Raw genomic sequence first — 175,764 nt, forward strand, 5'->3', positions numbered from 1 at the left:
TGTAATCGCGCTGGCTACGTCGTACACCTTCTGCCATGGAGCTCTCCTGAAAATAAGGGCAAAGGTGTAAACCTTATTCAGGACGGGACACGGGAAAGTCAGAGCGCCGGGCTGAGCATTAGCAACAGGCAGCAGACCAGGCCGACAGCCCAGACCAGGCTGCGCAGGCTCGCCTTGTCGTTCCAATAGAGGAACAGGTACAGAACCCGCGAGACGATGAAGATGATCGCCAGCAGGTCGACGAACCAGCCCTGGGTCTGCGTGGTATGCGCCATGAGCACGCCCGCGGCGAACAGCGGGAACATCTCGATGCTGTTCTGATGCGCCGCCACCGCTCGCGCGCCCAAACCGGTCAGCCGTGCCTGTTGCGCGCGCGGGTGATGATTGTCGTAGCCGCGCCCCTCCGCCCGCATTGCCTTGACCACCGGGATCTTGGCCAGATAGATGAGCAGAGCGGCAAAGAACAGGCACCAGAACGGAATACTCATTCGACTTTCTCCTTGGGCACTTCCAGCGCCTGGGTCGGGGTGTAGACCATTACATCCAGCACATCGGAATGGAATTCGCGGCGATAGAGCACCAGCACCACGCCGCTGGTGACGATCATGAAGAACCAGGGGTTGATGAACCAGGCCAGCATCGCCATGCCGAAGTAGTAGCTGCGCAGGCCGAAGTTGAACTGGTTGGCCGCCAGGGAGATCACCCGCGCCGTACGTTCGGCGAAGGCCTTGCGCTCCAGCTCACTGACGTGCCGCTCGCCGATCATCGGTGCCGAGCCCACCAGGATGGCGGCGAAGTTGTATTGGCGCATGCACCAGCTGAAGGTGAAGAAGGCATAGACGAAGACCACCGCCAGGGCCAGCAGCTTCAGCTCGGAGACGCCCGTACTGGCGGGCTGCACGAATGGCAGGTCCTCCAGCACCGATACCGCGCGGTCGGTGGAGCCGAGCACGGTGAGGATGCCGGCCAGGATGATCAGGGTGCTGGAGGCGAAGAACGAGGCGTTGCGCTCCAGGTTGCCGATCACGCTGGCGTCGGCGATGCGGTTGTCGCGCAGCAGCAGGCGGCGCATCCAGTCTTCGCGGTAGAGGTGCAGGACCGAGGCCAGGCAGGCGGTGTCCCTGCCCTTCCAGATGGCGTAGCGGGTGTAGCCCAACCAGCAGGTGACGAACCAGAGGATGGCCACCAGGTGGGGCCAGTTGCGCAGGATGGTGGACATGCGAATTCCTTTTAAGAACACGACCGATTATAGCGACCTGCAACCACGGCCCTGCAGGTTCCAATAGCTGCTTTTGGCAATAAAAAGGCCGCCCGGAGGCGGCCTTTCTTTGCGGAACACGCTGTCAGGCAGCCACTTCCAGCGGCTTGCCCAGGAGACGGTCGTAGAGACTGGCCAGCGCCAGGGCAGCGACCGCAGGCAGCAGCCAGGCAAGGCCCTGCTCCGACAGTGGCAAGTGGGACAGCCACTGCGGCATCCAGCCGGCCAGTTCGGCGCCCTTGAGCGCGTCAATCAGGCCGAACAGCAGCGACACCAGCATTACCGGCGCCACCACGCGACCCGGTGAATGCCAAAGGCCCCAGCAGAAGCTCAGCGCTACGAGCACGATGCACGGCGGATAGATCGCGGTGAGCACCGGCACCGAAACCTGGATCAATTTGGTCAGGCCGAGGTTCGACACCAGCAGGCTGAAGACGGCCAGGATGATCACCAGGCTGCGGTAGGAAAGCGGCAGGAGGCGGCTGAAGTACTCCGCACAAGCGCAGGTCAGGCCAACAGCCGTTACCAGGCACGCCAGGGAAATCAACAGCGCAAGGAAGGTGCTGCCGAGGTTGCCGAAGGTGTGCTGCACATACGCATGCAACACCGCAGCACCATTGGCGGCCTCTCCGGCAATGCCGTGGCTGTTGGCGCCCAGACGGAACAGGCTGATGTAGACCAACGCCAGGCCGACACCGGCGATCAGGCCGGCGATGACGGCGTAACGGGTGATCAGGCGCGGCGATTCGACGCCACGGGAGCGAATGGCGTTGACGATGACGATGCCGAAAACCAGTGCGCCGAGGGTATCCATGGTCAGGTAGCCATTGATGAAGCCCTGGGAGAACGGTGCGGCCTGGTAGGCCGGCGTGGCATCGCCGATTTCGCCCATTGGCAGCATGAAGGCGGCAATACCGAGGATCGCCAGGGCGACGATCTTCATCGGCGCAAGCACGCGACCTACGGTGTCCAGCAGGCGGCCCGGATAGAGGGAAACCGCAAGGACCACCAGGAAATACACCAGGCTGTAGGCGAACAGGGCCACCGGTGTATCGCCGGTGAGGGGCGCCAGGCCCACTTCGAAGGAAACGGTCGCGGTACGGGGAGTCGCGAACAGCGGACCCACCGAGAGGTAGCAGACTGCCGCCAGCAGAACGCCGGCCGTCTTGCCGATGGGACTGCTGAGGGAATCCATGGCACCGCCGACCTTGGCCAGTGCGATCACGGTCACGACCGGAAGACCGACCGCGGTGATCAGGAAGCCCAGAGCCGCCATCCACACATGGGGTCCGGACTGCAAGCCGACGATGGGCGGGAAGATGATATTGCCGGCCCCGACGAACAGGGCAAATGTCATAAAGCCAAGCGCCAGGATGTCCTGGCCTTTCAAGGATTTCATTGGGGAATTACCACATCGCTGAAACAGGGTTTACCGAAGGGGTTTCCCGATTGGGTCGGGGGAAACGTCATCCATCCGTTTGGGATTGATCGCTAAGTGCCCGACCTTCGCCCTTGTGGGGCATGGTGAGCGCGTGGTTGCAACCCTACCGATTTTACCGGGGGAAGCGCCTGACGTGGATCAGGCTGTCGGAGTAGCAACCGTTTCTGTCGCTTGTCCGACAGGCGGTTGCACATTTCACAAAAAAGGTTGCACCCATAACGACAAAGGCCACCCGAAGGTGGCCTTTGTTGGGGAATCAAGTCGCCTTAGGCGTTCTTGACTTCCCAGCCGGTCAGCTCGGCCAGGGCCTTGCCGATGTCGGCCAGCGAACGCACGGTTTTCACACCAGCGTCCTGCAGGGCGGCGAACTTCTCGTCCGCGGTGCCCTTGCCACCGGAGATGATGGCGCCTGCGTGGCCCATGCGCTTGCCGGGCGGTGCAGTTACACCAGCGATGTAGGACACCACCGGTTTGGTCACGTTGGCCTTGATGAAGGCAGCAGCTTCTTCTTCAGCGGAACCGCCGATCTCGCCGATCATGACGATGGCTTCGGTCTGCGGGTCTTCCTGGAACAGCTTCAGGATGTCGATGAAGTTGGAGCCCGGGATCGGGTCACCACCGATGCCCACGCAGGTGGACTGGCCGAAGCCGGCGTCGGTGGTCTGCTTCACGGCTTCATAGGTCAGGGTGCCGGAACGCGACACGATGCCTACCTTGCCCGGCAGGTGGATGTGACCCGGCATGATGCCGATCTTGCACTCACCGGGAGTGATCACGCCCGGGCAGTTCGGCCCGATCAGGCGTACGCCCAGCTCGTCGCACTTGACCTTGGCTTCCAGCATGTCGATGGTCGGGATGCCTTCGGTGATGCAGACGATCAGCTTGATGCCGCCGAAGGCCGCTTCCAGGATCGAGTCCTTGCAGAACGGAGCCGGAACGTAGATCACCGAAGCTTCGGCGCCGGTGGCTTCAACGGCTTCCTTGACGGTGTTGAACACCGGCAGGCCCAGGTGGGTGGTGCCGCCCTTGCCGGGGGTCACGCCGCCAACCATCTTGGTGCCGTAGGCGATGGCTTGTTCGGAGTGGAAAGTACCCTGGCTACCGGTGAAGCCCTGGCAGATGACTTTGGTGTCTTTGTTGATCAGGACGCTCATTACTTGCCCTCCGCGGCCTTGACGACTTGCTGTGCAGCGTCGGTCAGGCTGGTCGCCGCGATGATGTTCAGACCGCTCTCGGCCAGTACCTTGGCGCCGAGGTCAGCGTTGTTGCCTTCCAGACGGACGACCACCGGGATCTTCACGCCAACTTCTTTCACCGCGCCGATGATGCCTTCGGCAATCATGTCGCAACGAACGATGCCGCCGAAGATGTTCACCAGTACGGCAGCGACGTTGCTGTCGGACAGGATGATCTTGAACGCTTCAGTCACGCGCTCCTTGGTTGCACCGCCGCCAACGTCGAGGAAGTTGGCCGGCTTGCCGCCGTGGAGGTTGACGATGTCCATGGTACCCATGGCCAGGCCGGCACCGTTGACCATGCAGCCAATGTTGCCTTCCAGGGCCACGTAGTTCAGTTCCCACTTCTGCGCATGGGCTTCACGAGCGTCGTCCTGGGACGGGTCGTGCATGGCGCGCAGCTTGGGCTGACGGTACATGGCGTTGCTGTCGATGTTGATCTTGGCGTCCAGGCAGTGCAGGTTGCCGTCTGCCTTGATGACCAGCGGGTTCACTTCCAGCAGGGCCAGGTCGTAGTCCTGGAACAGCTTGGCCAGGCCAACGAAGATGTGGGTGAACTGCTTGATCTGGTCACCTTCCAGGCCCAGCTGGAAAGCCAGCTCGCGGCCCTGGTACGGCTGAGCACCGACCAGCGGGTCGACGGTGGCCTTGAGGATCTTCTCGGGGGTCTCGTGAGCTACTTTCTCGATGTCCACGCCACCTTCGGTGGAAGCCATGAACACGATACGGCGGCTGGAACGATCTACCACGGCGCCCAGGTACAGTTCCTTGGCGATGTCGGTGCAGGATTCAACCAGGATTTTGCTGACCGGCTGACCATTGGCGTCAGTCTGATAGGTCACCAGGCGCTTGCCCAGCCAGTTGGCGGCGAAGGCCTTGGCATCTTCCTTGCTCTTGACCAGCTTCACGCCGCCCGCTTTACCGCGGCCGCCAGCGTGGACCTGAGCTTTGACAACCCATTCGCTGCCACCGATTTTTTCGCAGGCTGCTGCGGCTTCTTCCGGGGTGTCTACGGCAAAGCCCTTGGATACGGGCAGGCCGTATTCAGCGAACAGCTGCTTACCCTGATACTCGTGGAGATTCATGCTTGTCTACCGTCTTCGTTTAGGTATTGCGCATTCGGCGCTGCATTCGTGGTGCCGCGCCACCTGTGACTGCAGTTGAAGGCAGTCCGGCGGGCTTTCCGCGGTGAGCCCCAAGGGGGCTCACGGCACGGGCAGTCCGCCGTGGTTCTTCTTTGCTCTTAGCGCTTCTTGCGGTTGGCGATGTGGATGGCGTGGCCATTCACAGCGAGGGCCGCTTCATGCAGCGCTTCGGACAGGGTCGGGTGCGAGAAGACCATCATGCCCAGGTCTTCGGCACTGGTGCCGAATTCCATGCCGATGGCACCCTGCTGGACCAGTTCGGCAGCGCTTGGGCCAATCACGTGAACGCCCAGCACGCGGTCGGTCTTGGCATCGGCGATGACCTTGACGAAACCGGCGGTGTCGTTGGCAGCCATGGCACGGCCGCTGGCGGCGAACGGGAAGGTGCCGACGTTGACTTCAACGCCTTCGGCCTTCAGGGTCTGCTCGGTCTTGCCGACCCACGCGATTTCCGGGTGGGTATAGATGACCGACGGAATCAGGTCGTAGTTCATCTGGGCTTTGTGGCCGGCGATGCGCTCGGCGACCATGATGCCCTCTTCCGAAGCCTTGTGGGCCAGCATCGCGCCACGTACCACGTCGCCGATGGCGAACACACCGGGAACGCTGGTTGCGCAATGGTCGTCGACGAAGATGAAGCCGCGCTCGTCGAGGGTTACACCGCTATCGGCAGCCAGCAGATCGGTGGTCACCGGGCGACGGCCCACGGCCACGATCAGCTTGTCGAAGGTTTCCTTCTGCTCGCCGTTAGCGTCGGTGAAGCTGACGGTAACCTGCTTCTTCTTCACTTCGGAGCCGGTCACGCGGGCGCCCAGGCGAATCTTCAGGCCCTGCTTGGTCAGGACCTTCATGGCTTCCTTGGAAACCTGCTCGTCGGCGGCCGGGAGGAACTTGTCCAGGGCTTCCAGCACGGTCACTTCCGCACCCAGGCGGGCCCAGACGGAACCCAGCTCGAGGCCGATCACACCAGCACCGATAACGCCCAGCTTCTTCGGCACGGCCTGGAAGTCCAGGGCGCCGGTGGAGTCGACGATCACGTCCTGGTCAACCGGAGCTGGCGGGATGTCCACGGGCTTGGAGCCGGAAGCGAGGATCACGTTTACGGCTTCGACGACCTGTACCTTGCCGTCGGAACCGGTAACTTCAACCTGCTTGTTAGCCAGCAGCTTGCCGTGGCCTTCCAGCAGGGTGACACCGTTGGCCTTGAACAGGGTGGCAACACCGCCAGTCAGGTTTTTGACGATGGTGTTCTTGCGACCAACCATGGCAGGCACGTCAATGGTGACGCCCTTGGCTTCGATGCCATGGATTTTGAAGCCCTCGTGGGCCTCATGGTACTTGTAGGAGCTGTCCAGCAGCGCCTTCGACGGAATGCAGCCGACGTTCAGGCAGGTGCCGCCCAGAGCGGTCTTGCCTTCCTTGTCCTGGTACTTCTCGATGCAGGCGGTTTTCAGGCCGAGCTGAGCTGCCTTGATAGCGGCAACGTAGCCGCCGGGGCCCGCACCAATCACTACCACGTCGAATTTCTGGGTCATAACTCATTCCTTCTCATATGAAACCGGACGGCCCCTGTAACGGGGGCCGCCGTAAAGAGAGACTGCCGATCAGATGTCCAGCAGCAGACGAGCCGGGTCTTCCAGCAGGTTCTTGATGGTCACCAGGAAGCTCACAGCTTCCTTGCCATCGATCAGGCGGTGGTCGTAGGACAGGGCCAGGTACATCATCGGGCGGATAACGACCTGACCGTTGATGGCCATCGGGCGCTGGATGATGTTGTGCATGCCGAGAATGGCGGCCTGCGGCGGGTTGACGATCGGGGTCGACATCATCGAGCCGAAGGTGCCGCCGTTGGTGATGGTGAAGGTGCCACCAGTCATCTCGTCGATGGACAGCTTGCCTTCGCGGGCCTTCTTGCCGAAGGTCGCAATGCCGCTCTCGACTTCAGCCAGGCTCATCAGCTCGGCATTGCGCAGAACCGGAACCACCAGACCACGGTCGCTGGAAACGGCTACGCCGATGTCCTGGTATCCGTGGTAGACGATGTCGTTGCCGTCGATGGAAGCGTTGACCGCCGGGAAGCGCTTCAGCGCCTCGACGGAAGCCTTGACGAAGAAGGACATGAAGCCCAGGCGCACGCCGTTGTGAGTCTTCTCGAACAGGTCCTTGTACTTCGAACGCAGCGCCATGACTTCAGTCATGTCGACTTCGTTGAAGGTGGTCAGCATGGCCATGGTGGACTGGGCTTCGACCAGACGCTCGGCAACCTTGGCACGCAGGCGGGTCATCGGTACGCGCTTCTCGACGCGGTCGCCAGCGGCGAAGACCGGGGCCTCTGCCGCCGGGGCGGCGGGCTTGGCAGCCGGAGCAGCCGGAGCGTTTTTCTTCGCTTCGACGGCGGCAACCACGTCTTCCTTGGTCACGCGACCGCCTTTGCCAGTGCCGGCAATGCTGTTCGGATTGATGCCGTTCTCTTCGGCCAGCTTGCGGGCGGCCGGGGAGAGGATGGCGTCGTCAGCGGCGGCAGCCGGAGCGGCAGCTTGGGCAGCAGGAGCGGCGGCCGGAGCAGCAGCCGGAGCGGCGGCAGCGGCACCTGCATTCAGCTTGCCGAGCAGTTCGCCGCTGAGGACGGTGTCGCCCTCGTTCTTGACGATTTCAGCCAGGACGCCGTCGGTTTCCGCCAGGACTTCCATGACCACTTTGTCAGTTTCGATGTCGACGATCAGCTCATCACGCTTGACCGCATCGCCCGGCTTCTTGTGCCAGGTAGCCACGGTGCCGTCGGCAACCGATTCCGGGAAAGTGGGGGCTTTGATCTCGATAGCCATTGTTCAGGGTTCCTATCTAATTCGGTTTCTTCTGCGCGAAGGCGTTAAACAGTAAAGGCGTCTTGCAGCAGTTTTTCCTGCTGCTCGGCGTGCATGGAGGCGTAGCCGCAAGCCGGAGCTGCAGAGCCTTCACGACCGGCGTACTCGAGGAACAGCCCTTTCTTGTGGGCTGCCGCAACGCGACGCATGTGGTGCTGGCTGCAGTACCAGGCGCCCTGGTTCATCGGCTCTTCCTGGCACCAGACGATGTGTTTGAGGTTCTTGTACAGAGCCAGAACCTCGGCCAGATCGTCCTCGGGGAACGGATACAGCTGCTCGATACGCACGATGGCAATATCTTCGCGGCCTTCGGCACGACGCTTCTCCAGCAGGTCGTAGTAGACCTTGCCGCTGCACAGGATCATGCGCTCGACCTTCTTCGGCTCGATCGCATCGATCTCGCCAATGACGGTCTGGAAGGAGCCTTCGGCCAGGTCTTCCAGGGTCGAGATGGCCAGCTTGTGACGCAGCAGCGACTTCGGAGTCAGGGCTACCAGCGGCTTGCGCAGCGGGCGGATCACCTGACGGCGCAGCATGTGGTAGACCTGCGCCGGGGTGGTCGGCACGCAAACCTGGATGTTGTGCTCGGCGCACAGCTGCAGGTAGCGCTCCAGACGTGCGGAGGAGTGCTCCGGACCCTGGCCTTCGTAGCCGTGCGGCAGCAGCATGGTCAGGCCGCACAGGCGACCCCACTTGTGCTCGCCACTGGTGATGAACTGGTCAACCACGACCTGGGCACCGTTGGCGAAGTCACCGAACTGGGCTTCCCAGATCACCAGCGCGTTCGGCGTGGTGGTGGAGTAGCCGTATTCGAATGCCAGCACGGCCTCTTCCGACAGGTAGGAGTCGTACAGATCGAACTTCGGCTGGTCAGCGAACAGGTGCTGCAGCGGCAGGTGGGTGCTGGCGTCCTTCTGGCTGTGCAGCGCCGCGTGGCGGTGCGAGAAGGTGCCACGGCCCACGTCCTGGCCGGTGATACGTACCGGGTGGCCTTCGAACAGCAAGGTGGCGTAGGCCATGGTCTCGGCGTAGCCCCAGTTGATCGGCATCGCACCAGCGCCCATCTTCTGGCGGTCTTCCAGGATCTTGGCGACCTGACGCTGAACCACGAAGCCTTCCGGGAATTCCAGCAGCTTGCTGGAGAGTTCCTGAAGGGTCTTCAGATCGAAGCGAGTGTCGTGGCGCGCGGTCCAGGCATGGCCCAGGTACGGACGCCAGTCAACGAAGAGCTCCTTGTTGGGCTCCTTGACCAGGCTTTTCACCACGTGCTGGCCGTTGTCCAGGGCGGCACGGTACTCGTCGACCTTGGCCTGGATCGCGGCGGTGTCGAGCACGCGGGACGAGCTCAGGGCGTCGGCATACAGCTCACGGGTGGTGCGCTGCTTGCTGATCTGCTGGTACATCAGCGGCTGGGTGCCGTTCGGCTCGTCGGCCTCGTTGTGACCACGACGGCGGTAGCAGACCAGGTCGATGACCACGTCACGCTTGAACTGCATGCGGTAATCGACGGCCAGCTGAGTGACGAACAGCACAGCTTCCGGATCATCGCCGTTCACGTGCAGGATCGGCGCCTGGATCATCTTGGCGACGTCGGTGCAGTACTCGGTGGAGCGCGAGTCTTCCGGACGGCTGGTGGTGAAACCAACCTGGTTGTTGATCACGATGTGGATGGTGCCGCCCGTCTTGTAGCCACGGGTCTGCGACATCTGGAAGGTTTCCATCACCACGCCCTGGCCGGCAAATGCTGCGTCGCCGTGGAGGGAGATAGGCAGAACCTTGTCACCGGTCTTGTCCTGGCGACGATCCTGACGGGCACGTACGGAACCCTCGACCACCGGGGAAACGATTTCCAGGTGGGACGGGTTGAACGCCAGGGCCAGGTGGACTTCGCCGCCCGGAGTCATGACGTTGGAGGAGAAGCCCTGGTGGTACTTCACGTCACCGGAGGACAGGCCTTCGGTCTTCTTGCCTTCGAACTCGTCGAACAGGTCGCGCGGGTTCTTGCCGAAGGTGTTGACCAGCACGTTCAGACGGCCACGGTGGGCCATGCCGATGACGATTTCCTTCAGGCCGTAGGAGCCGGAACGCTGGATGATCTCGTCCAGCAGCGGGATGAGGCTTTCGCCACCCTCCAGGCCGAAACGCTTGGTGCCCGGGTACTTGGTGCCCAGGTACTTCTCCAGACCCTCGGCAGCGGTCAGGCGCTCGAGCAGGTGGCTCTGGACTTCAGGCGAGAACGCGGGACGGCCACGCACGCTTTCCAGGCGCTGCTGGAACCACTTGCGCTGCTCGGAATCGACGATGTGAGTGAACTCGGCACCGATGGTGCGGCAATACGTCTCGTTGAGGGTCTGCTGAATCTCACGCAGAGTAGCCTCTTCTTTGCCGATGTAGAGCTCACCAGTACGGAAGGTGGTATCGAGGTCGGCATCCGTCAGTCCGTAATGACGGATCGACAGGTCAGCCGGAGCCGGACGCTGCCACAGACCAAGCGGATCGAGCTTGGATGCCTGGTGGCCGCGCATGCGGAAAGCCTGGATCAAGCGCAGGACTTCTACCTGCTTCTTCTCGTGTTCACTGCTTACAGCGCCAGCGGAAACCGGCTGAGCACGGCGCTGGTTCTTGGCGAGCAGGACGAAATGATCGCGGACGGTGGAGTGCGAAACGTCGGTGGCAAGATTGCCGTCGGTCGGCAGCTTCTGGAAGTAGGTGCGCCACTCTTCGGGCACAGCGTTGGGATCGTGCAGGTAGAGCTCATAGAGCTCCTCCACATATGCAGCGTTACCACCGGATAGGTGGGCACTGTTCCACATGCGCTGCATTTCGCTTTCTTGCATGCTTTGTCACCCTCGATAAGGGGACACCATCGGCATGGACACCACGAGGGCTTAAAAGTCCTGGCACAGCGACTTCGGTAAAGCCACCAAGGATCCCGCAGATAGTCCGGGCACCAGCCCGGTTGCCCCTGCTGGTCATCTATATATTTTTCAAATAAGGAGCACGGCTTTGTGGGCTGCGCTCCTGGTTTTACTGCGGCACCAGCCAGGCCGGCGCCGCAGGTGTTACGGGTACAGCAAACGAATCAGGTACCGCTTTGCAGCAGCATGTTGCGTATGTGACCGATTGCCCTGGTGGGGTTCAGACCCTTCGGGCAGACGCTCACGCAGTTCATGATGCTGCGGCAACGGAATACGCTGAACGGATCGTCCAACGCAGCCAGTCGCTCTTCGGTCTTGTTGTCACGGCTGTCAGCCAGGAAGCGATAGGCTTGCAGCAGTGCGGCGGGACCGAGGAACTTGTCGGGGTTCCACCAGAAGGACGGGCAGGAGGTCGAGCAGCAAGCGCACAGGATGCACTCGTACAGACCGTCGAGCTTCTCGCGCTCTTCCGGGGATTGCAGACGCTCGATGGCCGGAGCCGGAGTATCGTTCTGCAGGAACGGCTTCACCTTCTCGTACTGCTTGTAGAAGATGCTCATATCGACGACCAGGTCACGAATGACCGGCAGGCCCGGCAGCGGGCGAATCACCAGCTTGCCGCCCTTCAGGCCAGCGGCGGACAGCGGCGTGATGCACGCCAGGCCGTTCTTGCCGTTGATGTTCATGCCGTCGGAACCGCAGACGCCTTCACGGCAGGAGCGACGGTAGGAGAAACCCTCGTCCTGCTCCTTGATCAGTGCCAGCACGTCGAGGACCATCACGTCCTTGCCGTCGGTGTCGATCTGGAAGTCCTGCATGGTCGGAGCGCTGTCGCTCTCCGGGTTGTAGCGATAGACGCTGACAGTAAGAGTCTTGGACATATCGGCCACCCTTAATAAGTACGTATTTTGGGTTCGAACGCCGGAACGGTCTTCGGCGCGAAGTTGACGGCGCGCTTGGTAACGCGCTTCTCACCCGGGAAGTACAGGGTGTGGCACAGCCAGTTCTCGTCGTCGCGGTCCTCGAAGTCTTCGCGGGCGTGGGCTCCACGGGACTCTTTACGGACTTCCGCGGCGATGGCGGTGGCTTCAGCGACTTCCAGCAGGTTCTGCAGCTCCAGCGCTTCGATACGCGCGGTGTTGAAGGCCTGGGACTTGTCGTTGATCTTGACGTTGGCGATGCGCTCACGCAGTTCCGCCAGTTGGGCAATACCCTTCTGCATGTATTCGCCGGTACGGAATACACCGAAGTAGTTCTGCATGCACTGTTGCAGCTCGCGACGCAGGGGGGCGACTTCTTCGCCGCTGCTGCGCTCGTTGACGCCGGACAGACGCTTGAGGGAGAGCTCCAGGTCGGTCTCGCTGGCGCCGCGCGCCTCGATACCTTCCTTGAGCGCCTTCTCCAGGTGCAGGCCAGCGGCACGACCGAATACAACCAGGTCGAGCAGGGAGTTGCCGCCCAGACGGTTGGCACCGTGCACCGACACGCAAGCCACTTCGCCCACGGCGAACAGGCCTTCGACGATGGTGTCGTTGCCGTTGGCATCCTGGGTGATGGCCTGGCCATGAATGTTGGTGGCAACGCCGCCCATCATGTAGTGGCAGGTCGGGATAACCGGGATCGGCGCGACGACCGGGTCGACGTGCGCGAAGGTCTTGGACAGTTCGCAGATGCCAGGCAGGCGGCTGTGCAGAACCTCCTCGCCCAGGTGGTCGAGCTTCAGCAGTACGTGGTCCTTGTTCGGGCCCACGCCGTTGCCGGCGATCACTTCCTTCACCATGGAACGGGCGACCACGTCGCGGCCGGCCAGGTCCTTGGCGTTCGGGGCGTAACGCTCCATGAAGCGCTCGCCATGGGCATTGATCAGGTAACCACCCTCGCCGCGGCAACCTTCGGTCACCAGCACGCCGGCACCGGCGATACCGGTCGGGTGGAACTGCCACATTTCGATGTCCTGAACCGGCACACCAGCACGCAGGGCCATGCCCACGCCGTCACCGGTGTTGATCAGGGCGTTGGTGGTGGAGGCGTAGATACGACCAGCACCGCCAGTGGCCAGAACGACGGCCTTGGAACGGATGTAAACGGTTTCGCCGGTCTCGATGCAGATGGCGATGATACCAACCACGGCGCCGTCCTGGTTCTTCACCAGATCAACCGCGTACCACTCGTTGAGGAACGAGGTGCCGCTCTTCAGGTTCGCCTGGTACAGGGTGTGCAGCAGGGCGTGACCGGTACGGTCGGCCGCGGCGCAGGTACGGGCAGCCTGGCCACCCTTGCCGAAGTCCTTGGACTGGCCACCGAACGGACGCTGATAGATGCGGCCTTGCTCGGTACGGGAGAACGGCAGGCCCATGTGTTCCAGCTCGAACACGGCTTCCGGACCAACGGAGCACATGTATTCGATAGCGTCCTGGTCACCGATGTAGTCGGAACCCTTGACGGTGTCGTACATGTGCCAACGCCAATCGTCGTTCGGGTCGGCCGAAGCGATGGCGCAGGTGATGCCGCCCTGGGCGGATACGGTATGGGAACGGGTCGGGAAGACCTTGGTCACCACGGCAGTCTTGTGACCACCCTGGGCCAGTTGCAGCGCAGCACGCATGCCGGCGCCGCCGCCACCTACGATGATGGCGTCGAAAGAAAGAGTACGAATGCTAGCCATGGATCACACACCCCAGAGAATCTGCACGCCCCAGACGAAGAACGCGAACATTGCCATGCCGCATACCGCCTGGAACAGGAAACGCACGACAGTCGCCGCCTTGCCCAGCGCCATCGGCGTCAGGTAGTCGGTGGAGATGGTCCACATGCCGACCCAGGCGTGGACGCTCAAGGCGACCAGGGCGAGCAAGCTGAAGATGCGCATCGCGGTGTGGGAGAACAGACCATGCCACTCGGCGTAGGTCAGACCCGGATTGAACAGCAGGTAGCCCAGCAGGAACAGGAAATAAGCCGCGAGAACGACCGCAGAAACGCGCTGGGCCATCCAGTCATAAAGGCCCGAACGCGAGAAGTTCGTAACGTTGGTTACCATATCCACACCCCCAGCAGCACGATCAGCACCGCAGAAATCACGATGACGATTTTCGAGCCCAGCGCGCCGCCCTCGAGCGTCTCGCCGACGCCCGCATCCATTACCAGATGGCGCACACCGGCGGCCAAGTGGTAAAGCAGTGCGGACAGGAGGCCCCAAACCACTAGCTTGGCCAGCGGACTGGTCAGGCACGCCTTGACCTGCTCGAAGCCTTCCTCGGTGCTCAGCGACTTGTCGAGTGCGAACAGCAGCACGGCAATGCCGAAGAAGAGGATGACGCCAGAGATACGATGCAGGATGGACGTGTAAGCAGTGATGGGGAGTTTGATGGTCCTGAGATCTAGGTTTACAGGTCGTTGGCTATTCACGGCTTTTTTTTCACACTGAGGCCCCTAACAAACAGGGCAAGTTGTCGGGAAGTGCACTGATCAGGTACCCCTCACCAAAGGGAGTGCCGACCTCCAGAATATGGGCGCAAGGCCCCTGGCGATCGGGCGCTGAGTATAGACAGTTAGCTGACTAATGACAATGCAAACGCCTGCCCCTAACGGCGGATTGCACTGCCTATATAAAAGGCGTAAATAGCCCCACTTTTTGCATCGAAAAACCCACGCAAACCCCAGTGCCACATGGGTTTCTTCAAATTGACATTCGAATTTATACCTCTATAGTGTCCCGGGCCCTGCGTGGGGGGCTGTCTGATGATTTCAAGCATAACTAGGAGGCCGCTATGGCTGACAAAAAAGCGCAGTTGATCATCGAGGGCGCAGCCCCCGTAGAGCTGCCCGTTCTGTCCGGAACCATGGGACCCGATGTAGTCGATGTGCGGGGCCTGACCTCCACGGGCTGCTTCACCTTTGATCCTGGCTTTATGTCGACCGCCTCTTGCGAGTCGAAGATCACCTACATCGACGGCGACAAGGGCGTATTGCTGCACCGCGGCTATCCGATCGAGCAGTTGGCAGAGAAATCCGACTATCTGGAGACCTGCTACCTGCTGCTGAACGGCGAGCTGCCGAACGCGGAAGAGAAAGCCAAATTCGTTGGCACCATCAAGAACCACACCATGGTTCATGAGCAGCTGAAGAGCTTCTTCAACGGCTTCCGCCGCGACGCTCACCCGATGGCAATCATGTGCGGCGTAGTCGGCGCCCTCTCCGCCTTCTACCACGACTCCCTGGACATCAATAACCCGCAGCACCGCGAAGTTTCGGCGATGCGCCTGGTCGCCAAGATGCCGACCATTGCGGCGATGGCCTACAAGTACTCCATGGGCCAGCCCATGATGTACCCGCGTAACGACCTGAATTACGCGGAAAACTTCCTGCACATGATGTTCAACACCCCGGCCGAGATCAAACCGATCAGCCCGGTGCTGGCCAGGGCCATGGACCGCATCTTCATCCTGCATGCGGACCACGAACAGAACGCTTCCACTTCGACCGTTCGCCTGGCTGGCTCCTCTGGCGCCAACCCCTTTGCCTGTATCGCAGCCGGCATCGCGGCTCTCTGGGGCCCGGCCCACGGCGGCGCGAACGAAGCCGTGCTGAGCATGCTGGACGAGATCGGCGATGTGTCGAACATCGACAAGTTCATCGCCAAGGCGAAGGACAAGAACGATCCGTTCAAGCTGATGGGCTTCGGCCACCGCGTCTACAAGAACTTCGACCCGCGCGCCAAGGTCATGAAGCAGACCTGCGACGAGGTTCTGGCCGAACTGGGGATCAACGATCCGCAGCTGGAGCTGGCGATGAAGCTCGACGAGATCGCGCGTAACGATCCTTACTTCAAGGAGCGCAACCTCTACCCGAACGTAGACTTCTACTCGGGCATCATCCTGAAGGCCATCGGCATTCCGACCAGCATGTTCACCGTGATCTTCGCCCTGGCTCGTACCGTCGGCTGGATCTCGCACTGGAAGGAAATGCTCTCCAGCCCGTACAAGATTGGCCGTCCGCGCCAGCTGTACACCGGCTACGAGCAGCGTGACTTCGTCTCGCTGGACGGCCGTAAGTAAGGCTGACTGCATAATGAAAAAGGCTGCCGATCGGCAGCCTTTTTTATTTCGACTTGGTCTAGCCTTTCAGCGCTTTTCCGCCCGCTGACGCATCGCCTTGAGGGTGTTGAACGGCGCATCGACCACAAAGCTGTTGGCCAGCCAGGAAGGTACGCTACCACCCGGCTCGGTATGCACCTGATAGGTCACTTCCACCTCCCCCGCGCCTTTCGGTACCAGCTTCCAGAAGCCTTCAACCTGGGTTACCCGGACATAGCCCCCCGTCTCAGGCAGGTACTTGGGCACCCCCTCCAGCAACCGCGTAACACTACCATCCGCCCCCAGCTCCGAAGTGACGTGGATTACCGAATCCCGCGGCGTGACCGGCCAGGGCGTATTGAAGCGGGTGTAGGTCCAGCTCTGCGCCCCGTCGCTCTTTAGCAGTTTCTGGTCCTTGCACTCGTGGATCCAGGCGCAGGACCCTGAGACGTCTTCCTGCAATGCACGCAAGGTGGCGATATCCGTCCTCATGGTCACGACACCGCGATAGGCCTTGTACTTGGAGCCAGGCACCTCGCTCAGGAAAACCCTGATGCCGTCCTCGTCCTTGGCCAGCTTCCAGTCCTCGGCATGAGCGCCGGACACCGTCAGAAGTCCCAGAGCGCAGAACGCCACAGCCTTGAATCTCATGATTTCTCCTTGCTCAGGCCGGCGATGGGCCGGCTGAATGATTAAGCGGCCGAGGTTGCCTGTTCCAGCCAACCGAGCAGGCGAATCGCCTCATCGCGACTATCACCGCAGACTTCCGGGTCCGCATCGAAAGCACCACAGACAGCAGGGCGGCGCGGATCGCCGAACAACTGACAGAGATTCTCTACAGATAAATGCAGGCAACGCTCACCCGCCGGCTTTCCTGAAGGCATGCCGGGCATCGGAGAGCTGATGGATGGTGCAATGCAGCAGGCACCGCAACCTGGGCGGCAGAGCATGGCGAACGACCTCGGATGACAGGAATGCTCGGACGAAAGCGCATTCTACTTGGGCGCAGTCGGCGTGGACATTACCCCAACCGCTGACGCCTGGTGCGCGCGCAGCTCTTGTGGACTTTCGCCCTTGTAGATACGCGCCGCCAGACGACCATCATGTACTTCAAGCCCGATGCGACGGGGATCTCGCAGGTCAAAAACCTGATAGGCCGTCGATTGGCTATGAAAAGCCCGCATGCTGGAAGTCAGATAAAAGGCCTGGGACGCCGTGATGCTCCGGCCACCCTGCCCCGCAGCCGAAGCAGCGCCCAGCGCAACCACCAGCCGCCGCCCCGACATGTCGTAGGCACCGGAAAGCTCGCCAAAGCCGTAGACGCGTTCTCCCGCGTCCCGTCGCCAATTGAGGTAAAGCCGGTCCAGCTTCGAATCACCCAGCGCCACAGTCAGCAGCACCCCCCGCTCGCCGTCGTCTTCGAAGGACAGGACATAGCCACTCAGGCGGCCGTCGGCGCAGCGCAGATGCCCCTTCAACAACAGCCTGGTGCCCAGGCGTTCGATCGATTCCAGGCTCTGGTCGCGACAAATCAGCTTGCGATCCGAAAGCAGCGGAAACGGCTTCGGCCGCCCCAGGCCCGCCGCAAGAAAGCCGCCCTCGGCGGACCAGAGGATTTTTTCCGGCCGGTTTTGCGCGTAGATGCCGAATGCTGTTCCCCGCCAGGAAAGCCGATAGCGCCCGAAATCGAAGTCACGCGCCGCGGTGAAGGCCGGCGGCAGATGCAGCTCCGCGATAACCGGCTGCGTACGCCAGGCGTCGGCACCACGCAGAAGTGCAATTGCCGCCGCAAGCAGCAGTGCGGCAAATCCCAATCCACGCCAGTACCCCATGGCCCGCCCCTTTCCTTGAAAATCAGCACCCATTAGGCTTGCAGGCCTCCAACGACACAGAGCCCAAGATCATGCCGGTATGGATGCAGACCGCAGCCCTGCTCACCCTTTCCAACGTCTTCATGACCTTCGCCTGGTATGGCCATTTGAAGACGCTCAACACCAAGCCCTGGATAATTGCAGCTCTGATCAGCTGGGGAATTGCGTTGTTCGAGTACCTGATCATGGTGCCAGCCAATCGCATCGGCTACACCGAGCTCTCGGTCGGCCAGCTGAAGATCATGCAGGAAGTGATCACCCTGGCGATCTTCGTGCCGTTCAGCGTGCTCTATATGCAGCAGCCGCTGAAGCTGGACTATCTGTGGGCGGGATTATGCCTACTAGGCGCCGTCTACTTCATTTTCCGCAGCTAGACGCCCTGATCGTCGACCAGGCGTTGTTGGAAATCGGCTCGAAATGCTCATTGACAGTCGTCAACTCCGCTTTCTCCCCGATTTCCGCCTAGCCTGGTCTTTGCTCAGGACGCCTGCATCACTCACTACGCCGGCTTTTTCAGCCTCGCGATCAGGCTGGATGTATCCCAACGCCCGCCGCCCATGGCCTGGACCTCAGCGTAGAACTGGTCGACCAATGCCGTAACCGGCAGCTGCGCGCCGTTATGCGCGGCTTCATCGAGGATGATGGAGAGGTCCTTGCGCATCCAGTCCACGGCGAACCCGAAATCGAAATGGCCGTCCAGCATGGTCTGGTGGCGGTGCTCCAGCTGCCAGGACTGGGCCGCCCCCTTGCTGATCACCTCCATGGCGCCCTGCGCGTCCAGCCCGGCGCACTGGGCGAAGTGCAGCGCCTCGGCCAGCCCTTGCAGCAGGCCGCCGACACAGATCTGATTAACCATCTTGGTCAGTTGACCGCTGCCCACGGGCCCCATGCGTCGAATCATCTTGGCGTAGCTGTCAATCACCGGTTCGGCTCGGTCATAGAACGCCTGTTCGCCGCCCACCATCACCGACAGCATGCCGGCTTCGGCACCGGCCTGACCGCCGGAAACAGGAGCATCGAGGAAGCCCAGCTCGCGCTCAGCGGCCAGGGTCGCCATTTCGCGCGCCACATCCGCCGACGCGGTGGTGTGGTCCACCAGGATCGAGCCAGGCGCCATGCCTGCGAACGCGCCATCCGCACCGAGGAGGACCGCGCGCAGGTCTTCGTCATTACCGACGCAGACCATCACGAACTCCGCACCTTCTGCCGCCTCGCGCGGCGTGGCGAAGGCATCGCCGCCGAATTCATCGCACCACAGCTCGGTCCTGCCCTGCGAGCGGTTGTAGACCCGCACCGAATGCCCTTCGCAGGCCAGGTGCCCGGCCATGTTGAAACCCATGACCCCCAAACCGATGAACGCTACTTCAGCCATTGTTCTTCTCCTTCGTCGACCTGCGGAAAAGCCTAACACGCAGTTTGCCGGCCCGCGAAAGCGCCACCATACTCGCTCCAGGCTGGCCCCGGCCGCCCCTTGCCAAGGAGAACCCCATGCCGCATTGGCTGGTAATCGATCTGGAAGCCACCACCGAAGAAGGTGGATGGCCCCTGGAAGAAATGGAAATCATCGAAATCGGTGCGACCGTCGTCCGCGTCGATGGGCATGAGGTCGATCATTTTCAGCGTTTCGTTCGACCTGCACGCCGCCCTTGCCTGACCGGCTTTTGCCGTCAGCTCACCCACATCAGTCAGGCCGACGTGGATGGCGCCGCGAGCCTGCCGCAGGTCTGGGAGACATTCGAGCGCTGGCTCGACCATCACAGCCCCCGCCTGGTGGGATGGGCGAGCTGGGGTGACTATGACCGTCGCCAGTTGGAGAAGGAGTGGCACCTGCATGGGCTGGACAGTCTGCTGACCGCAGTACCCCACCTGAACCTGAAGCAGCGCTTTGCCGAAGTGCGCCAGCTCAAGCGCGTAGTGGGCCTGCACACGGCCCTGCAACTGGCTGGGCTGCACTTCCAGGGTCAGCAGCATCGCGCCCTCGAAGACGCACGCAACACCGCGCGCCTGCTTCCGCTCGTGCTGCCCGCCTGAATGCGCCCGACCTAGTGACGCTGAAACCCTCGTTGGGCATACTGTCGGGCCCTTTCAGACCCCATCCAGGAGCCCAGCATGTTCAAGGTCAACGAATACTTCGACGGCACCGTCAAATCCATCGCCTTCGGCATGACCGAAGGCCCGGCCACCATCGGCGTGATGGCCGCCGGCGAGTACGAGTTCGGCACCAGCCAGCTGGAAGTGATGCATGTCATCGCCGGCGCACTGACCGTGAAACTGCCGGGCAGCGACACTTGGGAAACCTTCGCTGCTGGCAGCCAGTTCACCGTACCGGCCAACAGCAAATTCCAGCTGAAAGTGGCCCAGGACACCGCCTACCTCTGCGAGTACCGCTAAGGCGAAGCCTCGCTCCCGAGGCTCGAAAGAAAAAACCGGCCAACTGGCCGGTTTTTTCATTTGGGGCAAGAGAACCTCATATCAGGTTCGGCTCCATCTCCAGCGCTACACCAAACCTGGTCGCCACATCCGCCTGGATGCGCTGAGCCAGTCCATGAAGCTGATGACCGGTGGCGGCGCCGTAGTTCACCAGCACCAGCGCCTGAAGCCGGTGCACGCCGGCATCGCCTTCGCGGAACCCCTTCCAGCCAGCCCGTTCGATCAGCCAGCCAGCGGCCAGCTTCACCTGCCCATCCCCCTGCGGATAGGCCACAAGGTCGGGATACTCGCCACGCAGGCGCTGGGCCAGCTCGGAATCGACCAGCGGGTTCTTGAAGAAGCTACCGGCGTTCCCCAGCACGGCGGGATCAGGCAGTTTCTCGCTGCGAATGGCGCAGATGGCGCGACTGACATCACTGGGGGACGGTGCCGTGATGCCTTCATCTTGCAGGCGCTGACGCACCGGACCGTAATCCAGATGCAGCAATGGGGCGCGACTGAGCTTGAAACGGACACGCAGGATCAACCAACGTCCCGCCTCGCGCTTGAACAGGCTGTCGCGATAGGCGAACTGACATTCATCCAGATCGAACTCCCGCAACGCGCCGGTTTGCCGATCCAGGGCGGTCAGCCCCGCGAACACGTCTTTCAACTCGACGCCATAGGCACCGATGTTCTGCATGGGGGCAGCCCCCACCGTGCCGGGAATCAGACTGAGGTTCTCCAGCCCTCCCAGGCCTTGCTCCAGGGTCCAGAGCACCAGCGGGTGCCAAGGCTCGCCCGCCTCGGCCTCCAGCAGCACCGTCGAGCCGTCATCGGCCAGGAGGCGAATGCCTCGACTGGCCATGCGCAGCACCAGCGCTTCCACATCACGGGTCAACAACAGATTGCTGCCACCACCGATCACCAGCAGTGGCAGGCCGCGACGAGCGGCCAGATCGATAGCCTCACGCACTTCGGCATCGTCGCGCGCCTCGACGAAGAGCCGGGCTTTTACGTCGACGCCAAAGGTGTTGTAGGGCTTCAGGGACAGATTTTCGTGCAGGACCAGACTCACAGGCGCCCCTTGATTTCAACGATCAGCGCCTCGCAGGCCCGCTCCACCAGGTCAAGCACCTGCTCGAAGCCCTCCTCCCCTCCGTAGTAGGGGTCCGGCACCTCATCCAGCTCCAGCTGGTAGCGGCGCAGGAACAGGTCCAACTCGCTGGAGGAATCGCCGGGGCGCAAGCGGCGCAGATTGGCGAGATTGTTCTCGTCCATGGCCAGGATCAGGTCGAAGTCACCGAAGTCTCCCCGGGCAACCTGACGTGCGCGCTGCTTGGAAAGATCGTAGCCGCGGCGCTGGGCGGCAACGCGGGTACGGGCGTCGGGCGCCTTGCCCACATGCCAGTCGCCGGTGCCAGCGGAGTCCACCTGCACGCGCTCGGCGAGCCCGGCCTCACGCAGCTTGTGGCGCAGCACGCCTTCGGCGGTGGGCGACCGGCAGATATTGCCGAGGCAGACGAAGAGAACGCGCATCAGGCCCCCAGCAAGCGCCGAACGCGCTCGAGGTCTTCCGGCGTATCGACGCCGGCGGGCGGCGCTTCCAGCGCGTCAGCGACGTGGATGCGCACTCCATGCCAGAGCGCTCGCAGCTGCTCCAGGCACTCGGTGTTCTCGAGCCAGCACGGGCCCCAGGCGACGAAGTCATGGAGAAAGCCTGCGCGGTACGCATAGATGCCGATATGGCGGCGATACGGCACCCCGGCCGGCAGTTGGTCGCGGCTGGTCGCGAAGGAATCTCGGGCCCAGGGCAAAGGCGCGCGGCTGAAAGTCAGCGCCAGGCCGCTGAGGTCGGCGGACACCTTCACGACGTTGGGATTGAACAGCGCCTGCACATCCTGGATCGGCTCGGCCAGGGTTGCGATGCCGGCTTCCGCATGGGCGGCCAGGTTGGCAGCCACCTGGTCGATGATGGCCGGCGGGATCAGGGGCTCGTCACCTTGCACGTTCACCACGATGGCATCGCTGTCCAGGCCAAGCTGACTGGCCACTTCGGCCAGGCGATCCGTGCCGGAATTGTGGTCCGCACGGGTCAGCAGCACTTCAGCACCGAAGGCCTGGCAGGCTTCGACGATGCGCGCGTCGTCAGTAGCTACCACCACACGCTGGGCCGCACTGCGCCGGGCCTGCTCCCAGACATGCTGGATCATCGGCTTGCCGGCGATGTCCTGCAGTGGTTTCCCGGGCAGGCGTGTCGAGGCGAAACGGGCGGGAATGACGACGGTGAAGGCCTGGGTCATTTGTCCAGTCGCTCGTCGACATTGAGGGTGCGGGCCTCGCCTTCCAGCATCACCGGGATGCCGTCGCGTACCGGGAAGGCCAGGGCGTCGGCCTTGCAGATGAGCTCGCTCTTGTCATCGGCCAGCTTCAGCGGGCCCTTGCACAGGGGGCAGGCGAGGATATCGAGGAGTTTCGGGTCCATGAGTGAATCCTTGAGTCAGCAGCCGATGGGCTGCCTTGGGTTAGAAGTGGCTCGGCAGAAGGCGGGCCAATTGCCCATCGAACCAGGCGACGAAAGCCGGCGAAGGTGCGGCATCGACTGCCAGATACCACCAGTCGGCAGCGGCGAAGGCCCGGCATTTCACCGCATCCTTTTCGGTCATCAGCAGCGGCAGAGACGGCGTGAAAGCCAGGGCTTGCGCACTATAGACAGCATGATCAGCGAAGGGGTGCGGAATCGGGCGCCAGTTTAGCGCCTCCAGGGTCCTGAAGAAACGCTGCGGGTTGCCTATGCCGGCCACCGCATGCACTGCCTGCCCAGACGGGAAATGGTCCAGGCCGACACGCTCTCTGGTCTGCAGATTGACCAGCACGCTCGGCTGCAGTTTGAAGGAGAAGCCTTCGGCGGAATCGGCCTCGGCGCCATTGCGCAGTACCGCATCCACGGATTCCAGACGCTCCGGCGGCTCGCGCAGGGGGCCGGCGGGAAGGCAACGGCGATTGCCGAGCCCACGGGCTGCGTCGATCAGCACCAATTCCAGATCACGCGCCAGGCGGTAGTGCTGAAGGCCGTCGTCGCTGAGGATCAGGTCCAGGTCTTCCTGCTCCAGCAGGGCCTGCACGGCGCGGGAACGGTCCGGGTCGATCATCAGTGGCACGCCGCTGCGCTGGACGATCAGCAGCGGTTCGTCGCCGGCCAGCTCGGCCCCCTGCTCCGCCTGCACCCGCCAAGGCAGCTGTGGGGGCTTGGCCCCATAGCCGCGACTGACCACACCGACGCGCAATCCGCGCGCCCGGCAGTGTTCGATCAGCCAGAGGATCATCGGGGTCTTGCCGGTGCCGCCAACGGTGATGTTGCCGACGACGATCAGCGGCACAGGCGGTCGGTAACTGCCGCCCTGCCCCGCCAGGTAGGCGGCACGCTTGCCGTTCGCCACCCGGCGATAGAGCCACTCCAGCGGGCTCAGCAGGCCAAGCGCCGGATGGCCCCGGTACCAGGCGTCCAGCAGGCGGTCGGAGAAGGCCATCAGGGCTTCTTGGCCGCGTCGGCCTCGATGGTGGTCATGCGCAGCTGGCTGAAGCCCAGCTTGCCGGCGGCATCCATGGCGGTGACCACCGACTGGTGAGTGGTGCGCGCGTCAGCGGTGATCACCAGCGGCAAGCTGTTGTCGCCTTCCGATTCACGCCCCAGCGCTGCGATCAGGGTCGCCAGGTCGCTCTTAACGAGGTTCTGGCCATTGAGCGAGTACTGGCCGTCCGCAGCGATGCTCAGCTCCAGTGTCTTCAGCTCGGTTTCCTGGGGCGGAGTCCCGCTCACGGCTTCGGGCAACTCGATCTTCAACTGGTTGGGTTTGCTGAAGGTGGTGGTCACCACGAAGAACAGCAACAGCACGAAGATCACGTCGATCAACGAAGTGAGGTTGAGGAACACCTCTTCGCGGGCGACATTGCCCGCCCTGCGGCGGAACTTCACGCTTTGGCTTCCTCTGCGAAGTCGACTTCGCGATCGCCCTGGACCACTTCCACCAGCTTGATCGCTTCCTGTTCCATGGCCACAACCAGCTCGTCGACGCGACGCAGCAGGTAACGGTGGAAGAACACCGCCGGAATGGCGACGATCAGGCCCGCGGCGGTGGTTACCAGCGCCTTGGCAATACCGCCGGCCAGCACGGGCGCATTGGCCATGCCGTTTTCCATGAAGCCGCCGAAAATATCGATCATGCCGAACACGGTACCCAGCAGGCCGAGCAACGGCGCCATGGCAGCGATGGTGCCAAGGGCGTTGAGGTAGCGCTCCAGCTCATGGATGACCCGGCTTGCGGCCTCCTCGATGCACTCCTTCATGATCTCGCGGCCATGCTTGGAGTTGGCCAGGCCCGCGGCCAGCACTTCACCCAGTGGCGAAGAGGCGCGCAGCTCCTTGAGCTTCTGGCTGTTCAGCTGCTTGTCCTTGATCTGGCGCCAGACCTGCCCCAGCAGATGCGGCGGCGACACGCGGCTGACACGCAGGGTCCACAGGCGTTCGGCAACGATCGCGGTGGCGGCGATGGAACACAGAATGATCGGCAGCATCATCCAGCCGCCGGCTTTGACCAACTCCCACACGGTAGGAAATCCCCTTCGGAAAAGTGGCGCCACTCTAGCATAGGGTCGGGCCTCCGCCGACCGTCGCTGTTCTCATTTTTCCCTCCAGAACACGGACTTTTCGCGCTCGCTTTCCGGCTCGACTCCGGCCCCCAGGCGCAGCAGCAGATGCCCCTGCTCGGCCGTGTCATGGATCTCGGCGGGTAGCGCACGAATTCGCGAAACGACCAACGGATGGGGATGGCCATAAGGATTCAGGTGGCCTCGGGAAATCAGCACTTTCTCGGGCGCCACGGCACGCAAGAAGGGGCCACTGGAGGACGTCCGGCTGCCATGGTGGCCCGCCACCAGCCAGCGCGCTTCGAGTGGCTGGCCGCTGGCGACCCAAGCGGCCTCACCCCGCGTACCCAGATCGCCACTCAGCAGGAGGCGCTCGCCAGCTGCCTCGACCGCCAATACGCACGAGCCGTCATTGCTGTCGCCCGCCAGCGGTGACTGCCAGATGCGAAAGCCCACGCCATCCCAGGACCATGCCTGGGATGGCGGGCAGGCTTCGGCGCCCAGCTCAGGCGGTAGCCGTTCCAGCTCGCCAGTCAGCACGCGCTCCACCGCCAGCCCCCGGCTTACGGCCAGGGCACCACCGGCGTGATCGGAATCCGCGTGACTGATCAGCATGAGGTCCAGCCGCGACAGCCCCAGGCCACGCAGGGTCGGGACTACCACGCGCTCGCCGATATCGAAGTCACCGCGGCGGGGCCCGGCGTCGTAGAGCAGCGCATGACCACGGGTGCGTACCAGTACGGAGAGTCCCTGCCCGACATCCAGCACCCGCACCTCCGCCTGCCCCGGAGCCAGGGGCTCCTGCTGCGGGAACAACATGGGCAACAGCAGCGCCAGCCCTAGCGCACGCAGTGGCACGCCAGCCGGCGCAATCAGCAGCAGAATCCCCAGTACCCCCAGGAGCCAACCCCAGAGCGGGACCTGCATGGGAATCCAGGCGGGCACCTGCGTCGCGGTCCATGCCAGTATCTGGAACAGCAGCTCCAGCGCGCCGCCCGCCAACCAGAGCAGCGCCTCCCCCAATGCGGGAATGCCAAGTAGCAAGGTGCCCAGCAATGCCAGCGGCAACACCACCAGGCTGATCCAGGGCACTGCCAGCAGGTTCGCCAGCGGGCCACTGAGGCTGATGGGCAAGGCCAAGGCCAGCAACAACGGCGCCAACCCCAACCCCATGACCCACTGGGCGCGCCACCAGGTCGTCCACCAGCGCCATGCCCCCAGGCGCCCGGCAAAGGCCAGCACCAGCAGGACCACAGCCCCGAAAGACAGCCAGAAGCCAGGCTGCAACACCACCAGCGGCTCCGCCAGCAGAACGACACACAGAGCCGCCAGCAAAGGCGTGAGGAACCCCAGATGACGAAAGCGCAAACGCCAGAGCAGGACGACCGCAAGCATCACGCAGGCGCGCTGCACGGGCACATCGAACCCCGCCAACACGCCATATCCGAGTCCACCGGCAAGGGCCATGGCGCACGCCCAGGGTAGCCAGGGCAACCAACGAGGCCAGAATCCGTTTCGGGCGAGCAGCACGACCAGGCCATAGAGCACGCCCGCGAACAGCGTGATGTGCTGACCGGAAATCACCATCAGGTGTGTGGTTCCCGTGTCTTGCAGCAGGCGCCAGTCCCGGTCCTGCAAGCCGGAGCCATCGCCCAGCACCAGGGCTGCGAGCCCACCGGCACGTCCCCAGGCATCCACCTGCAGCAGACGCTGGCGCAGGGAATCGCGCCAGGCGACAGCACCGCTCGCCACCTCCAGAAGCTCCCCGGCCTTGACCGAACCGGTTCCGCCTATACGCCGCGCCAGCAGCCACGCTTCGTAGTCGAAGGTCGCGGGATTCACCAGCCCCCGGGGCCGCTTGAGGCGAACAGCCAGCCGCCAGCGTTCGCCAGCCAGCACACGCGGACCATCGTGCCAGGACAGGCGCAGCCGGCGGGGCAATTGCGCTCTCGAAGACCGAGGGTCCTCCAACTCGAAACGCACCACGCCATCTGCCGTACTGGGCAGGCCAACCACCGTCCCTTCCAGCCAGCGCACCTGACCGTCCAGCTGCGGCGCCAGTCGATCGTCCAGCGCCCATTGGGCACTCAGGCAGGCCCAGCCGAGACCAAGCAGGAACAGTCCGCAGCGCCAGGCACGCGACGTCAGCAGCGCGAAGCCGAGCACCAGTTGGACCTGGAGCCACCAGACAGGCGGCAAGACAGGCATCCAGCGCAATAGAAGGAGGCCGACGGCAAGCGTGGCCAACCCCGAAACCATGGGCATCCGACTCCCTTTCCCTGGGATGGAGATCGCGGCAACGTCCCGTACCGCTCTGCGTCCTTCGATCCAACCGGCGCAGTTCCGTTTAAACTTGCCGACACAAACTGACCCGGCGATGTCATTTCCGGGTGTGCATAATACCCGGCGCTTCCGTCGGCCAGAGACCGCCCATGCCGCGTCGTATCTTCAAACGCTACATGCCGAATCCGGACACCATCAGGGAACACAAGTCCCTGCGTTTTCTCGGCACCCTGATTCATGATCCGAACCTCTGGCACCTCAATCGCCATTCGGTCGCCCGCGCCATGGCCATGGGCCTGTTCGCCGCGTTCATTCCCATTCCCATGCAGATGCTGCTGGCCGCCGGCCTGGCCATCATGGTGCGTGCGAACCTGCCGATTTCGGTCGGTCTTGTATGGCTGACCAACCCCATCACCATGCCGCCGGTTTTCTACTGCACCTACAAGATGGGGGCGTGGATCATGCAGATTTCTCCGCGCGCCCTACCGGATGAACTGACCTGGGAATGGATCACGCAGGAGCTTTCCTCGGTCTGGCAGCCGTTTCTCCTAGGATCGGTGGTTTGCGGCATCCTCATTGGCGCTGCGGCGTACATGCTGACGATGCTCTATTGGCGCTGGTGGGTCGGGCACAGTTGGCGCAAGCGCCAGAAGGCCCGGCGGGAAAGCAGCCGCTGAATTGAATCTCCACGGTCGAATTACCGTAGGGTGCGCTATGCGCACCGACTTCAGGATCAGCTGAAGCACCTGGTCAAACCGTCGGTGCGCGCGGCGCACCCTACCTGCTAGCCCGGGGAATCGAATCGCGGTGACTCAAGACCACGTCCCCCCAAGTTCAAATGAAAACGCCGCATTGAATGCGGCGTTTTTTATTTGCAGGTGAATCACCTATTCGTAGCGCAGGGCCTCGGCGGGCTGGGTCTGGGCGGCACGCCAGGCCGGATAGAGAGTCGCCAGGAAACTCAGGACCAGCGCCGCCGTACAGATCAGCACTACATCCCCCAGCTGCAGCTCTGAGGGCAGATAACTGACGAAGTAGACGTCCGAGCTGAAGATCTGCCGGCCACTGGCGCGCTCCAGCGCGGCGATCCATTGGCTGACGTTGAGTGCCGTGATGATACCCAGCACGGTGCCGATCAGCGTGCCGACGACACCGATCACACTGCCCTGAACCATGAACACCGCCATGATCTGGCGCGGCGTCGCGCCCAGCGTGCGAAGGATGGCGATGTCCGCACGCTTGTCGGCGACCACCATGATCAGCGTGGCGATGATGTTGAATGCCGCCACGGCCACGATCAGCAGCAGGAGCAGACCGATCATGGTCTTTTCCATCTTCATGGCACTGAACAGGCTGCCCTGCGTATGGGTCCAGTCGTCAGCGCGATAGCCCTGCCCCAGTTCGGCGGCGATCTGCTTCGACACCTCGGGTGCGAGGAACAGATCCTTCAGGGCGAGGCGCACGCTTTGCACCTGGCCTTCCGGCAGCCGCTGGATGGTGGAGGCATCGGCGATATTGATCAGCGCCAGGGAGCTGTCCAGCTCGGCACCCACCTTGAACACACCCACCACATTGAAGCGCTGCATGCGCGGCGTGATGCCGCCTGGCGCGCTGCTGACCTCGGGGACGATCAGGGTCAGCTTGTCGCCGACATTGAGGCGGAATCGCCGCGCCGTGATTTCGCCGATGACGATGCCGGATTCGCCCGGTTTCAGCGCATCGAGATCACCCTGCACCATGTGCTTGCCGATGATGGAAACCTTGGTCTCTTCCTGCGGGTCGACACCGTTGATTTGCACCGGCTGCATCATTCCCTTGTAGGAAAGCATGCCCTCCAGCTCGGCGAAGGGCACCGCGCCCACGACTTCCGAGTGCTTCATTGCGGCGTCGGACACACGACGCCAGTCGGCCAGGGGCTGATCGGCACTCAGGGTGGCGTGGGAAACCATGCCAAGGATGCGCGAGCGCATTTCCTTCTGGAAACCGTTCATCACCGAGAGCACCACGATCATGGCCAGCACGCCCAGTGCCAGGCCGATCATCGACGTCAGCGAGATGAAGGAAATGAAGTGGTTACGTCGCTTGGCGCGCGTATAGCGCGTGCCGATGAAGATCGGGAGAGGTCTGAACATCTCAGGCAGCCACCAGTCGGCCGTCTTCGAGGCGCAGCACCCGATCCATCTGGCGGGCCAGCTGCAGGTCGTGGGTCACCACCAGGAAGGCGGTCTGCGAGGAGCGGCTCAGCTCCAGCATCAGCTCCTGGATGCCGTGCGCGGTGTGCTGATCGAGGTTGCCGGTAGGCTCGTCGAGCAGCACCAGGCCCGGGTTGTTGACCAGGGCACGAGCGATGGCCACGCGTTGACGCTCACCACCGGAAAGCTCAGCCGGCTTGTGCGACAGGCGATGCCCCAGTCCGACTCGCTCCAGCAGCGCCGTGGCACGCTTGCGCGCCTCGGCGATTGCGGTGCGGCCGATCAGGAGCGGCATGCAGACGTTCTCCAGCGCGGTGAATTCCGGCAGCAGGTGGTGGAACTGGTAGACGAAGCCGAGCGCGCGATTTCGCAGCAGGCCGCGCGCGGTTTCACTGAGGGCGGACAGTTCCTCGCCCGCCAGCCAGACACTGCCCTTGCTCGGCGTATCCAGCCCGCCCAGCATGTTCAGCAGCGTGCTCTTGCCGGAGCCGGAGCTGCCCACGATGGCCACTCGCTCGCCCGGATGCAGCTCCAGCTCGACGCCCGACAGCACCTCGACGGACTGCGGGCCCTCGTCGTAGCTCTTGCCCAGGTTGCGGCAACTCAGGACTGCCTTGTTACTCATAGCGCAAAGCCTCTGCTGGCTGGGTGCGCGCTGCACGCCAGGCGGGATAAAGGGTGGCAAGGAAGCTCAGGACCAGCGCGGCCGAGCAGACCAGCACCACGTCCTCGGTCATCAGTTGGGATGGCAGGTAATCGATGAAGTACACCTCGGCGCTGAGGAACTTGTGCCCCAGGAGGCGTTCCAGCAAGGCGATGGCGCCACTCACGTTGAGTGCGGCGAGAATCCCCAGCACGCCGCCGATCAGGGTGCCGACCACCCCGATCACAGTGCCCTGGACCATGAAGATGCCCATGATCTGCCTGGGCGTGGCGCCCAATGTGCGGAGAATGGCGATGTCGCCACGCTTGTCCGTCACCACCATCACCAGGGTTGAAATGATGTTGAAGGCAGCGACAGCGACGATCAGCAGTAACAGCAAGCCGATTATGGCTTTCTCCATCTTGATCGCCTGGTAGAGGTTGCCGTGCGTGCGGGTCCAGTCGCGTGCGTAGAAATCCTCGCCCTTCAGTTCGCCGGCGATCTGCCAGGCCACTTGCGGCGCCTGGAACAGGTCGTTGAGCTTCAGGCGCAGGCCCTGGACCTGGTCCGGCTGCCAACGTTTGAGGCGGGCGACGTCGGACAGGTTGGCGATGGCCAGGAAACCATCCAGCTCGCCCGCACCAACGTGGAAGATGCCCACCACGGTGAAGCGCTTCATCCGCGGGAAGACGCCCGCCGGAGTCACTGCAACCTCCGGGAGCACGAAGGTGACCTTGTCACCCATGCCGACACCCAGCTTGCTGGCGGCGCGATCACCGATGACGATGCCGAACTCGCCTGGCTTCAGGGCGCTGAGGCTGCCCTCCCGGAAGAAGTCCCCGATGATGGAGACCTTGGGCTCTTCCTGCGGGTCCACGGCGTTTACCAGCACCTTCTGCACCTTGCCGTCGGCGGTGAGCAGGCCCTGGACCTGGCTGTAAGGTGCAACAGCCTTCACTTCGGAATGCCGGGCCACGCCTTCGGCCAGCTTGCGCCAATCTTTGATCGGCACCGCGGATTCCACCGTGGCGTGGGGCACCATGCCCAGCACGCGGGTGCGCATCTCGTGGTCGAAGCCATTCATCACCGACAACACCAGGATCATCACCAGCACGCCGAGTGCCAATCCGATCATGGAAGTCAGGGAAATGAAGGAGACGAAGTAGTTGCGGCGCTTGGCGCGCGTGTAGCGTGCGCCTATGTACAGGGACAGCGGTCTGAACATGGAAGTGAAGTTCGCTGGCGAAAGAAGGGACGTCCTTGTGGCGGGGCTTGGCGAGCAGCGTTTACACTCAAATTCTGTTCGTGGTCTGTCGCGGCGCTCCGAGCGACGCAAACGGACTTGCATAACGGAACAGCTCTTCGACCACCACCGCTGCCATGGGTTCGCCATGTCGACACGAGACGCGGATGACCGCCGCGAATACTACCGCATCGAAGATACGATCGCACTGGAATTTCGCCCGCTGAAACAGGGCGAAACAGCTGATGAAAGCGGCGCGGACAGTGGTTCCCAACTGTTCGGACTGCTTAGCGAATTGCATCTGATGGACTTCGAATCGCAACACCTGCTGCGGCATATTCATGAGCGCGATCGAACCCTGGCGAACTACCTCAAGGTCATCAACAAACGAATCGACCTGCTTGGCCAGGCGCTTGCGCAGAGCCTGCTGCGCGACATCGGCCCGGCACGCCAGATCACCCTCTCCGAAGGTGGCCTTGGCTTCACCAGCGATCAATCCATCGAGATCGGCACCCACCTGGCGATCAAGATGGTGCTGATGCCCCAGGCCCTCGGTCTCTTGCTGAGTGCGGTCGTCATCCACAACCAGGGCCGCGATGACGGCCGGTTCGATATCGGTACCGAGTTCGACGCCCTGACCGACGCCCAGCGCCAGTTGCTGGCGCGCCACATACTGCAGAAGCAGGCCCAGCAGCGACGCCAGGCCCGCGAGCGTTCCTCTCCCTCCACCTGAGAACCCCGCATGAAGCGTCCCGGACTGCTGCTGACCTGCCTTCTCCTTGCACTGCCCGTAGGCGCGGAAACCATCGAGATTCCGGTCGGCGAGCAAGGCGACCTGGGTCTTCCGCTGCCCGTGCGCGGCGAAAGCCAACGCGCGGTACTGGAACGCTTCGGCCTTCCCGATAAAGAACATCCCGCAGTAGGCAAGCCACCGATCAGTCGCTGGGACTACCGGGAATTCTCGGTCTATTTCGAAAGCGGACAGGTCATCGACAGCGTTCGCCACCATCAACCCAGAGCACCAAGGGAATAAACGTGACCCTGATCTACGGCCATCGAGGCGCCAAGGGCGAATGCCCGGAAAATACCCTGGCCAGCTTCAAGCAATGCCTCTCACATGGCGTGAAGCGTTGCGAGCTGGACCTGCATCTCTCCCGTGACGGCGAGCTGATGGTGATCCACGACCCCAGCCTGAAGCGCACCACCGGCCGCCGGGGCAAGGTGGCGGAACACGACGCCGGGGAGCTGGAGGGATATGACGCCCGCCTGGGCGGACCCGGCTGGCATCAGCCCTGCCCCATCCCACGCCTGGCTAGCCTGTTCGAGCACTGCGACTTCGATCACTGGCAACTCGAAGTGAAGAGCGCTTCGCGGGTTCGCGCAGCGCGGACCGTGCTGGCAATCCAGGAGCTGGCTGAACGCCACGGCCTGCTGGACAAGGTGACCGTCACCTCCAGTTCCCGCGAGGTCCTGCGCGCCCTCAACCGGCTAACACCGAATCTGTCGCGCGGGTTGGTGGCGGAATACGCCTGGCTCGACCCGCTGAAGATAGCCAAGCACCATGGCTGCAATCTGCTGGCCCTGAACTGGACGCTCTGTACCCCGGAGCGCCTGCTGAAAGCACAGAAGGAAGGCCTGCACGTGTCGGTCTGGACAGTGAATGAGCCAGCCCTGATGCGGCGTCTTGCCGACTTTGGCGTGGACAGCATCATCACCGACTTCCCCGGCCTGGCCAGCACCTCCATCGGGTTTCGGTGATTCCCGCCACAGCCTATTCGCCCACATGAAAAAACCGGCCACAAGGGCCGGTTTCTTCTTTTAGGCGTCGCCTGATCAGAAGCTCTCCCGGTTCGGCCAGCGCCATAGGTGCGTGTCGCCGAGAGGGTCCTCCCCGGCCGGTTCAGGCGCCCGGCCGGTGCCGCTCAAAAAAGCCGGTTGAGACCGTCGAACGCCGCCACGCGATAGGCTTCCGCCATGGTCGGGTAGTTGAAGGTGGTGTTGATGAAGTACTTGATCGAGTTCGCTTCACCCTTCTGGTTCATGATCGCCTGGCCAATGTGGACGATCTCCGAGGCCTGGTAGCCGAAGCAGTGGACGCCGAGAATTTCCAGGGTCTCGCGGTGGAACAGAATCTTCAGCATGCCCACCGGCTCATGGGAAATCTGCGCGCGCGCCATACCCTTGAAGAAGGCCTTGCCCACTTCGTAGGGGATCTTCGCCTGGGTCAGCTCGCGCTCGTTTTTTCCGATGGAGCTGATCTCCGGAATGGTGTAGATGCCGGTCGGCACGTCATCGACGAAGCGCCAGCTGTCGTTCTCCACCGCGCTGCCGGCAGCCGAGCGGCCCTGGTCGGCGGCGGCACTGGCCAGGCTTGGCCAGCCGATCACATCACCGGCCGCGAAGATGTTGCTGACTTCGGTGCGGTAGTACTGGTCGACGTTGATCTGGCCACGGCTGTTGACCTTGATCCCGATGTTCTCCAGCCCCAGCTTGTCGGTATTGCCGGTACGGCCGTTGCACCACAGCAGGCAGTCGGCCTTGATCTTCTTGCCAGACTTGAGGTGCAGGATCACGCCGTTCTCCAGACCCTCGATGCGCTCGTACTCTTCGTTATGGCGAATCAGCACGTTGTTATTGCGCAGGTGGTAGCTGAGGGCGTCGGAGATTTCGTCGTCCAGGAAGCTGAGCAGTTGGTCGCGGTTGTCGATGAGGTCCACCAGCACGCCCAGGCCGCTGAAGATCGAGGCGTACTCGGAACCGATCACGCCGGCTCCGTAGATGATGATGCGGCGCGGCGTGTGGGTCAGGCTGAGGATGGTATCGCTGTCGTAGATTCGCGGATGGTTGAAGTCGACGTCCGCGGGACGGTAGGGGCGCGAGCCGGTGGCAACGATGACCTGCTTGGCCACCAGTTTCTCCACCACGCCGCTGGCGCACACCACTTCCACCGTTTGCTCATCGTGGAAGCTGGCGGTGCCGAAGAACACGTCGACGCGGTTACGGGCATAGAAGCCGGTGCGCGAGGCGACCTGCTTGGAAATCACCCGCTCGGCGCTCTTCAGCACGTCGGGGAAGGAGAACCAGCGCGGCTCGCCGATCTGGCGGAACAGCGGGTTGGTGTTGTACTGCATGATCTGCCGAACGGAGTGACGCAGCGCCTTGGACGGGATAGTGCCCAAGTGGGTGCAGTTGCCGCCGACCAGGGGACGGTTGTCTACCACCGCCACCTTGCGCCCGGCCTTGGCGGCGTTCATTGCCGCACCTTCCCCCGCCGGGCCCGAACCCAGCACCACTACGTCGTAGTTGTAGACAGCCATGCTTACTCCTCATAACGGGCCGGGGCGCCCTCTGGCGCCCCCGGCAAGGTCCGCGGCAGTCGACGCCGCGGAAATCGGAACCTGTTTCGGCGATCCTGGATGGGACCTTGAACTGGCGTGCAGCTTAGTCCAGCCGCCTGGCGCTGCACATTAGCGCTTGGTCGCGTCGTAGGCGAGAGTTGAATCCACTACATCACACGGACACTTCCGGGACTCAGTTGCCCACTTGGTCGAACAGCTCGCGGAAGCGGCTACTGTCATGACTGCGGAAACCCTGGTCTTCGCGGATCACGAAGAACGCCGCGATTCCATGGCGTTCAGCGTAGACCCGGCCCGCCTCCGGCCCCAGCACCAGCAGCAAGGTGGACAAACCGTCCGCCCTCAGCGCCGACTCATCCACCACGGTTACCGCTGCCAGGTTGTGGCTGATCGGCGCGCCCGTAGCCGGATCGAGGGTGTGGGAGTAGCGCCTGCCGCCCTTCTCAAAATAGTTGCGATAGTCGCCCGATGTAGAAACGCCGAGCCCATCGAGCTGGATGATCCTCTGCGCCACCTGACGATCATCGCGCGGCGCTTCAATAGCGATGCGCCAGGGCGAACCATCGGGCTTGCGCCCTACGGCCTTCAACTCACCAGTGATTTCCACCAGGGCACTGCCGACGCCCAGCTCACCGAGGCGCGTCACCACGCGATCAACCGCATAGCCGGCAGCGATGCTGTTGAAGTCCAATTGCACCGGCGCGTCCTTGCACAACTCCTGGCCACGAATCGACAGGTGCTGCTGGCCAACCTTGGATTTCGCAGCGGCGATGGCTTCGGCGCTGGGTACCTGGTCGCCGCGGGACTGCGGGCCGAAGCCCCAGAGATCGAGCAGCGGTTCTACCGTCATGTCGAAGGCACCACCGCTGTCCTTCGACAGGTCGCCAGCGAATGACACCAGCTCCAGCATCGGATCCGGCAGTGCCGTACAACTGCCCGCTGGCAAGGCATTGAAGCGCGCAACTTCGGAATCGGCGCGGTAGGTGGACATCTGCCGGTCGACTTCCGCCAGGATGCCTTCCACCTCACGGCGGGCCTGTTCGACCGCAGGGCCGGACGCGCTGCGCACGTACTTCACCGAATAGCTGCTGCCCATGGTGGGGCCGCCGAACTGCTCCAGGCGATCGCCGCACCCGGCCAGCAGAACGCTGGCCGAGAGCAACAGCACGATGAGCCTAGCCACCGAAATCAGGCGTCAGAGGGCAGTAACCCGCGAGGCAGAGCGCTTGAAGTAGTAGCAGACACCGATCAGCGCCAGCCAGAACGGAATGGCATACACCGAAACGTTGATGCCCGGAATCATCAGCATCACGCCAAGGATCAACGCCACGAAGGCCAGGCACATGTAGTTGCCTACCGGGTACCACAGCGCCTTGAAGAACGGCTGGATGCCCTGGGACTGCATGGACTTACGGAACTTCAGGTGCGACAGGCTGATCATCGCCCAGTTGATCACCAGCGCCGCCACCACCAGGGCCATCAGCAACTCCAGCGCTTTTTGCGGGGCCAGATAGTTGACCACCACGCAGAGGAGCGTGATCAGGGCCGAAACACCGATGGCCAGAACCGGCACGCCACGGTCGTCCACCTTCATCAGCGCCTTGGGCGCATCGCCTTGCTCAGCCAGGCCGTAGAGCATCCGACTGTTGCAGTACACGCCACTGTTGTAGACGGAGAGTGCCGCAGTCAGCACCACGAAATTGAGGATGTGGGCCGCAGTATCGCTGCCGATCAACGAGAAAATCTGCACGAAGGGGCTACCGCTGTAGGGATCGCCAGCGGCGCCCAAGGTTTCCAGCAGCTTGTCCCACGGATAGAGCATCAGCAGCACGCTGAGGGCGCCGATGTAAAAGATCAGGATGCGATAGATCACCTGATTGATGGCCTTGGGAATCACCTTCTTCGGCTCGCTGGCCTCGGCAGCGGTAATGCCTATCAGCTCCAGGCCGCCGAACGAGAACATAATGATGGCCAGCACCATCACCAGGCCTTCGATGCCATTGGGGAAGAAGCCGCCGTGGCTCCAGAGGTTGTCCACCGCCGCCTGGGGCCCGCCTTCACCGCTGACCAGCAGGTAGATACCCAGGATGATCATGCCGATGATGGCCACGACCTTGATCAGGGCGAACCAGAACTCCGCCTCGCCGAACACCTTCACGTTGGCCAGGTTGATCAGGTTGATCAACACGAAGAACACCGCGGCCGACACCCAGGTCGGCACTTCCGGCCACCAGAACTGGATGTACTTGCCCACTGCGGTCAGTTCGGCCATGCCCACCAGGACGTAGAGCACCCAGTAGTTCCAACCGGCGAGGAAGCCCGCGTAGCCGCCCCAGTACTTGTGGGCGAAGTGGCTGAAGGAACCGGCGACCGGCTCCTCGACGATCATCTCGCCCAGCTGGCGCATGATCAGGAAAGCGAAGAACCCGGCAATGGCATAGCCGAGAATCATCGATGGCCCCGCCGACTTGAGCACCCCGGCCGAGCCCAGGAACAGGCCGGTACCGATGGCGCCGCCCAGCGCGATAAGCTGGATGTGGCGGTTTTTCAGGCCCCTTTTGAGTGGCCCTTGGTGAAGGTGATGTCCTTCCATCTGGGTAATCCCCAAGCGATTCTTGTTATCCGATTACAGACCCAATAAATGAAAAACGGGAGCCCGAGAGCTCCCGTTTTTCAATTTCATACGCTTAGTGCGGGAAAGACGGCGGGTTGACCCCAGCCATGTCTTCCATCACGCGAACCACCTGGCAGCTGTAACCGAACTCGTTGTCGTACCAGACGTACAGGACAACGCGGTTGTCATTGCAGATGGTGGCCTCGGCGTCTACCACACCGGCGTGGCGGGAGCCGACGAAGTCGGTGGAGACCACTTCCTGGGAAGCGACGAAGTCGATCTGCTTCTGCAGGTCAGAGTGCATGGCCATCTGGCGCAGGTACTCGTTGATCTCTTCGCGGTTGGTGGCCTTTTCCAGGTTCAGGTTCAGGATGGCCATGGAGACGTTCGGCGTCGGAACGCGGATCGCGTTGCCGGTCAGCTTGCCTTTCAGAACCGGCAGAGCCTTGGCGGCGGCGGTAGCGGCGCCAGTCTCGGTGATCACCATGTTCAGCGGCGCGGCGCGGCCACGACGGCTGCCCTTGTGGAAGTTGTCGATCAGGTTCTGGTCGTTGGTGAACGAGTGAACGGTTTCGACGTGGCCGTTGACGATGCCGTACTGGTCGTTGACAGCCTTCAGCACCGGCACGATGGCGTTGGTGGTGCAGGAAGCGGCCGAAACGATCCTGTCGTCTGCGGTGATCTCGCCATGGTTGATGCCGTGAACGATGTTCTTCAGCGCACCCTTGCCCGGAGCGGTCAGGATCACGCGGTCGATGCCGGCGCACTTCAGGTGCTGGCCCAGGCCTTCGGCATCACGCCACTTGCCGGTGTTATCGACCAGCAGGGCGTTCTTGATGCCGTACTGGGTGTAGTCGATCGACGCCGGGTCGTTGGAGTAGATCACCTGGATCAGGTTGCCGTTGGCGGTGATGGTGTTGTTGGCTTCATCGATGGTGATGGTGCCGTCGAACGGGCCATGCACGGAGTCGCGGCGCAGCAGGCTGGCACGCTTGACCAGGTCGTTCTCGGCGCCCTTGCGGACAACGATGGCGCGCAGGCGCAGGCCGTCGCCGCCACCGGTCTTCTCGATCAGGATGCGAGCCAGCAGGCGACCGATACGACCGAAGCCGTACAGGACGACGTCGGTGCCTTCACGGGCGCCGCCGTTCTGCTTGCCAACTACGTCGACCAGTTCGTCCTTGGTGAACTGCTCGATGCTGCGGCCGTTACCTTCAGCCTTGAACTTGGCAACCATCTTGCCCAGGTCCACGGAAGCGCTGCCGAGCTTGAGCTCGCTCATCGCCTTGAGGATCGGGAAGGTGTCGTGAACCGACAGCTCGGCTTCATCCGCCAGGCGATGACGGGCAAAACGGTGGGCCTTGAGGATGGCGATCACGGAGCGGTTGATCAGGCCACGGCCATAGATCGAAGTCACAACATTGTTGTTGCGATACAGCTGGCCAATCATCGGAATCATGGCTTCCGCGAGGGCTTCACGATCGATCCATTCACCGAGACACTGGTCGGGCTTCTGAGTCACGGGCAGTACCTTCCACATGTAGGGGATGAAAAAAGGGGCTACATTATGACGGCGCACGCAGGCGCCGGCAATCAGCAGCGGGCTCAACACTGACATCCGCTAGTCGGGATAGTTACAATCCGCCGATCTTTTTCCGACCGGAGCCTCTTGCCCGTGTCCGTATTGCGCCTCCCGCCCCTCCCCTCCGTCGCCGGCAAGCAGCATTGGGGCAACCTGCCCGGTGCCGCACTGAGCCTGGCGATCGCCGAAGCTGCCAGCGCCGGCAAGCGTTTCACGCTGCTGCTGACTGCAGACAGCCAGACGGCCGAGCGACTTGAGCAGGAACTGGGTTTCTTCGCCCCGGACCTCGACGTCCTGCATTTCCCCGATTGGGAAACCCTGCCCTACGACCTCTTTTCGCCGCACCAGGACATCATTTCCCAGCGCGTCGACACCCTTTATCGGCTGCCGGGGGTCAAGCGCGGCGTGCTGGTGGTCCCCATCACCACGGCCCTGCACCGCCTGGCACCGACGCGTTTCCTGCTGGGCTCCAGCCTGGTGCTGGATGTCGGCCAGAAACTGGATGTGGAACAGATGCGCCTGCGTCTGGAATCGGCCGGCTATCGCTGCGTGGACACCGTCTACGAGCACGGCGAATTCGCCGTGCGTGGCGCGCTGATCGATCTGTTCCCCATGGGCAGCGACCTGCCATACCGCATCGATCTGTTCGATGACGAGATCGAAACCCTGCGAACCTTCGATCCGGAAACCCAGCGTTCGGTGGACAAGGTGGAGTCCATCCGCCTGCTGCCGGCTCGCGAGTTCCCCCTGGACAAGAAGGCCGTCACCGACTTCCGCGGCCGCTTCCGCGAGCGCTTCGACGTCGACTTCCGCCGCTGCCCGATTTACCAGGACCTGACCAGCGGCATCACGCCGGCGGGTATCGAGTACTACCTGCCGCTGTTCTTCGAGGAGACCGCAACCCTCTTCGACTACCTGCCGACCGATACCCAGGTGTTCTCCCTGCCGGGCATCGAGCAGGCGGCCGAGCAGTTCTGGACCGACGTACGCAACCGCTACGAGGAACGCCGCGTCGACCCGGAACGCCCGCTGGTGCCGCCCGCTGAAGTGTTCCTGCCGGTAGAAGACTGCTTCGCCCGCCTGAAAGGTTCGCCCCGCCTGATCCTGAGCCAGGAGGACGTCGAGCCCGGCGTCGGCCGCGAGCGCTTCTCTGCCCGCGCCCTGCCCGACCTGGCGATCCAGGCCAAGGCCAGCGAACCGCTGGCGGCCTTGCGCCGCTTCATCGAAGAATTCCCCGGGCGGGTGCTGTTCAGCGCCGAGTCCGCCGGTCGCCGAGAAGTGCTGCTGGAAATGCTCGCACGCCTGAAGCTGCGTCCGCAGGAAGTCGAGGGTTGGCCGGATTTCGTCGCCAGTTCCGAGCGTCTGGCCATCACCATCGCACCGCTGGATGAAGGCCTGCTGCTGGACGATCCCGGCCTTGCACTGATCGCCGAAAGCCCTCTGTTCGGCCAGCGCGTGATGCAACGCCGCCGTCGCGAACGCCGCAGCGACGCCGGCGACAACGTGATCAAGAACCTAGCGGAACTTCGCGAAGGGGCTCCCGTCGTGCATATCGATCACGGCGTGGGGCGTTATCTCGGACTGATCACCTTGGAAATCGAAGGTCAGGCCGCCGAGTTCCTCGCCCTGCAATACGCCGAGGAAGCCAAGCTGTACGTACCGGTGGCCAGCCTGCACCTGATCGCGCGCTACACCGGCAGCGACGATGCCCTGGCACCGCTGCATCGTCTCGGCTCCGAAGCCTGGCAGAAAGCCAAGCGCAAGGCCGCCGAGCAGGTCCGCGACGTTGCCGCCGAGCTGCTGGACATCTACGCCCGCCGCGCAGCACGCGAGGGTTATGCGTTCAAGGACCCGACGGTCGATTACGCCACCTTCTCAGCCGGCTTCCCCTTCGAGGAAACCCCGGACCAGCAGTCCGCCATCGAGGCCGTGCTGGCCGACATGCTGGCCCCGAAGCCGATGGACCGCCTGGTTTGCGGCGACGTTGGATTCGGCAAGACCGAAGTGGCCATGCGCGCCGCCTTCGTCGCCGTACACAGTGGCAAACAGGTCGCGGTGCTCGTGCCCACCACCCTGCTCGCCCAGCAGCACTACAACAGCTTCCGCGACCGCTTCGCCGACTGGCCGGTGACCGTGGAAGTGATGAGCCGCTTCAAGTCCGCCAAGGAAGTGGAAGGCGCGGCGCAGCAGCTCTCCGAAGGCAAGATCGACATCATCATCGGCACCCATAAGCTGCTGCAGGGTGATGTGCGCTTCAAGAACCTGGGCCTGGCGATCATCGACGAGGAGCACCGCTTCGGCGTCCGCCAGAAGGAACAGTTGAAGTCCTTGCGCAGTGAAGTCGACATCCTCACCCTCACCGCCACGCCCATCCCGCGCACCCTGAACATGGCGGTGGCGGGCATGCGCGACCTGTCGATCATCGCCACGCCGCCGGCGCGTCGCCTTTCGGTGCGCACCTTCGTCATGGAGCGGCAGAACACCGCCATCAAGGAAGCCCTGCTCCGTGAGCTGCTGCGCGGTGGCCAGGTCTACTACCTGCACAACGAGGTGGCGACCATCGAGAAATGCGCCGCCGAACTGGCTGAGCTGGTACCGGAGGCACGCATCGCCGTCGGTCACGGACAGATGCGCGAGCGCGACCTCGAACAGGTGATGAGCGACTTCTACCATAAGCGTTTCAATGTGCTGGTGGCCTCTACCATCATCGAAACCGGTATCGACGTGCCCAGCGCCAACACTATCGTCATCGAGCGCGCCGACAAGTTCGGCCTGGCCCAGCTGCACCAGTTGCGCGGCCGCGTCGGCCGTAGCCACCACCAGGCGTACGCCTACCTGCTGACGCCACCCCGCAAACAGATGACGCCGGACGCCGAGAAGCGCCTTGAGGCCATCTCCAACGCCCAGGACCTGGGTGCCGGCTTCGTCCTCGCGACCCACGACCTGGAAATCCGCGGCGCAGGCGAACTGCTTGGCGACGGCCAGAGCGGTCAGATCCAGGCCGTCGGCTTCACCCTCTACATGGAAATGCTCGAACGCGCCGTGAAGGCGATCCGCAAGGGTGAGCAGCCCAACCTGGAGCAGCCACTGGGTGGCGGACCAGAAATCAACCTGCGCGTACCGGCACTGATTCCCGAGGATTACCTGCCGGACGTGCATGCACGCCTGATTCTCTACAAGCGCATTGCCTCGGCAGCCGACGAAGACGGCCTGAAGGAACTGCAGGTGGAGATGATCGACCGCTTCGGCCTGCTGCCCGCCCCCACCAAGCACCTGGTGCGAATGACCCTGCTCAAGCTGCAGGCGGAAAAGCTCGGCATCAAGAAAGTCGATGCCGGTCCGCAAGGCGGTCGCATCGAGTTCGATGCCACCACCAGTGTCGATCCGCTCGTGCTGATCAAACTGATCCAGGGCCAGCCCAAGCGCTACAAGTTCGAAGGCGCCACCCTGTTCAAGTTCCAGGTGCCCATGGAGCGCCCGGAAGAACGTTTCAACACCCTTGAAGCCCTGTTCGAACGCCTGACCCCGCAGTAGTCTGCGGAATGATTGCCCCTATAAGGAACAACCCATGCGTGCCATCCGTAACTTCGCCCTGTTGCTCGCCCTGCTGGCTCCGGCTGCCTTTGCCGACGGCCTCTACTCGGTGGAGATGATCATTTTCCGCCAGGCCGGCGACCCTATCCCCGCCAGCCAGCCGGCTCCAGACGACTGGGCGGCAGGCAGCCAGTCCATCGCCGGCAGCGAGCGCGGCATCGCACTGGATGGCGAAGCAGCCAAGCTCAACCCGAATGCGGGCTACGAGGTGCTGCTGCACAAGGCCTGGTCGCAGAACCTGTCGGCCATGGAAAACAAGGTTTCGGTCACTTCCGGCGAGCAGCAGCTGGGGCATTTCCCAGTCGAAGGCACCCTGGCCCTCACCCTTGATCGCAGCGTCGACGCCCAGGCCGACTTCTGGATCAACCAGTTCGACGGCAGCGGCCTCATCAGCAGCAGCGAGCGCCTGCGCCAGGGCACCCGCCTGAAGAATGGCGAGCTCACCTACCTCGACCACGGCAACCTGGGCATCCTGATCCGCATCAGCCCCCTCTAAGGCGCCATGAGTGCCCTGCTCGACCAACTGAGGCAACTGGAATGGCGCCTGGATTTCGATCCAGGCGCGCTTTCCCGTGGCCTCAAGTACGCCACGGAAGACCGCATCCGACTGCTCAGCCTGAGCGACAAGGCCATCGAAACCAGTTGCGAAGGCTCCGAAGGCCACTTCTACACTCAGCGAATCCGCCTCGCCCCCAAGGGACTGGGCGTGGTCGGCAATTGCAGTTGCCCGGTGAACTACAACTGCAAGCACTGCGTCGCCGCCATCATCGTTCTGCTGGCGCAGCCCGCCGACGGTTGGCAGCAGCCGCCTCCGCCAGCCGAGCGCCTGGTGGACGACCTGCAACCCATTCCACACTTGATCCTCGGCAGTCACGCGCAGAGCCAGTACGACCTGCGCAGCGGGCGCATGGTCGGCAGCCAGCAGCATCGCGCCGGACTGGTGTTCGACTACGGCGGCGCCCATACCCACGGCAAGATGGTGAAACCGGAGCGACTGCATCACCGCAGCAATGGCGAACGGCTTGCCATTGCGCGCCACCCGAAGGCCGAACAGCCCCTGCGCGACACCCTGCGCCAGCACGGTTTCAAGGAAGCCTTGCGGCAGAGCCTGGCGTTGCCCGCCAACAGCGCGGAGATGTTCGAACTGCCCGGCGATGAGCAATGGCTGCACTTCATGCGGGAGCAATTGCCGGCGCTACGCGAGCAGGGCTGGCAAATCGATATTCGTCCGGGCTTCCAGTTCGATCTATCCCAGGTCGAGGGCTGGTATGCCGAAGTGGAAGAAGCGCCCGGCCGTGAATGGTTCGACCTGGAACTGGGCATCGTCGTCGAAGGCCGCCGCATCAGCCTGCTTCCGGTGCTGCTACGCCTGATCCAGCGCAATCCGGAACTGCTCGATCCGCAAAACCTGCAGCGCCGCAAAGACGACGAACAACTGCGCCTGCAACTGGATGCCACCCGCGCGGCGGATGGACGCCCCCTCCAGGTGATGCTGCCCTTCTCGCGCCTCAAGCCGGTGCTGACGACTCTGGGCGAGCTCTACCAGCGGGACCAGGACCCGGCGCAGAGCCTGCGCCTGGCACGCCCCGATGCAGCCCGCCTGAGTCAGCTCGAAGGGCTGGACCTGCATTGGCAAGGTGGTGAAGAACTGCGCGACCTGGCACGCAAGCTGCGCGACAGCAGCACGACTGCCTGCAGCCCACCGAAAGGCCTCAATGCCGAACTGCGCCATTACCAGCTGGAAGGCCTGGCCTGGTTGCAAACCCTGCGCGAAGTCGGAGCCGGCGGCATCCTCGGCGACGACATGGGCCTGGGCAAGACCCTGCAGACCCTCGCCCATCTGCTGCTGGAGAAGGAAGCCGGCCGACTCGACCGCCCAGCCCTGGTGGTCATGCCCACGAGCCTGATCCCCAACTGGCTGGACGAAGCGGCACGCTTCGCGCCGGACCTGCGCGTCCTCGCCTTGCATGGCCCGGGTCGGAAGAAGGCCTTCGCACGGATGGCCGAGCATGATCTGTTACTGACCACCTACGCCCTGCTCCCACGGGACCTGGAACAGTTCACCCAGCTGCCGCTGCACGCCCTGATCCTCGACGAAGCGCAGTACATCAAGAACCACGCCAGCAAGGCCGCCCAGGCCGCACGCCAACTGGAAGCACGCCAGCGCCTGTGCCTCACCGGCACGCCACTGGAGAATCACCTGGGCGAACTCTGGTCGCTGTTCCACTTCCTGATGCCTGGCTGGCTGGGCGACAGCCAGGGCTTCCTGCGCAATTACCGGACGCCCATCGAGAAGCACGGCGACGTCACCCGCCTGGCGCACCTCAATGCCCGCCTCAAGCCTTTCCTGTTGCGCCGCAGCAAGGAAGCGGTGGCCACCGAGCTACCCGCCAAGAGCGAGATCACCCAATGGGTCGAACTCAGCGATCGCCAACGCGACCTCTACGAAACCGTGCGCCTGGCCATGGACCACAAGGTCCGGGAAGAGATCGATCGCAAAGGCCTGGCCCGCAGCCAGATCGTCATACTCGAAGCCCTGCTGAAGCTGCGCCAGGTGTGCTGCGACGCGCGCCTGATCGAGGAAAGCGGTTCACGCTCGCGAGGCAGCAGCTCGGGCAAGCTCGACAGCCTAATGGAAATGCTCGAGGAGTTGATCGCCGAAGGCCGCAAGGTGCTGCTGTTCTCGCAGTTCACCAGCATGCTGTCGCTGATCGAGGACGAGTTGCGCAAGCGCTCGATCGAATACGTGCAGATCACCGGCGACACGCGCGACCGCAGGACACCGGTCCAACGCTTCCAGAATGGCGAAGTTCCACTGTTCCTGATCAGTCTGAAAGCCGGCGGTACCGGCCTGAACCTCACCGCCGCCGACACGGTGATCCACTACGATCCCTGGTGGAATCCAGCAGTGGAGCGCCAGGCGACCGACCGCGCCTATCGCATCGGCCAGGACAAGCCTGTGTTCGTCTATCGGATGATTTCGCGCGGAACGGTGGAAGAGAAGATCCAGCAGTTGCAAGCGCAGAAAGCGGCGCTCGCACGAGGGATTCTCGACGGACGTGAAAAGGAAGGATGGCGGTTGGCGGAAGAGGACATCGACGCCCTCTTCGCACCCTTACCTCGCATCACCTGAGCGAGGGTACCGCGGGCAGGTATCACCTGCCTGGCGGAAACGAACGCGTCAGGCTTTCAGCACATGGGCCAGGACACTGCGGACCTTGCCGATACCCTCAGCCAGTGCCGCCTCGATTTCGGCCATGGTGATAATGCCGTCGGACTTTCCGGCGGCGGGATTGACCACCAGCGAGAGGCACGCATAAGGCAGGTTCAGTTCGCGAGCTAGCGCCGCTTCAGGCATGCCGGTCATACCGACGATGTCGCAACCATCGCGTTCGAGACGGTTGATTTCGGCAATGGTTTCCAGGCGCGGTCCCTGGGTGCAGCCGTAGACACCGAAATCGCTGTGCGGGTAGTCACAGGCATTCAGTGCGGCAAGCAGCTGGCCACGTAGCGCTTCGTCGTACGGGTGGCTGAAATCGATGTGAGTGACGTGGCCCAGGTCGCCCTCGAAGAAAGTGCCGATGCGACCCTGGGTGTAGTCGATCACCTGATGCGGCACCACCAGATGGCCGCTACCCATGGCTGGGTGAATGCCACCCACCGCGTTCACCGCGATCACCGCCTCGGCGCCGGCATGCTTGAGGGCCCAGAGGTTGGCCCGGTAGTTCACCTGATGCGGAGGAATGCGGTGCGGATGGCCATGGCGCGCCAGGAACAACACATCGTGCCCAGCGTACTCACCATGAACGATACCGGCCGAGGGCGAGCCGTAAGGCGTGTCAGGGTGAAGCAGCGCTTTCATGCTCAGGCCTTCGAGCTGGGTCAGGCCTGTACCACCGATGATGGCGTAGACGGTCATGTCAGTTCCTCAATCGATCAACTGGGCTTCACGCAAGGCTGCAGTCGCCTGCAACCAGCGGGGGTCCTGGCGGTATTCGGTACCGGGGAACGCGCGGCGGCGCATGCGCGCGAGGCTGGAGGGCGGAGTAGCGCCCAGTCGCTGCAAGCGCTCCAGGGCCAGTTCGGCAGCTGCACGGTCATTGCACACCAACCCCATGTCGCAACCTGCGGTCAACGCGGCTTCGATACGCTCGGCGGCGTCGCCCACCACATGAGCACCGGCCATGGACAGGTCATCGCTGAAGATGACGCCGGAAAATTTCAGTTCGCCACGCAGTATGTCCTGCAACCAGCGCCGGGAAAAACCGGCCGGCTGGCTATCCACCTTCGGGTAGATGACATGGGCCGGCATCATGCCGTCCAGTTCGGATGCCAGGCTTGCGAAGGGAATCAGGTCGCTCGTGCGGATCTGCTCCAGACTGCGCTCGTCGGTGGGAATCGCCACATGGGAATCGGCTTCGGCCCAGCCGTGCCCCGGAAAATGCTTGCCGGTAGCAGCCATTCCGGCCTGGCGCAGTCCACGAATGAACGCACCAGCCAGTCGCGTGGCACGCTGGGGATCACCCTCGAACGCACGGCTGCCCACCACGGCACTGCGCTGGTGGTCGAGATCGAGGACCGGCGCAAAGCTGATATCCAACCCGACCGCCAGTACTTCGGTCGCCATCAACCAGCCGCACTGCTCGGCCAACTGCTCGGCGTTATCGTTGTCGGCCAATGCCCGCATCGCGGGAAGGCGCAGGAACCCCTGCCGCAGGCGTTGCACGCGGCCGCCTTCCTGATCGACCGCCAGGATCAGGTCCGGACGAACGGCACGAATGGACGCGCAAAGCTCACGCACCTGGCGCGGGCTTTCGATGTTGCGGGCAAAGATGATCAGACCGGCAACTTCCGGCTGACGAAGGATCTGCCGATCCTCAGCGGTCAGCCAGGTGCCGCCGATATCCAGCATCAGGGAACCTTGCATTAAAAATCCTTAAGAGAGTTGCGTCGCCGCCCAATCCGGGCAAGGCGCTTCGTCAATGCGTACCGCACAGTGGACGGGTACTCGGTCGAAGAGTTCCAGCACATCCGTATTGCGCAGACGAATGCACCCGTGAGAACGGGGGACACCCATGGGCTCGGTGTCGGGCGTGCCGTGCAGGTAGATATAACGGCGGAAGCTGTCCACGCTGCCGAGGCGATTGCGGCCGGGCTCGCGTCCGCTGAGCCAGAGGATGCGACTCAGGATCCAGTCCCTTCCCGGAAAGCGCTCGTGCAGCTCAGCGCCCCAAACCTCGCCCGTCCAGCGCCGACCACGCAGCACCGCCCCCAGGGGCAAGGCGTCGCCAATCTTCGCGCGAACCTGGTGCAAGCCACGGGGCGTGCAATTGGAGCCGTTGGTTTCACCCGCACCGTTGAGCGCGGTAGAGACAGACATGCGCAGCACCAACTGCCCCTCGGCAAAGCCGTAGAGCTGTTGGTCAGCGATGGAGATATGCAGAAGATCGAGGTTTTGCATGGGCCGCAAGCTTAGCTGATCAGCCCGCTCGCGCCCATAGGGGATTAAGCCTTGGCGGGAGTCGCCGGGACCTTGTTGCGCGGCTTCAGCATGGCGCTCGCCAGTACGTCATCGGTCACGCCAGTCTCGGCACGCATGCCGGCCGCCAGGAATGGCACCATCAGGCGCATGACCTGCTCGATCGAGGTATTCACGCCGAAGTCGTTCTCCGCCATCGCACGCAACGCCTTGATCCCAGACATGCTGAACGCTGCGGCGCCGAGCATGAAGTGCACCCGCCAGAACAGTTCCAGCGGTGGAACCCTTGGTGCGGATTCATTCACCAGCAGCATGTAGCGACGGAAGACCTTGCCGTAAACCTCTTCCAGATACTTGCGCAAGTGCCCCTGGCTCTGACTGAATGCAAGTCCGAGCAGGCGCATGAAGATAGAAAGGTCATTGCCGCTGCGAGGCTTTACCGCGAGGGCCTGCTCAACGAGCATTTCCAGCAGCTCCTCAAGACTGGCTTTGCTCTCGGCCTTGGCCTGGCGGCGATCCAGTTCACGCTCCAGACTCTGGCAGAATGGGCCAAGGAAGCGCGAGAAAACCGCCTGGATCAGCGCTTTCTTCGAGCCGAAGTGATAGTTCACCGCTGCCAGATTGACCCCAGCTTTGCTGGTGATAAGGCGCAACGAAGTCTCGGCGAAGCCCTTCTCCGCGAACAGCTGTTCCGCAGCATCCAGAATGCGTTCTACGGTTTCCGACTGGGCCATGGCTCCTCCGCCTGACAAACACTTGTTTGAAACATACGTTTCAGCCGGTCAGCTTGTCAAGCCGCCTTCACCACTATCTGACGCAACGGTCATTCTCGCCCGTGCAGTCACGCGATGAAGCTTTCTCGCCCTCCCTGCGCCCTCCTTCTGCTACCCCGGCCATAAAGAAGCGTTGCCAAGGACGAATCACTGTATATAATCCCAGCAACTGTATAAAAAAACAGAGCGCCTCCATGCTGAAACTGACGCCCCGCCAAGCCGAGATTCTCGCATTCATCAAGCGCTGCCTTGAAGACAATGGCTTCCCCCCTACCCGCGCGGAGATAGCCCAGGAACTTGGCTTCAAGTCACCCAACGCCGCTGAAGAGCATCTCAAGGCACTGGCACGCAAAGGTGCGATCGAGATGACGCCGGGCGCTTCCCGAGGCATTCGCATTCCCGGCTTCGAACCCGGTAACAGCGAAGAAGACGGCCTGCCGGTGATTGGCCGGGTCGCTGCAGGCGCTCCGATCCTCGCACAGCAGAACATCGAGGAATCTTGCCGCATCAACCCCGATTTCTTCCATCCCCGCGCCGACTACCTGCTGCGTGTTCGCGGCATGTCGATGAAAGACATCGGCATCTATGACGGAGACCTGCTCGCCGTCCATAGCACTCGCGAGGTCCGCAACGGTCAGGTGGTCGTGGCTCGGCTGGGCGAGGAAGTCACGGTCAAACGTTTCAAGCGTGAAGGCGACAGGGTCTGGCTGATTGCCGAGAATCCGGAGTTCGCCCCAATCGAAGTCAACCTGGATGAACAGGATCTGGTGATCGAAGGTTTGAGTGTCGGCGTGATCCGCCGCTAAAAGGAGGCGTTATGCAGTTCCCGCAGTCGCTTGGTCGGTCACAGCTCCCCCTGTTCCACGATGCCATCCTGGCAAATCCCGTGGCGCCGTTGCTGACCGATGTGGTCGAAGAACCCAGCAAGGAAGAACCCGAAGCGTTCAGCGAATTGTCGCTACGCGGTGCAGCCGGGCATTGCCGCAGCCTGCTCGCCTCGATATTGCGGGAACTGAGCGAAGAGAAAGACGCGCGCTGGCTGACATTGATCGGCGCACCCGCGGGCCTGTCCCGTGACTGGCTGCGCGAGTCCGGCCTCAACCGCGAACGCATTCTGATTCTTCAACCACGGGGAGAACAAAGCGCTCTCGAACTGGCTTGCGAAGCCCTGCGCCTGGGCCGCAGCCATACCGTTGTGAGCTGGCTTCAATTGGGGCAACGAGCCAAACGCCAACTGGCCCAGGCAGCACGCCAGGGCGACGCGCAAAGCCTGAACATTCTTCTTGGCTAAAAAACTACTGGGCGCCTGGTGATTGCTGCGCCCATCTGACACAAGACGGTAACCGGATCAGTGGAAGATCTGGCTCCAGAGATCAGTGCAGGACGCGCGGACCATCCTGATGGTCCATCTCACCTTCAGCCAGCCGACCCGCCATCTGAACACCCACATTCAGCATGGCCTTGGCGACTTCCAGGTGATGCCCCTGAAGGAAAGCCTTGGCGTCAGCGGAGAAGTCCAGCGTCACCAACGCCTCTTCGTCCTCAGCCCGGCGCAGAATGATGCGGCCATCAGGCAGTTCGACTATTTCCAGAAAGGACGTAGGCATAATTTCATATCTCCACGAAAGGCGGCCATTGTAGCAGCCAGCCGCCAGCACGCCCTAGCCCGTCGATCAAATCAGCACTCGCTTAGTGTTTCTCGGAAGCGCAATGCAAGCGATTTCAGATTTTGCCGCCATGATTCCAGTACTTCGCGCGACAGTGGCATCTCTTCCTCAACTACGCTGACTGCGGTGATCAACGGTAGAGTCGGGTCGATTTTGGCCTGCTTCGGCGCCTGCGGCGGCTGGAACAATACGCGATAGGCCGCAAGCAGTTCAGCCAGCCACGTTTCACGTTGCTGAGCCAACTCCACCAGCTCAGCCAATTCGGGGCTGGGTGCGGCAGCCAGTACTTCCGGCGTCAGCAACAACTCGACGCGCGGCGCGCCGGCCTCGGGAAGACGGTAATAGCCGGCGATTTCATGACACAGGCCAAGCAGCGCACCGTAGAGATGGAACAACACCGCCTCGCGCTGGGACTGAATCAACGCCTGGGCATTCATCGCCTTGCCCTCTTCCGCCTTGCCCCAGGACTCCAGCGACAATCCAGCGAAGAAGATTTTCTGGTTGGTGCGGGTGTAAAGCTCATGGGCCATGACGGCGCCCTCCACAGGTGACCCGGGCAGTATATGCGCGCCCGGAACCGGGCGCGCGACGGTCGGTCAGCGTTTGTCCTCGACCTTCCACTTGCCGCCATCGAAGAAAGCGCGCCAGCCGGTGGGCTTGCCTTCGACCTCGGTCTGCACATATTGCTCCTTGGTCTTGCGACTGAAGCGGATCACCGCTGGACGTCCTTCCGGGTCTTTCTTCGGCGCATCCAGCAGATAGTGGTACTTGGCATCCAGCTCGTCCTTGTGCGGAATCAGCTCCTGCACCAAGGGTGCGCGGGTTTCGCGATTCTTCGGGAACTGGCTGGCCGCCAGGAACAGCCCGGAAGCGCCATCACGCAGCACATAGATGTCGTCGACTTTCTCGCACTTCAGCTCGGGCATGCGGATCGGATCGATCTTCGGCGGAGCAGCTTCGCCGCTCTTCAGCAACTTGCGGGTGTTCTTGCAACTGGCGTTGGTGCAACCGAAGAACTTGCCGAACCGGCCCGTCTTGAGCTGCATCTCACTGCCGCATTTATCGCACTCCAGGCTCGGACCTTCATACCCCTTGATACGGTACTGGCCCTGCTCGATCTCGTAGCCCGAGCAGTCCGGGTTATTGCCACAGATATGCAGCTTGCGGGTTTCATCCAGCAGGTAGGCATCCATCGCCGTGGCACAGATCGGGCAACGGTGCTTGCCACGCAATACACGGGACTCCGACTCACCTTCGTCGTCCGCAGCGATCTCGTCGCCCGGGACCAGGTTGATGGTGGCCTTGCAACGCTCTTTCGGCGGCAGGCTGTAGCCCGAGCAACCGAGGAATACGCCGGTAGAAGCCGTGCGGATCATCATCGGGCGACTGCACTCGCGGCAGGGAATATCGGTCAGCGTGGGCTGGTTGGCGCGCATGCCCTTGTCAGCACCTTCCGCCAACTCGAGTTTCTTCCTGAAGTCGCCGTAGAACTCGTCCAGCAGGTGCTTCCAGTCACGCTCGCCCTGGGCTACGTCATCCAGGTGCTCTTCCATGCCGGCGGTAAAGCCGTAATCCATCAGGTTGGCGAAGCTTTCATTCAGGCGCTCGGTAACGATGTCGCCCATCTTCTCCGCGTAGAAACGACGGTTGTGCACCGTGACGTAGCCGCGCTCCTGAATGGTGGAAATGATCGCCGCGTAAGTGGACGGACGGCCAATGCCGCGCTTTTCCAGTTCCTTGACCAGGCTGGCCTCGGAGTAGCGCGCCGGCGGCTTGGTGAAGTGCTGGCTGGGCTCGAGATTGAGCAGCTTGAGCAGTTCGCCTTCGCTCATTTCCGGCAGGACGTCGTCCTCACCGGGCTTGCTCTGCTGCGGCAGGACGCGAGTGTAACCATCGAACTTGAGAATTCGGCCCTTGGCACGCAGCTCGAACTTGCTGGCAGTGACGCTGACGCTGGTGGACAGGTACTCGGCCGGCGGCATCTGGCAAGCCACGAACTGGCGCCAGATCAGGTCGTACAGGCGCTCGGCATCACGCTCCATGCCAGACAGCTGGGTGGGACGCAGATTGACGTCGGACGGGCGAATGGCCTCGTGCGCTTCCTGGGCGCCTTCCTTGCTGGAATAGACGTTCGGCTTGGCCGGCAGGTACTTCTGACCGAACTCGCCCTCGATGAAGCCACGCACCATGGTGATGGCGTCGGCCGAGAGGTTGGTCGAGTCGGTACGCATGTAAGTGATGTAGCCGGCCTCGTAGAGACGCTGGGCCATCATCATGGTCTTCTTCACCCCAAAGCCCAGGCGGTTGCTCGCGGCCTGCTGCAGGGTGGACGTAATGAAAGGCGCGGACGGGCGACTGGAGGTCGGCTTGTCCTCGCGCTTGGCCACGGTGTAGCTCGAAGCCTTGAGCTCCTCCAGCGCCGCCATGGCCTGGGCTTCGTTCAACGGCTTGAAGGCCTCGCCGTTCTCACGCGCCACCTCGAAACGCACCTTGGCGCTCTTTGCGGTGCCGAGGTCAGCATGAATTTCCCAGTATTCTTCCGGAACGAATGCGCGAATTTCGCGCTCGCGCTCCACCACCAGCTTCACCGCCACGGACTGCACACGACCGGCCGACAGGCCGCGGGCAATTTTCTGCCAGAGCAGCGGCGAAACCATGTAGCCCACGACACGGTCGAGGAAACGACGCGCCTGCTGCGCATTGACACGGTTGATGTCGAGGTCGCCGGGCTGGGAGAAGGCTTCCTGAATGGCCTTCTTGGTGATTTCGTTGAACACCACGCGCTTGTAGCGGCTGTCATCGCCGCCGATGGACTCCCGCAGGTGCCAGGCAATGGCCTCCCCTTCGCGGTCCAAGTCGGTTGCGAGATAGATGGTGTCGGCATCCTTGGCCAAGCGGCGCAGCTCGTCGATCACCTTTTCCTTGCCGGGCAGGATCTCGTACTTGGCCTTCCAGCCGTGCTCAGGGTCCACACCCATGCGTGCAACCAACTGACGCTTGGCCTTCTCCTTGGGGGACAGAACCGGCGCTTCGCCAGCGGTCTTGCCACGCTTGGCCGGCTCCTTGGCGGTACTGGCCGAACCGCTGGTGGGGAGGTCACGGATGTGGCCGATGCTCGACTTCACCACGTACTGGTTGCCCAGGTACTTGTTGATGGTCTTGGCCTTGGCCGGGGATTCCACGATGACCAGCGATTTGCCCATGGATCGGTGTGTTCCTGATTAAAGAATGTAAAAGGCGGGTGCCGCCCGTCGCGGCACCGCTATATATAGTGGCCAGCGCGACGCGGTCAAGCGCACCCCGGCTGCCTCGATGCCTCTCAGGGCTGAGGATAGGGATTCGGCTCTGCACTCACCAAGGCGAAGCGCGCAATCTGCTCGCCATCCACCTGGACCGTTTCGGTGAACATGCTGAGCGGTCGCACCCAAAGGCCGAATTCGCCGTAGAGGGCCTGGTACACCACCAGTTCCTCCTCCGTCTCGGAATGTCGCGCAATACCGACGACACGGTACTGCTGACCCTTGTAGTGACGATAGAGACCCGGTTGCAGGCGCATGATTGCCTCACAGTAATGAATGCAGGCTATCCCGCAAAGGTTGCGCATGGTGCCGCGTGATGCGACTCGAAACCAGCCCTTGCATGAAAATTCCTGCGAAGTATCTCCACATGAAAGCAAAAACCGGGGCACTAGGCCCCGGTTTTCTCATCTTGCGTGCGTTTAGACGCGCTCGAAGATGGTGGTGATGCCCTGGCCGAGACCCACGCACATGGTGGACACGCCCAGATTACCGCCGTTCTGTTTCATCACATTCAGCAGGGTGCCGGAGATACGGGCACCAGAGCAGCCGAACGGGTGGCCCAGGGCGATAGCGCCGCCGTGCAGGTTGACCTTCTGCTCCATCTTGTCGAGGAGCTTGAGGTCTTTCAGCACCGGCAGGGCCTGGGCGGCGAAGGCTTCGTTGAGCTCGACGAAGTCGATGTCATCCATGGTCAGGCCTGCGCGTTTCAGCGCCTTCTGGGTGGACGGCACCGGGCCGTAGCCCATGATCGCCGGGTCGACGCCGGCAACCGCCATGGCGCGCACCACGGCCAGGGGCTGGATACCCAGATCCTGGGCACGCTGGGCACTCATCACGATCATGCAGGAAGCGCCGTCAGTGATCTGCGAGGAAGTGCCCGCAGTCACGGTGCCGCCTTTCGGGTTGAACGCCGGCTTCAGGCTGGCCAGGCTTTCCAGAGTGGTCTCCGGACGAATGGTTTCGTCGTAGTCGAACACCTTCAGGAAGCCGTTTTCGTCGTAGCCTTGCATCGGGATGATTTCATCCTTGAACTTGCCTTCGACGGTCGCCTTGTGGGCCAGTTGGTGCGAACGCACACCGAACTGGTCCTGGGCTTCGCGGCTGATGCCGTGCATCTTGCCGAGCATTTCAGCGGTCAGCCCCATCATGCCCGATGCCTTCGCGGCGTACAGGGACATGTGCGGGTTCGGGTCGACGCCGTGCATCATGCCAACGTGGCCCATGTGCTCCACGCCACCGACCACGAAGAAGTCGCCGTTACCGGTCTGGATGGCCTGCACGGCGGTGTGCAGGGCGCTCATGGAGGAGCCGCACAGGCGGCTGACGGTCTGGCCAGCGCTGGTGTGAGGGATCTGGGTCATCAGCGACGCCATGCGTGCGATGTTCCAGCCCTGCTCCAGGGTCTGGTTCACGCAGCCCCAGATCACATCCTCGACTTCCGACGGATCGACCTTGGTGTTGCGCTCCAGCAGCTTGCTGATCAGGTGCGCCGACATGTCCTCGGCGCGGGTATTGCGGTGCATGCCACCCTTGGAGCGACCCATCGGGGTGCGGCCGAAGTCGACAATGACTGCATCTCTAGGATTCAGGCTCATATTCTTCACTCTCGCTCAATTAGCCGAAAAACTTCTGGCCGTTCTTGGCCATTTCGCGAAGCTTGGCGGTCGGGTGGTACAGCGCGCCCAGATCGGCGTACTTGTCGGCCAGGGCCACGAACTCGGCCACACCGATGCTGTCGATGTAGCGCAGCGCACCACCACGGAAGGGCGGGAAGCCGATGCCGTAGATCAGGCCCATATCGGCCTCGGCAGCGGTCGATACGATGCCGTCTTCCAGGCAGCGCACGGTTTCCAGGCACAGCGGGATCATCATGAAGTTGATGATGTCCTCGTCGGTCAGCTCACGCTGCTCCTTGACGATCGACTTCAGCACTTCGTAGGCAACCGGGTCGATGACCTTCTTCGGCTTGCCGCGCTTATCGGTTTCGTAGGCGTAGAAGCCCTTGCCGTTTTTCTGACCCAGACGGTTGGCGTCGTACATGACGTCAACGGCGGTCTTGCCTTCCACAGCCATGCGATCCGGGAAGCCTTCGGCCATTACATCGCGGCCGTGGTGGCCGGTGTCGATGCCAACCACGTCGGACAGGTACGCCGGGCCCATGGGCCAGCCGAACTTCTCCATGATCTTGTCGATGCGGACGAAGTCGACGCCGAACTCCAGCAGCTTGGCGAAACCGCCGAAGTACGGGAACAGCACGCGGTTGACCAGGAAGCCGGGGCAGTCGTTGACCACGATCGGGTTCTTGCCCATTTTCTTGGCGTAGGCAACGGTGGTGGCAACCGCCACTTCGCTGGACTTCTCGCCACGAATCACTTCAACCAGCGGCATCATGTGCACGGGGTTGAAGAAGTGCATGCCGACAAAGTTCTCCGGACGCTTCAGGGCTTGGGCCAGGTAGCTGATGGAGATGGTGGAGGTGTTGGAGGCGATGATGGCGTCTTCGCGAACATGGCCTTCCACCTCGGCCAGCACAGCGTGCTTGACCTTCGGGTTCTCGACCACGGCCTCAACCACGATGTCGACGTTGCCGAAATCGCCGTAGGACATGGTCGGACGGATCGCGTTCAGGGCTTCAGCCATCTTCTCGGGCTTCATGCGGCCTTTCTCGACGCGCTTGCCGAGCAGCTTGGAAGCTTCCTGCAGACCCATCTGGATACCCTCTTCGCGGATATCTTTCATCAGGATCGGAGTGCCCTTGGACGCGGACTGGTAGGCGATGCCGCCACCCATGATGCCGGCGCCGAGAACGGCAGCCAGTTTCACGTCTTTGGCAGCTTCGTCGTACTGCTTGCCCTTTTTCTTCAGTTCCTGATCGTTCAGGAACAGGCCGATCAGGCTGGTGGCGACCGAAGTCTTGGCCAGCTTCACGAAACCGGTGGCTTCAACTTCCAGAGCCTTGTCACGACCGAAGTTCGCGGCCTTCTGGATGGTCTTGATGGCCTCGACCGGAGCCGGGTAGTTCGGGCCGGCCTGGCCAGCAACGAAGCCCTTGGCGGTTTCGAAGGCCATCATCTGCTCGATGGCATTGAGCTTCAGCTTCTCCAGCTTGGGCTGACGCTTGGCCTTGAAGTCCAGCTCGCCGGAAATGGCACGCTTGACCAGGTCCAGGGCGCCGGCCTGCAGCAGGGCGGGAGCGACAACGGCATCGACGGCGCCGACTTTCAGGGCGTCCTCGGCACGGTTCTCTTTCCCGGACGCGATCCACTCGATGGCGTTGTCGGTACCGATAAGGCGCGGCAGGCGCACGGTGCCGCCGAAGCCCGGGTAGATACCCAGCTTGACTTCCGGCAGGCCGACCTTGGCGGTGGCGCTCATCACGCGATAGTCAGCCGCCAGGCACATTTCCAGGCCGCCGCCCAGGGCGATGCCGTTGATCGCGGCAACGGTGGGAACTTCGAGGTCTTCGAAGGCGCTGAAGATCTTGTTGGCTTCGAGGTTGCCGGCCACCAGTTCTTCATCGGGCAGCTGGAAGTTATCGACGAATTCAGTGATATCGGCACCGACGATGAACACGTCCTTGCCGCTGCTGACGATAACGCCCTTGACCGAAGCGTCTGCCTTGATGGCTGCAACTGCATCACGCAGTTCATTCAGGGTGAGGCGGTTGAACTTGTTGACGGACTCACCCTTGAGGTCGAACTTCAGTTCGACGATACCGCCCTCAAGAGCCTTAACCGTGATGGCTTTACCTTCGTAAATCATCAACTGATCTCCACGGTTTGGGAAACTGGACTGTACGCATCGGAGCCAACCGGCGGACTCGCCTCCCGGCGCTGCCGGAGCATAGTCCCGATCGATCCGGCACACCCACCGATGCGAAATTCGGGCTGTATGGCTAGAAACGTCATACAAGACAAACGCTTGATTCATACGCCCGTTTGATTTGGGTGAGTGCAGATTCAGGGAAAAGTCTGCGCTTGTCAATCGCGCAGCGTGACCGGTCGGCCACGATAAAACGGCTCTGCCACCAGCCTCACCGTAACTCGGGCCGCACGGCTGACACGGATTCACACTATTGATTACGTCTCATCACGCTCACCGCGGATTGGCAGAAAAGCCGCCGGAAGGCCGCTGGCAAATTGCCTGTTCCACGGGTACATTCGTGCCACTCGATCCGCCAGGATTCGAACGCCAAAACAACAACAATCAAGGCCAATGGCCCACGGAGTCGTACCAATGACGAGCCGCCTGCTTGCCATTCTTCTGGGTACCCTGCTCACCCTTCCCGCTTTCGCCTCTGCTCAGGCTTCCTCGGCTGACAACCTGCTTAAACTCCATCAGATGCGCCTCGCCGCCCAGCGCAGCCTTGGCGACTTCTATATGTACAACGGCATGGAAGGCGACCAGCGCTATGCGCGCCTGATCGACGAGTCGGTGCAGAAGGCGGATGCACGCCTGAAGGAACTGGGCGAAATGCCCGGGGAAGCGTCGAAAGCGCTGCACGGCCAGTTGACCCAGGAATGGCAGCACTACAACAGCGAGCTGACCGGTCTGGTCACCTCACTCAAGCAACAAGGCTATACCGACCTGCAACCGGTGGCTGACCTGACCGCGAGCAACAAGCGCCTGATGGACCTCTCCAACGAGCTCTACGCCAGGATCCAGCAGGAAGGTTCGACCCAGGTCCCGTCCCTGACCCAACGCAGCCGCGACCAGAGCCTGCTGATGCAAACCATCGCGGTGGACTACGCCTCCCGTAGCGCGTCCATTGGCGGCAGTTTCATCGGCAGCAACGGCGGCAAGGGCATTGATGAGCTGGCCGGCCAGTTCGCCAACCAGCTGACCAGCCTGGAACAGGCCCCGCAAAACACGCCGGAGATTCGCCAGGCGCTGGATGGCATCAGCACCAAATGGCGTTACATCGAGAAATCGCTGAAGAACTACAACGAAAACAGCGTGCCGTTCCTCATCAACAAGTACTCGGACCGCATCATCGACGGCCTCGAAGACGTCTCCGCCCGCTACTCCGCCGCCCAGAGCTGAGACAGCAATCGGCGCGATGGCAATCGCCGTCGCGCAGCCCCCTCAGGCCAGCGCCTTCAGCGTGTCGGCAATGCGCTGCAGGTCCTCCGCGGTTCCCCGCTCCCCCCAGTAGAGGGCAATCATCTGCGAGCTCGCTTCGACCTTGTAGACATCCTTCGGCAAGCCAGCCAGATGCGCCAGCACCACCGCATCCTCGCAGGGCTCGCGCCACTGGTTCAGCCAACTGCCCGGCTCGTTCTGCCAATAGCACCAGGCCTCGCGCCCGCGCACGCGCGGCCGATGGTACTGCGCGCAAGAATGGGGAGGCTCCTGGACCAGCCAGTGCGGCCAGTCCTGGCGCGACAGCTGCATGGCCAACCCCATTCGCCGCGCCTGCAGGCGCAGCTCCATACGCCCTCGCTGCCCTTTGGACGGCACCAGCCAAACCAGCGGACTGAGCATCGCCAGGAGCAGCAACAGGACGATCCAGAGGGTCATAACAGTTATCTCCGCGCAAAAGCCTGTGTTAAACGTTCCGGAAAGCCATACTTGTGATCATGCGCAACCTTAAGGAGGAGTCACCCATGACCTACCAGCACATTCTGGTCGCCGTAGACCTGACCGATGAATGCCATCCTGTGGTGCGTCGTGCCCAGGCGCTGGCCCAGGCCAGCAATGCCAAGCTGTCGCTGGTGCATATCGTCGAACCGATGGCCATGGCCTTCGGCGGTGACGTACCCATGGACCTGTCCATGCTCCAGCAGCAGCAGTTCGAACAGGCCCGGGAGCGCCTGCAGGGCTTCGCCGGTATTTACTCCGAATTGAGCGCCGACCAGCGCCATCTGGCCTACGGCCAACCTCGCCAGGAAATTCACCGCCTTGCAGAGGAACAGGGCTGCGACCTGATCGTTGTCGGCAGCCACGGCCGCCACGGCCTTGCCCTGCTGCTCGGCTCTACCGCGAACGATGTACTTCACGGCGCGCCCTGCGACGTTCTCGCGGTTCGCCTGAAAAAACCTGAATAAAACGACGCGACTTTGTGGGCGCGGGCTTCAGTCGAAGCCCTCGCCCGCACTCATCACCAGCGGCCGAATCTTCTGCAGTTGGGTTTCCAGCGAGTAGGTCATGCTGGATGCCATGGAGAAGAAGGTCAGGAAAGCCTTGAGGTTGGAATCCCCCTCACAGGTATCGTGAATACGCTGCCAGAACGCCTGGTTCACCAACTGCAATTGCTGGAACAGACGCACCAGCCCCTTCAGCTCCCAGTCCGCATGGCGCCCTTCCCGAAGGTTGAAATACTGCCGCGCGAGGTAGAGCGAAACCGCCCGCAGGATGAACTCCTGATTGCTGGCGAATGGCAGGTGCTGCTGCGCCATCGGCTTGAGCTTGCCCAGGACCGGGCAGGCGCTGGTAGCCATGATGACCCCCAGCAGGGCCCGCAGCCCCTCCTCCAACCCGACAACCTTGGCGTATTCACGATCCGGCGTACGCACCCAGACCTGCACCTTCTTGAAGGCCGGCAATCCCTGGAAGTCCTCGATCACCCGGTGCAGGTCCACCGCTGCCGGACAATGGCTGTGGGCTTCCCGGCGTAGCGGGCAGTTGCTGCACTGCTGATGTTCCAGACGCGTCCACTTTGGCGCGCCAACAGCGCGCTCCTGGTCGTACTCACGGTCCAGCTCGATGCGATAGCTGAACTCATGCACGTCATCCAGGCTGATGCGGTATTCGATGGCCATGGGCTCTCCGGCTCACTTCCTCAACTGTCTTCCAGTTCCGCCCAGCGCTCGATCAGGCGGTCCAGTTCCTTCTGCAAGCCATCCAGCCGTTCCAGCACCACGCGAGTCTGCTCCGGCGGACGCTGATAGAAGGCCGGGTCGGAAATTTCTTCCTGTAGCTTCGCCTGCTCGGCTTCCAGGGCTTCGATCTGCCCCGGAATCGCTTCCAGTTCGCGCTGAAGCTTATAGCTCAGCTTCTGTTTCGGAGCTTCGGCTACCGCCGCCTTGACCATCGACGCAGGCTCGGCAGCCTTAGGCGCCTCGGCCTTGGCCTCGCGACCTTCGCCAACGCCCAGCAGACGCGGCGAACCGCCCTGGCGCAGCCAGTCCTGATAACCGCCGACGTACTCGCGCACGCGGCCATTACCTTCGAACACCAGCGTGCTGGTGACCACGTTGTCGAGAAATGCCCGGTCGTGGCTGACCATCAGCACGGTGCCGGGGAAGTTCAGCAGCACCTCTTCGAGCAGTTCCAGGGTTTCCACGTCCAGGTCGTTGGTCGGTTCGTCCAGCACCAGCAGGTTGGCCGGCTTGCTGAACAACTTGGCGAGCAACAGTCGTGCCCGTTCACCACCGGACAACGCCTTCACCGGCGTGCGGGCGCGCTGCGGACTGAACAGGAAGTCACCCAGGTAGCTCAGCACGTGGCGGTTCTGGCCGTCGATGGAGATGAAATCGCGACCTTCGGAGATGTTATCGATTACGGTTTTTTCCAGATCCAACTGGTGACGCAGCTGGTCGAAATACGCCACTTCGAGGCGAGTACCGATCTCGATGCTGCCACTGGTGGGCTGGAGATCACCCAGCAGCAGCTTGAGCAGTGTGGTCTTGCCAGTTCCGTTGGCGCCCAGCAGGCCGATACGGTCGGAGCGCTGCAGCACCAGGTTGAAATCGCGGATCAGCGGCTCGCCGCCCGGATGGGCGAAGCCGACATTCTCCGCCACCATCACCTGCTTGCCGGATTTCTCCGCTGCGTCCAACTGGATCGTCGCCTTGCCCTGCCGCTCACGACGCTCTGAACGTTCGACACGCATCGCCTTGAGCGCACGCACCCGGCCTTCGTTACGGGTACGACGGGCCTTGATGCCCTGGCGAATCCAGACTTCTTCCTGGGCCAGGCGCTTGTCGAACAGGGCATTGGCCACTTCTTCCGCCGCCAGCTGCTGTTCCTTGTGCACCAGGAAGCTGGCGTAGTCGCCGTTCCAGTCGATCAGGTGGCCACGGTCCAGTTCGAGGATGCGGGTGGCCAGGTTCTGCAGGAAGGAACGGTCGTGGGTGATGAACAGCACCGCGCCGTTGAAACCCAGCAGGGCCTCTTCCAGCCAGGCGATGGCGCCAATGTCCAGATGGTTGGTGGGCTCGTCGAGTAGCAGCAGGTCCGGCTCGGCCACCAGCGCCTGGGCCAGCAATACCCTGCGGCGCCAGCCACCGGAAAGCTCGGCCAGGGTCTTGTCCGCCGGCAACTGCAAGCGGCTCAGGGTACTGTCCACCAGCTGCTGCAAACGCCAGCCGTCGCGGGCCTCGAGTTCTTGCTGGACGTGGGCCAGCTTGGTCAGGTCGGCCTCGGACTGGATGTGCAGGCTGAGGTGATGATATTCGGCCAGCAGCGCACCAACGCCAGCCAGCCCTTCGGCGACCACGTCGAACACGGTACGGTCGTCGGCAAGCGGCAGTTCCTGGGGCAATTCGCCGATCTTCAATGCCGGTGCGCGCCAGATTTCGCCGTCATCGGCGAACTGGTCGCCCTTGACCAGTCGCAGCAGGCTGGACTTGCCGGTGCCGTTGCGGCCGATGATGCACACGCGCTCGCCACGGGCGATCTGCCAGGACACCTTATCCAGCAGCGGCATGGCGCCGTAGGCAAGAGATACGTCGGTGAACTTGAGCAGCGTCATGTGGGGCCTCCAGGATAAGGGCGCGCATTCTACCCGACTTGCCACACCGTCTCTCGGGCATTTTTTACCGCTGGTTTCCCCTGCTGGCGCAATGCTTTAACCGGCTCGTCGCAGAAGCTAAGCTAGGCGCTATTCGATGCCCGAAATGGGCATTCATAACGATATATCTGCCTCGGAAGTGTCATGCGCGGTCGTCTGCTCAGCCTGTTTTCCTGTTTGCTCCTGTCTACGGTCGGCCTGCAAGGTGCGCAGGCCGCCTCGGTTTCCCTCACGCAACAACGACTGATGTACGACGAGGCCAAGCGCGCCCTGGCCAAGGGCGATTCCGGCCCCTACCAGCGTTATGCCAATGCGCTGCGCGATTACCCGCTGGAGCCGTACCTGGCCTATGACGAGCTGACCGCCCGTCTGAAATGGGCGAGCAACGACGAAATCGAGAAGTTCCTCGCCGAACACGGCGACCTTCCCCAGGCTGGCTGGATGAAGCTGCGCTGGTTGCGCTGGCTGGCCGAGCGCGGCGAATGGCAGACCTTCATCAACTACTACGATCCCAAGCTCAACTTCACCGAACTGGACTGCCTGTTCGGCCAGTACCAGCTCAAGCACGGCATGAAGAAGGAAGGCTACGCCACCGCCAAGAAGCTCTGGCTGGTGGGCAAGTCCCAGCCCGAGGCCTGCGACGTGCTGTTCGGCATGTGGAGCGCCGAAGGCCAATTGACCGAGGAACTGCGCTGGAAACGCGCCAAGCTGGCGGCTGAAGCGCGCAATTACGGCTTGGCGAACCACCTGGTGAAAACCATGCCGCGCCTGGGTACCCAGGGCAAGCTGATGGTGGAAGTGGCGCAGAAGCCGCAGATATTGAGCCAGACTGCCCGCTTCGTCCCCGCCGATCGTCACACCGCCGATGCGGCCGGCCTCGGCTTGCGCCGCCTGGCACGCCAGGACCCGGAGAAAGCGCTGAGCCTGCTGGAGGTCTATACGGCCCGCCTGCCTTTCTCCAAGGACGAGAAGGTGGCAATCGCCCGCGAGATCGGCCTGACCCTGGCCAAGCGTTTCGATTCACGCGCCCTCAAGGTCATGGCGCAGTACGACCCCGAGCTGCGCGACAACACTGTCAGCGAATGGCGCGCGCGCCTGCTACTGCGCCTGGGTCGCTGGGATGATGCCTACCAACTGACCCGGCAGATGCCCGAAGACCTGGCCAAGACCAACCGTTGGCGCTATTGGCAGGCCCGCACCCTGCAACTGGCGCAGCCCCAGAGCCAGCAACCGGTTCCGCTGTACCAGCCGGTGGCCCGCGAACGCGACTTCTACGGTTTCATGGCCGCCGACCGTATCCAGGCGCCCTATCAGTTGAACAACAAACCTCTGGCCATTGATCCGAAGGTCATGCAGAAGGTGCGCAACACCGCCGGCATCCGCCGTGCGCTGGAGTTCCATGATCGCGGCGAGATCGTCAACGGTCGCCGCGAGTGGTACCACGTCAGCCGTCTCTTCAACCGCGATGAGATGGTGGCCCAGGCCAAGATCGCCTACGACCTGCAATGGTACTTCCCGGCCATCCGCACCATCAGCCAGGCGCAGTACTGGGATGACCTCGATATCCGCTTCCCGATGGCCCACCGCTCGGCTCTGACTCAGCAGGCGAAGATTCGCGGCCTGCATTCCAGCTGGGTATTCGCCATCACTCGCCAGGAAAGCGCCTTCATGGCCGACGCGCGCTCCGGTGTCGGCGCCATGGGCCTGATGCAGCTGATGCCCGGTACGGCCAAGGAAACCGCACGCAAGTTCGGCATTCCGCTGGGCTCGCCGAAGCAGGCGTTCAACCCCGACGTCAACATCCAGCTCGGCGCCGCCTACCTGAGCCAGGTCCACGGCCAATTCAACGGCAACCGAGTGCTCGCCTCGGCCGCGTACAACGCGGGCCCGGGTCGCGTGCGCCAGTGGCTGAAGGGTGCTGACCATCTGTCCTACGATGTCTGGGTGGAATCCATCCCCTTCGACGAAACCCGCCAGTACGTGCAGAACGTGCTGTCCTACTCGGTGATCTACGGGCACAAGTTGAACGCCCCGCAGCCCCTGGTGGACTGGCATGAGCGATACTTCGACGACCAGTGAAAACAAAGAAAAAGGGCGCCACTCGGCGCCCTTTTTCATTGACTCGAATTCGGACTACTCGAGGACCTCGATCTCCATCCCCACCTCCAGCACTCCGCTGGCACGGTTGATCAGGTTCTGCCCAAAGTAGACCTCGCCCTCGTGCTCGCGGTAGGTCTTGAGAGTGGTCAGCGGTTCACGGTCGGCACTGCGCTCTCCGGTCGCCGGATCGATGGTGGTGAGAATGCAGCGGCTGCAGCCCTTGGCGACACTGAATTCGATTCCACCAATGCGGATACGCTTCCAGCCATCCTCGGCGTAAGCCTCGCTGCCTTCCACCACCAGGTTCGGACGAAAACGCAGCATTTCCAAAGGCCGTCCTACCCGTTCGCTCAGGTCCTCCAGCGAGGCCTGGCCAATCAGCAACAGCGGGAAACCATCGGCAAAGCCCACCTTCTCTTCCGGCAACAGACTGCCGGGAATGTCCCGCGCACGGTGCTCCGGCACATGAACCAGACGGCAAGCCTTGCCAAGGAATTCGCTGACCCATTGAGCGGCTTCATCGCCGGCATCGGGCACATACATCGGCGCCCCCCAGACGAAGGTGCCACGCAGATTGCTGTCCGGGTCCGGCAGCGGCACATCAAGGGCAGGCTGCCCCTGTGTGCTCAAGGTCAGGCCGCCGGCATCGTTCCACCGCGCCGACAGCTGGGACATGCGGGGAAAGGCGCGCTGGGTCAGGAAACGGCCGTTTTCAGCGTCCACCAGCATCCAGCGGCGGTCACCTGCCAGGCCCAGGGCATCCAGCCGGGCTTGTTGCAGGGGTTCGCCAATGGCGGACTTCATGGGGTAACGATAAAGGGAGGAGAGACGCAACATGGCTGGCTTCCTGATCAGCGTTCGAGCGAAACCCACCTTATACGCAGCCGACCCCGCTCACCTCAAGCTCATTGATCTCGCTTGAGCCGGTCCATCACTACGTCTACCAGCCTGTCGGGCTGGAACTTGGAGAGGAAGTTGTCGCAGCCGACCTTCTTCACCATGGCATCGTTGAAGCTGCCGGACAGCGAGGTGTGCATCACCACGTAGAGGTCACGCAGACGCGGGTCGTTGCGAATCTCGGTGGTCAGGCGATAGCCGTCCATTTCCGGCATTTCCGCGTCGGTGAAGATCATCAGCAGCTTCTCGGTCATGTCTTCACCACTGTCCGCCCAGGCCTTGAGCATCCTCAATGCCTTCAGGCCATCGCTGGCCATGTGCATGCGCATGCCGAGCTGCGAAAGGGTCTCCCGCAGTTGCGTCAGGGCCACGCTGGAATCGTCCACCAGCAGCACCTCACGACCCACGGCCATCTGCAGCAACGGGTTGCCCAGGCGATCAGCGGATACCCGGGTGCTCATCGGCACGATCTCGGCCAATACCTTTTCCACGTCTATGACTTCGACGATCTGCTCGTCCACCTTGGTGATCGCCGTCAGGTAATGCTGGCGGCCCGCGCCACCAGGTGGCGGCATGATGGACTCCCAGTTGAGATTGAGGATGCGGTCCACGCCGCCGACCAGGAATGCCTGCACCGAGCGGTTGTACTCGGTGACGATGATGGTGCTGCGCTCATCGGGCACCAGCGGGCGCATGCCGATCGCCTGGGACAGGTCGATCACCGGCAGCGTCTGACCCCGCAGGTTGACCACGCCGCACACGAAGGGATGGCGCTGCGGGATCAGCGTCATCTTGGGCAACTGCAGAACCTCCTGCACCTTGAACACGTTGATGGCGAACAGCTGACGACCACTGAGGCGAAACATCAGGATTTCCAGGCGGTTTTCACCCACCAGTTGGGTGCGTTGATCGACGGTGTCGAGAATGCCGGCCATGGAACTTCCTCTGCTGCGAATGCGGTGTAGGCAGGACTGCCATGGCAGCGTTTCGGCAAACCGCCGAAAAACTGAAGACATGGCACCGAGCCATCATGCCGCAGCCATTCCCACGACGCCAGCGCCACGGCGATCATCCCGGCAGCAGCAATGGAGAGTCTTCGGGCAGATGCAGCCGCAGCGCTCCCACCCGTGCGGAGACGCGCAGGCGCGAGCTTTCCAGCGGTTCGCCATCGAGGTTCAGGTCCAGCCCTTCCGCAGCTTCCACTTCCACCCACGGCAGGCGCGCGCTCACGGAAACCGTCTCCAGACCGAGGATGCCGCCGGACAGCAGTGTCGTCAGGGTGCCCACCACGTCCTGGGGAGCCGGGATGATGCAGAGGTCCAGCAGCCCATCGTTCAGCACCGCCTGCGGACACAGCGGATGGCCACCGCCGGCCTGGCGCCCATTGCCGATACCGAGCGCCAGGAACTCGCCCTCCCAGAAAAAATCCGGACCGCGAAAACGGCCCAGGGCCGAATGCACCTCGGCGAAGTGGGTAAGGCCGGTAAGGAAATAGGCAGCCCCTCCGAGTACCTTCTTCAGTTCTTCGGAGGTGTTGGCCGTGATTTTCGAGCCAAATCCACCTGTCACCATGTTGAGGAACAGATGTCCATCGGCATCGCCCAGGTCGATCGCACGCGGCGTCACATCCAGCAGGGCCAGCGCTTCGCCCGGTTCGAGGGGTACTCCAGCGGCCCGCGCGAAATCGTTGGCCGTACCCAAGGGCAGCAGCGCCAGGCTGGCATCGCTATCCGCCTGGACCACGGCCTCGGCCACCTCGCGCAAGGTGCCGTCACCGCCCCCGGCGATCAGGGTCCGATAGCCCGCTGCCAGCGCTTCCCCAACCAGTCGGCGAGCATCACCCGCTTCCCAGGTAACGCGCACCGCCAAGTCCCACCCGTCCTCGCGGCGTGATTCGACCGCCGTTCTCACGTCGTCGTTGGTTGCCTGTTTGCCGTGCAGGATCAGCAAGCCTTTGCGCTCGCGCATATCTCCTCCATCAACCAGGAATGGCCGGAGTATAGGACCGCAAGACTTCGACATTGACGCCCGGGCCGATTGCTCCAACGCCAGACCAATCGACTATTTAGATATCAATTGCGGAAAAATTGCGCTTTTGCACAGTTATATGATGATTGATCATCCACCCATTCCTCCGGAGAACTCCCTCCGCGAGCAGACTGGAGAACTGAACATGATCGAAGTACGCCCCTTCGCTGAACTGGGTGGAGCTCACCACGGCTGGCTCAATGCCCGTCATCACTTTTCCTTCGCCAGCTACTACGACAGCCAGCGGATGAACTGGGGCCAACTGCGGGTATGGAACGACGACGAGATCGCGCCCCACAGTGGCTTCCCGCCGCACCCGCACCAGGACATGGAAATCATCACCTACGTCCGCGAGGGTGCCATCACCCACCAGGACAACCTGGGCAACAAGGGCCGCACCGAAGCCGGTGACGTGCAAGTGATGAGCGCCGGCACGGGTATCGCCCACAGCGAGTACAACCTGGAGGACGAAACCACCAAGATCTTCCAGATCTGGATCATGCCCACCGAGTACGGCGCTGCGCCGTCCTGGGGCGCCCGTCCCTTCCCCAAGGGGGAGCGTGCAGGCAGCTTCATCACCCTGGCGAGCGGCATTGATGAAGGCACGGACGCCCTGCACATCCGCGCCAACGCGCGACTCTCCGCCGCGACCCTGAAGGCGGGCCAAAGCGCCGAGTACCGACTGGAAAAAGGCCGCAAGGCCTATCTGGTGGCAGCCAAGGGCAAGTACGAGGTGAACGGTGTTGCCGCCGAAGCCCGAGACGGCGTGGCGGTGCACGATGTAGAAGTGCTCAGCTTCACCGCCAGCGAGGACAGCGAGATCGTTTTGGTGGATGTGGCCTGACCCGTAGGGTAGCCGTGCGCACAGGAGCTCCGTGTCGAGTCCCGGTGCGCACGGCGCACCCTACATTCACGCCGGGTAGCCGGTGATGTCGCGAATCTTGCGGTACAACGGCCGCAACTGCTTGTACATCCCCTGGTAAACCTCCCGGTACAGCCGGTCATAGGTACGCTGTGCCTGCGGGTCCGGCTGGAACACCTGGCCCACCCGCGTCATGGCGCGAATGGCCGCTGGAAAATCCGGATGCAAGCCTAAGCCCACCGCGCAATCGATCGCTGCACCGAGTCCCGAAGTTTCGTAAACATGCGGCCGCTCAGCCGGCAGGCCGAAGATGTCGGCAGTCAGTTGCATGGCAGCATCGCTCTGGGAACCGCCGCCGGACACCCGCAATCGCGTGATGTGAGTGCCGGAACGTTTCTCGATCTGCTCCTTGCCCTGGCGGAGGGCATACGCAAGACCTTCGAGAATGGCGCGATAGATATGCGCGCGGGTATGAACATCGCCGAAGCCGATGATCGATCCCTTCGCCTCCAGGCCCGGCTCGCGGATGCCCGGCGACCAATAGGGTTGCAGCATCAAGCCCATGGAACCGGGCGGCACGCTGTTGACCAGCTCGTCGAAAAGCACCTCCGGCTCAACCCCCAGTTCCTTCGCCCGTTGCATTTCACGCAGGCCGAACTCCTGCTTGAACCAACTGACCATCCAGAAGCCCCGGTAGATCATCACCTCGGTGTTGAAGTGATCGGGAATCGCTGCTGGATAGGGCGGAATCAGCGGAATGGTTTCCAGGTACTTGCGCCGCGTGGTGTTGATAGTCGCGGTCGTGCCATAGGACAGGCAGGCCACGCTTGGCTCCACCCCGCCGGCACCAATCACTTCGCAGGCCTTGTCGGCACCGGCGGCAATCAGCGGCAGACCTTCCGGGATTCCGGTATGGCGGCTAGCCTCGGCGGTGATGCTGCCCAAGCGCTCGCCGGGCTTGAAGAGTTCCGGCAACTGCTCACGGCGCACCGGCATGGACTGCCATTTCCAGTCACGCGGCGCGGCCCACTGCAAGCGCTTGTAATCGAATGGCAGGTAGGCGACCTGACAGGCCACCGAATCGACGAAACGCCCACACAATCGGTGACTGAGGAAGCCTGAGAGCAACAGCACCTTGTGCGTTCTGGACCAGAGCTCCGGCTGGTTCTGCGCAACCCAGTTGGCTTCCGCCTGCGCACGGAAATAGTCCACTGTGCCCTCCAGACCGATCGCCTTGAACAACCATCCCCAAGGCCCCTTGATCCGCCCCTCCACCTCGGCCTGGCGCTGGTCGAGCCAGAGAATGGCCGGGCGCAATGGCTTGCCCTGCTCATCGACATTGATGACGGTGCCGCGCTGGGTGGTCAGGGACACACCGCGAATCAGGCTGCGGTCGATGTCCACTGACTCCCACAACAGCCGGCAGGCTTCACCCAGGCTGCTCCAGTAGTAATCAGGGTCCTGTTCGGCCCAGCCGGGCTGGCTGGAGTAATAGGCCTCCAGCGGCACCTTGCCCTTGCCCACCAGGTTGCCTTGCAGGTCGAACAGCAGGGCGCGAACGCTCTGGGTGCCGTTGTCGATGGCCAGCAGATAACTCTTTTCGCTCACGATGCGTCCTTGTTCTTGTTATTCGGGCAGGCTGTAGCAGTGTCGCCAGAGCGCCAGGTAGGCCGCCTCTTCCTCTGCCCAGCGGGAATCGTCCCAACCCAGCAGCGGCTGACACAGCGAGCGAATGCGCGGCAGCTCCGCGCGGGCCCCCTCCGGCAGCAACAGACCGAGGCGCGTCCGACGCAGCAACAGATCGTCCAGATGCAGGACCAATTCGCCCTCCGCCGCCCAGGCCAGTTCGGCCCAGAGCGTATTGCTGCTTCCGACGCGCCCGTTGCCGAGCTTCACGGCCCAGCGCGCCACTTCGGCAGCACTTCGCCCATGCCGACCCATCAGACGCAAACGCTGGGCGGGCGACAGATTCGTCGCGTCCGGAGCCGCGCAGGGCCGAAACACCAGGTCATCGCCCTCCTCCACAATCCGGCCGACGAAGCCTGCGCAGGCATGCAGCACCTCCAGGGCCAGCAGGCGGAAAGTGGTCAGCTTGCCTCCGGCCAGGGTGACGCAGCCGGGCTCCGTCCAGAGGACGTGCTCGCGCTTCTCATCCGAGGGTTTCAACCGCGCCTCGCCATCGCTCACCACCGGCCGGACTCCAGCCCAGGTGGACAGCACATCGCAACGGCCAATCCGGGCTGCAGGGAACTGCAGGGCACAGGCTTCCAGCAGGTAGCTGACTTCCGCCTCAGTGATGCGCGCGTCCCGGTCCAGGTCGTCCCGGTGGTCAAGATCGGTGGTGCCTATCACGGTCGCCCCTTCCCAGGGGAAGACGAAGACAGGCCGACCGTCCGTGGGATGCATGAAGCTGATCGCGTGGGCCAGCGGCAGGCGCCAGGCCGGAAGCAGGAGATGACTGCCGCGCAGCGGGCGAATGTGCTCCGTGCCCTGTGCAGTGCGCAGGCGATCAGCCCAGGCACCCGTGGCCTGGGCCACCGCACGGCTGCGGAAAGTGAAGCGCTGGCCAGTCTCCAGGTCCTCGGCTTCCAGGCCGGTCACCCTGCCCTGGTCCCGCCGCAAGCTCACCACACGCAAGCCGTTCAGGGCCTCGCCACCTTCAGCGCGAGCCTCGCCCAGCACTCGCATCACCAGCCGGGCATCGTCGGTAACGGCGTCGAAGAAACGGGTGCCACCCTGAAGGCCGCCTTCGGCAAGGCCGGGCACCAGATAGCGCAGTTGCTGCAGGGGGTAGTAAAAGTGGTTGCGGTGCCCGGCGAGCGCGTCGTACACCGCCAGTAGGCCGCCGAAGATCCGCGGCCCCGGAAAACCGCCGCGGTGCGGCATGACGAAGCTCAACGGCTCCACCAGTCCAGGCGCTTCGGCCAGAAGACGCTGGCGTTCGCGCACCGAGGCGCGGGTGAGGCCGAACTGGCCCTTGGCGATGTAGCGCAAACCGCCGTGGACCATCTTCGAGGACCGGCTCGACGTTCCCCAGGCGAAGTCCCGCTGCTCCAGCAGCAGGCATTTCCAGCCGCGTCTGGCCGCTTCCCGCAGGATGCCCGCACCACAAATTCCGCCACCGACCACGATCAGGTCCCACTCGCGGCTGGCCAGTTCGGGCAAGACAGCGGCGCGCCAACCGGCGTTCCAGGCGCCCATGTTCAATCCTCGAGCAGAACGCCGGGAGCGAGACGCCCCGCGGGGTCGAAGTGCTGCGCCAGGCTACGCAGCGCGGACATACCCAGAGCCCCTTTCTCCACGGACAGCCAGGGTGCGTGGTCGCGACCGACTCCGTGCTGATGGCTGATGGTGCCGCGATTCTGAACGATCACCTCGCTGGCGGCGCGTTTGAGTTTGCTCCAGCGCGCGAGGGCCTCGCCGTAACTCGCACCGGGACGGTAGACATAGGTCGTGTAGATGCTTGATCCCTCGCCATAGACATGGGAGAGGTGCGTGAACACGTGGACGCGCTCGCCTTCATCCGCCAGGCCATTGCGCAGGCTGCTCTCGATCTTGCCGAGCAGGCTGTCGACATTGACCCAGTCGGTAGCGGTTTCCAACGTGTCCACTACATAGCCCGCACTCCACAGCGCATGGCGCAGATAGGGGAAACGGAAGCGGTTGTGCTCCCACTTCTTGCCCAGCAGGGTACCGGTGAAGACCCCGCCGAATCCCTTCAACAGGCGCCGGGCCTGCTTCAGCGACGCGGCGTTCTGTGCGCGGTTGCCGGTCACGCCGAAGGTCAGCATGCATTTGCCGGCACCAGCACCACGCAGGGCCAGGTACTTTTCCAGCAGCGCAATCTGCCCCGGATGGCCAGCCAGGGCCAGCTGCGTCTCCGTTTCAATGGCGTTCGACAGGCGCAGCATGGACAGCGGCACCCGCGCCTGGGCGAGGTGGCGGATACCCTCGAGTGCCTGCGTCCAGTTGGGCAGGAAAACGGCGTAGAAGGATTCCTGATCGGCCAGCGGAGTGACACGCACCCGCACTTCGGAAATCACCCCGAAGCGCCCTTCGGAGCCGAGCACCATTTCACGCAGGTCCGGCCCCGCCGCCGATGCCGGGAAGGTCGGCAGTTCCATGGGACCGGCAAAGGTCTCCAGCGTACCGCCGGCAAACAGCTGTTCGATGCGTCCATAACGCAGGGATTGCTGGCCACTGGAGCGACTGGCCACCCAGCCGCCCAGGGTGGAGAGTTCCCAGGACTGCGGGAAATGGCCAAGCGTATAGCCACGGGCACGAAGCTGGCTTTCCACCTGAGGGCCGTTGGCACCGGGGCCGAAGGTGGCGATCTGGCTTTCCTCGTCCAGCTCCAGCAAGCGATTCATGCGCGCCAGGGACAGCGTAAGCACCGGTCGCTCGCCGGCCTGGGGGTTGATATGACCCGCCACCGACGTGCCACCGCCATAGGGAATCAGCACCAGGTCACGTTCAGCCGCCATGGCCAGCAGCTCGCGGATCTGCTCCGGGGTTTCCGGGAAGGCCACGCCATCGGGGAACAGCCCGAAATCGCCCTCGCGCATGGCCAGCCAGTCCGGCAGGCTCTGGCCACGGGCGTGGCGCACGCGGGTCTCGGCATCCAGGCTGATCAGCGGATGCGCCGCCAGGCGCGAAGCCGGCACGCGCGCCAGTACACGCTCGAGCGTCGCATCAGCCAGCGGCTGGCCCGTGCTGATGCGTTCGGCCAGGAATGCCGCTCCATTGGCCGGCAGTTCCACCACCATCGCCTCATCGCCCCAGCCGTTCCAGCGTCGCATGCCGTTCTCCTTGTTCGGGTTGTTTCGAAGGTCTTCGATGGCTGCCTATACTAGCCAGCCGCCCAAAGGCGTCACTGTCGGATCGGGACAGTGGCCATCGCCAATCAGGACATAACAAGAAAACGCATGCACGCCCTCGGCTATACCTCCGTTCCCGCCCTTCTCAAGTACCTGCGCCACGCGGAACAGCTTGGTCTGGAACAGGCCTCCGTTCTCGCCGCGGCCGGGCTCAGCCCCGAAGACCTCGCGGACAACGGGCGACGCCTACCCAGTGAAGTCCACGAGCGCCTGCTGGGCCATCTGATCCGCGAGTCCGGCGATCCGCTCTTCGGCCTGAATTCAGCGCGTTATGTGCAGCCCGGCTCCTGGAGTGTGCTGGGTTACATCACCATGAACTGCGCCACCCTCGGCGAAGCCATGAGCCGCATCGCGCCTTACGAAAAGCTGGTGGGTGACATGGGCGTGAGCCGCATCGAGGCCGAGGGCGACCTGGTGCGGATGATCTGGAGCTGCCGCCACCAGGACCCGGCCATCCGCCGCCACATGGTGGAAAACGTGCTGGCCTCCTGGCTGCTTTATGCCCGCTGGATCGCCGACATGCAGCGCTCGCCGAAGGAAGTGTGGTTCGAGCACGCCCTGCCCGAGGGGACCCGCATCGAAGACTACGAAGCAGTGTTCGGCTGCCCGGTCCAATTCGAACAGCCCTGCAACGCCCTGCTGGTTCCCCTTGAGTACCTCGCGGTGCCACTGCGCCAGGCCGATGCCAACCTGCTGCGCACACTGGAAGAACATGCCCTGGCACTGATGGCGGGGCTGGATGGCGACGAGCCGCTGCCGCAGCGAGTGAAGAATGCGCTGCGACTGCTGCTCAAGGACGGCCTGCCGCGCAAGGAACGGGTGGCGGAGAAATTCCATATGACCGTCCGCACCCTGCAGCGCCACCTGCAACAGGCCGGGACGAGCTACCAGCAGATTCTCGACGAACTACGCCGCGAACTGGCGGAGCACTACCTGCTGCGCAGCGACCTGCCGATCCAGGACATCGCCTGTTACCTGGGCTTCACCGAATCGCGCTCCTTCCACCGCAGCTTCAAGGCCTGGACCGGGCAGACGCCGGGGGAGTATCGGGAGGCGAAGAGGCAAGGGTGAAGGCAATCGCCCAATAAGGGATGAACCTTGTAGGGGCGAATTCATTCGCCAAGGGACGCGAAGCAGCCCCGGACATGGCCAGGGCAGGCCTTCGGCCTGCTTGGCGAATGAATTCGCCCCTACATTGGACTTTCCTGATCTGGGCCGTCAGGCCTGCAACTCACTCAACGGAATGAAGCGCACGGTATCGCCCTCGGCCAGGGTGGTGCCTTCCAGCACTTCCACCAACCCCTCTGCCCAGGCAGCACTGCGCAGTACACCGGAGCTCTGGTTCGGGTAGATCACCGCGCGGCCATTCTCCAGTCGCGCACGCAGGTACTCGCGACGGTTGCCGGGCTTCTTCCAGGTGAACCCAGCAGGCACCACGAATCCCAGCGGTTCCACCTCTTCGACGCCGAGACGACGCAGCAGATACGGCCGCGCCAGAAGGCCGAAGGTCACCAGGGTCGACGCCGGATTGCCCGGCAGGCCGATCACCGGCACCCCACGGAAATGCCCGAAGGTCAGGGGCTTACCCGGCTTGATCGCCAGTTTCCACAGTGCCAGTTCGCCCGCTTCGCGCAGCGCCTCACCCAGGAAATCCGCCTCGCCTACGGAAACCCCGCCGGTAGAAAGAATCAGGTCCACCTGGCTCAGTTCGGCCAGTGCCTTGCGGGTCAGCTCCAGATCATCAGCGAGGATGCCGGCGTCCACCACCGAGCACCCCAGGCGCTTGAGCCAGGCGATCAGCAGGCTGCGGTTGCTGTTGTAAATCTGCCCCGGTCCCAGCGGCTGGCCTGGCGGTACCAATTCGTCGCCGGTGGAGATCACGGCCACGACGGGGCGACGGCGCACCAGTAGTTCGGCGGCGCCCAAGGAGGCACACAGCCCCATCTCGATGGGGCCCAATCGCGTGCCGGCCGGCAGCACGCTATCGCCAGCACGGGTTTCCTGGCCGCGCGGGCGGACGTTCTGACCCGCCTTGAGCGTTTCGAGGAAACGCACCCTGCCATCGGGCAGGACTTCGGCGTTCTCCTGCATCTCCACCAGGTCCGCGCCTTCGGGCAGCGGTGCACCGGTGAAAATACGCGCGCAGGTGCCAGGCTTCAGCGGCTCCGGTGCGCTGCCGGCAAGAATGCGCTGGCTCACCACCAGCGGCTCGCCCTGCCAGTCAGCCATCCGCAGCGCGTAACCATCCATTGCACTGTTGTCCCACGGAGGCAGGTCGAGGCCAGCCACCAGCGGTTCGGCCAGTACACGGCCGTCGGCGTCAGCCAGGCCCACGGTCTCGCATGCGTCGATCGGGGCAGCCGCCGCCAGCGCCAGCAGTCGGGCCAGGGCGTCTTCCACCGGCATCAGGCCTGGATGGTCACAACCACTCATCCGCGGCTCTCGCAGGCATTGGCCTGGGTAAGATGCGGCACGAAATTGCAGGGACGATGACGGTTGTCCAGTTGCTCGGCGAGGATGCCGTCCCAAGCGGTGCGGCAGGCATTGGTGGAGCCCGGCAGGCAGCACACGAGCGTGCCGTTGGCCAGCCCGGCCAGGGCGCGGGACTGCATGGTGGAGGTGCCGATATCTGCCACGGAAATCTGCCGGAAGTACTCACCGAAGCCATCCACCTGCTTGTCCAGCAGGCAGGCCACCGCTTCTGGAGTGCTGTCGCGGCCAGTGAAGCCGGTGCCGCCGGTGATGAGTACCACCTGCACCTGATCGTCGGCGATCCAGGTGGCGACCTGGGCGCGGATCTTGTACAGGTCGTCCTTCAGCAGCACGCGCGCGGCCAGGTTGTGTCCGGCGGCGGTCAGGCGATCAACGAACAGCTGGCCGGAGGTGTCGGTCTCCAGGCTGCGGGTATCACTGACGGTTAGAACGGCGATATTGAGCGGCACGAACACCGCCTCGGCCTTGTGACTCATGGCAGGCTTCCAGTTGTAGGTGTGAATGCCCGGTGTTATATCACAGCGCCGTCCCGGAGACCTTTCCATGACCGACCAGCCCTTGCCGCCCTGTTCCGTACTGCTGCTTTCCGGCGGTCGCGGTCAGCGTCTGGGCGGCCGCGACAAAGGCCTGGTCGAATGGCGCGGTCGCCCCCTGATCGCCTGGCTGCACGAACGGGTCCGCCCGCTCACCGACGACCTGATCATCTCCTGCAACCGCAACGGCGAGCGGTACGCCGCCTGGGCCGACCAACTCGTGCAGGACGACAGCCCGGACTACCCGGGACCGCTGGCCGGCATCCGCGCAGGCCTGGCGGTGGCCCGCCATGACCACGTGCTGATCCTGCCCTGCGACGCCCCGCAAGTGGACGACACGCTGATCGCCAACCTCCTCGCCGCCGCCTGCGAGCATCCGGTCATGGTCCGTCAGGGTGAATTCTGGGAGCCGCTGTTCTGTGTCCTGCCCCGTACCGTACTGCCGATACTGGAAGCCGGTTGGCAGGCCGGAGAGCGCAGCCCGCAGCGCATCCTTCGGCAACTGGACCCGGTCGCGGTGGCCTGCGCGGAAGGCGATCCGCGGCTCGCCAACCTGAATACGCCCGACCTGCTGGGCCGTTCGCATCCTGGGAACTGAGTCAGATTTCTGGAACTTTGCCCGGAAGTTCTTCGTCAGAAGCTCCGTAAATCAGCGTAATCATCAAGGAGATGACGATGAACCAGCGGATAGTCCCCGCTTTCCTGCTCGCAATGGGTCTTTTCACTTTGACCGGCTGTTCCTCGCCGACCGTGATCACCCTCAACGACGGGCGTGAAATCCAGGCCGTGGACAAACCCGAATTCGACGATGACTCGGGCTTCTACGAGTTCGAACAACTGGACGGCAAGCGTGCCAAAGTGAACAAGGATCAGGTCCGCACCATCAAAGAACTCTGATTCCCGCAGCCCGCTCGCGCGCTCCCAGCGAGGCGGGCCTGCACCCTCCCCCAGCAATCCCATGTCATTCTTCGCCTCCTCACCCCGCAATGCTGAGAAATTAAAAAATTTCTCGCTAACCCCTTGTAGGCCAAAAGTTTTTCTGTAGAATGCGCGCCACACAACGGAGCGTAGCGCAGCTTGGTAGCGCGTCTCGTTCGGGACGAGAAGGTCGCTGGTTCGAATCCAGTCGCTCCGACCAAATCCCGAAAACCCGCCTAAATGGCGGGTTTTTTATTGCCTGCGATTTTTGTCAGCGGCATACGCGACGAGGATTCCAGGTGTGGAAGCGGAACGATCTGCGTCGGTCCGCGTGGCGGGCATTACTGCATGACGCCAAGCGGCCGGAAGAGCTACGTCAGGAAATAGCGGTCAGGACAGGAAGGAAGCCACGGCGGCTGCATCGAAGGGCCAGCCCAGTTCACCGCCGGTATCGCAACGGCGCAGCACCGGAATGCGCAGGCCATAGACTTCGACCCACTCTTCGCGCTCGGCTATGTCCACCAACTCCACCAACAAGCCGCGTTCGACGAAGGGCATGAGCACGCCCTCGGCGACTTCGCAGAGGTGGCAGCCGAGGGTGCCGAAGAGTTGGCATTCAGGAAGCATGGGGACGCGCCTCGAAGATCAGCGAGGCGCGAAGTCTAGCACGCAGTCAGGCGTCGGTGGACCTGCCCTGCCCCTTGTCCAGCAAGGGCTGCAGGCCATCCAGCAGTCGATTGTTCAGCGCCTCTGCCTTGGCCAGTTGAGCCGGATCGAAGCGCTCGTCCAGGTCGAATCCACCCTTGAGCAGCTGCTTCAGCGTGTCGCGGCCGTTGTCGGCCAGATTCCCGGCACTGCGCAGGGCTTCCAGCAGGCTATTGGCATAGTCCTTGAGGTTGCCATTGACCGCACTGGCCGCCTGGCCGCCCTGCTGGGCGACTGCGCCATACGCATCGGTGGCCTGCGTGACCTTGGTCTGGGTGAGGTGCAGGGACATGGACGCCAGTTGCTCGCCATCCATGTCCAGCGCCATGGCACGGTCAAAGGCGCCGGACAGATCACCGGCGTAGAACTTGCTGGAGATGTCCTGGACCTGGCCAAGCAGGTCGCTCAGCGCGGCCTTTTCTTCGTCGTCCAGTTCGCCTTGCACCTCGATCTGCCAGGCGCCGATCTGCAGGCTGGAAGACTGGCTGCTGCCGACCAGCAGTGACGTCTTGCCATCGCTGGCCGCCGCCAGGCTGCTGCGGGAATAGTTGGACGATGCCTGGGCAATCGAGATGCGCAGCTTGTCGCCGTCACGGGTCTTCACTTCCAGGTCGAAGGTTTCCGCCTGCGCCTGAAGTCGCTCGCTGTAGCCGGCGACGGCCACGGTGCCGCCGGGCTCGGTCGTTGTCACAGGTTGCAGGTAGGTCTTCTGCAACTGGCCCAGGCCGTCCTGGATGCGGTCGAAGGTGTCGTCGATATCCTCGGCCACCTTGCCGCCGAGTACGCCCAGGCCATCGAGAATCTTGCGCGCGTCATCGAAGCCTTTCTGAATCCCGGCGCGGGCCTGATCGAGCAGCCCCTGCAACTTGGCTGGGTCGCCGCCATTGGCCGACTCGCTGCGCAGGCGCTGGTCGATGAAACCGAGCACTTTTTCCGCGACTTTCTCGGGGGTGTATTTGGAGGCCTTGTCGCTCAGGGCGCCCGGTTCCAGCCCCAACTGCTTGCCGAGTCGACCAGCCAGGGTTTCCTGCGCATCCACCTGCTTTCGCGCCAGGGCAGCGGGCAAACCGGAAACAGCGGAACGTTGGGTGGAGGAAGCGAAAGGGGCCAGGGCATTCATAGCGGGGAATCCGGAGTCGGCGGCGTCCCCTCTTTTGCGGCCGAAGGCCGAAGAACTTGAGCAGCTGTCGACGAGAGGATTGCGTCAGATACCGGCGGCGCGCATCAGTTGCTCAGCCGCCTCCTTGGCCTCCAGTGCCTGGTCGCTGGGCCCCTCGATGTGGGCCATGCTGATCGCCCCCTCCATCAGATACTGGAGCTGGCGGGCCAAGCGCTCGGGCTGGGCAACGTCCAGTCGTGCCAGCGCCTCACGGAAGTAGCGCTGGGTTGCCAGCTTGTAGGACGCCGCGAGGCGATGCACCGGATGGTCGCGATCATGGAATTCGCCCGCCGCATTAATGAATGCGCAGCCGCAGAACGGTTCCTGCCTCAGCCACTCGGCCAGGCCATCGAAAACCCGCAGGATGGCTTCCCGCGGCGGCAAATGCTCGAACGCCGCAGCCATGCGCTCGGCTGCCGGCGCGAAGCGTGATTCCAGGGCGGCGATAATCAGCTCGTCCTTGGATTTGAAATGCTTGTAGAGGGTCATCTTGGCCACGCCGGACTCGGCCAGGATGCGGTCGATACCCGTGGCGTGGAAACCTTCGCGATAGAAAAGCGCGATGGCGGTGTTGACCAGTTGATCGCGTTTGCTCGATGCCATTGCTGTCTCCTGAACCGCCGCATTATGCGCACCCGGCCTGATCGACTCAAACCGCGCGGGACGCGAGCCCGGGATGTCGCGAGCTTTGCGCTTGAAATATACAGACAGGTCTGTCTACTATCCAGCGCATTCCAACCAACGCGAGGGACTCGCCATGCAACTCCACGACTTCTATCTCTCCGGCAACTGCTACAAGGTCCGTCTGTTTCTCGGCCTGATCGGTCAACCGGCCGAACTGGTGAATGTCGACCTGCCTCGCGGCGCGCAGAAGCATCCGGAATTCCTGGCGCTGAATCCGCGAGGCCAGGTCCCCGTGTTGGTGGACGATGGCCAGTCGCTGGTCGACTCCCAGGCGATACTTGTCTACCTCGCGCGACAATATGCGGATACGCACTGGCATCCGCAGGACGCTTTTTCCCAGGGGCAGATCGCGGGTTGGCTGAGCTTCACCGCCAACGAAATCCATAACGGCGTGGCACGTGCGCGAATCGGCCTGAAATTCGGCCGGCCGGTGGACCTGAAGGACGCCCAGGCCCGTGGCCGGCAGGTTCTGGAACTGGTGAATGCCCACCTGGCCAATCGCTCCTGGCTGGTCGGCGAGCAGCCCACCATCGCTGACGTGGCGGTTTACCCCTATCTGGCGATGGCCGAAGAAGGTGGCCTGGAGCTTGCGCCCTATCCGCACCTGAACAGCTGGATCGCACGGATCCGCGCCCTGCCCGGCTACGTCGACCTACCTCGCCTCTAAGGGCCCGGACGCCCACATGACCTTTCCATTCCACCCCGGGAGCCAGCGGCGGGCAGAGATTTCAGAAGTTGCACGCCCCTCTCGCTTCCCGCCCCAAGGACACTGATCAAATGCGCCTGCGTTCGTACTGCCTGCTCTTCCTGCTCGGCATCTTCAGCGCCATCTCCCAGGCCGATGGCCTGCGCTTCGCCCTGGTGAAGACCTCGGAAACCGAAACCCTGGACGCTTTCACCGTGGCGGACGGCAAATGGACGGAAAAGGTGAAGGCGAACCACGTGGCGGTGCTGATCCAGCATCACGCCGCTACCCTGCTGTTCGATACCGGACTCGGCCGCCAGGTGGATAGCCAGTTCACCCGCGAGATGCCCTGGTGGGACAAGCCGCTGATGCAGTACGGCGCCGTGAGCCCGGCACGCGATCAACTGGACCGTGATGGCGTCCAGGTCGACCGCATCATCCTCAGCCATGCCCACTGGGACCACGCCTCGGGCCTGGCGGACTTCCCCGAAGTGCCGGTCTGGGCGCCTTACGACGAAATCGAATTCACTGAAATCGCCACCCCGCCTGCGGTCTTGCCCAGCCAGTTCGCCCACAAGGTGAAATGGCACCCCTTCACCTTCCTGCCCGTTCCCTTCATGGGTTTCGAGGAAAGCCTCGACCTCTTTGGTGATCGCAGCCTGGTACTGGTCCCACTGAGCGGCCATACACCGGGCTCGGTGGGCCTGTTCCTGACCCTGGACGACGGACGACGCTTCTTCTTCACCGGTGATACCAGCTGGCGCCTGGAAGGCTTTACGGGGCCAAGGGAGAAGTTCTGGGTCAGCCGCAGGATGGTCGACAATGACCGCGAAGCCACCCGCACCCAGCTGCAGAAAGTCCATGACCTGCTCCAGCAGGAACCCGGGCTCACTGTGGTTCCGGCCCACGACGCCACAGTCCAGGACAAGCTGGGCTACTACCCGCAGTGGGTGCAGTAGACGACCGACCATCGTCTAACTGCAAAAGTTGTAACGAAATGCTTTAGTCAAATTGTTGTAACAGGACGATCCGACCGACCTGCAATCCAACGAGGAGACAATAACAATGAGCAATACCTCGCTTGCGCGAGCCGTGGCCTTGGCCGCGCTCGGTGCCAGTTTCACTCTGCCGGGCATCGCCCAGGCCGAGTTCATCAAGGACAGCAAGGCCAGCCTGGAGCTACGCAACTTCTACTTCAACCGCGACTTCCGCCAGGACAACGCTCCCCAGTCCAAGGCCGAGGAATGGGCCCAGGGCTTTCTCCTGCGCTATGAATCCGGCTACACCGAAGGCACCGTGGGCGTGGGTGTGGACGCCCTCGGCCTGCTCGGCGTCAAGCTCGACTCCAGCCCCGATCGCAGCAATACCGGCCTGCTCAAGCGCGACCGCGAAACCGGTCGCGCCCAGGACGATTACGGCGAACTCGGTCTGACTGCCAAGTTGCGCGCCTCCAAGAGCGTGCTCAAGGTCGGCACCCTGCTGCCCAAGCTGCCGGTGGTCCAGTACAACGATTCGCGCCTGCTGCCACAGACCTTCAAGGGCGGCCATCTGAACTCGATGGAGCTCGACGGCCTCACCTTCGATGGCGGCCAACTCAAGCAGGTCAACCAGCGTGATTCTTCCGACTACGAGGACATGACCGTTGCCAGCGGCGCCGCCCGCGCCATCACCTTCCGCACCGGCACCACCAGCGACGAATTCAATTTTGGCGGCGCCACCTACAAATGGACCGACAGCCTCTCTACCGGCTACCACTACGGCGAACTCGACGAGTTCTACAAGCAGCACTACTTCACCGTCCTGCATGTACTGCCGCTGGGCGACAAGCAATCGCTGAAGAGCGACCTCCGCTTCGCCCGCTCCACCGATGAAGGCACCAGTAACGTCGACAACAAGGCCTTCGGCGCCATGTTCACCTACGCCCTCGGCGGCCACGCCTTCGGCCTCGGCTACCAGAGCATGAGTGGCGATACCGGCTTCGCCTACATCAACGGCACCGACCCCTTCCTGGTGAACTACGTGCAGATCGGCGACTTCGCCAACAAGGACGAGAAGTCCTGGCAGGCCCGCTACGACTACAACTTCGCCAGCATCGGTATCCCCGGCCTGACCTTCATGACCCGCTACCTCTCCGGCGACAATATCGACCTGGGCGTGGGTCGCGAAGACGGCAAGGAGTGGGAGCGCAACATGGACATCGCCTATGTGTTCCAGGAAGGCGCGCTGAAGAACTTCGGCGTGAAATGGCGCAATGCGACCGTGCGCTCCACCAACTTCGGCAGTGACATCGACGAAAACCGCCTGATCCTCAGCTACGTGCTACCGCTCTGGTAAGGCCGATCCCAACGAAAAAGCCCGCCAATCGGCGGGCTTTTTCATGTGCTCACTGTAGGTTGGGCAGAGCGCAGCGAAGCCCAACGCTTCAGGGATAGAACCGCGGACCTCAATCCTGCGAAGTCGCCCCGATCTTATGGATCGACAAGTCCGCACCGTAGTACTCCTCCTCCTGGCTCAGACGGATGCCCCAGGTCGCCTTGAGCAGGCCATAGACCACGAAGCCGCCTACCAGCGCCACCAGCACGCCGAGGCCGGTACCGATCAGTTGGCTCACGAGGCTGACGCCGCCCAGGCCGCCCAAGGCCTCCTGGCCGAAGATGCCGCAGGCGATACCGCCCCATACGCCACAAAGCCCATGCAACGGCCAGACGCCGAGGACGTCATCGATCTTCCACTTGACCTGGGTGGCGGTGAACGCCCAGACGAACAGGCCGCCGGCGGTGGCGCCGGTAACCAGCGCGCCCACCGGATGCATCAGGTCGGAGCCGGCACAAACCGCCACCAGGCCGGCCAGCGGTCCGTTGTGCAGGAAGCCGGGGTCATTGCGTCCTACCAGCAGTGCCGCGACGGTACCGCCGACCATGGCCATCAGGGAATTCACCGCAACCAGGCCGCTGACACCCTGCAGGGTTTGCGCGCTCATCACGTTGAAGCCGAACCAGCCCACGATGAGGATCCACGAGCCCAGCGCCAGGAAGGGGATATTCGAAGGTGCGAATGCCACCAGGCGGCCCTCGCGATAGCGCCCGTTGCGGTGCCCCAACAGCACCACGGCACCGAAGGCCAGCCAGCCGCCCACGGCATGCACCACCACCGAACCGGCGAAGTCATGGAAGCTGGCGCCAAAGCTGCTCTTCAGCCAGTCCTGCAGGCCGAAGTTGCCATTCCAGATCAAACCCTCGAAGAAGGGGTAAATGAAGGCGACGATCAGCAACGTGGCACAGAGCTGCGGGCAGAAGCGCGCACGCTCGGCGATGCCACCGGAGATGATGGCCGGAATCGCCGCGGCAAAGGTCAGCAGGAAGAAGAACTTCACCAGGGCATAGCCATGGTCGGCGGCGAGCACGCTGGCCGGCTCCAGGAACGTTACGCCATAGGCGATCCAGTAGCCGACGAAGAAGTAGGCCAGGGTCGAAACAGCGAAATCGGACAGGATTTTCGACAGGGCGTTGACCTGATTCTTCTGCCGCACAGTGCCGACCTCGAGGAAGGCGAAGCCCGCGTGCATGGCCAGCACCATGACGGCGCCCATGAGGATGAACAGGGTGTTGGAGCCGTGGATGAGGGTCTCCACGGCGCTGTTGAGGTTTTCCATTGGCGAAGGCAACTCCGGCAGCGAGGAAAAAGCACCAAAGCAGTTCAAGTCAGGTTCCGCGCGCACCATCCTGAAGCCACCCCGCACCGCAACGGATCGCAGCGATCCCCCGATTTGGTGCAGGCCAGCTGGCGCAAGAAGTCCCTCGAACGGCATTTCTTGTTGATTTTCATAGGGTTGGACTTCGGACTGACATGCCGGAGAGCCCTCCAGGGCGCCCCGTACCAGCGCATTCCGCCGCAACCGCGCACCAGCCCGATGCAAGCGCTATACCAGAGATGCAAGTGGAAATTCCCCGTGAACCTTGGCAGATGGCACCTACTCTTAGGCATTGAGTCCTACAAGGAGAATCGACATGCCCCGTAAGACCGCAGCAAGTGCCCAGGACGAACTGCTGGCCGACTTCCAGACCTTGGTCAGCGATACCGAGAAACTCCTCCAAGACACCGCGAGCCTGGCAGGCGACCAAGCCGATGAGCTTCGTCTACAGATCCACGAAAGCCTCAAGCGCGCCCGCGACACCCTTCGCGACACCGAGAAGAACCTGCGTGAACGCGGCGAGGCGGCTTTTCAGGCCACCGAGGACTACGTCCAGGAACATCCCTGGCAGAGCGTCGGCCTCGCCGCTGGCATCGGCTTCCTGCTAGGCCTGCTGGCCGCACGGCGTTGACCATGAGCGAGGAAAACCCTTCCGCCCAGGAGGCGGGACGCGGTCCGTCGCCCAAGCGTCTGAGCGCGTCGCTGCTCGGCTTGCTGCACGGTCATGTGGAGCTGTTCGGCATCGAATTGCAGGAGCAGAAGGCCAACAGTCTCTATCTGCTGCTATTCGGCGGACTCACGCTGGTCTTTGCCCTACTCCTGCTGATCTGTCTCTCCGCCCTGGTCCTCGTCATGTTCTGGGACACCTGGCGTTTCGAAGCGATCGGTGGTCTCTGTCTGTTCTACCTGCTCGCGACCGTCTATTGCGGCTTGCGCCTGCGCGCGGCGGTGGACGATGACGAGTCGCCGTTCAGCGCTACGCTCGAAGAACTGGCCCGAGACCGGGAGCGCCTCTTGCCATGAGCCTGCCGGAACTACCTCGCAAGGCGACACGCCGTGACATGCGCAAGGCGTTGATACGCCTACGCCTGGAAATGCAGCGCCAGGAACTGCGCCACGAAACCCTGCTGCTGACGCAACCCATACGCCAGGCGCGGGACTTCACCCGTCAGCTGGACATCCCGCACGCCCCGCTTTGGGGCATGGCGGCGGTGGCTGTCCTGGGATTCCTCGTTGCGCGCAAAGGCAGTCTGCGGCGCGGTCTGCGCCTGGGCAGCGCGCTTTACCCCTTGCTGCAAGCCCTGTTGAAGAACCCTCCACGAAGCGGGCCGGGGTAATTCACCCGGAAAAGGAAGGCAACTGGCCACATTCTTGCTACGGGTGAGCGGCCCGTCGCACTCGGGATGGGCAACGCCCTGCGCGATGCGCAGTCCCCTGGCCGTCCACTAAGGAGTCAACGTGATCGATGGGCAACCGCTCGCCTGCTTCCAGCCCTTCATCGATACCGCTACAGGGCTGATCGCCGGCGTCGAGGCCCTGGGGCGGCTACGCCAGCCAGACGGTAGCCTGCAATCGGTCGGCCCACTCTTCGTCGATAACAGAATCTCCCCGGCGGCCCTGCGCCGCCTCGACCGACAACTGCGGGAAGACGCCTTGCGGCGCCTGCATGACGCACCGCCGGACTGGTTCCTCAGCCTGAATATCTCCCCCCGCTGGATAAGCCGCCTGCGCCCCGGCCAACCCTTGCCCAGCCTCAAGCAACTGCGGCGGTACGGAATTCCGGCCGAACGCATCGTCTTCGAAATCACCGAGCTTGGCGGCGCCAGCCAGCGCCTGGCAGACGTCGTGGCACGCTACCGGGAGGCCGGTGCGCGAATCGCCATCGACGATTTCGGTGCCGGCTACTCCCAGCTCGACCGGGTGTTGGCCTTGCAACCGGACATCCTCAAGCTCGACATGCGCCTGTTCCAGGCCGCCGCCCGTGGCGGGCCCAGCGGTGAAGTGGTGAAAGCACTGGCGCAGATGGCCGAGAAGACCGGCTGCTGGATCATCGCCGAAGGGGTCGAAACCGAAGCCGAACTGGACTTCGCCCTGGAGTGCGGCTCGCGCTACGTGCAGGGCTACCTGTTTGCCGCACCGCGCCTGGAGTTCTTCGAGCCCCAGGCGTTCGTCCAGCGCTTCGCCCTGCTCCGCGATCGCTATGTGCAGAGTAAATTGGCCGAACGTGCACGACTGATGACGCTGCGCCGCAGCCTCAACCAGTTGATGGCGCGGTTACGCGAATGGGCCGAAAGCGGTGCGCCGGCATCGAGCCTGGCCAGCCCGGTGGATTACCCCTGGCTGCTACGCATCTACCAGTGCGACCGCAACGGTACGCAGATCACGCCCAACCTGCATTGGCAGCCAGGCGGCTGGCAGGAGGACGCAAGCTATCGAGGGCACAACTGGTCCTGGCGGCCCTACTTCTATCAACTGCTGGCCGAAGGCTGGGAAGAGCGCCGCCTGACCTTGTCCACGACTTACCGCGATGCCACCACCAACCAGTACTGCCTGACGGCCGGGCAATTCATCGACAATGGTCGCCGGCTTCTGCTGGTGGACGTGGACGCCGCCGGCCTGGCAATGGACTGAGTCGCCAGCAATCGCTTGGGTTAGAGTAGGATCTTCGGCCACTGAACGGCGAGGACAGGCCTTGGACTGGCAGACCCTGCTCACCCGCGAACGCCTTGGCAAACCGGTGCACAGCACCGATGAGCTGGGCCGCAGCCCTTTCCACAAAGACCACGATCGCATCGTCTTTTCCGGCGCATTTCGCCGCCTCGGACGCAAGACCCAGGTGCATCCAGTCTCCAGCAACGACCACATCCATACACGCCTGACCCACTCGCTGGAAGTGAGCTGCGTGGGGCGTTCCCTGGGCATGCGCGTTGGCGAAACCCTGCGTGACGCACTGCCGGATTGGTGCGAGCCGTCGGACCTCGGGGTCATCGTCCAGTCGGCCTGCCTGGCCCATGACATCGGCAATCCTCCTTTTGGTCATTCCGGGGAAGACGCCATCCGCCACTGGTTCGAGCAGGCTGCCGCGCGGGGCTGGCTGGACGCCATGAGTGAGGCCGAGCGAGCGGACTTCCTCAGTTTCGAAGGCAACGCCCAGGGCCTGCGAGTGCTGACCCAACTGGAGTATCACCAGTTCGACGGCGGCATGCGCCTGACCTACGCCACGCTCGGCACCTACCTGAAGTACCCCTGGACCTCGCGCCATGCCGAGGCACTGGGCTACAAGAAACACAAGTTCGGCTGCTACCAGAGCGAGCTGCCGTTGCTGGAACAGATCGCGGCCAAACTGGAGTTGCCGCGTCTCGATCAACATCGCTGGGCGCGCCATCCACTGGTCTACCTGATGGAGGCTGCGGACGACATCTGCTATGGCCTGATCGATCTGGAAGACGGCCTGGAGATGGACCTGCTGGACTACGCGGAAGTCGAGTCCCTGCTGCTGGGCCTGGTGGGTGACGATTTGCCGGAGACCTATCGCCAGCTGGGGCCCAAGGATTCCCGCCGGCGCAAACTCGCCATCCTGCGCGGCAAGGCCATCGAGCACCTGACCAATGCTGCCGCCCGCGCCTTCGTCGACCAGCAGGACGCCCTGCTCGCCGGTACCTTGCAAGGCGACCTCGTGGAACACATGCACGGCGCGGCCAAGCGATGCGTGCTCCGCGCCAAGGCCATCGCTCGCGAGAAAATCTTCCAGGACAAGCGCAAGACACTTCACGAAATCGGCGCTTATACCACCCTGGAAATCCTCCTGAACGCGTTCTGCGGCGCCGCATTGGAGCAACATGGCGGGCGCACGCCGTCGTTCAAGAATCAACGCATCCTCGACCTGCTCGGCAACAATGCGCCTGATCCTGCCTGGCCGCTGTATCAGGCCTTCATCCGAATGATCGATTTCATTGCCGGGATGACCGACAGCTACGCAACCGAAATGGCCCGCGAAATGACCGGCCGATCCAGCCCAACCTGATCCAGCGCCCTCAGGAGACGCTTGATGCGTACGTTGCTCAGACAAAGCCTGCACTGGCACGCGGGCGCACCCGCCTGGGGACCCGCCCTGGTTGCCGGCCTGGGCTGTGGGTTGCCGCTGGTGCTGGGCCTGTTCACCAGCCACACCGGCTTTCTCTGGGCCGCCACCGGCGCCTTCCAGGCATCACTGGCCAATCCCCTGCACCGCCTGGGCATGCTGCGCATGACACTGCTCACCGGATTGGGGGCGCTCGCTGCGGGGACGGGTTTCTGGGTGGCGAGTCATCCGCTGCTGAGCCTGTTCAGCTTCGCCCTGATGGGGCTCCTGCTCGCCGCTCTGCAACGATTCGGCAATGAGCTGGGCAAGCTTGGAGCGGGTCTCGCGGTGTGCCTCTGTCTCGGCCAGGGCCAGGCGGGACTCGGCAACCTGCACAATGGCATGGCAGTCGGGGCGCTGTTCGCAATCGGTGGGATGTGGGTAATGCTGCTGGCCTTCGCCCTGCGGGCCTATCACGGGCTGCGGTTCTGGCCCGCGCTTCCCGGCCCCGGAAACCTGGCCAAGGTGATGCGTCGTCTTGCGCAACGCATTTCCCATCGCCTCTGGCTCATACACGCCCTGGCCTGCAGCCTTGCCGGGGCGCTCGCCGGGCTTGCGGCCAACCTGACGGGCATGCCGCGTGGCTACTGGCTGACGTTGACGGTACTGACCACGATCCAGATGGACCTCAACAGCAGCCTGCAACGCGGCATCCAACGGTGTGTGGGGAGCCTCGTAGGCGCCTTGATCCTGATCGGGATGGGGAGCTGGTTGCAGAGCCCTGCCCTGCTGGTGGCCTGCCTACTGCCACTGATCGTTCTCAGCCGGGCTTTCATTGCCCAGCATTACGGCCTGTTCGTGGTGCAGACCACCGTATGCTTCGTGCTGCTGGCCGAGAGCCTGTCCCGTGACTGGCATCTTCCGGAGCTGCGCCTGTACAACTCGCTGCTGGGCGCCGGGCTCGCGATGCTTGTAGCCTTCCTCGCTTATCGTGCGCGACTGCGCTGGGGCACCGGCCCGACGCCCACAATGGAAATGGCACGTCAGGCCGAGTAGTCCCGGTCGTCAGTCCTGCAGGTGATGCGCCAATTCGGACTGCACGCCGCCCAGGCTTTTCCAGACTGCACGCGCCCGTCGCATCAGCTCAGGGCTCTCGGCACCGTTGTCATGGGCTCGACCAAAGGCCTTGCAACGGGCCAATAGTGGCTCCGCGCCGATCAACTCCATAGCGCCCTTGATCCTGTGCACCAGGCGCTCCAGGTCATCCCAGCGCTCAGCCTCCAGAAGGATTTCCATCTCCTCGGCATCGGACTCGTTGGCGCGGTACAGCTCTTGGAGCAGCATACGGATCACTTCCGGCGAGCCCCCCGCAGTGTGGTCCAGCAAGCTCAGGTCCAGGCGGATGGACTGATCATCGCTACAAGGCTCGACTCCGTCGGGCAGTAGACGCTGGAGATAGCGCTGCAGGCCTTCCAGGCCGATGGGCTTGAAAAGACAATCGTCCATGCCGGCTTCGCGGCAGCGCGCCAATTCTTCCGGTTGGGCATTGGCAGTGAGGCCGATGACCAGCGCTGGATGCATGCCTCGCGCGCACTCCAGTTCGCGAACACGCCGCGTCAATTCATAGCCATCCATTACCGGCATGTTGCAGTCGGTGATCACGAGGTCAAAATCTGATGCACTCCAGATAGCCAGCGCCTTTTCACCATTCTCCGCCTGCTCGGCCAACTGCCCCAGCAGCGCCAGTTGCTGGACCAGCATCATTCGGTTGACCGGGTGATCGTCCACCACCAGCACACGAAAAGCCCCCGGCGGCAGTTCCCGAGCCTCATGCAGCTCCGCAACCGGCGGCAATGGTGCCAGTGCTGGCAGACCGAGGCTCACGGAAACACGTGTACCTTCACCCAGCCGGCTATACAGCTCGATGCTTCCCCCCATGAGTTTCACCAGCCGGCGGCAGATGCTCAGGCCCAGGCCCGTACCGCCTTGCCCCGTCCCCACGCCGCCGGCCAGCTGGGTAAATGGCTGGAACAGGCGCTGCTGGCCCTCTTGGGAAATGCCGATTCCGCTGTCCTCCACTACCACCGTCAGTTGCAGTTGTTCATGTCCTTTGCAGGAAGCCTGCAGACGAACGCGAACCGTGCCCTCATCGGTGAACTTGATGGCGTTGCTGATGAGGTTCGACAAGATCTGCTTGAAGCAGGAGGCGTCCACCATCACATCGTCCCGGGACTGGAGGTCCAGCTCCAACACCAAGCGCAGGCCTTTCTGCCGAGCCAGCCCCTCGAACACGCGGACCACGGATTCGATCAGCGCGCGCGGTGACTCGCGCCGTGGCTCCAGAGTCATGCGCCCGGACTCGATCTTGGCGATGTCGAGAATGTCGCCGATCAGCGCGAGCAGGGAATCCGCTGACTCCCGCGCGACAAGAATGGCTTCGCGATCCAGATGCTCACGCTTCAGGGCAAGCTCGAGCATGCCGATGATGGCGTTCAGCGGCGTGCGGATTTCGTGGCTCATGGTGGCGAGGAAGCGACTCTTCGCGACGCTTGCGGATTCAGCCTGCTCTTTGGCGTGACGCAGTTCATCCATCAATCGATTACGTTCAGTGATATCCACCCAGCCACAGATCAGGCCGCGAATCCTTTTTAGGGCATCGCGATAGGGAATGGCCCAGTAGGAAACCTCCAGGGTGCTGCCGCGCAGATGCAACTGATGGTCGCTGAACAGCGCCTCACCCTTCTCCAGCGCGAGCCGGCTCAATCCCTCCAACCCCTCCAGCTCTGCCACGGTGTTCGTCCTGAGACCAGGCACTTCGGTCAACCGCAGACCGATCAGCGCCGCGCGCGGTACACCAAGGGCCTCGATGAAGCTGCGGTTGCATGTGATGGTGCGACCGTCCAGCCCGCGCACGGACAACGGAAAGGGAATCCCATCGATCAGTGAACGCTTGAATGCCAGCTGGTCGTTCAGGCGGCGCTCCTCCCGTTCACGCCGCCGCACCTGCCGGCGCAAGTACAGCGCCCAGGACGCGAACACTATTGCCACCAGCAGGAAAGCGAAGCCGATTTGGTAAAGCCGCGACCGATACTCGATCCAGCTGCTCGGCTCTTCGGCCTTGGTGTACCAGCGGTTGATGATGCTACCCAGCTCGTCCGGCGAGATGGACAACAATGCTTTTTCGAGGATGCTTTGCAGTTCGGGCGCACTGCGAGTTACGGAGAAGGCGAAGCGGCCCGGATCGCGGCCGATCGTGTCGGCGATGCGGAGTCGCCCGGGAAAGTAGCGATTGATCAGGAAGGTGGATGACGCCATGGCATGCACCGCTGCGTCGGCCCTGCCCTCCGCGACGTTCGCAAGCCCCTGGACAGCGGTTTCGACCTCTCGCAGCTCCAGCCTGGGGTAACTCTCGCGAATGTATGGGATCAGCGAGTGACCGGCAGGAACCGCCAGGACACGGCCATCGAGTTCCCCAAGCGTTTGCGGTGCGCTATCCGAGGCCCGAACCACCAGAACACTGCTGGTGCTGTAGTAGGGTCGGGTGAACCCGAGGTACTGGCTACGTTCGGGAGTGGAGAACAGCGTGGCGGCCATGTCGACGCGCCCTTCCCGCAGATCCGCGAGCATGTCCCTGGCGGTGGATCTGGCGCTGACATCGAACTCGAGGCCAGTCCTCTGGTGGATCAGCTCCAGGAGGTCCGACACGATTCCACGGAAACGACCCTGCCTGTTGAAGAAAGTCAGCGGCTCGAACGTCTCGTCGACCACCAACCGGGCGGGACCATGCTGTTCCATCCATCGCTGCTCGCGCTCGGTGAGTTGGGGGCGGAGATTGTCCAGGAACATGCCCGCACCACCGCCCCAGCGCTTCGCGACACCCATCCGTGCGGCGTCCGGGATGGCCGCGATCGCACTGTCGATAATCCGCTGCAGTCGTTCGTTGCCCTCGGCAAGGGAAAAGCAGATGCCGACGCCATCAAAGCCGGCGAAGTTCGTCATGCGCAGGTTGATGAGGTAGCCCTGTTTGATCAGGTAGTCGGCAGCCACGGCGTCACCGATGAAGACATCGCTCTGATCGAACGCGACCGACTGCAAGGCCCTTCGCACCGAGCTGTACTTGACCGGCTGCGCATCGGGGTAGAGCCGGCGGAGTAACTCCAGGCTCGGGCCGCTCTCTGAATAGGCGAGGCGCAGTCCGCGAAGATTACCGCTCGCGGCACGCCGGTCGTCTATGCGCGTCACCATCACCGGCTGATGATGCATGTAGGGGATGCTCTGGATCAGGCCGGGACTGGCAGCGTCGCCTTCCATGCTGTTGCCCAGCAGGTCGATTGTCCCGTTGCGCAGCGCCTCTCGCGCAGATTCACGATCCGGAAAACGCAATACCTCGGCCTTGACCCCGAGGCCCTGGGCGATCAGCCGCAGGAAATCCGCAGTGACCCCTTCGTAGTCCTGGCCACTCGCCGTGATATCGAAGGGCGGAAAGTCCGGCTCGTTGGTGCCGACCCGCAGCACGCGTTTTTCCTTCAACCAGCGCCGGTCCTCCTCCTGCATGGGCACTACCAGGCTGGTGGATTCGGACCGACCCAACAGTTCCAGGGAAAGATTCTTGTCGTCGCCGAGGCTTTTCGAGGGCAGGAGCGAGCCCCCGAGCAAGAGGCCTGCCAGCAGGTAAAGAGTGCGCATGAAGGTTTCAGATCAGGGTGTTGCGGTTGGCGAACTCCACCAGTTCGATCAACGTCCGGGCGTTGAGCTTGAGCAACAGGCGAGTCTTGTAGGTGCTGACGGTCTTGTTGCTGATGAACATCTCCTCAGCGATTTCCTTGTTGCTCAAGCCATTGGCGAGGAACTTGAGCACCACGAGCTCCCGATCGGAAAGGCGGCCGATCATCTCGGCTTCATCGGGCAAGCCGATCTGCCGTTTGCCCGACTTGATCACGTCGCTGGGGAAATAGCTGTAGCCGGAGAGGACCGCCCGAACCGCGGCGGTGACTTCGGCAAGGTCGCCTTCCTTGCAGACGAAGCCCGCCGCACCTGCCTGCATGCAGCGCGTGGCGTAGTGGATGGGATTCTGTCCAGTTAGCACCAGCACCCGCAGAGGCAGATCCAGGGCATTGAGCCGGACGATGACGTCCAGGCCGCCAAGCTTGGGAATGCCGATATCGAGGATCACCATATCCGGCTGGTGCTCTCGTGCGAGCGCTATTGCATCGACGCCGTTGTCGGTTTCCGCCACCACCGCATAGCCTTCGCGGTCCAGCAACAGCCTGACGGCGAGGCGAATCACCGGGTGATCGTCGACGATAATGACCTTGTAGGCGGACTCGCTTCCCGGCTCGAGGAAATCATCCAGATTGACCAGTTTGCTCACAGCATCGCCCCCTTGGCACGGTTTAGTGGCTGCCAAGATAGAGAAGCGCGTTGCACTGTCGACCCCCGGACAGCACCAGTCGAGCGAATCAGGACGGGCCCTACCGTAGCTTGCGTCCTGTCCTACAGGTAGGGGCTGATTTCGATAGACAGGATGGCCCGCTTCCCGCACGGCGAGTACCAAATCCACGGTCCCGCGTGCACACGGGAGAGCCAGGCTTTCGCGTTTTCCCGGATTATTTCCTCCCGCCCCTGACATATCCATCCTTCATGGCAGATTGCACGACGCACGCAACAAGCCTCATCTATGCTGCTGTAGGCCATCAGGGACAGGGCTCAAGGAGCTTCCGCAATGCCGCAAAAGTTCGCTGAGCGTCGCTTTCCGCTGCACGTCCACATCAGTGCGCTCTTCACCCTGCTGCTGCTTATCACCGGCGTCGTCCTCGGCCTGTTCAATTACCGGCAGACCAGCCAGATCATCCTGTCCAGCAGCGATGAACTGTTTGGCCGAATCAGCGAGGAGGTGGAAACCGACCTGCAGCACACCTACCAGCCGATCTACCACCTGCTCAACCTGCTGGCCCTGAGCAACACCGACCAGACCCTGGACAGTGCCGCTCGCCTGGACGCCTTGCTCAAACCCCTGACCCAGGCACTGAAGGACAATCCCAAGCTGGCATCGCTGTATCTCGGTTATGACGACGGCGACTTCTTCATGGTCCGACACCTGCGCAGCGAGGCGCTGAAGAAGGCATTCAAGGCACCGGCGACCGCGGCCTACCAGGTGTGGAGCATCGAGCGAGACAACCAGTCCTCGGCGCGATCGATGACCTTCTTCGTCGACGACCAACTCAACCAGATCGCCACCCGCGAGGAGCCCAACGAGCGCTACGATCCGCGCGGCAGGCCCTGGTACTACCGCGCCCTGGAGCAGGATGGTGCGATTACCACGGCGCCCTATGTGTTCTTCTCCAGTGGCGCCGTCGGTACGACATTGGCCCGCCCCAGTGGCGGTGACGCGGTGATAGGTGCCGACCTGACCCTGGAAGACCTGTCCGCCACCCTGGTCAGCCATCGCGTAACCCCATCCACCGAGGTGGTGCTGTACCAACCCGACGGCCGCGCCGTGGCCTATCTCGATACCAGCAAACTGGTGAAGCGACTCAACGGCGCTCCCGAACTGGGTGAGGTGAAGGATTTCAGTCCCCCGCTCGCGGCACTGATCGGGCTCGCGGGACAGGATGACCTGCGCACCAGCCTGGAGATCGACGACCGCCGCTGGGTCCTCGCCCGCCAGCACCTCAAGGAAGGCGGCCCGCAGGGTTTGCAGCTGGCGATCCTCTCTCCTGAGGACGAGCTGCTGGATGATGCCTACCGCATCCGCTGGCAGGGCGCGATGCTGACCCTGGCCATCCTGTTGCTGTGCATCCCCCTCGGCGTCCTGCTCTCGCGGGTCGTGGTCAAACCCCTGCGGGCCCTGGTGACCCAAGCAGAAGCCATCCGCAGTTTCAATTTCAGCCTGCCTGCCATGGGCCGTTCGCCGATCCTGGAAGTCGACCAGTTGGCGGTGGCCACGGCTCGAATGAAGGAAACCATTTCCAGCTTCCTCGAAATCGCCTCCAGCCTCTCGGCGGAAACCCGCTTCGACAATCTGCTGCGCCGCGTCCTCGATGAAACCATCGACATCAGCGAAGCCTCCGGAGGACTGCTCTACCTGATCGACAACCAGAAGGGTCGCCTGGAACCCCACGGACTGTTCCTCAACGATCAGGAGCAGGACCTGGAGGCCCACGGCATTCGCGGCTTCGGCCTGGAGAGTCCCGCCCTGCCCCACTGGCTGGACCTCCCGTCCCACGGCGGCCCCAGCCAGGTATGCTCCTTCGGTTATGACCAGGCCGGGGCCTACCGCGACCTGCTGCAAACCCTGGAAAGCCCTCGCGTGCATCTGGTCAGCACCGGCCTGCACAATCGCCAGGGGGTCACCATTGGCGTGCTGGTCCTGCTGCACCGCGACACCGGCAAGGAGTCGCGCCCCGCCATCCTCAAGCCCGAGCGCATCGCCTTCGTCGAAGCCATCTCCGGCGTCGCCGCACTGTGCATTGAAAGCCAGCGCCTGTTGGAGAAGCAGAAGCAGCTGCTGGATGCATTCATCCAGTTGATGGCCGGCGCCATCGACGCCAAGAGTCCCTACACCGGCGGTCACTGCCAGCGGGTGCCGGAAATCACTCTGATGCTGGCCCGCGCTGCCGCCGCCAGCGACGAGACACCATTCCGCGGGTTCAACCCCACGGATGAGGAATGGGAAGCGCTGCATATTGCCGCCTGGCTGCATGACTGCGGAAAGGTCACGACCCCGGAATACGTCGTGGACAAGGCCACCAAGCTGGAAACCCTGAACGATCGCATCCATGAGATTCGCACCCGCTTCGAGGTGCTCAAGCGCGACGCCTGGGTGCGCTATTGGCAGGCAATCGCCGAGGGTGCCGAGGAGGCCGGTCAAGCGCGGCTGCGCGACGAGGAGCTGGCCAGGCTGGACGATGACTTCGCATTCATCGCCCACTGCAACCTGGGCGGCGAAGCCATGGCGGATGCCGACCAGGCGCGTTTGAAGGACATCGCCGCACGCACCTGGACTCGCACCCTGGACAACCGTCTGGGCGTGTCCTGGGAAGAGGCCCAGCGCCTGGCCCGCACTCCGCCACAGCCGCTCCCGGTGGAGGAGAATCTTTTGGCCGACCGCCCCGACCACGTGGTCGAGCGCCCCGCCAATGAGCTGCTTCCTCCGGACAATCCCTGGGGCTTCAAGCTGCAGGTGCCCGCACACAAATTCAATCGCGGAGAGCTGCACAACCTTTCCGTCGGCCGTGGAACATTGACCGATGAAGAGCGTTACATCATCAATCACCACATCGTGCAGACCATCCTGATGCTCAATCACCTGCCCTTCCCGGCCCATCTTGCAAACGTCGCGGAGATCGCTGGTGGGCACCACGAGAAAATGGATGGCACCGGCTATCCGAAGCGCCTGACCCGCGAAGAAATGAGCCTGCCGGCACGGATGATGGCCATCGCCGATATCTTCGAGGCACTGACAGCAGTGGACCGCCCCTACAAGAAGGGCAAGACCCTTTCCGAAGCGCTGGGGATCATGACCGGCATGTGCCGCAGTGCCCACATCGACCCTGACCTGTTCGGCCTGTTCATCCGCTCCGGGGTCTATATGGATTACGCCCGGCGCTTCCTGAAGCAGGAGCAGGTCGACCAGGTGGATGAGACGGCCGTGTTGGCGAAAGCGGGGTTGGCCTGATCCAGCAGGGTGAACCTTGTGGGGTCGAATTCATTCGCCAAGGGCAGCGAAGCTGCCCCGGACCGGCCAGGGCAGACCTTCGGCCTGCTTGGCGAATGAATTCGCCCCTACAGCAATTCGCAGGCAACAAAAAAGGGCGCCACCAGGCGCCCTTTTCCATCCTTCAACCCAATCAGGCGTTGACGGAATTTTCCGGGTACCACACGTCGATCAGCGGGCTGACAGTGGAACCGGCCAGTTCTGCGTGGCCCTTCTTCAGCCAGGCTTCGACCAGGTCACGCTGCTCAGCGGTAACCGAACCACGCTTGCCAAGGCAAACGAAGCCGTAGTCCTCGGAACCGATGAAGCCCAGGCCATTGCCCTCGACCGCTTCGTCGATGAAACGCTCGAAGAACGCCGAAACCGCTTCCAGATCCAGGCCCTCCTTGTAGTTGAAGGTGAGTTCGAAACCCAGTTCCTGGAATTCATCGACGCAAAGCTTTTTGCGCAGGCGGCGGGAGCGATTGGTGGCCATAAGGCAGTTCCTCGGCATAAATGACGGGCGGCACTCTAGCAGCTTCCGTCGCAACTTGCCCGCCCACAGCGCGCGCCAGGTTGCACTGCCGGACGAAATGAGCGGCGAACTCGCACAGTCGGGACAGGGTTACGGCATAATGCGCCGATTTCCCGAACCCTCATGGGAACAGTCACCATGTCATTCATTTTCCTTACCCGCCCTCGCCAGGGGGGCATTCTTTGATGTTGAAATCCATTCGTACCCTCGCGTTTGCCGCCCTGATCCTGCCCTGCGCCCTGCCCGCCGTCGCCGCACAGGTGAACACCAGCCTGCCTGCCAAGGTGCAGAAGGCGCTGACCGCCAACAAGATCTCCACCAACTCGCTGTCCCTGGTCACCCTGCCGCTCACCGGCCCGGGTGCGCAGACGCTGGTGAACGCCGATGTCTCGGTGAACCCGGCGTCCACCATGAAGCTGATCACCACCTATGCCGCCCTGGAGCTGCTCGGTCCCACCTACCAGTGGAAGACCGAATTCTTCACCGACGGAACGCTGAAGGACGGCGTGCTCAACGGCAACCTCTACCTCAAGGGTGGCGGCGATCCCAAGCTGAACATGGAGAAGCTCTGGCTGATGATGCGCGACCTGCGCGCCAACGGCGTGCGCCAGGTCACCGGCGACCTGGTGCTGGATCGCGGCTACTTCATCCACCCGCAACTGCCCTCCTTCAACGATGACGGCGGCGACGACAACAAGCCTTTCCTGGTCGGCCCCGACTCGCTGCTGGTGAACCTCAAGGCCGTACGCCTGATCGCCCGCGCCGAGGGCGGCAAGGCCAACCTGGCCATGGAGCCGCCGCTCGAGAACATCCGTATCGAGAACAAGCTGCAGGTGACCAAGGCCGCCAAGTGCCCCTCCTGGCCCGATGTGCGCTACAACCCGGTGACCCAGTTCGACGGCACCACGCTGATTGCCAGCGGCAAGCTGCCGGAAGGTTGCAGCGCCCAGACCTACATGTCCCTGCTCGACCACCCGGGCTATGCCGCCGGCGCTGTGCGCGCGTTCTGGAAGGAACTGGGCGGCAGCATCAACGGCAAGGACCGCCAAGGCGACGTGCCCAAGAATGCCAAGCTGCTGGCACGCTCCTTCTCGCCGGACCTCGTTGAGGTCATTCGCGACATCAACAAGTACAGCAACAACACCATGGCCCAGCAGGTGTTCCTCAGCATCGGCGCGCGCTATCGCACCGACGCCGATGGCGACGATGCCAAGGCGGCGCAGCGGGTGATCCGCAACTGGCTGGCGAAGAAAGGCATCACGGCGCCGCACCTGGTGATGGAGAACGGTTCAGGCCTGTCGCGCCATGAGCGGGTCAGCGCCCGTGAGATGGCCACCATCCTCCAGGCCGCCTGGCAGAGCCCTTATGCCGCGGAGTTCATCTCTTCGCTGCCACTGGTTGCGATGGACGGCACCATGCGCAAGCGCCTGCGCCGCACCGCTCTGGAAGGTGAAGCCCATATCAAGACGGGTACGCTGAACACCGTGCGCGCCATCGCCGGTTTCAGCCGCGACAGCAACGGCAACACCTGGGCAGTGGTGGCCATTCTCAACGACTCGCGTCCCTGGGGTGCCTCGGCGATCCTCGATCAGGTACTGGTGGACCTTTATCGCCAGCCCAAGAGCATCGCTGGCGCCAACTGAACCCCGCATGGCCGCCCAGCGCGGGCGGCCATCGCATCAGTCGGCTATCTGGATCCGATTGCGCCCCGCCTGCTTGGCCGCATACACCGCAGCGTCGACCCGCCGTAGCAGGTCATCCGCACTCTCCCCTTCACGCCAGCCTGCGCAGCCGAAACTGGCCGTAACCGGCCCCACGCCTGCCACATTCTCACGCGAAAGCGCCTGCCACAGCGCCTGGGCCACCTGGAATGCCTGATCGACGTTGGTATCCGGGCAGAGCACGACGAACTCCTCGCCACCTAGTCGACAGAGCACGTCGATGCGCCGCAGGCGCTCTCCCACCCGCAGGCACAGCGTCTTGAGCACCCGGTCGCCGGCCTCGTGCCCATGGCAATCGTTGATCTGCTTGAAGTGGTCGACGTCGAGCATCACCAGGGCCAACGGACCTTCGCGGCGTTCGGCGCGGGCGATTTCCAGGTCCAGCCGCTCCTGGAAGTAGCGCCGGTTGTAGACACCGGTCAGGGCATCGGTGACCGAGAGCGCGCGCAACTCCTGCTCCACCAGCTTGAGGCCGGTGATATCGGTGATGTAGCCGTGCCAGAGGAACGCACCATCCTCGCCACGCTCCGGGACCGACTCCCCCCGCAGCCAGCGCAAACCCTGGCGCGGCAACAGCACACGGAAGTCCTCGCGCCAGGGCGCCAACGCTTCCGCAGACCGCCGGATGGAGGTCTGGACCCGATCGACGTCGTCAGGATGGATGCGCTCCAGCAGCCACGTGGCATCGTCACGCACCTTCTCCGATTCGACTTCGAAGACTTCGAGGATTCCCGCGCTGGTGTAGGGAAAGCTGAAGTGCTCGTCCGGCTCCATGCGGAACTGATAGAGCACACCGGGCACCCGTGCGCTGAGTTTCTCCAGCAGGCGGTCGCGCGCCTCCAGCGCCTGTTGGACATGCTTGCGTTCGGTGACGTCTATTGCCACACCCAGATAACCCACCAGCACATCGCGTTCGTCGCGCACGCCGGTGAGTATCAGGCTGCAGGTCAACTGGCTGCCATCGCGGCGCTGGAATGTCCATTCGCGCTCGTCGTAACGATCGCCGGCAGTCACCTCTTCGACGTAGGCCTGATAGTCGGGAATCAGCTTGCCGAGTTGTCGCCCCAGTTCACCGCAGCGCGCTTCCACTTCGCTCTCGACGTGCAGTGCCACCGGGTGGCGGCCGATCATTTCCAGCGCGCGATAGCCGAACATGCGCTCGGCGCCGACGTTGAACTGCAGGATGGCGCCACGCAGGTCGGTACTGATGATGGCGACCTGGGTCGCGGCATTCAGCAGGCTGCGCAACTGCCCGTGAGCCATCGCCAGCTGCAGTTCCACCGCCTTGCTGGAACTGATGTCGGTCTGGGTGCCGATCATGCGCAAAGGCATTCCCGTGGCGTCCCGATCGACCACCCTGCCGCGGTCCAGTACCCAGAGCCAGCGACCATCCTTGTGCAGCATCCGATGCTGGCTCTGGTAAACCGTGCTGGCGCCTCGCAAGTGACGCTCCAATTCCGCGCGCGCCTGGGGCTGGTCCTGCGGATGGATCAGGCGAGCCCGCGCCTCCAGGCTGTCGCCCACGTCCTCCTCGGTGTAACCGAGCATGCTCTTCCAGCCGCGGGAGAGAAATACTCGCCCACTCTGCGGCTCCCAATCCCATACGCCGTGCCCGGCGCCATCGAGGGCAAAGCTCCAGCGCTCTTCGCTGAGCTGCAGCTCGATTTCCCGTTCGCGCAATTCCATCGTGCGCTGCGCCACCAGCGCCAAGGCGTTTTGCCGCTGGTTGACCATCAGCAGCAGGTAGCCCGCCAGCAGAAAAGTGAAAGCCAGACCGCTGATTGCGACCAGCTTGGCGGTGGACAGCGGTGGCTCTGCCAGGAAGGCCGAGCTCGGCACCACTTCCAACAGGTACTGGCGGTCGCCGAACGGCACCACGCGGCGAAGGCGCAGGTCGCTGTCCGGTACCTCGGCGCTCTGGTAGATCAACTGTTCATGGCCATCCTCACTGACGTCACTCACCCGCATCGCCAAGTTCGCCAGGTTGTCCGGTGCGATGGCAGCTTCCATTTCCAGATTGAGGCTGAGCACCGACACCACGAAACCGCGCAGGCCTGAATCCTTCGGCAGATTGTCGTCATACACCGGCGCCAGCATGACCACCCCGCTGGCTTCACGCTCCACGACACCGATCACCCGTACCCGCTCGGTGACGGTCACGTCGTGAGTCTTCCGAGCCTTGGCAATGGCGGCTCGCCGCTCGGGGCTGGAGTTCAGGTCCATCCCCAGCGGCACCTGGTCGATGCGCGACGTGACGCTGTAGTAAACGGGGAAGTACTCGTTGCGTGGGGGGCTGGGTACCAGGCCGTCCCCCTTCAGATCACGTATGGCAAAACCGGCCATACCTTCAGCGCGCACACGGGATTCGAAGCGCTCGCGCTCGCTCCCCGTCACGCGCGGCACCCAGGAGTACACGAGCGTGTCGCCCAGCAGTGGGCCGACGAAACCCTGGAATTCGCTGAGGGTGACTTCATGGGAATTGCCGAAGAATCGCTGGACGGCATCCAGCTCCTTGAGTTGACCGTCCAGGCGCTCCTGGATGCGACTGATGCGTTCGGTGGCGGCGAGGCTGAAGCGCTCACGCAATTGCGCCTCTTCGGCACTGCGCACGGCCTTGCTGAGCAGGAGGGTGAGCGCCGCACCGCCGAAGACGGCCAACAGGCAAACCAGCCACACCAGGGGGCGGCCGGACAGCAAAGCCGACAGGTTCAGTTTTTCCGTCGCAAGCGACTGCATGCTTACTTCTCGAATCTGGGTGTGGAAATACCGTCCCTGTGAGGATGAACATAGCTAGGTAGTGGCACTTTGCCTAGGCGCGAACACGGACAGCCGACCGTCCACGGTAAACGCCGGACGGCCGGAACTGGCTGGAGACAATGAGAGGGGTTTTGCAGGGGATTCTAGTGGGGTGTTGCAGGTGGGAGCGACGCGGTGGCGAGGGCCGCTCAAGGTGGAGGTCCGTGTCCGGAACTCCACCTGGCGGCCCAGCCTGAATCAGCGAGTGGTCAGGCGCCAGGCGCGGTGGATTTTCCCATTGCGGGCGAAGTCCGGGTCCAGGGTTTCGGCGCTGATCTCGCTGACCGCATAACGCGACACCAGGCCCTCATCCAGCTGGAACTTGCGGAAGTTGTTGGAGAAGTACAGCGCGCCGCCCGGCGCCAGGCGCGCCATAGCCAGGTCCAGCAACTGGACATGGTCACGTTGAACGTCGAACACCCCTTCCATGCGCTTGGAGTTGGAGAAGGTCGGCGGGTCGATGAAGATCATGTCGTACTCGCCGCGATCCTCCGCCAGCCAAGCCATCACGTCGCCCTGCTGCAACTTGTGCTTGTCGGAGTAACCGTTCAACGACAGGTTGCGCCGCGCCCAGTCCAGGTAGGTTTTCGACAGGTCCACACTGGTGGTACTGCGCGCGCCGCCCTTGGCTGCATGGACGCTCGCCGTGGCGGTGTAGCAGAAGAGGTTGAGGAAACGCTTGCCGGCGGCCTCGCGCTGGATGCGCAGGCGCATTGGGCGATGGTCGAGGAACAGGCCGGTATCCAGGTAGTCGGTGAGGTTCACCAGCAGCTTCACGCCGCCTTCGCTCACTTCCATGAAGCGCCCTTCGCTGCCCTGGCGCTCGTACTGGCGAGTACCGCTCTGGCGCTCACGCCGCTTGACCACCACGCGGGACGGGTCCACATCCAGCGCCTGGGGAATCGCCGCCAGTGCATCGAGCAGACGCGCCTGGGCCTTTTCCGGATCGATGGAACGCGGCGGCGCGTACTCCTGCACGTGCACCCAATCGCCATAGAGGTCGATCGCCAGGGCGTACTCAGGCATGTCCGCGTCATACAGGCGATAACACTGGATGCCTTCCTTGCGCGCCCACTTGCCCAGTTGCTTGAGGTTTTTCTGCAGGCGATTGGCGAACATCTGGCCGCCTTCGGAGAGGCGCGCCGGCTCCGCGCGCGGGGCGCTATCGTCGCCCTCCCCGGCTGAGCGACGCTCGCCGGTCACGAATTGCTCCGGCAACACCTTGAGCAGCAGAAGCTTGCACGCCAGGGCACCGTTCCAGAAAGCGTACTGCTTGTGGCTGCGGATACCCATGCGTTTGCCCAGCTCGGGCGCACCGGTGAACACCGCCGCTTCCCAGCCCAGGCAGGCCTGACGCAGGCGTTCACCGAGGTTCTGGTAGAGATAGAGCAGGCTGGCTTCGTCGCCGAGGCGCTCGCCATAAGGCGGGTTGCTGACAACCAGGCCCTTCTGGTTCTGGTCCGGGCGCGGCTCGAAGGTGGCCAGCTCGCCCTGGTAGATCTTCACCCAGTTGCCGAGGCCGGCCCGCTCGATGTTGTTGCGGCCAGGCTGGATCAGTCGCGGGTCCGCCTCGTAACCACGAATCCACAGCGGAGGCTTGGCCAGGCCTGCGTCGGCGCGTTCACGAGCTTCTTCATGAAGCTTCTTCCACAGCGCCGGGACATGGCCCAGCCAGTTGGAGAAGCCCCAGCGCTCGCGCTTGAGGTTGGGCGCAATATCGGCCGCCATCATCGCCGCTTCGACCAGGAAGGTACCGACACCGCACATGGGGTCGGCCAGCGCCCCGCCCTCGGCAGCGATACGCGGCCAGCCGGAGCGGATCAGAATGGCCGCCGCCAGGTTTTCCTTGAGCGGCGCGGCACCCTGCTGCAGGCGATAACCGCGCTGGTGAAGACTGTGGCCAGCCAGGTCGATCGACAGGATGGCTTCGCCCTTCTCCAGGCGCAGGTGGATGCGCAGGTCGGGGTTCACCTTGTCCACGGAGGGGCGCACACCTTCGGCGCTGCGCAACTTGTCCACCACCGCGTCCTTGACCTTGAGCGCGCCGAAGTGGGTGTTGTCGATACCCGAACCGTGACCGCTGAACTCCACCGCGAGGCTGCCGCTGGGCATCAGGTGATCATGCCAGTCCACCGCCAGTACGCCCTGATAGAGGTCTTCGGCGTTCTGCACTGGGAAGCGCTTGAGCACCAGCAGCACCCGGTTGGCCAGGCGCGACCAGAGGCACAGGCGATAGGCGGTTTCCAGGTCAGCCTGGCCGCGCACCGCAGCAACCTGCTCGCGTACTTCCTGCAGGCCGAGTTGAGTAGCCTCTTCGACCAGCAGACCTTCCAGGCTCTTCGGGCAGGTGAGGAAAAGTTCGTAGCGATCCGACATTGTGGAGTCCAGGGCCTTTGCAGGCGATCAGCGGCACAGAACCTGATCTGTGCGGTAAGAAAATGTGTGACCAAAGGTCGCGGAACGGCCCTTCGTCGGAATGAAAAATCGTCTGATTCGGGCGCCAAACCAAATAGCACTACGACATCAATGCTCTGGCCAGCCCTGAAGCCACGGGGCTTAGACCGAAAAGTGGCAAAAAACGTTTCCGTCAGCTTATGGCGGTTGCCACCTTCAAGTTACGTCCTTATGACAAAACGATCATTCACAGGCCAGAGGGCATTGGTTAGAAATCAGCTTAACCCGCCGCCGCAATGGCAGTGGGATGAAGGCGCGTCACGCCGGCAACGCGTCTTCGAAGGCAGAACATTTTTCTGCTGCGGTTCCGCCTTTGGAACCAATGGACATAACAGTCAACAAATGAGGGCTACACCCTATGAGAAGACTTAAGCGTGATCCGATGGAACGAGCATTTTTGCGCGGCTATCAGCACGGCATCAACGGTAAATCCCGCGATCTTTGTCCTTTCACCCATCCCACCACACGGCAAGCCTGGATCAATGGTTGGCGCGAAGGCCGTGGCGATAATTGGGATGGCCTCACCGGCACTGCCGGCATTCATCGACTGAACGAACTCCACGCCGTCGGCTGACACAGGATCACACCGACTTCACCAAGCACGCCCCATCCGGGCGGCGGGCGCAAGCCCAGGGGCTCCCAAGCGGGAGCCCTTTTTATTTGTGCTCAGTTTCGTGGCAGGCCGGCGATGGCATCCACCGCCTCGCGAATCAGTGCCGGCCCCTTGTAGATGAAGCCCGAGTAAATCTGCACCAGGCTCGCACCCGCGGCGATCTTCTCCGCGGCATGGCGCCCCTCGGTAATGCCCCCCACAGCAATGATCGGCAGGCGACCGCCCAGTTCACCCGCCAGCACTTTCACCGTCTGGGTGCTCTTGTCGCGCACCGGAGCGCCAGAGAGGCCACCCGCCTCATCGCCGTAGGGCAGTCCTTCGACGCCTTCGCGGCCAAGCGTGGTGTTGGTGGCGATCACCGCATCCATGCCGGACTCCAGCAGCGCCTTGGCAACCATCGCGGTTTCCTCGTCGCTCATGTCCGGGGCGATCTTGATAGCCAGCGGCACATGCTTGCCGTACTGGGCGGCCAGGGCCTCCTGGCGGGTGCGCAGGGCCTCCAGCAACTGCTTCAGCGAGTCACCGAACTGCAGGCTCCGCAGTCCAGGGGTGTTCGGCGAGCTGACGTTGACCGTCACGTAGCTGGCGTGGTCATAGACCTTGTCCAGGCAAATCAGGTAGTCGTCCACCGCGCGCTCTACCGGCGTGTCGAAGTTCTTGCCGATGTTGATGCCCAACACGCCGTCATAGCGGGAAGCACGTACGCGTGCCAGAAGATGGTCGACGCCCAGGTTGTTGAAGCCCATGCGGTTGATGATGGCTTCGGCCTGGGGCAGGCGGAACAGGCGCGGCTTGGGATTGCCCGGCTGCGGACGCGGCGTCACGGTGCCGATCTCGACAAAGCCGAAGCCGAGCTGGCCAAAGCCGTCGATGGCGTCGCCGTTCTTGTCCAAACCAGCGGCGAGGCCTACCGGGTTGGGGAACTCCAGCCCCATCACCTTCACCGGCAGGCTTGCAGGTGCCTTGGTCAGCAGGCGGTTGAGGCCGAGACGGCCACCGGCTCCGATCAGGTCGATGGAGAGTTCGTGGGAGGTTTCCGGGGACAGGGAAAAGAGCAGCTCGCGGGCCAGTTTGTACATGGTCGGTCGGGCATCGATCGGCGATATGGGCCGGCGATTATAGCTGCGCAGGCCCCTTCAGGCGAGGCGACGCAGGCTCAGGAGCTTGCCATCCGGCGAGAATTCAAGCTCGAAGCTGCCACAAACCCCGGAGTGGCCCAGGTGCGGACACAAATGATGGGCCGGCAGGCTGACCTTCCGGCCATCGCGACTGCGCAGCAGCACACGGTTGGCCCGACCTTGATAGACTGCGAGGAATTCGTCCGCAGTCAGGGAAATATCCAGCATCACGCTGGGCATGGAGGCGTCCTCGACAATGAAGACCAGGATTCTGCCACACCGTCCGTTCGTCCTGATTCCCCGCCAAGCGGAATTGTCCGACACCCGGTTCGCGCGGCCGGCAAGCCTCTGCCACACTGCCTGCCGTGACCGAGGAGTTTTCAGGCCATGAGTCAGATGCAGCCACCACCCCCATTGAGCGCCCGCCTGGCTGCAATCGCCCAGCGTTTTGGCTTCGGCAATTCACCTCGCAGAGTGTTCGAGCGAGCGAGCCAGCTACGCCTGCCCTTCCAGCAATTGCACCTCCCCAATGACACCATCTGGTGGCAGTCCGGGCCGCCGTTGCAGCGGCTGGTGGAATTGCCACGCGGAGCACTGTCCGGCCCCGTCCAGGACGACAAGGCTGAAGCCCACGCCGTTCTGGTAAAGGTCGTCAAACGCAATGAACAGCGCCTCTCCAGCTTCGACCTGCGCCAGATCGACGGGCTTTGCGGCAGCGACCACGAACCGACGCCCTCCCCCAGCTTCGAGGACTACCTGGCCGGTCTGGACAGCCGCAAGGTGCGCATCATCAGCTACAAGGACTTCATCAAGGCCATCAGCCTGCCGTTGCCGCGCTTCCTCGCCGGCGAGGCCATCAGCCTGCTCAGGGCCGACTGGTACGGCTATCGCGTGTTCTGGAGCGGCGAGCAGCACGTCGAAGCCTTCGCCGCCTCCATCGCCTATGCGCGACTGCGCGCACTGGAAGCCACCCTCCCCGCCGAGATTACCGATTACAGCCTCGATGCCGACGGCCTGGCCGTGCTGGACGAGCGCTACCACGTCCTGGCGATGCCAGCGCAGGCCTGGAGCGATCCGGCCTTCATGGGGTTGCTGCTGGACGGTGGTATCCCCTATTCGCGCCTGACCATCCTGCGCAACTCCGGCACCCCGGAGTTCATCCTGCTGCCCAAGAAGCACGCTGAAGCCACCGCGCTGGGCGAAGGCTTGCGACTGGCCGGGGCCGCGGATGTGGTGAAGTACCTGCGGGCGCTAGGTTAGGTCCGTCGCCTCCGCTTCAGAGCCGGTGCGCACAGCGCACCCTACCGCCTCCACGCAAATCACCAGGCCGACCGTAGGGTGCGCTGCGCGCACCGATTCAACCCAGGCTCCTCCGGACGAAAAAAAGCCCCGCCGAAGCGGGGCTGAGAGCACAAAACCTTTACGAAACCACGGGCATCACGGAATGCAGATGCCGTGCTGGCCGCTCTGGGCCAGGTCCATGAGTTCGCGGTTGGCCACCGCGTACATGGCGTAGTCGGTCGCCGTGGCGGCGCGCAGTTCGATCAGCATGGCCTTCCAGCGCTCCACCAGGGCGCGATGCTGGTCCAGCCACAGCGCCACGCGCTCCTCGATGTCCGCCGGACCTTCGTTCATCTGCAGGACGGAGATGGTGATCGCACGCTGCTGCCAATCCAGGTCGTCGCGGAAGGCTTCCCGCGCCAGCGCTTGCCAGTTGTTCTCCACCGGCAGGCTGGTGATCTGCTGCAGGTACCAGGACAGGTCCAGCGCGCCACCCACCGCGAAGTAGGCGGTAGCCACTTCAGCGGTGTCCTTGCCGGTGACATCCGACGCTTCGATTATCGGCAGCAGTGTGTAGAGGTGGCTGGTGCCGGCCACGACACGAGCCAGGTCCTCCGGCGCGCCGGCTTCCACGTAGGACTGGAAGCGTGCAAGCCACTGCTCGCGGGACGGGCCTTCGAGCAGTTCGTCCAGACGACCGGCCAGGGCCTCCACACGCGGGGCGAAGTGGTGGACGTCGCGCGCTGCGTTCTGGTCTTCGCGACGGCTGCGCAGGAACCAGCGGGTAGCACGGCGTCCCAGGCGCATCAGCTCATCCATCAGGGTCAGCTGCAGTTCGGCCGGCACCTTGTAGTCCAGCGCCTCGATCTGCTTCCACCAGTGCGGCAGGCGGAACACGTCACGCACCACCACGTAGGCGCCGGCCACGTTGGCCGCGCTCATGCCAGTGGACTCCTTCAGGCGTTGCACGAAGGTGATGCCCATGTGGTTGACCAGGTCGTTGGCGATCTGGGTGCTGATGATTTCGCGCTTCAGGCGGTGACGGCGCATGGACTCGCCGAAGGTTTCGGACAGGCGCGCCGGGAATGCCGTCTCCATCTCCTGGGCCAGGTAGTCGTCATCCGGCACCAGCGACTTGAGCAGCGACTCCTTGAGGTCGATCTTGCTGTAGGAGATCAGCACCGACAGCTCGGGGCGGGTCAGGCCCTGGCCATTGGCGATGCGCTCGTTCAGCTCCTCGTCTGCGGGCAGGAACTCCAGGCCACGGTCCAGCTTGCCGGCTGCTTCCAGGGCGTTCATCAGGCGCTTGTACTCGCCGATCTTCTCGCGAGCGCGGCGCTGCGCCAGGGAGAGCGCCTGGGTCTGCTTGTAGTTGTTGCCCAGCACCAGGTTGCCCACGTCGTCGGTCATCTCGGCCAGCAGCTTGTTGCGCTGTTTGCCGGTCATGTCGCCGTTGGCCACGATCTCGTTGAGCAGGATCTTGATGTTGACCTCATGGTCCGAGCAGTCCACACCGCCGGCGTTGTCGATGAAGTCAGTGTTGCTGGCGCCGCCGTTGAGGCCGTACTCGACACGACCCAGTTGGGTCATGCCGAGGTTGCCGCCCTCGCCCACCACCTTGGCACGCAGCTCACGACCATCCACACGCAGAGCGTCGTTGGCCTTATCGCCCACATCGGCGTGGCTTTCGCTGCTGGCCTTGACGTAGGTGCCGATGCCGCCGTTCCAGAGCAGGTCCACCGGCGCCTTCAGCAGAGCGTTGAGCAGCTCGGTCGGGGTCAGCTTGTCGGCCTCGATCTCGAAGCGCTGCTGCATCTGCGGGCTGATGGCGATGCTCTTGGCGCTACGCAGGAAGATGCCGCCACCTTCGGAGATCAGCTTGGTGTCGTAATCGGCCCAGGAGGAGCGCGGCAGGTCGAACATTCGCTTGCGCTCGGTGAAGCTGGAGGCCGCGTCCGGGTTCGGGTCGATGAAGATGTGCATGTGGTTGAAGGCCGCGACCATCTGCAGCTTGTCCGACAGCAGCAGGCCGTTGCCGAACACGTCGCCGGCCATGTCGCCGATGCCGATCACGGTGACGTGATCCTTCTGCACATCGATGCCGCGCTCGCGGAAGTGGCGCTGCACCGACACCCAGCCGCCCTTGGCGGTGATGCCCATGCCCTTGTGGTCGTAACCGGCCGAGCCACCGGAGGCGAAGGCGTCACCCAGCCAGAAGCCGTATTCACCGGCAATGCCGTTGGCGATGTCGGAGAAGGTCGCGGTGCCCTTGTCGGCCGCCACCACCAGGTAGGGGTCGTCGGCGTCGTGGCGCACCACGTTGGCCGGCGGAACTACCTTGCCTTCCTTCAGGTTGTCGGTGACGTCCAGCAGACCGGAGATGAAGATGCGGTAGCAGGCGATGGCCTCGTTCTGAATATCGTCGCGGGTACCGCCCACCGGCAGGCGGCGCGGAATGAAGCCACCCTTGGCGCCCATGGGCACGATGACCGCGTTCTTCACCTGCTGCGCCTTCACCAGGCCCAGCACTTCGGTACGGAAGTCTTCCTCGCGATCGGACCAGCGCAGGCCACCACGGGCCACGTCGCCGAAGCGCAAGTGCACGCCTTCCACGCGCGGGCAGTAGACGAAGATCTCGAACTTGGGCACCGGACGCGGGATTTCCGGAATCAGGCGCGGGCTCAGCTTGAAGCTGAAGTAGGACTTGTTCTGACCAGACGCGTCGGGCTGATAGAAGTTGGTGCGCAGGGTCGCTTTGATCAGGTCCAGGTAGCGACGCAAGATGCGGTCTTCGTTGAGCACCGCCACGTTGTCCAGCTCGCCGAGGATGGCTTGCTCGAGCTTCTGCTGCTTGTCTTCCAGATCATCCGTCGCCAGCTTGCGCGCCAGGTAGAAGCGTGTCTTGAACAGGCGCACCAACTCCTTGGCGATGTTGGCGTGGTTCAGCAGGGTGCTGGCGATGTAGGACAGGTCGAAGCCGAGGCGAATCTGCTTCAGGTAACGCGCGTAGGCACGCAGCAGGGCAACGTCGCGCCAGGGCATGGCCGCGGTCAGCACCAGGCGGTTGAAGGCATCGTTCTCGGCGTGGCCACCAACGATGTGGACGAAGGCGTCCTGCAGGGTGTCGTTGAGCTGCTGGAGATCGACATCGTCACCCAGCGCGCTGGTGAAGGCGAAGTCGTGGATCCAGTACTGGCGGCCGTCCGCCCGGTTCAGGCGGTACGGGAACTCGCCCAGTACGCGCAGACCGAGGTTTTCCAGGATCGGCAGTACGTCGGACAGCGCCAGCGGCGTGTCGGCGTGATACAGCTTGCAGTGCAGCTGCTGCTCACCCTGGGCCAGCGGCTGGTAGAAGCTCATCACCAGCGGGCGCTCATCGGACAGGCTGTGCAGGTGCTGCATGTCTACCACCGCCGAGTGCGGGGCGAAGCGCTCGCGGTAGCCGGCCGGGAAGCCTTTCGGGAAGTCCGACAGGACACGGGTGCCCTGCCCTTCGCCGAAGCTTTCGTTGACCAGGCTGGCGTAGTCGTCCTTCCAGGAGCGGCAGGCCTGGATGACTTCCTTCTCCAGCAGCGCGATATCGACGTTGAGCTTGATCTTCGGATCCAGGCGCAGGATGAACTGCACGCGCGCCAGCACGGACTCGGAGAAGAAGGTCCAGAACTCGCAGTCGGTGGCCTGCAGGCGATCCATCAGGATCTGCTGGATCTTCAGGCGGGTTTCGGTGGAGTACACATCGCGCGGCACATAGGCCAGGGCGTAGGCGAAGCGGCCGTAGGGATCGCGGCGCAGGAACAGGCGAATCTTGTTGCGCTCCTGCATCTGCACGATGGACATCGCGGTGCTGAAGAGATCGGCCACCGGCGTCTGGAACAGGTCGTCACGCGGCAGGACTTCCAGTACCTGGGCCAGTTCCTTGCCCAGGTGGGCCTTGGCATCGAAGCCGGAACGGCGCTGGATTTCCGCCACCTTGCGGCGGATGTAGGGGATGTGCTCGACGCTCTCGGCATACACGGCGGAGGTGTAGAGGCCCATGAAGCGGCACTCCTTGATCACCTTGCCCTTGGCGTCCAGCTCACGGATGGAGACGAAGTCCGGGTAGGCCGGACGGTGCACACGGCTTGGCTCGGCTGCCTTGGCGAAGGACAGCAGATTGGGCTCGCGCAGGTACTCCAGGGCCTCGGCCTCGATATGCACGTCGTCTTTCTTCAGGCCTGCACGGCGCAACTTGGAAACCCCCAGCAGGGATTTCTCGTCGTACACCAGGTGGCCGCCGTTCTTGTCGTCGGCCACGGTGAATTCTTCATAGCCGAGGAAGGTGAAGTGGTCGTCCAGGATCCAGTCCATGAACACCTTCACTTCCTTCAGCTCTTCGCCATCGACCTTCAGCTTGGCCTTGTCCAGCCAGGCCAGCAGCTCCTGGGCCTTGGCCTTCATCGGCTTGAAGTCGGCCACGGTCACACGGACTTCACCCAGCACTTCCAGCAGGGCTTTCTCCAGGGTCTTCATGGCACCGTTGTTGGCGCAGCGGTCGATCTCCAGGTACATCAGCGCTTCCTGGTGCACATCCTTGCCCTGGGTGCCCTTGGGCAGGACTTCCTGCAGCTCGCCCTTGGCATTGCGGCGCACGCTGATCACGTTGTTCTGCAGGGTGTGGATGCTGTAACCGCGACGGTTCAGCTCCATGCGCACCGAGTCCACCAGGAAGGGGATGTCGGGGTGCAGCACTTCCACGCAGGTGTGGGTGGACTGCCAGCCGTGCTTCTCGTAATCGGGGTTGAACACCCGCACTTCCGGGCTGGCGGGGTCGAAGCGCTCCAACAGGCGCCAGGACGACAGGGTGCAGCCGGCGAGGTCGGACATGCGGCGCTGGGTCAGCTCGTCGAGCGCGATGATGCCGAAGAATTGATCGGCGAACAGGGAAACTTGTGGCAATGCCTGTTCGCTGACGTGCTGCGCCAAGGCCGCTTGCAGTTGATGCTGGAAGTCGGCTTTGCTGGCCGCCGTGAAGAACGCCATGGTTGTGCTCCGCTAGGCTCGTTTTGTTGGGGTTAAGCGTAGAACGCTTAAAAGGCGGAGAAAGGGCCACAGGTCGATCCGGGCAGTGCGACCCTGCTCCGGGCAAGCGCCGGGAAACAACTGCGACCCGGCGGTCACCATTGCCGCGAAAGCTTAACGAGGGAGCAATGCAGCGCGCTTACGGTGCTGCGACATATTCGTTCAATCAGCGTCCGCTTGTACCAACGTACAAGTCCCCTCCCAGCGTCACTCGCGATGGACTGCCAGCGGTGGCAAATATCCATCCCCGTCACGGAACCAACGCCTGAATTCAGGCTCTTCTAGGCCGCCTCCCCTGGTCTGGATTAAAGTTATGCATCAACAACGGAGGGCCTACAGCTCTCTTTTCCCCAGCTCAACGAGTCCATCGATGGAACACCGTGAAGCGCTAGTCGCCCTGCGAAACTTCCTTTCCACCCAGATCCTCGGCCAGGAAAAGCTCATCGACCGCTTGCTGATCGCCCTGCTCGCCGACGGCCACCTGCTGGTGGAAGGCGCGCCCGGCCTCGCCAAGACCAAGGCGATCAAGGACCTGGCGGATGGCGTGGAAGCGGAGTTCCATCGCATCCAGTTCACCCCGGACCTGTTGCCGGCGGACATCACCGGCACCGAGATCTACCGTCCGGAGAATGGAAGTTTCGTGTTCCAGCAGGGGCCGATCTTCCACAACCTGGTGCTGGCCGACGAAATCAACCGCGCACCGGCCAAGGTGCAGTCGGCCCTGCTGGAAGCCATGGCTGAGCGCCAGGTGTCCATCGGCCGCTCCACCTACGCGCTGCCTCCGCTGTTCCTGGTGATGGCGACCCAGAACCCAATCGAACAGGAAGGCACCTATCCCCTTCCGGAAGCCCAGCTCGACCGCTTCCTGATGCACGTGCGCATTGGCTTCCCGGACGCCTCGGTGGAACGCAAGATCCTCCAGCAGGCCCGCGGCGAAGCGCTGCATGGCGAGACACGTGCCGAACACCAGGTCAGCCAGCAGGCGATCTTCGCCGCGCGCAAGGAAATCCTCGGGCTCTACATGGCCGACGCGGTGGAGGAATACCTGGTGCACCTGGTCATGGCCACCCGCACCCCGGCGAAGTTCGACAGCGAGCTGGCCGACTGGCTGGCCTGGGGTGCCAGCCCGCGAGGCTCCATCGCCCTTGACCGTTGCGCTCGCGCCCATGCCTGGATGGCAGGCCGCGACTTCGTCAGCCCGGAAGACATCCAGGCGGTGCTCTTCGACGTGCTGCGTCATCGCATTATTCTCTCGTTCGAAGCAGAAGCTGCCGGTATCGACCAGGACCGGGTGATCCAGCGCATCCTGGATGTGGTAGCGGTCGCCTGATGCGCCTGAAAGCGGTGGTCTGGAAGTTCCGGGCCAGGAAGCGTCGTCCGGCGACACCTGGCTCTGCACCGCCCGCTGCCAGTGCAGAGGGCGTGCACGTGGACCTGGCCGAGCTGATCGACATGCGCCACCGGGTCCGCGAAGTGCAGCTGTTCTCCAGCCCCGCCCGGCGCAGCCCGTTGATCGGCCTGCACCACTCCAAGCTGCGTGGCCGCGGCGTGGACTTCGACCAGGTGCGTATCTACCAGGCCGGCGACGACGTGCGCACCATCGACTGGCGCGTCACCGCACGCACCCAGGAGCCGCACACCAAGCTGTTCCACGAAGAGCGCGAGCGGCCGGTATTCATCATGGTCGAGCAGAGCCAACGGCTGTTCTTCGGCACTGGACTGGTGTTCAAGTCGGTGCTCGCCGCGCAGGCCGCCAGCCTCATTGGCTGGGCTGCCCTGGCGCACAATGACCGGGTCGGCGGGCTGGTGTTCAGCGACCACGACCACCACGAGATCAAGCCACGGCGCAGCAAGCAGAGCCTCCTGCAACTGCTGAACCGCCTGGCCCGCGCCAACCAGGCCCTCGGCAGCCCGGGCGGTACCCAGCGCGAAGGTTTCAGCCTGGCGTTGCGCCGCGCCCGTGAGGTACTGCGTCCGGGCAGTCTCGTCGTGATCCTCTGCGATGAGCGCACCCTGTCCGACACCGCCGAGCAACAGATCAGCCTCCTCTCGCGTCACACCGACCTGATCCTGATGCCGGTTTCCGATCCGCTGGACCATGCGCTGCCGGCCGCCGGCCTGCTGCGTTTCGCCGAGCACGGCGCCCAGCTGGAACTGGACACCCACGCCAGTGACCTGCGCCAGGCCTATCGCGAAATGGGCGAGGCCCGAGCCGCACGCTGGGAGCGCCTGGCCCAGCGGCTGGGCGTTCTGTTGCTGCCGCTGTCCACCCAGGAAGACATGATCGAACAACTGCGCGACTACCTGATGCATCGAGGTGGCGCGCGATGAACCCGCTGGACGGCCTCGAACCCCTGATTGCACCCGCCCCCATCCCCTGGTGGCCGCCCGCACCCGGCTGGTGGTGTCTGCCGCCCCTGCTCGCCCTGCTGGGATGGCTCTTGTGGCGGTGGTGGCAACGCAAGATGCACGCGTCCGTCGCGGAGGTCGAACAGCCGCTGGACCCGCTGCGCCAGGCTGCCCTGGAGGAGCTGGCGCGCCTGCCCAAACCCTACGACGGCGCACCCGCCGGGCCCTGGCTGCAGGAGCTCAACGGTCTTCTCAAACGTCTTTGCCGCATGCATTACCCCGGAGACCAGAGCCATACCCTGAGCGGCCGCGCCTGGCTGGCCTACCTCGACAACCGCTGCCCTGCCGCCGGCCTGACGCGCTGGATGTTGCTGGTCGAGGGGGCCTATCGCCCGCAGTGCAAACTGGACGACAAGGCCATCGCCGGCCTCTACCAGTCCGTCGAGACCTGGATTCGCAAGCATGTTTGAGTTCGCCTGGCCCTGGGTCTTTCTCTTCGCTCCGTTGCCCTGGGTGCTGCGCCTGCTGCTGCCGCCGGCGGACAGTGGCGAAGCAGCGCTCAAGGTGAGTTTCCTCGCTGACCTCGAAGGCCTGGTGGGCCGCCGCGCCCGCGCCAACCTGCCGGCCTGGCGGCAACAGGCACCCTTCGCCCTGCTCTGGCTGTTGCTGCTCTGCGCTGCCGCCCGCCCGGAATGGGTCGGCGAGCCGCAACCCCTGCCCACCAGCGGTCGCGACCTGTTACTGGCGGTGGATGTGTCCGGGTCCATGGACTACGCCGACATGCAATGGGAAGAGGAAGACGTCAGCCGCCTCACCCTGGTGAAACACCTGATGGGCGAGTTCATCGACGGCCGCCGCGGCGACCGCATCGGCCTCATCCTGTTCGGCAGCCAGGCGTACCTGCAGGCACCCCTGACGTTCGACCGGCAAACCGTACACACCTGGCTGGACGAGGCCCTGATCGGCATCGCCGGGAAGAACACTGCCATCGGCGACGCCATCGGCCTGGCGGTGAAACGCCTGCGCCAGCGCCCGGCCGACAGCCGCGTGCTGGTACTGATCACCGATGGCGCCAACACCGGCGGCGAGATCGATCCGCTGACCGCCGCGCGCCTGGCTGCCGAAGAGAAGGTGAAGATCTACACCATCGGCATTGGCGCCGATCCGGAGCAAAGCGACGTGCTCGGCATTCTCGGCCTCAACCCGAGCATGGACCTGGACGAGCCTACCCTGACCGCCATTGCCGAACAGACCGGAGGCCAGTACTTCCGCGCGCGCAACAGCAAGGAGCTGGAAGAAATCGAGGAAAGCCTGGATCGACTGGAGCCGGTGACCCAGCGTGCCAGCCAGGCCCGCCCAGCGTTTTCCCTGTACAGCTGGCCCCTGGCCGGCGCCCTGCTGCTAAGCATCGCACTGGTTTGCCGCGTGCTCTGGCCCTATGCCCTGCAGCAGCGGCCCCAATGGCTGCGGAGGCGCACATGATGGAGCTCTGGCCCCACTGGCTGCGTCCAGCCTGGCTGCTTCTGCTGCCTCTCCTGGGTTGGCTGCTCTGGCAACTCTGGCACCGCGAACGGCGCAGCGGCCGCTGGGAGCAACTGATACCGCGCGCCTTCCAGCCCTGGCTGCTCAATGGTGGTAGCCCGCGCAACAACCGCCTGCCTTGGCTCGCCCTCGGCCTGGCGTGGCTTCTGTGCCTGCTGGCCCTGCTCGGGCCCACCTGGCAGCAGATGGAGCAGAGCACGCAGAAGCGTGCCGACCCACTGGTGGTGATGCTGGAACTGACGCCATCGATGCTCGCCAGCGACATCGCGCCAAGCCGTCTGGAGCAGGCCAAGCGCAAGCTGCGCGACCTGCTGGACGCTCGCCGCGATGCCCAGACGGCAATCGTCGTCTACGCCGGCAGCGCCCACAGCCTGGTGCCGCTCTCCGACGACCTGATGACCAGCCTCAACCTGATCGACTCCTTGAAGCCCTCGATCATGCCGCAGCCGGGGCACCGCGCCGACCTTGCCGTCACCAAGGCGCTGAAGCTGCTGGAACAGGGCGCGCAAGGCCAGGGACGCCTGCTGCTGGTGACCAGCAGCCTGGACGACGAAGAACAGGCCGGTATCCGCAAGGCCCTTGGCTCGCGCGCCGAGCGCCTGGTCATCCTGGGAATAGGCACGGCAGCGGGCGCCCCCATCGCCCAGGAAGATGGCGGGTTCCTCAAGGACGATCAGGGCGCCATCCTCCTGCCGAAGCTCGACGGCGCCCAATTGCGACGTTTCGCTGCCAGCCTCGGCGGTCGTTACGCCGAAGTCCGGGTTGATGAAGGCGACCTGCGCAACCTGGAATTGCTCGACGGCCCCAGGAGCCTGCGCGAAAGCGGTGAAATTGCCCGCCTGGCGGCCTGGGCTGATCAGGGTCACTGGCTACTGCTACCCCTGCTGCTCATCGCCGCGTGCGCCGGCCGCCGCGGCTGGCTGTTCTGCCTCCCGTTGCTGCTGGTGCTCCCGCGCCCGAGCCTGGCCATGGATTTCGAGGACCTATGGCTGCGCCCCGACCAGCAGGGCCAGCGTCTGCTGGAGGTCCAGCAACCCGCCGAAGCAGCAAGGCGCTTCAGCAATCCGCGCTGGCAGGGCATCGCCCTCTATCAGGCTGGCGACTACACGGAGGCCGCGGCGCGTTTCGCCCAGGGCGATACGGCGGCCGATCACTACAACCGCGGTAATGCCCTGGCCTGGACCGGCGAACTGGAAGCGGCGATAGACGCCTACGATTCGGCCCTGCAACGCCAGCCGGACCTCGCTGCAGCAACGAAGAACAAGGCGCTGGTGGAAGACCTGCTGCGCCAGCGCGAGGCCGAGCGCGAAGCGGGCGACCAGGCATCGCAGAACGGTGAAAAGAAGCCTGGCCAGGGCGGTGAGGCAAAGGCTGCGCAACAGCAGGCAGGCCAACAGAACACCGAGCAGAACGCTGCGCAGCAGGCTGGCGGCGAAGCCCAGGCAGGTGGATCGACGCGACCGGGCCAGGGCGGCACCGCCGAGCAAGCCACCTCCCAGGACGCTGCGCAAAGCCAGTCCGCCAGTAACGAACCCCTGGGGGACGAGCGTCGCCAGGCCCTCGAACAATGGCTGCGGCAGATTCCGGACGATCCGGCCGAACTGCTGCGCCGCAAGTTCTGGTACGAACAGCAACAGCGCCAGGAAGAACAGTGATGACGCGCCTGCTATGCACCCTACTCCTCAGCCTGACGGCACTGGCGGCACTGGCCGCCGGTTTCACCGCCTCCGTCGACCGCACGCGGCTGAGCGAAGGTGAAACCGTCGAGCTGACCCTCGAGTCCTCTGACCCGACCCTGTTCGGCAAGCCCGATCTGACACCTCTGAGCGACACCTTCGATGTGCTCGCCACGCGCCAGATCAACCAGCTCGGCACCTTCAATGGCAAGAACGACCGCGCCACCCGCTGGATCATCACCCTGCAGCCGAAGCAGACCGGCTTCGTCACTATCCCGGCGCTGAAGCTGGGCGACGTCCACAGCGCGCCCATCACCCTTAACGTCCAGAAGGCCGAGAAAAGCGACACGTCCGGCGGCAGCAACCTGGCCCCGGTCTTCATCGACGCCAGCCTCGACCAGGAAAGCGTCTACGTACAGGCGCAGGCCATCCTCACCCTGCGCATCTACCATTCTGTGTCGCTCTACGACGACAGCAGCCTCAGCCCGCTGCAGATGGACGACGCCCGCGTCGAGCAACTGGGTGATCCGCGCACCTACGAGAAAGAGATCAATGGCGTTCGCCATGGCGTGATCGAAGTGCGCTATGCCGTCTTCCCGCAGAAGAGCGGCGTCATGAACATTCCCCCGCAGGTGTTCAGCGCGACCCTGGTCGATCCGGGTAGCGATACCGGCTATCAGCCCTTCGGCCCTCGCCCGGGCAAGCTGACCCGGGTGAACTCTCCACGCATTCCCCTGACCGTCATGCCAAAGCCCGCGGAGTATCCGGCCGATGCGCCCTGGCTGCCCGCGCGCAACCTGACCCTGGCCGAGTCCTGGAGCCCCGACCCTGCAGGCGTGCAGACCGGTGACTCGCTGACCCGCAGCCTCATGCTGAACGTGGAAGGTCTCTCCAGCGCGCAGATACCGCCGCTGCCGGCGACACAGGCCAAAGGCTTGCGCCGCTATCCCGACCAGCCGCAACTGGGCAACAAGACCGACGACCGGGGACTCCTTGGCAGCCGCGAAGAGCGCGAAGCCCTGGTGCCCACCACCAGTGGCCGCCTGGAACTGCCGGCGGTGACGGTGACCTGGTGGAACACCCGTGACAATCGCCTGGAGCGCAGTGAAATTCCGGCGCGCACCCTGGAAGTCGCCAGCAACCCCGAACTCGAAACAGCGCCAGCGTTGTCCGTGGGCACGCAGGTCGGCAACGCCATTGGCCAGGCGCGTCTCTGGCCCTGGCAGCTCGCCACCGCGCTGCTCGCCTGCACGACCCTGCTGGGCTTCGGCCTGTGGTGGCGCGCGCGTCGCCAACCCGCGATCCTGCCTACGATCCAGACCGGCCCGAGCCCTCGTACGCTGCTGGATGAACTGCGCCGCGCCTGCCAGTCCAACGATCCCCACGCGACCCGCCAGGCCCTGGACAACTGGGCTCGCCAGCACCCGGAAACCCTCGCTGACATGGCCGCCCGCTTCGTGCCGCTGTCCGATGCCATGGACGGACTCAACGGCGCGCTCTACAGCGAAGCCGGCCTGCACTGGCAGGGCGAAGACCTCTGGAAAGCCATCCGCGCCCTCCCCGCCCTCGTGGTGGAACAGCAAACCACGGGCGAGCCGAGCCAGCTGCCGCCGTTGTATCCGCGCTGACCCTCTCCCCCGGCCCCTCTCCCTGAAGGGAGAGGGGTGACTCCCCCCGCAACCTCGCACTCCCCTGTAGGAGCGAATTCATTCGCGACCTGCCAAGGGTGGATGACGCTCTTTTCATCCACCACTGGTGTCCCGCCGGGCCCCACTGCACTGTGCACGCTCCCCTGTAGGCGCGAATTCGGTCGAGAAGGAGGCCGCAACTCCCCTTTCAAACTCCCAGCCGGGCCCAGCTTCCCTCACCCCAACCCTCTCCCAGAGGGAGAGGGGGTTAGCCCGCGCAAGCGGTCAGCATTCTCTCCATCCTTGTAGGGGCGAATTCATTCGCCAAGCAGGCCGCACGCACCGTCGCAAATCCCGCCCATAAAAAAACCGCGGCCAGGGCCGCGGTTTTTTATCTACTGATCAGGCTCAGTGGGCCAGCAGCGAACCACCGACCTTGCCCGCGAGTTTCTCGGGCTTGATCAGGAAGCGCGCCAGGGCCGGCAGCAGCCACAGCGCACCAAACATGTTCCAGAGGAGCATGAAGGTGAGCATCAGACCCATGTCGGCCTGGAACTTGATGGCCGAGAAGATCCAGGTGGCAACACCGATGGCCAGGCAGAGGCCGGTGAAGAGCACGGCCTTGCCGGTGGACTTCAGGGTCTCGTAGTAGGCCTCCTGCAGCGGCAGGCCGGCACGCAAGAAGCTTTCCAGGCGGCTGTAGATGTAGATGCCGTAGTCGACACCGATACCTACGCCCAGCGCGATCACCGGCAGGGTCGCCACTTTCACGCCGATACCCAGCCAGGCCATCAGCGCGTTGCCCAGCACCGAGGTGAGGATCAGCGGCAGCACGATGCACAGGGTGGCGGCGATGGAGCGGAAGGTGATCAGGCACATCGCGGCAACGCAGATGTACACCAGGATCAGGATGGTCAGCTCGGCCTGGGCGATCACCTCGTTGGTGGCCGCTTCGATACCGGCGTTACCGGCCGCGAGGAGGAACTGCAGGCCATCCTTGTTGTGGTCCTTGGCGAACTCCTCTACGGCGGTCACGGCACGGGTAAGCGTCTCGGCCTTGTGGTCGTTGAGGAATACCAGCACCGGGGCCAGCGAGCAGTCGGAGTTGTACAGGCCTTCAGCACGGCTGATGGAGTTGTTCAGCACGTCCTGGTTGCGGGACAGGGTTTCCCACTTCAGGTTGCCTTCGTTCATCCCTTTGATCACCTGCTTGGAGACAGTGACCATGGAGATGGCAGATTGCACGCCCGGAGTGTTCTCCATCTTCCACATCAGCTCGTCCACCGGCGCCAGGGTCTCATGGGTGGAGCAGCCTTCGGGGCCGGTCTTGACCATGACTACCAGTACGTCGGAGCTGGTGGAGTAGTTGTTGATGATGAAGTTGTTGTCCTGGTTGTAGCGCGAGTCCGGACGCAGTTCCGGTGCACCCTGGTCGAGGTCGCCGATCTTCAGGTTCTGGCCGTACCACAGGCCGCCACCGAAGGCGATCAGGGCGATGACCACGGAGATCGGTGCCACGACCGGGTGGGCGAAGTTGGACAGCAGGCGCCAGAACGGATGGTCGCGCACCGCGTCCTTCTTGCTGCGCTCGATGGCCTTCTTGCTGATGCCGACGTAGGAAATCGCAACCGGCAGCAGGATCAGGTTGGTGAAGACGATCACCGCCACACCGATGGAGGCGCCGATGGCCAGCTCGCGGATCACGCCGATGTCGATGATCAGCAGGGTGATGAAGCCCACGGCGTCGGCGAGGATGGCGATCATGCCTGGCAGGAACAGTTGGCGGAACGTGCGCCGTGCGGCGGTCAGGGCGTTGTCGGCGTCACTGGATTGCAGGGCGATACCGTTGATCTTCTGTACGCCGTGGGAAATACCGATGGCGAAGATCAGGAAGGGCACCAGCATCGAGTACGGGTCGAGCCCGAAGCCCACGGAGTGCATCAGGCCCAGCTGCCAGATCACCGCCACCAGGGTGGTGGAGAGCACGGCGATGGTGCTGCGGATACACCAGGTGAACCAGTACAGCAGAACCAGGGTGATGAAGAAGGCGATGCCGAAGAACATCACCACCATGATCAGGCCATCGATCAGGTCACCCACCTTCTTGGCGAAGCCCACTACGTGGACCTTCACGTTGGGGTTCTGGGCCTGGTACTTGTCACGGATCTTCTCTTCCAGCTCATGGGAGAACTGGCGGTAGTCGAGCTTCATCAGCTTGCCCTGGTCGTTCGGGTCCGGATAGGACTCGAGCAGCGGCACGTCGACGATGCTGGACTTGAAGTTGTTGGCCACCAGGCGGCCGATCTGGCCGGACTTGAGCACGTTGTTGCGCAGCTCTTCCAGGCTGGCCTCGGAGCCGTCGTAGGTCTGCGGAATGACCTCGCCACCGGCGAAGCCCTCTTCGGTCACTTCGGTCCAGCGAACGCTCGGGCTCCACAGCGACTTCAGGCCGGAACGATCAACACCGGGAATGTAGAAGACCTCGTCATGGATCTGACGCAGGGTTTCCATGTACTCCTTGCTGAAGATGTCGCCGTTGACCGCTTCCACCGAGATACGCACGGTGTTGCCGAGGTTGGCCAGGTCATTGCGGTGTTCCAGCATCTTCTGGATGTACGGATGATGCAGCGGGATCATCTTCTCGAAGCTGGTGGAGGGCCGTACGTGCATGGCCTGCCAGAAGAGGAAGACGCTGACCAGCAGGCAGATGACGATCACCGCCGGCCGGTTGTTGAAGATCAGGCGCTCCAGAAAGGTCGCCTTGTCCTGGTGATGGGTACTCATCGAAACTCTCCGCCTTTCTTATAGTTGGCCCAGCTCGGCGCCGGTCGGCGACGCTACGCGTACACCGCCCTGTCCCACCAGGATCAGGTTGCCTTTCTCGTCGGCGATGACACTGGCCAGCGACATGCGATCGCTGCGGTTCACCACGGCGAAGCTGCGGCCATTGTCGGTGCTCTTCAGCACGCTGCCGCCATGACCGACGACCACCAGGCTGCCGTCAGGTAGCAGAGCACCACCGGACAGGCCGAACTCCAGTTCACCGTTGCCAGCTTTCAGCGGCACGGTTTCCCAGGTGTTGCCGAAGTCCGCGGAGCGGAACAGGTGGCCGCGCAGGCCATAGGCGATCACCACGCCCGGCTCGGCAGTGCCGAGTGCGCCGAACAGCGAGCCTTCGTACGGACCTTCGAGGCGCTCCCAGGTTTCACCCCAGTCGGCGGAACGGAACATGCTGCCCGCCTCGCCCACCACGAACAGGCCGGAATCTTTCACGGCGGCGATGGCGTTGAGGTGGTACTGGTCTTCGTTGTCGAGGCGGTCGCTGACGTCTTCCCAGTTCTTGCCACCATCGCGGGTGGTCAGCAGGGCGCCGTAGGAACCCACGGCAAAGCCGGTGCTGGCGTCCTTGAACCAGACGTCCAGCAGCGGCGCTTCGCGCTGCAGGTCTTCGAACTGGAGGGTCCAGGTCGCGCCGCCATCTTCGCTGGTGAGGATCTGTGCGTCGTGGCCGACGGCCCAGCCTTGCTTGTCGTCGACGAAATAGACAGCGGTGAGCATCTGGCGGGTAGGCACCTTGGCCTGGGTCCAGGACTTGCCATTGTCGTCGGAATAGAGAATGTGGCCACGGTCGCCAACGGCCACCAGGCGCTTGCCGGCATGGGCGACGTCGAGCAGGAGGCTGCTCACGGCCTTGGGCGATTCGATGGAGAGGACGGGTACATCAGCGGCCAGCGCGGATGCGGTGATGGGCGCAGCGGCTACAGCAAGGACAGAGAGCACACTGAACAGCGAGAGCGCTTTGGCCAGCGGCGAATAAAAGCGGAACGTCGGCTTGTGGAGATTTTCCACGGCAAGGCCTGACGGGGTGCGCCGCATGACGGGCTCACTCATACACCTTTCCCCTTTTTGTTATAGGTGGATGCTGCCCAGGGCAGGCAGCGCACTAATCCTAGCCAGCTTTGGAAAGCCTGCACAATCGGCGGGACGTTATGTTTTGTTAAGCGCTGGTGGCGCTCTGTAACACGCCAGCTGGCTGCCGGAAAAGAAAAAGGCCGCTACACGTAGCGGCCTTCTTCCTGGAACTTCAAGCGATCAACGAGTACCGCGGCGACGCAGGGCGGACGGCTTGAAGTAGCCATCGTCCGGAGTGGCCTGGGTGAAGTCGATGGTAGTCGGCTCTTCGTTGTCCAGGTTCTGCACGTGGTAACGGCGGGCCTGCAGGTCGTGGAACACGTCGAGTGCGGACCAGGTGGTCGGCAGGTCGTAGTAGTTCTTCAGGTAGGCAACCGATACGCGCCACAGCTCACCACGGCCGTCGTACTGGTCGACCACAGCGGCTTGCCAGCTGTCCTCGTCGAGGAACAGGGTGCGCTTGGAGTAGATGTGGCGGGCGCCCGACTTCAAGGTGCCTTCCACGACCCACACGCGGTGCAGTTCGTTGCGGGTAAGGGCCGGATTCAGGTGGCCGGGCTGCAGCAGGTCCTTGTACTTAACCTCAGGGCTGGAAACCTTGTAGTTGTTGTACGGGATGTAGATTTCCTTCTTGCCTACCAGCTTCCAGTCGTAACGGTCCGGAGCGCCGTTGAACATGTCGGTGTCGTCGGCGGTGCGCAGGCCGTCGGCAGCAGCGATCGGGGTGTCGTAGGCAAGGTTCGGTGCGCGGCGCACGCGACGCTGGCCGGCGTTGTAGCCCCAGGCCTGACGCGGTTCCTTCACCTGGTCGAGGGTTTCGTGGACCAGGGTGGCACCACCAGCCAGGCGAGCCGGGCTCTTGGTGAAGGACAGGTAGTAGAACAGGATGTTGTTCAGGTCGGCGTAAGTACCTTGCGGGTTGTAGTACTTGAACCGGGCTTCCTGCTGGGAGGTCACCAGGGAGTAGTCGCCATTGCGCTGCACGGCCACTTCCGAAGCGCGGCGCACGATGTAGGAGCCGCGATAACGGGTGATGTGGTTCCACAGGGCCTCGACGCCATTCTGCGGGATCGGGAACGGGATGCCGCCATAGGCATCGGAGAAGCCGTTGCCGCCGTCCAGCAGTTTGGCGGTGGTGGCGTTCTTGACGGTGTTGTCATACACCCACTGCGGCGCGGAGCCGGAGCGGCGAGTCTGGTACACCGGCATCTGGAAGCTGTTCGGGTAGGCGTTGAACAGGGCGATCTGACCGGGGGTCAGGTTGGCCTTGTACTGGTCCAGGTTCGCCTTGGTGATGGTGAACAGTGGTTTGTCTTCCGGGAACGGGTCCGGGTGGTGCTGGCCGGACTTGTAGCCAGCCGGAGCCTGGGTGATGCCACCGGTCCAGGCCGGGATGGTGCCGGCAGCGTTGCCGGCCTTCTCGGCACCGAAGGGGGTCAGGCTGGCGCCGAGTTTGGTGGCGTCCTGGGCCGAAACCGAGGCCAGGGCGCTGCTGGCGGAGAGCGCCAGGGCAACCGCGGCGCTAATCAGCGAAAGCTTTTTCAGCATGGGGGTTCTCCGTGATGAGTCTGTATCGGGCGCCCCGGGGCGCCCGTATTGTTCTTGTTGGGATTAGAACGAGTACTTGACGTTGACGCCGACGTTGTCGCGGTCACGTACCGAGTTGTTCTGGCCACCGCCGTAGAACTCGGTGTACTGGAGTTCGGCTTCCAGGCTGTTCAGGTAGGTTGCCTTGACGCCCAGGGTGTAAGCCTTGCGACCTTCGATGAAGCTGCCGGTCTGGTAGGAGTTGCCCTCGAAGTCGTCCTTGTAGACGACGTAGGGGGAGATGTTCACGCCGGCATAGACGTCGTTCCAGGTACCGGACACCAGCAGGGTGTAGCCGTAGGCGTTCTTGTTGACCTGATCGTCACGCTCGCCGCCGGAGACGTAGGAGTTGTTGCCACGGCCGGAGTAGTAGCGCTTCTGGCCGTTGAACGCGGTGTACTGCAGGTCGCTGCCGCGCAGGTGCTCGGAAGCCAGCTCCGCCACGCCGATCAGGGAGTCGAAGGACAGCGACGGGCCGAAGTTGTAGATGGTGCCCAGGGAGGTGTTGAAGGCTTCTACGCGTTCGGAGTTGTGGATCGAGTCACCCAGTCGCACGTCCTGGCCGCCGATGTTGACAGTGCGGCCGGACGCCAGTTGCGGCGCCTGGAGCAGCAGGTCGCCCAGCAGGTCGTTGGTGGTGGCGATACCGATCGGCAGATTCGGCCGGTAGGCCAGTTCACCGAAGACCGAAGCGTCGCCCACGGTGGTGTTGAAGCTGAAGCCGTACATGCGGATGTCTTCGGCGTATTCACGCTGTGCTTGCACGGCGTTCGCAACATCCATGGTTGCCAGGCCGCCGGCTGCGGTAGTAGCGGCGGTAGTCAGCGCGTTGGAGTAAGCACGCGCCAGGCCCGGGTTGAGCGCCGGGTTGGCCAGCACTGCGCGCAATTGAGCGACCGAGATACCCGCCTGGGCTGCAACTGCCTGCTGAACCTGCGGAGCGATCGCAGTGGAAGCCGCGCCAGCGATCTGGGCAAGGTTCAGACCCGCGTAATCACCCAGGTTGGCCGCGATGGTCGGCTCTTTGGCGTGGTAGTTGACGAAGTAGAAGCCGAACTCGGTGGAGTTCAGTTCTTCAGCGATATAGCGGAGAGCCACACCGAACTGACCGTCGTTCTTGGCGTTGATGTCCGGACCGATCGAGGCCACCTTGATCACGCCATTGGCGTCTACGTTGCGGCCGCCCTGAAGGCCACCGATACCTGCAGCGCTCAGGCCGCCATAGAGGGGGGCGAGCGGTTGCAGCGCAGGCTGGGTGGAGTACGCGGTATTACCGCCATCAGCGAACAGGTCAGTCTCGGAGTAGTAGGTGCCGACCGGGTCGATAGCGGATTCTTTCCAGTTCCACTGGTAGAAGGTTTCCATCGACAGGTTTTCGGTCAGGCCGACGTTGAAGCTCAGGGCCTCGACCGGTACCAGTACTTCCTTCAGCTCGGAGCCCGGCAGGCGGAACTTGGCGGCGTCGACCGGGTTGGTGGTGTTCACGCCACCGCGGTAGAAGATGCCCTCACCCCAGTTGAACACCTGCTTGCCAACACGACCGGTGACCGGCATATCGGCCACGTCCCAGTTGCCGTAGAGGTAGGCGTCGAGGATCTGCGCATCACGACCGGCCTTGTGGCGGGTTTCGTAAGTGAAGCTGTCGTCCTTCGGGAAGTTCTGGCTCGGCTGGACCGGGTTGTTGTTGTCCAGATAGTCGTTGCGCTTGTCCATGATCTGGGTGTCATAGAAAGCGGTGCCACGAACGAACATGCCGTAGTTCTTGTAGGTCGCTTCCAGGTCGGAAGTGATCTTGTAGACCTCGGAGACCAGGCCGGTATCGAAGTTGCGGTTACCGTCGTTGGTGTTGATGTCGTTGTTGGTCTTGTCCTGGCCCTGTACGCGCCACAGCTGGCCGTAGGAAACGGTGGTATCCAGGGAACCGGAAATTTCGTCGTTGGCGAAGCTGAATTCCACCGCCTGGGCCTGGGCGGCTACCAGGATCGGCAGGATACCGGCGAAGGCGAAACCTGCCTTGGCCGGTGCGAAACGCAACGTGGGCTTGCGGGACTTGAGCTCCATCGAGTCTTACTCCGTGGACTGATCACTTTGTTATTGGCAGCCCGTCAGGCGGGCTTGTTTGTCCAGCCGCTTGGCGGCCTTGTTTGGCTTCGGCAGGAAATCCCCAGCGCAGAGCGCACCCCACTTCGATTGCACCGAAACGGGGCCAAATCTCCAGCGGCGTTGCAACCATGGTGCCAATTCGCAAATGAGCGTCAGAAAAGTTCCGCGAGCTTCACGACAAATTTTTGTCAAACAAGTGACTGATCATCCACTGATCAATTCCGATTTTTCTGTCCGATCTTGTCGGACGATCTGGCTCGATTTGTCACTCAAGATCACACTTGAAGGGCATGTACGTTCATACCAAAAGCTGTCTGGTCAAGCCTTTTGTGGGCGTTTAAGACTGCTTGCGCATAACAACGTGCCGTTTCATTTCTTTGAGTAACAAAAAAGTGTTACCGGAACTAACCGGTAACACTTCTTGAAAGAGAGATTTCGGAGGGATGACAGCCCGTTTACACGGGCTGTCAGAGGTGCGTCAGGCGAGGCTCTTGCTGACCACTTCAAAGACGTCGCTGGAGAGTTCGCCGGAGGCGAGGATGCGCTCCAGTTCAGCTCTCATCAGTTGCTGGCGACCGGCGTCGTACTTGCGCCAGCGGGTGAGCGGCGCCAGTTGGCGGGAAGCGATCTGCGGGTTGAGGGCATTCAGCGTAATCACATGGTCGGCGAGGAAGCGGTAGCCGGCACCATCGGCCCGGTGGAAGTTCACCAGGTTCTGGTTGGCGAAGGCGCCGATCAGGGCACGCACCTTGTTCGGGTTCTTCAGGGTGAAGGCCGGGTGCTCCATCAATGCCTTGACCCGCTCCAGACCACCCGGCAGGCCGCAGCCGGCTTGCACGCTGAACCACTGGTCCATCACCAGCGGATCTTCCTTGAAGTACTCGGCGAAGCGCTCGAGGGCGTCTGCCTTTTCCTTCTCGAAGCCCGAATTGACCAGCACGGCCAGGGCCGACAGGCGCTCGGTCATGTTGTCGCAGTCGCTGAACTGCTCCTGGCAGGCCTCCAGCACTTCCGGCTTGCCGCTCTGCATCAGGTAGGAAAGCGCGATGTTCTGGAGGGTGCGTCGAGCGATATGCGCCGCCTCGGCCACGTAGCCTGTTTCGCGGGACAACCCACGATTTGCCTGGAAGCGGGCCAGCAGGGGTTGGAACAAGGCTCCGCCGATGGACTGGCGGGCGAACTCGCGTGCGGCGTGGATGGCATCCACGTCGGCCACTTCGCTGATCTCGGTGAGGTAGGCCTCGCTCGGCAGGGACAGCATTTCCGCGACCATCGCCTGATCGAGCGACTCGTCCTCCAGCAAGGTGCGGAAGGCGGTGATCAGGCGCGGGTCCAGCACCAGCTTCTCGCCGCGCTGATGCTGGTCGATCAGTTCCTGCAACACCTGCACCGACAGCTGCTGGCCGGCTTCCCAACGGTTGAAGCCGTCGGAGTCGTGCTGCATGAGGAACATCAGCTGGTCACGGTCGTAGGGGAAGGCGAGCTTCACCGGTGCGGAGAAGCCACGCAGCAGCGACGGCAGCGGACGCTGCGCGATATCGACGAAGGTAAAGGTCTGCTCGGCCTCGGTGACCGACAGCACGCGATTGCCGCCCAGCGTCTTGGCTTCGCCCGCGAGACGCAGCGGCAGGTCGTTGCCGGCGGCGTCCAGCAGTCCCAGCTCCACGGGAATGACGAAGGGTTGCTTGTCCTTCTGACCCGGCGTGGCCGGGCAGCTCTGGCGGAAGGTCAGGCTGTAGGTCTTCGCCGCCGCATCGTAGCTGTCTTCCACCTGCAGGCGCGGCGTGCCGGACTGGCTGTACCAGCGCTTGAACTGGGAAAGGTCGACGCCATTGGCGTCTTCCATCGCCTTGACGAAGTCGTCACAGGTCACGGCCTGGCCGTCGTGGCGTTCGAAGTAGAGGTCGGTGCCCTTGCGGAAACCTTCAGCGCCCAGGAGCGTGTGGATCATGCGCACCACTTCCGAGCCCTTCTCGTAGACGGTCAGGGTGTAGAAGTTGGAAATCTCGATGAAGGAATCCGGGCGCACCGGATGGGCCATGGGGCCGGCGTCCTCGGCGAACTGGTTGGTACGCAGGAACGCCACGTCCTCGATGCGCTTGACGGTGCGCGAGTTCATGTCGGCGGAGAACTCGGCGTCACGGAATACGGTGAAGCCTTCTTTCAGCGACAGCTGGAACCAGTCGCGGCAGGTCACGCGGTTGCCCGACCAATTGTGGAAGTACTCGTGCGCCACCACGGCCTCGACGCGCTGGTGCGCAGCGTCGGTGGCGGTTTCCGCCTTGGCCAGCACGCAGCTGGAGTTGAAGATGTTGAGCCCCTTGTTCTCCATGGCGCCCATGTTGAAGTCGTTGACCGCGACGATCATGAAGATGTCCAGGTCGTATTCGCGGCCATACACCTCTTCGTCCCAGCGCATGGACTTCTTCAGGCTGTCCATGGCGTGCTGCACCTTGTCGATGTTCTCCGGCTCGACGTAGATGCGCAGGGTCACGTCGCGCTTGCTCATGGTGTTGAAGACGTCTTCCACGCACCAGAGGTCGCCCGCCACCAGGGCGAACAGATAAGCCGGTTTCTTGAACGGGTCTTCCCAGGTCGACCAGTGGCGACCGCCCTCCTCCGCCCCGCTGGCCACCGGATTGCCGTTGGACAGCAGTACCGGATAGCGATGCTGCTCGGCGCTGACGGTGGTGGTGAACGTGCTCATCACGTCCGGGCGGTCGAGGTAATAGGTGATCTTGCGGAAGCCTTCGGCCTCGCACTGGGTGCAGAACATCTTGCCGGACTTGTACAGGCCTTCCAGTGCCGTGTTGGTTTCCGGATGGATGCGCACGGTGCTGTCGAGGGTGAAGCTCGCTGCCACCGGCTGCAGGGTCAGATGGCTGTCGTCCACCTGGAAGTCGGCGGCGCCCAGTTCGCGATCGTCCATGGACAGCGACAGCAACTCCAGTTGCTGCCCGTCCAGCACCAGCGGTGGCAGGCCCTCGGCCGCGCGCTCGGGGTTGCGGCGCATCACCAGCTGGGCGTGGACCAGGGTGTGGTCCTCGTACAGCTCGAAGGTCAGGTTGGTCTCGTCGATCAGGTAATCCGGGGCCTGATAGTCCTTGAGGTAGATGACTTTCGGTTGCTCGGTGCGCATGGTCGTCTCTTCGGTTACGGGGCGGCCCCGAAACCCTGGGCCGCGCATGATGAAAGGGGTCAAGGTCGGAGTATGGACTATTCCCCTGCCGACCTTATGCCGGAACCTACGCTGCGCTGATGGCCAACTGGTAGGCCGTGTACTTGCGCAGGTTGATCACGCCGGTATCGAGGATCAGGTACTGGCCCTTGATGCCCCGCAGCGTACCCTCCACCACTGGCGTCTTGTCCAGATCGAAGCTGACGACCTTGGTCGGATAGGCATCCACGGGATAGCTGATCTCGATGGGCTCGATATCCCTTACCGGCTGGATGGCTTGCAGGCCGAAGCGGTCCTGCAGGGCGCGAATGCCGTCGGCAAGCTGGTCGAACAGCTCGTCGCGAACCGCCAACAGGTCCAGCGGCGGTGCTTCGCCCTTGAGCATCGCGCGCCAGTTGGTGCGGTCGGCCACCTTGCTGCGCAGCAGGTCTTCGACGAAGCCCGATTGCTGGCGGGTGGCCACGCGCAGGATCGGCAGCGCCTGGCTGGCGCCCTGGTCGATCCAGCGGGTCGGCACCTGGCTGGCGCGGGTGATGCCCACCTTGATCCCCGAGGAGTTGGCCAGGTAGACCACGTGGTCGGTCATGCAGAAGCGCTCGCCCCACTCCGGCTCGCGGCAGGTGCCCGCGTCGTAGTGGCACTTTTCCGGGCTGACGATGCAGCTATCGCATTGCGCCAGCTTGGTGAAGCAGGGATAGCAGTAGCCCTGGCTGAAGCTCTTCTTCGTCTTGCGTCCGCAGTGGACGCAATGAATGGCACCGAGGAATTCCAGGCGCAGTTGCTTGCCGAGCAGGGGATTCACCGCGATATCCGCCTCGTCGAGACGGAAGCCGTATTGCACGGGTGTTTCAAGGCGCACCGACATCTTGCTGAGTGCGCCGCGTCCTAGTTCCAGCATCAGTGAACCGAATTCGACTTGAACAGAAGGTTGGGGATGGGATCGGACTTGGAGCTGCACTCCTGCGGGCCCATGTAGCCGGTACGCTCTTCTTCCGGCAGATTCTTCAGCTCCCAGGCAATTACCGCCTGCAGCGACAGCTCCTTCTGTTCCTGGGTCAGCTTGCGGCCGTCCGGCCACTTGCCGATCTCCACGGCCAGCTTGAGGCTTTCGTAGACATCCTGGGTGATGTTGCTGATCAGATGGGCAAAAGACGACATGGGCGATTCAGGTCCTGGGAGTGGGACGGAGCGCGCATTCTACCGGCGCAGGCGCGCCAATGCACCGCCAAGCAGCCCGGTGGCGCAGCCGGCAACCAGGCCACCGACGTGGGCGCCGTTGGCGATGGCACCGAACCCCAGGGCAGTGATCAGGCCGGACAAGCACACCAGCAGCCAGATCAGCATCATCACCATCACCCCCGGTGGCAGTCGGTAAGCTGGACACGGCGCCAGGCGCTGGAACACCCAGCAGTGGCCAAGCAGGCCGTAAAGCACGCCGGAAAGCCCACCGAACAGCGACGGGCCGCTGACGAAATACTGCGTGTAGTCCGACACCAGACTGAAGCCCAGGGTCAGCACCAGCAGCACCGGACCGCCCTGGCGCGACTCGATGCGGCGACCCAGCTCCCAGAACCACATGCCGTTCATCGCCAGGTGCAGGATGCCGAAGTGGATCAGCATCGGCGTCACCAGGCGCCACCACTGCCCTGCCGCCAGCCCCTCGTCGAGGGACGAGAAGTAGATGTAGTCACCCTGGATCTCGAAGTCCTGGAAGCTCAGCCAGCGGATAACCGAGAAGTTGTCGCCCAGGTTGGTGAGCGCGGCGACCACCAGGGTGACCAGCAGCACCAGGCTGGTAATGGGGCTGGCCAGGAGCTGAGCGAGGAAACCCGCGCGCGGCGCATCCTGCGGCCTTTCCTGCTGGAGCTGGAAGTGCGGGTCGCCATCGGGAAAGCGCGCATAGAGCCCGCGCACCTGTTCCGCCAATTGCTGGCCCGGTACCCAGAGGACCTGCTCGCCGGATTCCTCGCTGACGCGGTAAGGCACTTCCAGGCGCTGCAGCAAGGCGATGAAACCGGAAAGATCCACATTCAGCGGTAAACGCAGGACTTCAATCGCACTCATTGGGGTTCCTCGGGGCGCTCCACTTCGACCCAGACGAACTTGTCCGGATCGAGCCGGCTTTCCTGGTCGAGCCGATAGGCCACCAGCTTGCCGTACATCACCGCGCTGTAATCCAGGCAGGCCAGGTTGCCGCGAATCGGCGCCGGCCGGCCGCGCCGCCAGTAGTGGCCGACGAACAGCATGGGCTCCTGCGGGCCGTAGCTGAGCAAGCGCGACTTGTGCGCCTTGGACAACGGCTGGCTGGCCACCTGTTCGGGCAGCGCATCGGGTTGGAACACCACGTCGCCATAGGTTTGCGGGTCTTCTGCCCAGAATTTGGTGCGGAACACCGAGCGGGTGAAGCCGTCGCTGCCGGTCAGCGTCATGCCACCGGGTAGCGGCAGGTCGGTGCCGCGCAGCAGGCGGTCGAACACGCGGCTGGCGAAGCTCGCGGGATCGGCTGCGGCCTTGATGAAGGCTTCGTTGATCCGCCCGTCCGGATGCATCTCGCGCAGGGCCGCGATCAGCTCGCCGTCCCAGCACGCATGGACCATGCGGAAATGGCCACCGTCCAGGAACAGCGGCAGCTCGTAGAACCACCCGAGGAAGTCCCGCCAGTCCGCCGGATGGCCTTCGAACTGCTCCAGGGTTTCCTTGATCAGCCGGGTATGGCGCGGCGTGTGCTCACGGACGAAGTGACGACCGCTACCGGGCGACGCGGGCGTGCTCCAGCCGAGCGCGTTGTACTCATGGTTACCCATGATGCACAGGGCCTGCCCGGCTTCCACCATGGCGTGGACGGTGAGCAGCGCCTCGCGGATGCGCGGGCCGCGGTCGATGATGTCGCCGAGGAACAGCGCCATGCGCTGCGGATGCCGCCAGACACCACCCTGCTTGCGATAGCCGAGGCGGTCGAGCAGGCGCTCCAGGGTATGTGCGCAACCGTGGACGTCACCGATCAGATCGTAACCACGGCCGGGATCGAGGCTCATCAGTCGCCTCCACCCAGTCGGCTGCCCCAGCCCAGCTTGGTCCGGCAGACCTCGTAGTAGTTGTGATCCAGCGGGTGGATCAGGCGCAGTTTCTGCGGCTTCTTGGCAACGGTAATGGTGTCGCCGGGCGCGCAGGTGAAGTGGTTCTGGCCGTCGCAGGACACCAGCGGATAAATCTGCAGATTGGGCGATACGACGATTTTCAGTTCACTGGTGCTGTCCACCACTATGGGCCGGCTGGACAGGGTATGCGGGTACATTGGCACGACGACAATGGCGTCGAGCTTGGGATGCATGATCGGGCCACCGGCGGACAGCGCGTAGGCCGTGGAGCCGGTCGGCGTCGCGATGATCAGGCCGTCGGCCTTCTGGCTGCAGACGAACTGGCCGTCGATGTGCAGTTCGAACTCGATCATCCGCGTCGACTTGCCGGGGTGTAGCACCACATCGTTCAGCGCGTCGCCCTGGCCAATGGCCTCGCCATGACGGCGCACCTCGGCCTCCAGCAGGAAACGCGTCTCGACGCTGTAGCGGCCGTCGAGCACTTCGGCCACTTTCACTTCCAGTTCATCGGGACGTATGTCGGTCAGGAAGCCCAGGCTGCCCCGGTTGATCCCCAGCACCGGCACGTTGTGGCGCGCGAGGGCGCGTGCGGCACCGAGCATGCTGCCGTCGCCGCCGACGACGATCACCAGGTCGCAGACCTCACCGAGGATTTTCCGTGACGATGTCTGCAGGCCATGGCCCGGCAGCACTTCGGCGATGGTGTCTTCGAGGATGACGTGGAGATGGCGGTCCAGCAGGAATTTTTTCAGCCGGCGAATGGTGTCGAGCACATGGGAACTGCCCAGGCGACCGATGATGCCGATATTGCGGAATTGCTCCATGGGGCTCCAGGGCGGCATTGGCGGGTGAGAATGGCGAAATTATGGGGGATAGCAGCGGACAGCGGCAAACCGCCGTCGGCTATGCTCGCAGCATGCACGCTTTCGAATCACTGACCGACCTGCCCCGCCAACTGCGCCACCCCGGTGTACGCGATCTGGCGTGGGTCCTCGTGTCCCCGCCATTACTGGCGCAAACGCCCTGGCGCCAGCGCCACCCCCTCAGCGCCAGCGGTTGGGCCAGCCGCCCTGAAGGCCTCGCCGACTGGCTCCGCGCATTGGACCGCCAACCCGAATCCCTCGACCAGTGGCTGGCGCAGGCCGCCAGCCGGCGACTCGGTCTCTACTACGAACGCCTGTGGCAGTTCGCCCTGGCCCAGGCGCCGGATGTGGCCCTGCTGGCCGCCAACCTACCGATCCGCATTGCTGGCCAGACCCTTGGCGAACTCGACCTGCTGCTGCGTGACGACGAGGGCGTGCATCACCTCGAGTTGGCGATCAAGCTCTACCTCGGACCGCGCCACGGCGATGGCGGTAACCCGTCGGAATGGCTCGGGCCGGGCAGCCACGATCGCCTCGACCTCAAGCTGGAGCACCTTAGCCAGCACCAGTTGCCCCTGTCGTCGAGCCCGGAAAGCCGTCAGGTGCTCGACCAGTTGAACGCACAGCCGGCCAGTGCCGAACTCTGGCTGGGCGGCTACTTCTTCTATCCCTGGCCAGGCAGCTGCACCGCACCGCAAGGCGCCAATCCGGGCCACTTGCGCGGGCACTGGCTACGTCACAACGATCTCGAAGACTTCCTCGGCCAGGCCGAAGGCCCCTGGCAGCCCCTGCCCCGGCAATCCTGGCTGTCCCCGGCGATCAGCGAAGCCAGCGAGTGCTGGACGACCGAGAGCTTCGCGGAGTGGCGCGAACAGCTGCAGCCGGATAGCCCGGCGCGCCTGCTGGTGCGCCTGGCGGCGGACGGCGATGGTCGCTGGAAGGAAGCCGAGCGTGCCTTCCTGGTCAGTGATCGCTGGCCACTCGCACCGCTGTAATCCGCTTCGTAGCGCCCAGCAAGCAGAACGCCCCAGTTATGGGGCCGGAAATCTGCGCTCGCTATCGATCAACGGCTGCGTTCGACACGACCGCCCGAGCGGGCCAGGTAACCGGCGCCGGTCTCGCTGATCAGTGCATCACGCTGCAGGGCAGGCAGGGCATCCAGGCCGTCGCGCAGGGCGTAGGCGCGAATGCCCAGCTGGGAAAGCGTGAACACCGCGCTGGCGCTGCGTTTACCGCTGTCGCAATAGCACAGGTAAGTCGCTTCGCCATCCAGCAACCGCGCCTTCAGGCGCAGCAGGTGCAAAGGCATGTTCAACGCCTTGGGAGCATGGGCGCGCTCGTACTCTTCCTGCAGGCGCACATCCAGCCATTGGCCACCGCCGCCCAGCAGGCGCGCGGCCTCGCCCAGGCTGACCTCATCCACCACCGGCGCCTTCAGGAGTTCCAGGAAGTCCGCCCGGTCCAGCTGCTGCAGGACGCTGTCCTCCAGCAGGGTGACACTGGCGTTGCGCGGGCAATCCCCCAGCAGGGCTTCCTCACCGAAGCACGCGCCCACGTCCAGCTCGGCCAGCAGCTGCCGCTCACTGCCCTCGCCACGGATGACTTCAGCCCGGCCGGATTGCAGGAAGTAGCAACAATCGCCCTCCTCCCCCTCGCCCATCACCCGGCTGCCCGCTGGCAGCTCCACCCGCCGCAGACGCTCCAGCATGCTGCGCACATTGGCTGGCGGAACCCTGGCCAGCAATGGGCTGGCAAGCAGGGTTTCCAGCCATTCGCCTTCGCCTGCCGGACTGAGGTCCAGCAACAGATCCAGATGGGTCGAGCTCCACGTCAGCTGGCTCGCCAGGGTAGCGCTGTCGATGGCCAGCAGGGAGCAGTCACGCAAGGCCAGCGCTTCATGCAGGCGCGGCAAGGTGGGGGAAATGGGGTGGCAACTGGCTTCGCTGCCGGCTTCCAGGCGCGTCTCGGCACCCTCGGCATCCCGCAGGAGCAGCTCGCCGGACAACAGGTACCAGGTGACGCGGGCCTGATCGCCCCGCCGGAACAGCAGCTGGCCCGCGAGCAGGGGCTGGGGTATCAGTTGCGGTCGCAGCTCGCGCCATTGCTGATCGCTCAGCGCATTGAGCGGGACCAGGCTACGCAGCTGCAGGGGATTCAGGGGTTCGCTCATGGAGTCATCCTTGTGCTTCCACTGCCCGGTCAGTGTAGCCGGCCAGTCGCAACAGATCGGAATGCAGGGCCCGACGACCTTGCAGGCCGCCAGTGTGGAGCAGCACCAGGCGGCTGCCGCCGGGAATCCGGCCAGCCTGTGCTTCGTCGTGGATGGCCAGCAGGGCCTTGGCCGTATAGAGCGGTTCCAGCTCCAGGCCGCCATCCCTTTCGCTGTCAAGCAGGAAGCGCGCAAGCACTGCGTCCACCCGTGCAAAGCCGCCCCGGCTGGCGTCGATCAGGCGATAGCCACGGTCGGCTCGCCCGGCCTCGGCCAGGATGGCACTCACCTGATCGGCCACGCCGTGGTCAGGCGGTACCGCCAGTGCACCGATCACTGGATGGTCGCCCGCCTCGCCCAGCACCAGCCCGGCGAGGGTCGTGCCGGTGCCGGCGGCTGTCCAGAGGCTGTGGTAGTCGTCCCATCCCAGGCCGGACAGTTGCTGGCGGATCATCCCCACCAGCGCAACGCATCCCTGGGCACCCATCAGGCCACCACCGCCCTCGGGGATCGGTTGGTAGTGCGGGTAGTGCCGCAGCCAAGCGTCCCAGAAACCTGGCTTGTGACGTGCCCGGTAACCGCCATAGCCCAGCCAGTGCAGCTGCATGCCTAAGTGCTGAAGATCGCGCACGGTTGGCGTGTCCTGGGCTTCGCCGCGCAGCAGGCCAACCGTGGGGAACCCGAACCGGGCACCGGCCGCCGCCAGGGCATGGAGATGATTGGAGTGCGCGCCGCCCAGGCTGATCACACCTTCAGCGCCATCACGTGCGGCCTTTGCCAGGTAGGGGGCCAGCTTGAACCACTTGTTGCCGGATACCAGCGGGTCGAGTGCATCCAGGCGCAGCACGGCCAGTTGCAGCCCAGCCGCGGTCAACCAGGGCAGGCACAAAGGCTCGAGAGTGGCGTGGGGGTTCCAGTCAGGCAGGGTCAGGGGCAAAGGTCGGGTCCATCGGCGTCCGTTCGGGGGCGCAAGGATAAAGCAGGCGCGCGTGCGGTATCGCTCAACCCGCGGTCCGCAGTCGCCCTCCCGCGCGGTGCCGGGGGCAGCAGTTGGACTCGCCGGCAACGAAGCGGCTGGGTGCCTCGATGCGGTCGATGGGCATGCTGCAACGTTCGCCGTTGGGCAGGCTGGCGTCGCAGGTGGGCTGCTGGTAGTGGGCCAGCCATTGGCGGTACTGGTTTTCGGATACGAAGCACTTGGCTGCGGCGTAGGCCTGGGGATTGTCCTGGTAGCGGGCGATATCCGTCAGAGGAATGGTCAGGTGACCAGCGCCCGGATGGTAGACCACGAATACCACGCCCAGTTGGGCCAGGCGTTCCAGCATCAGTTGCCCGGACTGGCCTTCAAGCGCATCGCATTCCTGACGCAGGCGATTGACCTCGACCTGCAGCTGGGCGTCGAGCTGGTCGCGATAGGCCAGTTCGACATCGCGAATGGCCAGTTGCTCGCGGTACTCGGTCACGGCAGCGGCGACCCGCGCCTGCAACTCGCCTTCGAACTGCGCGCGGAGGATGTCTGCCTCGGTGCGGCCATGGCGCTCCAGTGCACGCAACTGCACGTTCATTTCCTCACGGCTGGCCTGGAAGCGCTCCAGCTCGCCGTCGAGCTTGGCCTGCAGGCCGGCGTTGACCTCTTCCTGCTGGCGCAGGGCGTGTTGCAAGGTGCGAATCTGATCCTGCAGGGCCGAGCTGCTCTGGTCGGCGGCATGGCGCATCCGCGCAATGGCTTCTTCGTTCTGCTGACTGAGGGAGCTGAGGCGCAGACGCTGCTGGCGCACCAGCTGAGCAGTCTTCAGGCGATGCTCCTTCTCCATCTTTTCCGCCAGTTGCTCGGCCATCTCCTTGGTGATTTCCGGCGGGGCGTACCAGCTGTCTTCGGGCGCCACCTGGAGCTTTTCCGCATCCAGTACCTTGGGCAGTTCCTCCTCTACCAACAGGCCGAGGCTGTTGCCCTTGATGGCGTCACGCAACAGGGCAAGGTCGTTGCGGTCGGAATTGAGGCTCGGGTCCCAGAGATGCATCTGCTGCCAGGACACCGGGCACTGGCTGCGGCACGCCAGGCGAATGGGACCGGCACCGAGGTCGGGGCCACGCCCGGCGCGTTCGGCCAGTTGCCGCAACGGCAGGTTCCAGCCGGTATCGGCGCGGCCGTCTTCGTCGAAGTCGAGGTAGAAGAACACCACGGCCCGCACCTGCAGGCGCGGGTTGATCATCAGATAGGCCAGATTCATCTGGCGGTCGGAGAACTCCGGCAGGCCGACGACGCCGTCGAGGATGGCTTCGAACTCCGAGTGAAGCATCTGCTTGCAGATGCCGCGGTCGTTGAAGAACACGACGGCTTCCACCAGTTGCGGCTTCTTCAGCATGCTCATCGCTCTACCTCTGGCTCTGCGCGGTGAATCACGGCGGGCGTTGATTGGGGTGTCCGGGTTTCGTCCGCACACACTGATCCGGACTTTAGAAAAGTCTAGGGGATATTAGGCGCTGAGCAATGTGACTGGGTTGGCAGAGCCCGGTCGCTGGCACCGGCCGGACCGGCGGCAAGGCAAAAGTGTGACGTGGTTGGAATTGGAAACGAAACCGCCCGGCAAAAAGCCGGGCGGTTGGGGCGGAGGCGGGACTCAGAGCTCTGCGGCGAGGCGCGACCCCTGATTGATGGCGCGCTTGGCGTCCAGTTCGGCAGCCACATCGGCGCCGCCGATCAGGTGCACGCTCTGGCCGGCGGCGACCAGGCCATCCTGCAGTTCACGCAGCGGGTCCTGGCCAGCGCAGACGATCACGGTGTCTACCGGCAGCACCTGCGGCTCGCCCTCGGCCACGCGGATGTGCAGGCCGGCGTCGTCAACCTTGAGGTATTCAACTGAGTTGAGCATTTGCACCTGCTTGTTCTTCAGGCCCGTGCGATGAATCCAGCCGGTGGTCTTGCCAAGGCCATCACCCACCTTGGACTTCTTGCGCTGCAACAGGAACACCTGGCGCGCCGGTGCATGAGGCTTGGCCTTGATCCCGGCGATACCGCCGCGAGCTTCCAGGGCACCGTCGATGCCCCACTCCTTCCAGAAGGCGGCGCGGTCGAGGCTGGTGGACTCACCCTCATGGGTGATGAACTCGGAAACGTCGAAACCGATACCGCCGGCGCCAATCACGGCAACCTTCTGGCCCACCGGCTTGCGCTCGAGGATGGCGTCCAGGTAGGTGATCACCTTCGAATGCTCGATGCCGGAGATTTCCGGGGTGCGCGGGCTGATACCGGTGGCGAGGATGACCTCGTCGAAACCGCCCTTGGCCAGATCCTCGACCGAGACACGGGTATTCAGGCGCAGGTCGACCCCGGTGGTTTCGAGCTTGCGCTTGAAGTAGCGCAGGGTTTCAAAGAACTCTTCCTTGCCCGGCACGCGCTTGGCCACGTTGAACTGCCCGCCAATCTCCGCGGCGGCGTCGAACAGGGTCACGCTGTGGCCACGCTCGGCGGCAACGGTGGCGGCGGAGAGACCGGCGGGGCCGGCGCCGACCACGGCGATCTTCTTGGCCTGGGCCACCGGGATGTAATTCAGCTCGGTCTCGTGGCAGGCACGCGGGTTCACCAGGCAGCTGGTCAGTTTGCCGCCGAACGTGTGGTCCAGGCAGGCCTGGTTGCAGCCGATGCAGGTGTTGATCTCGTCGGCGCGGCCTTCGGCGGCCTTGTTGACGAAGTCCGGGTCGGCAAGGAACGGACGGGCCATGGACACCATGTCGGCGTCGCCCTCAGCCAGGACCTGTTCGGCCACTTCCGGCGTGTTGATGCGGTTGGTGGTGATCAGCGGGATCTTCACCTCGCCCTTGAGCTTGGCGGTGACCTTGGTGAAGGCTGCGCGCGGCACCTTGGTGGCGATGGTCGGGATACGCGCCTCGTGCCAGCCGATACCGGTATTGATGATGGTCGCGCCGGCGGCCTCGATGGCCTTGGCCAGGGTGACGATCTCGTCCCAGGTGCTGCCGCCTTCCACCAGGTCGAGCATGGACAGGCGGAAGATGATGATGAAGTTCGGGCCCACGGCCTCGCGAACGCGGCGGACGATCTCGACCGCCAGGCGCATGCGGTTCTCGTAGCTGCCACCCCAGCGGTCGGTACGCTGGTTGGTGTGGGCGGCGAGGAACTGGTTGATGAAGTAACCCTCGGAACCCATGATCTCGACGCCGTCGTACTCGGCCTGCTGGGCCAGCACCGAGCAGGTGACGAAGTCCTGGATCTGCTTCTCGATTCCCTCTTCATCCAACTCGTTCGGCTTGAAGGGGTTGATCGGTGCCTGGATGGCCGACGGTGCTACCTGCTTGGGGTTATAGGCGTAACGGCCGGCGTGGAGGATCTGCATGCAGATCTTGCCGCCCGCTTCATGCACCGCGCGGGTGACGATCTTGTGCTTCTCGGCCTCTTCCACGGTGGTTAGCTTGGCCGCGCCGGCATAGACGCCACCTTCTGCGTTTGGGCCGATACCACCGGTGACCATGAGGCCGACGCCACCACGGGCGCGCTCGGCGAAATAGGCCGCCATGCGCTCAAAGCCATGGGGTTTCTCTTCCAGGCCGGTGTGCATCGAGCCCATCAGGGTGCGGTTGCGCAGGGTGGTGAAACCCAGGTCGAGGGGGGCGAGCAGGTGCGGGTAACGGGTGGCGGTCATGGTTCCTCCACAACAGGCGGTGCTATTCACGGAATGCCTCGGCTTCAGAGGGCCGGGGTCGGTTATGAGGCAGAAGATAAAGAGCCGGGATTGCCCGCTCAATGATCAGAACTGACAAGTTACTGATCCAAACTGACAGCCACCCTTGGCAAGTGGCGGTGCGTCCCCTACCCTGATCGGCATTCCCCGGCCCGGAAATTCCATGCGCAAACTGCTGATGCCCTTGATCGCCGCCTTCCTGGTGAGCTGCCTGACCGCCTATGCGGTATGGACCGGCGAACGGCCGCGCGCCCACTATCTGTCCGACCTGCGCGCCAGCCTCGCCAGCGACGTGGGAACTGCCGGTGCGAGCGCCAACCTGCTGGCGATCCGCCCGGCGCTGTACCCCAGCGACTACCGCGACCCGGACCTCCTGCGCATGAAACTCGCGGCGGCCCTCGATCGGGCTCGCGCCAAGGGCCTGCTGAACGAGAAAACCGTCGTCGCCCTGCCCGACCATATCGGCACCTGGCTGCTGCTGCGGGACGAAAAACACAACCTCTACCAGGCACGGAGCTTCGCCGAAGGTGGCCGGTTGCTCACCCTCAGCCATCCGACCTTGCTGGGGCGCCTGTTCCTTCAGGGCCAGGACCTCGAAGAAGCGCTGCTGCGCGCCAAGGCCCGGCGCATGGCGCGGGACTATCAGAAGCTGTTCAGCCGCCTGGCCAGCGAATACAAGGTCACCATCCTCGCTGGCTCCATCCTCCTGCCCTCCCCCTACCTCAAGGAAGGCAAGCTGCGTAGCGGTCACGGCGCGCTCTACAACCTGGCGCTGGCCTTCTCGCCGGACGGCCTGCTGCTCGGCGAGCCCTTCAGCCAGCCCTGGCCACAGAGTGCCAGGAGCGAATCCCGCCAGAAGCTGCAGACCGCCAGCGGCGAAGTGACCATCGCCCGCAGCTGGAGCCAGGGTTATCCGCAGAACCTGGTGACGCTGAGCGACGGCCAGACCAGCGCTAGCGAGGCACTTTTCCTGCGCGGGCGTCTCTGGCCCCTGCACAATGCACCGGCAGGCAGTGAACTGACGCCGGCCAGGGCGCCGCAAGCCAGTGAGACGCCTGGCAGCCACCTGCTGAATGCCTGGATGAGCGCCCGATGAAAACGCAACGGATCAAGCTGGGCGATCTCTCCGTGAGCTCCTTACTCAGCATGGCAGCGGCACTGGAACAGGCCGGCCACTGCGCGACCGAACTGCTGGAGCGCTTCGGCCTGGACGCCACGCGCTTCGCCGAACCCCACGGCCGCTTGTCCATCCCGCGCTTCATGCGCCTCGGCCACGCCGCCATCCAGCTCAGCGGCAACCCCGCATTGGGCCTTGCCATGGGCCGGCTCAGCCGCTTGAGCCAGCTCGGGCTCGCGGGCGTCTGCGCCGAACAGGCGCCCAACCTGCGAGAAGCCGCCCGCGCCCTGACCCGTTTCGAACTGCTCTACGCCAGCAACTATCGCGGGCAGTCGAGCTTCCACGAGGACGCCAAGGGCGCCTGGCTGCGCTTCTATTCCATCAGCCCCTACAACGCCTACAACCGCTTCGTCGTGGATTCGGTGCTGGCGGGCTGGCAGAGCCACCTGAGCCAACTGGCAGGCACGGGCATCCGCATCGAGAAGGTGGAGATCGAGTTTCCGGCACCGGATTACCACGAGCGCTACACCGAGCATTTCGGCTGCCCCGTGGAGTTCGAGGCCAGCGCCAACCAGCTGCGTTTGTCCCAGGACACCCTGGCGCTGCGCGGCAGCGAACACTGCCCCAGCACCTGGCGGCAATTGTTGGATATCTGTGAGCGGGAACTGCAGCAGCTGACCCGCACCCGCAGCCTGCGCGAGCGCATCACCCAGTTGCTGGGGCCGCTGCTGCACGGGCGCGAGCCGGATCTCGAAGAAGTGGCGGCACGCCTGCAAATGCCGAGCTGGACCCTACGCCGCAAGCTCGCCGAAGAAGGCACCCAGTTCCGCGCCATCCTCAACGAAACGCGCCGCGACCTGGCCATGGCCTATATCCGCGATACGGAACTGGCCTTCGGCGAAATCGCCTACCTGCTGGGGTTTGCCTCGGCCGAAGCCTTCCAGCGCGCCTTCAAGCGCTGGAGCGGCAGCACGCCGGGCGAATTCCGCCGCGCTCAGCGCCAGGCAGGCTGATCACATCTCGGTGGCGTCGTCGGCCGGCTCGACCGAGTCCTGCTCATTAGCGTGAAAGTCGAGAATCTCTTCCTGGTAATCGTCCATTGGCTGCTCCTCCTGTGGCGATGTAATTCAGGAAACAAAGTCCATGCCAATAAGGTAACGAGCGCAGGTGACCGGAAAATTACCCCGGGGAAGGAAGATGAAGGGGGCGGCCAGACAAAGAAAAAGCCCTCAGGTATCGCTACCTGAGGGCTTCTCTATATGGCGCAGCGGACGGGACTCGAACCCGCGACCCCCGGCGTGACAGGCCGGTATTCTAACCGACTGAACTACCGCTGCGTGTCGGTTGGACTTGCGTCCGGTGAAACCTTTGCATCGTCTGGCAGACTGGCCTAGTGGACCTTCCTGCCTCATGCCCGAGCAACTCGAACATGGGAAATATGGCGCAGCGGACGGGACTCGAACCCGCGACCCCCGGCGTGACAGGCCGGTATTCTAACCGACTGAACTACCGCTGCGCGTCGGCCGGACTTTCGTCCGAAATTCACAAGGATTGGTGGGTGATGACGGGATCGAACCGCCGACCCTCTGCTTGTAAGGCAGATGCTCTCCCGGCTGAGCTAATCACCCATCGCCTTGCGAGGCGCGCAATTTACGCAGAGGGCTTCGCTAAGTCAACACCCTGTATGGATTTTTTCTTCGGACAGCGTTTTCCGCCCCGTTTGCCGCCACTCCGATGCGCACCAGCTCAGGGCGGTCGCACCAGGGCGGCGCAGGATCAGCTCCCGGCCTTCAGCGATACCCGCGCCGTCACGCGGCCATCTTCGGTGCGATCCAGCCCAGCCTCTTCGATGCGAACGCCCTGCCCCTCCAGGACACCCATCCAGCGCAACAGACTGGGGAAGGCCGCCGGTTGAAGGTTTACCTGCACCGCTCCTGGCGCATCGCTATCGATTCGCTCGACGGCCAATCCCTGCTCGGCCGCAGTGGCAGTTACCAGCCCTTGCAGTCGCTCCGGGTCCACCTTGATTTGCGGCTGGCTCTGCACCGCTCGCGCTTCAGGCGCATGAAGCTGCAGATAAGCGTGCATTCCGCGCTGGGCTTCGAAGTACTCGCGATTGCTGGCCAGGCGCCGTTCGGCCGGCAACCAGAGCAGCAGGTAAAGCAGGACCAGACCGAGGAACAGGCCCAGCCAGAGTAATGCCGTGCGATCCCGTGCCGGCAAGGCGCGCCAGCGCAGGGCCAAGGAGGAAGCCTGCCACTGCGTGCGGAGCGGCGTCTTGATTGCATCGAGCATCTTCATCCTCCTATCACCAGGCGCGCGCTCACGCCGCTCTGGTCACGACTGGCCGAGCCCATCTGCACGGACAGCCCGCTTCCGATCAGGCGCTCGCGCAGACGCTCCAGGGCATCGAAGCCCGGCGCCTGTACCTGTAGCGCAAGATCACCCCGTATCTCACTGAAATCCAGTTGCTGCACCCGCACCTGGGCACCTTCGGCGATCAAGGCCTCGGCCGCCTTGCCAAGCAATGCGAGCAGGCGGCTCTGCCCTGCACCGGAGGCTTCGGCCAGATGCTGATCGAACTGCGCCCGCAGGTTCACCAGCTTGGTGTCCTGGGGAAACAGTTCACGATAGAGCGCCTCGTTGGCATCGGCATAGGTATCGCCCTGACGCTGCAGCTGCCAGGCCTGGATCAGATTGAAGCCCCATTGCAGCACCAGCCACAGGCCAACCAACCCCAGCAGCGGCTTCCAACGCGACCAGCGCTGCCGCTCTTCCTTCAGGGTGAACTCGCCCTGCGCCAGATCGCTGCCCTTCTGTTCCGCCAGCCAGCCATAGGCATCCCCTTCATCGCGCCAGTCATCCACGCCGTCGAGGGTCTGGCGCTCGGCGGGAGCGCACCCACTGCGCGGTGCCGGACAGACGTCCCGCAGATGTGGCCAGTCCTGCTCCTCGAAGCCGAGTCGGGTACTGCCCTCGCCCCCCAGCAACCAGCGCTGGTCGAGCCAGAGCAACTGGGTGCCCTGGTCCGGTAGCAGGTCGGCGTCTATCTGGATGGACCCGGGCATCGGCCCGAGCTTTCCGGCCAGATCGAGCCATCCCGCCAGCCAGCTGCGGCGCACCGCAAACACCCGATGCCGACCATCGGCCAAGGCACCACCGAGCCCCAGGTGGAAGCTCTCGACATCCTCGGCGAGCATTTCCTCCACCGCGAACGGCAATGCCTGGCGCAACCAGCGTCCCTTCTGCGTGGGCAGGCGGACCGCGCAGCAGGTCACGGCCTCCACCGGCAGGATCAGGCGCCAGGGTGGCGCCACCTCTTCCAACGCCCTGGCGAATGGCAGGCGACGCCCCGTGCCTCCTTGCCAGAGCAGCACCTCCAGTTCGGCATCCAGCTGCGTGCACGCGGCCACCGGGAGGAAGATGCAAGCCTGTGTCATGACTGCGGCTCCTTGACGGGCGCCGGCGGCAAACCGCCCTGCCCGAGATCACGAGAAAGAATCCGTACCTTGCCGTCACTGCCGCGCTGCAGGGTACTGACCAGAACCTGGCGGCGACCGGCGAGACGCACCTCGCTGATCACCTGGAAATATTGACTGCCCACCGCCAACCCCTGCGCCTCCAGCCCCATCCCGGCGAGCGCCGGCTGGCCGAGGAAGGCATCCAGGCTGCGGAAGCCGGTGGCGCCTCGCGCGGCCATCAGCAGCCCGCCACTGTCGGCGTCGAGGTTGTCGGCCAGGGTGGACAGCACGAGGGCACTGGCCGTGTTGACGTTGAGGGTGGAATCGGACGGCAGCACGGTCACGAAAGGCAGCAGCTTGCGGTAGTCCAGCTCCGTCATGCCTAACACTAGGCGCAACTCGGACACATCGCTCATGGCGTGGTTGGCCGCGCGGTAAGGCGGCTGCAACAGCAGGTACTGGTTATCTTCCGCGCCATTCGGCCCGAACGGCTCCTCGTCACGGTCGAGCCAGTCCACCAGCCGTTCGGTATAGGGCGCTTCGATGCCCAGGCGCAGCAGAAGGCGGCGGAACTGGCGAATGCCCTGTTCGTTGAGCTGGCCATCACGCACCAGGCCGTTGAGGTTGAAACGCCCGCTCGGGTCCTCGATACGCACGCTGAGCGAACCGCCATCGTCCAACTGGAACGTGCTCAGGGGGCGGGCCCAGGCCTCGCCGAGGTGATCCACCGGGGTACGCGGATCGCCTTGGCGCAGGTCGCGTAGCAGGATCGCTTCGGCCAATGCCTCGCCGCCAAGGGCGTACTGGGCCACCTGGCGGGTGTGCAGTTCATTGCCGCTGGAGCGAATGGAAAGCTGGGTGCGGGCGATCAGGCCGGCACAAACGACGGTGACCACAGCCACCACCAGCAGCACCGTCAGCAGCGCAACACCCGACTGGCGTTTCATTGCGCCTGCTCCTGGCCGTCTTGCTGCTGGTTGCCCTGCTCACCCTGTGGATTCTGCTGTTCGCCATCCTGCTGGCCACCGCCCGCCTGGGGCACCTGCCGCGGCGGGGTTTCCACCAGCCGCAGTACCCGGCGCAGTTCACCATAGCGACGATGTTGCAAGGTGAGTTCCAGGGCCAATGGCAGGCGATCCAGGCGCTCATCGTCGGGCAGCCCGGCGGGCGGCCAGCTTTCCTGCCAGTCACCACTGTCGTCCATGTAGCGCAGCTTCATGGAGGTCACGCCATCCAGAGCGTTCTGCACACGGGGCAGGCTGTCCTGGGCCTGGTCGAGGACCGTCCAGTAACGCCGCTCCAGACGCTCACCGGAAAGCTGCCAGCGCACCCGCTGCAGACGCGAGCGCTGCGTGCCGGTGGGATTGCGCCAGCCGCTGCGAGTGAATTCCAGGCTGTCGCTGTCGCCGGATTGCTCGCCCAGCAGCGCGGCCCGTGATTCGCCATAGGCATCGCGGATCGGCCGAGAAATCACCTGGCGGACGTCGCGCTCGAAAGCGGAAATGCCCCGCACCAGCTCGCGCAGTTGCTGTTCCTGGACACGGGTCGCCTCGTCGCTGTCGAGGACCGCACCAAGCATGCGCCAGGTGCCGATGGCCAGCAGCGCGAAAATGGCGATCGCGATCAGCAGCTCCAGCAGTGTGAAGCCTGCGGCGCGCTTCATGGCGTGCTCCCGAGGAAGCCCACCAGGCGCACGGCGGCGCGGTCTTCCAGCTTACCACCGATACCCCTCTGGGGCTTGGGTGCGACCCACAACGTGACCCGTCGCAGCGCCGGGTCGCTGGTGCCCTCGACCTGGCTCAACCATTCCCAGCGCCGCCCGCCGTAGTCCAGCTCACCCTGGTCGCGGCCATTGCCCGGAGGCGTCTGGCGCAACTGCAACTCCGTCAGGCGGTTATCGGCAATCCACATCGCCAGGGTCTTGTCTTCCAGGCGCGAAGCGATCTGCAGGCTGCGGGCGCTGGCGGTGAGCACACTGGCGGCGACCACCGCGAAGATGGCCAGGGCCACCAGCACCTCGATCAGGGTGAAAGCGCGGCTGTTCCTCATCCAGCGCGCCCTTTGCCGCTCAGGCTCTCCACACGGGGCAGGCGGAAGCCGTCGCTGGAGAGCTGCAGACGCCGCCCATCCTTGCGTCGCTCGGCCAACTCCAGGCGGAATGGACTGAGTTCGCCACTGGAGAGAATGATCAATTGCGGCACCGGCCGGACTTCCTTGGACTCCTTGTCGTCCTTCTTGACCGGTGCGGGCAACGCCAGTGGCTCGCCGTCCAGTTCGAAGGTCAGTTCGGCCCACTCGGGCAACTGGCGCGCGCCTTCGGACATGGGCTGCCAGCGCGAACTGGATTCGTCGTAGTAGTAGACCTGATAACTGCCGCGCTCGAGCCGTAGGCCGTACTCGCGATTGTCCAGGACCGCCTCGTCGGCGAGCACGCCGATCAGACCCGCCAGCCGCTCCGCCTCATTGTTGAGCTCACGGGTTGGGCCGGCGACGCCGGCGCTGATGACCGCCAGTCCCGCGAGACAGGCGATGACCACCATCACCACCAGTACTTCGATCAGGGTGAAACCTGCGGACGCCAAGGGGCCGGACATCCGGCCAACGCCACCCTGCCGCCCGCGTCTCATCAGTTGTCCCAGTTGGCAATGTCGGCGTCGTTTTCGCTACCGCCTTCCTTGCCATCGGCCCCCAGGGAATAGAGATCGTAGGTGCCCTTGCTGCCAGGCGAGAGGTATTGGTAGGGGTTGCCCCACGGGTCGATGGGCAGCTTCTTCAGGTAGCCGTCCTTGCTCCAGTTCTTCGGCGGCGGGTTGCCGGAGGGCCGGCTCACCAAGGCTTCGAGGCCCTGCTGGGTGCTGGGGTAGGCGAAGTTGTCCAGCTTGTACATGTCCAGGGCCGCGCCGATGGCCTTGATATCGCCCTTGGCCACAGTGACCTTGGCCTGGTCGGGACGGTTCATCACTTGCGGCACCACCAGCGCGGCAAGGATACCGAGGATGACCACCACCACCATGATTTCGATGAGCGTAAAGCCCGACTGACTACGGCGCAGATTCACGCGATTACCCCACGAGTTGGTTGAGAGAAAGGATAGGTAGCAGGATGGCGAGCACGATCATCAGCACCACGGCCCCCATCACCACCAGCATGAACGGTTCGAAAAGGCCGACCAGCAGGGCGATGCTCGCGGCCAGGTCGTTTTCCTGGTTTCGCGCGGTGCGGGCGAGCATCTGGTCGAGTTCGCCGGAACGTTCGCCACTGGCAATCATGTGCAGCATCATCGGCGGGAACTGGCCGCTGCCTTCCAGCGCGCGGGTCAGGCTGCCGCCTTCACGAACCTTCTGTGCTGCCACCACGACATGGGCGCGGATGACGCGATTGGCGATCACTTCGGCGCCGATGCCAAGGGCCTCGACCAGCGGCACACCGCTGCGGGTCAGGATCGCCAGCGTGGACGCGAAGCGCGCCGTATCGGTGGCGCGCACCAGTCGCCCCACCAGCGGGATACGCAGTATCAGCGCATGCCAGCGCTGGCGGACGTTGGGATCACGCAGGGCCCAGCGTGCGCCGATGAATGTGGCGATCAGCACCAGCAGCATCAGCCAGCCCCAGTGTTTGACCAGATCGCTCAGGGCGATGAGGCCACGCGTGAGCAACGGCAAGGTCTGCCCGGAATCGATGAACACCTTGACCACATCCGGCACCACGAAGCCCAGCAAGAAGGCGACGATGGCCAGCGACGCACACATGAGGATCACCGGATAGAGCAGCGCCAGCTGGATCTTCTGCCGCGACTGCTGGCGTTGCTCGGTGTAGTCGGCCAGTTGCTCCAGCACCGGCCCCAGGTGGCCGGCATGCTCACCCGCCGCCACCGTGGCGCGATAGAGGTCAGGGAAGGCCGACGGGAACTCCCGCAGGCTGCTGGCCAGGCTGTGGCCCTCCAGCACCCGCGCACGCACCGCCAGCAACATCGACTGGATGCGCGAGCTGCTGGACTGCGCGGCCGCCGCCCGCAAGGCTTCCTCGATGGGCAGCGCCGCCTGCACCAGGGTTGCAAGTTGGCGCGTCACGAGGGCGAGATCACGTGCGGAAAGCCCACGCGAAAGGCTGAAGCGGCCTCGCTCGGCCTGCTCGCGAACGCGGGTCGCGCGCACTTCCAGCGGTGCCAACTGGCGCTCACGCAGCAATTGGCGCACCTGGCGGGCACTGTCCGCTTCGAGCACGCCCTTCTGCTGGCGGCCCTTAGCGTCGAGCGCGAGGTATTCGAAAGCGGCCATTTATTCTTCCTGGGTGACCCGCAGTACTTCTTCCACCGTGGTGACCCCGAGCAGGACCTTGCGCCGACCGTCCTCACGGATGCTCGGACTGGACAGGCGGGCGTGGCGGATCATCTCCTGCTCCGAGGCGACGCTGTGGATCAGGCTGCGCATGTGGTCGTCGAACACCACCAGTTCGTAGATGCCGGTACGTCCGCGATATCCCTGTTGGTGGCACTCCGTGCAACCACGGGCGCGATGCAGGGTCGGTGCGCTGTCCGGGCCAACGCCCAGCAACTGGCATTCGGCGGCGTCGGCTTGATAGGACTCCTTGCAATGTGGGCACAGCACCCGAACCAGGCGCTGGGCCAGGACACCCAGTAGGGACGATGACAGCAGGAAGGGCTCGACGCCCATGTCCACCAGACGGGTGATGGCACCAATCGCACTGTTGGTGTGCAAGGTGGACAGCACCAGGTGGCCGGTGAGCGAGGCCTGCACGGCAATCTCGGCCGTCTCCTGGTCGCGGATCTCGCCCACCATCACCACGTCCGGGTCCTGGCGCAGGATGGCGCGCAGGCCACGGGCGAAGGTCATGTCCACCTTGGGATTGACCTGGGTCTGGCCGATGCCCTCGATGTGGTACTCGATCGGGTCTTCGACGGTGAGGATGTTGCGGGTGCGGTCGTTGAGCGTGACCAGGCTGGCGTAGAGGGTGGTGGTCTTGCCCGAACCGGTGGGGCCAGTGACCAGCAGGATGCCATGGGGGCGGCGCACAGTATCTTCCAGCTGATGGCGATCGCGATCGCTCATGCCCAGATGCTGCAGGGTGAGGCGACCAGCCTGCTTGTCCAGCAGACGCAACACCACGCGTTCGCCATTGGCCGACGGCAGTGTGGACACGCGGATGTCGACTTCGCGCCCAGCCACCCGCAGGGAAATACGGCCGTCCTGGGGAATGCGCTTCTCGGCGATGTCCAGGCGCGCCATGACCTTGATCCGCGATACCAGCAGTGCCGCCAGCTCGCGCTTGGGCTCCAGCACTTCACGAAGGATGCCGTCGACGCGGAAGCGCACCACCAGGCGTTTCTCGAAGGTTTCCAGGTGGATGTCCGAGGCGTTCTCCTTGATCGCTTCGCCGAGGATGGCGTTGATCAGACGAATGATCGGCGCATCGTCTTCCTGCTCCAGCAGGTCCTCGGTTTCCGGAATCTGTTCGGCCAGCGCGGCGAGATCAAGGCTTCCGCCGAGGTCTTCGGCCAGTTGCATGGCAGCAGAGGAGTCATGCTGATAGGTCTGCGCCAGGGCCTGTTCGAAAGCCTCGCCTGTAAGCGGTTTCAACGGCAGGCTGCGGCCGGCGAAGCGACGCGCCTCGGCCAGCGCGACCAACTCGACTCCCGGGCGGTGCGCCAGGCAGGGCTCCACACCATCGAGCAACAACACACCATGCCGCTTGGCGAATCCAAAGGGCAGCCGTCGCAGGGGGGCTTCAACGAGTGGAGGGTTCATCCGTGGGCGCCTATTTCAGGAGGGTCCAGAAGGAAGTATTGCAGGGCAATCTGACGATTGTGCAGAGCCACTGTCCGATTCTTATGATGCTTGTGAACAAAACCACCTAAAGCCGTAAAAATTCACATATATCTTTAGCACAGCGACCGCATCGCAACATCACCCGAATGGCCGAACATAGCCGGCAGAGTCGCTGCTATGATCAAAGCAGTTCTGCCAAAAACATAACCAGAAAAAGAACGCAGCATTAGGAGTTGGACCCACTTGCGAGCTTCGGATTCCGTGCATTGGCTGCAACGCCACGCGCCAGCACTTGTCGGTGCCCTGCTGGTGCTTGCCATGGGCGCCAGCTTTGCCTGGCAGACCCGGGAGTGGTTGCGCCTGGTGGATGCTCCAGCCGACGCACCCGAACAGCAGGGAACGCCCCTCGCCACCAGCCAGCCGCTGCAGAACCTGGAGCCCCTCTTCGGACCGGCACCGAAGGTCCAGCCCAGCGGCCCGCCCCCCTCTACCAATCTGCGCCTGACCTTGCTTGGCAGCTTCGTGCACGCGGGGCCGGACAAATCCATTGCCATCATCCAGTACGAAGGCAGCAAGCCTCGCCGCTTCACCGCCGGTGACGAGATTACCAGCGGGGTAAAAGTACACGCGGTGTATCGCAATCGCGTCGAAATCGAACGCAACGGCCGCCTGGAAAGTCTCAGCTTCCCGGAGCCGCGCTCACGCTTCACCCCTGTCGGCGGCGTTCCTGACGAACCGTCAGCCGCAGTGATCGACGAACTCAATGGCCTGCAGGAAGACAACGCCGCGGAATTGCGCGAGCGCATGGAAAAGCTGCGCCAACAGATGGAAGACCCGGAAAACACCGTCTCCGAACCTTCCGCCGAACAGCCCCAGGATAGCGAATGACACGATGCCCCTGACCTTCTCGCGCCTCACGCTCGCCCTGATTGCTGCCGGGATGCTGACCGCACCCCTGCCCCTGCTCGCCGCCCAGCCGGCCGCCGCGACCGGTAATGCGCAGCAACAGCAGCAGGACGGCTGGACGATCAACCTCAAGGATGCCGATATACGCGAGTTCATCGACCAGATCGCTGACATCACCGGCGAGACCTTCATCGTCGACCCACGCGTGAAAGGTCAGGTCAGCGTGGTGTCGAAGGCGCCGCTTGGGCTCAATGAGGTGTACCAGCTGTTCCTTTCGGTCATGGCAACCCACGGTTTCACCGTGGTCACCCAGGGCGACCAGGCACGCATCATCCCCAATGCCGAAGCCAAAGCAGAGGCCGCCAGCAGCCGTGCCGGCGCGGAAAGCCTGGAGACTCGCGTGATCCAGGTACAGCACACGCCGGTGACGGAACTCATTCCACTGATTCGACCGCTGGTCCCTCAGTACGGACATCTGGCAGCAGTGACCTCGGCCAATGCCCTGATCATCAGCGACCGCGCGGCCAACATCGCGCGTATCGAAGACCTGATGCGCCAACTCGACCAGAAAGGCGACCGCGACTACACGGTGCTCAACCTCCACTACGCCTGGGTAATGGACGCCGCCGAAGTGCTCAATGCGTCCCTCAACCGCGGTCAGTCCAAGGGTACGTCGGGCACCCAGGTGATCGCCGATGCCCGCACCAACCGCCTGATCATCCTCGGCCCACCGTCGGCCCGGGCGAAGCTGGCCGCACTGGCGCAGTCCCTCGACACCCCCACTTCGCGCTCGGCCAACACGCGGGTGATCCGTCTACGCCACAACGACGCCAAGGCGCTCGCGGAAACCCTTGGCGAAATTTCCGAAGGGCTGAAGAGCGAGGAAGGCGGCGGCGGTGAAGCAGGCGGCGCCGCGACAGGCGGCAAGCCGCAGAACATTCTGATCCGCGCCGACGAGAGCCTGAACGCCCTGGTGATGCTGGCCGAGCCTGATGTCGTCACGGCCATGGAAGATATCGTCCGCCAACTCGACGTGCCCCGCGCGCAGGTGATGGTCGAAGCGGCCATCGTCGAGATTTCCGGCGACATCACCGACGCGCTGGGCGTGCAGTGGGCGGTGGATGCACGCGGCAATACCGGCGGCCTGGGTGGCGTGAACTTCGGCAATACCGGGCTCTCGGTGGGCACGGTGCTCAACGCCATCCGCGACGATGAAATCCCCGACACGCTGCCGGATGGCGCCATCATCGGCATCGGTACGGAAAACTTCGCCGCCCTCATCACCGCCCTGTCTGCCAACAGCAGGAGCAACCTGCTGTCGACGCCCAGCCTGCTGACGCTCGACAACCAGAAGGCGGAAATTCTCGTGGGCCAGAACGTGCCCTTCCAGACCGGCACCTTCACGACCGATGCCTCGGGCGCCAATAACCCGTTCACCACCATCGAGCGCCAGGACATCGGCGTGACCCTCAAGGTGACCCCGCACATCAACGAAGGCGCCACCCTGCGCCTGGAGATCGAGCAGGAAATCTCCTCCATCGCCCCTTCGGCGACCCTGACCGCGCAGGCGGTGGACCTGATCACCAACAAGCGTTCGATCAAGAGCACCATTCTTGCGGAGGATGGCCAGGTGATCGTGCTGGGCGGCCTCATCCAGGACGACATCACCCAGACCGACTCCAAGGTGCCGCTGCTGGGCGACATCCCTATCCTCGGCCGGCTGTTCCGCTCCACACGCGACACCCACGTGAAGCGCAACCTGATGGTGTTCCTGCGCCCGACCGTCGTTCGCGACCGTGCCGGACTCGCCGCCCTGTCCGGGAAGAAGTACAACGACATCCGCATCATCGGCGAGCACGACAAGGAAGGTCGCCCGGCCATTCTGCCGAGCAAGCCCGTGGAGCTGTTCGACGGCCAGCAGTCCCCATCCATCGATCTGCGCAAGCCGTAAGGCCCGAAGGCTCGTGACTCATTGCCGGCGCAAGCCTTCTTCCCGGTAACCGGGCACAAAAAAGGGCGGCCCACCTTCCAGGTGGAGCCGCCCTCTTCTTTCCTGCCCGCCTACCTATCAGCCGTTATTCGGCACGGTCGGTTTCTGGGCCCAGTCGATCAAACAGCGGCGAGCCCGCGCTCCAGATCGGCCTTGAGGTCACCCACATCTTCCAGGCCGATAGCCAGGCGGACCAGGCTGTCGCTGATACCGGCGTTGGCCCGCTCCTGCGGCGAAAGACGCCCATGGGACGTAGTGGCCGGGTGGGCGATGGTGGTCTTGGTGTCACCTAGATTGGTGGTGATGGAGATCATCCGGGTGGCATCGATGAAACGCCAGGCCGCTTCCTTGCCGCCCTTGACCTCGAAGCTGACCACCGCGCCGAAGCCCTTCTGCTGGCGCTTGGCCAACTCGTGCTGCGGATGGCTTTCCAGCCCCGAGTAGTAGACGCGTTCGACACCGGGCTGCTGCTCCAGCCAGCGGGCGATTTCGAGGGCGCTGGCGCAATGGGCCTGCATGCGCACGCGCAGGGTTTCCAGGCCCTTCATCATCACCCATGCATTGAAGGGGCTCAGGGTCGGGCCCGCGGTGCGCAGGAAACCCACCACTTCCTTCATGTGCTCGGCGCGACCGGCTACCACGCCACCCATGGTGCGACCCTGGCCATCGATGTACTTGGTGGCCGAGTGCATGACGATGTCGGCACCCAGCTTGAGCGGCTGCTGCAGGGCCGGGGTGCAGAAGCAGTTGTCCACCACCAGCAGCGCGCCGCCGGCATGGGCGATCTCGGCCAGGGCGGGGATATCCACCAGCTCGGCCAGGGGGTTGGACGGCGACTCGACGAACAGCAGCTTGGTGTTCGGCTTGATTGCCGACTTCCAGCCGTCCAGGTCGGACAGCGCCGGATAATCGACCTCGATGCCGAAGCGTTTGAGGTACTTCTCGAACAGGCTGATGGTGGAGCCGAACACGCTACGGGAAACCAGCACATGGTCGCCACTGCTGCACAGGCTCATGGCGATGGCGAGGATCGCCGACATGCCGGAAGCGGTCGCGACGGCCTGTTCGGCGCCTTCGAGGGCGGCAATGCGTTCTTCGAAGGTCCGCACGGTCGGGTTGGTGTAACGCGAATAGACGTTGCCCGGCACTTCACCGGCGAACCGCGCGGCGGCGTCGGCGGCAGTGCGGAACACGTAGCTGGAGGTCAGGAACATGGCCTCGCCATGCTCACCTTCCGGCGAGCGGCGCTGGCCAGCGCGCACGGCCAGGGTTTCGAAGGCGGCGCCTTCCAGGTCACTGTCCAGCCTTCCGGCTTCCCATTCCTGCGTCATATCCCTACCTCTTCAGAAACGAAGCCCGGATAGGATCCGGGCTACAGACTTACAACTCGCCGCCAGACGCGCGACTCAGTTGTTGTACAGATCGATGATGGCGCTGACCGCGTGGGCCTTGACCTTGCTGGCGTCGTTACGTGCCTGCTCGATCTTGTTCAGGTACTGCTCGTCGACGTCGCCGGTGATGTACTGGCCATCGAACACTGCGCAATCGAAGTGATCGATCTTCACCTTGCCACCGCCCACCGCATCGATCAGGTCCGGCAGGTCCTGATAGACCAGCCAATCGGCACCGATGAGTTCGGCCACTTCCTCGGTGGAGCGGTTGTGGGCGATCAGTTCGTGGGCGCTGGGCATGTCGATGCCGTACACGTTCGGATAACGCACCGCCGGAGCCGCGGAGCAGAAATAGACGTTCTTGGCGCCAGCTTCGCGAGCCATCTGGATGATTTGCTTGCAGGTGGTGCCGCGAACGATGGAGTCGTCCACCAGCATCACATTCTTGCCGCGGAATTCCAGCTCGATGGCGTTCAGCTTCTGGCGCACGGATTTCTTGCGAGCAGCCTGGCCCGGCATGATGAAGGTACGACCGATGTAGCGGTTCTTCACGAAGCCTTCGCGGAACTTCACGCCCAGGTGGTTGGCCAGTTCCAGCGCAGCGGTACGGCTGGTATCCGGAATTGGGATCACCACGTCGATGTCATGCTCAGGACGCTCGCGCTGGATCTTCTCGGCCAGCTTCTCGCCCATGCGCAGGCGCGCCTTGTAGACGGAGATGCCATCCATGATGGAATCCGGGCGGGCCAGGTAGACGTGCTCGAAGATGCACGGGGAGTACTGCGGCTTGGACGCGCACTGGCGGGTGAACAGCTTGCCTTCTTCGGTGATGTACACCGCTTCGCCCGGAGCCAGGTCACGAATCAGGGTGAAGCCCAGCACGTCGAGGGCGACGCTTTCGGAAGCGATCATGTACTCGACGCCTTCGTCGGTGTGACGCTGGCCGAAGACGATCGGGCGAATCGCATGGGGATCACGGAAGCCGACGATGCCGTAGCCGGTGATCATCGCCACCACGGCGTAGCCACCCTTGCAGCGCGCATGCACGCCGGAAACCGCGGCGAATACGTCTTCCTCGGTGGGCTGCAGCTTGCCGCGATGGGCCAGCTCGTGGGCGAACACGTTGAGCAGCACTTCCGAGTCGGAGTTGGTGTTCACGTGGCGCAGGTCGGACTCGTAGATTTCCTTGGCCAGCTGCTCGACGTTGGTCAGGTTGCCGTTGTGCGCCAGGGTGATGCCGTAGGGCGAGTTGACGTAGAACGGCTGGGCCTCGGCGGAGCTGGAGGAGCCGGCAGTGGGATAGCGCACGTGGCCGATGCCGACGCTGCCGACCAGGCGCTGCATATGGCGCTGCTGGAAGACGTCACGGACGAGGCCGTTGTCCTTGCGCAGGAAGAGCCGGCCATCATGGCTGGTCACAATACCGGCAGCGTCCTGGCCGCGATGCTGAAGCACGGTAAGCGCGTCATACAGCGCCTGATTGACGTTCGACTTACCGACGATACCGACGATGCCACACATGTGACGCAACCCCTGCTAGTAGTTCAAGCTAATCAAGTACCCGCCCAGGCCGTTTGGGTATGGACAGGCATGCTTCCGGTGCGACGCATCAGCTGGGTGAGCTGATGCCGCTCGCGAGCCACTGACTGGTAAAGCCCAGAATGAGGTTCTTCGACCAGTCGGCGACCATAAGAAAATGCGGCAACAGCGTGGATTGCTGCCACCAGGGATCCTGTTGCACCGGCGCCAGGCTGAGCAGGCCGACCAGCAGCACGACCAGCAGCGCGCCACGGGCGGCGCCAAAGGCCATGCCCAGTACGCGGTCGGTGCCGTCCATACCGGTAACCCTGACCAGCTCGCCGATCAGGAAATTGATCAAGGCGCCCACCAGCAAGGTGGCGATGAAGAGAATGGCGCATGCGGCGATGATGCGCGCCGAAGGCATTTCGATGAATTCGGTGAGATGCAGTGACAGGGCGCCGCCGAAGGTCCAGGCAACTACGCCTGCGACTATCCAGGTCAGGAGCGAGAGAGCCTCCTTGACGAAGCCCCGACTCAGACTGACCAGGCTGGAAACGGCGATGATGGCGATTATCGTCCAATCGACCCAGGTGAATGCCACGATGCGGCCCACAAACAGAAAAGGCGCTGCATTTTAGCAGAGCCCTTCCACTCCGGTAACCCGCGAAACAGAAAGGGCTCGATTAACCTGGTCTATCAGGTCTTTTCCGGCTGGAAACGGACGATGAAGCCATTTAGCTTCTGCTGACGGGACAGCTGGTCACGCAGGCGATTGGCCTCGGCACGCTCGATCACCGGACCGACGAACACCCGGTTCATGCCTTCTACGCTGCGGATGTAGGCGTTATAGCCCTGGGTACGCAGGTTCTTTTGCAGATTCTCGGCACTGGCGCGACTGGACAGGCTGGCCAACTGGATCGACCAGCTGACCGGGAGGCCATTGACATCCAGACGCTTCTCTTCGGCCTTGGCGGCCGTAACCGGAGCAGCCGGTGCGGGCGCTGGCGCCTTGGCCTGTGCCGCAGATTGCGGTTGTGGCGGCTGCGGCTGTGGTTGCGCGGGAACCGGAACAGCGGGAGCAGCCGGTTGGGCGGGCGCTGCCGGAGCGGCGCTCTCGGCCGGTGGAATATTGGACGCCAGTGCATCTTCCGCAGGCTCCAACGGCGGCACGGGCTCCTGAGGCAGGGCCTGCGGTTCCGGCACCTGGACCTGCTCGAGTGCCACCGGAGGCATCTCCGGCGCCTTGGGCATGGGCGGAGCCTCGACGACCACTTGGCGCAACTCGTCCTCGCGACTGAACAACATGGGCAGGAAAATCACCGCCAGCGCCACCAGCACCAGAGCGCCGACGATACGTTGCTTGAGTCCCTTGTCCATTACAGCCATTTCCCCTACTCCCCCGCTGCTTGGTTTTCCAGCCAGCTCAGCGCCTCAGCCACACTGTAGAACGAACCGAACACCAGAATTTCGTCGTCCGGTGCCGCCCGCTCACACTGCACTTCGAGCGCTGCGGCGATATTTTCGTGGACACTGACGCTTGCGTGAAGGTTCGTCAATGCCGCCTGCAATTCCGCCGCAGGACGACTACGCGGGGTGGACAACGGCGCCACGGCCCAATGGGCCAGCTGCCCACTCAGGGGAGCGAGAACGCCGGGAAGATCCTTGTCGGAAAGCAGGCCGAAAACAGCCAGACGCTTGCCGGCAACCGGGCGGGCCGCGAGGCGCGCCGCCAGGTACTCGGCGGCATGGGGGTTGTGACCGACATCCAGCAGGAGCGAAACCTTCTTGCCACGCCAATCGAGGCTGCGGCGATCCAGACGCCCGGTGACCCGGGTACCGATCAGCGCAGCCTGGAGGACTTCCGGCTGCCAGGGCATGCCCAGCAGCGCATAGGCCTGGAGCGCCAGGGCGGCGTTTTCCATGGGGAGGTCGAGCAGAGGCAGGTCGTGCAGCTCAAGCACCTGGCCGGACGCGCAAGTACCGCGCCAGTGCCAGCTGACGTCGCCCTGCGCCAGATCGAACTCCCGGCCACGCAGGAACAGCGGTGCGGCAAGCGCGCCCGCCTGGTCCAACAGCGGTTGAGGTGGGTCCAGGTCGCCACAGAGGGCTGGCTTACCTGCGCGGAAGATACCTGCCTTCTCGAATGCCACGCTTTCCCGGGTGTCGCCGAGCCAGTCCGCGTGATCCAGGCCGATGCTGGTCACCAGGGCGAGGTCGGAATCCACCAGGTTGACGGCATCCAGGCGACCGCCCAGGCCAACTTCCAGCACCACGGCATCAAGGCCCGCATGCTGGAACAACCAGAAGGCCGCCAGGGTGCCCATTTCGAAGTAGGTCAGGGACGTTTCGCCACGCGCAGCCTCTACAGCGGCGAAGGCGTTGCAGAGCGCCTGGTCGGTAGCCTCCTGGCCATTCAACTGGACGCGCTCGTTGTAACGCAGCAGGTGCGGTGAGCTGTACACGCCGACCTTGAGCCCCTGGGCGCGCAACAGCGCAGCCAGGAAAGCACAGGTGGAACCCTTGCCGTTGGTGCCAGTGACCGTGATCACCTTCGGTGCCGGCCGGGTCAGGCCGAGTCGGCTGGCAACTTCGCGGCTGCGCTCCAACCCCATATCAATAGCGGTGGGGTGGAGCTGTTCAAGATAGGAAAGCCAGTCGGCAAGGGTTTTCTGGGTCATGCGATAGCCGGGGATGGAAGACGCGTCATCTGCGCCAGCAGCCGACCAAGGCGCTCTCGCAGTTCTGCGCGGGGGATGATCATGTCAATGGCGCCGTGCTCCAGCAGGAACTCGCTACGCTGGAAGCCTTCCGGCAGCTTCTCGCGAACGGTCTGCTCGATCACGCGCGGACCGGCAAAGCCGATCAGGGCGCGCGGCTCGCCGACGATCACGTCGCCGAGCATCGCCAGACTGGCCGAAACGCCACCGTAGACCGGGTCGGTCAGCACGGAAATGAACGGGATGCCCTCTTCACGCAAGCGAGCCAGGACTGCGGAAGTCTTGGCCATCTGCATCAGGGAAATCAGGGCTTCCTGCATACGCGCACCACCAGAGGCGGAGAAGCAGACCAGCGGGCAGCGTTTTTCCAGGGCAACGTTGGCAGCGCGGACGAAGCGCTCACCCACGATGGCGCCCATGGAGCCGCCCATGAAGGAGAATTCGAAGGCACAAGCCACGATCGGCATCTTGTGCAGGGTGCCGCTCATGGCGATCAGTGCATCCTTCTCGCCGGTATCTTTCTGCGCGGAGACCAGGCGGTCCTTGTACTTCTTGCTGTCGCGGAACTTCAGACGATCCACCGGCTCCAGGTCGGCACCGATCTCTTCGCGACCTTCCGCGTCCAGGAAGATGTCCAGGCGGGTGCGCGCGCCGATGCGCATGTGGTGGTTGCACTTAGGGCAGACGTCCAGCGTCTTTTCCAGCTCGGGCTTGTACAGCACCGCCTCGCAGGACGGGCACTTGTGCCAGAGGCCTTCCGGAACGGAGCTCTTCTTCACCTCGGAACGCATGATCGAAGGGATCAGCTTGTCTACCAGCCAGTTGCTCATGCTCTAGTTCTCCACAGCTTTCAGGCCCGAACACGCGCTAGCGGTTCATAGCCCCGCGCATGTCCTTGAGCGAATTCATGGTTGCGACCCCGGCACTCAGCACGCATCCGGGGATCACCCTGGTGATGGCCTCGCCACCACCTTCGTAAAAAACAGGCCCGATCGACGCAGCCTTGCCGCGCGACCCGACAGGCTTCGCCTGACTGGGCAACTCGGTTATGGACGGCAGCGACGCGCTGTCCGTCACATATGCAGGAGACGAGCCAGCACGCGAGTACACGAAATTTTCCGCAATCTGCATGTCAGGCGCGTGCCTGTTGGATGAAGGCTTGAATTTTCGCGGTGTCCTTGATGCCTTTGCTGGCCTCGACACCCCCACTCACGTCCACGGCATAAGGCCGAACCTGGCGCACCGCATCGCCAACGTTCTCGGGGGTCAGACCACCGGCGAGAATCAACGGCTTTGCCGCATTCCGGGGCACCAGGCTCCAGTCGAAGGCTTCGCCGGTGCCACCGGGAGTGCCCGCGACATAGGTGTCGAGCAGAACACCGGACGCCTCGGGATAGCGCGCGATTGCTGCCGCAACGTCGTCACCCGGCTTGACCCGTAGCGCCTTGATATAAGGACGGCCGTAGCCCCCGCAATCCGCCGGGCTTTCATCTCCGTGGAACTGCAGCAGGTCGAGGGGAACCTCTTCGAGCAGTTGCGTCAGTTCAGCTCGCGGCATGTCGACGAAGAGCCCGACAGTGGTCACGAATGGAGGCAGCGCAGCGATGATGGCGCCCGCCTGGGCCGGAGTCACCGCGCGCGGGCTCTTCGCGTAGAACACAAAACCTATGGCATCCGCCCCTGCAGCTACCGCGGCCAGGGCATCCTCGATTCGGGTAATACCACAGATTTTGATGCGAACGGCTGACAAGATGCAGGCACCTGAAGGCTAAAGACCACGGATGTTAGCAAAGGCCCGGCGCAGCGTCAGCCCGCGCAATCCGGCAAACCGGAAAGAAAGTGCGGCCCGAGGTAGCGCTGGGGAAGCTCGAACTCTTCGGGGTATTCGACACGCACCAGATAGAGCCCGTAGGGATGCGCCGTCACGCCACCCTCCCGACGGATCCGCCCTTCCAACACCTGCTTCGCCCAATCTATCGGCTGTTCACCAGCACCGATGGTCATCAGCACACCGGCGATGTTGCGCACCATGTGGTGAAGGAACGCATTGGCGCGGATATCGAGCACGATCATGCGACCGAGCTCGATCAACTCAAGGTGATGCACGGTCTTGATCGGCGACTTCGCCTGGCACTGTCTCGCGCGAAACGCACTGAAATCATGGGTTCCCACCAGACAACGCGCGGCCTCACGCATGCGCTGGGCATCCAGGGGACGGTGGTTCCAGGTCACTTCTTCTGCCATGTGTGCCGGACGAATCTCGTCGTTGTAGATCACATAGCGATAGCGCCGAGCCATGGCGCTGAAGCGGGCATCGAAGTGCTTCGGCATCTCCCTGGCCCAGGTAACGCTGATATCCGGCGGCAGGTTCGCGTTAGCGCCCATCACCCAAGAGAGCGCCGAGCGCGAAACGGGCGTATCGAAGTGCACGACCTGGCCACTGGCGTGCACCATGGCGTCGGTACGTCCAGCGCAGGACAGTGTCACGGGTGCACCCCCCGCCACACGGCAAAGGGCTTTCTCCAACGCGCCCTGGATAGACGGAACTCCATCGATCTGGCGCTGGAAGCCGCGATATCGCGAACCCTTGTATTCGACGCCAAGGGCAATTCTGTAAATGCCAGCGGCAGCCGAAGTGGCTGCCGCTGCGGGTACTACATCAGTCATCTATCAGCTGAGTCGTGCGATCAGTTCGCGCGCTTCCTGTTGCTGGGTGTCACTACCCTCGGACATCACCTCGTCGAGGATGTCGCGAGCACCTTCAGTGTCACCCATGTCGATATAGGCACGAGCCAAATCCAGTTTGGTCGCGGTTTCGTCGGTACCGGAGAGGAAGTCGAAGTCGTCTTCCTCGCCCAGTCCCAGGCCGAGGTCGGCCGCCTCATCTTCCAGCACGGCAACCGGCTCGGGCTCCGGCGCTTGCTGCAGGCTGTCGGAAAGCTGATCCAGCTCGGCAGTCACTTCGTCGAGCTGCGCGGCAAAGCTATCGTTGTCTGCCAGCGGCTCTGCAATCGGCTCGTCGGGAAGCGAGAGGTCGAAATCGGCCGGCAGATCGAGAAGGGCTTCGCTTGCCTTTTCCGCTACCGGAGCCGGGGCGTCGACGGTCAGCGGCGCATCGAGGTCGCTGTCCAGGCTCAGCAGGAAATCGTCCTCTTCCGCCGTCGCCGGCTGGGTGGTCGGCCCCAGGTCGAGGCTGAAATCAGCGAGATCATCGCTAAGCTCCAGGCTCTCGTCGCCTGTCAGCAGTTCGTCGCTGCCGCCGATGTCCAGGTCGAAGTCCAGGTCATTTTCGGCCTTGGCCGGAGCAGAAGCCGGGAGGTCGAGTTCCAGATCGTCCAGCCCCAGCTCATCGACTGGCGCTGCAGCAGGCTGGATGGCCGCCGGTTTTTCGTCTGCAAGTTCCAGGTCGAGATCGAGATCGGAACCCAGATCATCCAGGCTCAGGTCGAATGCATCGTCCAGGTCCGCCCCGCTGCTTGCCGGCGCGGTTGCCGGAACATCATCGAGGGTCAGGTCATCGAGACTGAAGCTGTCGAGATCGTCTGCCGCAGCCAGACCCGCGGCCGCACTGGCTGCCACGGCAGCAACGGCCATGGCTGGGTACTTGCCTTTCAGTTGGTCGATTTCGCCAGCTGCACCGCCAATCTCGCGGAGCTCGCTTTCCTGGCGGGCGAATCCTTCGCGATCACCCAGTTCGGCGTAGACCTCCATCAGCTTGAGGCGAAGATCGCTGCGATGCGGCTCATCGTTGATGGCGTTCTGCAACAGCTCGGCAGCCTGGTTGAAGCGACCGTAGGCGATATAGATGTCGGCCTCGCTGAGCACGTCGCCGGTTTGCGCGGTGACACGCTCGTCAGCCTTGGCAGGCGCGGTGTCCGGCACATCGGCAACGGCGGTATCCAGTTCCGGGCTATCGAGACCAGCGAAGCTGTCGTCCTTCAGGTCAAGGTCGCCGTCGAAGCTGTTCTCGTCGTCCTGCGCGGCAAGGCTGTTCTGCAGCTCGGCCTCTTTCAGGGCGTTGCGACGCGACAGCACCATCAGCAGGACCAGCAGAGCGACGAGTGCGCTACCGCCGGCCAGGAGGAGCAGCATGGGGTTGGCCAGCACATCGTCGATGATGCTGGACTGCGGCGGCTCGACCACAGGCGCGGCCGGGGCGGTCTGCACGGGTTTGACTGGAGCTGCCGGCTTGGCGGGCTCTGCCGGCTTCGGCGGCTGAGCAGCGGCGGTCGCCTCAGGCTGGGCAGGAGTTGCCGGCTGGTCAGGGGCTACAGGCTGCGCTGGAGCGACAGCAGTCGGCTCGACCGGGACTGCGGCTGCCGGGGCGGCAGGTTGGGCCGGTGCCGGGGTCGGCGCTTCAGCTACTGGCGCGGAAGGCGCCGCCGGTGTAACGGTAGCGGGCTCGGCAGGCGTAGCGGCAGGCTGGGCCGGCGCTGCGGGAGCTGCGGGAGCTGCGGCGGGCGCTGCAGCGGCGGCAGGAGCAGCTGGAGCCTGCTTGCCTTGATCAGCCATGTTGGACTGCAGCTTCGCCAGCTGGTCGTCCTTGAGCTGGATCAGACGCTGCAGCTTGTCCATCTGGCTCTGCAGGTCGGTCATCCGGCTCTTCAGTTCATCATTTTCGCGACGGGTCGAATCCAGGCTTTCCTGGGTTACGGCCAGCTTGTCGCTGAGCGCCTTGCTTTCGCCGTTGGCACCCTTGTCGCTGCCACTGGAAGACTTACCGCTCGCAGCGGAAACCAGGCGCAGATTGTCCTGGGTCTCAACTTTCTCCGGGGCGTCACCTGCACTGCTGCGTTTGGTGGCGTCGAGCTGGCGTTTGCCCTCCCCTGCCAGGCTGCGACCTTCGCGCCAGGCGGTGTTCTGAGCCTGCACCTGGGAAATGGCCTCGGCCTGGGTACGGCTGGCGATCTGCTTTTCATCGGGCAGACGCAACACCTGGCCGCTCTTCAGGCGATTGATGTTGCCATCAACGAAAGCGTCCGGGTTCAGGTCCTGGATGGCCAGCATGGCCTGGTGCACCGAGCCACTGGCGCGGCTGCGCTCAGCAATCTCCCAGAGGGTATCGCGGGAGGTGGTGCGGTATTGGTCGGTCGGAGCCTTGGGCGCCGCCGGGGCGGGAGCGGGAGCCGGTGCCGGCGCCGGAGCACTGGGGCGCGGCGCAGCGGCGGACGCTGCCGGGGCACTGCGAACGGGCGCGGTAGACGGCGCTACTGCGGGACGCGGTGCTGGAGCGGGGGCGGCGACCGGAATTTTCGGCGCAGCGGCGGCGGCGGCCTGCGGCGAGTACAGGGGCGGATCGAGAAGCAGCGTGTACTCACGCAGCAGGCGGCCATTGGGCCAGAGCACCTCGACCAGGAAGTTCAGATAGGGTTCGCGGACCGGCTTGGTGGAGGTCACCCGGATAACGCTGCGGCCGTTGGGCTTGACCACCGGGGTGAACTTGAGGTCCTGCAGGAAGTACTGGCGATCGACGCCGGCCTTGGAGAATTCCTCGGCCGCTGCCAGGTTCGGCTTGACCTCGGCAGACGCCAGGTCACGCACTTCGAGCAGCTCGATCTCCGCATCCAGAGGCTGGTTCAAGGAAGAACGCAGGGTGACTTCCCCGAGTCCCAAGGCGTTGGCCACGCCCGAAGTCAGCGCGGATGCAGCCGCGATTGCCAGCACAAGTTTGCGAACCCGAACCATAGAGTGATTCCCTTGTTTTATCTTTTTTCTCGCGGGGCGAGAGGAGGGTCTTAAGTCGCTGCCTGCGCACGCCGAAACGGCGGCTCCCCATCAACGATAAGGCCAAGCCAGTATTGTCAAGCTAGAATAGTTCTACAAATTTTCAGGTAAGTATCTTTGACAGATAGTGTTTTATCAACAACTCGGCCGACTGCACAGCATTGAGCGCAGCGCCTTTTCTTGCATTATCTGAAGCAATCCACAAATTGAGTTCGCACGGGTCATCCAACCCACCCCGAACCCGGCCTACATATACCGAATCCTGCCCTACGGCGTCGCCGACAGCGGTCGGATAATCGCCCTCTTCTTCCACAAACTCGACGCCCGGCGCGATCCCGAGCTGCTCGCGTACCTTGGCAACATCCACCGACTGCTCAGCCACGACCGAAACCGCCAGGCTGTCACCAAAGAAGACCGGAGCCAGGGCGCAGGTGGCGGACACACGCAGAGCCGGTTCACCGAGCAACTGCTTGATCTCGCCCGCCAGGCGGCGCTCCAGGACGGCATGCCCTTCGGCATCCGGCGCGCCGGCCTGCGCCAGGACGTTGAAGGCGATCTGCCGATCGAAGAAGCGCGGCTCCAGAGGCCGCGCGTTGAGCAGTTCGGCTGTCTGGCGCGCCAGCTCGACTACGCCTTCGCGACCACGGCAGGACACCGCCAGACTGGCCATCACGCTGAGGCGCTGCGGCTTGAGCAGACCCTTGAGCGGCGCCAGCACGCACGCCAGAGCCACCGACGAGGCACTGGGGCTGGTCAATTGATAGGGAGCCGGGAGCGTTTCGAGCAGCTGCGGGTTGGCTTCCGGAACCAGGGCTGGAGCGGTAATCGGATCAAGCGCACCGGACAGGTCGATCAGCGAGCATCCTGCCGCCGTCGCGCGAGGGGCAAAGCTGCGCGTCACCGCTTCGCCGGCCGCAAAGAAGGCCAGACGTACTTGGGAAAAATCGAACTCGGCTACATCCCGCACCCGCAGGTTGCGTCCTTTGAAAGGCAGCGATGAGCCGGCGGATTCGCCACTGGCAAGCAGATAAAGGTTGCCGACCGGAAATTCCCGCTCTTCGAGGAGCTGGACGAGGGTTTCGCCAACGGTGCCGGTGGCGCCGATCACGGCGATATCAAGGGACTGGCTCATAGGGGGGATACTTCTGGCGATGCGAGGAGCGGCACTTTAACCGCCACCCCGCATGCAGGCAATCGAGGGTCAGAGGGTGCCGACGAGCCTCATCGACACCCTGCGATCCATCAACGCTCCAGCAGGATGCGCAGCATACGGCGCAGCGGTTCGGCAGCGCCCCAGAGCAGCTGGTCGCCCACGGTGAAGGCGCCCAGGTACTGCGAACCCATGTTGAGCTTGCGCAGACGGCCGACCGGAACGGTCAGGGTACCGGTCACGGCAGTCGGGGTGAGTTCGCGCATGCTGATTTCGCGCTGGTTCGGCACCAGTTTCACCCAGGGATTGTGCTGGCTGATCATGCCTTCGATGTCGGCTATCGGCACATCCTTGTTCAGCTTGATGGTCAGCGCCTGGCTGTGGCAACGCATGGCGCCGATGCGCACGCAGATGCCATCCACCGGGATCGGGCTCTTGAAGCGACCGAGGATCTTGTTGGTCTCGGCTTGGCCTTTCCACTCTTCGCGGCTCTGGCCGTTGGGCAGTTCCTTGTCGATCCACGGGATCAGGCTGCCGGACAGGGGCACACCGAAGTTCTCGGTGGGAAAATCTTCGCCGCGCATGGCTTCAGCCACTTTGCGATCGATGTCGAGGATGGCACTAGCCGGGTTCGCCAGATCATCGGCCACCGCCGCGTGGGTCGCGCCCATCTGCTTGATCAGTTCGCGCATGTTCTGCGCGCCAGCGCCGGAGGCCGCCTGGTAGGTCATGGCGCTCATCCACTCGACCAGGCCGGCTTCGAACAGGCCGCCCAAGGCCATCAGCATCAGGCTGACGGTGCAGTTGCCGCCGATGTAGTTCTTGGTGCCGGCGTCCAGTTGCTGGTCGATGACCCGACGGTTGACCGGATCGAGCACGATCACCGCGTCATCCTGCATACGCAGGCTGGAGGCGGCGTCGATCCAGTAGCCCTGCCAACCGGCTTCGCGCAGCCTGGGGAAAACCTCGTTGGTGTAGTCGCCACCCTGGCAGGTCAGGATCACATCGAGGGTCTTCAGCTCGTCGATGCTGTAGGCGTCCTTCAGCGGGGCAACGTCCTTGCCGACCGCGGGGCCCTGGCCACCAACATTGGAAGTAGTGAAGAACACCGGCTCGATCAGGTCGAAATCCCGCTCTTCCAGCATTCGCTGCATGAGCACGGAACCCACCATGCCGCGCCAACCGATCAGACCTACACGCTTCATGACAACTACACCTTTCGTGAAAAAGTGGGCCGCTGGTTTTCCAGCGGGCCCGACAGATTACAGATTCCGCAGTGCTGCGACCACAGCATCGCCCATTTCGCGGGTACCGACCTTGGTCGCACCGGCGGAGTAGATATCGCCCGTCCGCAGCCCCTGATCCAGCACCAGGCTGACGGCCTTCTCGATGGCGTCGGCGGCAGCGGTCTGGTTGAAGCTGTAGCGGAGCATCATCGATACGGAAAGTATGGTCGCCAATGGGTTGGCGATGCCTTGGCCGGCGATGTCCGGTGCCGAGCCGTGGCAGGGTTCGTACATGCCCTTGTTGTTCGAATCCAGCGAGGCAGAAGGCAGCATGCCGATGGAACCAGTGAGCATGGAAGCCTCATCCGACAGGATGTCGCCGAACATGTTGTCGGTGACCATCACGTCGAACTGCTTGGGCGCACGCACCAGCTGCATGGCAGCGTTGTCGACGTACATGTGGCTGAGTTCGATGTCCGGATAGTCCTTGGCCACCTCTTCAACCACTTCGCGCCACAGCTGGCTGGAGGCCAGGACGTTGGCCTTGTCCACCGAGCACAGCTTCTTGTCGCGCACGCGGGCCATGTCGAAACCAACTCGGGCAATGCGGCGGATCTCGCTCTCGCTGTACGGCAGGGTGTCGTACGCCTGGCGCTCGCCGTTTTCCAGCACGCGCTGTTCGCGGGGCTGGCCGAAATAGATGCCGCCGGTCAGTTCGCGGACGATGAGGATGTCCAGGCCGGCGACCACTTCCGGCTTGAGGCTCGAAGCGTCGGCCAGTTGCGGATAGAGGATGGCCGGGCGCAGGTTGGCGAACAGGCCCAGTTGCGAACGGATCTTCAGCAGGCCGCGCTCCGGACGGATGTCGCGCTCGATCTTGTCCCATTTCGGACCGCCCACGGCGCCCAGCAGGACGGCATCGGCCTTGCGCGCACGTTCCAGGGTTTCGTCGGCCAGGGGCACGCCATGCTTGTCGATGGCGGCGCCACCGATGACATCCTCGGTCAGCTCGAAGCCGAGCTGGAACTTGTCATTGGCAACTTCCAGCACCTTGATCGCTTCGGCCATGATCTCCGGGCCGATACCGTCGCCGGGGAGAATCAGAATCTGCTTGCTCATGCTTTCCTCTCGTTAGGCGCACTCCGCGCCATGCAATTCGTTCTAGCGTTCGGCCCAGAGCACCAGGACATCGGTACTGAAGGAGCCGCCCGCGGCAATCTCGAAATACTCGCGAACCTCATCGCCCACCGCGTTCTGCAAGGCCAGGATCGCCTCGCGAAACACCATCGGCGTGCGCATGCGCTCGACCCAGGAAGTGAACTCCAGGCGCAGGCGCTGGCGGGTATGGCTTCGGGTAGCCAGGCCGGCCTCGGCTACCTGGCGCAGCCACTCGGCGGGCGAGTAGTTGCGCACATGGCTGGTGTCGCGCAGCACTTCGACGGCCTGCAGGTGAGTGTCCAGCAACGGACGACCCGGCGAAGCAACGTCGATGAAGGCCGCCACGCCGCCCGGCTTCAGCACCCGACGCACCTCGCGCAGGGCTACGCCCACGTCGCTCCAGTGGTGCGCCGAATATCGGCTGAAGACGAAATCGAAGCTGGCATCGGCAAACGGCAGCGCTTCCGCCGCCCCTTGCTGCGTGGCCACGTTGCCGAGCCCACGCTGGGCAGCGGCACTCGCCACCACGTCGAGCATCTGCTGAGAGAGATCGTACGCAACGACTTCACCGACCAACGGCGCCACATTAAAGGCCACATGACCCGCACCGCAGCCGAGGTCGAGCACACGCGCATCGCGACGTCCGTCCACTTCAGCCTGCAGCAGGGCGAACTCGGCGCCCTGGGCATGCACAGCACTGCTCAGGTAAGCAGCGGCCTGTTCGCCGAACTGACTCTGGACTACCTGTTCATGGGCCTTGTCGTTCACTTCGTGCTCCTGGATATCAGGCGTCGCGGAACAGCCAGGGGCTGCCCTGGCGGTATTTGCCTTCGAAGGCCTTGATCGCCTCGGCGTCCTGCAGGGTCAGGCCGATGTCGTCCAGACCGTTGAGCAGGCAATGCTTGCGGAACGCATCCACCTCGAAGCTGTACTGCTTGCCATCCGGGCGGGTCACGGTCTGCGCGGCGAGGTCGACGGTCAGTTGGTAACCCTCGGCGGCTTCGCACTGCTGGAAGAGTTCGTCGACTTCCTCGTCCTTCAGGATGATCGGCAGCAGGCCGTTCTTGAAGCTGTTGTTGAAGAAGATGTCGGCGTAGCTCGGCGCGATGATGGCGCGGAAGCCGTACTCCTCCAATGCCCAGGGCGCGTGCTCACGGGAGGAGCCGCAACCGAAGTTCTCGCGGGCGAGCAGCACGCTGGCGCCCTGGTAGCGCGGGAAGTTCAGCACGAAGTCCTTATTCACCGGACGCTTGGAGTTGTCCTGGTTGGGCTGCCCCACATCCAGGTAACGCCATTCGTCGAACAGGTTGGGACCGAAGCCGGTGCGCTTGATCGACTTGAGGAACTGCTTGGGAATGATCTGATCGGTGTCGACGTTGGCGCGATCCAGCGGAGCGACGAGACCGGTGTGTTGGGTAAAGGCTTTCATCTCGACTCTCCTTCCTTACTTGAGCAGCTCGCGAACATCGACAAAACGGCCGGTCACCGCAGCAGCGGCGGCCATGGCCGGGCTGACCAGGTGGGTACGACCACCGGCGCCCTGACGTCCCTCGAAGTTGCGGTTGGAGGTGGAAGCGCAATGCTCGCCACTCTCCAGGCGGTCCGGGTTCATCGCCAGGCACATGGAGCAGCCCGGCTCACGCCATTCGAAGCCCGCCTCGAGGAAGATCTTGTCCAGGCCTTCCTTCTCGGCCTGTTGCTTGACCAGACCGGAGCCCGGCACCACCAGCGCCTGCTTGACGGTGGCGGCGACTTTGCGGCCCTTGGCGACTTCTGCGGCAGCGCGCAGGTCTTCGATACGCGAGTTGGTGCAGGAACCGATGAATACGCGGTCCAGCTGGATATCGGTGATCGCCTGGTTGGCGGCGAGGCCCATGTATTTCAGCGCGCGCTCGATGGAACCGCGCTTGACCGGATCGGCTTCAGCGGCCGGGTCCGGCACGCGCTGGTCGACCGGCAGCACCATCTCCGGCGAAGTGCCCCAGCTCACCTGCGGCTTGATGTCTTCGGCACGCAGTTCGACCACGGTATCGAAGTGCGCGTCGGTATCGGAGACCAGGTCGCGCCAGGCGGCGACTGCCTTGTCCCAGTCAGCGCCCTTCGGCGCGAAGGGGCGGCCTTCAACGTAAGCGACGGTCTTTTCGTCCACCGCCACCAGGCCGACGCGGGCACCGGCTTCGATAGACATGTTGCAAATGGTCATGCGGCCTTCGACGGACAGGTCACGGATGGCGCTTCCGGCGAACTCCAGGGCATGGCCATTGCCGCCAGCGGTGCCGATCTTGCCGATCACAGCCAGAACGATGTCCTTCGCGGTAACGCCGGCGGGCAGCTTGCCCTCCACGCGCACCTGCATGTTCTTCATCTTCTTCGCCACCAGGCACTGGGTGGCCAGCACGTGCTCGACTTCGGAGGTACCGATGCCGTGGGCCAGCGCACCGAAGGCGCCATGGGTGGACGTGTGCGAGTCACCGCAGACCACGGTCATCCCCGGCAGGGTGGCGCCCTGCTCCGGGCCGACCACGTGGACGATGCCCTGGCGCACGTCGTTCATCTTGAACTCGAGGATGCCGAAGTCATCGCAGTTCTCGTCCAGGGTTTTGACCTGGATGCGCGACACCTCGTCAGCGATCGCTTCGAGGCCGCCCTGGCGCTCGGCGCGGGTGGTCGGCACGTTGTGGTCCGGAGTGGCGATGTTGGCGTCGATGCGCCAGGGCTTGCGACCCGCCAGACGCAGCCCTTCGAAGGCCTGCGGCGAGGTCACTTCGTGAAGGATGTGACGGTCGATGTAGATCAGCGACGAACCATCGTCGCGGCGCTTCACCTCGTGAGCATCCCAGAGCTTGTCGTAGAGCGTCTTGCCGGCCATCGTCAGGTCCTCATCAGCTTGTTTCTGTGCGCAGGGGTCGAAAGCCCCTTTTGCTTGTGGGGACGATCGTAGGGGCTTGCATCCAATAACTCAAATTCATATTTTTTATTTAAAGCATTCCACTAAGGAATGCATATCCTAGCGGCGCAACCCACGGAGCCCAGATATGGATTTGGCCAGCCTCAATGCTTTCATCGCTATCGCCGAGACCGGCAGCTTCTCCGAAGCCGGGGAACGCCTGCACCTGACCCAGCCTGCGGTGAGCAAGCGCATCGCCTCGCTGGAACAGCAGCTCAGTGTGCGCCTGTTCGACCGTCTGGGTCGCGAAGTGAGTTTGACCGAAGCCGGGCGCGCCCTGCTCCCGCGCGCCTATCAGATCCTCAACGTGCTGGACGACACCCGCCGCGCGCTGAGCAACCTTTCCGGTGATATCAGCGGCCGCCTGACCCTGGCCACCAGCCACCACATTGGGCTGCACCGCCTGCCGCCACTGCTCCGCGCCTTTACCCGCGCCTATCCTCAGGTTGCCCTGGACATCCAGTTCCTGGATTCGGAAGTGGCCTATGAGGAAATCCTCCACGGACGCGTGGAACTGGCGGTGATCACCCTCGCACCGGAAACCGCGCTGCCCGTGCAGGCGGTGCCGGTATGGAACGACCCGCTGGATTTCGTCGCTGCGCCGGAACATCCCCTGGCCCGCGACAAGACCATCTTCCTTCCCGACGTGGCACGGCATCCGGCGGTATTCCCGGGCGGCAACACGTTCACCCACCACATCGTCCGCCGCATGTTCGAGGCCGAGGGCCTGATGCCGAACATCGCCATGAGCACCAACTACATGGAGACCATCAAGATGATGGTTTCCATCGGCATCGCCTGGAGCGTGCTGCCACGCACCATGCTCGACGACTCGGTGGTACGCCTGCCCCTGCAGGACATCCAGCTTTCGCGCCAGCTCGGCTACATCCTGCACACCGAGCGCACACTCTCCAACGCGGCCAAGGCCTTCATGGCGCTGCTGGATGCGCAACGCGACGACCTTGCATACCTGTGAAGGCACAGATAAGTTGAGGCGCACTCCATAAGAACAGGGTCGGGAAGGCGTCAGGCACATCCCCGCGATTCACCGACCCGAACATCTGCCCTATCGCCGGAAAGGGGCCGCGCTGAACGGCGCCCGGTTGGGGGCCTGGTCCTGGGACATCGATTCCGGCCAGGTCAACTGGTCCCGCGGCGCCCAGGCCCTGTTCGGCCTGGCCCCTCACCGTCCGCTGCGCCACCCAGTGAATTACATCCAGCTGATCCCCGAGGACGATCGCGTCGAAGTACTGCGCCTGTTCCGCGAAGTGCTCGACGGCCGCCAATCCGAACGCGCCATGCGGCACCGCATCCGCTGGCCCGATGGCACGCTGCATTGGCTGGAGATCAGCGGCAGCCTGCAGCCCACTGACGGCCGACGCCGCATGATCGGCGTGCTCCGCGACGTCACCCAGCAACAGCAGCGCGCCCCGGACCTGGCCAACTCCCGGCAGCGTTACTCCAGCCTGTTCCACCTGAGCCCGGACGTCGTGCTGCTGGTCCGCCTCACCGACAGCCTGATAGTCGAGGCCAACCAGCACTTCGAGCACGTACTGGGCTGGCCGGTGTCCGAAACCATCGGCCGCACCACCCTGGAGTTGGGCATCTGGGTAGACCTCGAGCAGCGCGAGTGGCTGCTGCGTAATGCCCGCAACATTGGCGCGCCGATCTCCCAGGAAGTGAAACTGCGCACGCGCAACGGAGGCATTCTGGACGGCGTGCTCTCCAGCCAGTACATCGAACTGGAAGATCAGCCGTTCGCGATCAGTACCTTCCTCGAAATTGCAGCCGGTGGCCGATGCCATTCTGCCGTTCGTGCAGGATGATTTCAGCGCATTGATCGATCGGCAGCTAGGACTGTTTTAATGGCGTGAATGACATGATTGAGCCAGGCCAGGGCCGGTGGAAGATTCTATGGTTGTGGGCAAGCCAATTTCCCGCTTTTTGTACGACCGTCGGGGCCAGCGGGCCGAGGAATCACCCACCTTTAAAGTGAAGTACTGAAGGTGGCAGCGCGATGTTTTCGTAATCGTTAAGTTGCGGGCCGTTGATAGGCAAAGAAAGAGCGGCCCTTGGCCGACCGCCCTTTTTACTTGCGCGTTGTTGGTTGTAAGCGTTCCTCGATGATATCTAGAAAGCAGAGATGGGAACTATCATTTACCACTATCAACGGTGCCGGATAGGATTATTGCGACTTCCTGGGCTTGGCCGAGACGGCTTCAATTTCGAAGTGCATGGTTCCCATAGCCAGTCCGCTTACTCCAACAAGAGTATGGGTTGGTGGATTTTCACCCCAGGTTCTTTTTACCACAGCTGCCAACTCCGCGGTTTTTTCTTCGTTGATATCAACGATATAGGTTCTGATTTGAATGACCGAGGCGAAGTCATGTCCTGCAGACTCCAAGGCGGACTTCAGATTGTCGAAGGATCTTTGAACCTGTTGAGGGAATTCGATGCTGGGTACTGTTCCATCGGTATTCGATGCCCACTGCCCAGAAATAAGGACGAAATCATAATCATTGGGTGAAATGGCTATAACATGACTATAGCCAAAAGGCACTGGGTTATGGATTTTTTCGGGATTTAAAAACTTATGAGACATTTTATTTACCTATGGGTTAGATAGTTTTTAATTACCGCCGTAAGCATTTCAATTATCAGTAGAAATAAATTACCGGTAAATTCCCATTTACAGAACTTGACTTACTCCAAATCGAAACTTTTATTCAGCTGTAGTGCACTAAATAGTCGGCGCCGAGGCCCTGCTCCGCTGGCAGCATCCGACGCTGGGCCAGCAGTCTCCCGGCCAGTTCATCCAGGTCCTGGAGGAAAGCGGCCTGATCCTGGAAGTGGGCGCCTGGGTACTGGATGAAACGTGCAACGCCTGCGAGCAGCTAACGGCGGAGGGCCTGGTCGCAGCCGGAGAATTCAGCCTGTGCGTGAACATCAGCCCACGACAGTTCCGCCAGAGCGATTTCGTCGAGCGGGTCGAACGCACCCTGCAACGGAGCCAGCTACCGGCCCAACTGCTGAAAATGGAGGTCACCGAAGGCATCGTCATCCAGAACATCGAGGACACCATCGGCAAGATGCGGCGCCTGAAGAAGCTTGGCGCCAGCTTCGCGATGGATGACTTCGGCACCGGCTACTCGTCCCTGACCTACCTGAAGCGGTTACCGGTCGATGCGCTGAAGATCGATCAGTCCTTCGTTCGCGACGCCACCCAGGACCCCAACGACGCCGAGATCATCCGAGCGATCGTCGCCATGGCGCGCAGCCTGGGGCTGGAAATCATCGCCGAGGGCGTGGAACGCGACGAGCAGTTGGCATTCCTCGAGCAACAGGGCTGCCACCTGTACCAGGGTTACCTGTACAGCAAACCGGTACCGTTGGCGGAGTTCCGCGCGCTGTTGGCGCACAGTCAGCAACGACCCTCACCCGCCTGAAGCCGGCACAAAAAAGGTTCTTCACGGATTACCGGGGAAGGCGGCTTTGATTTTCATGAAAAAGAAGTCGCTGTCCCGATAGCCGTAGGCCATGCGCTTG

General features: G+C 63.4%; 149 protein-coding genes, 4 tRNA genes and 2 pseudogenes. 48 read left to right on the plus strand and 107 right to left on the minus strand.

Annotation, left to right across the window (positions count from 1 at the left end):
- Window positions 1–98 precede the first annotated feature (98 nt).
- The 12 genes from MnOB_RS16465 to sdhC form a co-directional block, all read right to left on the minus strand.
- Window positions 99–488, minus strand: coding sequence for an MAPEG family protein (locus MnOB_RS16465; protein ID WP_077525304.1), 390 nt, complete (start codon window positions 486–488; stop codon window positions 99–101).
- On the minus strand, window positions 485–1,219 hold the full coding sequence (locus MnOB_RS16470; protein WP_077525305.1) for a DUF599 domain-containing protein: 735 nt from the start codon (window positions 1,217–1,219) through the stop codon (window positions 485–487). Before MnOB_RS16470 ends, MnOB_RS16465 begins: the two co-directional genes overlap by 4 nt.
- Window positions 1,220–1,343: 124 nt before the next feature.
- Entirely contained in the window at window positions 1,344–2,657 is a 1,314-nt protein-coding gene (brnQ, locus tag MnOB_RS16475; RefSeq protein ID WP_077525306.1) for a branched-chain amino acid transport system II carrier protein, read from the minus strand.
- A gap of 308 nt (window positions 2,658–2,965) precedes the next feature.
- The gene (gene sucD / locus MnOB_RS16480) at window positions 2,966–3,853 is read right to left on the minus strand and encodes a succinate--CoA ligase subunit alpha (protein ID WP_077525307.1); all 888 of its coding nucleotides are present in this window, start codon (window positions 3,851–3,853) and stop codon (window positions 2,966–2,968) included.
- A complete protein-coding gene (gene sucC / locus MnOB_RS16485) occupies window positions 3,853–5,019 on the minus strand; it encodes an ADP-forming succinate--CoA ligase subunit beta (protein WP_077525308.1) in 1,167 nt (388 codons plus the stop codon). The genes sucD and sucC overlap by 1 nt, the downstream gene beginning before the upstream one ends.
- 158 nt (window positions 5,020–5,177) lie before the next feature.
- On the minus strand, window positions 5,178–6,614 hold the full coding sequence (lpdA, locus tag MnOB_RS16490) for a dihydrolipoyl dehydrogenase (RefSeq protein ID WP_077525309.1): 1,437 nt from the start codon (window positions 6,612–6,614) through the stop codon (window positions 5,178–5,180).
- Between the two features lie 69 nt (window positions 6,615–6,683).
- Entirely contained in the window at window positions 6,684–7,904 is a 1,221-nt protein-coding gene (gene odhB / locus MnOB_RS16495; protein WP_077525310.1) for a 2-oxoglutarate dehydrogenase complex dihydrolipoyllysine-residue succinyltransferase, read from the minus strand.
- 44 nt (window positions 7,905–7,948) lie between these two features.
- The gene (locus tag MnOB_RS16500) at window positions 7,949–10,780 is read right to left on the minus strand and encodes a 2-oxoglutarate dehydrogenase E1 component (protein WP_077525311.1); all 2,832 of its coding nucleotides are present in this window, start codon (window positions 10,778–10,780) and stop codon (window positions 7,949–7,951) included.
- A gap of 245 nt (window positions 10,781–11,025) precedes the next feature.
- Entirely contained in the window at window positions 11,026–11,742 is a 717-nt protein-coding gene (locus tag MnOB_RS16505; protein ID WP_077525312.1) for a succinate dehydrogenase iron-sulfur subunit, read from the minus strand.
- Window positions 11,743–11,753: 11 nt separating this feature from the next.
- On the minus strand, window positions 11,754–13,526 hold the full coding sequence (gene sdhA, locus MnOB_RS16510; protein WP_077525313.1) for a succinate dehydrogenase flavoprotein subunit: 1,773 nt from the start codon (window positions 13,524–13,526) through the stop codon (window positions 11,754–11,756).
- Between the two features lie 3 nt (window positions 13,527–13,529).
- Window positions 13,530–13,898, minus strand: coding sequence for a succinate dehydrogenase, hydrophobic membrane anchor protein (sdhD, locus tag MnOB_RS16515; RefSeq protein ID WP_077525314.1), 369 nt, complete (start codon window positions 13,896–13,898; stop codon window positions 13,530–13,532).
- Window positions 13,892–14,266, minus strand: coding sequence for a succinate dehydrogenase, cytochrome b556 subunit (sdhC, locus tag MnOB_RS16520; RefSeq protein WP_077525315.1), 375 nt, complete (start codon window positions 14,264–14,266; stop codon window positions 13,892–13,894). Before sdhC ends, sdhD begins: the two co-directional genes overlap by 7 nt.
- A gap of 362 nt (window positions 14,267–14,628) precedes the next feature.
- Here sdhC and gltA point away from each other — a divergent pair, with 362 nt between their 5' ends.
- Window positions 14,629–15,915 carry a citrate synthase gene (gltA, locus tag MnOB_RS16525; RefSeq protein ID WP_077525316.1) on the plus strand — a complete coding sequence of 429 codons (1,287 nt, stop codon included), beginning with the start codon at window positions 14,629–14,631 and terminating at the stop codon, window positions 15,913–15,915.
- 66 nt (window positions 15,916–15,981) lie between these two features.
- On the opposite strand, the gene MnOB_RS16530 is transcribed toward gltA, so the two are convergent.
- Genes MnOB_RS16530 through MnOB_RS16540 form a run of 3 tightly spaced genes read right to left on the minus strand, consistent with a single transcriptional unit; the run spans window position 15,982 to window position 17,765 of the window.
- On the minus strand, window positions 15,982–16,584 hold the full coding sequence (locus MnOB_RS16530; RefSeq protein ID WP_077525317.1) for an START domain-containing protein: 603 nt from the start codon (window positions 16,582–16,584) through the stop codon (window positions 15,982–15,984).
- A gap of 41 nt (window positions 16,585–16,625) precedes the next feature.
- A complete protein-coding gene (locus MnOB_RS29280) occupies window positions 16,626–16,883 on the minus strand; it encodes a YkgJ family cysteine cluster protein (RefSeq protein ID WP_077525318.1) in 258 nt (85 codons plus the stop codon).
- A 45-nt stretch (window positions 16,884–16,928) separates the two neighbouring features.
- Complete coding sequence (locus MnOB_RS16540) at window positions 16,929–17,765, minus strand: hypothetical protein (protein ID WP_077525319.1); 837 nt, start codon at window positions 17,763–17,765, stop codon at window positions 16,929–16,931.
- A 71-nt stretch (window positions 17,766–17,836) separates the two neighbouring features.
- Here MnOB_RS16540 and MnOB_RS16545 point away from each other — a divergent pair, with 71 nt between their 5' ends.
- Window positions 17,837–18,178 (plus strand): DMT family protein, encoded by a 342-nt coding sequence (locus MnOB_RS16545; RefSeq protein ID WP_077525320.1) that lies wholly within the window; start codon window positions 17,837–17,839, stop codon window positions 18,176–18,178.
- Window positions 18,179–18,303: 125 nt separating this feature from the next.
- Here MnOB_RS16545 and MnOB_RS16550 read toward each other — a convergent pair whose 3' ends face one another.
- On the minus strand, window positions 18,304–19,176 hold the full coding sequence (locus MnOB_RS16550) for an NAD(P)-dependent oxidoreductase (RefSeq protein ID WP_077525321.1): 873 nt from the start codon (window positions 19,174–19,176) through the stop codon (window positions 18,304–18,306).
- A 116-nt stretch (window positions 19,177–19,292) separates the two neighbouring features.
- Between MnOB_RS16550 and MnOB_RS16555 the strand changes: the two genes are divergently transcribed.
- Together MnOB_RS16555 and ppnP are read left to right on the plus strand one after the other, a co-directional pair.
- A complete protein-coding gene (locus tag MnOB_RS16555) occupies window positions 19,293–19,835 on the plus strand; it encodes a 3'-5' exonuclease (RefSeq protein ID WP_077525322.1) in 543 nt (180 codons plus the stop codon).
- 78 nt (window positions 19,836–19,913) lie between these two features.
- Window positions 19,914–20,195, plus strand: coding sequence for a pyrimidine/purine nucleoside phosphorylase (gene ppnP, locus MnOB_RS16560; protein ID WP_077525323.1), 282 nt, complete (start codon window positions 19,914–19,916; stop codon window positions 20,193–20,195).
- Between the two features lie 76 nt (window positions 20,196–20,271).
- On the opposite strand, the gene murB is transcribed toward ppnP, so the two are convergent.
- The 8 genes from murB to MnOB_RS16600 form a co-directional block, all read right to left on the minus strand.
- Complete coding sequence (murB, locus tag MnOB_RS16565) at window positions 20,272–21,291, minus strand: UDP-N-acetylmuramate dehydrogenase (protein WP_077525324.1); 1,020 nt, start codon at window positions 21,289–21,291, stop codon at window positions 20,272–20,274.
- Window positions 21,288–21,752 (minus strand): low molecular weight protein-tyrosine-phosphatase, encoded by a 465-nt coding sequence (locus tag MnOB_RS16570; RefSeq protein ID WP_077525325.1) that lies wholly within the window; start codon window positions 21,750–21,752, stop codon window positions 21,288–21,290. The genes murB and MnOB_RS16570 overlap by 4 nt, the downstream gene beginning before the upstream one ends.
- Window positions 21,752–22,516, minus strand: coding sequence for a 3-deoxy-manno-octulosonate cytidylyltransferase (gene kdsB, locus MnOB_RS16575; RefSeq protein WP_077525326.1), 765 nt, complete (start codon window positions 22,514–22,516; stop codon window positions 21,752–21,754). Before kdsB ends, MnOB_RS16570 begins: the two co-directional genes overlap by 1 nt.
- Window positions 22,513–22,698, minus strand: coding sequence for a Trm112 family protein (locus tag MnOB_RS16580; protein ID WP_077525327.1), 186 nt, complete (start codon window positions 22,696–22,698; stop codon window positions 22,513–22,515). The genes kdsB and MnOB_RS16580 overlap by 4 nt, the downstream gene beginning before the upstream one ends.
- A 40-nt stretch (window positions 22,699–22,738) precedes the next feature.
- The gene (gene lpxK, locus MnOB_RS16585; RefSeq protein ID WP_077525328.1) at window positions 22,739–23,743 is read right to left on the minus strand and encodes a tetraacyldisaccharide 4'-kinase; all 1,005 of its coding nucleotides are present in this window, start codon (window positions 23,741–23,743) and stop codon (window positions 22,739–22,741) included.
- Window positions 23,743–24,189: an ExbD/TolR family protein gene (locus MnOB_RS16590; RefSeq protein ID WP_077525329.1), complete on the minus strand. Its 447-nt coding sequence runs from the start codon at window positions 24,187–24,189 to the stop codon at window positions 23,743–23,745. The genes lpxK and MnOB_RS16590 overlap by 1 nt, the downstream gene beginning before the upstream one ends.
- Window positions 24,186–24,821 (minus strand): MotA/TolQ/ExbB proton channel family protein, encoded by a 636-nt coding sequence (locus MnOB_RS16595; protein WP_077525330.1) that lies wholly within the window; start codon window positions 24,819–24,821, stop codon window positions 24,186–24,188. The genes MnOB_RS16590 and MnOB_RS16595 overlap by 4 nt, the downstream gene beginning before the upstream one ends.
- Before the next feature lie 72 nt (window positions 24,822–24,893).
- On the minus strand, window positions 24,894–27,119 hold the full coding sequence (locus MnOB_RS16600) for a DNA internalization-related competence protein ComEC/Rec2 (RefSeq protein ID WP_077525443.1): 2,226 nt from the start codon (window positions 27,117–27,119) through the stop codon (window positions 24,894–24,896).
- Window positions 27,120–27,292: 173 nt separating this feature from the next.
- On the opposite strand from MnOB_RS16600, the gene MnOB_RS16605 reads away from it, so the two are divergent.
- Window positions 27,293–27,820: a DUF2062 domain-containing protein gene (locus MnOB_RS16605; protein WP_077525331.1), complete on the plus strand. Its 528-nt coding sequence runs from the start codon at window positions 27,293–27,295 to the stop codon at window positions 27,818–27,820.
- Between the two features lie 210 nt (window positions 27,821–28,030).
- On the opposite strand, the gene MnOB_RS16610 is transcribed toward MnOB_RS16605, so the two are convergent.
- Genes MnOB_RS16610 through MnOB_RS16620 form a run of 3 tightly spaced genes read right to left on the minus strand, consistent with a single transcriptional unit; the run spans window position 28,031 to window position 31,203 of the window.
- Complete coding sequence (locus MnOB_RS16610) at window positions 28,031–29,275, minus strand: lipoprotein-releasing ABC transporter permease subunit (RefSeq protein WP_077525332.1); 1,245 nt, start codon at window positions 29,273–29,275, stop codon at window positions 28,031–28,033.
- A 1-nt stretch (window position 29,276) separates the two neighbouring features.
- Window positions 29,277–29,960, minus strand: coding sequence for a lipoprotein-releasing ABC transporter ATP-binding protein LolD (gene lolD / locus MnOB_RS16615; RefSeq protein WP_077525333.1), 684 nt, complete (start codon window positions 29,958–29,960; stop codon window positions 29,277–29,279).
- A complete protein-coding gene (locus tag MnOB_RS16620) occupies window positions 29,953–31,203 on the minus strand; it encodes a lipoprotein-releasing ABC transporter permease subunit (protein WP_077525334.1) in 1,251 nt (416 codons plus the stop codon). Before MnOB_RS16620 ends, lolD begins: the two co-directional genes overlap by 8 nt.
- A gap of 166 nt (window positions 31,204–31,369) precedes the next feature.
- Here MnOB_RS16620 and MnOB_RS16625 point away from each other — a divergent pair, with 166 nt between their 5' ends.
- Genes MnOB_RS16625 through MnOB_RS16635 form a run of 3 tightly spaced genes read left to right on the plus strand, consistent with a single transcriptional unit; the run spans window position 31,370 to window position 32,979 of the window.
- Window positions 31,370–31,954, plus strand: coding sequence for a PilZ domain-containing protein (locus tag MnOB_RS16625; RefSeq protein WP_077525335.1), 585 nt, complete (start codon window positions 31,370–31,372; stop codon window positions 31,952–31,954).
- Window positions 31,955–31,963: 9 nt separating this feature from the next.
- Entirely contained in the window at window positions 31,964–32,254 is a 291-nt protein-coding gene (locus tag MnOB_RS16630) for a phosphodiesterase (RefSeq protein ID WP_077525336.1), read from the plus strand.
- A 2-nt stretch (window positions 32,255–32,256) separates the two neighbouring features.
- Entirely contained in the window at window positions 32,257–32,979 is a 723-nt protein-coding gene (locus MnOB_RS16635; RefSeq protein ID WP_077525337.1) for a glycerophosphodiester phosphodiesterase, read from the plus strand.
- 164 nt (window positions 32,980–33,143) lie between these two features.
- Here the strand turns inward: MnOB_RS16635 and sthA are convergent, their stop codons facing one another.
- The 4 genes from sthA to MnOB_RS16655 all read right to left on the minus strand — a co-directional run bounded on the left by sthA (window position 33,144) and on the right by MnOB_RS16655 (window position 38,731).
- Window positions 33,144–34,538: a Si-specific NAD(P)(+) transhydrogenase gene (gene sthA, locus MnOB_RS16640; protein WP_077525338.1), complete on the minus strand. Its 1,395-nt coding sequence runs from the start codon at window positions 34,536–34,538 to the stop codon at window positions 33,144–33,146.
- A gap of 214 nt (window positions 34,539–34,752) precedes the next feature.
- A complete protein-coding gene (locus MnOB_RS16645; RefSeq protein ID WP_107504093.1) occupies window positions 34,753–35,760 on the minus strand; it encodes an FAD:protein FMN transferase in 1,008 nt (335 codons plus the stop codon).
- A 12-nt stretch (window positions 35,761–35,772) separates the two neighbouring features.
- Complete coding sequence (locus MnOB_RS16650; RefSeq protein WP_077525339.1) at window positions 35,773–37,170, minus strand: amino acid permease; 1,398 nt, start codon at window positions 37,168–37,170, stop codon at window positions 35,773–35,775.
- A 94-nt stretch (window positions 37,171–37,264) separates the two neighbouring features.
- Window positions 37,265–38,731 (minus strand): glyceraldehyde-3-phosphate dehydrogenase, encoded by a 1,467-nt coding sequence (locus tag MnOB_RS16655; RefSeq protein WP_077525445.1) that lies wholly within the window; start codon window positions 38,729–38,731, stop codon window positions 37,265–37,267.
- Window positions 38,732–38,866: 135 nt separating this feature from the next.
- Between MnOB_RS16655 and mfd the strand changes: the two genes are divergently transcribed.
- Genes mfd through MnOB_RS16670 form a run of 3 tightly spaced genes read left to right on the plus strand, consistent with a single transcriptional unit; the run spans window position 38,867 to window position 45,500 of the window.
- Window positions 38,867–42,307 carry a transcription-repair coupling factor gene (mfd, locus tag MnOB_RS16660; protein ID WP_077525340.1) on the plus strand — a complete coding sequence of 1,147 codons (3,441 nt, stop codon included), beginning with the start codon at window positions 38,867–38,869 and terminating at the stop codon, window positions 42,305–42,307.
- Window positions 42,308–42,341: 34 nt separating this feature from the next.
- Window positions 42,342–42,863 carry a CsiV family protein gene (locus MnOB_RS16665; protein WP_077525341.1) on the plus strand — a complete coding sequence of 174 codons (522 nt, stop codon included), beginning with the start codon at window positions 42,342–42,344 and terminating at the stop codon, window positions 42,861–42,863.
- A 6-nt stretch (window positions 42,864–42,869) separates the two neighbouring features.
- Complete coding sequence (locus tag MnOB_RS16670) at window positions 42,870–45,500, plus strand: DEAD/DEAH box helicase (RefSeq protein WP_199824547.1); 2,631 nt, start codon at window positions 42,870–42,872, stop codon at window positions 45,498–45,500.
- 48 nt (window positions 45,501–45,548) lie between these two features.
- Here the strand turns inward: MnOB_RS16670 and MnOB_RS16675 are convergent, their stop codons facing one another.
- From MnOB_RS16675 to MnOB_RS16690, 4 genes are read right to left on the minus strand one after another with little or no spacing between them, the layout of a single operon-like run.
- Entirely contained in the window at window positions 45,549–46,286 is a 738-nt protein-coding gene (locus MnOB_RS16675) for an S-methyl-5'-thioinosine phosphorylase (RefSeq protein ID WP_077525342.1), read from the minus strand.
- 9 nt (window positions 46,287–46,295) lie between these two features.
- Complete coding sequence (gene nagZ, locus MnOB_RS16680) at window positions 46,296–47,294, minus strand: beta-N-acetylhexosaminidase (RefSeq protein ID WP_077525343.1); 999 nt, start codon at window positions 47,292–47,294, stop codon at window positions 46,296–46,298.
- Between the two features lie 9 nt (window positions 47,295–47,303).
- Window positions 47,304–47,828 (minus strand): L,D-transpeptidase, encoded by a 525-nt coding sequence (locus MnOB_RS16685; RefSeq protein WP_077525344.1) that lies wholly within the window; start codon window positions 47,826–47,828, stop codon window positions 47,304–47,306.
- A gap of 44 nt (window positions 47,829–47,872) precedes the next feature.
- The gene (locus MnOB_RS16690) at window positions 47,873–48,580 is read right to left on the minus strand and encodes a TetR/AcrR family transcriptional regulator (protein ID WP_077525345.1); all 708 of its coding nucleotides are present in this window, start codon (window positions 48,578–48,580) and stop codon (window positions 47,873–47,875) included.
- Window positions 48,581–48,813: 233 nt separating this feature from the next.
- On the opposite strand from MnOB_RS16690, the gene lexA reads away from it, so the two are divergent.
- Window positions 48,814–49,425 carry a transcriptional repressor LexA gene (lexA, locus tag MnOB_RS16695; protein WP_077525346.1) on the plus strand — a complete coding sequence of 204 codons (612 nt, stop codon included), beginning with the start codon at window positions 48,814–48,816 and terminating at the stop codon, window positions 49,423–49,425.
- Between the two features lie 11 nt (window positions 49,426–49,436).
- Entirely contained in the window at window positions 49,437–49,910 is a 474-nt protein-coding gene (gene sulA, locus MnOB_RS16700; protein WP_077525347.1) for an SOS-induced cell division inhibitor SulA, read from the plus strand.
- Between the two features lie 82 nt (window positions 49,911–49,992).
- Here the strand turns inward: sulA and MnOB_RS16705 are convergent, their stop codons facing one another.
- From MnOB_RS16705 to fadB, 6 genes are all read right to left on the minus strand, one after another.
- The gene (locus tag MnOB_RS16705) at window positions 49,993–50,226 is read right to left on the minus strand and encodes a hypothetical protein (RefSeq protein ID WP_077525348.1); all 234 of its coding nucleotides are present in this window, start codon (window positions 50,224–50,226) and stop codon (window positions 49,993–49,995) included.
- A 71-nt stretch (window positions 50,227–50,297) separates the two neighbouring features.
- A complete protein-coding gene (locus MnOB_RS16710) occupies window positions 50,298–50,816 on the minus strand; it encodes a DUF6586 family protein (protein ID WP_077525349.1) in 519 nt (172 codons plus the stop codon).
- Window positions 50,817–50,882: 66 nt separating this feature from the next.
- The gene (topA, locus tag MnOB_RS16715) at window positions 50,883–53,489 is read right to left on the minus strand and encodes a type I DNA topoisomerase (RefSeq protein WP_077525350.1); all 2,607 of its coding nucleotides are present in this window, start codon (window positions 53,487–53,489) and stop codon (window positions 50,883–50,885) included.
- A gap of 116 nt (window positions 53,490–53,605) precedes the next feature.
- Entirely contained in the window at window positions 53,606–53,842 is a 237-nt protein-coding gene (locus MnOB_RS16720) for a DUF1653 domain-containing protein (protein ID WP_199824548.1), read from the minus strand.
- 162 nt (window positions 53,843–54,004) lie between these two features.
- On the minus strand, window positions 54,005–55,180 hold the full coding sequence (gene fadA, locus MnOB_RS16725; RefSeq protein WP_077525351.1) for an acetyl-CoA C-acyltransferase FadA: 1,176 nt from the start codon (window positions 55,178–55,180) through the stop codon (window positions 54,005–54,007).
- Window positions 55,181–55,199: 19 nt separating this feature from the next.
- Window positions 55,200–57,347, minus strand: a complete 2,148-nt coding sequence (gene fadB, locus MnOB_RS16730) for a fatty acid oxidation complex subunit alpha FadB (RefSeq protein ID WP_077525352.1) — start codon at window positions 57,345–57,347, stop codon at window positions 55,200–55,202.
- Between the two features lie 474 nt (window positions 57,348–57,821).
- Here fadB and MnOB_RS16735 point away from each other — a divergent pair, with 474 nt between their 5' ends.
- Window positions 57,822–58,628: a hypothetical protein gene (locus tag MnOB_RS16735; protein ID WP_077525353.1), complete on the plus strand. Its 807-nt coding sequence runs from the start codon at window positions 57,822–57,824 to the stop codon at window positions 58,626–58,628.
- 42 nt (window positions 58,629–58,670) lie between these two features.
- On the opposite strand, the gene MnOB_RS16740 is transcribed toward MnOB_RS16735, so the two are convergent.
- Window positions 58,671–59,105, minus strand: a complete 435-nt coding sequence (locus MnOB_RS16740) for a hypothetical protein (RefSeq protein WP_077525354.1) — start codon at window positions 59,103–59,105, stop codon at window positions 58,671–58,673.
- A gap of 86 nt (window positions 59,106–59,191) precedes the next feature.
- On the opposite strand from MnOB_RS16740, the gene MnOB_RS16745 reads away from it, so the two are divergent.
- On the plus strand, window positions 59,192–59,632 hold the full coding sequence (locus tag MnOB_RS16745) for a universal stress protein (RefSeq protein ID WP_077525355.1): 441 nt from the start codon (window positions 59,192–59,194) through the stop codon (window positions 59,630–59,632).
- Between the two features lie 27 nt (window positions 59,633–59,659).
- On the opposite strand, the gene MnOB_RS16750 is transcribed toward MnOB_RS16745, so the two are convergent.
- On the minus strand, window positions 59,660–60,346 hold the full coding sequence (locus tag MnOB_RS16750; protein ID WP_077525356.1) for a DUF6901 family protein: 687 nt from the start codon (window positions 60,344–60,346) through the stop codon (window positions 59,660–59,662).
- Window positions 60,347–60,366: 20 nt separating this feature from the next.
- The gene (locus tag MnOB_RS16755) at window positions 60,367–62,280 is read right to left on the minus strand and encodes an ATP-binding cassette domain-containing protein (RefSeq protein WP_077525357.1); all 1,914 of its coding nucleotides are present in this window, start codon (window positions 62,278–62,280) and stop codon (window positions 60,367–60,369) included.
- Window positions 62,281–62,463: 183 nt separating this feature from the next.
- On the opposite strand from MnOB_RS16755, the gene MnOB_RS16760 reads away from it, so the two are divergent.
- Window positions 62,464–64,398 (plus strand): transglycosylase SLT domain-containing protein, encoded by a 1,935-nt coding sequence (locus MnOB_RS16760; protein WP_077525358.1) that lies wholly within the window; start codon window positions 62,464–62,466, stop codon window positions 64,396–64,398.
- Window positions 64,399–64,452: 54 nt separating this feature from the next.
- Here MnOB_RS16760 and MnOB_RS16765 read toward each other — a convergent pair whose 3' ends face one another.
- From MnOB_RS16765 to yegS, 3 genes are all read right to left on the minus strand, one after another.
- Window positions 64,453–65,256: an MOSC domain-containing protein gene (locus MnOB_RS16765; protein ID WP_077525359.1), complete on the minus strand. Its 804-nt coding sequence runs from the start codon at window positions 65,254–65,256 to the stop codon at window positions 64,453–64,455.
- Between the two features lie 68 nt (window positions 65,257–65,324).
- Window positions 65,325–66,251, minus strand: coding sequence for a chemotaxis protein CheV (locus tag MnOB_RS16770; RefSeq protein WP_077525360.1), 927 nt, complete (start codon window positions 66,249–66,251; stop codon window positions 65,325–65,327).
- 133 nt (window positions 66,252–66,384) lie between these two features.
- A complete protein-coding gene (yegS, locus tag MnOB_RS16775) occupies window positions 66,385–67,284 on the minus strand; it encodes a lipid kinase YegS (protein ID WP_077525361.1) in 900 nt (299 codons plus the stop codon).
- Window positions 67,285–67,489: 205 nt separating this feature from the next.
- Here yegS and MnOB_RS16780 point away from each other — a divergent pair, with 205 nt between their 5' ends.
- Entirely contained in the window at window positions 67,490–68,188 is a 699-nt protein-coding gene (locus tag MnOB_RS16780; protein ID WP_077525362.1) for a pirin family protein, read from the plus strand.
- 66 nt (window positions 68,189–68,254) lie between these two features.
- Here the strand turns inward: MnOB_RS16780 and MnOB_RS16785 are convergent, their stop codons facing one another.
- The 3 genes from MnOB_RS16785 to MnOB_RS16795 are packed head-to-tail and all read right to left on the minus strand — an operon-like array spanning window position 68,255 to window position 73,005.
- Complete coding sequence (locus MnOB_RS16785; protein WP_077525363.1) at window positions 68,255–69,814, minus strand: FGGY-family carbohydrate kinase; 1,560 nt, start codon at window positions 69,812–69,814, stop codon at window positions 68,255–68,257.
- A gap of 18 nt (window positions 69,815–69,832) precedes the next feature.
- Window positions 69,833–71,407 carry a glycerol-3-phosphate dehydrogenase/oxidase gene (locus MnOB_RS16790; protein WP_077525364.1) on the minus strand — a complete coding sequence of 525 codons (1,575 nt, stop codon included), beginning with the start codon at window positions 71,405–71,407 and terminating at the stop codon, window positions 69,833–69,835.
- A 2-nt stretch (window positions 71,408–71,409) separates the two neighbouring features.
- The gene (locus tag MnOB_RS16795; RefSeq protein ID WP_077525365.1) at window positions 71,410–73,005 is read right to left on the minus strand and encodes an FAD-binding oxidoreductase; all 1,596 of its coding nucleotides are present in this window, start codon (window positions 73,003–73,005) and stop codon (window positions 71,410–71,412) included.
- 126 nt (window positions 73,006–73,131) lie between these two features.
- On the opposite strand from MnOB_RS16795, the gene gliR reads away from it, so the two are divergent.
- Window positions 73,132–74,154 (plus strand): AraC family transcriptional regulator GliR, encoded by a 1,023-nt coding sequence (gene gliR, locus MnOB_RS16800; RefSeq protein ID WP_077525366.1) that lies wholly within the window; start codon window positions 73,132–73,134, stop codon window positions 74,152–74,154.
- Window positions 74,155–74,301: 147 nt separating this feature from the next.
- Here the strand turns inward: gliR and MnOB_RS16805 are convergent, their stop codons facing one another.
- On the minus strand, window positions 74,302–75,516 hold the full coding sequence (locus tag MnOB_RS16805) for a molybdopterin molybdotransferase MoeA (RefSeq protein ID WP_077525367.1): 1,215 nt from the start codon (window positions 75,514–75,516) through the stop codon (window positions 74,302–74,304).
- Window positions 75,513–76,052 carry a molybdenum cofactor biosynthesis protein B gene (gene moaB, locus MnOB_RS16810; protein WP_077525368.1) on the minus strand — a complete coding sequence of 180 codons (540 nt, stop codon included), beginning with the start codon at window positions 76,050–76,052 and terminating at the stop codon, window positions 75,513–75,515. Before moaB ends, MnOB_RS16805 begins: the two co-directional genes overlap by 4 nt.
- Window positions 76,053–76,119: 67 nt before the next feature.
- On the opposite strand from moaB, the gene mobA reads away from it, so the two are divergent.
- The 3 genes from mobA (at window position 76,120) to MnOB_RS16825 (ending at window position 77,247) form a co-directional block, all read left to right on the plus strand.
- Window positions 76,120–76,707 (plus strand): molybdenum cofactor guanylyltransferase MobA, encoded by a 588-nt coding sequence (gene mobA / locus MnOB_RS16815; RefSeq protein ID WP_077525369.1) that lies wholly within the window; start codon window positions 76,120–76,122, stop codon window positions 76,705–76,707.
- Between the two features lie 77 nt (window positions 76,708–76,784).
- On the plus strand, window positions 76,785–77,006 hold the full coding sequence (locus MnOB_RS16820; protein WP_077525370.1) for a YgdI/YgdR family lipoprotein: 222 nt from the start codon (window positions 76,785–76,787) through the stop codon (window positions 77,004–77,006).
- A 164-nt stretch (window positions 77,007–77,170) separates the two neighbouring features.
- A tRNA-Pro gene (locus MnOB_RS16825) sits at window positions 77,171–77,247 on the plus strand.
- Window positions 77,248–77,417: 170 nt separating this feature from the next.
- On the opposite strand, the gene MnOB_RS16830 is transcribed toward MnOB_RS16825, so the two are convergent.
- From MnOB_RS16830 to MnOB_RS16840, 3 genes are all read right to left on the minus strand, one after another.
- A complete protein-coding gene (locus tag MnOB_RS16830) occupies window positions 77,418–77,654 on the minus strand; it encodes a glutaredoxin family protein (RefSeq protein WP_077525371.1) in 237 nt (78 codons plus the stop codon).
- Window positions 77,655–77,700: 46 nt separating this feature from the next.
- Window positions 77,701–78,852: a DUF5610 domain-containing protein gene (locus tag MnOB_RS16835; RefSeq protein WP_077525372.1), complete on the minus strand. Its 1,152-nt coding sequence runs from the start codon at window positions 78,850–78,852 to the stop codon at window positions 77,701–77,703.
- An 84-nt stretch (window positions 78,853–78,936) separates the two neighbouring features.
- Window positions 78,937–79,494 carry a TetR/AcrR family transcriptional regulator gene (locus tag MnOB_RS16840; protein WP_077525373.1) on the minus strand — a complete coding sequence of 186 codons (558 nt, stop codon included), beginning with the start codon at window positions 79,492–79,494 and terminating at the stop codon, window positions 78,937–78,939.
- Between the two features lie 154 nt (window positions 79,495–79,648).
- Here MnOB_RS16840 and MnOB_RS16845 point away from each other — a divergent pair, with 154 nt between their 5' ends.
- The 3 genes from MnOB_RS16845 (at window position 79,649) to MnOB_RS16855 (ending at window position 82,594) form a co-directional block, all read left to right on the plus strand.
- Window positions 79,649–80,242 (plus strand): glutathione S-transferase family protein, encoded by a 594-nt coding sequence (locus MnOB_RS16845; RefSeq protein ID WP_077525374.1) that lies wholly within the window; start codon window positions 79,649–79,651, stop codon window positions 80,240–80,242.
- A gap of 110 nt (window positions 80,243–80,352) precedes the next feature.
- Window positions 80,353–81,219: an MBL fold metallo-hydrolase gene (locus MnOB_RS16850; RefSeq protein WP_077525375.1), complete on the plus strand. Its 867-nt coding sequence runs from the start codon at window positions 80,353–80,355 to the stop codon at window positions 81,217–81,219.
- A 106-nt stretch (window positions 81,220–81,325) separates the two neighbouring features.
- The gene (locus tag MnOB_RS16855) at window positions 81,326–82,594 is read left to right on the plus strand and encodes an OprD family porin (protein ID WP_077525376.1); all 1,269 of its coding nucleotides are present in this window, start codon (window positions 81,326–81,328) and stop codon (window positions 82,592–82,594) included.
- 109 nt (window positions 82,595–82,703) lie between these two features.
- On the opposite strand, the gene MnOB_RS16860 is transcribed toward MnOB_RS16855, so the two are convergent.
- Window positions 82,704–83,912, minus strand: coding sequence for an ammonium transporter (locus MnOB_RS16860; protein ID WP_077525377.1), 1,209 nt, complete (start codon window positions 83,910–83,912; stop codon window positions 82,704–82,706).
- A 355-nt stretch (window positions 83,913–84,267) separates the two neighbouring features.
- On the opposite strand from MnOB_RS16860, the gene MnOB_RS16865 reads away from it, so the two are divergent.
- From MnOB_RS16865 to MnOB_RS16890, 6 genes are all read left to right on the plus strand, one after another.
- A complete protein-coding gene (locus MnOB_RS16865) occupies window positions 84,268–84,582 on the plus strand; it encodes an ElaB/YgaM/YqjD family protein (RefSeq protein ID WP_077525378.1) in 315 nt (104 codons plus the stop codon).
- A gap of 2 nt (window positions 84,583–84,584) precedes the next feature.
- On the plus strand, window positions 84,585–84,974 hold the full coding sequence (locus MnOB_RS16870) for a phage holin family protein (protein WP_077525379.1): 390 nt from the start codon (window positions 84,585–84,587) through the stop codon (window positions 84,972–84,974).
- Window positions 84,971–85,288, plus strand: a complete 318-nt coding sequence (locus MnOB_RS16875) for a hypothetical protein (RefSeq protein ID WP_077525380.1) — start codon at window positions 84,971–84,973, stop codon at window positions 85,286–85,288. Before MnOB_RS16870 ends, MnOB_RS16875 begins: the two co-directional genes overlap by 4 nt.
- A gap of 121 nt (window positions 85,289–85,409) precedes the next feature.
- Complete coding sequence (locus tag MnOB_RS16880; protein WP_077525381.1) at window positions 85,410–86,582, plus strand: EAL domain-containing protein; 1,173 nt, start codon at window positions 85,410–85,412, stop codon at window positions 86,580–86,582.
- 61 nt (window positions 86,583–86,643) lie between these two features.
- A complete protein-coding gene (locus tag MnOB_RS16885; RefSeq protein WP_077525382.1) occupies window positions 86,644–87,975 on the plus strand; it encodes a deoxyguanosinetriphosphate triphosphohydrolase in 1,332 nt (443 codons plus the stop codon).
- Between the two features lie 24 nt (window positions 87,976–87,999).
- The gene (locus MnOB_RS16890; protein WP_077525383.1) at window positions 88,000–89,067 is read left to right on the plus strand and encodes an FUSC family protein; all 1,068 of its coding nucleotides are present in this window, start codon (window positions 88,000–88,002) and stop codon (window positions 89,065–89,067) included.
- Window positions 89,068–89,076: 9 nt separating this feature from the next.
- On the opposite strand, the gene MnOB_RS16895 is transcribed toward MnOB_RS16890, so the two are convergent.
- Window positions 89,077–92,697 (minus strand): transporter substrate-binding domain-containing protein, encoded by a 3,621-nt coding sequence (locus MnOB_RS16895; RefSeq protein ID WP_077525384.1) that lies wholly within the window; start codon window positions 92,695–92,697, stop codon window positions 89,077–89,079.
- A gap of 7 nt (window positions 92,698–92,704) precedes the next feature.
- The gene (locus MnOB_RS16900; RefSeq protein WP_435052411.1) at window positions 92,705–93,373 is read right to left on the minus strand and encodes a response regulator; all 669 of its coding nucleotides are present in this window, start codon (window positions 93,371–93,373) and stop codon (window positions 92,705–92,707) included.
- A 360-nt stretch (window positions 93,374–93,733) separates the two neighbouring features.
- Here MnOB_RS16900 and MnOB_RS16905 point away from each other — a divergent pair, with 360 nt between their 5' ends.
- The gene (locus MnOB_RS16905) at window positions 93,734–96,688 is read left to right on the plus strand and encodes an HD domain-containing phosphohydrolase (protein ID WP_077525386.1); all 2,955 of its coding nucleotides are present in this window, start codon (window positions 93,734–93,736) and stop codon (window positions 96,686–96,688) included.
- A 172-nt stretch (window positions 96,689–96,860) separates the two neighbouring features.
- Here MnOB_RS16905 and MnOB_RS16910 read toward each other — a convergent pair whose 3' ends face one another.
- Window positions 96,861–97,202 (minus strand): YggL 50S ribosome-binding family protein, encoded by a 342-nt coding sequence (locus tag MnOB_RS16910; protein ID WP_077525387.1) that lies wholly within the window; start codon window positions 97,200–97,202, stop codon window positions 96,861–96,863.
- A gap of 224 nt (window positions 97,203–97,426) precedes the next feature.
- Here MnOB_RS16910 and dacB point away from each other — a divergent pair, with 224 nt between their 5' ends.
- Window positions 97,427–98,884 carry a D-alanyl-D-alanine carboxypeptidase/D-alanyl-D-alanine endopeptidase gene (gene dacB / locus MnOB_RS16915; protein ID WP_077525388.1) on the plus strand — a complete coding sequence of 486 codons (1,458 nt, stop codon included), beginning with the start codon at window positions 97,427–97,429 and terminating at the stop codon, window positions 98,882–98,884.
- A gap of 36 nt (window positions 98,885–98,920) precedes the next feature.
- On the opposite strand, the gene MnOB_RS16920 is transcribed toward dacB, so the two are convergent.
- On the minus strand, window positions 98,921–101,698 hold the full coding sequence (locus MnOB_RS16920) for a sensor domain-containing diguanylate cyclase (protein ID WP_077525389.1): 2,778 nt from the start codon (window positions 101,696–101,698) through the stop codon (window positions 98,921–98,923).
- A gap of 258 nt (window positions 101,699–101,956) precedes the next feature.
- Window positions 101,957–104,134 carry a bifunctional 23S rRNA (guanine(2069)-N(7))-methyltransferase RlmK/23S rRNA (guanine(2445)-N(2))-methyltransferase RlmL gene (gene rlmKL, locus MnOB_RS16925; protein WP_077525390.1) on the minus strand — a complete coding sequence of 726 codons (2,178 nt, stop codon included), beginning with the start codon at window positions 104,132–104,134 and terminating at the stop codon, window positions 101,957–101,959.
- A gap of 436 nt (window positions 104,135–104,570) precedes the next feature.
- Between rlmKL and rmf the strand changes: the two genes are divergently transcribed.
- On the plus strand, window positions 104,571–104,786 hold the full coding sequence (gene rmf / locus MnOB_RS16930; protein ID WP_016491998.1) for a ribosome modulation factor: 216 nt from the start codon (window positions 104,571–104,573) through the stop codon (window positions 104,784–104,786).
- 92 nt (window positions 104,787–104,878) lie between these two features.
- Here rmf and MnOB_RS16935 read toward each other — a convergent pair whose 3' ends face one another.
- Both MnOB_RS16935 and MnOB_RS28625 read right to left on the minus strand, forming a co-directional pair.
- Window positions 104,879–105,904 carry a quinone-dependent dihydroorotate dehydrogenase gene (locus MnOB_RS16935; RefSeq protein WP_107504094.1) on the minus strand — a complete coding sequence of 342 codons (1,026 nt, stop codon included), beginning with the start codon at window positions 105,902–105,904 and terminating at the stop codon, window positions 104,879–104,881.
- Window positions 105,905–105,961: 57 nt separating this feature from the next.
- Window positions 105,962–106,183 (minus strand): DUF2835 domain-containing protein, encoded by a 222-nt coding sequence (locus MnOB_RS28625; RefSeq protein WP_107504095.1) that lies wholly within the window; start codon window positions 106,181–106,183, stop codon window positions 105,962–105,964.
- A gap of 147 nt (window positions 106,184–106,330) precedes the next feature.
- Between MnOB_RS28625 and MnOB_RS16940 the strand changes: the two genes are divergently transcribed.
- Window positions 106,331–107,203, plus strand: coding sequence for a DUF6685 family protein (locus MnOB_RS16940; protein WP_077525391.1), 873 nt, complete (start codon window positions 106,331–106,333; stop codon window positions 107,201–107,203).
- Between the two features lie 177 nt (window positions 107,204–107,380).
- Here the strand turns inward: MnOB_RS16940 and MnOB_RS16945 are convergent, their stop codons facing one another.
- On the minus strand, window positions 107,381–112,243 hold the full coding sequence (locus tag MnOB_RS16945; RefSeq protein WP_077525392.1) for an NAD-glutamate dehydrogenase: 4,863 nt from the start codon (window positions 112,241–112,243) through the stop codon (window positions 107,381–107,383).
- A 409-nt stretch (window positions 112,244–112,652) separates the two neighbouring features.
- On the opposite strand from MnOB_RS16945, the gene MnOB_RS16950 reads away from it, so the two are divergent.
- The 6 genes from MnOB_RS16950 (at window position 112,653) to MnOB_RS16975 (ending at window position 119,477) form a co-directional block, all read left to right on the plus strand.
- Window positions 112,653–113,612, plus strand: a complete 960-nt coding sequence (locus tag MnOB_RS16950) for an AAA family ATPase (protein WP_077525393.1) — start codon at window positions 112,653–112,655, stop codon at window positions 113,610–113,612.
- Between the two features lie 122 nt (window positions 113,613–113,734).
- Window positions 113,735–114,613, plus strand: a complete 879-nt coding sequence (locus MnOB_RS16955; RefSeq protein WP_077525448.1) for a DUF58 domain-containing protein — start codon at window positions 113,735–113,737, stop codon at window positions 114,611–114,613.
- Window positions 114,610–115,101, plus strand: a complete 492-nt coding sequence (locus tag MnOB_RS16960) for a DUF4381 domain-containing protein (protein WP_077525394.1) — start codon at window positions 114,610–114,612, stop codon at window positions 115,099–115,101. Before MnOB_RS16955 ends, MnOB_RS16960 begins: the two co-directional genes overlap by 4 nt.
- Entirely contained in the window at window positions 115,094–116,113 is a 1,020-nt protein-coding gene (locus MnOB_RS16965; protein WP_077525395.1) for a vWA domain-containing protein, read from the plus strand. Before MnOB_RS16960 ends, MnOB_RS16965 begins: the two co-directional genes overlap by 8 nt.
- Window positions 116,110–117,828: a VWA domain-containing protein gene (locus MnOB_RS16970; RefSeq protein ID WP_077525396.1), complete on the plus strand. Its 1,719-nt coding sequence runs from the start codon at window positions 116,110–116,112 to the stop codon at window positions 117,826–117,828. Before MnOB_RS16965 ends, MnOB_RS16970 begins: the two co-directional genes overlap by 4 nt.
- Window positions 117,828–119,477 (plus strand): BatD family protein, encoded by a 1,650-nt coding sequence (locus MnOB_RS16975; RefSeq protein ID WP_077525397.1) that lies wholly within the window; start codon window positions 117,828–117,830, stop codon window positions 119,475–119,477. The genes MnOB_RS16970 and MnOB_RS16975 overlap by 1 nt, the downstream gene beginning before the upstream one ends.
- Window positions 119,478–119,885: 408 nt before the next feature.
- Here the strand turns inward: MnOB_RS16975 and MnOB_RS16980 are convergent, their stop codons facing one another.
- The 10 genes from MnOB_RS16980 to MnOB_RS17025 form a co-directional block, all read right to left on the minus strand.
- Complete coding sequence (locus MnOB_RS16980; protein WP_077525398.1) at window positions 119,886–122,261, minus strand: efflux RND transporter permease subunit; 2,376 nt, start codon at window positions 122,259–122,261, stop codon at window positions 119,886–119,888.
- Window positions 122,262–122,279: 18 nt separating this feature from the next.
- Entirely contained in the window at window positions 122,280–123,368 is a 1,089-nt protein-coding gene (locus MnOB_RS16985; protein WP_077525399.1) for a WD40/YVTN/BNR-like repeat-containing protein, read from the minus strand.
- A gap of 201 nt (window positions 123,369–123,569) precedes the next feature.
- Window positions 123,570–124,937, minus strand: a complete 1,368-nt coding sequence (locus tag MnOB_RS16990; protein WP_077525400.1) for a DUF1329 domain-containing protein — start codon at window positions 124,935–124,937, stop codon at window positions 123,570–123,572.
- 63 nt (window positions 124,938–125,000) lie between these two features.
- On the minus strand, window positions 125,001–127,037 hold the full coding sequence (locus tag MnOB_RS16995; RefSeq protein WP_077525401.1) for a DUF1302 domain-containing protein: 2,037 nt from the start codon (window positions 127,035–127,037) through the stop codon (window positions 125,001–125,003).
- Window positions 127,038–127,557: 520 nt separating this feature from the next.
- Window positions 127,558–130,218 carry an aminopeptidase N gene (gene pepN / locus MnOB_RS17000; protein ID WP_077525402.1) on the minus strand — a complete coding sequence of 887 codons (2,661 nt, stop codon included), beginning with the start codon at window positions 130,216–130,218 and terminating at the stop codon, window positions 127,558–127,560.
- Window positions 130,219–130,324: 106 nt separating this feature from the next.
- A complete protein-coding gene (locus tag MnOB_RS17005; RefSeq protein WP_077525403.1) occupies window positions 130,325–131,155 on the minus strand; it encodes a DUF2797 domain-containing protein in 831 nt (276 codons plus the stop codon).
- Complete coding sequence (locus MnOB_RS17010; RefSeq protein ID WP_077525404.1) at window positions 131,155–131,415, minus strand: YeaC family protein; 261 nt, start codon at window positions 131,413–131,415, stop codon at window positions 131,155–131,157. The genes MnOB_RS17005 and MnOB_RS17010 overlap by 1 nt, the downstream gene beginning before the upstream one ends.
- 39 nt (window positions 131,416–131,454) lie before the next feature.
- Entirely contained in the window at window positions 131,455–132,321 is an 867-nt protein-coding gene (locus MnOB_RS17015) for a rhomboid family intramembrane serine protease (protein ID WP_077525405.1), read from the minus strand.
- On the minus strand, window positions 132,318–133,292 hold the full coding sequence (locus MnOB_RS17020; RefSeq protein WP_077525406.1) for a metallophosphoesterase: 975 nt from the start codon (window positions 133,290–133,292) through the stop codon (window positions 132,318–132,320). Before MnOB_RS17020 ends, MnOB_RS17015 begins: the two co-directional genes overlap by 4 nt.
- Window positions 133,292–134,179, minus strand: a complete 888-nt coding sequence (locus MnOB_RS17025) for an NAD(+) kinase (RefSeq protein ID WP_044875010.1) — start codon at window positions 134,177–134,179, stop codon at window positions 133,292–133,294. Before MnOB_RS17025 ends, MnOB_RS17020 begins: the two co-directional genes overlap by 1 nt.
- Window positions 134,180–134,271: 92 nt before the next feature.
- Here MnOB_RS17025 and MnOB_RS17030 point away from each other — a divergent pair, with 92 nt between their 5' ends.
- On the plus strand, window positions 134,272–135,213 hold the full coding sequence (locus tag MnOB_RS17030; RefSeq protein ID WP_077525449.1) for a DUF1853 family protein: 942 nt from the start codon (window positions 134,272–134,274) through the stop codon (window positions 135,211–135,213).
- Window positions 135,214–135,281: 68 nt separating this feature from the next.
- Here MnOB_RS17030 and MnOB_RS17035 read toward each other — a convergent pair whose 3' ends face one another.
- From MnOB_RS17035 to MnOB_RS17050, 4 genes are all read right to left on the minus strand, one after another.
- A complete protein-coding gene (locus MnOB_RS17035; protein WP_077525407.1) occupies window positions 135,282–136,388 on the minus strand; it encodes a cyclic nucleotide-binding domain-containing protein in 1,107 nt (368 codons plus the stop codon).
- Window positions 136,389–136,392: 4 nt separating this feature from the next.
- Window positions 136,393–137,358, minus strand: coding sequence for a 1-aminocyclopropane-1-carboxylate deaminase/D-cysteine desulfhydrase (locus MnOB_RS17040; protein ID WP_199824549.1), 966 nt, complete (start codon window positions 137,356–137,358; stop codon window positions 136,393–136,395).
- Window positions 137,359–137,428: 70 nt separating this feature from the next.
- Window positions 137,429–138,799 carry a chromosome partitioning protein ParA gene (locus MnOB_RS17045; protein ID WP_077525409.1) on the minus strand — a complete coding sequence of 457 codons (1,371 nt, stop codon included), beginning with the start codon at window positions 138,797–138,799 and terminating at the stop codon, window positions 137,429–137,431.
- Window positions 138,800–139,048: 249 nt separating this feature from the next.
- Window positions 139,049–141,085, minus strand: coding sequence for an NADPH-dependent 2,4-dienoyl-CoA reductase (locus MnOB_RS17050; protein ID WP_077525410.1), 2,037 nt, complete (start codon window positions 141,083–141,085; stop codon window positions 139,049–139,051).
- A 202-nt stretch (window positions 141,086–141,287) separates the two neighbouring features.
- On the opposite strand from MnOB_RS17050, the gene MnOB_RS17055 reads away from it, so the two are divergent.
- Window positions 141,288–142,220, plus strand: a complete 933-nt coding sequence (locus MnOB_RS17055; protein WP_077525411.1) for a carbon-nitrogen hydrolase family protein — start codon at window positions 141,288–141,290, stop codon at window positions 142,218–142,220.
- Complete coding sequence (locus MnOB_RS17060; RefSeq protein WP_077525412.1) at window positions 142,217–143,254, plus strand: AraC family transcriptional regulator; 1,038 nt, start codon at window positions 142,217–142,219, stop codon at window positions 143,252–143,254. The genes MnOB_RS17055 and MnOB_RS17060 overlap by 4 nt, the downstream gene beginning before the upstream one ends.
- Window positions 143,255–143,501: 247 nt before the next feature.
- Here MnOB_RS17060 and MnOB_RS17065 read toward each other — a convergent pair.
- The 12 genes from MnOB_RS17065 to gspE all read right to left on the minus strand — a co-directional run bounded on the left by MnOB_RS17065 (window position 143,502) and on the right by gspE (window position 151,467).
- A tRNA-Asp gene (locus tag MnOB_RS17065) sits at window positions 143,502–143,578 on the minus strand.
- Between the two features lie 102 nt (window positions 143,579–143,680).
- Window positions 143,681–143,757, minus strand: a tRNA-Asp gene (locus MnOB_RS17070).
- A 36-nt stretch (window positions 143,758–143,793) separates the two neighbouring features.
- A tRNA-Val gene (locus tag MnOB_RS17075) sits at window positions 143,794–143,869 on the minus strand.
- Between the two features lie 148 nt (window positions 143,870–144,017).
- A complete protein-coding gene (locus MnOB_RS17080) occupies window positions 144,018–144,536 on the minus strand; it encodes a type II secretion system protein M (RefSeq protein ID WP_077525413.1) in 519 nt (172 codons plus the stop codon).
- A gap of 2 nt (window positions 144,537–144,538) precedes the next feature.
- A complete protein-coding gene (gspL, locus tag MnOB_RS17085; protein WP_077525414.1) occupies window positions 144,539–145,681 on the minus strand; it encodes a type II secretion system protein GspL in 1,143 nt (380 codons plus the stop codon).
- Window positions 145,678–146,649, minus strand: a complete 972-nt coding sequence (gspK, locus tag MnOB_RS17090; protein WP_077525415.1) for a type II secretion system minor pseudopilin GspK — start codon at window positions 146,647–146,649, stop codon at window positions 145,678–145,680. The genes gspL and gspK overlap by 4 nt, the downstream gene beginning before the upstream one ends.
- Window positions 146,646–147,365: a type II secretion system minor pseudopilin GspJ gene (gene gspJ, locus MnOB_RS17095; RefSeq protein WP_077525416.1), complete on the minus strand. Its 720-nt coding sequence runs from the start codon at window positions 147,363–147,365 to the stop codon at window positions 146,646–146,648. Before gspJ ends, gspK begins: the two co-directional genes overlap by 4 nt.
- On the minus strand, window positions 147,362–147,751 hold the full coding sequence (gene gspI / locus MnOB_RS17100) for a type II secretion system minor pseudopilin GspI (RefSeq protein WP_077525417.1): 390 nt from the start codon (window positions 147,749–147,751) through the stop codon (window positions 147,362–147,364). The genes gspJ and gspI overlap by 4 nt, the downstream gene beginning before the upstream one ends.
- Window positions 147,748–148,296 (minus strand): type II secretion system minor pseudopilin GspH, encoded by a 549-nt coding sequence (gene gspH / locus MnOB_RS17105; protein WP_077525418.1) that lies wholly within the window; start codon window positions 148,294–148,296, stop codon window positions 147,748–147,750. Before gspH ends, gspI begins: the two co-directional genes overlap by 4 nt.
- A gap of 32 nt (window positions 148,297–148,328) precedes the next feature.
- Window positions 148,329–148,715 carry a type II secretion system major pseudopilin GspG gene (gspG, locus tag MnOB_RS17110; protein ID WP_234358282.1) on the minus strand — a complete coding sequence of 129 codons (387 nt, stop codon included), beginning with the start codon at window positions 148,713–148,715 and terminating at the stop codon, window positions 148,329–148,331.
- Window positions 148,716–148,764: 49 nt separating this feature from the next.
- Window positions 148,765–149,979: a GspF family T2SS innner membrane protein variant XcpS gene (gene xcpS, locus MnOB_RS17115; protein ID WP_077525420.1), complete on the minus strand. Its 1,215-nt coding sequence runs from the start codon at window positions 149,977–149,979 to the stop codon at window positions 148,765–148,767.
- The gene (gene gspE / locus MnOB_RS17120; protein WP_077525421.1) at window positions 149,980–151,467 is read right to left on the minus strand and encodes a type II secretion system ATPase GspE; all 1,488 of its coding nucleotides are present in this window, start codon (window positions 151,465–151,467) and stop codon (window positions 149,980–149,982) included.
- Between the two features lie 264 nt (window positions 151,468–151,731).
- On the opposite strand from gspE, the gene MnOB_RS17125 reads away from it, so the two are divergent.
- Together MnOB_RS17125 and gspD are read left to right on the plus strand one after the other, a co-directional pair.
- Window positions 151,732–152,376, plus strand: a complete 645-nt coding sequence (locus MnOB_RS17125; protein WP_077525422.1) for a type II secretion system protein N — start codon at window positions 151,732–151,734, stop codon at window positions 152,374–152,376.
- A 4-nt stretch (window positions 152,377–152,380) separates the two neighbouring features.
- Window positions 152,381–154,345 carry a type II secretion system secretin GspD gene (gene gspD / locus MnOB_RS17130; protein ID WP_077525423.1) on the plus strand — a complete coding sequence of 655 codons (1,965 nt, stop codon included), beginning with the start codon at window positions 152,381–152,383 and terminating at the stop codon, window positions 154,343–154,345.
- Window positions 154,346–154,503: 158 nt separating this feature from the next.
- On the opposite strand, the gene MnOB_RS17135 is transcribed toward gspD, so the two are convergent.
- From MnOB_RS17135 to leuC, 16 genes are all read right to left on the minus strand, one after another.
- Window positions 154,504–155,715 carry an O-succinylhomoserine sulfhydrylase gene (locus MnOB_RS17135; protein WP_077525424.1) on the minus strand — a complete coding sequence of 404 codons (1,212 nt, stop codon included), beginning with the start codon at window positions 155,713–155,715 and terminating at the stop codon, window positions 154,504–154,506.
- Window positions 155,716–155,790: 75 nt separating this feature from the next.
- Window positions 155,791–157,296, minus strand: a complete 1,506-nt coding sequence (purF, locus tag MnOB_RS17140; RefSeq protein ID WP_077525425.1) for an amidophosphoribosyltransferase — start codon at window positions 157,294–157,296, stop codon at window positions 155,791–155,793.
- A gap of 88 nt (window positions 157,297–157,384) precedes the next feature.
- Window positions 157,385–157,897: a CvpA family protein gene (locus MnOB_RS17145; protein WP_077525450.1), complete on the minus strand. Its 513-nt coding sequence runs from the start codon at window positions 157,895–157,897 to the stop codon at window positions 157,385–157,387.
- 95 nt (window positions 157,898–157,992) lie between these two features.
- Window positions 157,993–158,682 (minus strand): SPOR domain-containing protein, encoded by a 690-nt coding sequence (locus MnOB_RS17150; RefSeq protein WP_077525426.1) that lies wholly within the window; start codon window positions 158,680–158,682, stop codon window positions 157,993–157,995.
- Between the two features lie 5 nt (window positions 158,683–158,687).
- Window positions 158,688–159,974 carry a bifunctional tetrahydrofolate synthase/dihydrofolate synthase gene (folC, locus tag MnOB_RS17155; protein WP_077525427.1) on the minus strand — a complete coding sequence of 429 codons (1,287 nt, stop codon included), beginning with the start codon at window positions 159,972–159,974 and terminating at the stop codon, window positions 158,688–158,690.
- Window positions 159,971–160,843 carry an acetyl-CoA carboxylase, carboxyltransferase subunit beta gene (gene accD / locus MnOB_RS17160; protein WP_077525428.1) on the minus strand — a complete coding sequence of 291 codons (873 nt, stop codon included), beginning with the start codon at window positions 160,841–160,843 and terminating at the stop codon, window positions 159,971–159,973. Before accD ends, folC begins: the two co-directional genes overlap by 4 nt.
- 37 nt (window positions 160,844–160,880) lie before the next feature.
- The gene (locus MnOB_RS17165) at window positions 160,881–161,144 is read right to left on the minus strand and encodes a hypothetical protein (RefSeq protein ID WP_077525429.1); all 264 of its coding nucleotides are present in this window, start codon (window positions 161,142–161,144) and stop codon (window positions 160,881–160,883) included.
- 1 nt (window position 161,145) lies between these two features.
- Window positions 161,146–161,763, minus strand: a complete 618-nt coding sequence (locus MnOB_RS17170) for a phosphoribosylanthranilate isomerase (protein ID WP_077525430.1) — start codon at window positions 161,761–161,763, stop codon at window positions 161,146–161,148.
- A 56-nt stretch (window positions 161,764–161,819) separates the two neighbouring features.
- Window positions 161,820–162,680 carry a tRNA pseudouridine(38-40) synthase TruA gene (gene truA, locus MnOB_RS17175; RefSeq protein WP_077525431.1) on the minus strand — a complete coding sequence of 287 codons (861 nt, stop codon included), beginning with the start codon at window positions 162,678–162,680 and terminating at the stop codon, window positions 161,820–161,822.
- 3 nt (window positions 162,681–162,683) lie between these two features.
- On the minus strand, window positions 162,684–165,698 hold the full coding sequence (locus MnOB_RS17180) for a motility hub landmark protein FimV (protein WP_077525432.1): 3,015 nt from the start codon (window positions 165,696–165,698) through the stop codon (window positions 162,684–162,686).
- Window positions 165,699–165,840: 142 nt separating this feature from the next.
- A complete protein-coding gene (locus tag MnOB_RS17185) occupies window positions 165,841–166,869 on the minus strand; it encodes an aspartate-semialdehyde dehydrogenase (RefSeq protein ID WP_077525433.1) in 1,029 nt (342 codons plus the stop codon).
- A 110-nt stretch (window positions 166,870–166,979) separates the two neighbouring features.
- Window positions 166,980–168,092 (minus strand): aspartate-semialdehyde dehydrogenase, encoded by a 1,113-nt coding sequence (gene asd, locus MnOB_RS17190; protein WP_077525434.1) that lies wholly within the window; start codon window positions 168,090–168,092, stop codon window positions 166,980–166,982.
- A gap of 57 nt (window positions 168,093–168,149) precedes the next feature.
- Window positions 168,150–169,232, minus strand: a complete 1,083-nt coding sequence (gene leuB / locus MnOB_RS17195; RefSeq protein WP_077525435.1) for a 3-isopropylmalate dehydrogenase — start codon at window positions 169,230–169,232, stop codon at window positions 168,150–168,152.
- Window positions 169,233–169,274: 42 nt separating this feature from the next.
- Window positions 169,275–170,039 carry a class I SAM-dependent methyltransferase gene (locus MnOB_RS17200; protein WP_077525436.1) on the minus strand — a complete coding sequence of 255 codons (765 nt, stop codon included), beginning with the start codon at window positions 170,037–170,039 and terminating at the stop codon, window positions 169,275–169,277.
- Between the two features lie 16 nt (window positions 170,040–170,055).
- Window positions 170,056–170,700 (minus strand): 3-isopropylmalate dehydratase small subunit, encoded by a 645-nt coding sequence (leuD, locus tag MnOB_RS17205; protein WP_077525437.1) that lies wholly within the window; start codon window positions 170,698–170,700, stop codon window positions 170,056–170,058.
- A 15-nt stretch (window positions 170,701–170,715) separates the two neighbouring features.
- On the minus strand, window positions 170,716–172,140 hold the full coding sequence (gene leuC, locus MnOB_RS17210) for a 3-isopropylmalate dehydratase large subunit (protein ID WP_077525438.1): 1,425 nt from the start codon (window positions 172,138–172,140) through the stop codon (window positions 170,716–170,718).
- Window positions 172,141–172,306: 166 nt separating this feature from the next.
- Here leuC and MnOB_RS17215 point away from each other — a divergent pair, with 166 nt between their 5' ends.
- Both MnOB_RS17215 and MnOB_RS17220 read left to right on the plus strand, forming a co-directional pair.
- Entirely contained in the window at window positions 172,307–173,194 is an 888-nt protein-coding gene (locus tag MnOB_RS17215) for a LysR family transcriptional regulator (protein WP_077525439.1), read from the plus strand.
- A 112-nt stretch (window positions 173,195–173,306) separates the two neighbouring features.
- Window positions 173,307–173,933, plus strand: a pseudogene (locus MnOB_RS17220) (PAS domain-containing protein); the annotation flags it as partial.
- Between the two features lie 470 nt (window positions 173,934–174,403).
- On the opposite strand, the gene MnOB_RS17225 reads toward MnOB_RS17220, so the two are convergent.
- On the minus strand, window positions 174,404–174,820 hold the full coding sequence (locus tag MnOB_RS17225) for a RidA family protein (protein WP_077525441.1): 417 nt from the start codon (window positions 174,818–174,820) through the stop codon (window positions 174,404–174,406).
- A gap of 142 nt (window positions 174,821–174,962) precedes the next feature.
- Between MnOB_RS17225 and MnOB_RS17230 the strand changes: the two are divergent.
- A pseudogene (locus tag MnOB_RS17230) lies at window positions 174,963–175,664 on the plus strand (putative bifunctional diguanylate cyclase/phosphodiesterase); the annotation flags it as partial.
- Between the last annotated feature and the right edge of the window lie 100 nt (window positions 175,665–175,764).

It is taken from the genome of Metapseudomonas resinovorans, assembly GCF_002003485.1.
In the GTDB taxonomy this organism is placed as follows: domain Bacteria; phylum Pseudomonadota; class Gammaproteobacteria; order Pseudomonadales; family Pseudomonadaceae; genus Metapseudomonas; species Metapseudomonas resinovorans_D.

Excerpts from the sequence above, each read along its gene's own strand:
- MnOB_RS16465 (WP_077525304.1), bottom strand. The coding sequence starts at position 488 with ATGAGTATTCCGTTCTGGTGCCTGTTCTTTGCCGCTCTGCTCATCTAT.
- MnOB_RS16470 (WP_077525305.1), bottom strand. The coding sequence starts at position 1,219 with ATGTCCACCATCCTGCGCAACTGGCCCCACCTGGTGGCCATCCTCTGG.
- brnQ (WP_077525306.1), bottom strand. The coding sequence starts at position 2,657 with ATGAAATCCTTGAAAGGCCAGGACATCCTGGCGCTTGGCTTTATGACA.
- sucD (WP_077525307.1), bottom strand. The coding sequence starts at position 3,853 with ATGAGCGTCCTGATCAACAAAGACACCAAAGTCATCTGCCAGGGCTTC.
- sucC (WP_077525308.1), bottom strand. The coding sequence starts at position 5,019 with ATGAATCTCCACGAGTATCAGGGTAAGCAGCTGTTCGCTGAATACGGC.
- lpdA (WP_077525309.1), bottom strand. The coding sequence starts at position 6,614 with ATGACCCAGAAATTCGACGTGGTAGTGATTGGTGCGGGCCCCGGCGGC.
- odhB (WP_077525310.1), bottom strand. The coding sequence starts at position 7,904 with ATGGCTATCGAGATCAAAGCCCCCACTTTCCCGGAATCGGTTGCCGAC.
- MnOB_RS16500 (WP_077525311.1), bottom strand. The coding sequence starts at position 10,780 with ATGCAAGAAAGCGAAATGCAGCGCATGTGGAACAGTGCCCACCTATCC.
- MnOB_RS16505 (WP_077525312.1), bottom strand. The coding sequence starts at position 11,742 with ATGTCCAAGACTCTTACTGTCAGCGTCTATCGCTACAACCCGGAGAGC.
- sdhA (WP_077525313.1), bottom strand. The coding sequence starts at position 13,526 with ATGGCTAGCATTCGTACTCTTTCTTTCGACGCCATCATCGTAGGTGGC.
- sdhD (WP_077525314.1), bottom strand. The coding sequence starts at position 13,898 with ATGGTAACCAACGTTACGAACTTCTCGCGTTCGGGCCTTTATGACTGG.
- gltA (WP_077525316.1), top strand. The coding sequence starts at position 14,629 with ATGGCTGACAAAAAAGCGCAGTTGATCATCGAGGGCGCAGCCCCCGTA.
- MnOB_RS16530 (WP_077525317.1), bottom strand. The coding sequence starts at position 16,584 with ATGAGATTCAAGGCTGTGGCGTTCTGCGCTCTGGGACTTCTGACGGTG.
- MnOB_RS29280 (WP_077525318.1), bottom strand. The coding sequence starts at position 16,883 with ATGCTCTGCCGCCCAGGTTGCGGTGCCTGCTGCATTGCACCATCCATC.
- MnOB_RS16540 (WP_077525319.1), bottom strand. The coding sequence starts at position 17,765 with ATGGGGTACTGGCGTGGATTGGGATTTGCCGCACTGCTGCTTGCGGCG.
- MnOB_RS16545 (WP_077525320.1), top strand. The coding sequence starts at position 17,837 with ATGCCGGTATGGATGCAGACCGCAGCCCTGCTCACCCTTTCCAACGTC.
- MnOB_RS16550 (WP_077525321.1), bottom strand. The coding sequence starts at position 19,176 with ATGGCTGAAGTAGCGTTCATCGGTTTGGGGGTCATGGGTTTCAACATG.
- MnOB_RS16555 (WP_077525322.1), top strand. The coding sequence starts at position 19,293 with ATGCCGCATTGGCTGGTAATCGATCTGGAAGCCACCACCGAAGAAGGT.
- ppnP (WP_077525323.1), top strand. The coding sequence starts at position 19,914 with ATGTTCAAGGTCAACGAATACTTCGACGGCACCGTCAAATCCATCGCC.
- MnOB_RS16570 (WP_077525325.1), bottom strand. The coding sequence starts at position 21,752 with ATGCGCGTTCTCTTCGTCTGCCTCGGCAATATCTGCCGGTCGCCCACC.
- kdsB (WP_077525326.1), bottom strand. The coding sequence starts at position 22,516 with ATGACCCAGGCCTTCACCGTCGTCATTCCCGCCCGTTTCGCCTCGACA.
- MnOB_RS16580 (WP_077525327.1), bottom strand. The coding sequence starts at position 22,698 with ATGGACCCGAAACTCCTCGATATCCTCGCCTGCCCCCTGTGCAAGGGC.
- lpxK (WP_077525328.1), bottom strand. The coding sequence starts at position 23,743 with ATGGCCTTCTCCGACCGCCTGCTGGACGCCTGGTACCGGGGCCATCCG.
- MnOB_RS16600 (WP_077525443.1), bottom strand. The coding sequence starts at position 27,119 with ATGGTTTCGGGGTTGGCCACGCTTGCCGTCGGCCTCCTTCTATTGCGC.
- MnOB_RS16605 (WP_077525331.1), top strand. The coding sequence starts at position 27,293 with ATGCCGCGTCGTATCTTCAAACGCTACATGCCGAATCCGGACACCATC.
- MnOB_RS16610 (WP_077525332.1), bottom strand. The coding sequence starts at position 29,275 with ATGTTCAGACCTCTCCCGATCTTCATCGGCACGCGCTATACGCGCGCC.
- lolD (WP_077525333.1), bottom strand. The coding sequence starts at position 29,960 with ATGAGTAACAAGGCAGTCCTGAGTTGCCGCAACCTGGGCAAGAGCTAC.
- MnOB_RS16620 (WP_077525334.1), bottom strand. The coding sequence starts at position 31,203 with ATGTTCAGACCGCTGTCCCTGTACATAGGCGCACGCTACACGCGCGCC.
- MnOB_RS16625 (WP_077525335.1), top strand. The coding sequence starts at position 31,370 with ATGTCGACACGAGACGCGGATGACCGCCGCGAATACTACCGCATCGAA.
- MnOB_RS16630 (WP_077525336.1), top strand. The coding sequence starts at position 31,964 with ATGAAGCGTCCCGGACTGCTGCTGACCTGCCTTCTCCTTGCACTGCCC.
- sthA (WP_077525338.1), bottom strand. The coding sequence starts at position 34,538 with ATGGCTGTCTACAACTACGACGTAGTGGTGCTGGGTTCGGGCCCGGCG.
- MnOB_RS16650 (WP_077525339.1), bottom strand. The coding sequence starts at position 37,170 with ATGGAAGGACATCACCTTCACCAAGGGCCACTCAAAAGGGGCCTGAAA.
- MnOB_RS16655 (WP_077525445.1), bottom strand. The coding sequence starts at position 38,731 with ATGTGGAAGGTACTGCCCGTGACTCAGAAGCCCGACCAGTGTCTCGGT.
- MnOB_RS16665 (WP_077525341.1), top strand. The coding sequence starts at position 42,342 with ATGCGTGCCATCCGTAACTTCGCCCTGTTGCTCGCCCTGCTGGCTCCG.
- MnOB_RS16670 (WP_199824547.1), top strand. The coding sequence starts at position 42,870 with ATGAGTGCCCTGCTCGACCAACTGAGGCAACTGGAATGGCGCCTGGAT.
- MnOB_RS16675 (WP_077525342.1), bottom strand. The coding sequence starts at position 46,286 with ATGACCGTCTACGCCATCATCGGTGGTACAGGCCTGACCCAGCTCGAA.
- nagZ (WP_077525343.1), bottom strand. The coding sequence starts at position 47,294 with ATGCAAGGTTCCCTGATGCTGGATATCGGCGGCACCTGGCTGACCGCT.
- MnOB_RS16685 (WP_077525344.1), bottom strand. The coding sequence starts at position 47,828 with ATGCAAAACCTCGATCTTCTGCATATCTCCATCGCTGACCAACAGCTC.
- MnOB_RS16690 (WP_077525345.1), bottom strand. The coding sequence starts at position 48,580 with ATGGCCCAGTCGGAAACCGTAGAACGCATTCTGGATGCTGCGGAACAG.
- lexA (WP_077525346.1), top strand. The coding sequence starts at position 48,814 with ATGCTGAAACTGACGCCCCGCCAAGCCGAGATTCTCGCATTCATCAAG.
- sulA (WP_077525347.1), top strand. The coding sequence starts at position 49,437 with ATGCAGTTCCCGCAGTCGCTTGGTCGGTCACAGCTCCCCCTGTTCCAC.
- MnOB_RS16705 (WP_077525348.1), bottom strand. The coding sequence starts at position 50,226 with ATGCCTACGTCCTTTCTGGAAATAGTCGAACTGCCTGATGGCCGCATC.
- MnOB_RS16710 (WP_077525349.1), bottom strand. The coding sequence starts at position 50,816 with ATGGCCCATGAGCTTTACACCCGCACCAACCAGAAAATCTTCTTCGCT.
- topA (WP_077525350.1), bottom strand. The coding sequence starts at position 53,489 with ATGGGCAAATCGCTGGTCATCGTGGAATCCCCGGCCAAGGCCAAGACC.
- MnOB_RS16720 (WP_199824548.1), bottom strand. The coding sequence starts at position 53,842 with ATGCGCCTGCAACCGGGTCTCTATCGTCACTACAAGGGTCAGCAGTAC.
- fadA (WP_077525351.1), bottom strand. The coding sequence starts at position 55,180 with ATGAGCCTGAATCCTAGAGATGCAGTCATTGTCGACTTCGGCCGCACC.
- fadB (WP_077525352.1), bottom strand. The coding sequence starts at position 57,347 with ATGATTTACGAAGGTAAAGCCATCACGGTTAAGGCTCTTGAGGGCGGT.
- MnOB_RS16735 (WP_077525353.1), top strand. The coding sequence starts at position 57,822 with ATGACGAGCCGCCTGCTTGCCATTCTTCTGGGTACCCTGCTCACCCTT.
- MnOB_RS16740 (WP_077525354.1), bottom strand. The coding sequence starts at position 59,105 with ATGACCCTCTGGATCGTCCTGTTGCTGCTCCTGGCGATGCTCAGTCCG.
- MnOB_RS16745 (WP_077525355.1), top strand. The coding sequence starts at position 59,192 with ATGACCTACCAGCACATTCTGGTCGCCGTAGACCTGACCGATGAATGC.
- MnOB_RS16750 (WP_077525356.1), bottom strand. The coding sequence starts at position 60,346 with ATGGCCATCGAATACCGCATCAGCCTGGATGACGTGCATGAGTTCAGC.
- MnOB_RS16755 (WP_077525357.1), bottom strand. The coding sequence starts at position 62,280 with ATGACGCTGCTCAAGTTCACCGACGTATCTCTTGCCTACGGCGCCATG.
- MnOB_RS16760 (WP_077525358.1), top strand. The coding sequence starts at position 62,464 with ATGCGCGGTCGTCTGCTCAGCCTGTTTTCCTGTTTGCTCCTGTCTACG.
- MnOB_RS16765 (WP_077525359.1), bottom strand. The coding sequence starts at position 65,256 with ATGTTGCGTCTCTCCTCCCTTTATCGTTACCCCATGAAGTCCGCCATT.
- MnOB_RS16770 (WP_077525360.1), bottom strand. The coding sequence starts at position 66,251 with ATGGCCGGCATTCTCGACACCGTCGATCAACGCACCCAACTGGTGGGT.
- yegS (WP_077525361.1), bottom strand. The coding sequence starts at position 67,284 with ATGCGCGAGCGCAAAGGCTTGCTGATCCTGCACGGCAAACAGGCAACC.
- MnOB_RS16780 (WP_077525362.1), top strand. The coding sequence starts at position 67,490 with ATGATCGAAGTACGCCCCTTCGCTGAACTGGGTGGAGCTCACCACGGC.
- MnOB_RS16790 (WP_077525364.1), bottom strand. The coding sequence starts at position 71,407 with ATGGGCGCCTGGAACGCCGGTTGGCGCGCCGCTGTCTTGCCCGAACTG.
- MnOB_RS16795 (WP_077525365.1), bottom strand. The coding sequence starts at position 73,005 with ATGCGACGCTGGAACGGCTGGGGCGATGAGGCGATGGTGGTGGAACTG.
- gliR (WP_077525366.1), top strand. The coding sequence starts at position 73,132 with ATGCACGCCCTCGGCTATACCTCCGTTCCCGCCCTTCTCAAGTACCTG.
- MnOB_RS16805 (WP_077525367.1), bottom strand. The coding sequence starts at position 75,516 with ATGAGTGGTTGTGACCATCCAGGCCTGATGCCGGTGGAAGACGCCCTG.
- moaB (WP_077525368.1), bottom strand. The coding sequence starts at position 76,052 with ATGAGTCACAAGGCCGAGGCGGTGTTCGTGCCGCTCAATATCGCCGTT.
- mobA (WP_077525369.1), top strand. The coding sequence starts at position 76,120 with ATGACCGACCAGCCCTTGCCGCCCTGTTCCGTACTGCTGCTTTCCGGC.
- MnOB_RS16820 (WP_077525370.1), top strand. The coding sequence starts at position 76,785 with ATGAACCAGCGGATAGTCCCCGCTTTCCTGCTCGCAATGGGTCTTTTC.
- MnOB_RS16830 (WP_077525371.1), bottom strand. The coding sequence starts at position 77,654 with ATGCTTCCTGAATGCCAACTCTTCGGCACCCTCGGCTGCCACCTCTGC.
- MnOB_RS16835 (WP_077525372.1), bottom strand. The coding sequence starts at position 78,852 with ATGAATGCCCTGGCCCCTTTCGCTTCCTCCACCCAACGTTCCGCTGTT.
- MnOB_RS16840 (WP_077525373.1), bottom strand. The coding sequence starts at position 79,494 with ATGGCATCGAGCAAACGCGATCAACTGGTCAACACCGCCATCGCGCTT.
- MnOB_RS16845 (WP_077525374.1), top strand. The coding sequence starts at position 79,649 with ATGCAACTCCACGACTTCTATCTCTCCGGCAACTGCTACAAGGTCCGT.
- MnOB_RS16850 (WP_077525375.1), top strand. The coding sequence starts at position 80,353 with ATGCGCCTGCGTTCGTACTGCCTGCTCTTCCTGCTCGGCATCTTCAGC.
- MnOB_RS16855 (WP_077525376.1), top strand. The coding sequence starts at position 81,326 with ATGAGCAATACCTCGCTTGCGCGAGCCGTGGCCTTGGCCGCGCTCGGT.
- MnOB_RS16860 (WP_077525377.1), bottom strand. The coding sequence starts at position 83,912 with ATGGAAAACCTCAACAGCGCCGTGGAGACCCTCATCCACGGCTCCAAC.
- MnOB_RS16865 (WP_077525378.1), top strand. The coding sequence starts at position 84,268 with ATGCCCCGTAAGACCGCAGCAAGTGCCCAGGACGAACTGCTGGCCGAC.
- MnOB_RS16870 (WP_077525379.1), top strand. The coding sequence starts at position 84,585 with ATGAGCGAGGAAAACCCTTCCGCCCAGGAGGCGGGACGCGGTCCGTCG.
- MnOB_RS16875 (WP_077525380.1), top strand. The coding sequence starts at position 84,971 with ATGAGCCTGCCGGAACTACCTCGCAAGGCGACACGCCGTGACATGCGC.
- MnOB_RS16890 (WP_077525383.1), top strand. The coding sequence starts at position 88,000 with ATGCGTACGTTGCTCAGACAAAGCCTGCACTGGCACGCGGGCGCACCC.
- MnOB_RS16895 (WP_077525384.1), bottom strand. The coding sequence starts at position 92,697 with ATGCGCACTCTTTACCTGCTGGCAGGCCTCTTGCTCGGGGGCTCGCTC.
- MnOB_RS16905 (WP_077525386.1), top strand. The coding sequence starts at position 93,734 with ATGCCGCAAAAGTTCGCTGAGCGTCGCTTTCCGCTGCACGTCCACATC.
- MnOB_RS16910 (WP_077525387.1), bottom strand. The coding sequence starts at position 97,202 with ATGGCCACCAATCGCTCCCGCCGCCTGCGCAAAAAGCTTTGCGTCGAT.
- dacB (WP_077525388.1), top strand. The coding sequence starts at position 97,427 with ATGTTGAAATCCATTCGTACCCTCGCGTTTGCCGCCCTGATCCTGCCC.
- MnOB_RS16920 (WP_077525389.1), bottom strand. The coding sequence starts at position 101,698 with ATGCAGTCGCTTGCGACGGAAAAACTGAACCTGTCGGCTTTGCTGTCC.
- rlmKL (WP_077525390.1), bottom strand. The coding sequence starts at position 104,134 with ATGTCGGATCGCTACGAACTTTTCCTCACCTGCCCGAAGAGCCTGGAA.
- rmf (WP_016491998.1), top strand. The coding sequence starts at position 104,571 with ATGAGAAGACTTAAGCGTGATCCGATGGAACGAGCATTTTTGCGCGGC.
- MnOB_RS16935 (WP_107504094.1), bottom strand. The coding sequence starts at position 105,904 with ATGTACAAACTGGCCCGCGAGCTGCTCTTTTCCCTGTCCCCGGAAACC.
- MnOB_RS28625 (WP_107504095.1), bottom strand. The coding sequence starts at position 106,183 with ATGCCCAGCGTGATGCTGGATATTTCCCTGACTGCGGACGAATTCCTC.
- MnOB_RS16940 (WP_077525391.1), top strand. The coding sequence starts at position 106,331 with ATGAGTCAGATGCAGCCACCACCCCCATTGAGCGCCCGCCTGGCTGCA.
- MnOB_RS16945 (WP_077525392.1), bottom strand. The coding sequence starts at position 112,243 with ATGGCGTTCTTCACGGCGGCCAGCAAAGCCGACTTCCAGCATCAACTG.
- MnOB_RS16950 (WP_077525393.1), top strand. The coding sequence starts at position 112,653 with ATGGAACACCGTGAAGCGCTAGTCGCCCTGCGAAACTTCCTTTCCACC.
- MnOB_RS16955 (WP_077525448.1), top strand. The coding sequence starts at position 113,735 with ATGCGCCACCGGGTCCGCGAAGTGCAGCTGTTCTCCAGCCCCGCCCGG.
- MnOB_RS16960 (WP_077525394.1), top strand. The coding sequence starts at position 114,610 with ATGAACCCGCTGGACGGCCTCGAACCCCTGATTGCACCCGCCCCCATC.
- MnOB_RS16965 (WP_077525395.1), top strand. The coding sequence starts at position 115,094 with ATGTTTGAGTTCGCCTGGCCCTGGGTCTTTCTCTTCGCTCCGTTGCCC.
- MnOB_RS16970 (WP_077525396.1), top strand. The coding sequence starts at position 116,110 with ATGATGGAGCTCTGGCCCCACTGGCTGCGTCCAGCCTGGCTGCTTCTG.
- MnOB_RS16975 (WP_077525397.1), top strand. The coding sequence starts at position 117,828 with ATGACGCGCCTGCTATGCACCCTACTCCTCAGCCTGACGGCACTGGCG.
- MnOB_RS16980 (WP_077525398.1), bottom strand. The coding sequence starts at position 122,261 with ATGAGTACCCATCACCAGGACAAGGCGACCTTTCTGGAGCGCCTGATC.
- MnOB_RS16985 (WP_077525399.1), bottom strand. The coding sequence starts at position 123,368 with ATGAGTGAGCCCGTCATGCGGCGCACCCCGTCAGGCCTTGCCGTGGAA.
- MnOB_RS16990 (WP_077525400.1), bottom strand. The coding sequence starts at position 124,937 with ATGCTGAAAAAGCTTTCGCTGATTAGCGCCGCGGTTGCCCTGGCGCTC.
- MnOB_RS16995 (WP_077525401.1), bottom strand. The coding sequence starts at position 127,037 with ATGGAGCTCAAGTCCCGCAAGCCCACGTTGCGTTTCGCACCGGCCAAG.
- pepN (WP_077525402.1), bottom strand. The coding sequence starts at position 130,218 with ATGCGCACCGAGCAACCGAAAGTCATCTACCTCAAGGACTATCAGGCC.
- MnOB_RS17005 (WP_077525403.1), bottom strand. The coding sequence starts at position 131,155 with ATGCTGGAACTAGGACGCGGCGCACTCAGCAAGATGTCGGTGCGCCTT.
- MnOB_RS17010 (WP_077525404.1), bottom strand. The coding sequence starts at position 131,415 with ATGTCGTCTTTTGCCCATCTGATCAGCAACATCACCCAGGATGTCTAC.
- MnOB_RS17015 (WP_077525405.1), bottom strand. The coding sequence starts at position 132,321 with ATGAGTGCGATTGAAGTCCTGCGTTTACCGCTGAATGTGGATCTTTCC.
- MnOB_RS17020 (WP_077525406.1), bottom strand. The coding sequence starts at position 133,292 with ATGAGCCTCGATCCCGGCCGTGGTTACGATCTGATCGGTGACGTCCAC.
- MnOB_RS17025 (WP_044875010.1), bottom strand. The coding sequence starts at position 134,179 with ATGGAGCAATTCCGCAATATCGGCATCATCGGTCGCCTGGGCAGTTCC.
- MnOB_RS17030 (WP_077525449.1), top strand. The coding sequence starts at position 134,272 with ATGCACGCTTTCGAATCACTGACCGACCTGCCCCGCCAACTGCGCCAC.
- MnOB_RS17035 (WP_077525407.1), bottom strand. The coding sequence starts at position 136,388 with ATGAGCGAACCCCTGAATCCCCTGCAGCTGCGTAGCCTGGTCCCGCTC.
- MnOB_RS17045 (WP_077525409.1), bottom strand. The coding sequence starts at position 138,799 with ATGAGCATGCTGAAGAAGCCGCAACTGGTGGAAGCCGTCGTGTTCTTC.
- MnOB_RS17050 (WP_077525410.1), bottom strand. The coding sequence starts at position 141,085 with ATGACCGCCACCCGTTACCCGCACCTGCTCGCCCCCCTCGACCTGGGT.
- MnOB_RS17055 (WP_077525411.1), top strand. The coding sequence starts at position 141,288 with ATGCGCAAACTGCTGATGCCCTTGATCGCCGCCTTCCTGGTGAGCTGC.
- MnOB_RS17060 (WP_077525412.1), top strand. The coding sequence starts at position 142,217 with ATGAAAACGCAACGGATCAAGCTGGGCGATCTCTCCGTGAGCTCCTTA.
- MnOB_RS17080 (WP_077525413.1), bottom strand. The coding sequence starts at position 144,536 with ATGCTCGATGCAATCAAGACGCCGCTCCGCACGCAGTGGCAGGCTTCC.
- gspL (WP_077525414.1), bottom strand. The coding sequence starts at position 145,681 with ATGACACAGGCTTGCATCTTCCTCCCGGTGGCCGCGTGCACGCAGCTG.
- gspK (WP_077525415.1), bottom strand. The coding sequence starts at position 146,649 with ATGAAACGCCAGTCGGGTGTTGCGCTGCTGACGGTGCTGCTGGTGGTG.
- gspJ (WP_077525416.1), bottom strand. The coding sequence starts at position 147,365 with ATGAAGCGCGCCGCAGGCTTCACACTGCTGGAGCTGCTGATCGCGATC.
- gspI (WP_077525417.1), bottom strand. The coding sequence starts at position 147,751 with ATGAGGAACAGCCGCGCTTTCACCCTGATCGAGGTGCTGGTGGCCCTG.
- gspH (WP_077525418.1), bottom strand. The coding sequence starts at position 148,296 with ATGTCCGGCCCCTTGGCGTCCGCAGGTTTCACCCTGATCGAAGTACTG.
- gspG (WP_234358282.1), bottom strand. The coding sequence starts at position 148,715 with ATGGTGGTGGTGGTCATCCTCGGTATCCTTGCCGCGCTGGTGGTGCCG.
- xcpS (WP_077525420.1), bottom strand. The coding sequence starts at position 149,979 with ATGGCCGCTTTCGAATACCTCGCGCTCGACGCTAAGGGCCGCCAGCAG.
- gspE (WP_077525421.1), bottom strand. The coding sequence starts at position 151,467 with ATGAACCCTCCACTCGTTGAAGCCCCCCTGCGACGGCTGCCCTTTGGA.
- gspD (WP_077525423.1), top strand. The coding sequence starts at position 152,381 with ATGCCCCTGACCTTCTCGCGCCTCACGCTCGCCCTGATTGCTGCCGGG.
- MnOB_RS17135 (WP_077525424.1), bottom strand. The coding sequence starts at position 155,715 with ATGACGCAGGAATGGGAAGCCGGAAGGCTGGACAGTGACCTGGAAGGC.
- purF (WP_077525425.1), bottom strand. The coding sequence starts at position 157,296 with ATGTGTGGCATCGTCGGTATCGTCGGTAAGTCGAACGTCAATCAGGCG.
- MnOB_RS17150 (WP_077525426.1), bottom strand. The coding sequence starts at position 158,682 with ATGGCTGTAATGGACAAGGGACTCAAGCAACGTATCGTCGGCGCTCTG.
- folC (WP_077525427.1), bottom strand. The coding sequence starts at position 159,974 with ATGACCCAGAAAACCCTTGCCGACTGGCTTTCCTATCTTGAACAGCTC.
- accD (WP_077525428.1), bottom strand. The coding sequence starts at position 160,843 with ATGAGCAACTGGCTGGTAGACAAGCTGATCCCTTCGATCATGCGTTCC.
- MnOB_RS17165 (WP_077525429.1), bottom strand. The coding sequence starts at position 161,144 with ATGCAGATTGCGGAAAATTTCGTGTACTCGCGTGCTGGCTCGTCTCCT.
- truA (WP_077525431.1), bottom strand. The coding sequence starts at position 162,680 with ATGACTGATGTAGTACCCGCAGCGGCAGCCACTTCGGCTGCCGCTGGC.
- MnOB_RS17180 (WP_077525432.1), bottom strand. The coding sequence starts at position 165,698 with ATGGTTCGGGTTCGCAAACTTGTGCTGGCAATCGCGGCTGCATCCGCG.
- MnOB_RS17185 (WP_077525433.1), bottom strand. The coding sequence starts at position 166,869 with ATGAGCCAGTCCCTTGATATCGCCGTGATCGGCGCCACCGGCACCGTT.
- asd (WP_077525434.1), bottom strand. The coding sequence starts at position 168,092 with ATGAAGCGTGTAGGTCTGATCGGTTGGCGCGGCATGGTGGGTTCCGTG.
- leuB (WP_077525435.1), bottom strand. The coding sequence starts at position 169,232 with ATGAGCAAGCAGATTCTGATTCTCCCCGGCGACGGTATCGGCCCGGAG.
- leuD (WP_077525437.1), bottom strand. The coding sequence starts at position 170,700 with ATGAAAGCCTTTACCCAACACACCGGTCTCGTCGCTCCGCTGGATCGC.
- leuC (WP_077525438.1), bottom strand. The coding sequence starts at position 172,140 with ATGGCCGGCAAGACGCTCTACGACAAGCTCTGGGATGCTCACGAGGTG.
- MnOB_RS17215 (WP_077525439.1), top strand. The coding sequence starts at position 172,307 with ATGGATTTGGCCAGCCTCAATGCTTTCATCGCTATCGCCGAGACCGGC.
- MnOB_RS17225 (WP_077525441.1), bottom strand. The coding sequence starts at position 174,820 with ATGTCTCATAAGTTTTTAAATCCCGAAAAAATCCATAACCCAGTGCCT.